At 64.0% G+C, this 205,078-nt stretch carries 198 protein-coding genes, 6 tRNA genes, 1 other RNA gene, 1 pseudogene and 4 riboswitches; of the genes and pseudogenes, 145 read left to right on the top strand and 61 right to left on the bottom strand.

What is annotated here, in order from left to right; translation table 11 throughout:
* Window positions 1-174 precede the first annotated feature (174 nt).
* The 50 genes and pseudogenes from birA to OEJ36_RS11235 all read left to right on the top strand — a co-directional run bounded on the left by birA (window position 175) and on the right by OEJ36_RS11235 (window position 36,366).
* On the top strand, window positions 175-1,131 hold the full coding sequence (gene birA, locus OEJ36_RS11475) for a bifunctional biotin--[acetyl-CoA-carboxylase] ligase/biotin operon repressor BirA (protein WP_263401600.1): 957 nt from the start codon (window positions 175-177) through the stop codon (window positions 1,129-1,131).
* A complete protein-coding gene (locus OEJ36_RS11470; protein WP_263401599.1) occupies window positions 1,121-1,870 on the top strand; it encodes a pantothenate kinase in 750 nt (249 codons plus the stop codon). Before birA ends, OEJ36_RS11470 begins: the two co-directional genes overlap by 11 nt.
* A gap of 8 nt (window positions 1,871-1,878) precedes the next feature.
* Window positions 1,879-2,286: pseudogene (locus OEJ36_RS30625) on the top strand (SPOR domain-containing protein); the annotation flags it as partial.
* Between the two features lie 97 nt (window positions 2,287-2,383).
* Window positions 2,384-2,530, top strand: coding sequence for an MJ0042-type zinc finger domain-containing protein (locus tag OEJ36_RS30620; RefSeq protein ID WP_411860995.1), 147 nt, complete (start codon window positions 2,384-2,386; stop codon window positions 2,528-2,530).
* A gap of 175 nt (window positions 2,531-2,705) precedes the next feature.
* Window positions 2,706-2,790, top strand: a tRNA-Tyr gene (locus OEJ36_RS11460).
* A gap of 25 nt (window positions 2,791-2,815) precedes the next feature.
* Window positions 2,816-2,889: transfer RNA gene (locus tag OEJ36_RS11455), tRNA-Gly, on the top strand.
* A gap of 26 nt (window positions 2,890-2,915) precedes the next feature.
* Window positions 2,916-2,991: transfer RNA gene (locus OEJ36_RS11450), tRNA-Thr, on the top strand.
* Window positions 2,992-3,076: 85 nt separating this feature from the next.
* Window positions 3,077-4,270: an elongation factor Tu gene (gene tuf / locus OEJ36_RS11445; protein ID WP_184492125.1), complete on the top strand. Its 1,194-nt coding sequence runs from the start codon at window positions 3,077-3,079 to the stop codon at window positions 4,268-4,270.
* Window positions 4,271-4,323: 53 nt separating this feature from the next.
* Window positions 4,324-4,399: transfer RNA gene (locus tag OEJ36_RS11440), tRNA-Trp, on the top strand.
* A 46-nt stretch (window positions 4,400-4,445) separates the two neighbouring features.
* Window positions 4,446-4,814: a preprotein translocase subunit SecE gene (gene secE / locus OEJ36_RS11435; RefSeq protein WP_263152438.1), complete on the top strand. Its 369-nt coding sequence runs from the start codon at window positions 4,446-4,448 to the stop codon at window positions 4,812-4,814.
* A 9-nt stretch (window positions 4,815-4,823) separates the two neighbouring features.
* Window positions 4,824-5,357 (top strand): transcription termination/antitermination protein NusG, encoded by a 534-nt coding sequence (nusG, locus tag OEJ36_RS11430; protein ID WP_031286913.1) that lies wholly within the window; start codon window positions 4,824-4,826, stop codon window positions 5,355-5,357.
* 117 nt (window positions 5,358-5,474) lie between these two features.
* Entirely contained in the window at window positions 5,475-5,906 is a 432-nt protein-coding gene (gene rplK, locus OEJ36_RS11425; RefSeq protein WP_021217008.1) for a 50S ribosomal protein L11, read from the top strand.
* A complete protein-coding gene (gene rplA, locus OEJ36_RS11420) occupies window positions 5,907-6,602 on the top strand; it encodes a 50S ribosomal protein L1 (protein WP_021217009.1) in 696 nt (231 codons plus the stop codon). It begins immediately after the preceding gene.
* 210 nt (window positions 6,603-6,812) lie between these two features.
* Window positions 6,813-7,313 (top strand): 50S ribosomal protein L10, encoded by a 501-nt coding sequence (gene rplJ, locus OEJ36_RS11415; protein ID WP_021217010.1) that lies wholly within the window; start codon window positions 6,813-6,815, stop codon window positions 7,311-7,313.
* 82 nt (window positions 7,314-7,395) lie between these two features.
* Window positions 7,396-7,764, top strand: coding sequence for a 50S ribosomal protein L7/L12 (gene rplL / locus OEJ36_RS11410; RefSeq protein ID WP_263401597.1), 369 nt, complete (start codon window positions 7,396-7,398; stop codon window positions 7,762-7,764).
* Between the two features lie 217 nt (window positions 7,765-7,981).
* Window positions 7,982-12,055 carry a DNA-directed RNA polymerase subunit beta gene (rpoB, locus tag OEJ36_RS11405; protein WP_263401596.1) on the top strand — a complete coding sequence of 1,358 codons (4,074 nt, stop codon included), beginning with the start codon at window positions 7,982-7,984 and terminating at the stop codon, window positions 12,053-12,055.
* Between the two features lie 66 nt (window positions 12,056-12,121).
* Window positions 12,122-16,321 carry a DNA-directed RNA polymerase subunit beta' gene (gene rpoC, locus OEJ36_RS11400; protein ID WP_021217013.1) on the top strand — a complete coding sequence of 1,400 codons (4,200 nt, stop codon included), beginning with the start codon at window positions 12,122-12,124 and terminating at the stop codon, window positions 16,319-16,321.
* 155 nt (window positions 16,322-16,476) lie between these two features.
* Entirely contained in the window at window positions 16,477-16,848 is a 372-nt protein-coding gene (gene rpsL, locus OEJ36_RS11395) for a 30S ribosomal protein S12 (RefSeq protein WP_021217014.1), read from the top strand.
* A gap of 110 nt (window positions 16,849-16,958) precedes the next feature.
* A complete protein-coding gene (gene rpsG / locus OEJ36_RS11390) occupies window positions 16,959-17,429 on the top strand; it encodes a 30S ribosomal protein S7 (protein ID WP_021217015.1) in 471 nt (156 codons plus the stop codon).
* Window positions 17,430-17,459: 30 nt separating this feature from the next.
* On the top strand, window positions 17,460-19,607 hold the full coding sequence (gene fusA / locus OEJ36_RS11385) for an elongation factor G (protein WP_263401595.1): 2,148 nt from the start codon (window positions 17,460-17,462) through the stop codon (window positions 19,605-19,607).
* A gap of 30 nt (window positions 19,608-19,637) precedes the next feature.
* A complete protein-coding gene (gene tuf / locus OEJ36_RS11380) occupies window positions 19,638-20,831 on the top strand; it encodes an elongation factor Tu (RefSeq protein WP_184492125.1) in 1,194 nt (397 codons plus the stop codon).
* 154 nt (window positions 20,832-20,985) lie between these two features.
* Window positions 20,986-21,297 carry a 30S ribosomal protein S10 gene (gene rpsJ / locus OEJ36_RS11375; RefSeq protein ID WP_003243886.1) on the top strand — a complete coding sequence of 104 codons (312 nt, stop codon included), beginning with the start codon at window positions 20,986-20,988 and terminating at the stop codon, window positions 21,295-21,297.
* Between the two features lie 85 nt (window positions 21,298-21,382).
* A complete protein-coding gene (gene rplC, locus OEJ36_RS11370) occupies window positions 21,383-22,018 on the top strand; it encodes a 50S ribosomal protein L3 (RefSeq protein ID WP_021219591.1) in 636 nt (211 codons plus the stop codon).
* A 14-nt stretch (window positions 22,019-22,032) separates the two neighbouring features.
* Window positions 22,033-22,635 (top strand): 50S ribosomal protein L4, encoded by a 603-nt coding sequence (gene rplD / locus OEJ36_RS11365; RefSeq protein WP_021219592.1) that lies wholly within the window; start codon window positions 22,033-22,035, stop codon window positions 22,633-22,635.
* Window positions 22,632-22,931: a 50S ribosomal protein L23 gene (gene rplW / locus OEJ36_RS11360; protein WP_021219593.1), complete on the top strand. Its 300-nt coding sequence runs from the start codon at window positions 22,632-22,634 to the stop codon at window positions 22,929-22,931. Before rplD ends, rplW begins: the two co-directional genes overlap by 4 nt.
* Before the next feature lie 11 nt (window positions 22,932-22,942).
* A complete protein-coding gene (gene rplB / locus OEJ36_RS11355) occupies window positions 22,943-23,764 on the top strand; it encodes a 50S ribosomal protein L2 (protein WP_263401594.1) in 822 nt (273 codons plus the stop codon).
* A gap of 14 nt (window positions 23,765-23,778) precedes the next feature.
* Window positions 23,779-24,054: a 30S ribosomal protein S19 gene (rpsS, locus tag OEJ36_RS11350; RefSeq protein WP_016490535.1), complete on the top strand. Its 276-nt coding sequence runs from the start codon at window positions 23,779-23,781 to the stop codon at window positions 24,052-24,054.
* Between the two features lie 13 nt (window positions 24,055-24,067).
* On the top strand, window positions 24,068-24,400 hold the full coding sequence (gene rplV, locus OEJ36_RS11345) for a 50S ribosomal protein L22 (protein WP_007161246.1): 333 nt from the start codon (window positions 24,068-24,070) through the stop codon (window positions 24,398-24,400).
* A gap of 13 nt (window positions 24,401-24,413) precedes the next feature.
* Complete coding sequence (rpsC, locus tag OEJ36_RS11340) at window positions 24,414-25,100, top strand: 30S ribosomal protein S3 (protein WP_016490536.1); 687 nt, start codon at window positions 24,414-24,416, stop codon at window positions 25,098-25,100.
* A 12-nt stretch (window positions 25,101-25,112) separates the two neighbouring features.
* Window positions 25,113-25,526 (top strand): 50S ribosomal protein L16, encoded by a 414-nt coding sequence (gene rplP / locus OEJ36_RS11335; protein WP_021219596.1) that lies wholly within the window; start codon window positions 25,113-25,115, stop codon window positions 25,524-25,526.
* Entirely contained in the window at window positions 25,526-25,717 is a 192-nt protein-coding gene (gene rpmC, locus OEJ36_RS11330; RefSeq protein ID WP_016490538.1) for a 50S ribosomal protein L29, read from the top strand. The genes rplP and rpmC overlap by 1 nt, the downstream gene beginning before the upstream one ends.
* Before the next feature lie 2 nt (window positions 25,718-25,719).
* On the top strand, window positions 25,720-25,986 hold the full coding sequence (rpsQ, locus tag OEJ36_RS11325; protein WP_021219597.1) for a 30S ribosomal protein S17: 267 nt from the start codon (window positions 25,720-25,722) through the stop codon (window positions 25,984-25,986).
* Window positions 25,987-26,008: 22 nt separating this feature from the next.
* Window positions 26,009-26,377 (top strand): 50S ribosomal protein L14, encoded by a 369-nt coding sequence (rplN, locus tag OEJ36_RS11320; RefSeq protein WP_003448734.1) that lies wholly within the window; start codon window positions 26,009-26,011, stop codon window positions 26,375-26,377.
* Window positions 26,378-26,389: 12 nt separating this feature from the next.
* Window positions 26,390-26,704, top strand: coding sequence for a 50S ribosomal protein L24 (gene rplX / locus OEJ36_RS11315; RefSeq protein ID WP_021219598.1), 315 nt, complete (start codon window positions 26,390-26,392; stop codon window positions 26,702-26,704).
* 20 nt (window positions 26,705-26,724) lie between these two features.
* Window positions 26,725-27,264 carry a 50S ribosomal protein L5 gene (gene rplE / locus OEJ36_RS11310; RefSeq protein WP_021219599.1) on the top strand — a complete coding sequence of 180 codons (540 nt, stop codon included), beginning with the start codon at window positions 26,725-26,727 and terminating at the stop codon, window positions 27,262-27,264.
* Window positions 27,265-27,277: 13 nt separating this feature from the next.
* A complete protein-coding gene (gene rpsN / locus OEJ36_RS11305; RefSeq protein ID WP_021219600.1) occupies window positions 27,278-27,583 on the top strand; it encodes a 30S ribosomal protein S14 in 306 nt (101 codons plus the stop codon).
* Between the two features lie 192 nt (window positions 27,584-27,775).
* Complete coding sequence (gene rpsH / locus OEJ36_RS11300; RefSeq protein ID WP_021219601.1) at window positions 27,776-28,168, top strand: 30S ribosomal protein S8; 393 nt, start codon at window positions 27,776-27,778, stop codon at window positions 28,166-28,168.
* Window positions 28,169-28,180: 12 nt separating this feature from the next.
* Window positions 28,181-28,714 (top strand): 50S ribosomal protein L6, encoded by a 534-nt coding sequence (rplF, locus tag OEJ36_RS11295; protein ID WP_021219602.1) that lies wholly within the window; start codon window positions 28,181-28,183, stop codon window positions 28,712-28,714.
* Window positions 28,715-28,724: 10 nt separating this feature from the next.
* Entirely contained in the window at window positions 28,725-29,075 is a 351-nt protein-coding gene (gene rplR / locus OEJ36_RS11290; protein ID WP_021219603.1) for a 50S ribosomal protein L18, read from the top strand.
* Window positions 29,076-29,078: 3 nt separating this feature from the next.
* Window positions 29,079-29,579, top strand: a complete 501-nt coding sequence (gene rpsE / locus OEJ36_RS11285) for a 30S ribosomal protein S5 (RefSeq protein WP_021219604.1) — start codon at window positions 29,079-29,081, stop codon at window positions 29,577-29,579.
* 2 nt (window positions 29,580-29,581) lie between these two features.
* Window positions 29,582-29,758, top strand: coding sequence for a 50S ribosomal protein L30 (gene rpmD / locus OEJ36_RS11280; RefSeq protein ID WP_021219605.1), 177 nt, complete (start codon window positions 29,582-29,584; stop codon window positions 29,756-29,758).
* A 3-nt stretch (window positions 29,759-29,761) separates the two neighbouring features.
* Window positions 29,762-30,196, top strand: coding sequence for a 50S ribosomal protein L15 (rplO, locus tag OEJ36_RS11275; RefSeq protein ID WP_021219606.1), 435 nt, complete (start codon window positions 29,762-29,764; stop codon window positions 30,194-30,196).
* Complete coding sequence (secY, locus tag OEJ36_RS11270; protein ID WP_263401593.1) at window positions 30,197-31,525, top strand: preprotein translocase subunit SecY; 1,329 nt, start codon at window positions 30,197-30,199, stop codon at window positions 31,523-31,525.
* 30 nt (window positions 31,526-31,555) lie between these two features.
* Window positions 31,556-31,672, top strand: a complete 117-nt coding sequence (rpmJ, locus tag OEJ36_RS11265) for a 50S ribosomal protein L36 (protein ID WP_014854209.1) — start codon at window positions 31,556-31,558, stop codon at window positions 31,670-31,672.
* A gap of 133 nt (window positions 31,673-31,805) precedes the next feature.
* Complete coding sequence (rpsM, locus tag OEJ36_RS11260; protein WP_021219608.1) at window positions 31,806-32,162, top strand: 30S ribosomal protein S13; 357 nt, start codon at window positions 31,806-31,808, stop codon at window positions 32,160-32,162.
* Between the two features lie 30 nt (window positions 32,163-32,192).
* Window positions 32,193-32,582: a 30S ribosomal protein S11 gene (gene rpsK / locus OEJ36_RS11255; protein WP_003093689.1), complete on the top strand. Its 390-nt coding sequence runs from the start codon at window positions 32,193-32,195 to the stop codon at window positions 32,580-32,582.
* Window positions 32,583-32,598: 16 nt separating this feature from the next.
* Window positions 32,599-33,219: a 30S ribosomal protein S4 gene (rpsD, locus tag OEJ36_RS11250; protein ID WP_184492124.1), complete on the top strand. Its 621-nt coding sequence runs from the start codon at window positions 32,599-32,601 to the stop codon at window positions 33,217-33,219.
* Window positions 33,220-33,241: 22 nt separating this feature from the next.
* On the top strand, window positions 33,242-34,243 hold the full coding sequence (locus tag OEJ36_RS11245; RefSeq protein ID WP_021219610.1) for a DNA-directed RNA polymerase subunit alpha: 1,002 nt from the start codon (window positions 33,242-33,244) through the stop codon (window positions 34,241-34,243).
* A 42-nt stretch (window positions 34,244-34,285) separates the two neighbouring features.
* Window positions 34,286-34,675, top strand: coding sequence for a 50S ribosomal protein L17 (rplQ, locus tag OEJ36_RS11240; RefSeq protein WP_021219611.1), 390 nt, complete (start codon window positions 34,286-34,288; stop codon window positions 34,673-34,675).
* A gap of 242 nt (window positions 34,676-34,917) precedes the next feature.
* Window positions 34,918-36,366, top strand: a complete 1,449-nt coding sequence (locus OEJ36_RS11235; protein WP_263401592.1) for a catalase — start codon at window positions 34,918-34,920, stop codon at window positions 36,364-36,366.
* A 67-nt stretch (window positions 36,367-36,433) separates the two neighbouring features.
* Here the strand turns inward: OEJ36_RS11235 and uvrA are convergent, their stop codons facing one another.
* Window positions 36,434-39,268, bottom strand: a complete 2,835-nt coding sequence (gene uvrA / locus OEJ36_RS11230) for an excinuclease ABC subunit UvrA (protein WP_263401591.1) — start codon at window positions 39,266-39,268, stop codon at window positions 36,434-36,436.
* Between the two features lie 210 nt (window positions 39,269-39,478).
* Here uvrA and OEJ36_RS11225 point away from each other — a divergent pair, with 210 nt between their 5' ends.
* Both OEJ36_RS11225 and OEJ36_RS11220 read left to right on the top strand, forming a co-directional pair.
* On the top strand, window positions 39,479-40,873 hold the full coding sequence (locus OEJ36_RS11225) for an MFS transporter (RefSeq protein WP_021219614.1): 1,395 nt from the start codon (window positions 39,479-39,481) through the stop codon (window positions 40,871-40,873).
* 9 nt (window positions 40,874-40,882) lie between these two features.
* Complete coding sequence (locus OEJ36_RS11220; protein ID WP_263401590.1) at window positions 40,883-41,380, top strand: single-stranded DNA-binding protein; 498 nt, start codon at window positions 40,883-40,885, stop codon at window positions 41,378-41,380.
* A gap of 170 nt (window positions 41,381-41,550) precedes the next feature.
* Here OEJ36_RS11220 and OEJ36_RS11215 read toward each other — a convergent pair whose 3' ends face one another.
* The 8 genes from OEJ36_RS11215 to cobG all read right to left on the bottom strand — a co-directional run bounded on the left by OEJ36_RS11215 (window position 41,551) and on the right by cobG (window position 51,306).
* Window positions 41,551-42,726 carry a PepSY-associated TM helix domain-containing protein gene (locus tag OEJ36_RS11215; protein WP_263401589.1) on the bottom strand — a complete coding sequence of 392 codons (1,176 nt, stop codon included), beginning with the start codon at window positions 42,724-42,726 and terminating at the stop codon, window positions 41,551-41,553.
* Window positions 42,727-42,806: 80 nt separating this feature from the next.
* Window positions 42,807-45,215 (bottom strand): TonB-dependent siderophore receptor, encoded by a 2,409-nt coding sequence (locus tag OEJ36_RS11210; RefSeq protein ID WP_263401588.1) that lies wholly within the window; start codon window positions 45,213-45,215, stop codon window positions 42,807-42,809.
* A gap of 80 nt (window positions 45,216-45,295) precedes the next feature.
* The gene (locus OEJ36_RS11205; RefSeq protein WP_263401587.1) at window positions 45,296-46,279 is read right to left on the bottom strand and encodes a FecR domain-containing protein; all 984 of its coding nucleotides are present in this window, start codon (window positions 46,277-46,279) and stop codon (window positions 45,296-45,298) included.
* Window positions 46,276-46,776: a sigma-70 family RNA polymerase sigma factor gene (locus OEJ36_RS11200; RefSeq protein ID WP_263401586.1), complete on the bottom strand. Its 501-nt coding sequence runs from the start codon at window positions 46,774-46,776 to the stop codon at window positions 46,276-46,278. Before OEJ36_RS11200 ends, OEJ36_RS11205 begins: the two co-directional genes overlap by 4 nt.
* 150 nt (window positions 46,777-46,926) lie before the next feature.
* A complete protein-coding gene (gene cobJ, locus OEJ36_RS11195; RefSeq protein ID WP_263401585.1) occupies window positions 46,927-48,582 on the bottom strand; it encodes a precorrin-3B C(17)-methyltransferase in 1,656 nt (551 codons plus the stop codon).
* Window positions 48,582-49,343 carry a precorrin-2 C(20)-methyltransferase gene (locus OEJ36_RS11190; protein ID WP_021219621.1) on the bottom strand — a complete coding sequence of 254 codons (762 nt, stop codon included), beginning with the start codon at window positions 49,341-49,343 and terminating at the stop codon, window positions 48,582-48,584. Before OEJ36_RS11190 ends, cobJ begins: the two co-directional genes overlap by 1 nt.
* The gene (locus OEJ36_RS11185) at window positions 49,343-49,969 is read right to left on the bottom strand and encodes a precorrin-8X methylmutase (RefSeq protein WP_263401584.1); all 627 of its coding nucleotides are present in this window, start codon (window positions 49,967-49,969) and stop codon (window positions 49,343-49,345) included. Before OEJ36_RS11185 ends, OEJ36_RS11190 begins: the two co-directional genes overlap by 1 nt.
* Window positions 49,966-51,306, bottom strand: a complete 1,341-nt coding sequence (gene cobG, locus OEJ36_RS11180) for a precorrin-3B synthase (protein WP_411860994.1) — start codon at window positions 51,304-51,306, stop codon at window positions 49,966-49,968. The genes OEJ36_RS11185 and cobG overlap by 4 nt, the downstream gene beginning before the upstream one ends.
* 84 nt (window positions 51,307-51,390) lie before the next feature.
* Window positions 51,391-51,581: riboswitch (cobalamin riboswitch) on the bottom strand.
* Window positions 51,582-51,662: 81 nt separating this feature from the next.
* Between cobG and cbiE the strand changes: the two genes are divergently transcribed.
* Genes cbiE through OEJ36_RS11160 form a run of 4 tightly spaced genes read left to right on the top strand, consistent with a single transcriptional unit; the run spans window position 51,663 to window position 55,448 of the window.
* Entirely contained in the window at window positions 51,663-52,868 is a 1,206-nt protein-coding gene (gene cbiE, locus OEJ36_RS11175) for a precorrin-6y C5,15-methyltransferase (decarboxylating) subunit CbiE (protein ID WP_263401582.1), read from the top strand.
* 44 nt (window positions 52,869-52,912) lie between these two features.
* Window positions 52,913-54,010, top strand: coding sequence for a cobalt-precorrin-5B (C(1))-methyltransferase (locus tag OEJ36_RS11170; protein ID WP_263401581.1), 1,098 nt, complete (start codon window positions 52,913-52,915; stop codon window positions 54,008-54,010).
* On the top strand, window positions 54,007-54,738 hold the full coding sequence (locus OEJ36_RS11165) for a cobalt-precorrin-6A reductase (protein ID WP_263401580.1): 732 nt from the start codon (window positions 54,007-54,009) through the stop codon (window positions 54,736-54,738). The genes OEJ36_RS11170 and OEJ36_RS11165 overlap by 4 nt, the downstream gene beginning before the upstream one ends.
* On the top strand, window positions 54,735-55,448 hold the full coding sequence (locus OEJ36_RS11160) for a (2Fe-2S) ferredoxin domain-containing protein (RefSeq protein ID WP_263401579.1): 714 nt from the start codon (window positions 54,735-54,737) through the stop codon (window positions 55,446-55,448). The genes OEJ36_RS11165 and OEJ36_RS11160 overlap by 4 nt, the downstream gene beginning before the upstream one ends.
* A 24-nt stretch (window positions 55,449-55,472) precedes the next feature.
* On the opposite strand, the gene OEJ36_RS11155 is transcribed toward OEJ36_RS11160, so the two are convergent.
* The 3 genes from OEJ36_RS11155 to OEJ36_RS11145 all read right to left on the bottom strand — a co-directional run bounded on the left by OEJ36_RS11155 (window position 55,473) and on the right by OEJ36_RS11145 (window position 58,619).
* A complete protein-coding gene (locus tag OEJ36_RS11155; RefSeq protein ID WP_263401578.1) occupies window positions 55,473-56,615 on the bottom strand; it encodes an MFS transporter in 1,143 nt (380 codons plus the stop codon).
* Between the two features lie 346 nt (window positions 56,616-56,961).
* Complete coding sequence (locus OEJ36_RS11150; protein ID WP_263401577.1) at window positions 56,962-57,594, bottom strand: vWA domain-containing protein; 633 nt, start codon at window positions 57,592-57,594, stop codon at window positions 56,962-56,964.
* 20 nt (window positions 57,595-57,614) lie between these two features.
* The gene (locus OEJ36_RS11145; protein WP_263401576.1) at window positions 57,615-58,619 is read right to left on the bottom strand and encodes an ATP-binding protein; all 1,005 of its coding nucleotides are present in this window, start codon (window positions 58,617-58,619) and stop codon (window positions 57,615-57,617) included.
* Between the two features lie 522 nt (window positions 58,620-59,141).
* Here OEJ36_RS11145 and OEJ36_RS11140 point away from each other — a divergent pair.
* Window positions 59,142-60,230: a 3-deoxy-7-phosphoheptulonate synthase gene (locus tag OEJ36_RS11140; protein ID WP_263401575.1), complete on the top strand. Its 1,089-nt coding sequence runs from the start codon at window positions 59,142-59,144 to the stop codon at window positions 60,228-60,230.
* A 158-nt stretch (window positions 60,231-60,388) separates the two neighbouring features.
* Here OEJ36_RS11140 and cobN read toward each other — a convergent pair whose 3' ends face one another.
* Both cobN and cobW read right to left on the bottom strand, forming a co-directional pair.
* Window positions 60,389-64,123, bottom strand: a complete 3,735-nt coding sequence (gene cobN / locus OEJ36_RS11135; protein ID WP_263401574.1) for a cobaltochelatase subunit CobN — start codon at window positions 64,121-64,123, stop codon at window positions 60,389-60,391.
* Window positions 64,124-64,183: 60 nt separating this feature from the next.
* Window positions 64,184-65,236: a cobalamin biosynthesis protein CobW gene (gene cobW, locus OEJ36_RS11130; RefSeq protein WP_317891576.1), complete on the bottom strand. Its 1,053-nt coding sequence runs from the start codon at window positions 65,234-65,236 to the stop codon at window positions 64,184-64,186.
* Between the two features lie 95 nt (window positions 65,237-65,331).
* Window positions 65,332-65,526: riboswitch (cobalamin riboswitch) on the bottom strand.
* 58 nt (window positions 65,527-65,584) lie between these two features.
* Window positions 65,585-65,797, top strand: a riboswitch (cobalamin riboswitch).
* A gap of 101 nt (window positions 65,798-65,898) precedes the next feature.
* Here cobW and OEJ36_RS11125 point away from each other — a divergent pair.
* The 6 genes from OEJ36_RS11125 (at window position 65,899) to OEJ36_RS11100 (ending at window position 70,048) form a co-directional block, all read left to right on the top strand.
* Window positions 65,899-66,081, top strand: a complete 183-nt coding sequence (locus OEJ36_RS11125; protein ID WP_021219636.1) for a CbtB domain-containing protein — start codon at window positions 65,899-65,901, stop codon at window positions 66,079-66,081.
* A gap of 10 nt (window positions 66,082-66,091) precedes the next feature.
* The gene (locus OEJ36_RS11120; protein ID WP_263401573.1) at window positions 66,092-66,799 is read left to right on the top strand and encodes a CbtA family protein; all 708 of its coding nucleotides are present in this window, start codon (window positions 66,092-66,094) and stop codon (window positions 66,797-66,799) included.
* A gap of 73 nt (window positions 66,800-66,872) precedes the next feature.
* Entirely contained in the window at window positions 66,873-67,283 is a 411-nt protein-coding gene (locus tag OEJ36_RS11115; protein WP_263401572.1) for a cobalamin biosynthesis protein, read from the top strand.
* Window positions 67,280-68,044, top strand: a complete 765-nt coding sequence (cobM, locus tag OEJ36_RS11110; RefSeq protein ID WP_263401571.1) for a precorrin-4 C(11)-methyltransferase — start codon at window positions 67,280-67,282, stop codon at window positions 68,042-68,044. Before OEJ36_RS11115 ends, cobM begins: the two co-directional genes overlap by 4 nt.
* Window positions 68,045-68,241: 197 nt before the next feature.
* A complete protein-coding gene (locus OEJ36_RS11105) occupies window positions 68,242-69,126 on the top strand; it encodes a sugar nucleotide-binding protein (protein WP_021219640.1) in 885 nt (294 codons plus the stop codon).
* Window positions 69,119-70,048, top strand: coding sequence for an NAD-dependent epimerase/dehydratase family protein (locus OEJ36_RS11100; protein ID WP_263401570.1), 930 nt, complete (start codon window positions 69,119-69,121; stop codon window positions 70,046-70,048). The genes OEJ36_RS11105 and OEJ36_RS11100 overlap by 8 nt, the downstream gene beginning before the upstream one ends.
* Window positions 70,049-70,156: 108 nt before the next feature.
* On the opposite strand, the gene OEJ36_RS11095 is transcribed toward OEJ36_RS11100, so the two are convergent.
* From OEJ36_RS11095 to OEJ36_RS11075, 5 genes are all read right to left on the bottom strand, one after another.
* Window positions 70,157-70,849 (bottom strand): OmpW/AlkL family protein, encoded by a 693-nt coding sequence (locus OEJ36_RS11095; RefSeq protein ID WP_263401569.1) that lies wholly within the window; start codon window positions 70,847-70,849, stop codon window positions 70,157-70,159.
* A gap of 114 nt (window positions 70,850-70,963) precedes the next feature.
* Window positions 70,964-71,491 (bottom strand): DUF3299 domain-containing protein, encoded by a 528-nt coding sequence (locus OEJ36_RS11090; RefSeq protein ID WP_263401568.1) that lies wholly within the window; start codon window positions 71,489-71,491, stop codon window positions 70,964-70,966.
* A 7-nt stretch (window positions 71,492-71,498) separates the two neighbouring features.
* On the bottom strand, window positions 71,499-72,761 hold the full coding sequence (locus tag OEJ36_RS11085; protein ID WP_263401567.1) for an ABC transporter permease: 1,263 nt from the start codon (window positions 72,759-72,761) through the stop codon (window positions 71,499-71,501).
* 1 nt (window position 72,762) lies between these two features.
* Window positions 72,763-73,470 carry an ABC transporter ATP-binding protein gene (locus OEJ36_RS11080; protein WP_263401566.1) on the bottom strand — a complete coding sequence of 236 codons (708 nt, stop codon included), beginning with the start codon at window positions 73,468-73,470 and terminating at the stop codon, window positions 72,763-72,765.
* 38 nt (window positions 73,471-73,508) lie between these two features.
* A complete protein-coding gene (locus OEJ36_RS11075) occupies window positions 73,509-74,102 on the bottom strand; it encodes a DUF2796 domain-containing protein (protein WP_263401565.1) in 594 nt (197 codons plus the stop codon).
* Between the two features lie 130 nt (window positions 74,103-74,232).
* On the opposite strand from OEJ36_RS11075, the gene OEJ36_RS11070 reads away from it, so the two are divergent.
* Window positions 74,233-74,586, top strand: coding sequence for a hypothetical protein (locus OEJ36_RS11070; protein ID WP_263401564.1), 354 nt, complete (start codon window positions 74,233-74,235; stop codon window positions 74,584-74,586).
* 102 nt (window positions 74,587-74,688) lie between these two features.
* Here OEJ36_RS11070 and trxA read toward each other — a convergent pair whose 3' ends face one another.
* The 3 genes from trxA to OEJ36_RS11055 all read right to left on the bottom strand — a co-directional run bounded on the left by trxA (window position 74,689) and on the right by OEJ36_RS11055 (window position 76,719).
* On the bottom strand, window positions 74,689-75,558 hold the full coding sequence (gene trxA, locus OEJ36_RS11065; RefSeq protein WP_263401563.1) for a thioredoxin: 870 nt from the start codon (window positions 75,556-75,558) through the stop codon (window positions 74,689-74,691).
* Between the two features lie 73 nt (window positions 75,559-75,631).
* Window positions 75,632-76,285 carry a class I SAM-dependent methyltransferase gene (locus tag OEJ36_RS11060; RefSeq protein WP_263401562.1) on the bottom strand — a complete coding sequence of 218 codons (654 nt, stop codon included), beginning with the start codon at window positions 76,283-76,285 and terminating at the stop codon, window positions 75,632-75,634.
* The gene (locus OEJ36_RS11055) at window positions 76,282-76,719 is read right to left on the bottom strand and encodes a YbaY family lipoprotein (protein ID WP_263401561.1); all 438 of its coding nucleotides are present in this window, start codon (window positions 76,717-76,719) and stop codon (window positions 76,282-76,284) included. The genes OEJ36_RS11060 and OEJ36_RS11055 overlap by 4 nt, the downstream gene beginning before the upstream one ends.
* A 122-nt stretch (window positions 76,720-76,841) precedes the next feature.
* Here OEJ36_RS11055 and nrdR point away from each other — a divergent pair, with 122 nt between their 5' ends.
* From nrdR to OEJ36_RS10990, 13 genes are all read left to right on the top strand, one after another.
* Window positions 76,842-77,306 (top strand): transcriptional regulator NrdR, encoded by a 465-nt coding sequence (nrdR, locus tag OEJ36_RS11050; protein WP_031287756.1) that lies wholly within the window; start codon window positions 76,842-76,844, stop codon window positions 77,304-77,306.
* A 3-nt stretch (window positions 77,307-77,309) separates the two neighbouring features.
* The gene (ribD, locus tag OEJ36_RS11045; RefSeq protein ID WP_263401560.1) at window positions 77,310-78,419 is read left to right on the top strand and encodes a bifunctional diaminohydroxyphosphoribosylaminopyrimidine deaminase/5-amino-6-(5-phosphoribosylamino)uracil reductase RibD; all 1,110 of its coding nucleotides are present in this window, start codon (window positions 77,310-77,312) and stop codon (window positions 78,417-78,419) included.
* Window positions 78,420-78,600: 181 nt separating this feature from the next.
* Window positions 78,601-78,746: riboswitch (FMN riboswitch) on the top strand.
* A 210-nt stretch (window positions 78,747-78,956) separates the two neighbouring features.
* The gene (locus OEJ36_RS11040; protein ID WP_021219653.1) at window positions 78,957-79,619 is read left to right on the top strand and encodes a riboflavin synthase; all 663 of its coding nucleotides are present in this window, start codon (window positions 78,957-78,959) and stop codon (window positions 79,617-79,619) included.
* A 17-nt stretch (window positions 79,620-79,636) separates the two neighbouring features.
* A complete protein-coding gene (ribBA, locus tag OEJ36_RS11035; RefSeq protein ID WP_021219654.1) occupies window positions 79,637-80,731 on the top strand; it encodes a bifunctional 3,4-dihydroxy-2-butanone-4-phosphate synthase/GTP cyclohydrolase II in 1,095 nt (364 codons plus the stop codon).
* A 61-nt stretch (window positions 80,732-80,792) separates the two neighbouring features.
* Complete coding sequence (ribE, locus tag OEJ36_RS11030; protein WP_111260678.1) at window positions 80,793-81,269, top strand: 6,7-dimethyl-8-ribityllumazine synthase; 477 nt, start codon at window positions 80,793-80,795, stop codon at window positions 81,267-81,269.
* The gene (gene nusB, locus OEJ36_RS11025; protein WP_411860993.1) at window positions 81,266-81,757 is read left to right on the top strand and encodes a transcription antitermination factor NusB; all 492 of its coding nucleotides are present in this window, start codon (window positions 81,266-81,268) and stop codon (window positions 81,755-81,757) included. Before ribE ends, nusB begins: the two co-directional genes overlap by 4 nt.
* 7 nt (window positions 81,758-81,764) lie before the next feature.
* Complete coding sequence (gene thiL, locus OEJ36_RS11020) at window positions 81,765-82,733, top strand: thiamine-phosphate kinase (protein ID WP_263401559.1); 969 nt, start codon at window positions 81,765-81,767, stop codon at window positions 82,731-82,733.
* Window positions 82,726-83,229 (top strand): phosphatidylglycerophosphatase A, encoded by a 504-nt coding sequence (locus tag OEJ36_RS11015; RefSeq protein ID WP_031287757.1) that lies wholly within the window; start codon window positions 82,726-82,728, stop codon window positions 83,227-83,229. Before thiL ends, OEJ36_RS11015 begins: the two co-directional genes overlap by 8 nt.
* 43 nt (window positions 83,230-83,272) lie before the next feature.
* Entirely contained in the window at window positions 83,273-84,049 is a 777-nt protein-coding gene (locus tag OEJ36_RS11010; protein WP_317891575.1) for a transporter substrate-binding domain-containing protein, read from the top strand.
* The gene (locus tag OEJ36_RS11005) at window positions 84,036-84,686 is read left to right on the top strand and encodes a TIGR02281 family clan AA aspartic protease (RefSeq protein ID WP_263401557.1); all 651 of its coding nucleotides are present in this window, start codon (window positions 84,036-84,038) and stop codon (window positions 84,684-84,686) included. The genes OEJ36_RS11010 and OEJ36_RS11005 overlap by 14 nt, the downstream gene beginning before the upstream one ends.
* Before the next feature lie 108 nt (window positions 84,687-84,794).
* Window positions 84,795-85,409 carry a GTP cyclohydrolase II gene (ribA, locus tag OEJ36_RS11000; RefSeq protein ID WP_021219661.1) on the top strand — a complete coding sequence of 205 codons (615 nt, stop codon included), beginning with the start codon at window positions 84,795-84,797 and terminating at the stop codon, window positions 85,407-85,409.
* Window positions 85,406-85,825, top strand: coding sequence for an MFS transporter (locus OEJ36_RS10995; protein ID WP_263401556.1), 420 nt, complete (start codon window positions 85,406-85,408; stop codon window positions 85,823-85,825). Before ribA ends, OEJ36_RS10995 begins: the two co-directional genes overlap by 4 nt.
* Window positions 85,825-86,622 carry a helical backbone metal receptor gene (locus OEJ36_RS10990; protein WP_411860992.1) on the top strand — a complete coding sequence of 266 codons (798 nt, stop codon included), beginning with the start codon at window positions 85,825-85,827 and terminating at the stop codon, window positions 86,620-86,622. The genes OEJ36_RS10995 and OEJ36_RS10990 overlap by 1 nt, the downstream gene beginning before the upstream one ends.
* 47 nt (window positions 86,623-86,669) lie before the next feature.
* Here OEJ36_RS10990 and OEJ36_RS10985 read toward each other — a convergent pair whose 3' ends face one another.
* The 3 genes from OEJ36_RS10985 to OEJ36_RS10975 form a co-directional block, all read right to left on the bottom strand.
* On the bottom strand, window positions 86,670-88,637 hold the full coding sequence (locus tag OEJ36_RS10985; protein WP_263401555.1) for a TonB-dependent receptor plug domain-containing protein: 1,968 nt from the start codon (window positions 88,635-88,637) through the stop codon (window positions 86,670-86,672).
* A 328-nt stretch (window positions 88,638-88,965) separates the two neighbouring features.
* A complete protein-coding gene (gene dxs, locus OEJ36_RS10980; protein ID WP_263401554.1) occupies window positions 88,966-90,870 on the bottom strand; it encodes a 1-deoxy-D-xylulose-5-phosphate synthase in 1,905 nt (634 codons plus the stop codon).
* A gap of 37 nt (window positions 90,871-90,907) precedes the next feature.
* A complete protein-coding gene (locus OEJ36_RS10975; protein WP_263401553.1) occupies window positions 90,908-92,125 on the bottom strand; it encodes an MFS transporter in 1,218 nt (405 codons plus the stop codon).
* Window positions 92,126-92,221: 96 nt separating this feature from the next.
* On the opposite strand from OEJ36_RS10975, the gene OEJ36_RS10970 reads away from it, so the two are divergent.
* Complete coding sequence (locus OEJ36_RS10970) at window positions 92,222-92,671, top strand: winged helix-turn-helix transcriptional regulator (protein WP_263401552.1); 450 nt, start codon at window positions 92,222-92,224, stop codon at window positions 92,669-92,671.
* A gap of 78 nt (window positions 92,672-92,749) precedes the next feature.
* Here the strand turns inward: OEJ36_RS10970 and OEJ36_RS10965 are convergent, their stop codons facing one another.
* Window positions 92,750-93,199, bottom strand: a complete 450-nt coding sequence (locus tag OEJ36_RS10965) for a Bro-N domain-containing protein (RefSeq protein WP_263401551.1) — start codon at window positions 93,197-93,199, stop codon at window positions 92,750-92,752.
* A 443-nt stretch (window positions 93,200-93,642) separates the two neighbouring features.
* Between OEJ36_RS10965 and OEJ36_RS10960 the strand changes: the two genes are divergently transcribed.
* Entirely contained in the window at window positions 93,643-93,825 is a 183-nt protein-coding gene (locus OEJ36_RS10960; RefSeq protein ID WP_263401550.1) for a type II toxin-antitoxin system HicA family toxin, read from the top strand.
* 32 nt (window positions 93,826-93,857) lie between these two features.
* Window positions 93,858-94,265 carry a type II toxin-antitoxin system HicB family antitoxin gene (locus OEJ36_RS10955; RefSeq protein WP_263401549.1) on the top strand — a complete coding sequence of 136 codons (408 nt, stop codon included), beginning with the start codon at window positions 93,858-93,860 and terminating at the stop codon, window positions 94,263-94,265.
* Here the strand turns inward: OEJ36_RS10955 and OEJ36_RS30450 are convergent.
* The 3 genes from OEJ36_RS30450 to OEJ36_RS10940 form a co-directional block, all read right to left on the bottom strand.
* Complete coding sequence (locus OEJ36_RS30450) at window positions 94,196-94,630, bottom strand: hypothetical protein (RefSeq protein WP_317891574.1); 435 nt, start codon at window positions 94,628-94,630, stop codon at window positions 94,196-94,198. The two genes, OEJ36_RS10955 and OEJ36_RS30450, sit on opposite strands and share 70 nt — an antisense overlap.
* A gap of 15 nt (window positions 94,631-94,645) precedes the next feature.
* A complete protein-coding gene (locus OEJ36_RS10945) occupies window positions 94,646-95,101 on the bottom strand; it encodes an RDD family protein (protein ID WP_263401548.1) in 456 nt (151 codons plus the stop codon).
* A 221-nt stretch (window positions 95,102-95,322) separates the two neighbouring features.
* Window positions 95,323-96,105 (bottom strand): hypothetical protein, encoded by a 783-nt coding sequence (locus OEJ36_RS10940; RefSeq protein ID WP_263401547.1) that lies wholly within the window; start codon window positions 96,103-96,105, stop codon window positions 95,323-95,325.
* 202 nt (window positions 96,106-96,307) lie between these two features.
* On the opposite strand from OEJ36_RS10940, the gene OEJ36_RS10935 reads away from it, so the two are divergent.
* Window positions 96,308-97,039: a helix-turn-helix transcriptional regulator gene (locus OEJ36_RS10935; protein ID WP_263401546.1), complete on the top strand. Its 732-nt coding sequence runs from the start codon at window positions 96,308-96,310 to the stop codon at window positions 97,037-97,039.
* Between the two features lie 34 nt (window positions 97,040-97,073).
* The gene (locus tag OEJ36_RS10930; RefSeq protein WP_263401545.1) at window positions 97,074-97,376 is read left to right on the top strand and encodes an antibiotic biosynthesis monooxygenase family protein; all 303 of its coding nucleotides are present in this window, start codon (window positions 97,074-97,076) and stop codon (window positions 97,374-97,376) included.
* 77 nt (window positions 97,377-97,453) lie between these two features.
* Here OEJ36_RS10930 and OEJ36_RS10925 read toward each other — a convergent pair whose 3' ends face one another.
* Window positions 97,454-97,795 carry a zinc ribbon domain-containing protein YjdM gene (locus tag OEJ36_RS10925; protein ID WP_263401544.1) on the bottom strand — a complete coding sequence of 114 codons (342 nt, stop codon included), beginning with the start codon at window positions 97,793-97,795 and terminating at the stop codon, window positions 97,454-97,456.
* Between the two features lie 231 nt (window positions 97,796-98,026).
* Here OEJ36_RS10925 and OEJ36_RS10920 point away from each other — a divergent pair, with 231 nt between their 5' ends.
* Together OEJ36_RS10920 and cysC are read left to right on the top strand one after the other, a co-directional pair.
* The gene (locus OEJ36_RS10920) at window positions 98,027-98,731 is read left to right on the top strand and encodes a sulfotransferase family protein (RefSeq protein WP_263401543.1); all 705 of its coding nucleotides are present in this window, start codon (window positions 98,027-98,029) and stop codon (window positions 98,729-98,731) included.
* Complete coding sequence (cysC, locus tag OEJ36_RS10915; RefSeq protein WP_263401542.1) at window positions 98,724-99,332, top strand: adenylyl-sulfate kinase; 609 nt, start codon at window positions 98,724-98,726, stop codon at window positions 99,330-99,332. The genes OEJ36_RS10920 and cysC overlap by 8 nt, the downstream gene beginning before the upstream one ends.
* Window positions 99,333-99,694: 362 nt before the next feature.
* Here cysC and OEJ36_RS10910 read toward each other — a convergent pair whose 3' ends face one another.
* Complete coding sequence (locus tag OEJ36_RS10910; protein ID WP_263401541.1) at window positions 99,695-100,189, bottom strand: LEA type 2 family protein; 495 nt, start codon at window positions 100,187-100,189, stop codon at window positions 99,695-99,697.
* Window positions 100,190-100,459: 270 nt separating this feature from the next.
* On the opposite strand from OEJ36_RS10910, the gene OEJ36_RS10905 reads away from it, so the two are divergent.
* The gene (locus OEJ36_RS10905) at window positions 100,460-101,362 is read left to right on the top strand and encodes a YihY/virulence factor BrkB family protein (protein ID WP_263401540.1); all 903 of its coding nucleotides are present in this window, start codon (window positions 100,460-100,462) and stop codon (window positions 101,360-101,362) included.
* 10 nt (window positions 101,363-101,372) lie between these two features.
* Here the strand turns inward: OEJ36_RS10905 and OEJ36_RS10900 are convergent, their stop codons facing one another.
* Complete coding sequence (locus tag OEJ36_RS10900; RefSeq protein WP_263401539.1) at window positions 101,373-102,209, bottom strand: arylamine N-acetyltransferase family protein; 837 nt, start codon at window positions 102,207-102,209, stop codon at window positions 101,373-101,375.
* A gap of 399 nt (window positions 102,210-102,608) precedes the next feature.
* Between OEJ36_RS10900 and OEJ36_RS10895 the strand changes: the two genes are divergently transcribed.
* Both OEJ36_RS10895 and OEJ36_RS10890 read left to right on the top strand, forming a co-directional pair.
* On the top strand, window positions 102,609-104,060 hold the full coding sequence (locus OEJ36_RS10895) for a sodium:solute symporter family protein (protein ID WP_043245962.1): 1,452 nt from the start codon (window positions 102,609-102,611) through the stop codon (window positions 104,058-104,060).
* 572 nt (window positions 104,061-104,632) lie between these two features.
* Window positions 104,633-105,370 (top strand): DNA/RNA non-specific endonuclease, encoded by a 738-nt coding sequence (locus OEJ36_RS10890; RefSeq protein WP_263401538.1) that lies wholly within the window; start codon window positions 104,633-104,635, stop codon window positions 105,368-105,370.
* Between the two features lie 614 nt (window positions 105,371-105,984).
* Here OEJ36_RS10890 and OEJ36_RS10885 read toward each other — a convergent pair.
* From OEJ36_RS10885 to OEJ36_RS10865, 5 genes are all read right to left on the bottom strand, one after another.
* Complete coding sequence (locus OEJ36_RS10885; protein ID WP_043247406.1) at window positions 105,985-106,608, bottom strand: TetR/AcrR family transcriptional regulator; 624 nt, start codon at window positions 106,606-106,608, stop codon at window positions 105,985-105,987.
* Between the two features lie 116 nt (window positions 106,609-106,724).
* Complete coding sequence (locus tag OEJ36_RS10880) at window positions 106,725-107,540, bottom strand: outer membrane protein OmpK (RefSeq protein ID WP_263401537.1); 816 nt, start codon at window positions 107,538-107,540, stop codon at window positions 106,725-106,727.
* Window positions 107,541-107,897: 357 nt separating this feature from the next.
* The gene (locus tag OEJ36_RS10875) at window positions 107,898-109,355 is read right to left on the bottom strand and encodes an AdeC/AdeK/OprM family multidrug efflux complex outer membrane factor (protein WP_263401536.1); all 1,458 of its coding nucleotides are present in this window, start codon (window positions 109,353-109,355) and stop codon (window positions 107,898-107,900) included.
* Complete coding sequence (locus OEJ36_RS10870; protein WP_263401535.1) at window positions 109,352-112,489, bottom strand: efflux RND transporter permease subunit; 3,138 nt, start codon at window positions 112,487-112,489, stop codon at window positions 109,352-109,354. Before OEJ36_RS10870 ends, OEJ36_RS10875 begins: the two co-directional genes overlap by 4 nt.
* 12 nt (window positions 112,490-112,501) lie before the next feature.
* Window positions 112,502-113,644 carry an efflux RND transporter periplasmic adaptor subunit gene (locus OEJ36_RS10865; protein WP_263401534.1) on the bottom strand — a complete coding sequence of 381 codons (1,143 nt, stop codon included), beginning with the start codon at window positions 113,642-113,644 and terminating at the stop codon, window positions 112,502-112,504.
* 196 nt (window positions 113,645-113,840) lie between these two features.
* Between OEJ36_RS10865 and OEJ36_RS10860 the strand changes: the two genes are divergently transcribed.
* Window positions 113,841-114,473, top strand: coding sequence for a TetR family transcriptional regulator (locus tag OEJ36_RS10860; protein WP_263401533.1), 633 nt, complete (start codon window positions 113,841-113,843; stop codon window positions 114,471-114,473).
* 73 nt (window positions 114,474-114,546) lie between these two features.
* Here the strand turns inward: OEJ36_RS10860 and OEJ36_RS10855 are convergent, their stop codons facing one another.
* Window positions 114,547-115,443 (bottom strand): LysR family transcriptional regulator, encoded by an 897-nt coding sequence (locus OEJ36_RS10855; protein ID WP_263401532.1) that lies wholly within the window; start codon window positions 115,441-115,443, stop codon window positions 114,547-114,549.
* Between the two features lie 175 nt (window positions 115,444-115,618).
* Here OEJ36_RS10855 and OEJ36_RS10850 point away from each other — a divergent pair, with 175 nt between their 5' ends.
* Both OEJ36_RS10850 and ycaC read left to right on the top strand, forming a co-directional pair.
* On the top strand, window positions 115,619-116,578 hold the full coding sequence (locus tag OEJ36_RS10850; protein ID WP_263401531.1) for a zinc-binding alcohol dehydrogenase family protein: 960 nt from the start codon (window positions 115,619-115,621) through the stop codon (window positions 116,576-116,578).
* Between the two features lie 223 nt (window positions 116,579-116,801).
* On the top strand, window positions 116,802-117,431 hold the full coding sequence (gene ycaC / locus OEJ36_RS10845; RefSeq protein WP_263401530.1) for an isochorismate family cysteine hydrolase YcaC: 630 nt from the start codon (window positions 116,802-116,804) through the stop codon (window positions 117,429-117,431).
* Window positions 117,432-117,499: 68 nt separating this feature from the next.
* Here the strand turns inward: ycaC and OEJ36_RS10840 are convergent, their stop codons facing one another.
* Entirely contained in the window at window positions 117,500-117,772 is a 273-nt protein-coding gene (locus OEJ36_RS10840; protein WP_263401529.1) for a helix-turn-helix domain-containing protein, read from the bottom strand.
* Between the two features lie 121 nt (window positions 117,773-117,893).
* Between OEJ36_RS10840 and OEJ36_RS10835 the strand changes: the two genes are divergently transcribed.
* From OEJ36_RS10835 to OEJ36_RS10820, 4 genes are all read left to right on the top strand, one after another.
* A complete protein-coding gene (locus tag OEJ36_RS10835; protein WP_263401528.1) occupies window positions 117,894-118,157 on the top strand; it encodes a hypothetical protein in 264 nt (87 codons plus the stop codon).
* A gap of 301 nt (window positions 118,158-118,458) precedes the next feature.
* Entirely contained in the window at window positions 118,459-118,665 is a 207-nt protein-coding gene (locus OEJ36_RS10830; RefSeq protein WP_263401527.1) for a carbon storage regulator, read from the top strand.
* A gap of 309 nt (window positions 118,666-118,974) precedes the next feature.
* Entirely contained in the window at window positions 118,975-120,300 is a 1,326-nt protein-coding gene (locus OEJ36_RS10825; RefSeq protein WP_263401526.1) for a type II toxin-antitoxin system HipA family toxin, read from the top strand.
* Window positions 120,300-120,596 carry a helix-turn-helix domain-containing protein gene (locus tag OEJ36_RS10820; protein ID WP_263401525.1) on the top strand — a complete coding sequence of 99 codons (297 nt, stop codon included), beginning with the start codon at window positions 120,300-120,302 and terminating at the stop codon, window positions 120,594-120,596. The genes OEJ36_RS10825 and OEJ36_RS10820 overlap by 1 nt, the downstream gene beginning before the upstream one ends.
* Window positions 120,597-120,818: 222 nt before the next feature.
* Here OEJ36_RS10820 and OEJ36_RS10815 read toward each other — a convergent pair whose 3' ends face one another.
* Window positions 120,819-122,519 carry a DNA cytosine methyltransferase gene (locus OEJ36_RS10815; protein ID WP_263401524.1) on the bottom strand — a complete coding sequence of 567 codons (1,701 nt, stop codon included), beginning with the start codon at window positions 122,517-122,519 and terminating at the stop codon, window positions 120,819-120,821.
* Between OEJ36_RS10815 and OEJ36_RS10810 the strand changes: the two genes are divergently transcribed.
* The 5 genes from OEJ36_RS10810 to OEJ36_RS10790 all read left to right on the top strand — a co-directional run bounded on the left by OEJ36_RS10810 (window position 122,518) and on the right by OEJ36_RS10790 (window position 126,992).
* Entirely contained in the window at window positions 122,518-123,003 is a 486-nt protein-coding gene (locus OEJ36_RS10810) for a very short patch repair endonuclease (RefSeq protein WP_263401523.1), read from the top strand. The two genes, OEJ36_RS10815 and OEJ36_RS10810, sit on opposite strands and share 2 nt — an antisense overlap.
* A gap of 268 nt (window positions 123,004-123,271) precedes the next feature.
* The gene (locus OEJ36_RS10805; protein ID WP_263401522.1) at window positions 123,272-123,493 is read left to right on the top strand and encodes a glycoside hydrolase family 70 protein; all 222 of its coding nucleotides are present in this window, start codon (window positions 123,272-123,274) and stop codon (window positions 123,491-123,493) included.
* Window positions 123,494-123,584: 91 nt separating this feature from the next.
* The gene (locus OEJ36_RS10800) at window positions 123,585-125,495 is read left to right on the top strand and encodes a hypothetical protein (RefSeq protein WP_263401521.1); all 1,911 of its coding nucleotides are present in this window, start codon (window positions 123,585-123,587) and stop codon (window positions 125,493-125,495) included.
* A complete protein-coding gene (locus OEJ36_RS10795) occupies window positions 125,492-126,262 on the top strand; it encodes a hypothetical protein (RefSeq protein WP_263401520.1) in 771 nt (256 codons plus the stop codon). Before OEJ36_RS10800 ends, OEJ36_RS10795 begins: the two co-directional genes overlap by 4 nt.
* A gap of 1 nt (window position 126,263) precedes the next feature.
* Window positions 126,264-126,992, top strand: coding sequence for a hypothetical protein (locus tag OEJ36_RS10790; RefSeq protein ID WP_263401519.1), 729 nt, complete (start codon window positions 126,264-126,266; stop codon window positions 126,990-126,992).
* A 199-nt stretch (window positions 126,993-127,191) separates the two neighbouring features.
* Here OEJ36_RS10790 and OEJ36_RS10785 read toward each other — a convergent pair whose 3' ends face one another.
* Window positions 127,192-127,401, bottom strand: a complete 210-nt coding sequence (locus tag OEJ36_RS10785; RefSeq protein WP_263401518.1) for a hypothetical protein — start codon at window positions 127,399-127,401, stop codon at window positions 127,192-127,194.
* Window positions 127,402-127,411: 10 nt separating this feature from the next.
* The gene (locus tag OEJ36_RS10780; protein WP_263401517.1) at window positions 127,412-128,353 is read right to left on the bottom strand and encodes a GAF domain-containing protein; all 942 of its coding nucleotides are present in this window, start codon (window positions 128,351-128,353) and stop codon (window positions 127,412-127,414) included.
* 462 nt (window positions 128,354-128,815) lie between these two features.
* On the opposite strand from OEJ36_RS10780, the gene OEJ36_RS10775 reads away from it, so the two are divergent.
* Complete coding sequence (locus OEJ36_RS10775; RefSeq protein WP_263401516.1) at window positions 128,816-129,022, top strand: carbon storage regulator; 207 nt, start codon at window positions 128,816-128,818, stop codon at window positions 129,020-129,022.
* A 75-nt stretch (window positions 129,023-129,097) separates the two neighbouring features.
* Here the strand turns inward: OEJ36_RS10775 and OEJ36_RS10770 are convergent, their stop codons facing one another.
* A complete protein-coding gene (locus tag OEJ36_RS10770; RefSeq protein WP_263401515.1) occupies window positions 129,098-129,364 on the bottom strand; it encodes a helix-turn-helix domain-containing protein in 267 nt (88 codons plus the stop codon).
* 141 nt (window positions 129,365-129,505) lie between these two features.
* Between OEJ36_RS10770 and OEJ36_RS10765 the strand changes: the two genes are divergently transcribed.
* The 15 genes from OEJ36_RS10765 (at window position 129,506) to OEJ36_RS10695 (ending at window position 138,535) form a co-directional block, all read left to right on the top strand.
* Window positions 129,506-129,811: a hypothetical protein gene (locus tag OEJ36_RS10765; RefSeq protein ID WP_263401514.1), complete on the top strand. Its 306-nt coding sequence runs from the start codon at window positions 129,506-129,508 to the stop codon at window positions 129,809-129,811.
* 3 nt (window positions 129,812-129,814) lie between these two features.
* Complete coding sequence (locus OEJ36_RS10760) at window positions 129,815-130,018, top strand: DNA-binding protein (RefSeq protein WP_236206615.1); 204 nt, start codon at window positions 129,815-129,817, stop codon at window positions 130,016-130,018.
* Between the two features lie 288 nt (window positions 130,019-130,306).
* Entirely contained in the window at window positions 130,307-130,594 is a 288-nt protein-coding gene (gene pflM / locus OEJ36_RS10755) for a DUF5447 family protein (RefSeq protein WP_263401513.1), read from the top strand.
* 3 nt (window positions 130,595-130,597) lie between these two features.
* Window positions 130,598-131,236 carry a DNA cytosine methyltransferase gene (locus OEJ36_RS10750; RefSeq protein ID WP_263401512.1) on the top strand — a complete coding sequence of 213 codons (639 nt, stop codon included), beginning with the start codon at window positions 130,598-130,600 and terminating at the stop codon, window positions 131,234-131,236.
* A 12-nt stretch (window positions 131,237-131,248) separates the two neighbouring features.
* A complete protein-coding gene (locus tag OEJ36_RS10745; protein WP_263401511.1) occupies window positions 131,249-131,452 on the top strand; it encodes a hypothetical protein in 204 nt (67 codons plus the stop codon).
* A gap of 246 nt (window positions 131,453-131,698) precedes the next feature.
* Window positions 131,699-132,064: a hypothetical protein gene (locus tag OEJ36_RS10740; protein ID WP_263401510.1), complete on the top strand. Its 366-nt coding sequence runs from the start codon at window positions 131,699-131,701 to the stop codon at window positions 132,062-132,064.
* Window positions 132,065-132,087: 23 nt separating this feature from the next.
* Window positions 132,088-132,213 (top strand): hypothetical protein, encoded by a 126-nt coding sequence (locus OEJ36_RS10735; RefSeq protein WP_263401509.1) that lies wholly within the window; start codon window positions 132,088-132,090, stop codon window positions 132,211-132,213.
* A 10-nt stretch (window positions 132,214-132,223) separates the two neighbouring features.
* Window positions 132,224-132,469, top strand: a complete 246-nt coding sequence (locus tag OEJ36_RS10730; RefSeq protein WP_263401508.1) for a hypothetical protein — start codon at window positions 132,224-132,226, stop codon at window positions 132,467-132,469.
* Between the two features lie 8 nt (window positions 132,470-132,477).
* Window positions 132,478-132,693: an FAM162A family protein gene (locus OEJ36_RS10725; protein ID WP_236206620.1), complete on the top strand. Its 216-nt coding sequence runs from the start codon at window positions 132,478-132,480 to the stop codon at window positions 132,691-132,693.
* Window positions 132,694-132,838: 145 nt separating this feature from the next.
* Window positions 132,839-134,092 (top strand): attachment protein, encoded by a 1,254-nt coding sequence (locus OEJ36_RS10720; protein WP_263401507.1) that lies wholly within the window; start codon window positions 132,839-132,841, stop codon window positions 134,090-134,092.
* Window positions 134,093-134,094: 2 nt separating this feature from the next.
* Complete coding sequence (locus OEJ36_RS10715; protein ID WP_263401506.1) at window positions 134,095-134,451, top strand: DUF2523 family protein; 357 nt, start codon at window positions 134,095-134,097, stop codon at window positions 134,449-134,451.
* A gap of 2 nt (window positions 134,452-134,453) precedes the next feature.
* Window positions 134,454-135,737 (top strand): zonular occludens toxin domain-containing protein, encoded by a 1,284-nt coding sequence (locus OEJ36_RS10710; protein ID WP_263401505.1) that lies wholly within the window; start codon window positions 134,454-134,456, stop codon window positions 135,735-135,737.
* Window positions 135,738-135,896: 159 nt separating this feature from the next.
* Complete coding sequence (locus OEJ36_RS10705) at window positions 135,897-137,174, top strand: hypothetical protein (RefSeq protein ID WP_263401504.1); 1,278 nt, start codon at window positions 135,897-135,899, stop codon at window positions 137,172-137,174.
* Entirely contained in the window at window positions 137,174-138,154 is a 981-nt protein-coding gene (locus tag OEJ36_RS10700) for a tyrosine-type recombinase/integrase (RefSeq protein ID WP_263401503.1), read from the top strand. The genes OEJ36_RS10705 and OEJ36_RS10700 overlap by 1 nt, the downstream gene beginning before the upstream one ends.
* Window positions 138,155-138,262: 108 nt before the next feature.
* A complete protein-coding gene (locus tag OEJ36_RS10695; RefSeq protein ID WP_263401502.1) occupies window positions 138,263-138,535 on the top strand; it encodes a helix-turn-helix domain-containing protein in 273 nt (90 codons plus the stop codon).
* A 77-nt stretch (window positions 138,536-138,612) separates the two neighbouring features.
* Here OEJ36_RS10695 and ssrA read toward each other — a convergent pair.
* Window positions 138,613-138,987, bottom strand: a transfer-messenger RNA (tmRNA) gene (gene ssrA, locus OEJ36_RS10690).
* A 144-nt stretch (window positions 138,988-139,131) separates the two neighbouring features.
* On the opposite strand from ssrA, the gene OEJ36_RS10685 reads away from it, so the two are divergent.
* Window positions 139,132-142,050, top strand: a complete 2,919-nt coding sequence (locus OEJ36_RS10685; protein WP_263401501.1) for an ATP-binding protein — start codon at window positions 139,132-139,134, stop codon at window positions 142,048-142,050.
* A gap of 90 nt (window positions 142,051-142,140) precedes the next feature.
* Here OEJ36_RS10685 and OEJ36_RS10680 read toward each other — a convergent pair whose 3' ends face one another.
* The 7 genes from OEJ36_RS10680 to OEJ36_RS10650 all read right to left on the bottom strand — a co-directional run bounded on the left by OEJ36_RS10680 (window position 142,141) and on the right by OEJ36_RS10650 (window position 165,126).
* Window positions 142,141-142,386 carry a hypothetical protein gene (locus tag OEJ36_RS10680; protein WP_263401500.1) on the bottom strand — a complete coding sequence of 82 codons (246 nt, stop codon included), beginning with the start codon at window positions 142,384-142,386 and terminating at the stop codon, window positions 142,141-142,143.
* A 103-nt stretch (window positions 142,387-142,489) separates the two neighbouring features.
* Window positions 142,490-142,768: a hypothetical protein gene (locus tag OEJ36_RS10675; RefSeq protein ID WP_021222344.1), complete on the bottom strand. Its 279-nt coding sequence runs from the start codon at window positions 142,766-142,768 to the stop codon at window positions 142,490-142,492.
* Between the two features lie 307 nt (window positions 142,769-143,075).
* Window positions 143,076-144,746, bottom strand: coding sequence for a ShlB/FhaC/HecB family hemolysin secretion/activation protein (locus OEJ36_RS10670; protein WP_263401499.1), 1,671 nt, complete (start codon window positions 144,744-144,746; stop codon window positions 143,076-143,078).
* On the bottom strand, window positions 144,733-158,817 hold the full coding sequence (locus OEJ36_RS10665) for a leukotoxin LktA family filamentous adhesin (protein ID WP_263401498.1): 14,085 nt from the start codon (window positions 158,815-158,817) through the stop codon (window positions 144,733-144,735). Before OEJ36_RS10665 ends, OEJ36_RS10670 begins: the two co-directional genes overlap by 14 nt.
* 419 nt (window positions 158,818-159,236) lie before the next feature.
* On the bottom strand, window positions 159,237-162,047 hold the full coding sequence (locus OEJ36_RS10660) for an FAD-binding and (Fe-S)-binding domain-containing protein (RefSeq protein ID WP_263401497.1): 2,811 nt from the start codon (window positions 162,045-162,047) through the stop codon (window positions 159,237-159,239).
* Between the two features lie 74 nt (window positions 162,048-162,121).
* On the bottom strand, window positions 162,122-163,267 hold the full coding sequence (gene lldD / locus OEJ36_RS10655; protein WP_263401496.1) for an FMN-dependent L-lactate dehydrogenase LldD: 1,146 nt from the start codon (window positions 163,265-163,267) through the stop codon (window positions 162,122-162,124).
* 173 nt (window positions 163,268-163,440) lie between these two features.
* Window positions 163,441-165,126, bottom strand: coding sequence for a lactate permease LctP family transporter (locus tag OEJ36_RS10650; protein WP_263401495.1), 1,686 nt, complete (start codon window positions 165,124-165,126; stop codon window positions 163,441-163,443).
* 316 nt (window positions 165,127-165,442) lie between these two features.
* Between OEJ36_RS10650 and OEJ36_RS10645 the strand changes: the two genes are divergently transcribed.
* Complete coding sequence (locus tag OEJ36_RS10645) at window positions 165,443-166,210, top strand: FCD domain-containing protein (RefSeq protein WP_263401494.1); 768 nt, start codon at window positions 165,443-165,445, stop codon at window positions 166,208-166,210.
* Window positions 166,211-166,255: 45 nt separating this feature from the next.
* Here the strand turns inward: OEJ36_RS10645 and smpB are convergent, their stop codons facing one another.
* Window positions 166,256-166,738, bottom strand: coding sequence for an SsrA-binding protein SmpB (gene smpB, locus OEJ36_RS10640; protein WP_021222337.1), 483 nt, complete (start codon window positions 166,736-166,738; stop codon window positions 166,256-166,258).
* Window positions 166,739-166,889: 151 nt separating this feature from the next.
* Between smpB and OEJ36_RS10635 the strand changes: the two genes are divergently transcribed.
* Both OEJ36_RS10635 and OEJ36_RS10630 read left to right on the top strand, forming a co-directional pair.
* On the top strand, window positions 166,890-167,324 hold the full coding sequence (locus tag OEJ36_RS10635) for a type II toxin-antitoxin system RatA family toxin (protein WP_263401493.1): 435 nt from the start codon (window positions 166,890-166,892) through the stop codon (window positions 167,322-167,324).
* Window positions 167,317-167,628 (top strand): RnfH family protein, encoded by a 312-nt coding sequence (locus OEJ36_RS10630; protein ID WP_263401492.1) that lies wholly within the window; start codon window positions 167,317-167,319, stop codon window positions 167,626-167,628. Before OEJ36_RS10635 ends, OEJ36_RS10630 begins: the two co-directional genes overlap by 8 nt.
* Window positions 167,629-167,694: 66 nt before the next feature.
* On the opposite strand, the gene OEJ36_RS10625 is transcribed toward OEJ36_RS10630, so the two are convergent.
* Entirely contained in the window at window positions 167,695-168,216 is a 522-nt protein-coding gene (locus OEJ36_RS10625; protein ID WP_263401491.1) for an outer membrane protein assembly factor BamE, read from the bottom strand.
* 96 nt (window positions 168,217-168,312) lie between these two features.
* Between OEJ36_RS10625 and fur the strand changes: the two genes are divergently transcribed.
* A complete protein-coding gene (gene fur / locus OEJ36_RS10620; RefSeq protein ID WP_021222333.1) occupies window positions 168,313-168,717 on the top strand; it encodes a ferric iron uptake transcriptional regulator in 405 nt (134 codons plus the stop codon).
* A 69-nt stretch (window positions 168,718-168,786) separates the two neighbouring features.
* Here the strand turns inward: fur and recN are convergent, their stop codons facing one another.
* On the bottom strand, window positions 168,787-170,460 hold the full coding sequence (recN, locus tag OEJ36_RS10615; protein ID WP_263401490.1) for a DNA repair protein RecN: 1,674 nt from the start codon (window positions 170,458-170,460) through the stop codon (window positions 168,787-168,789).
* 152 nt (window positions 170,461-170,612) lie between these two features.
* Between recN and grpE the strand changes: the two genes are divergently transcribed.
* From grpE to OEJ36_RS10575, 8 genes are all read left to right on the top strand, one after another.
* Window positions 170,613-171,182, top strand: coding sequence for a nucleotide exchange factor GrpE (grpE, locus tag OEJ36_RS10610; protein ID WP_021222331.1), 570 nt, complete (start codon window positions 170,613-170,615; stop codon window positions 171,180-171,182).
* A gap of 100 nt (window positions 171,183-171,282) precedes the next feature.
* A complete protein-coding gene (gene dnaK, locus OEJ36_RS10605) occupies window positions 171,283-173,193 on the top strand; it encodes a molecular chaperone DnaK (protein ID WP_021222330.1) in 1,911 nt (636 codons plus the stop codon).
* A gap of 122 nt (window positions 173,194-173,315) precedes the next feature.
* Window positions 173,316-174,443 carry a molecular chaperone DnaJ gene (gene dnaJ, locus OEJ36_RS10600; RefSeq protein WP_263401489.1) on the top strand — a complete coding sequence of 376 codons (1,128 nt, stop codon included), beginning with the start codon at window positions 173,316-173,318 and terminating at the stop codon, window positions 174,441-174,443.
* 84 nt (window positions 174,444-174,527) lie between these two features.
* Window positions 174,528-175,334, top strand: coding sequence for a 4-hydroxy-tetrahydrodipicolinate reductase (gene dapB, locus OEJ36_RS10595; protein WP_263401488.1), 807 nt, complete (start codon window positions 174,528-174,530; stop codon window positions 175,332-175,334).
* Window positions 175,335-175,518: 184 nt separating this feature from the next.
* A complete protein-coding gene (gene carA, locus OEJ36_RS10590) occupies window positions 175,519-176,655 on the top strand; it encodes a glutamine-hydrolyzing carbamoyl-phosphate synthase small subunit (protein WP_021222327.1) in 1,137 nt (378 codons plus the stop codon).
* A 36-nt stretch (window positions 176,656-176,691) separates the two neighbouring features.
* Entirely contained in the window at window positions 176,692-179,913 is a 3,222-nt protein-coding gene (gene carB / locus OEJ36_RS10585; protein ID WP_043245229.1) for a carbamoyl-phosphate synthase large subunit, read from the top strand.
* Window positions 179,910-180,386, top strand: a complete 477-nt coding sequence (gene greA, locus OEJ36_RS10580; protein ID WP_031288836.1) for a transcription elongation factor GreA — start codon at window positions 179,910-179,912, stop codon at window positions 180,384-180,386. Before carB ends, greA begins: the two co-directional genes overlap by 4 nt.
* Entirely contained in the window at window positions 180,379-180,804 is a 426-nt protein-coding gene (locus OEJ36_RS10575) for a hypothetical protein (RefSeq protein ID WP_043245232.1), read from the top strand. The genes greA and OEJ36_RS10575 overlap by 8 nt, the downstream gene beginning before the upstream one ends.
* A gap of 27 nt (window positions 180,805-180,831) precedes the next feature.
* On the opposite strand, the gene OEJ36_RS10570 is transcribed toward OEJ36_RS10575, so the two are convergent.
* Entirely contained in the window at window positions 180,832-181,146 is a 315-nt protein-coding gene (locus OEJ36_RS10570) for a YhbY family RNA-binding protein (RefSeq protein ID WP_263401487.1), read from the bottom strand.
* A 579-nt stretch (window positions 181,147-181,725) separates the two neighbouring features.
* Between OEJ36_RS10570 and ftsH the strand changes: the two genes are divergently transcribed.
* From ftsH to OEJ36_RS10485, 17 genes are all read left to right on the top strand, one after another.
* Complete coding sequence (ftsH, locus tag OEJ36_RS10565) at window positions 181,726-183,642, top strand: ATP-dependent zinc metalloprotease FtsH (RefSeq protein WP_021222234.1); 1,917 nt, start codon at window positions 181,726-181,728, stop codon at window positions 183,640-183,642.
* A gap of 9 nt (window positions 183,643-183,651) precedes the next feature.
* Window positions 183,652-184,503 (top strand): dihydropteroate synthase, encoded by an 852-nt coding sequence (gene folP / locus OEJ36_RS10560; RefSeq protein WP_263401486.1) that lies wholly within the window; start codon window positions 183,652-183,654, stop codon window positions 184,501-184,503.
* 16 nt (window positions 184,504-184,519) lie between these two features.
* Entirely contained in the window at window positions 184,520-185,863 is a 1,344-nt protein-coding gene (glmM, locus tag OEJ36_RS10555; RefSeq protein WP_263401485.1) for a phosphoglucosamine mutase, read from the top strand.
* Between the two features lie 65 nt (window positions 185,864-185,928).
* Window positions 185,929-186,684 (top strand): triose-phosphate isomerase, encoded by a 756-nt coding sequence (tpiA, locus tag OEJ36_RS10550; RefSeq protein WP_263401484.1) that lies wholly within the window; start codon window positions 185,929-185,931, stop codon window positions 186,682-186,684.
* A 4-nt stretch (window positions 186,685-186,688) separates the two neighbouring features.
* Window positions 186,689-187,072, top strand: a complete 384-nt coding sequence (secG, locus tag OEJ36_RS10545; protein ID WP_021222238.1) for a preprotein translocase subunit SecG — start codon at window positions 186,689-186,691, stop codon at window positions 187,070-187,072.
* Window positions 187,073-187,085: 13 nt separating this feature from the next.
* Window positions 187,086-187,171: transfer RNA gene (locus tag OEJ36_RS10540), tRNA-Leu, on the top strand.
* 100 nt (window positions 187,172-187,271) lie between these two features.
* Window positions 187,272-187,348 (top strand) — tRNA-Met (locus OEJ36_RS10535).
* A 129-nt stretch (window positions 187,349-187,477) separates the two neighbouring features.
* The gene (rimP, locus tag OEJ36_RS10530; RefSeq protein ID WP_021217901.1) at window positions 187,478-187,936 is read left to right on the top strand and encodes a ribosome maturation factor RimP; all 459 of its coding nucleotides are present in this window, start codon (window positions 187,478-187,480) and stop codon (window positions 187,934-187,936) included.
* Between the two features lie 47 nt (window positions 187,937-187,983).
* Window positions 187,984-189,465 carry a transcription termination factor NusA gene (gene nusA / locus OEJ36_RS10525; protein ID WP_021217900.1) on the top strand — a complete coding sequence of 494 codons (1,482 nt, stop codon included), beginning with the start codon at window positions 187,984-187,986 and terminating at the stop codon, window positions 189,463-189,465.
* 27 nt (window positions 189,466-189,492) lie between these two features.
* Window positions 189,493-192,018: a translation initiation factor IF-2 gene (gene infB, locus OEJ36_RS10520; RefSeq protein ID WP_263401483.1), complete on the top strand. Its 2,526-nt coding sequence runs from the start codon at window positions 189,493-189,495 to the stop codon at window positions 192,016-192,018.
* 108 nt (window positions 192,019-192,126) lie between these two features.
* Window positions 192,127-192,516 carry a 30S ribosome-binding factor RbfA gene (gene rbfA, locus OEJ36_RS10515; RefSeq protein ID WP_263401482.1) on the top strand — a complete coding sequence of 130 codons (390 nt, stop codon included), beginning with the start codon at window positions 192,127-192,129 and terminating at the stop codon, window positions 192,514-192,516.
* A 2-nt stretch (window positions 192,517-192,518) separates the two neighbouring features.
* Window positions 192,519-193,436, top strand: a complete 918-nt coding sequence (gene truB / locus OEJ36_RS10510) for a tRNA pseudouridine(55) synthase TruB (protein ID WP_263401481.1) — start codon at window positions 192,519-192,521, stop codon at window positions 193,434-193,436.
* Between the two features lie 92 nt (window positions 193,437-193,528).
* Window positions 193,529-193,798 carry a 30S ribosomal protein S15 gene (gene rpsO / locus OEJ36_RS10505; RefSeq protein WP_021217896.1) on the top strand — a complete coding sequence of 90 codons (270 nt, stop codon included), beginning with the start codon at window positions 193,529-193,531 and terminating at the stop codon, window positions 193,796-193,798.
* A 163-nt stretch (window positions 193,799-193,961) separates the two neighbouring features.
* The gene (pnp, locus tag OEJ36_RS10500) at window positions 193,962-196,070 is read left to right on the top strand and encodes a polyribonucleotide nucleotidyltransferase (protein ID WP_021217895.1); all 2,109 of its coding nucleotides are present in this window, start codon (window positions 193,962-193,964) and stop codon (window positions 196,068-196,070) included.
* A gap of 97 nt (window positions 196,071-196,167) precedes the next feature.
* A complete protein-coding gene (locus OEJ36_RS10495) occupies window positions 196,168-197,580 on the top strand; it encodes a hypothetical protein (RefSeq protein WP_263401480.1) in 1,413 nt (470 codons plus the stop codon).
* A gap of 201 nt (window positions 197,581-197,781) precedes the next feature.
* Window positions 197,782-198,135, top strand: coding sequence for a BON domain-containing protein (locus tag OEJ36_RS10490; RefSeq protein WP_263401479.1), 354 nt, complete (start codon window positions 197,782-197,784; stop codon window positions 198,133-198,135).
* 58 nt (window positions 198,136-198,193) lie between these two features.
* Window positions 198,194-198,391: a CsbD family protein gene (locus tag OEJ36_RS10485; protein WP_021217892.1), complete on the top strand. Its 198-nt coding sequence runs from the start codon at window positions 198,194-198,196 to the stop codon at window positions 198,389-198,391.
* Window positions 198,392-198,496: 105 nt separating this feature from the next.
* Here OEJ36_RS10485 and OEJ36_RS10480 read toward each other — a convergent pair whose 3' ends face one another.
* From OEJ36_RS10480 to OEJ36_RS10455, 6 genes are all read right to left on the bottom strand, one after another.
* Window positions 198,497-199,951 (bottom strand): rhomboid family intramembrane serine protease, encoded by a 1,455-nt coding sequence (locus tag OEJ36_RS10480; RefSeq protein ID WP_263401478.1) that lies wholly within the window; start codon window positions 199,949-199,951, stop codon window positions 198,497-198,499.
* Between the two features lie 37 nt (window positions 199,952-199,988).
* A complete protein-coding gene (locus OEJ36_RS10475; protein ID WP_263401477.1) occupies window positions 199,989-200,285 on the bottom strand; it encodes a DUF2845 domain-containing protein in 297 nt (98 codons plus the stop codon).
* Window positions 200,286-200,346: 61 nt separating this feature from the next.
* Window positions 200,347-200,655, bottom strand: coding sequence for a DUF2845 domain-containing protein (locus tag OEJ36_RS10470; protein WP_411860991.1), 309 nt, complete (start codon window positions 200,653-200,655; stop codon window positions 200,347-200,349).
* 141 nt (window positions 200,656-200,796) lie between these two features.
* Complete coding sequence (locus OEJ36_RS10465) at window positions 200,797-203,748, bottom strand: DUF748 domain-containing protein (RefSeq protein WP_263401476.1); 2,952 nt, start codon at window positions 203,746-203,748, stop codon at window positions 200,797-200,799.
* A gap of 100 nt (window positions 203,749-203,848) precedes the next feature.
* Entirely contained in the window at window positions 203,849-204,868 is a 1,020-nt protein-coding gene (locus tag OEJ36_RS10460) for a class I SAM-dependent rRNA methyltransferase (RefSeq protein WP_263401475.1), read from the bottom strand.
* A 115-nt stretch (window positions 204,869-204,983) separates the two neighbouring features.
* A partial coding sequence (locus OEJ36_RS10455; protein ID WP_263401601.1) for a hypothetical protein occupies window positions 204,984-205,078 on the bottom strand: 95 nt, incomplete at its 5' end.

Here is a 205,078-nt window from a genome sequence, read left to right as displayed (position 1 = left end):
CCCCGATCTTCGTAAGAAGGTCGGGGGTTTGACTTTGTGCTGTGGAAAAGTTGGCTTCTACCGTCTCTCGTATATGGCCTCAGGGCTATATCGCTTCATCTCGATCTGCGCATTTTCTATGCAATCCCTACCTGCATGGCTATGATGCCTGCCTCATTCTGAGGCGGTGCGCGCATGCTTACCTTGTTGAAACTTCTACAGGATGGCCAGTTCCATTCCGGTGAGGCCTTGGGGCGTGTGCTCGGCATAAGTCGCAGTGCTATCTGGAAACAGCTGCAGCAACTCGAACTCGATTACGACCTGCCAATTCATAAGCTCCGTGGCAAAGGGTATCGCCTGGCATCACCGCTCAGCCTTCTTGATCCTCTCAAGCTGAACGATGCTGTCCCTGGTTGGACTAAAACCGTTGTGGAAACCATCGATTCCACGAATGCAGAAGTCATGCGACGGATTGCCGCTGGAGAAGAACCTCCCTTTGCTGTTCTGGCGGAGCATCAGAGTGGCGGTCGCGGTAGGAGAGGGCGGCAGTGGGTCAGTCCTTATGGCCAAAACCTTTACTGCAGTGTCGGGTTGCGGATCGAGGGTGGGGCGCGTCAGTTGGAGGGGCTCAGCCTTGTTGTGGGGCTTGCCGTCCTTCGAGCGCTACGTGCGAAAGGGCTTTCAGGGGTTGGGCTTAAATGGCCTAACGATATTCTGGTCGGTAATCGCAAGATCGCGGGAATACTCCTTGAGCTCATAGGCGATCCTGCGGATATCTGCAGCGTCATCATCGGCATTGGCATTAACGTCAACATGCGCAGTCCTGATGTGCAGATAGATCAGCCCTGGACCTCAATGCTCCTTGAGGGAGGAGAGCTGGTCGATCGGAACGAGCTAGCTGTGGGTGTCCTGGAGCAATTGGACCTTTGCCTAGCGCAGAGTGCCTATGGCGGATTCAAGACGCTGCGCGCTGAGTGGGAGGCTGATCATCTTTGGCAAGGGCGCAGCGCCTCTCTGGTAGCGGGACAGCGTCGTATCGATGGCGTGGTGTTAGGTGTAGACGATAGCGGCGCCCTACGTATGGATGTAGACGGTGTTGAAAATGTCTTTAGTGGTGGAGAGCTCAGTTTGAGGCTGCGTGATGATTCTTGAGCTTGATTGCGGTAACAGCTTCATCAAATGGCGCGTGATATCTAATCCCGAGGCGCGCGTTGTGGTGGGAGGCGTAGTCGGCTCTGATGAAGAGTTGCTGCAGGTGCTGTCTTCATCTCCAGGGGTGGAGCTAAGTCGTTGCCGTCTTGTAAGTGTCCGTAGTGATGAAGAGACTCAGCAATTGACGGGCAAGCTTCAGCGGGCGTTCTCCATAGACTCGGTTTGTGCGGAGTCGGCGCAGGAGATGGCGGGGGTCCGTAATGGCTATGACGAATTCCAGCGTCTCGGCCTCGATCGCTGGCTTGCCGTGCTAGGCGCCTATCACTTGTCGGGGCGTGCCTGTTTGGTGCTGGATCTCGGCACTGCGGTAACTTCTGACTTCGTTACTGCAGAAGGCAGTCATCTAGGCGGCTTCATCTGTCCTGGTATGCCGCTCATGCGCAATCAGTTGCGCACACACACTCGCCGCATCCGGTATGGCGATGATGCTGCTGAACGGGCTTTGCAGAAGATGGTGCCTGGACGCTCCACGGTTGAGGCCGTTGAGCGGGGCTGCCTGCTGATGCTGCAGGGGTTCGTGCAGACGCAGGTCGAGCAGGCCGAGGAGTGGTTGGGTGGGGCTTACGAGCTGTATCTAACAGGTGGAGACGCATTTATGGTCAGGGACGCGTTTCCCCAGGCAAAAGTTCTTCCGGATTTGGTGTTTGTTGGTTTGGCGATTGCCTGCCCGCTCTCTTGAGGTTAGTCATGCGCTGGATGTTTCTACTGCTCCTGGTTCTTAACCTTTTCTACTATGTCTGGCATCAGCAGCAGGCCCCTCTTCGCGCAAAGGAGGTGGAGACACTCTCCCTCTATAAGGGCGGGCAGCAAGACATTCGCTTGTTGAGTGAGTCGAAGGATGCAAAGCCTCGGCGCGAAGAGCTTCCTGGTTCTCCTGCTTCCGCTCCGGAGACCGCATGCCTCTTCTTGGGAAGTTTCGAGCAAGAAGCTCAGGCCAAGGAGGTTGAGCAGCGGCTCATTGCGCTGGATATTCAGAGCCAGGTGCAAGAGGTCGACGCCGCTGCGGGTGTCGATTATTGGGTTTACCTTGCTCCTCTTGCGTCGCGGCAGGCTTCGTTGCGCCAGCTGAAGGAGCTCCAGGCTCGGAAAATTGATAGCTATATAATCAGCCAGGGTGACCTGCAGAATGGGATTTCGCTCGGGATTTTCCCGCGAATGGATTCCGCCGAGAGCGTAATGGCTCGTTTGAGGGATGCAGGGTACGAGCCTGCAATGCGCGAATTGTCGCGCTCGCATCGAGATTTCTGGGTCAAAATTGCCCCGGAAAGCAGGCGCCTTGCGGATGACGCGTTGCTCGGTGAGCTGGCTCGGGACTTCGGTGGATTGCAGCATAAAATAATGCCGTGCGAAAACGTTGCATCCTCTAGATAGTTTGAATAGAATGGCGCCCGCTTCGCAGGCAGGCTGAAAAAGTGGGACTGCGAAGCTGCTGTCAGAATTAGCTAACCTCAAGATTTAAATGAGAAAAAGCTTGACAGCAGGGTGGCAGAAGTTGAAAATGCCGCCTCCCAAATGGAGGGATTCCCGAGCGGCCAAAGGGATCAGACTGTAAATCTGACGTCATAGACTTCGAAGGTTCGAATCCTTCTCCCTCCACCAGATTCAAGCGTGAGCGACAGGCTCCGCGGGTATAGTTCAGTGGTAGAACCTCAGCCTTCCAAGCTGATGATGCGGGTTCGATTCCCGCTACCCGCTCCAAGTTTGGCGTTTGTGCAATGTGTTTGGCTCATGTAGCTCAGCTGGTAGAGCACACCCTTGGTAAGGGTGAGGTCAGCGGTTCGATTCCGCTCATGAGCTCCATCTCAACAAAGGCAGATATGTGAATATCTGCCTTTGTTTTAATGGTGGCGTGACTCGCTCAATTCTTTGATGGGAGACGTTCTCGATGGCTAAAGAAAAATTCGAACGTAACAAACCGCACGTCAACGTTGGTACCATTGGTCACGTTGACCATGGCAAAACCACTCTGACCGCTGCTCTGACCAAAGTCTGCTCCGAGACCTGGGGTGGTTCTGCTCGTGCGTTCGACCAGATCGACAACGCGCCGGAAGAGAAAGCTCGCGGTATCACCATCAACACCTCCCACGTTGAGTACGACTCGGCGATCCGTCACTACGCTCACGTTGACTGCCCCGGTCACGCTGACTATGTGAAGAACATGATCACCGGTGCTGCTCAGATGGACGGCGCGATCCTGGTTTGCTCCGCTGCTGACGGCCCCATGCCGCAGACCCGCGAGCACATCCTGCTGTCCCGTCAGGTAGGCGTTCCTTACATCGTCGTGTTCCTGAACAAGGCCGACATGGTTGACGACGCCGAGCTGCTGGAACTGGTCGAAATGGAAGTTCGCGATCTGCTGAACACCTACGACTTCCCGGGCGACGACACTCCGATCGTTATCGGTTCCGCGCTGATGGCGCTGGAAGGCAAAGACGACAACGAAATCGGCGTTTCCGCTGTTCGTAAGCTGGTAGAGACTCTGGATACCTACATTCCGGAGCCGGTTCGTGCCATCGACCAGCCGTTCCTGATGCCGATCGAAGACGTGTTCTCCATCTCCGGCCGCGGTACCGTGGTTACCGGTCGTGTTGAGCGCGGCATCGTCAAGGTCCAGGAAGAAGTGGAAATTGTTGGTATCCGTGATACCTCCAAGACCATCTGCACCGGCGTTGAAATGTTCCGCAAGCTGCTCGACGAAGGTCGTGCTGGTGAGAACGTTGGTATCCTGCTGCGCGGCACCAAGCGTGACGACGTAGAGCGTGGTCAGGTTCTGGCCAAGCCGGGCACCATCAAGCCGCACACCAAGTTCGAGTGCGAAGTGTACGTACTGTCCAAAGAAGAAGGTGGTCGTCACACCCCGTTCTTCAAAGGCTACCGTCCGCAGTTCTACTTCCGCACCACCGACGTTACCGGTAACTGCGAGCTGCCGGAAGGCGTGGAAATGGTAATGCCGGGCGACAACATCAAGATGGTTGTCACCCTGATCGCTCCGATCGCCATGGAAGACGGCCTGCGTTTCGCGATTCGCGAAGGCGGCCGTACCGTTGGCGCCGGCGTGGTTGCCAAGATCTTCGAGTAATCGATTGATCTAACTCCGTCAGGCCGGCATAATGGTCGGCCTGACTTCGTTACAGGCCAGTAGCTCAATTGGCAGAGCGGCGGTCTCCAAAACCGCAGGTTGGGGGTTCGATTCCCTCCTGGCCTGCCAAATTTCCAGAAAGGAAGTTTGGCAAATATTCACAAGGTCCTAGCTGATGAATGCCAAGGCTGAAGCCAAAGAAACACGCTTCGACGTTCTGAAGTGGATCGTTGTGGCTGCAATTGTCGCGGTGGGTGTGGTTGGTAATCAGTATTTCTCTGCTGAGCCGATCATTTATCGCGTTCTCGTTTTGCTGGTTCTTGGTGTGGGTGCTGCATTTGTAGCGCTGCAGACCGCCAAGGGGCAAGCATTCTTTGTTTTGGCTAAAGAGGCCCGTGCGGAGATTCGCAAGGTCGTCTGGCCGACTCGTCAGGAAACCACGCAGACCACGTTGATTGTCGTGGCTGTTGTTCTGGTAATGGCGCTGCTGCTGTGGGGTCTTGATTCCCTGCTCGGTTGGCTCGTTTCGATGATTGTAGGTTAAGGGTGCGCCGTGGCTAAGCGTTGGTACGTTGTGCATGCCTACTCCGGTTATGAAAAGCACGTAATGCGGTCGCTGGTCGAGCGCGTGAAGCTTGCCGGCATGGAAGATGGTTTTGGTGAGATTCTCGTCCCCACTGAAGAGGTGGTTGAGATGCGGAACGGCCAGAAGCGCAAGAGTGAGCGCAAATTCTTCCCTGGTTATGTGCTGGTTCAGATGGAAATGAATGAGGGTACTTGGCACTTGGTCAAGGATACTCCTCGCGTCATGGGCTTCATTGGTGGTACTGCCGACAAGCCTGCTCCGATTACTGATAAAGAGGCCGAGGCTATCCTGCGTCGCGTTGCGGACAGCGGTGACAAGCCCAAGCCCAAGACGTTGTTCGAGCCGGGCGAAACGGTTCGTGTCATTGACGGTCCGTTTGCGGACTTCAATGGTGTCGTTGAAGAAGTTAACTACGAGAAGAGCCGGATTCATGTTGCCGTGCTCATCTTCGGCCGCTCCACGCCGGTGGAGCTGGAGTTCAGTCAGGTCGAAAAGGCATAGCTGAAATAGGCATCCCATACCCCGCAGCCATCGGTTGCGGGGTTTTGTCGTCACTGGGATAAACGCGAAAGCAAACGGGGAGCCTCAAGGCGTTTGAACCCGATATTGGAGTTATAGATGGCTAAGAAGATTCAGGCTTATATCAAGCTGCAAGTGAAGGCTGCTCAAGCCAACCCGTCCCCGCCCGTCGGCCCGGCTCTGGGTCAGCACGGCGTGAACATCATGGAATTCTGCAAGGCGTTCAACGCCAAGACCCAGGGTATGGAGCCCGGTCTGCCGACTCCCGTGATCATCACTGTGTACAGCGACCGCAGCTTCACTTTTGAAACCAAAAGCACCCCGGCTTCCGTGCTGCTGAAGAAAGCGGCTGGCATCACCAGCGGCTCGCCTCGCCCGAACAGCCAGAAGGTCGGCACTGTTACCCGTGCCCAGCTGGAAGATATCGCCAAGGCTAAACAGGCTGATCTGACTGCAGCTGACCTGGATGCGGCCGTGCGTACCATCGCCGGCTCCGCTCGTAGCATGGGCCTGAACGTGGAGGGTGTGTAAATGGCTAAGCTGACCAAGCGCCAGAAGGCTATCGCTGAGAAAATCGAAGCCGGCAAACAATACGGTTTCGAAGACGCGGCCAAACTGCTGGCTGAGCTGTCGACCATCAAGTTCAAAGAGTCCGTTGATATCTCTATCAACCTGGGCGTTGATCCGCGTAAATCCGACCAGGTTGTTCGTGGCGCCACCGTGCTGCCGAACGGCACCGGCAAAAGCGTTCGCGTTGCCGTGTTCACCCAGGGTCCGGGCGCTGAAGCCGCTCTGGCTGCCGGCGCTGATCGCGTTGGCATGGACGAACTGGCTGCCGAGATGAAGGGCGGCGACCTGAGCTACGACGTTGTTATCGCCTCCCCGGATGCGATGCGTGTCGTCGGTCAGCTGGGCCAGATCCTCGGTCCGCGCGGTCTGATGCCGAACCCGAAGGTCGGTACCGTGACCCCGGACGTGGCCACTGCCGTCAAGAATGCCAAGGCTGGTCAAGTGCGCTTCCGTACTGACAAGAACGGCATCATCCACGCTTCTGTTGGCAAGATCGATTTCGAACCGGTCAAGCTGAAGCAGAACGTCGAAGCCCTGCTGGTCGACCTGAAGCGTCTGAAGCCGTCCACCTCCAAGGGTGTTTACGTTCAGCGCGTGACCCTGAGCACCACCATGGGCCCGGGTCTGCAGATCGATCAGGCTTCCCTGGAAGCCTAAAGAATGAAGTCGCAGCGGGCTTGCCCGCTGCGCAGGTATTGGGGTCCCTGCCTGGCGGGGGCTATCCAAGACCGTAGGCGGTGAAAGCCTCAAACCGGGAAGCGATTCCCGAGCCTACGCAGATGGTGCTCCCGATTCGTTTACCGAATCAGACACCAAAACGCCGTCCGGCCTCGGCTGGACGAACCGGTAACATCCAGGAGTGAACCCGTGGCAATTAAACTCGAAGACAAGAAGGCCATCGTCGCTGAAGTCAACGAGGCTGCCAAAGCTGCCCTCTCCGCTGTCGTGGCTGATGCCCGTGGCGTGACTGTGGGAGCCATGACCGGACTCCGTAAAGAGGCCCGCGAGGCCGGTGTGTACGTGAAAGTCGTGCGTAACACCCTGGCTCGTCGCGCCGTTGAAGGTACTTCTTTCGAAGTCCTCGGCGACGTGTTCAAAGGCCCGACCCTGATCGCGTTTTCCAATGAACATCCGGGCGCTGCCGCTCGTATCTTCAAGGAATTCTCGAAGGGTCAGGACAAGTTCGAGATCAAGGCTGCCGCGTTCGAAGGCAAGCTGATTGCAGCTAACCAGATCGACGTACTGGCAACCCTGCCGACCTACGACGAGGCCGTATCGCAGCTGATGAGCGTGATTCAAGGCGCTACCAGCAAGCTGGCTCGTACTCTGGCGGCAATTCGCGACCAGAAGGAAAGCGCTGCTGCCTGATCCAGGCGCACTGCTCCTTCTACGTAAACTCGTTTAATTCGATGGCCACCAAAGGCCGTCCATCAATACAGGAATTAGAGTCATGGCTCTGACCAACGAAGACATCATCAACGCCGTATCCGAAATGTCCGTGATGCAAGTTGTTGAACTGATCAAGGCGATGGAAGAGAAGTTCGGTGTAAGCGCTGCTGCCGCTGTTGCTGCTGGCCCGGCTGTTGCTGCTGCTGCTGCTGAAGAGCAAACCGAGTTCAACATCGTTCTGACCGAAGCCGGCGAGAAGAAAGTGAACGTCATCAAAGTCGTTCGCGAACTGACCGGTCTGGGTCTGAAAGAAGCCAAAGCAGTTGTTGACGGTGCCCCGGGCGTAGTCAAAGAAGGCGCTTCGAAAGAAGAAGCCGAAGCTGCCAAAAAGGCTCTGGAAGAAGCTGGCGCCAAAGTCGAGCTCAAGTAAGCGACGACTTTGCGTCTACAGCCCGAGCGACTCGCGCGAGGCTGATGGCTGGTGGCTTATGCCACCGGCCTTTTTCCGTTCTAGATGGTTGGCGCATGCCCCGTCCAGGACGTGAAAAACCACCCGAGAGGTGGCGCAAACCAAGGGGTTTGCACGATTTTCTGGCTACTCCCGTCGGGGGAGCCAAACAAGCAGGTGACCAAGCTGGGGAACGCTGATGGCTTACTCATACACTGAGAAAAAACGTATCCGCAAAGACTTTAGCAAGTTGCCGGACGTCATGGATGTACCCTACCTCCTGGCCATCCAGCTGGATTCGTACCGCGAATTCCTGCAGGCAGGCGCGAGCAAGGACCAGTTTCGTGATATCGGCCTGCACGCGGCCTTCAAGTCTGTATTCCCGATTATCAGCTATTCCGGTAACGCCGCTCTGGAATACGTCGGCTATCGCCTGGGCGAGCCGGCTTTCGATGTCAAGGAATGCGTGCTGCGCGGCGTAACTTTCGCCGTGCCGCTGCGAGTGAAAGTCCGTCTGATCATCTTCGACAAAGAGTCGTCGAACAAAGCGATCAAGGACATCAAGGAGCAGGAAGTCTACATGGGGGAAATCCCCCTGATGACCGAGAACGGTACCTTCATCATCAACGGTACCGAGCGCGTCATCGTCTCCCAGCTGCACCGTTCGCCGGGCGTGTTCTTCGATCACGACCGCGGCAAGACTCACAGCTCGGGCAAGCTGCTGTACTCCGCTCGTATCATCCCTTACCGCGGCTCCTGGCTGGACTTCGAGTTCGACCCGAAGGACTGCGTATTCGTGCGTATCGACCGTCGCCGCAAGCTGCCGGCCTCGGTACTGCTGCGCGCGCTCGGCTACAGCACCGAAGAAGTGCTCGACGCCTTCTATGCGACCAACGTCTTCCACGTCAGAGGTGAGAACCTGAGCCTGGAGCTCGTTCCCCAGCGTCTGCGTGGCGAGATCGCCGTGTTCGACATCAAGGACGAGAGCGGCAAGGTCATCGTCGAGCAGGGCCGCCGTATCACTGCGCGCCACATCAATCAGCTGGAAAAGGCCAGTATCAAGGAGCTGGAAGTCCCCCTGGACTACCTCCTGGGCCGCACTACCGCCAAGGTGATCGTGCATCCGGCTACCGGCGAAATCATCGCCGAGTGCAACACCGAGCTGACCACCGACATCCTGGCGAAAGTCGCCAAGGCTCAGGTCGTCCGCATCGAGACCCTGTACACCAACGACATCGACTGCGGTCCGTTCATCTCCGATACGCTGAAGATCGACTCCACCGGCAACCAACTGGAAGCCCTGGTAGAAATCTATCGCATGATGCGTCCCGGTGAGCCGCCGACCAAGGAAGCTGCCGAGACCCTGTTCAACAACCTGTTCTTCAGCGCCGAGCGTTACGACCTGTCCGCTGTTGGCCGCATGAAGTTCAACCGTCGTATCGGTCGCACCGAGATCGAAGGTTCGGGCGTGTTGAGCAAGGAAGATATCGTCGAAGTCCTCAAGACTCTGGTCGATATCCGTAACGGCAAAGGCATCGTCGACGACATCGACCACCTGGGTAACCGTCGTGTGCGTTGCGTTGGCGAAATGGCCGAAAACCAGTTCCGCGTTGGCCTGGTGCGCGTAGAGCGTGCGGTCAAAGAGCGTCTGTCGATGGCCGAAAGCGAAGGCCTGATGCCGCAGGACCTGATCAACGCCAAGCCAGTGGCTGCCGCGATCAAGGAGTTCTTCGGTTCCAGCCAGCTTTCCCAGTTCATGGACCAGAACAACCCGCTCTCCGAGATCACCCACAAGCGCCGCGTCTCTGCACTCGGCCCAGGTGGTCTGACCCGTGAGCGCGCCGGCTTCGAAGTCCGCGACGTACACCCGACTCACTACGGTCGCGTGTGCCCGATCGAGACCCCTGAAGGTCCGAACATCGGTCTGATCAACTCCCTGGCAACCTATGCCCGCACCAACCAGTACGGCTTCCTGGAAAGCCCGTACCGTGTGGTCAATGGCACTCAGGTGACCGACGAGATCGTCTTCCTCTCCGCTATCGAAGAGGCCGACCACGTCATCGCCCAGGCATCGGCAACGATGAACGAGAAGGGTCAGCTGGTCGACGAGCTGGTTGCCGTACGTCACCTGAACGAATTCACCGTCAAGGCGCCGGAAGACGTCACCCTGATGGACGTATCGCCGAAGCAGGTCGTATCCGTCGCTGCCTCGCTGATTCCGTTCCTCGAGCACGACGACGCCAACCGTGCACTCATGGGGTCGAACATGCAGCGTCAGGCCGTGCCGACCCTGCGTGCCGACAAGCCCCTGGTCGGTACCGGCATGGAGCGCAACGTCGCCCGTGACTCCGGTGTCTGCGTCGTGGCGCGTCGCGGTGGCGTGATCGACTCCGTCGATGCCAGCCGTATCGTTGTTCGCGTCAATGATGACGAAGTCGAAACCGGTGAAGCCGGCGTCGACATCTACAACCTGACCAAATACACCCGTTCCAACCAGAACACCTGCATCAACCAGCGTCCGCTGGTGCAGAAGGGTGATCAGGTTTCGCGCAGCGACATCCTCGCCGACGGCCCGTCCACCGACATGGGTGAGTTGGCTCTCGGTCAGAACATGCGCGTCGCGTTCATGCCCTGGAACGGTTTCAACTTCGAAGACTCCATCTGCCTCTCCGAGCGTGTGGTCCAGGAAGATCGCTTCACCACCATCCACATCCAGGAACTGACCTGTGTGGCGCGTGACACGAAGCTCGGCCCAGAAGAAATCACTGCCGACATCCCGAACGTAGGTGAAGCGGCACTGAACAAGCTGGACGAAGCGGGCATCGTGTACGTAGGCGCCGAAGTTGGCGCTGGCGACATTCTGGTTGGCAAGGTAACTCCGAAAGGCGAGACCCAGCTGACTCCGGAAGAGAAGCTGCTGCGTGCGATCTTCGGTGAGAAGGCATCCGACGTTAAGGACACCTCCCTGCGTGTGCCGACTGGCACCAAGGGCACTGTCATCGACGTTCAGGTCTTCACCCGTGACGGTGTTGAGCGTGACAGCCGCGCACTGGCCATCGAGAAGATGCAGCTCGACGAGATCCGCAAGGACCTCAACGAAGAGTTCCGTATCGTCGAAGGTGCAACCTTCGAGCGCCTGCGTTCCGCCCTGGTTGGTGCCAAGGCAGAAGGTGGTGCTGGCTTGAAGAAAGGCGCCGAGATCGATCACGGCTTCCTCGACGGCCTCGAGCATGGTCAGTGGTTCAAGCTGCGCATGTCCGACGACGCGCTGAACGAGCAGCTGGAGAAGGCTCAGGCCTACCTCTCCGACCGCCGTCAGCTGCTCGACGACAAGTTCGAAGACAAGAAGCGCAAGCTGCAGCAGGGCGATGACCTGGCTCCGGGCGTACTGAAGATCGTCAAGGTCTACCTGGCCATCAAGCGTCGCATCCAGCCGGGCGACAAGATGGCGGGCCGCCACGGTAACAAGGGTGTGGTCTCCGTGATCATGCCGGTCGAAGACATGCCGCACGATGCCAATGGCACTCCGGTGGACATCGTCCTCAACCCGCTGGGCGTACCGTCGCGTATGAACGTGGGCCAGATCCTCGAAACCCACCTCGGCCTCGCGGCCAAGGGCCTGGGCGAGAAGATCAACCGCATGCTCGAAGAGCAGCGCAAGGTCGCTGAACTGCGCAAGTTCCTCCACGAGATCTACAACGAGATCGGTGGCCGTCAGGAAAATCTGGACGAACTGGGCGACCAGGAAATCCTCGACCTGGCGAAGAACCTGCGTGCCGGCGTGCCCATGGCGACCCCGGTGTTCGACGGTGCCAAGGAACGCGAGATCAAGGCCATGCTGAAGCTGGCCGATCTGCCGGAAAGCGGCCAGATGCGCCTGTTCGACGGTCGTACCGGTAACATGTTCGAGCGCCCGACCACCGTCGGCTACATGTACATGCTCAAACTGAACCACCTGGTCGACGACAAGATGCACGCACGTTCCACCGGCTCCTACAGCCTGGTTACCCAGCAGCCGCTGGGTGGTAAGGCGCAGTTCGGTGGCCAGCGTTTCGGGGAGATGGAGGTCTGGGCGCTGGAAGCCTATGGCGCCGCCTACACCCTGCAGGAAATGCTGACCGTGAAGTCGGACGACGTGAACGGCCGTACCAAGATGTACAAAAACATCGTGGACGGGGATCACCGCATGGAGGCCGGCATGCCCGAGTCCTTCAACGTGTTGATCAAAGAGATCCGCTCGCTCGGCATCGACATCGAACTGGAAACCGAATAACACGAGACGCCCACACGCTGCGGCTGGTCAAGGCCCGTCGCAGCGGGTCCGTGAGGAGGAAAGGCCTTGAAAGACTTGCTGAATCTGTTGAAAAACCAGGGTCAAATCGAAGAGTTCGATGCCATCCGTATTGGCCTGGCCTCGCCCGAGATGATCCGTTCCTGGTCCTTCGGTGAAGTGAAGAAGCCGGAGACCATCAACTACCGTACCTTCAAGCCGGAGCGCGATGGCCTGTTCTGCGCCAAGATTTTCGGCCCGGTGAAGGACTACGAGTGCCTGTGCGGTAAGTACAAGCGCCTGAAGCACCGCGGTGTGATCTGCGAGAAATGCGGCGTCGAAGTCGCCCTGGCCAAGGTGCGCCGCGAGCGCATGGGCCACATCGAGCTGGCTTCGCCGGTCGCCCACATCTGGTTCCTGAAGTCCCTGCCGTCCCGTATCGGCCTGCTGCTGGACATGACCCTGCGTGACATCGAGCGCGTGCTCTATTTCGAGAGCTACGTGGTGATCGATCCGGGCATGACCACCCTCGAGAAGGGCCAACTGCTGAACGACGAGCAGTACTTCGAATCCCTCGAAGAGTTCGGTGACGACTTCGACGCCCGCATGGGTGCCGAGGCTGTTCGCGAGCTGCTGAACGCCATCGACCTTGAGCACGAGATCGGTCGCCTGCGCGAAGAGATTCCGCAGACCAACTCGGAAACCAAGATCAAGAAGCTGTCCAAGCGCCTGAAGCTGATGGAAGCCTTCCAGGGCTCTGGCAACCATCCCGAGTGGATGGTGCTGACCGTCCTGCCGGTGCTGCCGCCGGACCTGCGTCCGCTGGTTCCGCTGGATGGCGGCCGTTTCGCGACTTCGGACCTGAACGATCTGTACCGTCGCGTCATCAACCGTAACAACCGTCTGAAGCGCCTGCTCGACCTGGCTGCTCCGGACATCATCGTGCGCAACGAAAAGCGCATGCTGCAGGAAGCTGTCGACGCCCTGCTGGACAACGGCCGTCGTGGCCGTGCCATCACCGGCTCGAACAAGCGCCCGCTGAAATCCCTGGCCGACATGATCAAGGGTAAGCAAGGTCGCTTCCGTCAGAACCTGCTCGGTAAGCGCGTGGACTACTCCGGTCGTTCCGTGATCACCGTGGGCCCGACCCTGCGCCTGCACCAGTGCGGCCTGCCGAAGAAGATGGCTCTCGAGCTGTTCAAGCCGTTCATTTTCGGCAAGCTCGAAGCCCGTGGCATGGCCACCACCATCAAGGCGGCCAAGAAGATGGTCGAGCGCGAACTGCCCGAGGTCTGGGACGTTCTCGCCGAAGTCATCCGCGAACACCCCGTGCTGCTCAACCGCGCACCGACCCTCCACCGTCTGGGTATCCAGGCGTTCGAGCCGGTGCTCATCGAAGGCAAGGCGATCCAGCTGCACCCGCTGGTCTGCGCGGCGTACAACGCCGACTTCGACGGTGACCAGATGGCCGTTCACGTCCCGCTGACCCTCGAGGCCCAGCTGGAAGCGCGCGCGCTGATGATGTCCACCAACAACATCCTGTCCCCCGCCAACGGCGAGCCGATCATCGTGCCGTCGCAGGACGTGGTACTGGGTCTGTACTACATGACCCGTGAAGCGGTGAACGCCAAGGGTGAAGGTCGCGTATTCGCTGACCTGCAGGAAGTCGACCGCGTATTCCGCGCTGGCGAAGCGTCCCTGCACGCTCGCGTGAAGGTCCGTATCAACGAGACCGTGAACGACCGCGACGGCTCCGTCACCAAGAACACCCGCATCGTCGACACCACTGTCGGCCGCGCGCTGCTGTTCCAGGTGGTTCCGGCCGGCCTGTCGTTCGACGTGGTCAACCAGCCGATGAAGAAGAAGGCAATCTCCAAGCTGATCAACCAGTGCTATCGCGTGGTTGGCCTGAAGGACACCGTCATCTTCGCCGACCAACTGATGTACACCGGCTTTGCCTACTCCACCATTTCCGGCGTCTCGATCGGTGTGAACGACTTCGTCATCCCGGATGAGAAGGCTCGCATCATCGACGCGGCCACCGAGGAAGTGAAAGAGATCGAATCCCAGTACGCCTCCGGCCTGGTTACTCAGGGCGAGAAGTACAACAAGGTGATCGACCTCTGGTCCAAGGCGAACGACGAAGTGTCCAAGGCGATGATGGCCAACCTCTCGAAAGAGAAGGTGGTCGATCGCGAGGGCAAGGAAGTCGATCAGGAGTCCTTCAACTCCATGTACATGATGGCTGACTCCGGTGCGCGGGGTTCCGCGGCCCAGATCCGTCAGCTTGCCGGTATGCGCGGCCTGATGGCCAAGCCGGACGGCTCCATCATCGAAACCCCCATCACCGCGAACTTCCGTGAAGGCCTGAACGTACTCCAGTACTTCATCTCCACTCACGGTGCTCGTAAAGGTCTGGCGGATACCGCACTGAAGACCGCGAACTCCGGTTACCTGACCCGTCGTCTCGTCGACGTGGCCCAGGACCTGGTAGTGACCGAGATCGACTGCGGCACCGAACAGGGCCTGCTGATGACTCCGCACATCGAAGGCGGCGACGTGGTCGAGCCTCTGGGCGAGCGCGTACTGGGTCGAGTGATCGCCCGTGACGTGTTCAAGCCGGGTTCGGACGAAGTCATCGTCCCGGCCGGTACCCTGGTCGACGAACAGTGGGTCGAGTTCATCGAGCGTGCCAGCATCGACGAAGTGATCGTGCGTTCGCCGATCAGCTGCGAAACCCGCTACGGCATCTGCGCCAAGTGCTACGGTCGCGACCTGGCTCGTGGTCACCAGGTGAACATCGGTGAAGCGGTCGGCGTAATTGCCGCCCAGTCCATCGGTGAGCCGGGTACCCAGCTGACCATGCGTACCTTCCACATCGGTGGTGCGGCCAGCCGTACTTCCGCAGCCGACAACGTCCAGGTCAAGAACGGCGGTACCATCCGCCTGCACAACCTGAAGCACGTCGAGAACCTCAACGGTCACCTGGTTGCCGTTTCCCGTTCCGGCGAGCTGGCCATTGCCGATGATTTCGGTCGTGAGCGTGAGCGCTACAAGCTGCCCTATGGTGCTGTCATCAGCGTCAAGGAAGGTGACAAGGTCGATCCGGGCGCCATCGTCGCCAAGTGGGACCCGCACACCCACCCCATCGTGACCGAAATGAAGGGTACCGTTACCTTCGTCGGCATGGAGGAGGGTATCACCATCAAGCGTCAGACCGACGAACTGACCGGTCTGACCAACATCGAAGTCCTGGATCCGAAAGATCGTCCGGCGGCTGGTAAGGACATCCGTCCGGCCGTGAAGCTGGTCGACGCCAATGGCAAGGAGCTGCTGCTGCCGGGTACCGACGTACCTGCCCAGTACTTCCTGCCGGCGAACGCCCTGGTAGGCGTTGCTGACGGTGCTCAAGTGGGCGTGGGTGACGTTATCGCCCGTATCCCGCAAGAGACTTCGAAGACCCGCGACATCACCGGTGGTCTGCCGCGTGTTGCCGACCTGTTCGAAGCGCGTCGTCCGAAAGAGCCGTCGATCCTGGCGGAAATCAGCGGCACGATCTCCTTCGGTAAAGAGACCAAGGGCAAGCGTCGCCTGGTCATCACTCCGACCGACGGTTCCGATCCGTACGAAGAGCTGATTCCGAAGTGGCGCCACCTGAACGTGTTCGAAGGCGAACAGGTAAACCGCGGCGAAGTAATCTCGGACGGCCCGAGCAACCCGCACGACATCCTGCGTCTGCTGGGTGTCAGCGCTCTGGCCAAGTACATCGTCAACGAGATCCAGGACGTGTATCGCCTGCAGGGCGTGAAGATCAACGACAAGCACATCGAGACCATCCTGCGTCAGATGCTGCGTAAGGTCGAGATCGCCGAGTCGGGTGACTCCAGCTTCATCAAGGGCGACCAGATGGAACTGACCCAGGTACTGGAAGAGAACGAACGTCTGGCGACCGAAGATCGCTTCATCGCCAAGTTCGAGCGCGTCCTGCTGGGTATCACCAAGGCATCGCTGTCGACCGAGTCGTTCATCTCCGCAGCGTCCTTCCAGGAAACCACTCGCGTCCTCACCGAGGCGGCGGTTACTGGCAAGCGCGACTACCTGCGTGGCCTGAAGGAGAACGTCGTAGTGGGTCGCTTGATCCCGGCCGGTACCGGCCTGGCCTACCACAGCGAGCGCAAGCGTCAACGCGAAGCCGGCAAGCCGGTCCGCGTGAGCGCGAGCGAAGTGGAAGCGGCGCTGACCGAAGCGCTGAACTCCAGCGGCAATTGAGTACAAAGCCCCGGGCGACCTGTGTCGCCCGGGGCTTTGTCTTGACTGGGGGGATTAGTCTCTTTAGACTCATGCACCCCTAAATTTGGCAGGGCAAGCGCCCTGCCATTTTGCTTTAGGGCAATAGCGTCGAAAGACAACAGTGGAGCTTATAGATGGCAACTATCAACCAGCTGGTACGTCAGCCGCGCAAGCGTATCGTCGAAAAATCCGACGTTCCTGCGCTGCAGAACTGCCCGCAACGTCGTGGCGTGTGCACCCGCGTGTACACCACTACGCCGAAAAAACCGAACTCCGCACTCCGTAAGGTTTGCCGTGTTCGTCTGACCAACGGTTTTGAAGTCACCTCCTACATCGGTGGTGAAGGTCACAACCTGCAAGAGCACAGCGTAGTGCTGATCCGTGGCGGTCGTGTAAAAGACCTTCCGGGTGTTCGCTACCACACCGTTCGCGGCTCTCTGGACACCACCGGTGTCAAAGACCGTAAGCAGGGCCGTTCGAAGTACGGTACCAAGCGTCCGAAGTAATTCGGTTCGCTCACTGATTTTCAATTTTATTGAGTCGATAAGAGTAAGGTCGGGCGTAACCGAATGGTTATGGTTCCGGGCTAACCTGAAGACCGTTTGAGGGCTTATCAATGCCAAGACGTCGTGTAGCAGCCAAGCGTGAGATCCTGGACGATCCGAAATACGGAAGCCAGATCCTCGCCAAGTTCATGAACCACGTGATGGAAAGCGGCAAGAAGGCCGTAGCCGAGCGCATCGTTTACGGTGCTCTGGATACCGTCAAAACCCGCAAGAACACCGATCCCCTGGAGATCTTCGAGAAAGCTCTCGACGCCATCGCTCCGCTGGTCGAAGTCAAGTCCCGCCGTGTAGGCGGTGCTACCTACCAGGTTCCGGTCGAAGTTCGTCCGTCCCGTCGCAATGCACTGGCCATGCGCTGGCTCGTTGACTCCGCCCGCAAGCGTGGCGAGAAGTCCATGGCCCTGCGTCTCGCTGGCGAGCTGCTGGATGCCTTTGAAGGCAAAGGCGCTGCTGTCAAGAAGCGTGAAGACGTACACCGTATGGCCGAGGCCAACAAGGCGTTCTCGCACTACCGCTTCTAATAACGGCATCCATTCTTCTGCGAGGGCTTTATGGCTCGTAATACAGCAATCAACCGCTACCGGAACATTGGTATCTGTGCCCACGTTGACGCGGGCAAGACCACCACGACCGAGCGGATCCTGTTCTACACCGGTCTCAGCCACAAGATGGGTGAAGTACACGACGGCGCTGCTACCACCGACTGGATGGTGCAGGAGCAGGAGCGTGGTATCACCATCACTTCTGCTGCGATCACTACCTTCTGGGAAGGTTCGCGCGGTCAGTACGACAAGTACCGCGTAAACGTCATCGACACCCCTGGCCACGTAGACTTCACCATTGAGGTTGAACGCTCCCTGCGCGTACTGGACGGTGCTGTCGTGGTGTTCTGCGGCACTTCCGGTGTTGAGCCTCAGTCCGAAACCGTATGGCGTCAGGCCAACAAGTACGGTGTTCCGCGTATCGTCTACGTGAACAAGATGGACCGCGCCGGCGCCAACTTCCTGCGCGTTGTCGGTCAGATCAAGAACCGTCTGGGTCACACCCCGGTTCCGGTTCAGCTGGCCATCGGTGCAGAAGATGACTTCCAAGGGCAGGTCGACCTGCTGAAGATGAAGGCCATCTACTGGAACGAAGACGACAAGGGCACCTCCTACCGCGAGGAAGAGATTCCTGCGGATCTGGTTGGGCTGGCCAACGAATGGCGCAACAACATGGTCGAGGCTGCTGCCGAGGCCAACGAAGAGCTGATGAACAAGTACCTGGAAGAGGGTGAGCTGTCGATCGAAGAGATCAAGGCCGGCCTGCGTCAGCGTACTATCGCCTGCGAAATCGTTCCTGCTGTCTGCGGCTCCTCCTTCAAGAACAAGGGCGTGCCTCTGGTTCTCGATGCCGTCATCGACTTCCTGCCTGCTCCGACCGAGATTCCGGCGATCAAGGGTATCCATCCTGATCTGGCCGACACTCCGAAGGAAGATGTCACCGCAGAGCAGTACGACGAGCGTCATGCTGATGACGCTGCTCCGTTCTCGGCGCTGGCGTTCAAGATCGCTACCGACCCGTTCGTTGGTACCCTGACCTTCGTTCGCGTTTATTCGGGCGTTCTGGAGTCCGGTCAGTCGGTCGTCAACTCCGTGAAAGGCAAGAAAGAGCGCGTTGGTCGTATGGTGCAGATGCACGCCAACCAGCGTGACGAGATCAAAGAAGTGCGCGCTGGCGACATCGCCGCTCTGATCGGCATGAAGGACGTCACCACCGGTGACACCCTGTGCGACATCGAGAAGCCGATCATCCTCGAACGTATGGACTTCCCGGAGCCTGTTATTTCGGTGGCTGTTGAGCCGAAGACCAAGGCTGACCAGGAGAAGATGGGTATCGCCCTCGGCAAGCTGGCCCAGGAAGACCCGTCGTTCCGCGTCAAGACCGACGAAGAAACCGGCCAGACCATCATCTCCGGTATGGGTGAGCTGCACCTGGACATCCTCGTCGATCGCATGAAGCGCGAGTTCGGCGTCGAGGCCAACATCGGCAAGCCGCAGGTTTCCTATCGTGAAACCATCACCAAGGACAACGTCGAGATCGAAGGCAAGTTCGTTCGTCAGTCCGGTGGTCGCGGTCAGTTCGGTCATTGCTGGATCCGTTTCTCGGCTGCCGATGTGGACGAGAAAGGCAACATCACCGAAGGTCTGGTGTTCACCAACGAAGTCGTTGGCGGTGTGGTTCCGAAGGAATACATCCCGGCGATCCAGAAGGGCATCGAAGAGCAGATGAAGAACGGCGTCGTTGCCGGCTATCCGCTCATCGGCCTGAAGGCTTCCGTGTTCGATGGTTCGTACCACGACGTCGACTCCAACGAGATGGCGTTCAAGATCGCTGCCTCCATGGCGACCAAGCAGCTGGCCCAGAAGGGCGGCGGTAAAGTGCTTGAGCCGATCATGCGGGTAGAGGTGGTAACTCCTGAAGACTACATGGGTGACGTGATGGGTGACCTGAACCGTCGTCGTGGTCTGATTCAGGGGATGGAAGACAGCGTTTCCGGTAAGGTAATTCGTGCCGAGGTTCCGCTGGGCGAGATGTTCGGTTATGCGACCGACGTACGTTCCATGTCCCAGGGTCGCGCGAGCTACTCCATGGAATTCTCCAAATACGCCGAAGCTCCGTCGAATGTCGTCGAAGCCCTGGTTAAAAAACAAGGTTGATTCAGCCCTTTAAGTAAGAGGTTTACTGTCGTGGCTAAAGAAAAATTTGAACGTAACAAACCGCACGTCAACGTTGGCACCATTGGTCACGTTGACCATGGCAAAACCACTCTGACCGCTGCTCTGACCAAAGTCTGCTCCGAGACCTGGGGTGGTTCTGCTCGTGCGTTCGACCAGATCGACAACGCGCCGGAAGAGAAAGCTCGCGGTATCACCATCAACACCTCCCACGTTGAGTACGACTCGGCGATCCGTCACTACGCTCACGTTGACTGCCCCGGTCACGCTGACTATGTGAAGAACATGATCACCGGTGCTGCTCAGATGGACGGCGCGATCCTGGTTTGCTCCGCTGCTGACGGCCCCATGCCGCAGACCCGCGAGCACATCCTGCTGTCCCGTCAGGTAGGCGTTCCTTACATCGTCGTGTTCCTGAACAAGGCCGACATGGTTGACGACGCCGAGCTGCTGGAACTGGTCGAAATGGAAGTTCGCGATCTGCTGAACACCTACGACTTCCCGGGCGACGACACTCCGATCGTTATCGGTTCCGCGCTGATGGCGCTGGAAGGCAAAGACGACAACGAAATCGGCGTTTCCGCTGTTCGTAAGCTGGTAGAGACTCTGGATACCTACATTCCGGAGCCGGTTCGTGCCATCGACCAGCCGTTCCTGATGCCGATCGAAGACGTGTTCTCCATCTCCGGCCGCGGTACCGTGGTTACCGGTCGTGTTGAGCGCGGCATCGTCAAGGTCCAGGAAGAAGTGGAAATTGTTGGTATCCGTGATACCTCCAAGACCATCTGCACCGGCGTTGAAATGTTCCGCAAGCTGCTCGACGAAGGTCGTGCTGGTGAGAACGTTGGTATCCTGCTGCGCGGCACCAAGCGTGACGACGTAGAGCGTGGTCAGGTTCTGGCCAAGCCGGGCACCATCAAGCCGCACACCAAGTTCGAGTGCGAAGTGTACGTACTGTCCAAAGAAGAAGGTGGTCGTCACACCCCGTTCTTCAAAGGCTACCGTCCGCAGTTCTACTTCCGCACCACCGACGTTACCGGTAACTGCGAGCTGCCGGAAGGCGTGGAAATGGTAATGCCGGGCGACAACATCAAGATGGTTGTCACCCTGATCGCTCCGATCGCCATGGAAGACGGCCTGCGTTTCGCGATTCGCGAAGGCGGCCGTACCGTTGGCGCCGGCGTGGTTGCCAAGATCTTCGAGTAATCGAAGATCCTGTTGAGGAAAGGGGCCCTTCGGGGCCCCTTTTCTTTTGGTTGGTCAAAAGTTGACACCTTTCCGGAGCATCCGTACAATCACGCCTCCTTTTAACGGGCGTAGTCCGTCCGTTGGGGAAGCAGAGATAGAGTCTGAGGTCAAAATGCAAAACCAACAAATCCGTATTCGGTTGAAGGCTTTTGACCATCGCCTGATCGATCAATCCACCCAGGAAATCGTGGAAACCGCGAAACGTACTGGTGCTCAGGTGCGTGGTCCGATTCCTCTGCCTACTCGCAAAGAGCGGTACACCGTTCTGATTTCTCCGCACGTCAACAAAGACGCGCGCGATCAGTACGAAATTCGTACCCACAAGCGTGTTCTGGACATCGTCCAGCCGACGGATAAAACCGTCGATGCGCTGATGAAGCTCGACCTTGCGGCAGGCGTGGAAGTGCAGATCAGCCTCGGCTAATAACCTTCGGGTTCTTAGTCGTGTAACGCTCTGAAATGGGCGGCCATAGCGGGTGAAAGCCCCGTACACTCATGAGGTTTACAACATGACTATTGGTGTAGTCGGTCGTAAGTGCGGCATGACCCGCATTTTCACCGAAGAAGGTGTCTCCATTCCGGTTACGGTCATTGAGATCGAGCCGAATCGTGTCACCCAGTTCAAAACTGAAGAAAGCGATGGCTATCGTGCAGTGCAAGTCACTGTCGGTGAGCGTCGTGCTTCGCGCGTGACCGCCGCTCAGGCTGGTCATTTCGCCAAGGCAAACGTTGCCGCTGGCCGCAGTGTCTGGGAATTCCGTCTCGAAGACGGCGAATACCAGGCTGGCGATCAGATCACTGCCGAAGTTTTCCAGGCTGGTCAGCTGGTCGACGTTACCGGTCAGTCGAAAGGTAAAGGCTACGCCGGTACCATCAAGCGCTGGAATTTCCGTGGTCAAGACAATACCCACGGTAACTCCGTTTCCCACCGCGCCCCGGGCTCCATTGGCCAGTGCCAGACTCCTGGTCGTGTCTTCAAGGGCAAGAAAATGTCCGGTCATCTGGGCGCTGAGCGCGTGACCGTGCAGTCCCTGGAAGTTGTGCGTGTCGATGCAGAACGTAATCTGCTGCTGGTTAAAGGTGCCGTTCCCGGCGCTACCGGCGGTGATGTCGTTGTGCGTCCGGCTGCCAAGGCTCGCGGTTAAGAGGGGAAGCTGAGATGCAATTGAATGTAAATGGCGCTCAAGCTATCGAAGTTGATGAGCGCACTTTTGGCGGCGAGTTCAACGAGACCCTGGTTCACCAGGCTGTCGTCGCCTACATGGCTGGTGGTCGTCAGGGCACTCGTGCTCAGAAGACCCGTTCCGAAGTGTCCGGTGGCGGCAAGAAGCCCTGGCGTCAGAAGGGCACCGGTCGTGCTCGTGCTGGCACCATCCGTAGCCCCATCTGGCGTTCCGGTGGTACCACTTTTGCTGCCAAGCCGCAGGATCACTCCCAGAAGCTCAACAAGAAGATGTATCGCGCAGCTCTGCGCTCCATCCTCTCCGAGCTGGTTCGTCAGGACCGTCTGATCGTGGTTGCCGACTTCGCAGTTGAGGCGCCGAAAACCAAGGATCTGCTGGGCAAGCTGAATGGCCTGGGTCTGACTGACGTCCTCATCGTTTCCGATGATGTCGATCAGAACCTGTACCTGGCTGCTCGCAACCTGCCGCATGTTGATGTTCGTGACGTGCAAGGTTCCGACCCGGTGAGCCTGATCGCCTACGACAAGGTGTTGATCACCGTGTCCGCCGTGAAGAAATTCGAGGAGCTGCTGGGATGAACCAGGAACGCGTATTCAAAGTGCTGGTTGGTCCGCACATCTCCGAGAAGGCTACCGTCCTGGCGGATGGCAAGAGCCAATTCGTTTTCAAGGTTGCCACTGATGCAACCAAGCTGGAAATCAAGAAGGCCGTAGAAAGCCTGTTCAGCGTGAAGGTAGAAGCTGTCCGCACTGTCAACGTACAGGGCAAGACCAAGCGTACCGCTCGCGGCCTGGGCAAGCGCAACGACTGGAAAAAGGCGTACATCGCCCTCCAGCCGGGCCAAGATCTCGATTTCGCCAGCAGCGCTGAGTAAAGGGGTGCATCATGGCAATCGTTAAATGCAAACCGACTTCCGCAGGCCGCCGTTTCGTGGTCAAGGTTGTCAACCAAGAGCTGCACAAGGGCGCCCCCTACGCACCGCTGGTTGAGAAAAAGTCGAAGTCCGGTGGTCGTAACAACAACGGCCGCATCACCACTCGCCACATCGGCGGTGGTCACAAGCAGCACTATCGTCTGGTCGACTTCCGTCGCAACAAGGATGGCATTCCTGCCACCGTTGAGCGCATCGAATACGATCCGAACCGTACTGCTCACATCGCTCTGCTGAAGTATGCCGACGGCGAACGTCGCTACATCATCGCGCCGAAAGGCGTGAACGCTGGCGACCAGCTGATCTCTGGTGCTCACGCGCCGATCAAGCCGGGCAACAGCCTGCAGCTGCGTAACATCCCGGTTGGTAGCACCGTTCACGGTGTTGAGCTGAAGCCGGGTAAAGGTGCTCAGATCGCTCGTTCCGCTGGTGCTTCGGCTCAGCTGGTCGCTCGTGAAGGTGCCTATGTAACCCTGCGTCTTCGCTCCGGCGAAATGCGCAAAGTACTGGCTGAGTGCCGTGCGACCCTGGGCGAAGTCTCGAACTCCGAGCACAGCCTGCGTTCGCTGGGTAAAGCTGGTGCCAAGCGCTGGCGTGGCGTTCGCCCGACCGTTCGTGGTGTTGCCATGAACCCGGTCGACCACCCGCATGGTGGTGGTGAAGGTCGTACCTCTGGTGGTCGTCATCCGGTGTCTCCGTGGGGCTTCCCGACCAAGGGCGCGAAGACCCGTGCGAACAAACGCACCGACAATATGATTGTCCGTCGCCGTAAATAATCGAGGATACGACAGTGCCGCGTTCTCTGAAAAAAGGTCCTTTTATCGATCTTCACCTACTGAAGAAGATCGAAGTAGCGGTAGAAAAGAACGATCGCAAGCCGGTGAAAACCTGGTCGCGCCGTTCCATCGTTCTGCCGCAGATGGTTGGTCTGACCATCGCTGTACACAATGGCCGTCAACATGTACCCGTTCTCGTGAACGAAGACATGGTCGGTCACAAACTGGGCGAGTTCGCCGCTACCCGCACCTATCGCGGGCATGCAGCTGACAAGAAAGCCAAGCGTTAAGGGGTAAGGAACGATGGAAGTAGCCGCTAAGCTGTCGGGCGCTCGAATCTCCGCCCAGAAAGCCCGCTTGGTCGCCGACCAGATCCGCGGGAAGAAGGTGGGCGAAGCGCTCAACCTGTTGACCTTCAGCAGCAAAAAAGCCGCTGAGATCATGAAGAAAGTGCTCGAATCGGCCGTGGCCAACGCCGAGCACAACGAAGGCGCAGACGTGGACGATCTCAAAGTCTCCACCGTTTTCGTCAACGAAGGGCGTTCGCTGAAGCGCATCATGCCGCGTGCCAAAGGCCGCGCTGATCGCATCGTCAAGCGGTCTTGCCATATCACTGTCAAGGTTGCGGACAAGTAACGGAGTCGATCAGATGGGTCAGAAAGTACATCCCACTGGCATTCGCCTGGGAATCGTCAAGGAGCACACCTCCGTTTGGTACGCAGATAAGCGCACTTATGCCGACTATCTGTTTGCCGACCTGAAGGTTCGTGAGTACCTCCAAGACAAACTAAAAAGCGCGTCCGTAAGCCGTATCGATATTCATCGCCCGGCTCAAACCGCACGCATCACCATCCACACCGCTCGTCCCGGCATCGTGATCGGCAAGAAAGGTGAAGATGTTGAGAAGCTGCGTCAGGACCTGACCAAGCAAATGGGTGTGCCCGTGCACATCAACATCGAAGAGATCCGCAAGCCGGAGCTCGACGGTATGCTGGTTGCGCAGAGCGTAGCTCAGCAGCTGGAGCGTCGCGTTATGTTCCGTCGCGCCATGAAGCGCGCTGTACAGAACGCCATGCGCATTGGTGCCAAGGGCATCAAGATCCAGGTAAGCGGTCGTCTTGGCGGTGCTGAAATCGCTCGTACCGAATGGTACCGCGAAGGTCGTGTGCCCCTGCACACCCTGCGTGCCGACATCGACTATGCAACCTACGAAGCGCACACCACCTACGGTGTGATCGGTGTGAAGGTTTGGATCTTCAAAGGCGAGGTCATTGGTGGCCGCCAGGAAGAGCTCAAGCCCCAAGCGCCCGCTCCTCGTAAAAAAGCTGCTAAGTAAGGAGTACGCAAAATGCTGCAACCTAAGCGTACAAAATTCCGCAAGCAGATGACTGGTCACAACCGTGGCCTGGCTCAGCGCGGTAGCAAGGTCAGCTTCGGCGAATTCGCCCTGAAAGCTGTCGCTCGTGGTCGTCTCACTGCTCGTCAGATCGAGTCCGCACGTCGTGCGCTCACCCGTCACGTTAAACGTGGCGGCAAGATCTGGATCCGTGTGTTCCCCGACAAGCCCATCTCCAAGAAACCTCTCGAGGTTCGTATGGGTAAAGGGAAGGGCGCCGTCGAGTACTGGGTAGCCCAGATTCAACCGGGCAAAGTCCTGTACGAGATCGAGGGTGTTTCCGAAGAGCTGGCGCGTGAGGCATTCGCCCTGGCTGCTGCAAAGCTGCCGCTCGCCACCTCCTTTGTTAAGCGGACGGTGATGTGATGAAAGCGAATGAACTTCGTGAAAAATCCGTACAGCAGCTGAACGAGCAACTGCTCGGCCTGCTGCGCGACCAGTTCAACCTGCGTATGCAGAAAGCAACTGGCCAGTTGGGGCAGTCTCACCTGCTCTCGCAAGTGAAGCGCGACATCGCTCGCGTCAAGACTGTGCTGAACCAGCAGGCAGGTAAGTAATCATGGCTGAAGCTCAGAAAACTGTCCGTACGCTGACCGGTCGTGTCGTCAGCGACAAGATGGACAAAACCATCACCGTCCTGATCGAGCGCCGCGTAAAGCACCCGATCTACGGTAAATACGTGAAGCGCTCGACCAAGCTGCATGCTCACGACGAAACCAACCAGTGCCGTATCGGCGACAAGGTCACCATCCGCGAGACCCGTCCGCTGGCCAAGACCAAGTCCTGGGCACTGGTGGAAGTCGTAGAACGTGCCGTGGAAGTCTAAGGACTAAGGGTCGGAGAAAGATATGATTCAGACTCAATCCATGCTCGACGTCGCTGACAACAGCGGTGCTCGTCGCGTTATGTGCATCAAGGTCCTGGGTGGTTCGCACCGTCGTTATGCCGGTATCGGCGACATCATCAAGGTCACCGTCAAGGAAGCGATTCCGCGCGGCAAAGTGAAGAAAGGCCAGGTAATGACCGCTGTTGTGGTCCGTACCAAGCACGGCGTACGCCGTCCTGACGGCTCGATCATTCGCTTCGATGGCAACGCTGCTGTTCTGCTGAACAACAAGCAAGAGCCCATCGGTACCCGTATCTTCGGGCCCGTGACCCGTGAACTTCGTTCCGAGAAGTTCATGAAGATCGTCTCGCTCGCCCCCGAAGTGCTGTAAGGAGAAGCCGTCATGCAAAAGATTCGTCGTGACGACGAGATCATCGTCATCGCCGGCAAAGACAAGGGCAAGCGTGGCAAGGTGCTCAAGGTTCTCACTGACGACCGTCTGGTCGTTGGTGGGATCAACCTGGTGAAGCGCCACACCAAGCCGAACCCCATGTCCGGTGTACAGGGCGGTATCGTCGAGAAGGAGGCGCCTCTGCACGTCTCCAACGTCGCCATCTTCAATGCTGAAACCAACAAGGCTGATCGCGTTGGTTTCAAAGTAGAAGACGGTAAGAAAATTCGTGTCTTCAAGTCGACCCAAAAAGCGGTTGATGCTTGAGCACTGCTAGGTAGAAGACCATGGCACGACTAAAAGAGATTTATCGGAAAGAAATCGCGCCCAAGCTGAAAGAAGAGCTTCAGCTTTCCAACGTGATGGAAGTTCCGCGCATTACCAAGATCACCCTGAACATGGGTCTGGGCGAAGCGATCGGCGACAAGAAAGTCATCGAACACGCTGTAGCTGATCTTGAGAAGATCACCGGTCAGAAGGTCGTTGTGACCTACGCCAAGAAATCCGTTGCGGGCTTCAAGGTCCGTGAAGGTTGGCCGATCGGTGTCAAGGTAACCCTGCGCCGCGATCGTATGTACGAGTTCCTGGATCGTCTGCTGGCCATCTCCCTGCCGCGCGTGCGTGACTTCCGCGGCCTGAATGCCAAGTCCTTCGACGGTCGTGGCAACTACAGCATGGGCGTGAAAGAGCAGATCATCTTCCCGGAAATCGATTACGACAAAATCGATGCACTGCGCGGTCTGGACATTACCCTGACCACCACTGCCCGTAACGATGATGAAGGTCGTGCCCTGCTGCGCGCCTTCAACTTCCCGTTCCGCAACTGATTGGAGTAGGAACATGGCCAAACAGAGCATGAAGAACCGTGAGCTGAAGCGTCAGCAAACGGTTGCGAAGTTCGCTAAGAAGCGCGCTGAGCTGAAAGCTACCATTGCCAACCCGAACTCCACTCCGGAAGCTCGTTGGGAAGCCCAGGTAGCTCTGCAGAAGCAGCCCCGTGATGCAAGCGCCTCGCGCCTGCGTAACCGCTGCCGCATCACCGGTCGTCCGCACGGCGTTTACCGCAAGTTCGGCCTCGGCCGTAACAAGCTGCGTGAAGCCGCCATGCGTGGTGACGTTCCCGGCCTGGTCAAAGCCAGCTGGTAATGTTGCTCTGGATGTCGGGATGCAAGTCCCGGCCTCCGCCGAGTGGTATCAATCAAGCCCCTTTTGGGGCTTGATTCGTTTTTGATCAATCTCTAGAATATTCGGCTCGCCGGAGTCAGGCCTTGTTTGCCTGCGCTTTGTCGCGATTCTAGTCGCAAGGCTATTTCTTTTGTATTTAGGAGCAACTAGCCCATGAGTATGCAGGACCCGTTAGCGGACATGCTAACTCGTATCCGTAATGCCCAGATGGCTGAAAAGTCTGTCGTAAGCATGCCGTCCTCCAAACTGAAGGTGGCGGTGGCCAGCGTTCTCAAGAACGAAGGCTACATCACGGGATACCAGATCAGCAGCGACATCAAGCCTCTGCTGTCTATCGAGCTGAAGTACTTCGAAGGCCGTCCGGTCATCGAGGAACTCAAGCGCGTAAGTCGTCCTGGCCTGCGCCAGTACAAATCCGTCGATCAGCTGCCGAAAGTTCGTGGCGGCCTGGGCGTATCGATCGTTTCCACCAACAAAGGTGTGATGACTGATCGTGCTGCTCGCGCTGCTGGCGTTGGTGGCGAAGTGCTTTGCACTGTGTTCTAAGGGGGGATAAGCATGTCTCGCGTTGCTAAGAACCCCGTCAAGCTGCCCGCTGGCGTCGAAATCAAGATCGCCGGTCAGCAGCTTTCGGTGAAGGGTGCCAAGGGCGCTCTCGAACTGAACGTGCATCCGTCCGTGGAAGTTCTGCAGGAAGCTGGTGAGCTGCGTTTCGCTGCTCGCAACGGCGACCAACAGAACAGGGCCATGGCCGGTACCACCCGTGCGCTGGTCAACAACATGGTAGTCGGCGTCAGCCAAGGCTTCGAGCGCAAGCTCCAGCTGGTGGGCGTTGGTTACAAGGCGCAAGCCAAAGGTCAAGTGCTGTCCCTGGCTTTAGGCTTCTCGCACCCGGTGGATTACGAACTGCCGCAAGGCGTTACCGCCGAAACCCCCAGCCAGACCGATATCCTGATCAAAGGTATCGACAAGCAGCTGGTTGGTCAGGTGGCGGCCGAGATTCGCGACTTCCGTCCGCCGGAGCCTTACAAAGGCAAAGGTGTGCGTTACGCCGACGAAGTCGTCCGTCGTAAAGAAGCTAAGAAGAAGTAGGGCATAGCAAATGAGCGTAAAGAAAGAAACTCGTCTGCGTCGCGCTCGCAAGGCACGCCTGAAAATGCGCGAGCTGGAAACCGTACGCCTCTGCGTGTATCGCTCTTCCCAGCACATCTACGCCCAGGTCATTTCGGCCGACGGCGCCAAGGTTCTGGCCACCGCCTCGACCCTGGACAAAGAACTGCGTGACGGCGCCACCGGCAACGTCGACGCGGCCAAGAAGGTTGGTCAGCTGGTTGCCGAGCGTGCGAAAGCAGCTGGTGTCACTCAGGTGGCGTTCGATCGTTCTGGCTTCAAGTACCACGGCCGCGTCAAGGCGCTGGCTGATGCTGCTCGTGAAGGCGGGCTGGAGTTCTAAGTTATGGCAAATAACGAGCAAAAGCGCGACGAAGGCTACATCGAGAAGCTGGTTCAGGTTAATCGCGTTGCCAAGACCGTTAAAGGCGGCCGTATCTTCACCTTCACCGCGCTGACCGTGGTAGGTGATGGTAAAGGTCGTGTTGGCTTCGGTCGCGGTAAATCCCGCGAAGTGCCGGCCGCTATCCAGAAAGCGATGGAAGCAGCTCGCCGCAACATGATCCAGGTAGACCTGAACGGCACCACCCTGCAGTACCCCGTCAAGTCCGCTCATGGCGCCTCCAAGGTGTACATGCAGCCGGCTTCCGAAGGTACCGGTATCATCGCCGGCGGCGCCATGCGCGCTGTCCTGGAAGTGGCTGGTGTGCAGAACGTTCTGGCCAAATGCTACGGCTCGACCAATCCGGTGAACGTGGTTTACGCCACCTTCAAGGGTCTGAAGAACATGCAGTCCCCGGAGTCCGTTGCAGCCAAGCGTGGTAAGAGCGTCGAGGAGATTCTCTAATCATGGCAACTGTCAAAGTAACGCTGATCAAGAGCGTTAGCGGCCGTCTGGCTAACCACAAAGCTTGCGTCAAGGGCCTCGGCCTGCGTCGCATTGGTCACACCGTTGAAGTTCAGGACACCCCTGAAAATCGCGGCATGATCAACAAGGCTTACTACCTTCTGCGCGTCGAGGGTTAATCCATGAAACTGAACGATCTGCGTTCCGCGCCGGGTGCCCGTCGCGAGAAGCACCGTCCGGGCCGTGGTATCGGCAGCGGTTTGGGCAAGACTGGTGGCCGTGGTCACAAAGGTCAGACCTCCCGCTCCGGTGGCACCATCGCTCCGGGCTTCGAAGGCGGTCAACAGCCGCTGCACCGCCGTCTGCCGAAGTTCGGCTTCGTTTCCCTGAAAGCCATGGATCGCGCAGAAGTGCGCACTTCCGAACTGGCCAAGGTTGAAGGCGATGTCGTATCCCTGCAGTCGCTGAAGGATGCCAACGTGATTAACCAGAACGTACAGCGTGTGAAAATCATGCTGTCGGGCGACGTTACTCGCGCGGTCACCCTGAAAGGTATCGCCGCCACCAAAGGTGCGCGCGCGGCTATCGAAGCAGCTGGCGGTAAGTTCGAGGACTAAATGGCTAAGCAAGGTGCTCTCTCCGCGCTCAGCAATGGCGGGTTATCCGAGCTCTGGGCTCGACTGCGTTTCCTGTTCCTGGCGATCATCGTCTATCGGATTGGCGCGCACATTCCAGTGCCCGGGATAAACCCTGACCGGCTGGCCGAGCTGTTCCGGCAGAACGAGGGGACCATTCTTAGCCTGTTCAACATGTTTTCCGGCGGCGCGCTGGAGCGCATGAGCATTTTTGCACTGGGGATCATGCCGTACATCTCGGCGTCGATCATCATGCAGCTCATGACCGCGATCAGCCCGCAGCTGGAGCAGTTGAAGAAGGAAGGTGAAGCTGGCCGTCGCAAGATCAGCCAGTACACCCGCTACGGCACTGTAGTCCTGGCACTGGTGCAGGCAGTCGGCATGTCCGTCGGTCTCGCCAGTCAGGGCGTCGCTTTCTCGACTGATTTCGGCTTCTACTTCGTGGCTGTCACCACCTTCGTGGCTGGTGCGATGTTCATGATGTGGCTTGGCGAGCAGATCACCGAGCGCGGTGTCGGCAACGGTATCTCGATGCTGATTTTTGCAGGCATCGTGGCCGGTCTTCCGAGAGCGATAGGGCAGTCCTTCGAGTCTGCACGTCAGGGCGATATCAATATCTTCGCCCTCGTCGCCATCGGTTTGCTGGCGGTAGCGATCATTGGTTTCGTGGTGTTCATTGAGCGTGGCCAGCGTCGTATCGCGGTGCACTACGCCAAGCGTCAGCAGGGCCGCAAGGTCTTCGCTGCGCAGAACAGCCACCTGCCGCTGAAGGTGAACATGGCGGGCGTAATCCCGGCCATTTTCGCCAGCAGCATCCTGCTGTTCCCGGCTTCGCTGGGAGCCTGGTTCGGTCAGTCCGAAAAAATGGGCTGGCTCCAGGACCTGTCGCAGGCGATCGCCCCCGGTCAGCCGTTGAACATTCTGCTGTTTAGTGCAGGGATCGTTTTCTTCTGCTTCTTCTACACAGCGCTGATGTTCAACCCGAAAGACGTGGCGGAGAACCTGAAGAAGTCCGGTGCCTTTATTCCGGGTATCCGTCCGGGTGAGCAGTCTGCACGCTATATCGATGGCGTACTGACCCGCTTGACCATGTTCGGTGCTCTGTACATGACGGCTGTTTGCCTGCTTCCCCAGTTCCTTGTGGTTGCAGCCAACGTTCCGTTCTACCTTGGCGGGACCTCGTTGCTGATCGTTGTCGTGGTTGTTATGGACTTTATGGCCCAAGTACAATCCCACCTCGTTTCGCACCAGTACGAATCCCTGATGAAGAAAGCCAACCTGAAGGGCTACGGCGGCGGAATGCTCCGCTGACCCGGTTCCGTAAGGTTCTAGGAGTTACTGATGAAAGTTCGTGCATCGGTGAAAAAGCTGTGCCGTAACTGCAAGATCGTTCGCCGCGAAGGTGTTGTTCGCGTGATCTGCAGCGCGGAACCGCGTCACAAACAGCGCCAAGGCTGAGTGTGATTCACGCGTTATGAGCCCGGCAGCTAGTGCGCTGCCGGGTTGATTATTCGTTTCTACAGCGTTAATATCGCGCGCCCTATTTCTTGGCTTCCGGGGCGTAGGTAGCTGTCAACTGGAGTTTCACTGAATGGCCCGTATTGCAGGCGTCAACATTCCAGATAACAAGCACACTGTTATCTCGCTGACCTACATCTACGGTGTTGGTCGCACCACTGCACAGAGCATCTGTGCAACCACCGGCGTAAATCCGGCGGTAAAGATCAAGGATCTCTCCGACGAGCAGATCGAACAGCTGCGTGGCGAAGTCGCGAAGCTCACCACTGAAGGTGACCTGCGTCGCGAAATCAACATGAACATCAAGCGTCTGATGGACCTGGGTTGCTACCGCGGCCTGCGTCACCGTCGTGGCCTGCCTGTTCATGGCCAACGTACCAAGACCAACGCGCGTACCCGTAAGGGCCCGCGTAAGCCGATCCGCAAGTAATTGCGCCCGCGAATCGACAGGAACTAAGTCATGGCTAAGCCTGCTGCTCGTCCCCGTAAGAAAGTCAAAAAGACAGTGGTTGATGGGATCGCCCACATCCACGCGTCTTTCAACAACACCATCGTGACCATCACTGACCGTCAAGGTAATGCCCTGTCCTGGGCCACCTCCGGTGGTTCTGGTTTCCGCGGCTCCCGTAAAAGCACTCCGTTCGCTGCCCAGGTAGCTGCTGAGCGTGCTGGTCAAGCTGCCCTCGAATACGGCCTCAAGAACCTCGACGTCAACGTCAAGGGTCCGGGTCCGGGTCGCGAATCCGCCGTGCGTGCTCTGAACGCCTGCGGCTACAAGATTGCCAGCATCACCGACGTGACGCCGATCCCGCATAACGGGTGCCGTCCGCCGAAGAAGCGTCGCGTGTAATAGGAGACAGTGAGAAATGGCTCGTTACATTGGTCCCAAATGCAAACTGTCCCGTCGTGAAGGTACTGACCTCTTCCTGAAGAGTGGTGCCCGCGCGCTCGAATCCAAGTGCAACATCGAATCGGCTCCTGGCCAGCACGGCGCTCGCCGTGGTCGCCTGTCCGACTACGGTACTCAGCTGCGCGAGAAGCAGAAAGTACGTCGTATCTACGGTGTTCTGGAGCGTCAGTTCAGCGGTTACTACAAGGAAGCTGCCAGCCGTAAGGGCGCTACCGGTGAGAACCTGCTGCAACTTCTCGAGTGCCGCCTGGACAACGTCGTATACCGCATGGGCTTTGGTGCTACCCGCTCCGAATCCCGTCAGCTGGTATCGCACAAAGCCATCAGCGTGAATGGTCAGACCGTCAACGTACCGTCTTTCCAAGTCAAAGCCGGTGACGTGGTAGCAATTCGCGAGAAGTCGAAGAATCAGCTGCGTATCGTTCAAGCCCTTGAACTGTGCGCCCAACGCGGTCGCGTTGAGTGGGTTGAAGTCGACAGCGAGAAGAAGTCCGGCGTGTTCAAAAGCGTTCCGGCACGTGCTGATCTGTCCGCCGACATCAACGAAAACCTGATTGTCGAGCTCTACTCCAAGTAAGGGCTAGAAAATAGGTGCATCCATGCAGAGTTCGGTAAATGAGTTCCTGACCCCCCGCCACATTGATGTGCAGGTGGTCAGTCCGACCCGCGCCAAGATCACGCTCGAGCCTCTCGAGCGCGGTTTCGGCCATACCCTGGGCAACGCGCTGCGTCGCATCCTGTTGTCCTCCATGCCTGGCTGTGCAGTAGTCGAGGCCGAAATCGACGGCGTACTCCATGAGTACAGTGCCATCGAAGGTGTTCAGGAAGATGTCATCGAAATCCTGCTCAACCTGAAAGGTCTGGCTGTCAAGCTGCACGGTCGTGACGAAGTAACGCTGAACCTGGTCAAGAAGGGTTCGGGCGTGGTCACTGCTGCCGATATTCAGCTGGATCATGATGTCGAGATCGTCAATGGCGACCACGTGATCGCTAACCTGGCGGAAAACGGCGCACTGAACATGAAGCTCAAAGTGGCTCGTGGTCGCGGCTATGAGCCGGCTGACGCGCGTCAGAGCGATGAAGACGAGAGCCGCAGCATTGGTCGCTTGCAGCTCGACTCTTCGTTCAGCCCGGTCCGTCGTGTTGCTTACGTGGTGGAAAACGCCCGTGTCGAGCAGCGTACCAACCTGGACAAGCTGGTCATTGATCTGGAAACCAACGGTACCCTGGATCCTGAAGAGGCCATTCGTCGTGCCGCTACCATCCTGCAACAGCAGCTGGCAGCGTTCGTCGACCTCAAAGGTGATAGCGAGCCCGTAGTAGTCGAGCAGGAAGACGAGATCGATCCGATCCTGCTGCGCCCGGTTGATGATCTTGAGCTGACCGTACGTTCGGCCAACTGCCTCAAGGCGGAGAACATTTACTACATCGGTGATCTGATTCAGCGCACCGAAGTGGAACTGTTGAAGACTCCGAACCTGGGCAAGAAGTCCCTGACCGAGATCAAGGACGTCCTGGCCTCCCGTGGTCTGTCCCTCGGTATGCGCCTCGACAACTGGCCGCCGGCAAGTCTTAAGAAGGACGACAAGGCGACTGCCTGATCGTCGTAATCACCGAACGTGAGTTTGGTAAGGAATTGAACCATGCGTCATCGTAAAAGTGGCCGTCACCTCAGCCGCACCAGCGCACACCGCAAGGCCATGTTCCAGAACATGGCGGTTTCGCTGTTCGAGCACGAACTGATCAAAACCACCCTGCCGAAAGCCAAGGAACTGCGTCGCGTTGCCGAGCCGCTGATCACCCTGGCCAAGGAAGACAGCGTTGCCAACCGTCGTCTGGCCTTCGACCGTACTCGTTCGAAAGCCATCGTTGGCAAACTGTTCAACGATCTGGGCAAGCGCTACGCCAACCGTCAGGGCGGCTACCTCCGCATCCTGAAGTGCGGCTTCCGCGCTGGCGACAACGCTCCGATGGCCTACGTTGAGCTGATCGACCGTCCGGTCGGCGGCGCAGCAGTAGAAGCTGCCGAGTAAGTCGTACGCTACAAGAGAAAACCGGGCCTAGTGCCCGGTTTTTTCGTTTCAGTCCTATGGTTTCCTTCTGTCCGTATCCTGCCTGGAAGGGCTCCGGAGCCTCGGTGGAAATAATCGATTCGGGCCTACAAATCGAAAGATAATATCTATCGATCGCTTTCTCGTAATGCATTGGCTCTGCATCGCCGGCTGCTTCATCCTGTTCCTCGTTGGCTAGTAACTATCCGTGAGGAAGCAAGATGATGGACAAGAAGACCTACCTGACCACCGCCTCTGGCGCCCCTGTCGCCGACAACCAGAATTCTCGTTCTGCCGGCCCGCGCGGCCCGCTGCTGCTCGACGATTTCCACCTGATCGAGAAGCTTGCGCACTTCAACCGCGAGAACATCCCCGAGCGTCGCGTTCACGCCAAGGGATCGGGTGCCTACGGCACCTTCACCGTCACTCGCGACATCACCCGCTACACCAGCGCCAAGCTGTTCGACGCCGTCGGCAAACAGACGCCCACTTTCCTGCGTTTCTCCACCGTAGGTGGTGAGCGCGGCTCGGCTGACACCGAGCGCGACCCGCGCGGCTTTGCCCTGAAGTTCTATACCGAAGAGGGCAACTGGGACATCGTCGGCAACAACACCCCGGTGTTCTTCATCCGCGATCCGCTGAAATTCCCCGACTTCATCCATACCCAGAAGCGCCTGCCGCAAAGCAACCTGAAGAGCGCGCAGATGATATGGGACTTCTGGTCGCACTCGCCCGAGGCGCTGCACCAGATCACCATCCTGTTCTCCGACCGCGGCATCCCGGATGGCTACCGTCACATGCACGGCTTCGGCAGCCACACCTACAGCCTGGTCAACGCCCAGGGTGAGCGTCATTGGGTCAAATGGCACTACAAGACCAAGCAGGGCATCAAGAACTTGGCGCCGGCCGAAGCGGCCCGCCTGGCCGGTACCGACCCGGATTACGCCCAACGCGACCTGTTCAACGCCATCGAGCGCGGTGAGTTTCCCAAGTGGAGCGTGTGCATCCAGATCATGAGCGAGGCCCAGGCCGAAGCGCACCACGAGAGCCCCTTCGACGTGACCAAAACCTGGTCGCAGAAGGAGTTCCCGCTGATCGAAGTGGGCGAGCTCGAGCTCAACCGCAACCCGTTGAACTACTTCGCCGAGGTCGAGCAGGCCACCTTCGGGCCGAGCAACATGATTCCGGGCGTCGGCCTGTCGCCGGACCGCATGCTGCAAGGGCGCGTATTCGCCTATGCCGATGCGCACCGCTACCGCGTGGGCACCAACCACCAGCAACTGCCGGTGAACGCACCGCGCTCGCCGGTGAACAGCTACCAGCGCGATGGCTCCATGGCGTTCGGCAGCAACGGTGGTGCCGCGCCCAACTACGAGCCCAACAGCTACGCGAATGCCCCCAAGCAGGCACCGCAGTACGCCGAGCCGCCGCTGCCGCTGAATGGCGCCGCCGCCCGTCACGATCATCGTGAGGACAGCGACTACTACAGCCACGCCGGTGCGCTGTTCCGCCTGATGAGCGCCGAGCAGAAGGCGTTGCTCATCAGCAACATCGCTGGCGCCATGGCCGGTGTCACCGAGGATGTGGTGCAGCGCCAGCTGCAGTACTTCTTCAAGGCCGACCCGGCCTACGGCGAAGGCATCGCCAAGGCGCTGGGCGTCCAGCTCGGCTGACCCTTCACCGGGCATGAAAAGCCCCTGTCACCTCACGGTGGCAGGGGCTTTTCATTGTGGCCAGGACTCAGGCGCGATCACGTTCCAGCAGCGGCTTGAGGAAGTGCCCCGTGTGGGACTGCTTCATCTTCGCCACGTCTTCCGGCGTGCCGGTGGCGATGATCTGGCCACCTTTGGAACCGCCCTCGGGACCCAGGTCAACCAGCCAGTCGGCGGTCTTGATCACATCCAGGTTGTGCTCGATGACCACCACGGTGTTGCCGTGGTCGCGCAGGCGGTGCAGCACATCGAGCAACTGCTGGATATCCGCAAAGTGCAGGCCCGTGGTCGGCTCGTCGAGGATGTACAGCGTCTTGCCGGTGTCGCGCTTGGACAGCTCGCGGGACAGCTTCACTCGCTGCGCCTCACCACCGGACAGCGTGGTCGCCGACTGCCCCAGGCGGATGTAGGACAGGCCCACGTCCATCAGCGTCTGCAGCTTGCGCGCGATGGCCGGCACGGCATCGAAGAACTCCCGCGCTTCTTCGATGGTCATGTCCAGCACCTCGGTGATGCTCTTGCCCTTGTAGCGTACCTCCAGGGTCTCGCGGTTGTAGCGCTTGCCCTTGCACACGTCGCAGGGCACGTAGATGTCCGGCAGGAAGTGCATCTCCACCTTGATCACGCCATCGCCCTGGCAGGCCTCGCAGCGGCCGCCCTTCACGTTGAAGGAGAAGCGCCCCGGCCCGTAGCCACGGGAGCGCGACTCCGCGACGCCGGAGAACAGCTCGCGGATCGGCGTGAACAGCCCGGTGTAGGTCGCCGGGTTGGAGCGCGGGGTGCGGCCGATGGGGCTCTGGTCGATGTCCACCACCTTGTCCAGGTGCTGCAGCCCATCGAAGCTGTCGTGGGGTGCCGCCTCCAGCGTGGTTGCGCCATTCAGTGCGGTGGCGGTGATGGGGAACAGGGTGTTGTTGATCAGCGTCGACTTGCCCGAGCCCGATACGCCGGTGATGCAGGTCAGCAGCCCGACCGGTATCTCCAGGTTGACGTTCTGCAGGTTGTTGCCGCGCGCGCCCTTGAGCAGCAGCGACTTCTTCTTGTCGCGCGGGGTGCGCTTGGCCGGCACTGCGATCTTCACCCGGCCGGAGAGGTACTTGCCGGTCAGCGAGTCGGGGTGCGACATCACTTCATCGGGAGTGCCCTCGGCGACCACGCGGCCACCGTGCACGCCTGCGCCCGGGCCGATGTCCACCACGTAGTCGGCGAGGCGGATGGCGTCCTCGTCGTGCTCTACCACGATCACCGTGTTGCCGATGTTGCGCAGGTGGGTGAGGGTGGCCAGCAGGCGCTCGTTGTCCCGCTGATGCAGGCCGATGGAGGGCTCGTCGAGGATGTACATCACGCCCACCAGGCCCGCGCCGATCTGGCTGGCCAGGCGGATACGCTGCGCCTCGCCACCGGAGAGCGTATCGGCGCTGCGGTCCAGGGTCAGGTAGTCGAGGCCGACGTTGACCAGGAACTGCAAGCGCTCGCGGATCTCCTTGAGGATCTTATCGGCGATCTCGCCCTTGCGGCCGGGCAGGCTCAGCTCGCCGAAGTAGTCGGCGGCATCGCCCACCGGCAAGCCGGTCACCGCCGGCAGGGTCTTCTCGCCCACCCACACATGGCGCGCTTCGCGGCGCAGGCGGGTGCCGCGGCAGTCCGGGCAGGGCTGGGTGCTGAGGAACTTGGCCAGCTCCTCGCGCACGGTGTTCGATTCGGTCTCGCGGTAGCGACGCTCCAGGTTGGGGATGATCCCCTCGAACGGGTGCGAGCGCTTGACGATATCGCCACGGTCATTGAGGTAGCGGAAGTCCACGTCCTCGCGGCCGCTGCCGAAGAGGATCGCCTTCTGGTCCTCGGCCGGCAGCTCGTCGAAGGGCTTCTCCAGGCTGAAGCCGTAGTGCGCGGCCAGGGAGCCGAGCATCTGGAAGTAATAGACGTTGCGCCGGTCCCAGCCGCGGATCGCGCCTTCGGCCAGGGTCAGCTCGCCGTTGACCAGGCGCTTGGCGTCGAAGAACTGCTTCACCCCCAGGCCGTCGCAGGTGGGGCAGGCGCCGGCGGGGTTGTTGAAGGAGAACAGCTTGGGTTCCAGCTCGCTGATGGAGTGGCCGCAATGGGGGCAGGCGAAGCGCGCGGAGAAGATGATCTCGTCGCCCGGCTCGTCGTCCATCGGCGCCACCAGGGCGATGCCGTCGGCAAGGTTGATCGCCGTCTCGAAGGATTCCGCCAGGCGCTGCTGCAGGTCGGCACGGACCTTGAAGCGGTCCACCACCACATCGATGGAGTGCTTCTTCTGCTTGTCCAGCTTGGGCAGCTCGTCCATCTCGTAGATGCGGCCGTTGACCCGGGCCCGCACGAAGCCCTGGGCGCGCAGTTCGTCGAACACCGCCAGGTGCTCGCCCTTGCGCTCGCGGATCACCGGCGCCAGCAGCATAAGCTTGCGGCCCTCGGGCATCGCCAGCACCTGGTCGACCATCTGGCTCACGGTCTGCGCTTCCAGCGGCACGTCATGGTCCGGGCAGCGCGGAGTCCCTGCACGGGCGTAAAGCAGGCGCAGGTAGTCGTAGATCTCGGTGATGGTGCCCACGGTGGAGCGCGGGTTGTGCGACGTGGACTTCTGCTCGATGGAGATGGCCGGCGACAGCCCTTCGATGGTGTCGACATCCGGCTTTTCCATCATCGACAGGAACTGCCGGGCATAGGCCGACAGCGACTCCACGTAGCGGCGCTGGCCCTCGGCGTAGAGGGTGTCGAAGGCCAGGGAGGATTTGCCGGAACCGGACAGGCCGGTGATCACGATCAGCTTGTCGCGCGGCAGGGTGAGATCGACGTTCTTCAGGTTATGGGTACGGGCCCCACGGATCAGGATCTTGTCCACTGCTGCCTCGTTTGGCGTGCGGGAAACCCGCGATTATACGGGGCGTGCCTACCCTGCGGCAAAGGCGCGCGGCTGTGCTGTAGACCATTGGGGCTGTTAGAATGCGCGACATTTTTTGGCGCCGGCCCAGGCCGGGCACCCAGGGTCGGGTGCATGCGCCACCGAGGGGCCACGACGCACTTCCCCCTATCCGTTTCCCATGAGGAATCTATGCACGACTCCCATTCTGAGCGCATGAGCGGTCGCGAGACCCGAGCGGCCAGCGGCCTCGCCCTGGTGTTCGCCTTCCGCATGCTCGGCATGTTCATGGTGCTGCCGGTCCTGGCCACCTACGGGCAGGACCTGGCCGGCGCGACCCCCGCGCTGATCGGCCTGGCCATCGGCGCCTATGGCCTCACCCAGGCCGTGCTGCAGATCCCCTTCGGCATCGTCTCCGATCGCATTGGCCGCCTGCCCGTCATCTATATCGGCCTGCTGATCTTCGCCGCCGGCGCGGTGCTCGCCGCCAACGCCGATTCCATCTGGGGCGTCATCGCCGGCCGTGTGCTGCAGGGCGCCGGGGCGATCTCCGCCGCGGTGATGGCGCTGCTCTCCGACCTCACTCGCGAGCAACACCGCACCAAGGCCATGGCCATGATCGGCATGAGCATCGGCGTCTCCTTCGCCGTCGCCATGGTGGTCGGCCCGCTGGTCACCCGTGCCTTCGGCCTGTCCGGGCTGTTCTGGGTGACGGCCGTGATGGCCCTAGTGGGCATCGCCATCATCGCCCTGGTGGTGCCCCGTGCCGACCACCCGCTGCAGCACCGCGAATCCGGCGTCGCCCGCCAGGCGCTGCTGCCCACGCTCAAGCACCCGGACCTGCTGCGCCTGGACTTCGGCATCCTCGCCCTGCACGCCGTGCTCATGGCCAGCTTCGTCGCCCTGCCGCTGGCGCTGGTGGAGAAGGCCGGCCTGCCCAAGGAGCAGCACTGGTGGGTCTACCTCACCGCGCTGCTGGTGGGCTTCTTCGGCATGGTGCCCTTCATCATCTACGCCGAGAAAAAGCGCCGCATGAAGCGTGTGCTGCTCGGCGCCGTCAGCGTGCTGCTGGCCTGCGAGCTGTACTTCTGGGCCTTCGGCGACACCCTGCAGGCCTTGGTCATCGGCACCATCGTCTTCTTCACCGCCTTCAACCTGCTGGAAGCCTCGCTGCCGTCGCTGATCAGCAAGGTCGCCCCGGCCGGCGGCAAGGGCACCGCGATGGGTGTCTACTCCACCAGCCAGTTCCTCGGCGCCGCCCTCGGCGGCATCCTGGGGGGCTGGTTGTTCCAGCACGGCGGGCTGTCGGTGGTATTCATCGGCTGCGCCGTTGTCTGTGCGATTTGGCTCGCCATTGCTGTTACTATGCGCGAGCCTCCGTATGTCACCAGCCTGCGCCTGCCCTTGTCGGCAGCGGCCCTCGGCGATGCCGGGCTGGTGGCGCGATTGCTGGCATTGCCCGGAGTGGCGGATGCTGTGGTGGTCGCCGAAGAAGGCGCCATCTACATCAAGTTGGATACCGAACAATTGGACCGCACGTCCCTGGAGCGCCTGATCAACGCGGCGCCCGAACGTGCTGAAGCCTAGGAGAACGTTATGGCCCGTGGGGTTAACAAAGTCATTCTGGTTGGCAACGTCGGTGGTGATCCCGAAGTTCGCTACATGCCCAACGGCAATGCCGTGACCAACGTCACCCTGGCCACCAGCGAAAGCTGGAAGGACAAGCAGACCGGCCAGCAGCAGGACCGCACCGAATGGCACCGCGTGGTGTTCTTCGGCCGTCTCGCCGAAATCGCCGGCGAGTACCTGCGCAAGGGCTCGCAGGTCTACGTCGAAGGCACCCTGCGCACCCGCGAGTGGGAAAAAGACGGCGTGAAACGCTACACCACCGAGATCGTGGTCGACATCAACGGCCAGATGCAGCTGCTCGGCGGCCGTCCCGGCAACGATGGCGATTCCGCTCCGCGTGCCCCGCGCCCGCAGCGCGAGCCGCAACAGTCCGCCCCGCGTGAGCAACAACAGCGCCCGGCTCCGCAGCCCGCCGCCCAACCGGCGCCGGACTACGACAGCTTCGACGACGACATCCCGTTCTGATCGGATCGTCCTGAAGCACCAGAACCCCTGCCATCGCGCAGGGGTTTTTCATTTCCGGGTTCGGAGTCCTGGCCCCGGGCTGAAGCCCGGGCTACGCGCTCCGTAGGATGGGTAGAGCTCCGCGAAACCCATCAAGCAGACAGGCAGCGCGCCGCCCCAGCCGATGACGATCACGCCACCCCGCGCGCGAACCTCCGTGCCTTGCGCTTGCGCCACCAGATGTACACGCCGGTGAGCGACAGCCCGGCGATGGCCAGCCCCAGCAATGCAATGGCGATGCGCCCGGGCAGGCCGGCGATGCGCCCGCCATGGATGGGTGCCTGCAGGCGGTAGAAGCGCTCCCCCGGCGTGCCGCGCCCGGCGATCTCCTCGCCTATCAACCTGCCGTCGGTGCCGTGGAAGAACAGCCAGGACTTGTCCATCGGGTTGGCCTCGTGGCCACCGAAACCGGCGCCGAAGAAGTTGTACTCGAAGCTGTAGTACAGCTCGCCGATTTCGCCCGTGATACCCAGCCGCTCACCTTCCGCCTGCGCCAGCCGGTAGATGCGCTGGTAATCCATCTGTGTCTCGCCCAGCTGTTCGCGGGGCATCTGGCTGCGCTGCTGGTAGGTGCTCGGCGGCGCCTCGGAGAACAGTGACACCACCGGCTTGAACACCTGCTCCGGCAGGTTCATCGCCACGCTGCTCACCGCCACCGGCAGGAGCAGCAGCCACAACCAGAGCCCACCGGCCCGGTGCAGGTCGAGGTTGCGCCGGTAGCGGCCGGCACCGCGCTTGAGCGTCCAGGCCGTCCACCATTTCTTCAGGAAGGGGTGGCCGCGGGGCAGCGTCAGCCAGGCGCCAGCGAAGCAGTCGATCACCCAGAGGATCGCCACCAACCCCATCAGGATCAGCCCCCAGTTGCCCGGCAGCGCCAGGTTGTAGTGGAACTCCAGCATGAAGGGGATGAAGTTCTGCGCCTGCAGGCAGCAGGCACCCCACTGGCGCATGCCCAGCTCGGCGCCGCTCACCGGGTCCAGGTAGATCACCCGGTGATGCAGGTCGTAGGGCGCGCCGGTGGCCGGGTCGGTACGCGGCACCGCGGCCATCAGCGCCGCATGGCCGGCCTCGTCCGGGTACTCCATGTACCAGACCTGCAGGCGCGGCTCGGCGCCCTCGATACGCTGCACCAGTTCGCCGGGGGACAGCAGCGGCCCCTGTGCAGGCGCGTGGTAGAAGGCCGGGTTCAGCCATTCGTCGATCTCGTGCTGGAAGGCCAGCAGGCTGCCGGTGAGCCCGGCGAGGGCGAGGAACAGCGCGGTGGCCAGGCCGAGGTAGCGGTGCAGCAGGACGAGAAGAGGGCGCATGGATGCTCTCCTGTGGATAAGTCGATCACGCAAACGCACGAGCCCGCCCCGGTGCCGGGGCGGGCTCGTTCAGGCACCGGTCAGAACTGGTAGCTGAGGGTGGCGGTGACGTTGCGCTGCTCGCCGAAGTAGCAGAAGTCCAGGCTGTAGCAGGAGGCGATGTAATCCTCGTCCAGCAGGTTGTTGGCGTTCAGGCTGAGGTCCATGCCCTTGAGCCCCACCTTGCCCAGGTCATAGCCCACCAGCGCATCGATCAGGGTGTAGGAGGGCACGTGCAGGGTGTTGGCCTTGTCCGCCCAGCTCTGGCCGACGTAGCGCGCGCCGAGGCCGGTGCGCAGGCCGTCCAGGGCGCCGGCGTCGAAGCTGTACTCACCCCAGATGGAGGCCATGTGGCGCGGCGCCTGGTTCGGCGTATTGCCCTGGGTGCCGTCCAGCGACTTGGAGTAGGTGATGTCGGTGAAGGTGTAGCTGGCCAGCACCTTCAGGTTTTTGGTCACCTGGGTGTTGGCTTCCAGTTCCAGGCCCTGGGAGCGCACTTCGCCCACCGGGGTGTACCAGTCCTGCTGCGGCAGCTTGGAGGCGACGTTCTGCTGGACGATGTGGAACAGCGAGGCGGTGTACAGGCTGTCGCTGCCCACCGGCTGGAACTTCACCCCGGCCTCCCACTGCGTGCCCTCGGTGGGCTCCAGCGGCTTGCCGGCCTGGTCCGAATAGGCGTTGGGGTTGAAGGATTCGGAATAGCTGATGTACGGCGCCACGCCGTTGTCGAACAGGTACAGCGCGCCGAGACGGCCGGTGAACTTGCTGCGGCGCTCGTCCGACTTGCTGCCGGCGGTCACGTTCTTGTCCGAGACCTCCACCCAGTCCTCGCGCAGGCCGATGGAGAAGCGCCACTGGTTCAGGTCGATCAGGTCCTGCAGGTAGAGGCCGGTCTGCTCCAGGCGGCGGTCGTGCTCCACCTGGCCGTAGCCCACCAGCGCATCGTTGCCGTACACCGGGTTGAAGGCGTCGATCGGGGCGAGGGCGGCGGAGCCCCATTCCACGTTGGTCTTGCGGTTCTGGTAATCCAGGCCCATCAGCAGGGTGTGACGCAGGGCGCCGGTGTCGAATTCGGCCTGGACCATGTTGTCGACGATGTAGGCCTTCAGGTCCTCGGTGGCATCGGTGTAGTAGCGGTTCAGCTCGGTGGGGGAGGCCCAGCCGTAGGCGTACGCCTGCTGCATGCTCACGTCGGAGCTGAGGTAGCGGAAGCTCTGGCGCGCGGTCCACACGTCATCGAAGCGGTGCTCCAGCTGGTAGCCGAACATGCGCTGGGTGCGGTCGAAGGCTTCCAGGCTCGGCTCGCCGTCGAAGAAGTCACGACCGATGCGCTGGCCGCTGCGCTGGTACAGGGTGCCCTCGGCCGGTACGCCGCCGTGGTAGCCGCCGTTCGGGTCGTGCTGCAGGTAGCTCTGCAGGGTCAGGCTGGTGTCTTCGCTGAAGTCGATGGAGAGGGTCGGCGCGATGGCGTAGCGCTCTTCCTTGATGTGGTCGAACTGGGTGTCCGAACCCTCGCCCAGGCCCACCACGCGATAGGCGATGCGCTTGTCCTCGTCCAGCGGGCCGCTGAAGTCGAAGCCCGCGCCCTTCTGGCCCATGTTGCCCACGGTGGCCTGCACCTGGTGGTAGTCCTCGTAGAGCGGCTTCTTGCTGGTCAGCGCCACCAGGCCGCCCGGCAGGCTGCGGCCATAGAGCACCGAGGAGGGGCCCTTGAGCACGTCGATGCGCTCGAGGAAGTACGGGTCCACCTGCAGCGAGCTGTAGGTGCCGCTGTCGCCCATGGTCTTCAGGCCGTCGAGGTAGACGTTGTCCACGCTGTTGTCGGCGAAGCCGCGCATGACGATGTAGTCGTAGCGGTTCGAGGCGCCCACCTGGCCGGTGAAGATGCCAGGGGTGTAGCGGATCGCCTGCTGCACGGTCTTCGAGCCCTGGTCCTCGATCTGCTTGTGAGTCACCACCGAGACGGTCTGCGAGGTTTCCAGCAGCGCCTTGCTGGTCTTGGTGGCGATCTGGCTGTGGGTGGCCAGGTAGCCCTCTTCGCTGCCCAGCGCGTTGCCCAGGGCGAACACCTGGGTGGAGGGCACCTCCAGCGCGCCCTGGGTCTTCACCTCGCGCAGCACGTAGCTGCCATCGCCCAGGCTCTCGGCCTGCAGCGGCGTGTCCCCCAGCAGCTGGCCCAGCGCGCCTTCCACCGACCAGGTGCCGCTCAGGCCTGGGGACTGCAGGCCACGGGTCTGCTCCGGGGTGGCGGAGAGGCTGATCCCGGCCTCACGGGCGAAGCGGTTGAGCACCTCGCCAAGCGGCCCGGCGGGGATGGCGTAGCTGCGGCTGGCGCTGGCCGCGGCTTCCTCGGCGAAGGCCGGTGTGCCCAGCAGCGGGGCGGCCAGTGCGGCGGAAAGCAGGGCGCCGCGTACGGCAAGGGCGAGGCGGGAGTCGCGAGGTGCGGTCATGAAGGCTTCCGTGAAAGGCAAAGGTTAATGGGATTCATTCCCTTTGCCGGACGTTGCGGAAAAACCCGCCAAAAAAGATTTCAGGCCCTGGCCTGTACCGTCACCCACCAGCGGGTGCGGTAGTGCACCTCCACCGGCAGCGTGCGGCTCAGCAGCTCCAGCAGCTTGTCGGTGTCGTCCAGGCGGTACACGCCAGAGAGGCGCAGGTCGGCGATGGCCTCGCTGCAGGCCAGGCGGCCGTTGCGGTAGCGCGAGACTTCGGCGAGGAAGTCGGCCAGGCGCATGCCACGGGTGACGATCAGCCCATCGGCCCAGGCGGCTGCGTCCATGTCTGCGGCCTCCAGCGGGCGCGCGGCGTACTCGTTGATATCGAAGCGTTGCCCGGCGCGAGCGACCAGGGCGCCGGTGCCGGCCAATGGGGCGATGCTCACGGCCCCTTCGGCGACGCTCAGGCGGGTGGCGGCCTGCTCCTGGCGCACCACGAAGCGGCCACCCAGGCTCTCCAGCAGGCCGTGGCGGGTGCGCACGCGCAGGGGGCGGGGGATGCCCGTCGTGGCGTCAGGGCCGCTGTCGACGAGGATCTCGCCACGGTCCAGCAGCAGCAGGCGCTGGTGCTCGTCGAAACGCACATCCACTGCGCTGTCGGTGTTCAGGTGCAGTTGCGTGCCATCGGCCAGCGCAACGTGGCGGCGTTCACCAACGGCGGTGCCGTAATCGGCGGTCAGGCGCGGCCAGGGCGTCAGGTCGCGGGCCAGCCACAGCGCGGAACCGCTGACCATGGCCGCCGACAGCAGCTTCAGGGCCTGGCGGCGACGCAGGCGCTGGGCCGAGGTTTCCAGGGTCTCCATCACCGCGCCGGCGCCGGGCACGGCTTTCAGCGCGCTGGACAGTTCGTCGTCCAGCATCTGCACGCGCTGCCAGGCCTGTTCGTGGTTCTGGTGGGCGGCGCGCCAGTGTTCGCAGGCGCGCTGCAACTCGGCATCACCGCTGGCGGAGCGCAGGCGCACCAGCCAGTGGATGGCCTGGCGCACCACCTGCGCATCGGTCTGGGGCGAGGCGCTCATTCGGCGAAGCGCAGCTGGTAGCAATGGAACAGGGCGTCGGCGACATGGCGCTCCACCGAACGCAGGGAGATGCCCATGCGCTCGGCCACCTGCACATGGGGCAGCCCCTCGCACTGGGCCAGCAGGAAGGCGGTGCGCACCTTTGGCTTCAGGCCATCGAGCATGCGCGCGATGCGCTCCAGCAACTCGAGGATCTGCTCGCGCTCCTCCAGGCTCGGCGTCTGCGCCTCCGGCAGGTGGGCGAGGGATTCCAGGTAGGCCCGCTCCAGTTCCTCGCGGCGCCAGTGGTCGATCACCAGCCCCCGCGCGACGGTGCGCAGGAAGGCGCGCGGCGTGGCGATCTCCAGCTGCTCACGGCGGGCGAGCAGGCGCAGGAAGGTGTCCTGGGCCAGGTCGGCGGCATCGGCGGCGTTGCCGAGGCGGCCGCGCAGCCAGTTCTTCAGCCAGCCGTGATGGTCGCTGTAGAGGCGTTGCACACTGAGATGGGGAGACGACATGGGGTCACCGAAGAATCGGTAGCAAATGAAAATTAATCGCATTTTCTTGATGCGCGAAGGGATTTGCAACGTTGGCGTGCAGGAAAAGGGCGGCCGGTCATGTCGAACCGTCCGCCCTTGCTTCGCGTCCTGCCAGGTGCGGGTGCCGCCTCAGCGATACCAGCGCGGGGTGTACACCCAGTCCTGGCCGTCGGGGCGGGGAATGCGCCGGGTCAGTGACGAACCGATGATCACCAGGGTGCGCATGTCCACCTGTTCCGGGCGCAGCTCGCCGAGGCTGGTAAGCGTCAGCGCCTCGGCCGGGCGGCCGATGTCGCGGCCCAGAACGACCACGGTTTCCGGGCGGCGGTGGCGGGCGACGATTTCCAGCGCGCGGGCCAGCTGCCAGGGGCGGGCCTTGGAAATGGGGTTGTAGAAGGCCATGGCCAGGTCGGCGGCGCCGGCGTGGTCGAGGCGTTGCTCGATCACTTCCCAGGGCTTGAGGTTGTCCGAGAGCGAGATCAGGCAGAAGTCGTGGCCCAGGGGCGCACCAGCCTTGGCGGCAGTGGCCAGGGCGGCGGAGACGCCGGGGAACACCTGCAGCTCAACCCGTTGCCAGTGCGGGTCGCGGTTGTCGTCCAGGGCTTCGAGCACGGCGGCGGCCATGGCGAACACGCCCGGATCACCCGAGGACACCACCACCACCCGGCGCCCGCTGGCGGCCAGCTCGAAGGCGTGGCGGGCGCGTTGCAGCTCCTCGCGGTTGTCGGTGCAGTGCAGCACCTGCTCGGGACGGAAGGGCCCGGCCATGCGGATGTAGGTCTCGTAGCCCAGCAGGTCCTCGGCCTCGTCCAGGGCGCGGCGCGTGGCCGGGACCATGAACTCGGCGGCGCCCGGGCCCAGGCCTACCACCGTCAGGCGGCCACGGCGCTGGCCGATGCGCTCCACATCCAGCGGCCGCTCCGCGCGGTACAGGCGGATGCCGGAAAGGTGCGGGTGCAGGGGCGGCAGCGCCTGTTCGCTCACCACGAAGCGCAATGGCACGCCGAGTTCGTCGGCGCAGGCGGCCAGCGTGGCGTCGGTCATGCGCTCGGGGTCGGCCAGCAGGCAGGCGAGGGCGCCCCTGGCCAGCCCGGCGGTTGCCAGGGCCTGGCGCACGGCGCCGGCGTCCGCTGCCTCGTCGAGGCGCGCCGCCACCACGCGGGGGTGAATCAGCAGCTCGTCACCGGCATCGGGACGTTGCTCGGCGGTGATGTGGATAACCCGCTGCGCCTGCTCCGCCAGGGGCAGGTTGGCGCTCTCCAGCCAGGGCGCCTCGCCCTCGACGCGGACGGATTCGCCACCCAGCAGGTCGGAGACGAAGCGCTTGCCCTGCTCGATATCGGCCAGGGCATAGCCCGGCGGCGGCTCCAGCAGGCAGGTGCCGAAACGCAGTTCGCCGCTGGTGGTGATGGCCGGGGCCACCTCCAGTTGCGCGGCGATCTCGCGGGCCATGCGGTTGACCCCGCCGAGCCCGCCCAGCAGCGGCACCACGGCGCTGCCGTCTTCGGCCACGGCCAGCACTGGTGGCTCGGCACCCTTGCTGCCCAGTTGCGAGGCGAGGCTGCGGATAAGGATGCCGGCGGCGCACAGGGCGATGATCGGCCTGTCGTCGCGATAGAGCCCGCGCAGGGTTTCGCCGAACTCGGCGTAGGTTTCGTCGGCGTCTTCCACGCGCCCGGCCAGGCCGAGCACGCGCGCCTGTGGATAAAGCGCCTGGATGCGCCGGGCGACGGGCAGGCCGCCCTGGCCGAGCAGCAGGATGGCCGGGGCCTTGCGCGCGTCCATCACCCTCTCCACTTCTGGCCGGGGACCAGGATCATGGAGAAGTAGGGCGAAGCCATCGGGTCCACCTCGTGCAGCGGCAGGATGCGCTGGTTGCCCATGGTGGCGCGCTCCACGTAATGGGCACGGCCGTCCAGGCCCAGCTCGCCGAGCACCCGGCGCACCTTGTCGAAATTGCGCCCGAGCTTCATCACCACCGCCGCCTCGGCATCCGCCAGGCGCGCCTTCAGCTCTGCCTCCGGCAGCACGCCGGAGAGCACCGAAAGGCTCTGGTTGCGGTACACCAGCGGCACGCCGAGCACCGCGGCGCTGCCCAGCATGGAGCACACGCCCGGCACCACTTCGGCCTCGTAGCGCTCGGCCAGGCGGTCGTGCAGGTACATGTAGGAGCCGTAGAAGAACGGGTCGCCCTCGCAGATCACCGCCACGTCGCGGCCGGCGTCCAGGTGCTGGGCCACCTGCTGGGCGGCGGTGTCGTAGAAGTCGCTGATCACATCCTCGTAGGAGAGCGGTGGCTCCAGCTTCTCGGTGGTCACCGGGTAGACCAGGGGCATGCGCAGCTGCGACTCCACCAGGTGCTGCTCGATGATGCCGAAGGCATTGCCGCCCTGGCCCAGGTTGGCCTTCGCCTTGGCCACGAAGTAGCCGACTACTGGGGCCGACTGCAGCAGGCGCAGGGCCTTGAGGGTGATGAGTTCCGGGTCGCCGGGGCCAACGCCCAGGCCGATCAGCCGGCCCTTGCCGGAATGTTCCTGCGCACCCATCACTCCACCTCCGTGGCCAGGGCGTTGATCGCCGCCGCGGCCATGGCGCTGCCGCCACGGCGCCCACGCACGATCACGTAGGGCACGCCACGGCTGTCGGCGGCGAGCATGTCCTTGGATTCCGCCGCACCGACGAAGCCCACCGGGAAGCCGAGGATCAGCGCCGGCTTCGGTGCGCCGGCATCGAGCATCTCCAGCAGGTAGAAGAGCGCGGTGGGTGCGTTGCCGATCACCACCACGCTGCCTTCCAGGTGCTCGCGCCAGTGCTCCAGGGCCACCGCCGAACGGGTATTGCCCAGCTCGCGGGCCAACTCTGGCACGCCGGCGTCATTGAGAGTGCAGATGACCTTGTTGTCCGCCGGCAGGCGCGCGCGGGTCACGCCCTCGGCCACCATGCGCGCATCGCAGAGAATCGGCGCGCCAGCGGCGATGGCGGCACGGCCGGCAGCACCGGCACCGGGGGAGAAGCGCAGGTCCTGCACCACGTCGACCATGCCGCAGGCGTGGATCACACGCACGGCGAGCTTCTCCAGGTCCGGCGGGATGGCGGTGAGGTCCGCCTCGGCGCGGATGATGGAGAAGGAGTGGCGATAGATCTCCTGACCATCGCGGATGTAATCGATCATTCGGTGGAGCTCCAGCTGTCAGGCATGGCGGCCAGCCAGGCGGCCGCCGCGTGTATGTCCAGGTCGCGCGCCAGCGGGCGGCCGAAGCCACCGGCGCCGTCGTCGCGTCGATAGAGGTCGTAGTGGCCGTCGCCCGTGGCCAGCAGGGTCAGCGGCGCCACGTTGGCGGCGGCGCAGGAGCGCGGGCAGCCGCACAGGTGCACCTGGGCACCGTCGGGCAGCACGGCGGCTAGGGTCAGGGCGTCGGCCTTGGTGTCGGCCAGGCCCTTGGCGCAACCGGCGGAACCGGTGCAGGCCTGGATGCGCGCCAGGGGCGCGTCGATATCGGTGCACAGGCCCAGGGCCGCGAGCTCGGCCAGCAGCGGGGCGGTTTCCTGCCCCGGCACGTTGGGCAGCAGCACGGATTGCCAGGGGGTCATGTGCAGGCTGCCGTCGCCGTGGCGCTGGGCCAATTCGGCGAGGGTCAGCAACTGGCTGGCCTGCAGGCGCCCCAGGGGCGGGATGGCGCCCACCAGGTACAGGCCGGCTTGCAGTTGCGGCAGTACGCCGACGGGGCGCAGGTCGCTGGCAGCGCGGCGCCAGTTGCCCGCGTCGTGCAGCGGGAAGGGCAGGCGCTGGCGCAGTTCGGCCAGCAAACGCTCGGTGCCGAGGCTGCCGAGCAGGTCGCGCATGCGGGCCTGCTGCGGCGTGGCCAGTTCGAGGAACAGGTCCAGCAGCGCCTCCACCAGGGCCGGCACCCGGGCGCCGGGTACTGCCGCGAGGGCGGGGGCGTCGTCGGTTTCGCGGGGCGGGCAGCCGGCCAGGCCGAAGGCGAACAGGCCGTCCTTTCCGGGCTCCATGGCGGCCAGCCAGATGTCGTTGGGGTGGTCGAGCATCGCCAGGGCTTCGCCGCCGTCCAGCAGCAGGGCGAATTTGGGCGAAAGCACGTGGAAGCGCGGGTTGTCTTCCAGCAGGGCCAGCAGGCGCGTGGCCAGGGGGCGGATGTCCTGCAGCGCCTGCGGGTCGAGCCCGGCGGCGGGGCTGACCATCAGGTTGCGTACATCGTCCGCGCCCGGCGTGGCGGCGCCCAGGCCGATGGCCAGCAGCTCGGCGATCAGCGCCTGTTCGTTGCCCGGGGTCACGCCACGGATCTGCAGGTTGGCGCGGTTGGTGGCTTCCAGCACGCCGCCGGAATGGCCATGGGCGGCGATCGACAGGGCCTCGGCCGTGCCGGCCTGCAGGCGACCGCAGGGCAGCTTGATGCGGCAGATGCCGCCATCCTTCGCCGGGACGATGCGCAGCAACCCCGGGCAGGCCGAGGGGCGGACGGATGGAGCGCTGGAGGGAGCCTGTTTCACCGTGGTCACCGGGTCAGTTGCCGCGGCGACCGTGTCCCCCGCAAGGGGAACCCTGGCACCGAGACACCCCGCTCGATGCGTGCACACGCGACTGGTGTCACCGGCAGGTCTCCTGGCTGGCAGGTCGGTGTCCGTCGCGGCCTTCCCGGTTTCCCAGTGGCACGGATCGCGAGAACTCGCTGCATACAGTTGCGGGGGCAGCCACGGCTTGGACCGTGTTCCCTCTTAGGCCGGGCGCAGTGGGCGCTCCGGCAACCGGTGAAGGGCGCTATTATGCCCGCTTTGCACGGCCGTGGGATGCGGCTGGTTGTCGGATGCCCAACGGATGCGGCACGGTCGGATACGAGGAAAAACGCATGCAGCCCTGGCTGACGCTGGTGGGGATAGGCGAGGACGGCTACGCCGGCCTGGGCAAGGCCGCGCGCCACGCGCTGCTGGCCGCCGAGGAGGTGGTGGGCGCCCCGCGCCAGCTGGAACTGCTGCCCCATTGCATCCGCGCCCGGCGCAGTGCCTGGCCCAGCCCCTTCTCCCTGGAGCCGCTGCTGCAACGCCGTGGCGCGCCGGTCTGCGTGCTGGCCAGCGGTGACCCGATGCTGTTCGGCGTCGGCGCCAGCTTGGCGCGGCAGCTGCCCGCCGACGAACTGCGTGTGCTACCCGCGCCGTCGTCCACCTCCCTGGCTGCCGCGCGCCTGGGCTGGCCGTTGCAGGACACCACCCTGGTCTCCCTGGTGGCGCGGCCCCTCGCTGCACTCAACCTGCACCTGCATGACGGTGCCCGCCTGCTGGTGCTGAGCACCGACGGTGCAAGCCCCGCTGCCATCGCTGGCCTGCTGAACGAACGCGGCTTCGGCCCCAGCGCCATGACCGTGCTGGAGCACCTGGGCGGCCCGGCCGAGCGGCGCATCGACGGCATTGCCAGCGAGTGGCCGGCCATGGAGGTCGCCGCCCTCAACCTGGTGGCCATCGACTGCCGCGCCGGCGAACAGGCCCAGCGCCTGCCGCTCACCTGCGGCCTGCCCGACGACGCCTATCGCCACGACGGCCAACTGACCAAGCGCGACGTTCGCGCCATCACCCTCGCGCGCCTGGCGCCGCAACCCGGGCAACTGCTCTGGGACGTGGGTGCCGGCAGCGGCTCCATCGGCATCGAATGGATGCGCGCCCATCCCACCTGCCGCGTCCTCGCCGTCGAAGCCGACGAGGGCCGCCAGGCACACATCCGCCACAACCGCGACGCCCTCGGCGTGCCCGGCCTGCAACTGGTGGCCGGCCAGGCCCCCACCGCGCTGGACGGCCTGCCCGTGCCCGATGCCGTATTCATCGGTGGCGGCGTCACCGAACCCGGCGTGCTGGAGCGGTGCTGGAGCCAGCTCAAGCCCGGCGGCCGTCTGGTGGCCAATGCCGTGACCCTGCAGAGCGAGGCGGTGCTGGTGGCCTTCCGCGAAGCCCATGGCGGCGAGCTGACCCGCATCGCCATTGCCCAGGCCCAGCCCCTGGGCGGCTTCGACACCTGGCGCTCGGCACTGCCCATCACCCTGCTCGAGGTGCTCAAGGATGCCTAGGTTGGCGCCGAGCGCCGCCGAGTCCTGCCCTGCACGACCCCGCCATGCGTGATGAAACCCCCGAACAGCCGGCTCCCCTGCGCAGCGGCTACACCACCGGCAGTTGTGCCACCGCCACCAGCCTGGCGGCGGCGCGCCTGTTGCTGGGCGGTGCGTCGAGCGACGCGGTGGAGATCGTCCTGCCCAAGGGCCAGCAGGTGCTCATGCGCCTGGAGTTCTGCCGCCTGATCGAGGGCGGCGCCGAGGCGGGCACCCTGAAGGATGCCGGCGACGATCCGGACGTGACCCACGGCGCGCTGATCTATGCCCAAGTGCGCCTGGCCGCCGAACCGGGGGTGCGCTTCCACGCCGGGCCCGGCGTCGGCACCGTCACCAAGCCGGGCCTGACCCAGGCGGTGGGTGAGCCGGCGATCAACCCGGTGCCACGGCGGATGATGACCGAGCACCTCACGCGCCTGGCCCAGGAGCGCGGTCACGCCGGCGGCTTCGAGGTCACCGTCTGCGTGCAGGGCGGCGCCGAGCTGGCGCTGAAAACCATGAACCCGCGCCTGGGCATCCTCGGTGGCCTATCGATCCTCGGCACCACCGGCATCGTCCGGCCCTTCTCCTGCTCGGCCTACATCGCCTCCATCCACCAGGGCATCGACGTCGCCCGCGCCAACGGCTTCACCCACCTGGCCGCCTGCACCGGCAACGCCAGCGAGGACGCCATGCGTCACCGCTATGGTTTCGACGATACCGCGCTGATCGAGATGGGCGACTTCGCCGGCGCCGTGCTCAAGCACCTGCGCAAGGCACCGGTGGAAAAGCTCAGCCTGTGCGGTGGCTTCGGCAAGATCAGCAAGCTCGCCGCCGGCCACATGGACCTGCACAGCCGCCACTCCAGCATCGACCTGCCGCTGCTCGCCGAATGGGCCGCCGGCCTGGGCGCCGATGCCGAGCTGCAGGACGCCATGCGCGGGGCCAACACCAGCCAGCAGGCGCTGGCGCTGGCCCACGCCGCCGGGGTGCCCCTGGGCGATGCGGTCTGCGCCCACGCCCTGGCCTTTGCCCGCCGCACCGTACCGGCCGGCGTCAGCCTGGAAGTCTTCGCCATCGACCGCCAGGGCAACCTGGTGGGCCAGGCCCTGGAGCATCCATGAAACGCATCCTGCTGCTGGGTGGCGTCACCGAGGCCCTGGCCCTGGCCCGGCGCCTCGGCCCTGAACACACCTACAGCCTCGCCGGCCTTGGCAAGGTGCCGGCCGACCTGAGCTGCCAGGTGCGCGTCGGCGGCTACGGCGGTGCCGAAGGGCTGGCGCGCTACATCGAGGACAATGGCATCGGCCTGCTGCTCGACGCCACCCACCCTTATGCCGCACAGATCAGCCACAACGCCGCCCGCGCTGCCGAGCTTGCTGGCGTGCCCTGCTGGGCATTGCGTCGCCCCGGCTGGCGCGCCGGCGAGGGTGACGATTGGCGCGAGGTTGTCGATTGGGCCGAGTTGATCGACGCCCTGGCCACCTTCCAGCGTCCCTTCTTCACCCTTGGCCGCGAGCCCCTGGAGCACCTGGGGGAAATCCCCGTCCACCAGCACTGGACGGTGCGCTGCCTGCAAAGCCAGGCGCCCGGTGAACGCTTCGAGGTGATAGGCGCCCGTGGCCCGTTCGTTCTGGACGAGGAGCGAGCGTTGTTCGAGCGGCTGCGCAGCGACGTGCTGGTCAGCAAGAACAGCGGCAGCCAGTCCACCGAACCCAAGCTGCAGGTGGCCCGCGAGCGTGGCCTGCCGGTGCTGATCCTCAAGCGCCCCGAGCTGCCTCCCGTCACCCGTGAATTCGACTCGCTCGACGGCCTCTGGCAGGCCCTCGTCCCCTACCTGGAAACACCATGACCGCCACTCCCTACGCCCGCGTGCTGTTCGCCGGGCCCGACCTCGACACCGGCTCCTTCGCCGAGCTGTTCCGCCGCCAACTGAGCACCCTGCGCGGTGAGGCGGCACTCGCCGACATCGTCGACACCGGCGCCGGCCTCGATGCACTGCTGCATGCCGTGCAGGCCAGCCCGCGCCCGCTGCTGGTAATCGACCTCGACCCGCAGTCCAGCGCCCAGCACCTCGACTGGTTGCGCAGCGAGCTGGGTCGCCTCGACGCCCCCGAGCAACTCTTCGTCGCCAGCCTGCTGGGCCAGTACGACAGCGACCCGGCCGGCGCCGCCGTTGCCCTGGTCGAACGCCACGAGCTGCACCTGGCCTGCGTTGGCGTGCCGGAGCTTCCAAGCAGCCACGCCTGGTCCTGCATCCCGCCCCACGCTCGCCGACTGCTGCTGTGCAACGGCCCGCGCTGCACCCGCCGTGGTGCGCTGCCGCTGTGGAAGAAACTGCGGGAAACCCTCAAGGCCGCCGGCAAGCTGGAATGCGAAGGCGGCGTGCACATCACCCGCACCCAATGCCAGTTCCCCTGCGACCTCGGCCCCACCGCCAGCCTCTACCCGGAAGGCGAGTGGTACCGCATCCGCGATGAGGCGGAGGTGCTGCGCTGGGTGCAGGAACGAATAGTCGAAGAACGGGCGGTGCCGGAGATGCTGACCCACGCGGGCGGTTGATCTGGTTTCAGTTTTTCTGGCTTTTCACCGCGCGAAGCGCCCCGCCGTCAGCGGTGCCGAGAGCATCAGCGCGCCGAGGATCATGAAGGCCGTGACCAGGCCCAGGCCCTGGGCGACGAAGCCCACCAGCGCAGGCCCGGCGAGTACGCCGGCGTAGCCGACGGTGGTCACCGCGGCCACCGCGAGGTTGGGCGGCATGGCGCTCTGGCGGCCGGCAGCGGTGAACAGCACCGGCACGATATTGGCCGCGCCCAGCCCGACCAGCAGGAAGCCCGCCAGCGCCAGAGCGGTGTGCGGGGCCAGCAGCATCAGCGCGAAGCCGGCCGTGGCCAGCAGGCCGCCGCCCACCAGCACGCGGAGCTCCCCCAGGCGGGCGATCACCCGGTCGCCCGTCAGCCGGCCGCTGAGCATCGCCAGGGAGAACAGCGCATAGCCGACCCCGGCCTTGGCCGGGTCGAACTGGCGGGTTTCCACCAGCAGGATGGCGCCCCAATCCAGCAGCGCGCCCTCGGCCAGGAACATGGCGAAGGTCAGCGCTCCCAGCAGCAGAACGATCCCGCGCGGCAGCACGAACAGCGGCCCTTCGCTGCCCGAGCGGGTGCGCAACAGGCGCGGTGCCGCGAGGGCGAGCCCGAGGATGACCACCAGCAGGGCGACGAGAATCGCCGGCAGCGGTGCCAGCCCGGCGGCCAGCAGCCCGGTCATGCCGAGGGAACCGACGAAACCGCCGAGGCTGAACATGCCGTGGAAGCCCGACATCAAGGGAACCGGTGCGTCGTTCGCCACCTCCACGGCGTGGATGTTCATCGCCACGTCCATGGCCCCCAGGGAGGCGCCGAACAAGGCCAGGGCCAGGGCCAGCACCAGGCTGGAGTCGGCACCGGCCAGCAGCGGCATGGCGCAGCACAGGCCCACCCCGCCCACCAGGATCACCGGGCGGGCACCGATCCGTCCTGCCAGCACGCCGGCCACCGGCATGGACAGCATCGAGCCGGCCCCCAGGCACAGCAGCAACAGCCCCAGCACCGCCTCCTCGATACCCAGGCGCGCCTTGGCGTAAGGCACCAGCGGCGCCCAGCAGGCCATGCCGAAGCCGGAGACGAAGAACGCCAGGCGCGTGGCGAGGCGGGTGGCTGAGCTGTCGGCGCAGGGCACGGCTTGGTTCATCGGACATTCCGCAAAGAAAAGGGGCGGACCTTAACACGTGCCCGGGGCGGGCGACGTTCGACCATCTGGTTGATGGACGATCCAGGGCGCGGGTGGTTCAGCTCCGACGCAGGCGTAGGTTGGCGCCGAGCGCAGCGAGGCCCAACGTTGCGAGGTCGGCATGTGCAACTTCGTTCACCAGGCATCCGCGAGGGCGGCTCGCATTTGGGTACACCTTCAGCTCCGCCCGGTGGACCGGTGAAGCGTGGTCCACCCGCGGCGGGAAACCCGCGAGTGGCACGCACCTCGTAGGGTGGACATCGCTCTTTATGTCCACCAAGCGGGGCCGATTCCGAACGCGCCCGGCTCAGTCCGACAGCGCCCGGTAGTCCGCACCCAGTTCCTCTGCCAATTGGCGGGCGCGGCCGAGGCGGATGGGGCCGCCCTCGATGTCCACCAGCAGCGTGTCGCAGCCCAGCGGCTCCAGGGCGGACCAGTCCTTGAGGCGGCCATCGGTGAGGATGAGCACGCGCTGGTGCTCCGCGGGCTTTTGTCGTTGGCGGCGCTGCAACCAGTCACGGGCCAGGTGCAGGGCCTCGATCAGCGGGGTGCCGCCGCCGGCGCCGAGGCCGTCGAGCCACTGGTGCAGGGAAGTCGAAGCCTTGCTGCCCTGCCACAGCCAGCGCGGTTCGCGGCCGGTGGCGTGGAGCACGGCGAGGCGGGCGCGCTGGCGGTAGGCGGATTCGAACAGCCCGGCCAGCAGGCCTTTGGCGCGGGACAGGGCGCCGTGGCGGCGGGTGGAGGCGGAGGCGTCCACCAGCACCAGCCAGAGCGCATCGGGGCGTTGGCCCCGGGGGTGGCGGACCAGGTCGTCGGCCTTGCGCGGGCGGCCGCGCAGCAGGGTCGGCAGCCATTGGATGGCACCGTCGCGCCCGCCACGGGCCGGGCCGCTGCGGCCGTTGGCGAGTGTCCCGGGGCCTGGTCTGGCATCCGCGCCCATGACCCGGCGCGGGCGGATGCTCAGGGCTTTTTTGGCCAGCCCGGCAGCTCGCGTCGGGTGTCGGTGGGCACGGGTTGCGCGGGCAGCTCGCCCCACTGGCCTTCGGCGTCGGCGGTATCGCTTGGCGCCGGCGCGGAGGCGGGCGGCTGTGCCGGCGGGGCCGAGGGCGGCGCTGCATGGCGGCGGCGATGGGCCAGGGCGAAGTGCTCGACGGCGTCGATATCCACCGCCTCGATGCGTGGGGCGCTACGCCAGGCGGCATGGGCACGGGCGGCGCGCAGCCACACCAGGTCGGCGCGCAGGCCGTCGACGCCAGCGGCGAAGCAGCGCTGGGCGATCCGGTCCAGGGCGCTGTCATCCAGGGGGATGGCGGCGAGGCGTTCGCGGGCGTCCTGGCAACGGCGCGCGAGCGCCTGCTGCGGGGCGTCCCACTGGGCGATGAAACCCTGCGGGTCGGCGTCGAAGGCCAGGCGGCGGCGCACGATCTCGGCGCGCTCGGCCGGTTGCGGCTGGCCATCGAGGGTGACCTTGAGGCCGAAGCGGTCCAGCAGTTGCGGGCGCAGCTCGCCTTCCTCGGGGTTCATGGTGCCGATCAGCACGAAGCGCGCGGCGTGGCGGTGGGACAGGCCGTCGCGCTCCACCAGGTTGACCCCGCTGGCGGCGACGTCCAGCAGCAGGTCCACCAGATGGTCGGGCAGCAGGTTCACCTCGTCGACATAGAGCACGCCACCGTGGGCCTTGGCCAGCACGCCGGGGGAGAACTGCGCACGGCCTTCGCCCAGGGCCGCGTCGAGGTCAAGGGTGCCGACGATGCGTTCCTCGCTGGCGCCCAGGGGCAGGGTGACGAAGATGCCTTGTGGCAGCAGGTCGGCGATGCCCCGGGCCAGGGTGGACTTGGCCATGCCGCGCGGGCCTTCGATCAGCACACCGCCGATGGCCGGGTCGATGGCCGCCAGGTACAGCGCGAGCTTCAGCTCGTCGGCGGCGACCACGGCGCTCAAGGGGAAGTGGGGGAGCTCGGACATGACGGGTTCCTGAAAACGCATCGCGGCATGGTAGCGAAAGGCCGAACGCGCTGATAGAAATCAGTGATTGAACGGCGGCCGGCGATGCAGTAATTTGGCCAGCATTCGCTTTGGAGATCGTCATGCCGCACCTCGCTTCCACTCCGCTCACCGCTTGCCAGGCCCAACGCCCGGCATGTGCGCGCGTGGCTGCTGCGGCCAGCTATTTCTATGGGTATTGGTTTAGCCACGGGCTGGCCTGATACCTGATCAGGCGGCCCACTCCAGCAGGGTCGCCAACCAAAGCTCCACAAAACCCCCGGTCGGCAACCCGCCCGGGGGTTTTTGTTTTTCCAGGGCCCACAAGGCCAAACGCACGTAATCCGAGGATCGCACCATGATCAGCTACCGCACCTACGCCACCTATTACCGCAACTCCGACTGGCGATTTAGCCGCTTCGCCGCCGCACTCACACCCCTGAATCGAACACCCAGTTAGAGCGCCGCGCGCGGACCGAACCGCGCCGGCCGAGGATGCCCGTCATGAATTCCGTTTCCGTATCGCCCATCGCCGCCCAGCCCCTCCACGCCCTGCCGCTGGAAAGCCTGGCTTCCCCCTCGCGCAGCACCCAACCGCTGCCCACCCCCGCCGAATTGCGCCAGCGCCTGCCGCTGCACGATGCCCTGGCCCGCCAGGTCCGTGCCCAGCGCGATGCCGTGCGCGCGGTGCTGGATGGCGACGACCCGCGCCTGCTGGTGGTGGTCGGCCCCTGTTCCATCCACGATCCCGAATCCGCCCTCGACTACGCCCGCCGCCTTGCCGCGCTGGCGCCGGAGGTGAGCGACCAGTTGCTGCTGGTGATGCGCGCCTACGTCGAGAAGCCGCGCACCACGGTGGGCTGGAAGGGGCTGGTGTACGACCCGCACCTGGATGGCAGTGGCGATATGGCGGCCGGCCTGGCCCTCAGCCGCCGGCTGATGCTGCAGATGATCGAACTGGGGCTGCCGGTGGCCACGGAATTGCTGCAACCCCTGGCCGCGGGCTACTTCGATGACCTGCTGGGCTGGGCCGCCATCGGTGCGCGCACCAGCGAATCCCAGGTGCATCGCGAGATGGTCAGTGGCCTCGACCTGCCGGTGGGCTTCAAGAACGGTACCGACGGCAGCCTCGGCATCGCCACCGACGCCATGCGCTCGGCGGCCCATGCACACCAGCACTTCGGCATCGACGACCAGGGCCACCCGGCGCTGGTGCAGACCGCCGGCAACGCCGATACGCACCTGGTGCTGCGCGGCGGCCACCAGGGCCCGAACCATGACGCAGCCAGCGTCGCGGCAGCACGGGCGGGGCTGGAGAAGCTCGGCATCGCGCCGCGCATCATGGTCGACTGCAGCCATGCCAACAGCGGCAAGGACCCGCTGCGTCAGCCGGCGGTGCTGGCGGACGTGATCGACCAGCGCCTGGCCGGCCAGGACGCCCTGCGCGGGGTGATGATCGAGAGCCACCTGTTCGACGGCGCGCAGTCGCTGTCCTGCGGCCTGCGCTACGGCGTGTCCATCACCGATGGCTGCCTGGGCTGGGACGGCACCGAGCGCATCCTGCGGGAGGCGGCGGCGCGGTTGCGCGGGTGATCATCGGTGGGCGGGGCGTTGCCCCGCCGGTTCGAGCGTAGGGCGGGTGAAACCCGCGTGTGCCGATGGGGCTTCGTGCCGGGGGTGTTCGCGAGCAGAGCTCGCTCCTACAAGGGCGCCGGATTTATCCGCGAAGGCGGTGCGGCGGAACGTCGAAGCTACTGCTCCTCGATATCCAGCAGCAGGTTCTCGATGGCCTCGCGGTAGTCGCCGGGGTGTTCCCAGAGGCCGCGTTGCTGGGCTTCCACCAGGCGCTCGGCGATATCGCGCAGGGCGTCGGGGTTGTGCTGCTGGATGAAGTCGCGGGTGTCGGCGTCCAGCAGGTAGGCGTCGGCCAGCAGCTGGTACTGGTGGTCGTCGATCAGTTCGCTGGTGGCGTCGAAGGCGAACAGGTAGTCCACGGTCGCGGCCAGTTCGAAGGCGCCCTTGTAGCCGTGGCGCTTCATGCCGGCGATCCACTTGGGGTTGGCGGCGCGCGAGCGCACCACGCGGCCGAGTTCTTCCTTCAGCGAGCGGATGCGTGGCAGGTCCGGCTGGCTGTGGTCACCGTGGTAGCTGGCCACTTTCTCGCCGCGCAGGGTCTCGGCGGCGGCGAGCATGCCGCCCTGGAACTGGTAGTAGTCGTTGGAGTCGAGGATGTCGTGCTCGCGGTTGTCCTGGTTCTGCAGCACTGCCTGCAGCCGCTCCAGGCGTTGGGCGAAGCGCGCCCGCGCGGGCGTGCCGGCATCCTGGGCGCCGTAGGCGTAGCCGCCCCAGTTCAAATACACCTCGGCCAGTTCGGCTCGGTCCTGCCATTGGCGCTCCTCGATGGCGCCCTGCACGCCGGCGCCATAGGCCCCGGGCTGGGCGCCGAAGATGCGCCAGCCGGCCTGCAACCGCGCATCGTCCACGGCCAGCCCCTCGGCGGCGAGGCGGGCGCTTTCCAGTTTCACCCGCGCGGCCAGGGGGTTCATGTCCTCGGGTTCGTCCAGTTCGGCGACGGCCTGTACGGCGGCGTCGAACAGGCGGATGAGGTTGGCGAAGGCATCGCGGAAGAAGCCCGACACCCGCAGCGTCACATCCACCCGGGGGCGATCGAGCAGTGACAGCGGCAGAATCTCGAAGTCTTCCACGCGCTGGCTGCCGGCCTGCCACACCGGGCGCACGCCCATCAGCGCCAGGGCCTGGGCGATGTCGTCGCCGCCGGTGCGCATGGTGGCGGTGCCCCACACGGAAAGGCCGAGCTGGCGCAGGTGGTCGCCCTCGTCCTGCAGGTGGCGTTCCAGCAGCAGGCTGGCGGACTGGAAGCCCAGGCGCCAGGCGGTGGGCGTGGGCAGGTTGCGCACGTCCAGGGTGAAGAAGTTGCGCCCGGTGGGCAGGGTATCGAGGCGCCCGCGGCTGGGGGCGCCGCTGGGGCCGGGCAGCACGAAGCGGCCTTCCAGGGCGGCCAGCACGCCGCCGATCTCGGCGGGGCCGCAGGCGTCCAGGGTCGGGGCGACGACCTGGCGCAGGCTGTGGATAACCAGGTCGCTGGCGGGGCCCACGGACGGATGATCAGTCGCCCGGATCATCTCCAGGGCCAGCAGCTCCAGGCGCTCGCGGGTGTCGCCGTTGCTGCGCCAGGGTTCGACGCTGACCTGCTCCAGCAGCGCCGGGCGCGGGCCTTCCCAGGCTTCGGCCCAGTTGCAGTCCAGTGGGTCGCGGCCCAGTTGCAGGTCGGTGGCGAGCGCACGCAGCAGGCTGGCGTTGGCGCCCTTGCCGTCGCCCCGGGGGATGCGCACCAGGGACAGCAGGGTGTCGTCGCGCAGGCCGCCGACGGGGGATTCGCCGAACACATGGAGGCCGTCGCGGATCTGCGACTCCTTGAGGTCGCAGAGGTAGGCATCCAGCTGCGGCAGCCAGCTTTCCGGGTCGTCGCTGATGCTCAGCTCCAGCTCGCGGTCCAGCGCGGTGGCCTTCACCAGTTCGAGGATCTCGCCGCGCAGTTGCACGGCGCGGCGCGGGTCCAGCAGCGAGGCGTCGTAGTACTCGTCGGCCAGGCGTTCGAGGTCGCGCAGCGGGCCGTAGTTCTCGGCGCGGGTCAGCGGCGGCATCAGGTGGTCGATGATCACCGCCTGGGCGCGGCGCTTGGCCTGGGCGCCTTCGCCGGGGTCGTTGACGATGAAGGGGTAGATGTTCGGCAGCGGGCCCATCACCGCGTCCGGCCAGCACTCGGCGGAGAGGCCGACGCCCTTGCCCGGCAGCCATTCCAGGTTGCCGTGCTTGCCGACGTGGACCAGCGCGTCGGCGCCGAACACCTCGCGCAGCCAGAAGTAGAAGGCCAGGTAGCCGTGGGGCGGCACCAGCGCGGCATCGTGGTAGATGGCCGCCGGGTCCAGCTGGTAGCCGCGCGCCGGCTGGATGCCGACGAAGGCCAGGCCGAAGCGCAGGCCGGCGACCATCATGCGCCCGGCGCGGAACATCGGGTCCTGCTGCGGTTCGCCCCAGCGCTCCGTCACCGCCCGCTGGTTGGCCTCGGGCAGGCGGGCGAAGCAGGCGAGGTAGGCGTCCAGCGCCAGGCTCTGGGCGCAGGGGCGTGCGTCGAGGCTTTCGAGGTCGTTGCTGACGCCGCCCAGCAGGCTGTGGATAAGTGCCGTGCCGTTCTCCGGCAGGCCGGCCAGGGGGTAACCCTCGGCCTCCAGGGCGCGGAGGATGTTCAGCGCGGCGGCCGGGGTGTCCAGGCCCACGCCGTTGCCGATGCGGCCGTCGCGGGTGGGGTAGTTGGCGAGGATCAGTGCTACGCGCTTGTCGGCGTTGGCCTTGCGCCCCAGTAGCAGCCAGTGGCGCGCCAGTTCGGCGACGAAATCCATGCGTTCGAGGTGGGGCAGGTAGCACACCACGTCGCTCTGGCTGCGCTCGCTGCGCCAGGCCAGTCCCTTGAAGCTGATGGGGCGGGTGATGATGCGCCCGTCCAGCTCCGGCAGGGCGATGTGCATGGCCAGGTCGCGCGGGCCGAGGCCTTGCGGGTTCTCTTCCCAGAGCGGCTGGTTGTCCAGCGAGCAGATGGCCTGCAGCACCGGCACGTCGCGGCGGAACGGGCGTTGGCCGGGTGAGTCGGGGTTGGATTGGGCGAAGCCGGTGGTGTTGATGATCAGCTCGGCGTCGGCGGCGTCCAGCCAGTCCTCGACCACGGCCAGGCACTCGGCCTCCTTGAGGCTGGCGACGGCGATGGGCAGCGGGTTGATGCCGACGGCGGCGAGGCGCTCGCAGAAGGCGTCGATGAAGGCGGTGTTCGCCGCCTGCAGGTGGGTGCGATAGAACAGCAGGGCCGCCACCGGCTGGCCCTCCCGCCAGTCGGCGCGCCAGTGGTCGAGATGAGCGGGGCGCTGGTGCGGGTGATGCACGGCGACGCGGGGCAGGGCGCTGGGCGCCTGCCAGGGGTAGTCGCGGCCCAGGCAGCGGGTAGCGAGGCTGGCGAACAGCTGGCGGGCGTTGTCCAGGCCGCCCTGGCGCAGGTACTGCCAGCAGCGCTCGGCGTCTTCTTCCGGGACGCTGCACAGGCGGGCCAGCTCCGGGTCGGGGCGGTCGTCGCCGGGCACCAGGATCAGCTGCGTGCCGCGCTCGGCCAGGGCCACCAGTTGCTCGATGCCGTAGCGCCAGTAGCCGACGCCGCCATGCACGGAGATAAGGATGACCTTGGCGTGCTGCAGCACCTCGTCGACGTAAAGGTCCACCGAGGCGTGGTTCTGCAGCTGCATGGGGTTGGCCAGGCGCAGGCTGGGGTAGTCCGCCGGCAGCTCGCGGGCGGCCTCGGCCAGCAGCGCCAGGTGCGAATCACCGCTGCAGAGGATCACCAGCTCGGCGGGCGTCTGGGCCAGGTGGGCGATGCCGTCGTCGGGGACGAAGCCGCCAGGTTGGGTGCGCAGCAGGTGCATGGCTCGGGCCTTGGCTCGGTGGAGCGGCCCTCTCCCGGGGGAGAGGAACCGGTTCGGCGGTTACGCCAGGGCGGTGCGCAGTTCGTTGGCGATGGTGGCCTGCTCCAGCTCCTGGCCGATCACCACCAGGCGGGTGGCGCGGGTTTCGTCGGCCAGCCACTTGCGGTCGAAGTGCTTGTCGAAGCGCTTGCCGACGCCCTGTACCAGCAGGCGCATGGGCTTGCCGGGGATGGCGGCGAAGCCCTTGATGCGCAGCACGTCGTGGCGCTCCACCAGTTGGCCGAGGGCGGCCAGCAGGGCGGCTTCCTCCACTTCCGGCAGGTCGACGTGGAAGGAGTCGAACTCGTCGTGGTCGTGGTCCTCGTGCCCTTCATGGTCGTGGTGGGTGGCGCGGCTGTCGATGTGCGCCTCGGCCTCGGCGTTCAGGCCCAGCAGCACGGAGAGCGGCACCTTGCCGGCGCTGGCTTCGACGATCTTCACCGCCGGCGGCAGCTCCTTGGCCACCTCGGCGCGCACGGCGGCCAGGGCATCGGCGTCGAGCAGGTCGGCCTTGTTGAGGATCACCAGGTCGGCGCTGGCCAACTGGTCTTCGAAGAGTTCGTGCAGGGGCGACTCGTGGTCGAGGTTCGGGTCCTGCTTGCGTTGTTCGTCCACCTGCTCGGGATGGGCAGCGAAGGTGCCGGCGGCGACGGCGGGGCTGTCGACCACGGTGATCACCGCGTCCACGGTGCAGGCGCTGCGGATCTCCGGCCACTGGAAGGCCTGCACCAGGGGCTTGGGCAGGGCCAGGCCGCTGGTTTCGATAAGGATCTGGTCGAGGTCGCCACGGCGCGCCACCAGCTCGCGCATCACCGGGAAGAACTCCTCCTGCACGGTGCAGCACAGGCAGCCGTTGGCCAGCTCGAAGACGCGGCCCACGGCTTCTTCCTCGGTGCAGCCGATGGAGCATTGCTTGAGGATTTCACCATCGATGCCCAGCTCGCCGAACTCGTTGACGATCACCGCGATGCGGCGGCCCTCGGCGTTGTCCAGCATGTGGCGGAGCAGGGTGGTCTTACCGGCACCGAGGAAGCCGGTGACGATGGTGACGGGGAGTTTGGCCAGGGTTTTCATGCGCGGCAGCCCTTCGCTGGGAGTCGATCGGATCGGCGGGCGCGCGGGACGAGGGCAATCGGGGCCCGATTCGCCACCGGATCACCCCGCCCGGTTGTATGGAAATTCGCCGAGGCAGGTCTCCTGGCTCACAGCCTGGCGAGATGCGCCGCCCCTCCGCCTTCCCGCCCGGTGGGCAGTGGCTGTGGATAGGACCTCAGCTGTTCACAGTTGCGGGGGCAGCCACGGCTTGGCCGTGTTCCCTCTTAGCCGCGGCGCACGGCCGCAGAACCTCGAAGGGCCGAAGGCTACGCAGGGCGGGGGCGGCGGTCAATCGCGGCGGTTGACGGCCGGTCGGACTCGTGATGTTCTTGTGCGGTTTTTCCAGGTGTCTCGCGCCGTCGCGCGCGAGGTGAAACGGGAAGTCGGTGTGCCCCAGGGCGAGTCCGACGCTGCCCCCGCAACGGTAAGCGCACGTAGGGATCTGTAGGCCACTGTGTCCAGCGGACATGGGAAGGCAAACCCGACCAGCCATGGCTGGCGTCGCAAGCCCGGAGACCGGCCTGATCACTTTTTTGGCAACCCGCGGTGGGCGGGCGCACGCCGGAAATGCGGTCCCCGCGCGGCCGCTTTCTTCGCACGCGTTCCTCTTGCCGACTCACCCGCATCGCAGAGGAAGCACCATGTCCAGCAGCACACTGAGCCATTCGGCCGCCGCCGTCCCCCTGTCCAAACGCCTGGCCATCGCCATCGGTGCCAGCCTCCTGGGCCTGTCGCTGGTGTACTTCGCCGGCTTCTCGCACATCGAGGCGGTGCACAACGCTGCCCACGATACCCGTCACAGCTCCGCCTTCCCCTGCCACTGAGGGCGCAATCGTGATCAAGCGCATCGCCCAGACCGCCGGGTTCGCCGGCCTCTTCGCCGCCATCGTGCTGACCCTGCTGCAAAGCTTCTGGGTCACCCCGCTGATTCTCCATGCGGAAACCTTCGAGAACTCGGCACCGGCCGAGCAGACCGAGCACGCCCACGAGCACGCCGCCGGCGCGCCCGCCCATGAACACGATGCCGAGGCCTGGGCGCCGGAAGACGGCTGGCAGCGCACCCTGTCCACCGGTGGCGCCAACCTGGTAGTGGCGGTCGGCTTCGCCCTGCTGCTGGCCGCGCTGTTCAGCCTGCGTGGCCCGACCCGCGCCTGGCAGGGCCTGCTCTGGGGCCTGGCCGGTTTCGCCACCTTCGCCCTGGCACCGTCCCTCGGCCTGCCGCCGGAGCTGCCGGGTACCGCAGCCGCTGATCTGGCCCAGCGCCAGGTCTGGTGGATCGGCACCGCCGCCTCCACCGCCGCTGGCCTGGCGCTGATCGCCTTCGGCCGCAACTGGGTCCTGCGCATCGTCGGCCTGGCGCTGCTGGTGATCCCCCATGTGGTCGGCGCACCGCAGCCTGAAGTGCATGCGAGCCTGGCGCCGGAAGCGCTGGAGCACGAGTTCATCGCCGCCTCGCTGGTGACCAACGCGCTGTTCTGGGGCGCCCTGGGTTGGGCCGCTGCCTGGCTGTACCAACGCTCCGCGAGCCAAGACCTGGCGTGAGCCGGGCTTCAGCGCTGATCGACCCCGCGCAGGGCCCAGCCCTTCGCGGGGTTTTGTTTTGTGAGCCCGGGCGATGACCCTGGTGGCTGGCCTCGGTTGCCGGCGCGGCTGCTCGGAGCAGGAGTTGCGCGCGCTGCTCGACGCAGCCCTGGCCGAGCAGGGACTTGCACTAGGCGATCTCAGTGCCCTGGCCAGTGTCGACAGCAAGGCCGATGAGCCGGGGTTGCAGGCGCTGGCGCTGACCCTTCGCTTGCCCCTGGCGCTGTTGCCGGCGGCGCAGCTGGCGGCTTGCGAGGGGTGCTTGTCCGGCCTGTCGGCCATCGCCCTGCGGGAAACCGGCAGCCCCGGCATCGCCGAAGCCGCCGCGCTGGTACAGGCCGAGGCCCTGGCCGGCCGCCCGGCGCGGTTGCTGGTGGAGAAACGCCGCAGTGCCAACGCCACCTGCGCGCTGGCCTGCACCCTTGAGGATGTGGATAACCCATGACGATCTATTTCATCGGCGCCGGTCCCGGCGATCCGGAGCTCATCACGGTCAAGGGCCAGCGGTTGATCCGCAGTTGCCCGGTGATCCTCTACGCCGGTTCCCTGGTGCCGGAAGCGGTGCTGGACGGGCATAGCGCCGAGCGGGTGGTGAACACCGCCGAGCTGCACCTGGAGGCGATAGTCGCCCTGCTGGCCGAGGCCCACGGGCGTGGCCAGGACGTGGCCCGGGTGCATTCCGGCGACCCGTCGCTGTATGGCGCCATCGGCGAGCAGATCCGCCACCTGCGCGCGCTGGGCATTCCCTATGAGGTGGTGCCCGGCGTCACCGCCACCGCCGCCTGCGCCGCGTTGCTCGGCACCGAGCTGACCCTGCCGGATATTTCCCAGACGCTGATCCTCACCCGCTTCGCCACCCGCACGCGTATGCCCGAGGGCGAATCCCTGGCGGAGCTGGCGCAGCACCGCGCGACCCTGGCCATCCACCTGGGCGTCAGCCACCTGCCGCGCATCGTCGAAGAACTGCTGCCGCACTACGGCGCCGATTGCCCCGTGGCCGTGGTACACCGCGCCAGCTGGCCCGACCAGGACTGGGTGACCGGCACCCTGGCAGACATCGAGGCACGGGTGGCGCAGAAGGATTTCCGCCGCACCGCGCTGATCCTCGTGGGCCGGGTGCTGGCTGCCGAAGGTTTCACCGATTCCTCGCTCTACCACCCCGATCACGCCCACCTCTACCGCCCGACGGAGCCACCGCAGGGCTGAAGTGGCGTGCCGCATGGCGCGCCACTAGTGACGCAGCGCCGGGAAATAAGCAGAATGCGTCTTTCCCGGTCGGAAACGGCCGCTGGCTTGCGTGCCCGATGTCCCCGTCACGGCGATCCTCCTGGTCACAGGGAGGGCGCTATCGCGGGACGACGGCTGATCGTTAACACCCACTGGCTTTAAGCGACCTTCTGTCTATGCGTATGCGCTTGATGCTCCTGGGCGGTGGCAATGCCCTTGGCCAGGCGCTTATCCGCCTGGGGGCCGAGGATGATGTAGGGTTCCTCGCCCCGCGCCCGCCCGAACAGGGCTGGGATGCCGCCAGCCTGACCCAGCTGCTCGACGACACCCGCCCCGATGCGGTGATCAACCTCGCCTACTACTTCGACTGGTTCCAGGCCGAAGAGGCCAGCGCGGGCCGCTTCGCCGCGCAGGAACGCGCGGTGGAACGCCTGGCCGAGCTCTGCCAGCACCACGGCATCGTCCTGCTGCAGCCTTCCAGCTACCGCGTCTTCGACGGCGCCCGGGCCACCGCCTACAACGAGAAGGACGAGACCATCCCCCTCAGCCTGCGCGGGCAGTCCCTGTGGCGCATCGAGCAGAGCGTGCGCGCGGTGTGCCCCAAGCACGTGCTGCTGCGTTTCGGCTGGCTGCTGGATGACAGCAACGAAGGCATCCTCGGGCGCTTCCTCGCCCGTGCCGAGCGGGACGACGAGCTGATGCTGGCCGACGACCGCCGTGGCAACCCCACGCCGGTGGACGATGCCGCGCGAGTGATGCTCGCGGTGCTCAAGCAGCTGGACTGCGCGGCGCCGCTCTGGGGCACCTACCACTATGGTGGCCACGAGGCGACCACCACCCTGGCGCTTGGCCAGGCGGTGCTGGCCGAAGCCCGCAACCTGCACACGCTGAAGGTGCAGGAAATCACCCCCCAGGCCCACGCCGCCCGTCCCGATGCGGCGGACGAACCGCAGCATGCGGTGCTGGCCTGCAAGAAAATCCTCCATACATTCGGCATCAAGCCCCGCGCCTGGCGCGCGGCGTTGCCCGCTCTCCTGGATCGTTACTACCGCCATGGCTGATTCCCCCATCCTCGTTACCGGCGGCGCCGGCTTCATCGGCTCCAACCTGGTGGACGCGCTGCTGGCGCGCGGGCATTCCGTGCGCATCCTCGACGACCTGTCCACCGGCAAGCGCGACAACCTGCCGTTGCACGATTCCCGCGTCGAACTCATCGAAGGCAACGTCGCCGACGCTGCGCTGGTAAGCCGTGCCATGGCCGGCTGCAAGGCGGTGGCGCACCTGGCCGCGGTGGCATCGGTGCCGGCTTCGGTGGACGACCCGGTGGCCACCCACCAGGCCAACTTCATCGGCACCCTCAACGTGTGCGAAGCCATGCGCGAGCACGGCGTGAAGCGCGTGGTGTTCGCCTCCAGCGCCTCGGTCTACGGCCAGAACGGCGAAGGCCAGGCCATCGACGAAAACACCCCCACCGCGCCGCTGACCCCCTACGCGGTGGACAAGCTGGCCAGCGAGCAATACCTGGATTTCTACCGTCGCCAGCACGGCCTGGAGCCGGCGGTGTTCCGCTTCTTCAACATCTTCGGCCCGCGCCAGGACCCGTCCTCACCCTATTCCGGGGTGATCAGCATCTTCACCGAGCGCGCCCTGGCCGGCACGCCGATCACCCTCTTCGGTGACGGCGAGCAGACCCGTGACTTCGTCTATGTCGGCGACCTGGTGCAGGTGCTGGTGCAGGCCCTGGAAAACCCCAGCGTCGAAGCCGGCCCGGTGAACGTCGGCCTGCAGCGCTCCACCAGCCTCAAGGACCTGCTCGCCGCCATCGGCAGTGTGGTGGGCGAACTGCCGGCCATCAGCTACGCCGAAGCGCGCTCCGGCGATATCCGCCATTCCCTGGCGAACAACGGCCGCCTGCTGGAGCGCTTCGCCTTCCCCGAGCCAACGCCCCTGGCGGTCGGCCTGGCCCACTTGCTGGGCCGCTGAGCCGAATGGAAAAGGCGCCCGCGAGGCGCCTTTTTTCATTCCGCTTCAGCGAGCTGCGACACCAACGAAAAAGGCGCCCGAAGGCGCCTTTGTTCATTGCGGTCGGGCTTAGAACTTGTAGCCCAGGCCGACCATGTAGACCCACGGGTCGACATCCACGTCCACCTTGGCGCGTACGCCCAGGGCGGTGTTGTCGACGTAGGCGCGGGTGTCGATGTCGATGTAGCGCACCTGGGCGTTGACCATGATGCTGTCGGTCAGCATGTAGTCGGCGCCGACCTGCCAGGCCAGGCCCCAGGAGTTCTTCACGCGGAAGTTGTCGAAGCCGGCTGCGGTTGCGCCGCTGCCCACGTGCTCGTCATAGATCCAGGTGTAGTTGATGCCGGCGCCCACGTAGGGCTGGAAGGCCGACTGGGATTCCAGCGGGTAGTACACGACGCTCAGGGTCGGCGGCAGGTGCTTCAGCGAACCCAGGCTGCCGTTGGCGGCGTCGAGGGCGGTGCCCTTGAGCTTCACTTCGTGCTCGAAGGGGGTGGCAGCCAGCAGTTCCAGACCGAAGTGGTCGGTCAGCATGTAGGCGAAGTTCAGGCCCAGCTGGGTGTCGCTGTCCATGGTCGCCTTGCCGCCCAGGTCGGCGCCGGCCAGGGGGCCGCGGTCTACCTTGACGCTGGAGCTGTCGGCTTTCGGGTTGACGGTGATGGCACCGGCACGAACGAGGATGTCACCCGCCTGGTGAGCCTGGGCCAGAGGGGCGGCCACAGCGAGGGCGAGAAGGGAGGCGGCTAGGAACGGCGTTTTCATTTATTGGCTCCGAGGTCATGAGCTTGTGTTGGCTGGGCTCAGTTTCGGGGAGCACGAACCACGGCACCTTGATCTAGCTCAATGCCGTGGTGAGTTCGTTAGCAGGCTTGCTTATCAGCTCTCGGGGATCTCGTACGGGTAGATCTTGCTGGCTTCCATCTGGTAGCCGGCCTCGGCCAGTTCGCTGGTGCTGGACTTCACCTGCAACGGCCCTTCGATCCAGAACGGCTGGTAGAGCGCGTCCATCAGCACGCCGAGCTCGCTGGTGACGTGGACGATCTGGTTCGACGGCGGTGGCGGCACATGGATGCAGGCACCGAAGTAGGGGACCAGCAGGAAGTCGGTCACGCGGCCTTCTTCGGTCACGTCCAGCGGCACGATATAGCCCGGCAGCTTCACTTCCACGCCATCCAGCGTCGGCACCACCGGAGCGGCCGGCGACTGCTGCATGGCGGCCGGGCCCGCCTCGGCGGCCAGGGAATCGGCCAGTTGCGAGAGGTCGTGGATGGGCGCGGGGGGCGGTGGCGGCGGAGCGTCGGCGGGGATCAGCTCGGACCAGGTCAGTTCGCGGACCTCACCGGCCCAGAGGCCGGTGGCGGTCAGCAGGATCAGGGCCGGAAGGGCCAGCAGGGCGCGTTTCATCATGGGCTCACAGGCGAATGGACAGGCCGTCGGCCAGGGATTGCCGATAGGCGCGCCAAGCCGGCACGGCGCCCATCAGCAGGGCGGCGGCCAGGATACCGCCCAGCAGCGTCCACTCATAGCGGCTCGGCAATGCCAGCGGCAGGTAGAGGCCGTAGTTGGCCTGCACGTAGCCCTGGGCGAGGGCGATGCCGAGGTACAGCAGCACCAGGCCGAGCACCGCACCGGCCAGGGCCAGGGCGAAGGCTTCCAGCACCAGCAGGCTGGCGATATGCCAGGGCCGCGCGCCCACCGAACGCAGGATGGCCATCTCGCGGCGGCGCTCGTTGAGGCTGGTGAGGATGGCGGTGAGCATGCCGATCAGCCCGGTGAGCACCACGAACAGCGAGACCACGAAGAGTGCCTTCTCGGCCGTGCCCATCAGGCTCCAGAGTTCCTGCAGGGCGACGCCGGGGAGGATCGCCAGCAGCGGCTCGCCACGGAATTCGTTGATCTCCCGTTGCACGGCGAAGGTGGCGATCTTGCTGTTGAGGCCGAGCAGGAAGGCGGTGATGGCCTTGGGTTGCAGGTCCAGGGCGCGGGCCTGCTCGGCGCTGACCTTGCCGGCACCGCGCGCGGGCACGCCGTTCTGCCAGTCGACGTGGAGCGCCTCCATTCCCGCCAGGGAGATGTGCAGGGTGCGGTCCACCGGCGTGCCGGTGCGCTCGAGGACGCCGACCACGGTAAAGGGCTTGTCGTCGTGTTGCACCAGGCTGACGGTGGCGACGCCGTGGGACAGCACCACCTTGTCGCCCAGCTTGTATTTCAGTGCCTCGGCCACTTCTGCGCCGAGCACCACGTCGAACATGTCGGCGAAGGGTTTGCCTTCGGCCAGCTTCAGCGGCTGGGCGCGGCCGTAGCGGTAGTGCTCGAAATAGGCCTCGCTGGTGCCCATCACTCGGTAGCCCTTGTGGGAGTCACCCAGGGAGATGGGGATGGCCCATTTCACCTTGGGGTTGTTGGCGAGGGTTTCGAAGCTGTCCCAGCGGATGTTGTTGGTGGCGTTGCCGATGCGGAACACCGAATACAGCAGCAGGTTCACCGAACCGGAGCGGGCGCCGACGATCAGGTCGGTGCCGCTGATGGTGCTGGCGAAGCTGGCGCGGGCTTCGGTGCGCACCCGCTCGACCGCCAGCAGCAGGCAGACGGAAAGGGCGATGGCGAAGACCGTGAGCAGGGCGGTGAAGCGGCGGTTGGCGAGGCTCGCCAGGGCCAGGCGGAACAGATACATCTCAGGCCTCCTGCGGGCGCGCGGCGCGGTTCAGTTCCAGCAGCGACAGGCTGCGATCGAAGAGCGGTGCCAGGCTCTGGTCGTGGCTGACGAACAGCAGGCTGGCCCCGGCCTCGCGGCATTCGCCGAAGAGCAGCTGGAGGAAGCTTTCCCGGGCGTCGGCATCCAGGGCCGAGGTGGGTTCGTCGGCGATCACCAGTTCCGGCTGGCCGATCAATGCGCGGGCGGCGGCGACGCGCTGCTGCTGGCCGATGGACAGGGCATCGGCGCGGCGTTCCAGCAGGCTGGCGGCCAGGCCCAGGTGGCCGAGCAGGGTGGCGGCGGCCTGGGCCACGCTGCCGTGGCGCTGCTGGGCGCGCTGGGCCCGCAGGCGCGAGAAGTGGCAGGGCAGCTCGACGTTCTCGCGCACGGACAGGAAGGGCAGCAGGTTGAACTGCTGGAAGATGTAGCCGGTGTGGTCGACGCGGAAGCGGTCGCGGGCGCCGGAGGCCATCTTGCCCAGGTCGCGGCCCAGCAGGTTGACGCTGCCACGGCCGGGCGTCTGCACGCCGCCGAGCAGGCCCAGCAGGGTGGTCTTGCCGCTGCCGCTGGGGCCTTTGAGGAAGAGGGTCTCCCCGCTTTGCAGGGCGAAGGCGGGGATGTCGAGCAATTCGGCGTGGCCCGGCCAGGCGAAGCCCAGGTCGGTGATTTCGATCAGTGTCTGGCTCATGGGGTGCCGACCGGGTTGCCCCGGCCGGTTCATCGGGTTCAGAAGCTCAGGGAAGGGTTGGCAGGGGTCAGCTCGGCGCCTTGCTGGCCCTGCGGGCCGATCAGTTGTACCTGAATTTTCTGGGTGGCAGGGAAGCGCTCGAACAGCTCCTTGAGGTCCAGGGTCTTGAGATTCTCGGGCTTGGCGCATTCCAGCTGGTAGTGGGCGTGGATCTCGCTGTGCTCGTGGTGGTGCTCGTGGCCTTCCGCTTCATCATGGTCGGCGTCTTCGTGTTCATGCTCGTGTTCCGGCGCGTTGCCGAACAGCGGGCTTTCCAGCTCCTGGCCAGCGACCTTGCAGGTGGCGACCAGGGGGATGGCGAACAGGTCCAGGGGCTTTTCCAGCTGGGCGCGGGCGGCGGCGACCTTGGCCTTGTCGGCGTCGCTGTTGGCGGCGTGTTCGAAGCCCACCAGGTTCATGGCAGGGCTTTCCAGCTCCAGCTCCAGGCTGTTGCCGTCCAAGGCGACGTTCATCCGCGCCACGCCGTGTTCGTGGGCGCCGAGGCTGCCGTGTTCCTCGTGTTCGTGGTCATGGGCCTGGGCGGCGGCCAGGGGCAGCAGGGCGAAGGGCAGGGCGAGCAGCAGGCGGCGCATGGGGCACTCCGGGGTGGGGCTGAAATGAGGTGTTACGTTATAACAACTTTGCGTTGGCCATGCCAGTGCTGCTTGGCGCCTCGTGGAGGGGCGTGGGAGCATTGCCCGATTCAAACCCGGGGAACTGGACATGCTGCGAATTCGTGGACGGATCGGCGATTGGCCGGTCGACCTGACTGTGGAGATGGACGAGGAGGACTGGCAGCGCCTGGGCGGGCAATTGCAGGTCAGCGTCGAGGCGCCGTCGGCTCCTGCCCCTGTGGCCACGCCTGCCGCGCCGAAGCGCAACGATGCCCTGTGGGATGCTGCGCTGGGCCTGTTGCAGGGCGCCGGGCGCATCGAGGGGCCGCGCCTGCTGGTGGAGCTGGAAGCCCTGGCCGGTGGCGCCGCTGCCGGCAAGCGCCTGCTGGTGCGGCTGCGCCACAGCGAGCAGGTGCAGCTGGAGATGGGCGGCGACGCGCCCATCTATATCTGGAAGGGGTAAGCGCCGTAGGTTGGCGCCGAGCGCAGCGAGGCCCAACGTGATGGATGTGGGCTCCGCTGCGTTGGGCTTCGTACCTCAGCCCAACCTACGTCGGTCGAACGATCAGTAGATCGCCTGGTACAGCTTGCGGCGGTAGGTGGTGACCAGCGGGTGGTCGTTGCCCAGCAGGTCGAACACCTGCAGCAGGGTCTTGTGGGCGATGCCTTCGGCGTAGCTGCGGTTGCGCACGAACAGCTTGAGCAGGCCGTCCAGTGCCGGCTCGTACTGCTGGCGGGCCAGTTGCTGGATGCTCAGCTGGTAGCTGGCCTCGTCGTCCTCGGCGTTCTGTGCCAGGCGCGATTTTAGGTCGGCGGCTTCCGGCAGGTCGGCGGCCTGGCGCAGGAAGGTCAGCTGCGCGCGGGCACCGGCCAGGGCCTGCTTGTGCTCGTCGCTCTTCACCGCATCCAGTACCGCCTGGGCTTCGCCCAGCTCACCGCGCTCGGCCAGGCAGCGCGCATAGAGGATCAGCGCGGCGGCGTTGCTGTTGTCTTCGGTCAGCACCTGCTTGAGCAGGGCCTCGGCGTCGCCGATACGGCCTTCGGTGAACAGCGCCTGGGCGGTTTCCAGCGGGTCGGCAGCGGCCGGTGCGGGTTGCTGCACATGGGGTTCGAGCATGGCGCGGATCTGCGATTCCGGCTGCGCGCCAGCGAAACCGTCCACCGGCTGGCCGTCCTTGAACAGCACCACCGTGGGCAGGCTGCGGATGCCGAAGCGCATGACGATGTCCTGCTCGATGTCGCAGTTGACCTTGGCCAGCAGCAGCTCGCCCCGGTACGACTCGGCGATCTGCGCCAGCAGCGGCATCAGCGCCTTGCACGGCGCGCACCACTCGGCCCAGAAGTCCACCAGGACCGGCTTGTGGAAGGAGTTCTGGATCACCGCCTGGTCGAAGTCGGCGGCGGTGGTATCGAAGATATAGGGCGTGTCGCTCATCGGGGTTCTCGAGTGCGCAAGGGATGGGCGAATGATACGGCTGCCGCCTGCAGCCGCCTACCGGGGCTCGTCGTTATCTCACTGCGTGATACAGGCTCACGTGGCGGAATTCCTCGGGCTCGGCCAGGTCCGGCCAGGTGCAGGCTTCGAGCATGGCCAGGCGGTTGTAGTGCGGGTGGGCGAAGTCGCGGACGCGGGAGTCGGCCACCAGGGCTTCGCGGCCACGGCTTAGGAAATGGTCGAGCAGGGGCAGGTTGGCGCGGTCGTAGAGCACGTCGGCGACCACGATCAGGTCGAAGCGGTCCTCTTCGGCGAAGAAGTTTTCGGAGTAGCCCAGCTCCACGCCATTGAGTGCGGCGTTGGCGCGGCAGGATTCCAGTGCCAGTGGGTCGAGGTCGCAGGCCACCACTTCCGCCGCACCGGCCTTGGCCGCGGCGATGGCGGCGACGCCGGAGCCCGCGCCGAAGTCCAGCACGCGCTTGCCGGCCACCCAGTCGGGGCGCTCGGCGAACCAGCGCGCCAGGGCCAGGCCGCTGGCCCAGCAGAAGCACCAGTAGGGCGGCTCTTCGAGGATGCGCCGGGTTTCCTCGGGGTTGAAGGCACGGTCCATGTTGGTGCCGTCGATCAGCCACAGGCGCAGGTCGGTGCCCGGCAGCGTCTCGGCGCTGAGGCGGGCGTCGCCGAGCAGGTCGCCGAGGGCGCGCTGCAGGCCTTCGGGGGGCGTCATGGTGCGCGTTCCAGCTGCAGCTGGCCGAGGGCCTGGCTCTCGGCCTGGAGGATGCGCCGCGGTGCCAGGCGCTGCACCAGCTGGCCGGACTGGCTGACCCGGGCGCGCAGCTCGACGCGCCGGCCCTGGGGGAACACCTCGGGGTTGAAGGTCAGCTTGAAGGGCAGGGCCTGGCCGGTGCCCGAGAGGCGCAGGCTGGCCAGCAGCTGTTGCGGGCGGTCACGGTCGTCGATCACCAGCAGGGCCATTTCCACTTCGCTGCCGGCCGGGGCGCCGAGCAATTGGCCCCTGAGCTCGCGCAGGTGGGCAGGCGTGGGTTCTTCGGCCTGCACGCGGGGCGCGGCCGGCTTGGGGGCAGGCGTGGGCGCGACGGGCGGCTCGCTGGAGCAGGCGGCCAGCAGGGCGGCGAGGGAAAGAACGGAAAGGGCACGCATCGATGACTCCTGGCCTTTGTTGCGGAGGGCTCTGGGCGGCCTTATAACGCAAAGCCCGCGGCTTGTCTTGCGGGGGAGATGCGCTACCATGTGGCCTTCTTTTTCCGCAGTTGTCGCCCACCATGCACTGTCCCTTCTGTGGCGCCCATGACACCAAGGTGATCGATTCGCGACTGGTCGCCGAAGGCGATCAGGTCCGCCGTCGCCGCGAATGCCTGGCGTGCGAGGAACGCTTCACCACCTTCGAGACCGCCGAACTGGTCATGCCCCGGCTGATCAAGCAGGACGGCAGCCGCCAGCCCTTCGACGAGGAAAAGCTCCGCGCCGGCATGCAGCGCGCGCTGGAGAAGCGCCCGGTGAGCATCGAGCGCCTCGAAGAGGCCATCGCCCATATCAAGCACAAGCTGCGCGCCACCGGCGAGCGCGAGGTGAAGTCCCGCGTACTCGGCGAACTGGTGATGCTGGAGCTGCAGAAGCTCGACGAAGTCGCCTATATCCGTTTCGCTTCGGTCTACCGCCGATTCCAGGACCTCAACGAGTTCCGCGAGGAAATCGAGCGCCTGGCCCGTGAGCCCTCGAAAGACTAAGGCATGACCCAGAACGATCAGGCCTTCATGGCCCGCGCACTCGAGCTGGCCCGCAAGGGCCTGTATTCCACCCATCCGAACCCCCGCGTCGGCTGTGTGATCGTCCAGGACGGGCGCATCGTCGGCGAAGGCTGGCATGCCCGTGCCGGCGAGCCCCATGCCGAGGTCCACGCCCTGCGCCAGGCCGGCGACAAGGCCCGTGGCGCCACCGCCTACGTCACCCTCGAACCCTGCAGCCACCATGGCCGCACGCCGCCCTGCGCCGATGCCCTGGTCAATGCCGGCGTGGCGCGTGTGGTGGCGGCGATGCAGGACCCCAACCCCGAAGTTTCCGGCCGTGGCCTGCTGCGCCTGATGCAGGCCGGCATTGCCGTGCAGAGCGGTGTGCTGGAAGCCGAGGCGCGTGCGCTGAATGCCGGCTTCATCAAGCGCATGGAGCAGGGCCTGCCTTTCGTTCGCGTCAAGCTGGCGATGAGCCTGGACGGCCGCACCGCCATGGCCAGTGGCGAAAGCCAGTGGATCACCGGGCCCGATGCCCGCGCCGCCGTGCAGCGCCTGCGTGCCCGCGCCAGCGTGGTACTGACCGGGGCCGACACCGTGCTCGCCGATGACGCGCGCCTCACCGTGCGCCCGGACGAACTGGGCCTGAATGCCGAGCTCACCGCCCTGGCGCTGGATCGCCCGCCGGTGCGCGTGCTGGTGGATGGCCGCCTGCGCGTGCCGCTGTCCGCCCCCTTCTTCCAGGCCGGGCCGGCGCTGGTGGCCACCTGCGCCGCCGCTGCCGCGCGCGACCGCTTCCAGGACGATGGCCACGAGCTGCTGGCGGTGCCGGGCAGCAACGGCCACGTCGACCTCAAGCGCCTGCTGGCCGAGCTGGCCTCGCGCGGCGCCAATGAAGTGCTGGTGGAAGCCGGCCCCCGCCTGGCCGGCGCCTTCGCCCGCGCCGGGCTGGTGGACGAGTACCAGATCTTCATGGCCGGGCGCATCCTCGGCTCCAGCGCCCGCCCGCTGCTGGACTGGCCCCTGGCACGGATGGCCGAGGCGCCGCAGCTGAAGATCGTCGAGATGCGTTCGGTCGGTGATGACTGGCGGATTATTGCGGTGCCTTTGTGAAGGCAGCGGCAAGCCTCAAGCTTCAAGCTTCAAGCTTCAAGCTTCAAGCCTCAAGCTAGAAGCTAGAAGCTAGAAGCTAGAAGCTAGAAGCCGGCACACTTGCAGCTTGCAGCTTGCAGCTTGCAGCTTTCCCCTTTCCCCTCCTTGTGTTAAAAAACCGCCTCGGCTACGCAAGTAGCCGAATCGTTCTCAGGGCGGGGTGAAAGTCCCCACCGGCGGTAATTGCGCATTGCGCATAGCCCGCGAGCGCTTGCTTAGTCGCAAGGTCAGCAGACCCGGTGTGATTCCGGGGCCGACGGTCATAGTCCGGATGAAGAGAGAACGGGATTGCCTGCCTGGGCGTGTTTCTGCGCGCCTGCGAAGTCCCTTTCGATCCAACGTGCCCTGTTTTTTCATAAACAGGAGTTCAACGATGTCCCATACCTTTCTCCCGGCTCTCGCAGCATCGTCTGCGTGGATGACCGCGAGCGCATCCCGGGTGCCTATAATGCGCTCCCGGGCCTTGCGCCCCGGCCATCCTGTTGCAGTGGAGGTTCCATGTTCACCGGCATAATCGAAGCGATCGGCAGCATCCGTGCGATCACCCCCAAGGGCGGTGACGTGCGCGTCTACGTGGCCACCGGCAAGCTCGACCTGGGCGACGTGAAGCTCGGCGACAGCATCGCCGTCAATGGCGTCTGCCTCACCGCGGTGGAACTGCCCGGCGACGGCTTCTGGGCCGACGTCAGCCGCGAAACCCTGGCCCGTACCGCCTTCATCGACCTGAAGACCGGCAGCAAGGTCAACCTGGAAAAGGCCCTGACCCCCACCAGCCGCCTCGGCGGGCACCTGGTCAGCGGTCATGTCGATGGCGTGGGCGAGATAGTGGCGCGGGAAGACAATGCCCGTGCCGTGCAATTCAGGATCCGCGCACCGCGTGAACTGGCGAAGTACATAGCCCTGAAGGGGTCGATCACCGTCGACGGCACGAGCCTGACGGTGAACGCGGTCAATGGCGCCGAATTCGAGCTGACCATCGTCCCGCACACCCTGGATGAAACCATCATGGCCGACTACCGGCCGGGCAGGCAGGTCAACCTCGAGGTCGACCTGCTGGCGCGTTACCTGGAGCGCCTGCTGCTGGGCGACAAGGCCGCCGAGCCCGCTGCCTCCGGCCTGACCGAAAGCTTCCTCGCCGAACACGGCTACCTCAAACACTGAATTCAAAAGGAGGGCCCATGGCTCTCAATAGCGTTGACGAACTGATCGAAGACATCCGCCAGGGCAAGATGGTCATCCTCATGGATGACGAAGACCGCGAGAACGAAGGCGACCTGATCATGGCCTCCGAGTGCGTGCAGGCCGAGCACATCAACTTCATGGCGCGCTTCGCCCGTGGCCTGATCTGCATGCCCATGACCCGCGAGCGCTGCGAGACCCTCAAGCTGCCGCTGATGGCCCCGCGCAACGGCTCCGGTTTCGGCACCAAGTTCACCGTTTCCATCGAGGCCGCCGAAGGCGTCACCACCGGCATCTCCGCCGCCGACCGTGCGCGCACCGTGCAGGCTGCAGCCGCCAAGGGCGCCAAGGCCGACGACATCGTCAGCCCCGGCCACATCTTCCCGCTGATGGCCCAGCCCGGCGGCGTGCTGGCCCGCGCTGGCCACACCGAAGCGGCCTGCGACCTGGCGCGCATGGCCGGCTTCGAGCCGTCCGGGGTGATCTGCGAAGTGATGAACGACGACGGCACCATGTCCCGTCGCCCCGAGCTGGAGGCCTTCGCCGCCGAGCACGGGATCAAGATCGGCACCATTGCCGACCTCATCCACTACCGCCTGATCCACGAGCGTACCGTCGAGCGCATCGCCGAACAGCCGCTGGACAGCGAGCTGGGCCAGTTCAACCTGGTCACCTACCGCGACGCCGTCGAGGGCGACGTGCACATGGCGCTGACCCTGGGCACCATCAGCCCGGAAGAGGCGACCCTGGTGCGCGTGCACAACATGGACCCCCTGCGCGACCTGTTCATGGTCAACCAGGAAGGTCGCTGGAGCCTGCGCGCGGCGATGAAGGAAGTGGCCAAGGCCGGCAGCGGCGTCGTGCTGCTGCTGGGCAACCCGCTGACCGGCCCGCAACTGCTGGCGCACCTGGAGCGCCAGCTGGGCAGCGATGCCAAGGTCACCAACCCCGCCACCTACAGCACCGTCGGGGCCGGCTCGCAGATTCTTCGCGATCTCGGTGTGCGCAAGATGCGCCTCATGAGTTCGCCGATGAAGTTCAATGCGATATCCGGTTTCGACCTGGAAGTTGTAGAATACCTGCCCGCTGAATGACCCGTAGGGCGCGCCACATGCCGTGAACGCGCCCTCGCTCTTTAATGAACGAGAACCCGCCATGACCCTGAAGACCATCGAAGGTACCTTCATCGCCCCCAAAGGCCGCTTCGCCCTGGTGGTCGGCCGCTTCAACAGCTTCGTCGTAGAAAGCCTGGTGAGCGGCGCCGTAGACGCCCTGGTACGCCACGGCGTGAATGAAAGCGACATCACCATCATCCGTGCCCCGGGTGCTTTCGAAATCCCGCTGGTGGCGCAGAAAGTCGCCCAGCGCGGCGAGTACGCAGCGATCATCGCCCTCGGCGCCGTGATCCGTGGCGGCACCCCGCACTTCGAATACGTCGCCGGTGAGTGCACCAAGGGCCTGGCCCAGGTGTCCATGGAGTTCGGCGTACCGGTTGCCTTCGGCGTGCTGACGGTCGACTCCATCGAGCAGGCCATCGAACGCTCCGGCACCAAGGCCGGCAACAAGGGCGCCGAAGCTGCCCTGTCCGCCCTCGAAATGGTCAGCCTGCTGGCGGCCTTGGAGGCCAAGTGAGTTTCAACAGCGACATCGACAACCCGGACGAAGCCAACAAGCCCGTAGCCAAGGGCAAGACCGCTGCGCGCCGCCAGGCTCGCAGCCTGGCCGTCCAGGCCCTGTACCAGTGGCATATCGCCCGCCAGACGCTCAATGAAATCGAGGCGCAGTTCCGCGTCGACAACGATTTCTCGGCGGTCGACGGTGCCTACTTCCACGAGATCCTCCACGGCGTACCGCGCCAGGTGACCGAGATCGACGAGGCCTTCACGCCTTGCCTGGATCGGCCCCTGGCGGAAGTCGACCCGGTCGAGCTCGCGGTGCTGCGTCTCTCCACCTACGAGCTGCGCAACCGCGTTGATGTGCCCTACCGTGTGGTGATCAACGAAGGCATCGAGCTGGCCAAGGTCTTCGGCGCTACCGACGGGCACAAGTTCGTCAACGGCGTGCTGGACAAGCTGGCACCGCTGCTGCGTGCCGCCGAGGTCCGTGGCGCCAAGCGCTGACCGAGGAATGGGTGAGTTCGAGCTGATCCGCCGTTACTTCGTCGCCGCTGCCTGTGCAGCGGCTGGCGAGGGCATCGCGCTGGGTATCGGCGACGACTGCGCCCTGCTGCAACTCCCCGCCGGTGAACAGCTGGCGGTCTCCACCGATACCCTGGTCGCCGGGGTGCATTTCCCCCTGGACTGCGACCCCTTCCTGCTCGGCCAGCGTGCCCTGGCGGTTTCCGTCAGCGACCTGGCCGCCATGGGCGCCACGCCCGTCGGCTTCACCCTCGCCCTGACCCTGCCGGCCGCCGATGCGGATTGGCTGCAGGGGCTCGCCCGTGGCCTCGACGCCATGGCCCGCGACTGCGCCATCGCCCTGATCGGCGGCGACACCACCCGTGGCCCGCTGAGCATGACCGTCACCGTGTTCGGCCGCGTGCCTGCCGGCCAGGCCCTGACCCGCGCCGGTGCCCGCCCGGGCGACCTGCTCTGCGTCGGCGGCAGCCTGGGTGACGGTGCCGGCGCCTTGCCCTTGGTGCTCGGCGAGCGGGATGACGACAGCCATGAAGCCCGCGCGCTGCTCGCCCACTACTGGTCGCCGCCGCCCCAGCTCGGCCTCGGCATCGCCCTGCGCGGCAAGGCCAGCGCGGCGCTGGATATTTCCGATGGCCTGCTCGCCGATTGCGGGCACATCGCCGCCGCCTCCGCTGTCGCACTGATGGTGGAGCGCGAGCGCCTGCCGCTGTCTGCCGGCCTGCGCGCGCTCTACCCGCGCGAGCCGGCCCTGAACCATGCACTGGCCGGCGGCGACGACTACCGCCTGGCCTTCACCCTGCCGCCGCAGCACCTGGCCGCCCTGCAGGCCGCCTGGCCCGAGGTGGCCGTGATCGGCCGCGTCGAGGCGGGCCAGGGCGTGCACCTGCTCGACGCCGATGGCGGAGATATCCAGCCGCCGGCACGGGGCTTTCAACATTTCGGGAGTCAAGGTGACTGATCATCCGCAGCAAGAGCCGGTGCCACCGGCCCCGCCCTCGGTCTGGCGCAACCCCTGGCATTTCCTCGCCTTCGGCTTCGGCTCCGGGACCCTGCCCAAGGCCCCCGGCACCTGGGGTTCGCTGGTGGCGCTGCCGTTCATCCCGCTCTGGCAGATGCTGCCCGACTGGGGCTACTGGCTGATGCTCGGGCTGACCATGCTGTTCGGCTTCTGGCTGTGCGGCAAGGTCGCCGACGACCTGCGCGTGCATGACCACGAAGGCATCGTCTGGGACGAAATGGTCGGCATGTGGATCACCCTCTGGCTGGTGCCCGAAGGTTGGCAGTGGCTGCTGCTAGGCTTCCTGGTATTCCGGTTCATGGACATCCTCAAGCCCTGGCCGATCCGCTGGATCGACCGGCACGTCCACGGCGGCGTCGGCATCATGCTCGACGATGTGTTAGCCGGCGTCTTCGCCTGGCTGGCGATGCAACTGATCGTCTGGGGCGTGGGCTAGCCCGCCAGACCTGGACTCGGCAGGGAGCGGAAGGGGAGTGATGATGCGCGGCTGGTTGGTCGGACTACTGGCAACGGTGCTGGCGCCCTGGGCGCTGGCAACGGACGCCTCCCCGGGCGACACGCCCGGCGCGAGCGCGACGGAAGTCGTGATCGCCGCCGAAACCTGGGCCGAGCACACCGCCGCCGACGGCAGCGGCCTCGGCTGGGACATCCTGCGCAAGGTCTTCGAACCGGTCGGCGTGCACCTGCGCACGCGCTCGGTGCCCTACACCCGCTCCATCGGCCTGGTGAAGCGCGGCGAGGCCGACGCCTGGGTCGGTTCCTACCGTGACGAAGTGCCCTGGGCCATCTACCCCCACTGGAACTACGACGCCGACCGCATCAGCGCCCTGGCCCTGACGGGTGCACCGGTGCCGACCCTGGCCAATGTCGGTGAATACCGCCTGGTGTGGATGCGCGGCTATGGCTACGAGCGCTACCTGCCGAACCTGGCGCATTTCCAGGAGATCGAGCGGCGCGGCGGCATCCTCTCGATGCTCGACCTCGACCATGCCGACTACTACATCGACGCCCGCACCGAGGTCGACGACGTCCTGCGGCAGAGCCCCAGCCCGGAAAAATACCGCATCACCTACCTGACCCAGCTCAAGCTCTATGTCGCCTTCGGTGACACGGCACGCGGACGCGAATTCGCGGAGCTGTTCGACGAACGCATGGCGCGCCTGGTGGAAAATGGCGAGCTGCGCCCGGTCTTCGCCCACTGGAAGCAGCCCTATCCCTTCGACCCGGAACCGGAGAGCCACCATGCGTCGCCTTGAACTGTTCTGCGCCAGCCTGCTGCTGGCCTGCTGTGGTGCCCTCCATGCCGAACCCCAGGTGCAGGTGGTCGGCCTGTTCCCCAATGCCGCGGTGCTCAGCGTCGACGGCCAGCGCAAGCTGGTGAAGGTCGGCCAGACCGGCCCCGGCGGCGTCGAGGTGGTCAGTGCCAGCAGCCGTGGCGCGGTGCTGCGCATAGGCGGTATCGAGCGCACCTACGAACTCTCCCGCGAATACAACCAGGCCGGCGCCAGCGCCCCGCAGAAGACCCAGATGAGCATCGCCCGTGGCAACAACGGCCACTTCATGGTGGCCGGCGCTATCGAGGGCCACCCGGTGCAGTTCATGGTCGACACCGGTGCCTCCACCGTCGCCATGAGCGAGAACCAGGCGCGCATCCTCGGCATCGACTACCGGGTGACCGGCAAGCCGATGACCGCCAGCACCGCCTCCGGCACCGTGCGTGCCTGGCGGGTGGTCTTCGATCGGGTCAAGGTCGGCCCGCTGGAAGTGCTCGGCGTCGAAGGCGCGGTGGTCGAGGGCGATGCCCCGGTCGACGTGCTGCTGGGCATGAGCTTCCTCAACCGCGTGCGCTGGCGCGAGGACCAGGGCGTGTTGCTGCTGGAGTCGAAAATCTGAGGCTCGATCGTCCAAGCGTTTCGATCCTTATCCCCAACTATTCAGTCTGACCGGCCGGTTAATGCTGCTGATACAATGCCGGCCTTTCGAAATCCCAGGAGATCCGTGGTGTCCGTCGTCTTCGTCGCCGCCTCCCAACTGCCCACGCCCTTCGGCCTCTTCACCATGCATGGCTTCCTCGACCAGGCCAGCGGCAAGGAGCACGTCGCCCTGACCATGGGCGAATTCGCCGATGGTGCCCCGGTGCTCGGCCGCCTGCATTCCGAATGCCTGACCGGCGACGCCCTGTTCAGCCTGCGCTGCGACTGTGGCTTCCAGCTCGAGGCCGCCCTGCGCGCCATCGCCGAGGAAGGCCGTGGCGTGCTGCTGTACCTGCGCCAGGAAGGCCGTGGCATCGGCCTGCTGAACAAGATCCGCGCCTATGAGCTGCAGGACGGCGGTGCCGACACGGTCGAGGCCAACGAGCGCCTGGGCTTCGGCGCCGATCAGCGCGACTACGCCATCTGCCTGCCGATGCTCGATCACCTGGGCATCTCCGGCATCAAGCTGATGACCAACAACCCGCGCAAGGTGAAGGCCCTCGAAGGCTTCGGCATCCGCGTCGCCGAACGCGTACCGCTACAGACCGGCCTCAACCCGCACAACAAGAAGTACCTGGCGACCAAGGCTGGCAAGCTCGGCCACATGCTCGGCAGCCTGCACCAGGGTGAAGTCGAGCTATGACCCGCAACCAGGTGCGCCGCAAGCTGGGCCTTGAATGGTGGGCCTACCTCGCCATCGCCCTGGCCCCGCTGTTCGTGCTCAACCTGCTGTTCGGCTCCGGCGAACCGGTGTTCGCCGCCCTGGAGATGCCGCTGTTCCTGGCGGCGCTGATCTCCATGTTCATCAGCCTGCCGCTGTTCCGTGGCTACAAGCGCGCCCTGATCGCCACCGAGGAAGCCCTCGACAGCGAAGAGGAACCCGCCGCCTGGATCGCCCTGGCCCGCGCCCGCCGCGTGGCCTTCCTCGGTGCCGGCCTGCCGGCCTGGATCGGCGCCGTGGCGGTGTTCTCCGGCCTCAACGCCGTGGCCCTGGTGCTGCTGGCCCTGGGCAGCGTGGTGATCTTCAGCCTCTACCGCATCCCGCGCCAACTGGGCTGATGCGCAGCCTGCTGGGCGCATTGCTGCTGTGCCTGGCGCTGCCCGTCATGGCGCAGCTGCGCGTGGTCAGCCTCGCCCCTTCCCTTACCGAACTCATGCTCGATCTCGATGCCGCCGACCTGCTGGTGGGCGTGCTCGACGGCGGCGAGCGCCCGGCCGCTCTGTCGGCACTGCCCAGTGTCGGCCGCTACGGCCAGCTGGAAATAGAGAGCCTGCTGGCGCTGAAACCCGACCTGGTGCTGCTGTGGCCCGACAGCGTGGGCGCTGCCGGGCGTGAACAGCTCAGGCGCACCCCCATCGAGCAGTTGCTGGTGGAGCCCCGGCAACTGGATGACCTGGCCGGGGTATTCGCCGAAGTGGGCCAGCGCGTGGGGCGCGCCGAACAGGGCCGTGCCCTGAGCCAGCGCTTCGCTGCGGGGCTCGCCGAGCTGCGTGGGAAATACCACCGCGAGGTGCCGCTGGCGGTGTTCTACCAGGTGTGGGACAAGCCGCTCTACACCCTGGGCGGGCAGCAGATCGTCAGCGACGCCCTGCGCGTGTGCGGGGCCGAGAACGTCTTCGCCGACCAGCGCCTGCCGGCGCCCCAGGTCAGTATCGAATCGATCCTGCAGCGCCAGCCCCGGGTCATCCTCGTCAGCGAACCCGCCCAGGCCGCCGCCTGGCAGGCCTGGCCGCAGCTCCCTGCGGTCGCTGCCAAGCAGGTATGGCCGGTGCCCGACCGTGGCCTCGAGCGCCCCAGCTTCCAGATGCTCGACGCCACCCGCAAACTCTGCGAACGCCTCGCCGCCGCCCATTGAGCCGCCCCAAGATCGGGGCGGATGCATGGGTCACGGCTCCGCTGTAGCTAGAACTGCGGCGACCACTTGAGGGTCATCACCACCTTGCGGCCCTCTTCCTGGAAGCCGGTGTCTTCCTCGATGGTCGGGTCAGGGATGTTCACGTCGTTGTCCTTGTAAGGAACGCCGTCACCGAAGGGTGATGAGGAGAAGCTGGAACTGGTGCCGTAGTACTTCTGCGAGTACTGCTTGTTGGCGATGTTCTCCACCCGCGTTTCCACCTTCAGGCCCTTGAGGAAGCCCCAGCCGGCGCGGATGTCGATGCGCCCGTAGCCGGGCGTCTTCGCGGTGTTCTCGGCGTCCACGTAGCGGCTGGAGACCCCCAGCCAGCTGAAGCCGAAGCTGTAGTCGCCGAACTGCTTGTCCACGTCCAGGGCCAGGTTGCGCCGCGAGCGGCCGGGCAGGGTGTGGCCGGTGTCGCGGTCACGCGGGTCCACCAGGCCGAGGTTGAGGCGGGTGGTCCAGCCCATGAAGTCCCGCGAGGCGCTGAGGTCCAGGCCATTGATGCGGGCCTTGTCGACATTGCGCCAGGTCTGGACGTAGAAGGGGTCGAACTCGATCACTTCGGCAATCAGGTCCTTGGCGTCGGTGCGGTAGACGCCGAAGTTCCAGTCGGTGTCGTAGTGCGAGCCACGCAGCTGGGCTTCCCAGGTCTTCGAGTGCTCGGGTTCGAGTTTGGGGTTGCCGCTGGGGAAGAACATGTCCGGCACATAGAGCTCGGTGAAGGTGGGCACGCGGAAGCCTTCGGCGTAGCTCAGCACCAGCTGGGTGTTCAGCGGCAGGTCGAAGTCCAGGGCGGCGTTGAGGCTGTCCTCACTGCCGTACTGCTCGTTCTTGTCGTGGCGCCAGCCCAGCTCGGTGCCGAAGGGGGCGGCGCGGAAGCGGTGCTGGGCGAACCAGGCCTGGTTGCGCCGCTCGGTTTCCTCGAAGGGCACATTGGCGCGCAGGCGTTCCTCGTACCACTCGGCGCCCAGCAGCACTTGCTGGTGCTCGTCCAGGCGGAAGGTGTTCTGCCACTCCAGGGAATCGCGGTAGGTGGCGTATTCCTCCATGAAGGTGAGGCTGTTCATGACGGTATCGAGGTGGCTCTTTTCCTCGGCGTGGCCGGCTTGCAGGCGGCTGGTCCAGCGCGGGTCGAGTTCCGCCTCGAGGAAGGCCGAGGTGCTGCTCAGGGTGAACTCGTCGGTGGGCTGGCTGGGGAAGAACACCGAGTCGCCGTCCTGGTCGCTCTTGCCGCGCTGGTCGAGCACGTTGAGGCCGGTGCGCCACTGCTCGGTGATGCGGTGCTCCAGGCTCATGCTCAGGCCGCGGTTGCGGTAGACGTCGTCGTCGGTGTTGGCGCCGTCGATGTCGTCGGTGCGGTCCATGCGCAGCTCTTCGAGGCTGGCATTGAGGTCGAAGCGGGTGCTTTCGTTGCCGCCCGACAACCCCACGCTGTTCTCGTTGGTGTCGCTGTCGCCGAGGCTGAAGTCGAAGCGCGGCTCCAGGCCGGCGCCCTCGCCACGGCGAGTGAATATCTGGATGACGCCGCCCATGGCGCCCGAGCCGTACAGGCTGGAGCGCCCACCCCGGGTAACCTCGACTCGCTCGATCTGCTCCATGCCCAGGTACTGCAGGCGCGGCAAGCCGTCCACCAGCGTACCGATGCGCATGCCGTCGATCAGCACCAGGGTCTGGGTGGCGCTGGCGCCGCGCAGGTAGAGGTTGGACGAGCTGCCGCGCCCGCCGCTCTGCTCGACCGACATCCCCGGCACCCGGGCCAGCAGGTCCGGCACGCTCTTGGCCTTGAGCCGGGAGATGTCCTTGCGGGTAAAGATGGTGGTGGCCGCTGTGGCCTGGGAACGGGGCTCCAGCGCGTTGCCCGAAGTGGCCACCACATAGGGGCTCTTCAGCGCGTCGAGGCTGTTCAGGGGGACTTCTTCGGCTGCCGCGAGGCAGGGGGCCATGGCAATGGCCAGGGCCAGACGGGAACGCATAATCGATGACTCCTCAAAAGATCCATGACTTTCGAGAAGGGCGGGACAAGAACGACTGCGCGATCCGGTGATCGCCTGTGCTTGACGGTGCAGCCCCTCCGCAACACACGTCGTACGACGAGAACCGTTTCCACGTGCCGCCCCGCACCGCGCCGACGACTCTCTGGTCGTTCGGCGACATCCTGCACGTGAGGCCGGGAGCCGGAACCGCCTGTCGCGGGCTCCCCGTGGTGGGCTGGGCTGGTCGCTCTGTGGCGCCTGGCCCCTGGCCCTGGTATCTCGGGCAAACAAACGCCGCGCCCTGGGGCGCGGCTACAGTTCCGGCAGTCTAGCTGGCGGAACGATCCAGCAAGGCCAGGCGTTCACGGATCGAGGTTTCGATACCGCTGGCGTCCAGGCCGCACTCGGCGAGCATCTGTGCCGGTTTGGCGTGCTCGACGTAGTAGTCCGGCAGCCCCAGGTGCAGCACGGGCAGCAAGATGTTTTCACGGGCGAGGAACTCGCTGACGGCGGCGCCGGCGCCCCCCATGATGCTGTTTTCCTCGACCGTCACCAGCAGTTGGTGGCTGCGGGCCAGTTCGCGCACCAGGGCTTCGTCCAGCGGCTTGACGAAGCGCATGTCGACCACGGTGGCGTCCAGTGCTTCACCCACCTGCAGGGCCTCGGCCAGTTGCACGCCGAAGGCGAGGATGGCCACGCGGGTGCCTTGGCGGCGAACCACGGCCTTGCCGATCTCCACCGGCACCAGCTCCTTGTCGATGCTGGCGTTGGGGCCGCTGCCGCGCGGGTAGCGCACCGCCGCCGGGCCGGGGAACAGGTGGCCGGTGGTCAGCAGCAGGCGCAGTTCGTTTTCGTCGCTCGGGGTCATCACCAGCATGCCGGGGATGCAGCGCAGGTAGGAGAGGTCGAAGCTGCCCGCATGGGTGGGGCCGTCTTCGCCCACCAGGCCGGCGCGGTCGATGGCGAACAGCACGTCGAGATTCTGCACCGCGACGTCGTGGATCAACTGGTCATAGCCGCGCTGGAGGAAGGTGGAGTAGATCGCCACCACCGGCTTGGCGCCGTCGCAGGCCATGCCGGCCGCCAGGGTCACGGCGTGCTGTTCGGCGATGGCGACATCGAAGTAGCGATCGGGGAAGCGCTCGCTGAAGGCCACCAGGTCCGAGCCTTCCTTCATCGCCGGGGTGATGCCCACCAGGCGCGGGTCCTGCGACGCCATGTCGCACAGCCACTGGCCGAAGACGCTGGAGTACTTGGGCCCGGACGCCTTCTTCGGCGCTGCCGGGGCGTTGATCGGCTCCAGCTTGGTGATGGCGTGGTAGCCGATGGGGTCGACTTCCGCCGGGGCGAAACCCTTGCCCTTCTTGGTCACCACGTGGAGGAACTGCGGGCCCTTGAGGTCACGCATGTTGCGCAGGGTGGCGACCATGGTCGGCAGGTCGTGGCCGTCGATGGGGCCGATGTAGTTCCAGCCCAGCTCCTCGAACAGGGTGCCGGGAACCAGCATGCCCTTGGCGTATTCCTCGGTGCGACGGGCGATTTCCCAGGCGCCGGGCAGGCGCGAGAGCACCTTCTTGCTGCCTTCGCGCATGCTCGCGTAGGTGCGGCTGGAGAGGATCTTGGCCAGGTAGTTGGACAGGCCACCGACGTTGCGCGAGATCGACATGTCGTTGTCGTTGAGGATCACCAGCATGTCGGCCTGCACGTCCGAGGCATGGTTCAGCGCCTCGAAGGCCATGCCGGCGGTGAGCGCGCCGTCGCCGATCACGGCGATGGACTTGCGCTCCGAGCCCTGCATGCGGGCGGCGATGGCCATGCCCAGTGCAGCGCTGATGGAGGTGCTGGAGTGGCCGACGCCGAAGGTGTCGTACTCGCTCTCGGCGCGGCGGGGGAAGGCGGCGACGCCGTCCTTCTGGCGCAGGCTGCCCATCTGCTCGCGGCGCCCGGTGAGGATCTTGTGCGGGTAGGCCTGGTGGCCCACGTCCCACACCAGTCGGTCGTCGGGCGTATCGAAGACGTAGTGCAGGGCGATGGTCAGCTCGACCACACCCAGCCCGGCGCCGAAGTGCCCGCCGGTCTGGCCAACGGTATAGAGCAGGTACTGGCGCAGTTCGTCGGCCAGGGTTTCCAGCTCCGCTTCACCCAGCCGGCGCAGCTCGTCCGGCGTCGCCGCGCGGTCGAGCAGGGGCGTGAGCGGGCGCTCGCGGGGGATCTCATGGAACGTCGTGGGCATCAGGCTAATCGTTATGGGTTTTAAAAGATGCGGCAGTTTACCTGATGCCGCTTTGCCTGCCCAAGCCATGGTGTCGGATGCCTTCGCGGCCCGGCAGGGTCACCCACCAGAAGGCCAGCGCCAGCAGGCTGAGGGCCGCGCCGAGCAGGCACACGGCGGCCCAGCCGGTCCAGGCATAGAGCTGGGTGGCGGCGAAGGCGCCCAGGGCGCTGCCGGCGGCGTAGAACAGCATGTAGAGGCTGATCAACCGGCTGTGGGCGGGGTTGCCGCTGCTCAGCACCAGGCTCTGGTTGAGCACGTGCAGGGCCTGGCCGGCGGCGTCCAGCAGGAGGATGCCCAGCAGCAGCGCCCACAGCGATTGCCCGGTGAAGGCCAGCGGCAACCAGGCCAGGGCCATCACCAGCAACGCCAGGCCACTGGCCTTCTGCGCCTGGCCCCGGTCGGCCCAGGTGCCGGCCCGTGTCGCCGCCAAGGCTCCGGCCGCACCGACCAGGCCGAAGGCACCGATGGCGCTGTGGCTCAGCGCCAGGGGCGGTTCGCTGAGGGGCATCACCAGTGCCGCCCAGAACAGGTTGAACACGCAGAACAGCAGCAGCGCGAGCACACCGCGCACCTGCAGCACGCGGTCCTCGCGCAGCAGGGCGAACATCGAGCCGAGCAACGCCGGGTAGCGCATCCGCGAGTGGGCCCGGGCCTCCGGCAGGCGACACCAGAGCAGGGGCAGCAGCGCCGTCATCAACCCGGCCGAGAGCAGGTAGACCGCGCGCCAACCGCCCAGGTCGGCCATCAGCCCCGCCAGGCTGCGGGCCAGCAACAGGCCCACCACCACGCCGCCCTGGGCGGCACCTACCACCCGGCCGCGCTCCCCGTCACTGGCCAAGCTGGCGGCGAAGGCCAGCAGGCCCTGGGTCATCGCGGTGCCCAGCAGGCCCAGACCGAGCATGCCCAGCAGCACCAGGGCCGGCTGGTGGGCGAAGGCGATCAGCAGCAACGAGCCCACCAGCAGGAGTAGTTGCCCCGCCATCAATCGGCGCCGCTCCAGCAGGTCCCCCAGGGGCACCAGCAACAGCAGGGCCAGGGCGCTGCCCACCTGGGTGAGGGTGATCACCCCACCGACAGCTGCACGCCCGATGCCCAGGTCAGCGGCGATCGCATCCAGCAGCGGGTGGGCGTAATAGACGTTGGCGACGCTCAGGCCGCAGGCCACGGCCAGCAGCCAGACCAGTGCCGGCGGCATCGGGGAAAGAGTGGGCATGCCGAAAGTCCTCATTGTGGTTTCAAAATGAAACCATTTGAAGGCTATCGAGGCAGGTTTTAAACTGCAACCACTTTCGCGAAATGGAGGTGGTGCATGAAAGACCCGCAAGCCGAGGAGCACTGCCCGGTGGCCCGGGCGCTGGACGTGATCGGGGACCGCTGGTCACTGATGATCGTGCGCGACCTGTTCGACGGCCTGCAGCGTTTCGGCGAACTGCAGAAAAGCCTCGGCGTGGCCAAGAACATCCTCAGCGACCGCCTGCGCAAGCTGGTGGCCGAGGGTGTCCTTCACGTTGAGCCCGCTGCCGACGGCAGTGCCTACCAGGCCTATGCGCTCACGCCCCGGGGCCATGACCTGTTCACCCTGGTCGTCAGCCTGCGCCAGTGGGGCGAGGCGCACTGCTTCGCCCCCGACGAAGTGCATTCCGAACTGCTCGACACCGCCGACCAGCCCCTGGCGCGGCTGCAGGTGTGCGACGCCGCCGGCAACCCCGTCAGCCCCGCCGATACCCGCGTGCGCAAGGTGATCGCCGCGGCGGATTGAGGCTTCGCCCATCGGTCACCGGCACCGTGCCCGGGGTTGATGGGTTTCGCTGCGCTCTACGCCATCCTACGGGGGCCCTCAGAGGCCTCGGTAACGCGGCACCTTGTCCCACTGCATCCACAGCTCACCTTGCCAATCCAGCAGCACCAGCCGGCGGGATTGCCAGTCCAGCATCACGCGCCGCGGCTTGTGGCGGCAGCCTGTGTACTGGTCGCGCAGGGTGGGGACCACGTCGCGGGCGAGCCACTCTTCCAGGTGCTGCAACTCGGGGTGGCCGAAGCGGATCATGGCCTGGTAAAGGCCGCCTTCACTGACGAGATGGACCTCTTCCTCGCTGCCGGTGGCATAGGCGAAACGGGCGCTTCGGATCTGGTAGGGGCGCAGGCGCCGGTGCAGCGCCTGGGGGTGGTGCAGTCCCAGCAGGCGGGCGAAATCGTAGGCGCAGAACCAGGGCTGGTCGTCGATCATCACGCCGCGCAACGGGCGGTTGTGGCGGTAGAAAAAGATGGGGGTGTATGCGTCGTGCATGGCGTTACTCCGTTTGCTGGTAGGTCCGCCACCCCTCGTCGCTAAACAAAGGGTGGCGGATCGCGCGGGGTTAGCGAACCGGGCAAACGGAGCCGGCAGACCACGAAGGTCTCCCCACGCGATCCGCCATTAGATGATGCAGTCTTGAAAACTGCATGCGAGCCGGTTCCCGCTGGAAACGTACGCCGTTTCCCGCAAGCCCCGTAGGCGGCATCGCGCCGTTTGCTTCAGGTCGCTAAACCTGGTCGCGGATTGACTGCGACCGGGCGAACTTAGGGAGTGGGCTGGAGGCGGACAAGGGGTTGCAGCGGGTTTGGGAAATTTCCTCGGCAAGTTTGCTCGTGACGCTGAGACGGCTGACTCGCTCGGCAGTGCCCAATAGCAGAGAATTGTGTTTCTTTATTTGGTGGTTACTATAACCACCAGCCTGCCAAGGACTGGATGTGAACAGCCGACAACTCATTGAGCTGATCGAGGCCGATGGTTGGTTTCTGGTAAGGACCAGAGGTAGCCATCACCACTTCAAACACCCGAGCAAGCCAGGACTCGTGACCATCCCCCATCCGAAGAAGGACCTGCTTGCTGCCACGGCGGCAAGCATCCTCAAGCAGGCGGGGCTCAAGTGAACTCGCCTACTCCCTGTCGAAGAGGCCAAACGATGCTTTACCCGATTGCAATTCTGCCCGGCGATGACGCGCACGCCTGGGGTGTCGAAGTACCGGACTTGCCCGGCTGCTTCTCGGCAGGTGACGACCTGGACGAGGCGATGGCCATGGCACGAGAGGCTATCGAGGGGCATCTGGAGCTACTGGCGGAGGATGGCGCGCCAATTCCTGTGGCGCGCAAGTTGACCTTCCATGCAGAAGACCCTCGCTACGCCGGGTGCACGTGGGCGTTGGTGGATATCGATGTGGCCCGCTACATGGGCAAGGCCGAGAAACTCAACATTACGCTGCCCGGTTACCTGCTCAATCGCATCGACGAATACGTGCGCACTCACCCGGAACAGAAAAGCCGCTCGGGCTTCCTCGCCGCCGCAGCGATGCGAGTGTTGCAGGAGGGCTGAGGAACCTGCCACTGCCCACAGTTTCTGTGGAACAGCCTGTGGATATCTTCTGGGTGGATCGCTGCGAAGCAGGCGGGGCGGTGGTTTTGCGTGGTCGCTCGAATTTTCGTCAGGTCTGGGCGGGGCTGCCGGGCGAAGTCGATGATGGCCTGGATGGCTGCCCGCGCCTGGGGGCTGTTGTGCCAGCAGGTGGAGCTCATCATCCGGGAAATCTGCAGGGTGAGGTCGGAGGCTTCGCAGAGGGCCAGTTGCTCCAGGGTGTGGAAGCCGATCTGTTCCAGGCGGCCGACCACGGTCGGGCCCACGCCTTTGAGCGCGACCAGTTGGGCGCGGGTTTCCGGAGTGAAGCCCTGTAGTGAGGTCATGACACTTCCTTCACGTCATTCCGTCGCAGTCGTTGCGGCGGGGGCTTCCATCTCGGCCATGCGCTGGCGCAGCGCGGCCAGGTCGCGGGTGGGGATGACGAAGGTGTAGGCCCAGATATCGCCCAGGCGCTGGGCATTGCTGGACCAGATGACGGCGATGGCGGCGGGCAGCGAGCCGAGGATGAAGGGGTTGGTTTCCACCAGGCGGAAGGCGCTGCGGACCAGCACCTGCATTAGTTGCGGCGGCTCGCCGTTGGGCGCGATGACCCTGATCCGGCAGATCCATTTTCCCGGGGTGAAGCCACGCAGCAGCCACTCGCACAGCGGGAAGTACAGGAGCACCGGCAGCACGATCGCCAGTACGTGGCGCGTCTGTTCGTAGAGAAGGGCGACCAGGCTGATGATCAGTGCCTTGTCGATGATGAAGGCGAGGCTGCGCAGGGCGAGCATGCGCGTGCGGGAAACGTCCATGTCGGTTGGAACCGGTGGTGAAAAGGGGCGGGCAGGATAAACCAATCCCGCTGGGACGGTGGGCCGTGTGTCACGAGGGTGGCCTGGATTTCCTGGGCTGAAGCCCGGGCTACCAAAACACTGCCCACAATTTCTGTGGGGCAAGCTGTGGATAAGTTTTGGATGGATGGCTGTGGAGCCTGCCGCCTGGGAGGTTCAGGCGGCTGGTGGTTTTTCCGCCACTACTGGTATTCGCGGCACCAGGTTTCGCCGTATTCGGCCAGCATGGCCTGTTCCAGCACCTTGGCGTCGGCGGCTTCGGCGAAGCGGAACAGCACCCAGGCAAGGCTGCGCACGAGCTGGTCGCGGGTCTTGTAGTTGGGGATGTCGTGCATGGCGTCGGTGGCGTGCTTGAGCCAGGCGAACAGCTCGTGCTGGTCGGTTTCGTCGGCGCCGAGCAGGTAGATGAAGAGCATGCCGACCAGGGGCAGGCTGAGGTCGAAGTTGGTGCGGTTGAAGGTCAGGCGGGCGAAGGGAACCGTGCGCAGCACGCGGGCGATCTCGCCGTGCAGCCAGGCGTCGCCACCGAACTCGGCCTTGAGCTTCTGCTTCTTCGCCAACATGCCGGGCTGGTGGGCGAAGCGACCGACCTGGGCCAGTAGCGCGAGGCGGCGGGCATGGGCGTCGAGGGTCATCTCGCCGTCGAACAGCAGGACCATTTCCCAGCGGTTGAGGCGGCAGCGCGGGTAACCGTGTTCGGCCAGCACCTTGGCGGCATCCTCTGCGGCACGGGCGAGCAGGCCGAGCTGGAGTTCGCTGGTGGTCGGTGGTGTGCCGCCATTGAGCAGCAGGTAGTAATAGAAGGCCTGCAGGGTGGCGTCATCGAGCTCCTTCGGCGGCTTCTTCACCAGCGGGGTGATGCTGGGGTGGTGGCTGCAGTAGTAGCTGTTGGAGCTGTTGGCGTCGGCGAAGTCGGCTGCGCCGGAGGCGATGAACTGCTGGATGATTTCCGTCTTGCTGGACATGGTTCGTTACCTGATGGGCGGCGCCACCGAGCATAGAAGGCCGGGCGGGATTTTTCTGTGCAGCGGGTGGCTTTCCTGAGGCGGTTTACCGGGTTGCGATGGTGTTCGCCAGGTATCACCGGAACGGCTCGGTGGCGCTGGTTTTTACCGTTGGGCTGTGCCCAAATGCCTGCCGGTATTCCCCTCAATACGGCTCCCTTCCATGCGCAAGGCCGATCGCCTGTTCCAGGTCGTCAACCTGATCCGTACCCACCAGCCCATCACCGCCCAGCGCCTGGCGGAACGGCTGGGGGTTTCCACGCGCACCATCTATCGCTATGTCGATGACCTGTCCCTGAGCGGCATCCCGATCTACGGCGAGGCCGGCGTGGGCTATGCGCTGGACGAGCATTTCGAGCTGCCGCCCCTGGCACTCAACCGCGACGAGCTGGATGCCCTGTTGCTGGGTGTGGAGTTGCTGTCGCGCACCGTGGGCGACGAGATGGCCGATGCCGCGCGCTCGTTGCTGAGCAAGATCCAGGCAGTGGTGCCCGAGCATGCCCTCGACCCGCAAAGCGCACCGGTGCGGGCCTTCGTCAGCCCCTTCACCCCGGAGCAGTTGCGCCACTGGGACAGCCTGCGTCGCGCCATCGGCGAGCAGGCGGCGGTGCGCATCGACTACCTGAGCCTGGACGAACGCGCCTCGCAGCGGGTGATCTTCCCCCTCGGGCTGTTCTATTGGGTGGGCAAGTGGACGGTGGGCGCCTGGTGCGTGCTGCGCGGCGAGTACCGTGACTTCCGTGTCGACCGCATCCGCAACCTGGCGCGCCTGGCCGATGCACCGCCGCTACCGCCGGGCCTCGGCCTCGACAGCTACATGCACCACCGCAGTTGCGAGATGCAGAAGCAGGAGGCGCAGGCCACTGACAGAACGCTGTCAGCAGAGGGCGCATAGGCTGCTCCTCTCAACCAGCGGAGGGGCGATCACCATGCAAGATTCAACGGTACTGGAACTGGTGCTGTTCAAGACGAAACCCGGTCGCGAGGAGCGTATCGCCGAGATTCGCGCCGGTGTGCGCGAGGCGCTGAAGACCTGCGACGGCTTCATCGGCTTCCGCAGCTTCATCTCGGTGGAAGGCAGCCATGTGTTCGCCGACCTCGCCGAGTGGTCCTCCCATGAAAACGCCCTCAGCGCGGCCCGTGCCTTCAACGGCGCCGACCCGCGCTTCCAGCCCTACATGCGGGAGATCAAGGAGGTGATCTTCATGGGGCATTTCAGCCCGGGCGAGTGACCTGGTGTTAAGACGGTGGTTACCGCAGGCATGAAAAAGCCCGGCATATGCCGGGCTTTTTGCTGCCTGAGAAGGGCTCAGACCTTGCGCACGAATTCCGACTTCAGCTTCATCGCGCCGATGCCGTCGATCTTGCAGTCGATGTCGTGGTCGCCATCCACCAGGCGGATGCCCTTGACCTTGGTGCCGACCTTCACCACCAGGGACGAGCCTTTGACCTTGAGGTCCTTGATCACGGTGATGGTGTCGCCGTCTTGCAGGACATTGCCGACGGAATCCTTGATCACCTTGCCTTCATCTACCGGCGCGTCGGCGGCGTTGGCGGACCATTCGTGGGCGCACTCCGGGCAGACCAGGTTCTGGCCGTCTTCATAGGTGTATTCGGAGTTGCATTGGGGGCAGGGGGGCAGGGTGCTCACGGCGTATCTCGCAATCGGGTGAAAAAAAGACCGCAGATTATATAAGGTTTTAACGGTCGCTGTCGGGAGTGGCGCAATGATGGCGTTTGTATCCGCTTGCTTACTGGCTTGACCAAGGCTAAATATTTTCAAGTGATCGTCTTGCTAGCCTGCCGCAGGTAAACCACGCCCGTAACCTAGGAGGGCTGTGGGGATCAGCCATATGTTTGCTGTTCTTGCAAGGGGAAGCCGATGTTTCAACGGATTCTATGGAAGCTTATGCCGAAGTCGCAGCGGGCATTTCTTCTTGAGCGGATATCGGTGGTCGACCGTTCCGCTGTCAACCGTGCCATGTCCGGGAACCTGCGCTACCCGGAGGCGTTCCGACGCCAGGGTTGCTTGTTCATCCACGTACCCAAGTGTGCTGGCTCCAGTGTAGGGGATGCGCTGTTTGGCGGCTGGCGCGCCGGGCATTTGCCACTGTACTGGTACGAGAAGCAGTTTCCCGCTGAGTACGCCACCGCTTTCAAGTTCAGCTTCGTGCGCGACCCACTGGAGCGCGCCTTCTCGGCTTATACCTATCTCCGTGGCAACGAGTTGCGCCCACGGCATCGTGCGGCCAAGCAGTTGGTTGGTAACTACCGTGACTTTGATGATTTCGTTGCACGGTGGGTACACCCGGAAAATGTGCGAAGACAGATTCATTTCGCCCCGCAGACTGATTTCCTGATGGACTCCCTCGGCCATCTGGCGCTGGACTTCATCGGTTACCAGGAGCATCTCGGACGAGATTTCACCTTACTTTGCGAACGATTGGGCTGCGAGCGGACGCTGCCTCACTCCAATGCCTCTCTGCGGCGCGAGGCGCTGCCGATAAAGGACATCTGCACGGCACGCACGCGGCAGATCGTGCGCCAGGTCTATCAACGTGACTACGAGTTGCTCGGCTATGCATAAGCACGCCCCTTCAGCCCTGTTGCCCTGGATCCGCCCCTACAACCTGGTGCTTCCACGCGCGGCACGGGCGGCGATCAAGCACCAGCGGCCCTGCTGCATCTGGCTGACGGGGCTTTCCGGTTCCGGCAAATCCACCCTGGCCAACGCCCTGGAAGTGGAACTCAACGCGCGCAACCTGCACACCTTCGTGCTCGATGGCGACAACCTGCGCAACGGCCTGTGCCGCGACCTGGGCATGGACGATGCAGCGCGCCACGAGAACGTGCGGCGCATCGCCGAGGTGGCGCGGCTGATGGTGGATGCGGGGCTGGTGGTGATAGTCGCCGCCATCTCGCCGTTCCACGCTGACCGCGAGGCGGCACGGGCGCTGTTCAGCGTCGATGAGTTCCATTGCGTCTACGTCAGTACGAGCTTCGAGACCTGCGCTCGCCGTGACCCCAAGGGCCTCTACCACGCAGCGATGCAGGGCCGCATCGGCAACTTCACCGGCCTCGACAGCCCCTACGAAGCCCCCATCGATGCCGACTGCGAGATCGACACCGACGAGGTGGACATGATCGAGGCGACCTCCTGGCTGATGGCGCTGGTAATGGGTGAATAGCTCTCGCAGACGGCGTTCTTCGATGCGCGGTTCTCGCGGGTTTCACCCGCCCTACGGGGCATCGCCCGTGGCAGCGAATTCATTTGAGCTTGGGAAACCACGTTTTTAGGGCGTGGTCATGAGTCATCGGCTCTGCCTGTGACGATTTGAGTTGAGAGCCCAGCAGGATGAGCGCGTGTCGTAGGGTGTGCCGTGCGCACCTCCGCGCGGTGCTTCCGGCGAGTCCGAGGTGCGCGCAGCACACCCTACGTCCGAAGTGAGCGGCGGCTGCATGCTCCGAGGTCTGATTGCGCCCCCTTCCAGGGGGCCAAAAGCAAAGCCACGTTCTAAGAACGTGGATTTTTACTCGCGATCGGCGCTGATCAATACACCGTCGCGGGTTCCGGCAGGCTGAGCAGGCCGGCTTCGTTGAAGCGCACGGTGTTCCAGAAGCCGCCGCCGAGCTTGCCGCGCACGGTGTAGGGCACGCCGGGCTGGCGACCGGTGTCGTGGCTGTTGGCCAGGCCCCAGGCCTGGCGCATGGCGGAGAAGGCGGAGATCGTTACGGGGACGCTGACCAGGGCTTCGCTGAAGCGCGGGATTTCGCCGGCCTGGTCGCTGACGCCGCTGGCCAGGGGCTGGTTGTTGATGTCGAGATCGAGGGCGATGCCGTTGTAGTGGATGGCGGTGTCGTTGGGGTTCTGCACACGCAGCTTGACCATGAAGCGCATTTCCAGGCCCTGCCCGGGCACCGGCTCCATGCCCACCAGGTCGATCCGCACCGGGTCGCGCGGGGCCAGGGTGCTGCAGGCGGAGAGGCCCAGCATCAGCAGCAGGCAACTGGCGAGGCGCAAGGTGGAGCGGATGATTGGGGTCATGGCGTACGTCCGATTTGTGCAGGTGGTGCACCGCTAGAGACCGGCGAAGACGCCGTTCATTCCGCGTTCTCCGACGAAAGTAGCCCACGGGACGGCGTCGCGAAGGGGCGTTCCGCCAGGGATTTCCGGCTGCCAAGCGGAGCGGCGGCGTCTATCCCAGGGGCTATTGCCGTCCGTCGGAAGGCGCGCGCCAGGCGCGTTGCCTGAACTCAATGGCCGCTCTGGCCGTCCATTGCCCTTGTATGGGGATGAAAACAAGCGAGCAGGCAGATGATCCGTTCTCTGGGGCTGAAGAATGTCGGGTGGCGCACCATCGTGGTCCGCACCGTGACCGAGTTCATCGATGACGAACTGCCGACCTACGCTTCGGCACTGGCCTTCCAGATGTTCTTCTCGCTGTTCCCTTTCCTGTTGCTGCTGATCGCGGTGATCGGCTTCCTCGAGTTGCCCGAGTTCTTCGACTGGCTGCAGGCCCAGGCGACGCTGGTGCTGCCGGGCGCGGCGATGGACCTGGTGCTGCCCGCCATCGAGCAGCTGCAGACGCAGAAGCCTGGGCTGTTCTCCATCGGTGCGGTGGTGGCGCTGTGGTCGTCGTCATCGGCCATCCGCTCGAGCATGGATGCGATGAACCGCGCCTATGACGTGGAGGAGGGGCGCCCGACCTGGAAGCGCATCCCGCTGTCGGTGCTCTATACCGTGGGCGTGGCGGCCTTCCTGCTGGCGGCGGCGGGGCTGATGGTCACCGGGCCGCAGGTGATGAACTGGCTGGCCGGGCAACTCGGCATCGAGGATGTGGTGGTGCTGCTGTGGAACTGGCTGCGCATCCCGGTGGCGGTGCTGCTGCTGATGATGGTGGTGGCGTCGGTCTACTACCTGCTGCCGGATGTGAAGCAGGAGTTCCGCTTCATCACGCCCGGCTCGGTGCTGGCGGTGCTGGTGTGGCTGGTGGCATCCATGGGCTTCAGCTACTACGCGAAGAACTTCGCCACCTACAACGCCATGTACGGCAGCATCGGCGCGATCATCATCCTGCTGCTCTACCTGTACATCTCGGCGGCGGTGCTGCTGTTCGGCGCCGAACTCAACGCTGTGATCGAGCACCACTCGCGCGAGGGCAAGAAGCCCGGCGAGAAGAAGGCCGACGAGGGCGCCAGCGTACAGCCCGCCGAGTAGCCACGGGCCGTCAGCCGCGCAGCAGGCCGTCCAGGCGTTCGCGCAGCCGGGGCTCTTCCTCTTCGCTGATGCCCAGCAGGAAGTGCTCGCGCAGCACGGCGATGGCTTCGTCGGCGCTTTGCAGCAGGCGCTGGGTCACCTGGCCGTCGGCGGCGCGGCGGTTGAAGGTGCCGTTGCGCAGGGTCAGGCGCTCCGTGCCCTGGGTGCGGGCGGCCACCAGCATCTGGCGGAAGATGCTGTCCGGGTGGGTCGAGGTGTACCAGTTGCGTGGCACGTAATCGACCCAGTGCTGGGGCTGCAGGTCGAAGCGATAAACCGGCACCCAGGCATCGCCCAGGAAGGTTTCCAGTTGATGATCATCGTGCCCGGCGTCCGGCGGGAGCAGGCGGAAGGGCAGCTCGCCGAGGTCCTCGTGGCCCTGCAGGGACAGCGAGCGGGTGGGGTTGGCGGAGCCGAAGCCGACATCGGCGATGACCGGGCCGTCGTCCAGGTCCACCCGCAGCAGCAGGTGCGAGGTGATGGTCAGCGGCGCATCGTCCGGCAAGCCCCAGCGCACCCGCGCCGCCAGCGGGGTGACGCGAAAGCCCAGGGCCAGCAACAGGCGCCCGAACAGGCCGTTGATCTCGAAGCAGTAACCGCCACGGCTGCGCTCCACCACCTTGGCGAACACCGCCTCGGCGTCGATGGAGATGGGGCGGTCGAGCAGGACGTCGACGTTCTCGAAAGCGACCCGGTCCAAGTGGGCCTTGATCAGGCGGTCGAGGGTGGCGCGGTCGGTGAGGGTGGGGGCCGGCTGGTCGATGTGGGCCAGGTAGGCGCGGGTCTGTTCAGGGCTCAGGGCGTGCATGAAGCGGCTCCATGGATGACTGGAGGAGGCTAGCAGAGCTTTGGCGGGCTGGCTGCTGTTCTGCTTTTGCAACGCCTCCTGTAAAAAATAAGGAACTGATGAGGCGGCGCTGGCGAAGAAATGATCGGTGCATCAATGGTTTGTCCGACAATCCGAAGGTGCGTCTGTCGTTTTTTGTAATCAGTTGGCTTGTAACTGTTTGACATATTTGACGGCTTTGGCAGACTGCTCGCCCGTTGCGGCAGGTAGTCGCGGTTGCCGTACAGGGCCCTTGAAGCCATGACGGTTGTCCCCGCCCGGTTGTGACGCGCCTAAAACAAAAATTCTGTCAGTCGCGGCGACCCTGGGTGGACACAGGTCCGGCAGGCCAGACGACGGGCGAGCCACTGGAACTAACAAATGCTGATCTGGTTTGTTGCGGTCTACCTGCTGATCACCGTCGGTGTCGGCTTCTACGCTTCCACTCGCGTCAAGAACTCCAAGGATTTCGCGGCAGGCGGCCGCAGCATGTCTTTCCCGCTGGTGGCGGCCATGGTGTTCGCCACCTGGTTCGGCTCCGAAGCAGTGCTGGGCATCCCCGCCACCTTCATCGAGGAAGGCTTCGCCGGGATCATCGAGGACCCGTTCGGCTCCTTCGGCTGCCTGATGCTGGTGGGCCTGGTGTTCGCCCGCCCGCTGTACCGCATGAACCTGCTGACCATCGGCGACTTCTTCAAGAAGCGCTTCGGGCCCAATGTCGAGCTGATCACCAGCCTGGTGATCATCGGTTCCTACCTGGGCTGGGTGGCGGCGCAACTCACCGCGCTGGGCGTGGTGTTCAACGTGCTGTCCGACGGCTCCATCACCACCACCCAGGGCATGCTCATCGGCACCGGCATCGTGCTGCTGTACACCCTGTTCGGTGGCATGTGGTCGGTAGCGCTGACCGACTTCATGCAGATGATCATCATCGTCGCCGGCCTGCTGTACCTGACCTGGCTGATCGGCGACATGGCCGGTGGCGCCGAGGTGGTGATCAGCCACGCCGCCAGCGAGGGCAAGTTCGCCTTCATGCACGGCTTCGAACCCCGTGACATCGTCGCCTTCCTCGGCGCGGCGGTGACCATGATGTTCGGCTCCATCCCGCAGCAGGACGTGTACGCCCGGGTGATGTCGGCCAAGACCGAGAACATCGCCGCGCGTGCCTCCATGGCCGGCGCCTGCTTCTACCTGGGCTTCTGCATGCTGCCGATCTTCCTCACCTATGCGGCCTCGATGATCGACCCGGCGATGGTGCAGAAGTGGCTGGCGGAAGATGCGCAGATGATCCTCCCGCACCTGATCATGGAACGCACCCCGTTGTTCGCCCAGGTGATGTTCTTCGGCGCGTTGCTCTCGGCCATCATGTCCACCGCTTCGGGCACCCTGCTGGCGCCTTCGGTGACCTTCACCGAGAACGTGCTCAAGCGCTTCCTGCCGGATATGGACGACCGCCAGTTCCTGCTCGCCATGCGCCTGAGCGTGCTGGGCATGACGGTGGCCACTTCGCTGTTCGCCCTGTATTCGGACGCGAGCATCTACGAGATGGTTGGCAACGCCTACAAGGTGACCCTGGTCGCAGCCGTGGTGCCGCTGTTCGCCGGGCTGTTCTGGAAGCGCGCCACCACCCAGGGCGCGCTGACCGCCATCGGCTTCGGCCTGGCCTCCTGGGTGTTCCTGGAGATGAATTACCAGGAAACCGACTTCTGGCCGCCGCAACTGGCGGGCCTGTTGTTCAGCGTGCTGGGCATGCTGCTGGGCTCCCTGCTGCCGCAGCTGAGCCGCCCACGCGGTGAAAGCGTCGACGCCATGATGGCGCCCGCCGGCAACTGATCCATCCCGGGCCCTCCTGTTCTGGAGGGCTCGCCCTTCTTCCCCTTGCCGATCCCGGCGCACCCCCTACGCAGCTGTGATGCAGTCGTGGTTTCTGACTGCTCGAACAGGTTCCGAACTGGTGCATCCCTTCCTGCCTGACTTCCGGCAAACCCGCTTCGGGCGCTGGCAACTGCCTGACGGGCAAGGGCTCTCGGCAGTTTTTCCTGTTAATTGACCTGTGCGTCAATTTGGAATCGTGCTCACCATATTGGTGATAAAAATATTATTTCAATAAAAATCAGATACTTGATCGAGATATTGGCGCGCTTGCCAGTGCCGTATTCCTTGCTCTAGGTTTCATGAACCTGTCACTAGAGACAGGTTATCGTCTCCCCCCGGTGACTGACCGGCCCGGTAGTGCTCCCCTGTGCTGCCGGGCCGCCAGTACACCGCCGTGCAGCCCACCGCACGGTGCGCCCGCCCTGGGCGCCCAGCCGTAGATCAATCGCAACAGACATCGCCTGGTTTCATTTTTTCCACCCGAGCGCTTCCCGCCGTGGGAGGCCCGCACCTGCAAGGAAGAAAAAGCAATGAAACGTATCGCCCTCCTGCTGTCGCTTTTCTGCGTCCCTTTCACCTCGGCCTTTGCCGCCACCGTCACCCTGAGCAAGGGCGGCTACAACCTCACCTACGATTGCGACAACCATACCGCCCTGCGTTACGAGTACGTGCTGACCACCGACACCGGTTCGGCGGCGCGGCCTTCGTCCTTCTACCTTGACCCGGACCTGCCTAGCGGTTGCGCCGGCCAGACCAGCACCTCGTCCTACGCCAGTGTGGTATCGGGCTGGGACCGTGGCCACCTGGTGACCTCCAATCACATGGACTACAACGCCACCTACATCAAGCGCGCCAACTACATGAGCAACATCGTGCCGCAGGTGGCCAGCTTCAATCAGGGCATCTGGGTGGCCGCCGAGAACGTCGCCGAGTGCTACCGCGACCTGGCCACCGTGTATGTGTATGGCGGGGTGGTCTACAACGACACCTCCAACGACTACTTCCTGTCGTCCCACGGCATCCGCACGCCGGACTACTTCTGGAAGACCATCGTCACCACCGATACCGCCACCGGGCAGACCAAGGCCATCAGTTGGTACATCCCCAACCAGGCTGGCCTGGGCAGCCTGAACAGCTACATCAAGAGCATCTCCGAGCTGGAAAGCCTGATCGGCACCAGCGCCGTGGGCATCAGCGTGCCGGCCAGCGTCAAGGCGCAGAAACCCACCAGCACCTGGGCGACGCCGAGTGGCTGTGATTTGAGCTGATTATCGATTGGGTGGGGGCAGGGGGCTGGGCTTTAGCCCATCGGTAACATCGTTGGTGGGCTAAAGCGGAGCGCCGCCCGGCCCACCCTACGGGTGCCACCTACTCCCAGCCACTCAGAGCTCTTTCTTGCCGCTTGCAACGTGAAGCTTGCCACTGCTTCTAAGCGTCGGTGACCTGAGGATTCGTAATTCGTAGGGTGGGCTTCAGCCCACCGCTCTTCGCTGCGCAGCCCTTGGTGGCTCACTGTGGACTCTGGGGGCGCGGGGCGTTCTCGGTGCGCGCGGCACACCCTACGCGGGGTTGTGGCTGCTGCGGCATCCTGAGGGGAGCGAAACCTATCGATGCGGCGCTTGGGCGCTACGACGTGACCATCCTGGCTCTTGCCCGACTCCGCCTTCAACCCACCGGTAACGTCGCTGGTGGGCTGAAGCGGAGCGCCGCCCGGCCCACCCTACGGGGGTCACCCACTCCCAGCCACGCTTGGGCTCTTCTTCCAGCTTCACGCTTCCGGCTTCCGGCTTCCAGCTATCCAAGCCCCTCACATGCATAGGCTGGGCACCCACTCCCAGCCACTCAGAGCCCTTTCTTGCCGCTTGCAGCTTGCAGCTTGCTTCTAAGTCGCCAGACCGATGCCGCGGAGGATGACGGCGGTGACGGTCTGCACGGCGCGTTCGAACTGCTGGTCGTTCAGCGGCTGGTGGTTGTTGAGCACCATCACCTGGTGGTCGAAGTCGGCGTAGTGCTGGGTCGAGGCCCAGATCATGTACAGCAGGCTGGAGGGTTCGACCGGGAGGATGCGCTTGCTCTCGACCCACTGGCGGATCTTTTCTTCCTTGAGCTTGGCCCAGTCGTAGAGGGGGCCGTCGAGGGCTTCCTTGAGCTGCGGGGCGCCGTGGATGACTTCGGCGGCCCAGACCTTGGAGCCGTGGGGGCGGGTGCGCGAGCGGTTCATCTTGGCGCGGATGTAGCTGGTCAGTGCGACGCTGGGGTCGTCGAACATCTCGAAGCAGGTGCCGTCCTGCTCCCACTCTTCCAGCAGGCTTTGCAGCACGGCGCGGTAGAGGTCTTCCTTGGTCGCGAAGTAGTAGTGCAGGTTGGACTTGGGCAGGCCGACTTCCTGGGCGATGTCTTGCATGGAGGTGGCGGCGAAGCCTCGCTCGGCGAAGACCTTTTCGGCGGCCAGGAGGATCTTCTCGGTGTTCTTGATGCGGATGCCGATCTTGCGGTTACTGCTCATCGATCCCTCGGGCTGCACGGACTGAAGCCGGGCAAACATATCACCGAACCCGGCGCGGGCACGAGCCCGACGCGCGAGGTGCCCCGTCGCCGTGGAGGCGACGGGGAGGGGCTGGATCAGAAGTGCACTTTGACCAGCAGGCTGGCGGTGTTCTGGTCGGTGCCGCCGAGGATGTCGTCGCCGAGGAAGCTGTCGTCGTCGATGCCGTACTTGTTGCTCCAGTAGTCGTACTCGACGCCCACGTAGAGCTGCTTGGCGCCCAGGTTCATGGCCTTGCCCAGGTCGTACTTGATCTGCGGGTTGAAGTGCAGGTTGGCGTGCAGGTCGTTCGGGCGGCTGCTGGTGGCGTCCTTGTTGTTCCAGACCCAGTCCATAAAGCCGTCGATGAGGATGTCGGAGTTGCCCACCGGCAGGGTGTACGACCACACCGGGGTGACCTGCCACTGGCCGGACGGGTTGTTGGTGATGCCGTCGGGCTTGCGATAGTAGAAGTTCAGCTGGAAGTAGTCGAAGCCGGGGATGGCCAGGTCGAAGCCCGGGCCGACCAGGTAGTTCTGGTTGCGGTTCTCGCCGCGCTCGTAGGTGGCGGCCAGCAGCACGTCTGTCACCGGGCCGAAGGCGATCTTCTGGTCGAACAGCTTGCCGAAGGACAGGCGCGGCTGGATTTCACCGTAGTAGGTGTTGTTGCCCGCGTTGGCGTCGGCCTTGCCGTTGTAGTTGATCTGGTCGGCGAAGATGAACAGGTCGCCCCAGGTCCAGCCACTGGCGTGCTCGAAGGTGAAGGTCTGCTGGATTTCCGGGTTGACCTTGAAATCCTTGCCGTAGAGGTAGGTGACGCTGTTGTTCTGCCACAGCAGGGGGCCGTCGGCCAGGGCTTGGCCGCAGGCCAGCAGGCCACCGGCGAGCGCGAGAGCGGAGAGGGTACGGTTCATTCGGGTTGGGCTCCTGGTGCTTAGTTATCTTTCTATCTATGTAGAAGTTGTCTGACTGGTCAGGCTTGGCTGCCAGAGCAAGAAAGGAGCCAGTTTTCTCCGACACCTTCCCCGGGCGCCGGATTATCGGGATAAACCCCGATGTTTCAAGTGGTTGTTATGTGACCCGTTGGTTTTTCCGACTTGTGGGGAACTTGACGGTGCACGGATTTGGGTGCGCGTACCTGACCGATCGAACAGTCCTGCATCAAGTTGGGGCGGGCCGTGTTTCCCGCCGCCAATAAAAAAGCCCCCATCAAGCTTGATGGGGGCCTCGCGCAGCAAGGGTGGCCCAATCCATGGGCCTGGACACGCGAATCAGGTTTGCGGGTTGGCCGGCGCCGCCTGGGCACTGCCGGTGCTCTCGTTCCAACCACCGCCGAGGGCCTTGTACAGGTTGACCTCGCTGGTGAGCTGGTTGAGGCGGTCGCTGATCAGTTGCTGGCGCGCGCTGAACAGCTGGCGCTGGGCGTCGAGCAGGGTCAGGTAGCTGTCCACGCCGGTGCGGTAGCGCCGCTCGGCCAGGCGGTAGTAGTCCTCGGAGGTGCGCACCAGGTTGCGCTGGGCGGTGAGCTGCTCCTCGAAGGTGGTGCGGGCGGCGAGGCCGTCGGCGACTTCCTGGAAGGCGGTCTGGATGGCTTTCTCGTACTGCGCCACCTGGATGTCCTTCTGCACCTCGGCGTAGTCGAGGTTCGCCTTGAGGCGGCCGGCGGTGAAGATCGGCAGGTTGATCTGCGGTTGGAACAGCCAGCTGCCGGAGCCACCGTCGAACAGGCCGGAGAGCTCGGCGCTCTTGGTCCCGGCATTGGCGGTGAGGCTGATGCTGGGGAAGAACGCAGCGCGCGCGGCACCGATGCTGGCGTTGGCGGCCTTGAGCTGGTGCTCGGCCTGGAGCACGTCCGGGCGGCGTTGCAGCAGCTCGGAGGGCAGGCCCGCGGGCACTTCGGCCAGCTGGTCGTCGCCCAGCACCTCGCCTTGCGGCAGGTCGCCGGGTACGCCCTTGCCCAGCAGCAGGGCCAGGGCGTTGCGGTCCTGGGCCACCAGGCGGCTGTACTGCGCCAGGGTGACCTGGGCGCTTTCCACGGCGGTGCGCGCTTGGCTCAGGGCCAGGGCATCGGCGACGCCGACGTCGAAGCTGCGCTGGGTGAGGGCGAAGCTTTCCTGGTAGGTCTTGAGCGTGTCGCGGGTCAGGGTGAGCAGCGACTGGTCGGCCTGCAGGGTCAGGTAGGCGTTGGCGACGCTGGCCACCAGGCTGATCTGCGTGCTGCGACGGGCTTCCTCGCTGGCGAAGTACTGCTCCAGGGTCTGCTCGTTGAGGCTGCGCAGGCGGCCGAAGAAGTCGATCTCCCAGGCGCTGACGCCCACCGTGGCCGAGTACTGGCCGCTGGTGGTGGCGCGGCCGCTGCTGGACAGGTCCGCCGGCAGGCGCTGGCGGGTGCCGCTGCCATCGGCCGAGATGCTGGGGAACAGCTCGGAACGCTGGATGCGGTACTGCGCGCGGTAGGCGTCGATGTTCAACGCGGCGACGCGCAGGTCGCGGTTGTTGGCCAGGGCGGTTTCCACCAGGCGTTGCAGCGCCGGGTCCTTGAAGAACTCGCGCCAGCCCAGGTCCACCGCGGCGGTGGTGGTCTGCGCGCCGCTGGCATTGGCGGTATAGGCCTCGCCCAGGGGCCAGGCGCCGTCCACCGGCGCCTCGGGGCGCTGGTAGTCGGGGATCAGCGAGCAGCCGCCGAGCAGGACGCTGGCGACCGCGAGGGACAGCAGGGACTGCCTCATTCGGCGGCCTCCTTGGTCAGTTCGTCTTTGCTGCGCTTGTCCTTGAACAGCGAGCAGACCAGTACGTAGAACAGCGGGACCCAGAAGATCGCCAGCACCGTCGCTGTGAGCATGCCGCCGATCACGCCGGTACCGATGGCGTGCTGGCTGCCCGAACCGGCGCCGCTGGAGATGGCCATGGGCACCACGCCGAGGATGAACGCCAGCGAGGTCATGATGATCGGGCGCAGGCGCATGCGGCACGCCTCGATGGCCGCGTCGAACAGGCTCATGCCCTGCTCGTGCAGCTCCTTGGCGAACTCGACGATGAGGATCGCGTTCTTCGCCGAGAGGCCGATGGTCGTGAGCAGGCCCACCTGGAAGAACACGTCGTTGGAGAGCCCGCGCATGCTGGTGAACAGCAGCGCGCCGAGGATACCCAGGGGCACCACCAGCATCACCGAGAAGGGGATCGACCAGCTCTCGTACAGCGCCGCCAGGCAGAGGAACACCACCAGCAGCGACAGCGCGTAGAGCGCGGGCGCCTGGGCACCGGAGAGGCGCTCCTCGTAGGACAGCCCGGTCCAGGAGTAACCGACGCCGGCCGGCAGTTGCTTGATGATCTCCTCGACTGCCGCCATGGCTTCGCCCGAGCTGTGGCCGGGCGCCGCTTCACCGAGGATCTCGATGGCCGGCACGCCGTTGTAGCGGGCCAGTTTCGGCGCGCCGTAGACCCACTCGCCGGAGGCGAAGGCGCTGAACGGCACCATCTCGTTCTGGTCGTTGCGCACGTACCACTTGCCGAGGTCGTCGGGGTTCATCCGCGCCTCCGGTACGCCTTGCAGGTAGACCTTCTTCACCCGGCCACGGTCGATGAAGTCGTTGACGTAGCTGGCACCCCAGGCGATGGACACGGTGTTGTTGATGTCCGCCAGGGAGACGCCATGGGCACGGGCCTTCTCGTCGTCGATCTGGAGTTGGTACTGCGGCTCGTCGTACAGGCCGTTGGCGCGCACGCGGGTCAGCACCGGGTTCTTGCCAGCCAGTTCGAGGAATTTGTCCCGGGCGGCGTTGAGCTGCTCGTGGCCGACGCCGGCGCGGTCCTGGAGGAAGAAGTTGAAGCCGGTGGCGTTACCCAGCTCCAGCACTGCCGGCGGGGCGAAGGCGAAGACCATCGCGTCGCGGAAGCTGAAGAAGTGCTGCTGGGCGCGCTGGGCCAGGGAGAACACGCTGTGCTCGGCGCCGGGGCGCTCTTCCCAGGGCTTGAGCATGATGAAGGCCATGCCTGAGCTCTGGCCGCGACCGGCGAAGTTGAAGCCGGTGACGGTGAACACGGATTTGACGGTGTCCTTCTCCTTGTCCAGCAGGTACTCGCGCATCTGGTCGACCACCACCTGGGTGCGCTCGGCGCTGGCGCCGGCCGGGGTCTGCACCTGGGCGAAGAGCACGCCCTGGTCTTCCTCGGGGAGGAAGGCGGTGGGGATGCGGGTGAACAGCCAGGCCATGATCGCGACGATCACCAGGTACATCAGGATGTACGGCGTCTTGCGCTTGAGGATGGCGCGCACGCCACGCTCATAACCGTTCACGCTGCGGTCGAAGGTGCGGTTGAACCAGCCGAAGAAGCCGCGCTTGGGCGCATGGTGGCCCTTGGCGATGGGCTTGAGCATGGTGGCGCAGAGGGCCGGGGTGAAGACCAAGGCCACCAGCACCGACAGCGCCATGGCGGAGACGATGGTGATGGAGAACTGGCGGTAGATCACGCCCGTGGAGCCGCCGAAGAAGGCCATCGGCAGGAACACCGCCGAGAGCACCAGGGCGATGCCCACCAGTGCGCCCTGGATCTGCCCCATGGACTTGCGCGTGGCTTCCAGCGGCGACAGGCCTTCCTCGGCCATCACCCGTTCGACGTTCTCCACTACGACGATGGCGTCGTCCACCAGCAAGCCGATGGCCAGCACCATGGCGAACATGGTCAGGGTGTTGATGGTGAAGCCGAACATCGCCAGCACCCCGAAGGTGCCGAGCAGCACCACCGGCACCGCGAGGGTGGGGATGATGGTGGCGCGGAAGTTCTGCAGGAACAGGAACATCACCAGGAACACCAGCACGATGGCTTCGCCCAGGGTGTGCACCACGCCTTCGATGGAGGCCGAGACCACCGGGGTGGTGTCGTAGGGGAACACCACTTCCATGCCGGCGGGGAAGAAGGGCTTCAACTGGTCGATGGTGGCGCGGATCGCCTTGGCGGTATCCAGCGCGTTGGCACCGGTGGCCAGCTTGATCGCCATGCCCGAGGCGGCCTTGCCGTTGAACTGCGCGCTGATGGCGTAGTTCTCGCCGCCCAGCTCGATGCGGGCGACGTCGCGCAGGCGCACCTGGGAGCCGTCACGGTTGACCTTGAGCAGGATGGCGCCGAACTGTTCGGGCGTCTGCAGGCGGGTCTTGCCGATGATGGTGGCGTTGAGCTGGGTGCCGGGGGAGGCGGGCAGGCCGCCGAGCTGGCCGGAGGACACCTGCACGTTCTGCGCCTGGATGGCGCTCTTCACGTCCACCGGGGTCAGCTGGTAGTTGTTCAGGCGCGAGGGGTCGAGCCAGATGCGCATGGCGTACTGCGAGCCGAACACCTGGAAGTCGCCCACACCTTTGGTGCGCGAGATCGGGTCCTGCATGTTGGAGACGATGTAGTTGGACAGGTCGTTCTTGTCCATGGAGCCGTCCACAGACACCACGCCGATCACCAGCAGGAAGTTCTTCACTGCCTTGGTCACGCGGATGCCTTGCTGCTGCACTTCCTGCGGCAGCAGCGGGGTCGCCAGCTGCAGCTTGTTCTGCACCTGCACCTGGGCGATGTCAGGGTTGGTGCCCTGCTCGAAGGTGGCGGTGATGGTCATGCTGCCGTCGGAGTTGCTCTCCGAGGAGATGTAGCGCAGGCCGTCGATGCCGTTGAGCTGCTGCTCGATCACCTGTACCACGGTGTCCTGCACCGTCTGCGCCGAGGCGCCGGGGTAGGACACCTGGATACCGACGGCGGGCGCGGCGATGCTCGGGTACTGGTTGATCGGGAGCTTGAGGATGGCCAGGCCGCCCGCGAGCATGATCACCAGCGCGATCACCCAGGCGAAGATCGGCCGGTCGATGAAGAACTTCGACATGGAAGACGCTCCTTATTGGCTTTTCGCCAGGTCGGGATCCACCGACTTCGATTCGGCGACGTTGGTCGCGGGGGCGGTCTTCACTTCGGCGCCGGGGCGGACGAACTGCAGGCCTTCGGTGATCAGCTTGTCACCCGGGTTGAGGCCCTTGGTCACCAGCCAGCGATCGCCGACGGTACGGTCCGCTTCCAGCTGGCGCAGCTCCACCTTGTTCTCGGCATTGACCACCAGCGCGGTGGCCTGGCCCTTGAGATCACGGGTCACGCCTTGTTGCGGCGCGAGGATGGCCTGCTGGTTCACGCCCGAGCTCAGCTGCGCGTGCACGAACATGCCGGGCAGCAGGTCGTGGTCGGGGTTGGGGAACACGGCGCGCAGGGTCACCGAGCCGGTGCCCTCGTCCACCGACACCTCGGAGAACTCCAGGGTGCCTTCGTGGCTGTATTCGCTACCGTCTTCCAGCATCAGCTTGACCTTGGCGGCGTTGTCGCCGGCCTTCTGCAGCTGGCCGCTCTCCAGGTCGCGGCGCAGGCGCAGCAGGTCCTTGGTCGGCTGGGTGACGTCGACGTAGATCGGGTCCAGCTGCTGGATGGTCGCCATGGCGGTGGCCTGGCCGTTGTTCACCAGGGCGCCCTCGGTGACGCTGGAGCGGCCGACGCGGCCGGAGATCGGCGCCAGCACCTTGGTGTAGCGCAGGTCGATGCGGGCTTTCTCCAGGGCGGCCTCGGCCTGCAGGCGCGCGGCCTGGGCTTCGTCGTAGGCCTGGCGGCTGACGGCCTGGTCGGTCACCAGGTCCTTGTAGCGGTCGGCCAGGGAGCGGCTGGAGGCTAGGGTCGCCTCGGCGCTCTTGAAGGTCGCCTGGTACACGGATTGGTCGATCTGGTAGAGCTGCTGGCCGGCCTTCACTTCCGAGCCTTCCTTGAACAGGCGCTTCTGGATGATGCCGTCCACTTGCGGGCGTACTTCGGCGATGCGGAACGCGGTGGTGCGGCCCGGCAGCTCGGCGGTGAGCGTGAAGGGCTCGGATTTCAGGGTGACGATGCCCACTTGAGGTGTCTGCGCGGGCGGCGGCGCGGAGGCCTCCTTGCAGCCGGCGAGTGTGAGCGTAGCCAGAGCGACGGCGGAAACCATAGCTGCGAAGGCTGGCTTCTTCTGCATCTGAAAAGACCTCGTTCGATACGTTTGCCCGGGCGGGCGGTACCCATGCAGGGAGCGTGGGTGGATTGTTTAGTCAGCTAACGAATATACTTACGTACGTGAACGTTTGTAAACGAATCTTCTCATCTCTCTGTCAGATAATGTGTCGAGGGTGAGGCTTTCTTTCGCTGCTGTCCCCACCCTCAGAGTCACCTGCATGGCTAGACGAACCAAAGAAGAAGCCGAAGCGACCCGTGTCCAGATCCTGGATGCCGCCGAACAGGTGTTCTACGACAAGGGCGTCTCACGTACCTCCCTGGCGGATATCGCCGCCCGGGCGGGCGTCTCCCGTGGGGCCATCTACTGGCACTTCCAGAACAAGGTCGACGTCTTCCAGGCCATGCACGAGCGCCTGCGCACCCCGCTGGAGGAGCTGGCCCGCGCCAGCGAGAGCGAGGACGAGCCCGACCCCCTCGGTCGCATGCGCCAACTGCTGGTGCGGCTGCTCAAGCGGGTGGAGCTGGACCCGCGTAGTCGGCGCATCAGCGAGATACTCCAGCACAAATGCGAGTTCACCGACGAGCTGGGCGACCTGCGGCAGAAGATGCAGAGTTTCAGCCTGGAATGTGACCAACGCATTGCCCGCGCCCTCGCCAACGCGGTGGCCAGGGGGCAGCTCCCCGAGGGGCTGGACTGCACCCGCGCCGCAGTAACGCTGCACGCGTATATCGACGGCCTCCAGGCCCACTGGCTGTTGGCGCCCGGGCGCTTCCCCCTGGCCGAACAGGCCGAGCAACTGGTGGATGCATTGCTGGACATGCTGCGCGGCAGCATCGCGCTGCGCGGCTGAGAATGGTCTGACAGACCCGGGGTTCACGGCTTTCGCGCCCGGGAGCCGCGTCCCAAAGGCGGGTTGATCTGTGCTAGGCCCGGGCGCCAGTCAGGCGCGCCTGGATGAAATCGAGAAAACACTGGATGCGCAGGGCCAGCTGCGAGTTGCGGTAGTACACCGCATGGATCGGCTGACGGTAGTCGCTCATGTGCTCGGCCAGCACCGCCACCAGGCGGCCCTCGGCCAGGTCCTGATCGGTCATGAAGCTCGCCAGGCAGGTGATGCCCTGGCCGGCCAGAGCCAGCTGGCGCAGGGTTTCGCCGCTGGAGGCACGCAGGTTCGGCTGCACCGACAGCTGGTTGCCGCAGATATGGCGCACCGGCCACTGGTTGAGGCTTTCCGGTTGGGTGAAGCCCAGCAGGCGATGGGCCTTGAGGGCCTCCACGCTGTCGGGCATGCCGTGGCGCGCCAGGTAATCCGGGCTCGCCACCAGGTGCAGGCGGCTGGCGCCCAGGGGCCGAGCGTGCAGTGTGGAGTCGCTCAGCGGGCCGATGCGGATGGCCAGGTCGGTGCGGTGCTCCAGCAGGTCGATGATCTGGTCGTTGGTGTTCAGCTCCAGCTGGATGTCCGGGTACAGCTCGCGGAAGCCGCCGATATGCGGCACCACCGCATGCAGCATGAACGGTGACGCAGCGTTGATGCGCAGGCGCCCGGCGGGCTTCTGCTGGCGCAGGGCCAGGCGCTCTTCCAGGGCTTCCATCTGCTGGAGGATCTCTTTGGCGCTGTCGAAAAAGAAGCGCCCTTCCTCGGTCAGTTCCATGCGCCGCGTGGTGCGGTTCAGCAGGGTGGTGGCCAGCTTATCTTCCAGGCGCGACAGGGTGCGGCTCACCGCCGAAGGCGTCAGGCCCAGGTGCTCGGCGGCGGCGCTGATGGAGCCGCACTCGACGACGCTGACGAAATGCTGGAGCTCATCGGAGGTGGCTTTCATGGCGGGCTCATTCGTGATCGGCAGGCAAGCCTGGGTGGCGGATAGCACTGCTTGGTGCAGGAATTGTATGCCGATAGTCGCCGTTCACCCACTCACAGGCGCGATCCGTGATCTTCCGGCGGAGGAGGGGCGGGATTAGCATGCCCCTCTTCCCCGCCTAGCTCCGGAGCCCGCCATGAAAGCTGCCGTCGTCCATGACTTCAACCAAGCACCGCGCTACGCCGATTTCGCCACCCCCGAGGCGGGCGAGGGGGAAGTGCGGGTGCGTGTCCGCGCGGCGGCGTTGAGCCAGCTGGTGAAGGCGCAGGCCTCTGGCCGGCACTACAGCAGCGGCAAGGTGCTGCCGCTGGTGCCGGGTGTGGACGGGGTCGGAGAGCTGGAGGATGGGCGGCGGGTGTACTTCGCCTTCCCGCGCCCGCTTTACGGCGCCATGGGTGAGTACAGCGTGGTGCCCGCGGCGAACCTGGTTGAGGTGCCCGATGGGGTGGATGACGTCACCGCAGCGGCCATCGCCAACCCCGGCATGTCGTCCTGGGCGGCGCTGATCGACCGGGCGCGTTTCCAGCCCGGTGAGAGCGTGCTGATCAACGGCGCCACCGGTGCGTCCGGGCGCCTGGCGATCCAGGTGGCCCGTTACCTCGGCGCTGGTCGCATCACCGTCACCGGGCGCAACGCCGACAGCCTGCGCACCCTGGACGGCCTCGGTGCCGATGCGGCCATCCCGCTGGACCTGCCGGCGGACGAGCTGAAGGCGCGCTTCCGCGAGGTCATTCAGGGCGACGGCGCCAACGTGGTGCTCGACTACCTCTGGGGCGCCTCGGCCGCCACCTTCCTCGCCGCTGCATCCGGCCACGGCAGCCGCGAGGCCGAGCCGCGCGTGCGCTTCGTGCAGATCGGCTCGATCTCCGGCAACAGCATCGACTTCCCCGGCGCCGTGCTGCGCAGCTCGGGCCTGGAGCTGATGGGCAGCGGCCTGGGCAGCCTCTCCAACGCCGGGTTGGTGCGGGTGGTCGGCCAATTGCTCGCTGCCGTGCCCGCTGCGGGCCTCGCCATAGATGCCGAGGCTGTGCCGCTGGCCGAGGTGGAATCCGCCTGGAACCGGGCCACGGCGTCGCGGCTGGTGTTCACCCTCTGATGCGGGCGTAGAGCCCTTCCGGGCCAGCAGCCACTGCTGGTCCGTTTTCCTTCATGCCTGTGTCGTTGTCGTTCCTTAAATAGAACGCTAGAGCTGATTTTTGCAGTCTGGCGGCGAAAGGGTGCCGAATTTAATCTTTCCCACATGCAGTCAGCCACTGCAACGAAGCGAAAGAAGCCAACGCCGAACCGGCACCCAAACATCGAAAAGCGAGGAACGCACCATGACCAACTTCACTTACAACCGTCTCGACAAAGACAACGCCGCCGTCCTGCTGGTGGACCACCAGGCTGGCCTGCTCTCCCTGGTTCGCGACATCGAGCCGGACAAGTTCAAGAACAACGTCCTGGCCCTGGCTGACCTCGCCAAGTTCTTCAAGCTGCCGACCATCCTCACCACCAGCTTCGAAACCGGCCCCAACGGCCCGCTGGTCCCTGAGCTGAAAGAGCTGTTCCCGGACGCGCCCTACATCGCCCGCCCCGGCCAGATCAACGCCTGGGACAACGAAGACTTCGTCAAGGCGATCAAAACCACCGGCAAGAAGCAGCTGATCATCGCCGGCGTGGTAACCGAGGTCTGCGTGGCCTTCCCGGCCCTCTCCGCCCTGGAGGAAGGCTTCGAGGTGTTCGTGGTGACCGACGCCTCCGGCACCTTCAACGAGATGACCCGCAACGCGGCGTGGAACCGCATGAGCCAGGCCGGTGCGCAGCTGATGAACTGGTTCGGCGTGGCCTGCGAACTGCACCGCGACTGGCGCAACGACGTGGAAGGCCTGGCCGCCCTGTGCTCCAACCACATCCCGGACTATCGCAACCTGATGACCAGCTATGCGGCGTTGACTGGCAATAAGTGATGGGGTGAAAGAGGGACTGAAATGAAGAGCGGGAGCCTTTTGGGGCTCCCGCTTTTTTGCTTTTCGGGTCAGTCGATTTCGTTTTCCTGACGCCTGTCGAATTGATCGAGCAGCGGTTGAATCTCTCGCAAAAGCGCAAAGGGCTCCGCACCGAGGCTCTGCACGACCAGCAGAAACTCGACCACATCGAGCCGCCTTTCACCGCGCTCGTATTTGGATACGTAGGACTGAGGACGCAGCAGCTTCTCTGACAGTTGCTGCTGGGTCATACCCGACTTGTTGCGCGCTGCTATGAGCAACTCGAGCAGACGTTGGTAGGGCGGGGAGTTGATGGTTTTCATGGGGTCACCGGAGCGAGGGCCGGTGGTTTGAATAAACCTATTTCAGGTTTATCCCAAAATGGGTTATTTCTGTGCCGGAGGAGGTGCTGCAGAGATATGGCCAAACCAAGGAGGTTTCGCAGTGAATGACCCCGATCCGCTTTCACTGACCCATCAACAACGTCGCCTTCGCGAACTGCGCGAGCGATTGGAGTCGCGGTTGCACACGGTTCAGGTGATCGCCGAGATCACTCTGGATAACGCTGCGTTTCGGGAAGGCTTCCCCGGGCCCTGGTTCGGCGAGTACCGGGAAGGGGCATTGATGGATGCGGTGGTGCAGCTGTCGCGTAGCAATCTCGAAGATTTTTCGCGGTTGCTGGAGATGCAGAGGGAGCAGGAGGAATGACGGGCGGTCGGGGTCGATGGACTACCCCCTTCGCTGATCGCCCATACGGAGGAGGGCTGATCGATGGCAAGAAAATTCCAAGCGTTACGCTCGAAGCTGGGTCCCGAGGCCAATGAGCGTATTGAACTCAGGGCCCGGGAAATGCTCGCTGAAATGCCATTGCACGAGCTTGCGCCTATGCACCCGGGCATAGCTTTGCCTTCCTTGGTTACAGGGAATTCTCCGAAGCCATCCACTTGCTCTCGCCCTGGTCCTTTCCCTGTGCTGTCCTCTGCCCCAGGAGAAATCGGAGGTGCATCACGTGCAATTACATGAAGGCGTCTGCCGGCCGGGCGATGTGGTGTCGATCAACCTCCTCGATGGGAAGCTGGGTACGCAAGTGATGCGGCTGTTGCTGACCCAGGGGATCGAGGTCGAGGTGCTGGAGGTGCGGGACGATTCGGTGAAGCTGGCGGTGAGAGCGCCAAGCGGGATGCTGATTGTGGAGGAGCTGGGTTTTTCCCCGTAGTCGCGACTTCTTGCTGTCGCGATAGGTGGGCTTGTCGACTCCCAAAGAAAAGCCCCTGGAGATCTCGCGATCTTCAGGGGCTTTTCTTTGGTGGGTCGAGGTCGTTTGAGGCCGACCAATAACCAGTTGATATCTAGGGATTATTCATTGCAGTTTCGCGGGGTAAGGGGGGGTACAACGCGCGCTACGTTTTCATGGTTTGGGTATTTTAATGCCGATTTATGGCTTTGAAGATTATTTTTAGGCATTAAATTGCCTTTTATTGGCACAACACCTAAAGTTTTCGGCATCAAAATGCCGGTGATGGATATGCACAACCTCACACTCCAGATTCATACAGACGGCCAATGGCGTGATGCCATGGAGCTCTGCTTCGAGCAACCGGACGAGGGGCTGGAGGGCAGTTGTGCCTACGGATATCGGCAGGATTATCTGGTCGACTCGCTAGAGGCCGTCGGCAGCCGACTGAACACATCCGTCAGCGCGACGTGCCCCGTTGGTTGGGACTCTTGGAGAGGCCGGAAGGCCCCTGCTTTTCTCTTCGACATCCTGCCATCCGGTGCTGCGAGACGCTTTCTGCTCAAGCGTTTGGGAAATAAGCGGCCAGAAGGCTTGAGCCTGGACCTGTATCTATTGGGGCGCTGTGTGCCCGCACCTATTGGCAACCTGCGTATCAAGGAGTCTGTCGAGGCTATCGCCGGCAGCCCGGTTTTGGGCTTTGCGCGAGACGAGGTCGTCACTCGGGATGCGAAATTCCTTGAATACGCATACGAGCAAGGCGCTGCCATTGGTGGTGCGACGGGGGCGGGTGGTGAAGCCCCCAAGCTGCTGCTGACGGAGGATAGGCATGGCGCCTTGCACCCGGATGCGGTGTTGCCGGATGCAGATGCTATCCAGCACTGGTTTGTAAAGTTCGCACGTAACAACGCCGGCCAGACCGATCAGGACATCCTGCGTAGCGAATACTGCTTCTATCGAGCTATCCAGCAACTGGGTATGAATACGATTGCTGTGGAGGGGCTGGCGTTGGAAGAGGGTGAAAAGCCCAGCCTCTGGATGCATCGCTTCGACCGGGAGGTCAATGCTGAGGGTGTTGGCCGAACTGCGGTGGAGTCGATGTATTCGTTATCCGGAGTGACCGAGGCGGGGAGCTACATGCAGCACTCCGAGGTACTGCGGAATCTGGTTGAGCTATGGCGGGGCGTGGGTCAGGAGCAGCAGGTTGGAGAATTGGTATTTGAATACCTTCGACGTGACCTGTTGAACCAGATTCTGGGCAATTCGGACAACCATGGGCGCAACACTTCCATTCTCAGAACCGCTCAGGGCATCCAATTGGCCCCGATCTATGATCTGGCGCCCATGGTCATGGATGAAGAAGGCATAACCCGTACGACGAAATGGCCGAAAAGCGTCGAGCTGGCTGGGGAGGTCGACTGGAGAGCGGCTTGTGCCGAGGCGTCGGAGTGGCTTGATCCGGATGAGCTGTTCCAGAGGCTGAGAGTTGCGGCGCAGGAGTTTCTGGCGCTGCCTGATCTGCTGAATGCTGAAGGGCTTCCTGCGAAGACCATGAATCACCCTCGGATAGCGCTGAAGAACCTCCAGCAGCGGCTGGCTAAATGGGGGCTTGTCTAATGGATATCCTCGAACGCAATCGCATCCTGAATGAGCTGCAGCAGCAACTGGCTTCTGGTGAGATCACCATTGGGAAAGCTGTCCGGCGCCTGCGAAAGGAGGTGACCGGGTTGCAGCAGGCTAGATTTGCGCAGATGTGCAAGTTGTCGTTGCGAGCCCTGCGGCAGTTGGAGCACGACGAAAGTAATCCCACGTTGCAGACGCTCAACAGTGTGTTCAATCCATTCGGCATGCAGGTCGGAATAGTGCCGAAGGCTTCCCGGATCGGCGTCCGGGCTACGGAGGAGTTGGGTTGATCCGCGCCCAAAGAAAAAAGCCCCTGAAGATCTCGCGATCTTCAGGGGCTTTGCGTTTGGTGGAGCCGGGGGGATTTGAACCCGTTTCAGTCGATGCCCATTGCTGGGCTTCACCTGCCAATGCCAGTCAATCCGGGCCTTGCAGGGGAAGCGATCTGGCTTGTGCTGGGCATTGTCGGTCTGTGACGTCGACACTTTTTCGACAGCAGCCCGGCTCCGATATCAGACGCAGACCTCCTCGCATTTCCTGTCTTCGGTATCCGTAGACTGCTTGTCGAAAGCCTCGACCTTATCGAACAGGATGCGGAATACCACCTGCGCGATCTTCGAAGCCAGCAGAGGGGGAACCGCGTTGCCTACCTGGTGGAACTGCTCCGTTCGGTTGCCCTGGAAGAAGTAGTTGTCCGGGAAGGTCTGTATCCGGGCTGCTTCACGTACAGAGAGGCTGCGACACTGTGTGGGGTCGTAGTGAATGAAGTAGTGGCCATCCTTCGAAATGTGGCTGGTGATGGTCGTTGCTGGAGAGTCTTCCATCTGGACCCTGAAGCGGTCACTGAACTTGCCGGTTTTCCAGTTCTTGTGATCTGGCGCCAGGCCGTCCAGATGGAAATCCTTGTGTCCCTTCGGAGAGAACCCATGGCACTTGGCGTAAAGGGCTGCGTACAGATAGCGACGCAGATCAGACTCCATGTGCCCACGCACCTCGTGGTTGAGCCAGTAGTCCAGTTGCTCGTCCAGATACCAGGCGTCCAGCTGCTTGTCGCCAGTGGATCCATCACTCTTTTCTGTCTCTCTTCTTACTCGCCGACCTCCCGCGCTTTCGGGCGGAGAGTTGAATTCTCCCCAGAAACTGGTGAAGGCACTCCACATGTCTGTATTAATTGGATCAATCTGCTGTTGAAGGTACTCAGACTGTTCCATGACAGTCGTGGCCCAGTTCTCTGCGGTGTCTGTTGTCTTGCTCAGGCCGCTTCGAAGTCTGGGGAGGTTTTTCAGAATCTGGCCGACAGTGACTTTGCTGCCAGCCGGTTGCAGCTTCACATCCTCGATTGAGGGGGGAACGCTGTCCGTGGCAATTCCCAACAGGATCACACGGTGTCTTGCCTGGGGGATCCCATATTTTTCTGCCTGGATGATGAAGTCTCGAGGGTCGATATCTCGAGCGTTCTTGCCCAGAGCAAAATGATCACCGGTAACCAGCGAGAAGATACGGTAGGTTCTTCCCGTTCCACCCTCATGAAGTGCTTCTCGTGGGTCTGCGAGGTCTTTGAGGATGCTGTGGAAGATTCGCTCGTTGTTGATCTTTGAAGAGAGAATTCCCTTCACGTTCTCCATCACGAAAACCGTTGGCTGGCGTTCGCGGATGATCCGAAGGTATTCCTTGTAGAGGAAATGACGGTGATCATCCTCCGCCTTGTAATCAGCCTTCGCCTGGTTTCGTGCTCGGCCAACTATCGAATAAGCCTGGCATGGCGGGCCACCTATGAGTACCCACGGCCTTTTGGTATTCAGCCTCTTGTTGAGGGCTTCATCCAGCGTCCTGTTGCCTTCCTCGCTTCCAAGGGTGATGCACTGTGCTTCCTCGGCCGCCTTTTCCCAGAGCTCTTCTGTAGCCGGAGAAGGAGAGAACTCGCCGTCCTTCTGAGGATCATTACAGTAGGCGTAGTACTCACGCAGAAGCTCAGGGTCCTTTCTTTTCTTGAGCAACCGGTAGAACGCCCTCAACCTGAGAGTTCGCCAGGCCTTCAGGTCTTTCTCTGCTGAAATGACGATTTCAAAGCGGTCGCCACTGCCTGATGAGGTAAAGCCTTCGCCAAGGCCGCCTGGGCCTGCAAAGAGGTCAACTACCTGGATCGGCCCGGCAAGCTCACCATCAGGATCCTTGGGAGTGTTCTCGGCAAAGGGCAACGGGTCTTGATTCATGGACATAGTCAGTAAGGAAGTCAGGTCTCGCATGATGGCGGGCATTCGGGGCAGCAACACGTCACCGGAAATGAAGGTTCGGCGCCTGTTGCATCGGCATGGCTTCAGGTATCGCCTGCACCAGAAGAACCTTCCCGGAAGGCCTGATCTGGTGCTTCCCCGTTACCGGGTTTGCATCTTTGTACATGGTTGCTTCTGGCACAGACATCCAGGGTGCCGCTACGCCACTACCCCGAGCACCCGACCGGACTTCTGGCAGAACAAATTTGACCAGAACGTTGCTCGAGATACCAGGAACAAGGCTGCGTTACTGGCCTCGGGATGGAGGGTGATTGAGCTTTGGGAATGTGGAATACGTGGGCCTGAGGCCGAGATGATCTGGGTCCTGGATGCGATTCGGGATTCTAATCAAAAAACGGTCTCTTGGCCTGAACTCTCGGAGGAAGCCGTTCCAAAAAATGGCAGACCAGCCCACAAGACCTGAGTGGGTGCAGTGGTCCGTTTGCTTCTCGCCGCTCAGAACAACCCTCTTTCCGCTTCGTGGCTGCTTGTCGCTGCCATTCCTGAAGCTCCGGCTAGACCCCGCCATGAGCTGATCACGAACCGCGTTTCATCCCCCTTTCATGCCTTGCCATGTAGGGATGATGGCGACGGGCCTGCAAAAAACTCTTGACTAAAATCCAACATTTTCTAAATATTCTGAAAATGTTGGCGAAACATAGTGGGTCGCCTTTGGAAATGCTGAGGAATGTATGTCGGAGAAGCGAGAAAAATTCGTCAGATTGGCCGAGCAGCGCGTCAACAGAGCGATCAAGGACATCAGTCTGATCGGAAACCTTTCCAACCGTAGCGCCTACAGCTTCACCGACGATGACGTGAAGAAGATCTTCAAGGCGCTTCAGAAAGAGCTGGAGCAGGCAAAGGCACGCTTCACCGATGCAGAAAACGCGTCGGGTGGCGACTTCAAGCTTTAAAACCCTACTTGAATCTGAGAGGTACAGGATGACCGGACAGCCGCAATGGAGCTTTATGCCGCTACCCTTGGGGGCCAAGGCGCGAGATCCGATGCAGGACGAGTTTTTTCAGGATCAATCTATTGAAGGGATTGACCATGCTCTGATTCGAGAAACGATTCAGAACTCTCTGGATGCAAAGCTCGACGATGGTCCAGTCAAGGTGATTCTCTCCCTTGGCAAGCTTCCTGCGGGTGGTGCTCGCTTCTGGTTTCCTGCCGAGTCTCAGGCTCACTTTTCGGCGCCCGAAATTCGGCTTGGCAGCCTGCCTGACTGGGAGAACGACGACTGCGACTTTCTGACCATCGAAGATTTCGGGACCGGAGGCCTCGAGGGAAAAATAGACTCGGCTGACCCTAAAATTGGAGGAAACTTCTATCACTTCTTTAGGGCGGAAGGGGTATCCAACAAACAGGACGGTGACCGTGGTAGCTGGGGCGTAGGTAAGATTGTGATCCCCCGCTCGAGTCGTATTCGTTCCTTTTTTGCGGTTACTCGCCGAGCCTCCGAGCCTGGGATACACCTCGTGGGTCAGGCCATCCTGAAGCACCATACACTGGGGGACAAGCGATACACACCGGACGGCTGGTTCAGCCAGTTTCTGGGTGGGCTGCAGATTCCCTATTCAAGCGATGAAGTCACCAAACGGCTGAAATACGATTTCAAGCTGAGCCGCGATGATGAGCCTGGCCTAGGTGTTGTTATTCCATGGGTGTACACGGAGCAGCTGAGTTTGAAGCGATTGGCTGCTGTCATTGCAAGGGAGTACTTCATTCCGATTCTTGCTGGCGACTTGATCGTTGAGCTGAGAGACCATCAGACAGGAGCACACCAGCGATTTGATGTGAGCAGCTTCGGTGCTTTAAAGGAGGCTGCCCCAACGGATGAGCGATTCCAGGATGCGATTCAGCTGGCAGGGAGCCTGCTTGAGCTGGAAAAGCCTGATTCCTTGGAGGTAGCGGTTTTGCACGAGTCGGGCGCACAAACGTTGGATTACGACTGGGGTCATTACCAGCTTTCTGTTCCCTCTCAAGAAATAGACAGCGCCTTGGATCATGGTCGGATAGTCCATTTCAAGGTTCCCATGACTATTAAGGCTACGAATGAGGCAGAAGTCCCAGGGTGTTTTGACGTATTGGTAAAGCGGAAAAACGGACGGCATTTACCCATTTACGTTCGTGATGAGCTACTTATCCCCAATCAGACGGCCGCTAAGGCGAAGGTTCCTGATTGCATTGCTCTCGTGCATGCCTCAGGGAGCGCAATTGCTGAAGCGTTGAGGCGAGCCGAGTGCCCTGCTCACACCGACTGGAAAGCGAGTCGCGATAAGTTCAAGGAGCGGCGCTACGCTGAGGGGAACCGGTTAATTCCGTTTGTTCGGGAAAGTGCGAGCAAGATCTTGGAAAAGCTGATAAGCGAAGAAGGAAAACCTGATCACAATCTGCTCGCCGATCTGCTTCCGCTTCCGTCGGATGACTCGCCTCCGCAACCGAAGCAAGGTAAAGAGATGGGTGATCGAGAAAAAAATAAGAAGCAGAACCCTGATCCTAAAGTTCCGGATATTCCACCGGCCATCTCTCGCTGCTGGAAGCTGAGACAGTCGCTGGGGGAAATACATTTGGAGGGGGTCCCGAGCGGCTTCGTGAGCACCGAAGGATATCAGCTAACCCTATGGGCTGCTTATGATCTGCATGGTCGAAATCCCTTCAAGGCTCATTCGAAGTTCGACTTTGATTTGCTTAGTGCGGCGCAGAATGGCGTAGACGTGAAAAGCGATTTCCGTGTTGTCGCGAGTGAAGGTGTCCGTATCGTAGGTGGGGACCACGGGTGTTTAGTAGTACATGTAACAAACCCCTCCTTCGAAATGGTTTTCCAGCCGGTAGATCTGAATCGTGACTTGATCATGAAGGTCAGCTCAAAGCCAATTGGCGATTCCTCTGATGATGAGGAGGCAGAAGAATGAGTCGTCGATTCAATTTTACCGGTCGCGCGAAGATCCTTAAGGAAGACATCAAGGTCACCATAGAGGCGCGAGGGAATACAACTATCTGCAATGTCCATCTTCGGCTGGGCGCTTATCAGCTCAAGCCGGATGCAACGGTAATAGTTGAGGCTGAACGCGGACGAGTATTGCGTCATCGATACAAGTGGGGCTTGGCAGGCCAAGCATTTCTGCCGGAAGGGCTGGGGTCAGAGTTTGATATCTCTGCGATGGGCGACCTAGAAGATGTGCGCTTTCGTGTGCTTGTGGTTGAACCAGAATCCTGCAAGCTTTTGGCGGCAGCTGAGGGTGTAGAAGCTTACAACAAGGATGATACCCAAGAGCCCCAGCGCTCTTTGCTGCCCATAGTGATGCGCGATCTACATGGAGGCATCTGGGAGCTGGAGGATATGGATGGTACCCCTACGCTCGTTCTGGACAACAAGTTGGGAACCAAACATGAGCTGAAGTCCAGTCCTGTGCTTTCAGCAATTTTACCTGGTGTGGTCAGAGCGATTCTTGTTTACCAAGCACTGGAGCGGCAAGAAGAAGACGCTGACGAGGATACTGGCGAATGTGCAAGTTCCACTCTCTGGCTGCAAATGGGCGGCAATTGGGCCGGCTGCCCATGCCCGGCCACTACCGATTACCGGGACGTCGATGAATGGGCTCAGAAGGCTGTTACCGGCTTCTGCGTAGAGAAGAAACTGCGTAACCGTTTGTCCAATTTCATGAGTCAGGAGGATTGATATGGAAACCTTGCAAATGCGGGCTCTCAATCCAGAGGGTATTGAGCAGATGCGAGTCTGGTTGGCGCAGGCTCGAAACAATCCATCTACGCCTGTGCCTCCTGAGCTGCTAGAGAGCGCGACTTTCACAGAGCTTAGAGGCAGACCTGTAGAGGCGGATATTTTTGACTCTGCGGCCTTTGAAACGAAACTGGATCTAGCCATAGCCATTGATCGTGCGGTTCGGGCAGCTGAACTGAACGAAGAGTCTCTTGAAGATGATCGAGGTTTTTGGAGTTGGCTGACACTCCGATTCGCTCGGAAGTTCATCGGAAGTAAAGGACAAATTGGTGAGCATGCCCTCTGGATCTATGAACCTGGGAATTGGCGCAAGGTTTATCGGCAGAAGATGGCGCCGCTATGGCTGGCTTATCGGGCCCACCGCGACAATCCTGGACGCCTCAAGGCAGTGCTTGGCATCCCGGTCAACAAGACTGGTGAAGTCTTCGAACAAATGATGGCGAGGAAATGGATTGCACTCAGCCCTGGGATTATGTCGCTGGTTACCAATCTCTATTTCGATGAGGCGCAGGGAAGACTCAAGAGGGGTAGTGGTGGAAAAGATGGTGGGGCACCTAGGAGGCTGTCGACCGTCTTGGACCAACTAGGTTTGACTTATGACATCGAAGAGCTGAGCTGGGAAGTGCTTGCACAAATGCTGCCGAATGACTTCAGGAAATTTATCCTGTAGGCCTGCGCCACTGGGGAGGGCGCCAATGTCAGCGGAGCAGAGAATTGAATAACGCAGATCAGTGGGTTTTTGGATTTATAGGTTGCGACCGGCGCACGTGATTTTGCTTATGCTAATGCGGTTATTGGATTCTGATTTTTCTATAAAAGCCTCTACACATTTCTGTTTAGAGGCTTTCTAAATATATTTGCACGTTTGGTTAGGCTTTTTTTATGGTCTCATAAAAATATAGCTTGCTTCGCTCAATTTCTTCGCTTACCCAGTCATCAGAGAATGAGCTCATTTCTCTTGAGCTTTCGAGTAAGTTGTCTTCGAAGTCCATGCGAATAGAATACGCGTTGTTGTTTTTGGTGCGTAGTTCTTGATTTGCTCTGGAGTCGTCAAATATATGCTTGAGTAAATCTTTCATTCTCGCCTCCTTAATGCATGGACTTGAAACATTTCTCTATATAAATTGATAAGATTTTTGCAACGGTAAGTGCAAATATTTTATCTCGCTCCAATGAGAATTGCTCACAAGCATTGCTTGTGAATACTAGCACGCCTAGAGGTTTTCCGCCACTAATGATTTTTGCGGAATCTTTTATTGGAACTGATAAGAAGGATCGATATTTTGCTTTGTCTTCTTTGGTGGATGCGCTGCTTGAAAGTTCGGTGCTTGCACAGATGTCATGGCATATTTTTATTTCATTGAGTATAAAAGTTAAGCCGACATGTCCGAGGCCAGGCTTCCAGCTGCGATTGGAAGTTTTAAGTCGATTGTCATGATTTCTCCATTCTATAATTAAGTTATCGCTGGGCTGGTTATATAAATATAGGCATATGTTGTGTAGTTGGTTTCCTTTGTACGAGAAAAGTTCGTGTCTATATTTAACTAGTGGGTCTAGTATTCTGTTTAAGCCTTCTTCCCAATGCCTAAGTTTCTCAGCTTGTGTGCATGATTCAGGTCGATTGTTTATTTCGTCGATGATATTCTCAAGATCTAGCGTCATGAGATAGATAACTGTTTGTTGTATTTTTCCTGTTTCGAATACTTCAACGGCTTTCGGGATTACGCTTTTCTTGTAGTGTTCGTTTTCTGCAAATACTCTGTCTACTTCTAAGGATAGGGAGCGTCTAGTCGAGGTTCTGTATATTACGTAGGTGAACAATACGTGCAGTATGGAGCTTATTGTGGCAATGATCTTTTCGCTTTCGCTGAAGTCTGCGTTGGTAAATAGTTTTGTGATGAAGAATCCAATTAATATTGGTGCAAAGAGTGTTGTCCAAGTGTTTGCAAAAATCACCACGGCATGGATTGTGTTGGTTTCAATTTCTTTATTTCTTTCGTTTTCTGATTTTAATGCTTCAAAATTTCTCATTGCTAACTTGACTCCATGTCTGGTCATACCAACGCATGTCGGGAATTAATCGCTAATTTCTATCTCATTGGATTAATGTAGGCTTTCTATAAAAAGGTTAAGTTAGTAAGGGTCCCTTCGCGATGGCTAGCTATTCTCTTTTAATCTTTTGGGCATGATCGATTTCCGGATGTAGAGACCGATACTTATTAATTCTGAGGTTGCTTCAACGCTTGCCAAGACGAGGTGGCAATGTCATTTCTCAGCCACGTTGATGTCAATATGCTTGCATCATGATTAGGTTGGCGTTGCGCCGCTATTTAGTCAAACTGGCTTGGTGTGATAGCTGTGCGTTGCGCATGGTTCTCGTCATTGCTAGTCACCGAGTTTCTGCTAGGAAACATCTGAAGCTGCTCAACCCCCTCGCTCCTAGCTGGTCCACTGTGTTGTCCTCACCCTCACCAGAAACGTGAGGTGCGCAACATGCAATCCCATGAAGGCGTCTGCCGCCTAGGCGACGTAGTGTCGATCAACATTCTCGATGGGGAGCCGGATGAGCGTTTGATGCGGCTGCTCCTGACCCAGGGGATCGAGGTCGAGGTGCTGGAGGTTCGGGAAGGGGCTGTGAAGCTTGCGGTGAGGGCGCCAGGAGGGATGCTCATCGTGGAGGAGCTGGCGTTTCCTCCGTAGTCACTTCTTCTTCAGGCTGTTGCAGCGGGCGGGCTCGCCGGGAGAACCAGCGAGCCGCTGCTTTGGCCGTGACATCTATACCGCGTCTGGTTTGGCCAAGTTGGAATGCGCTTCGTCGTATTCGGGGCTTGTCTGGCCGCTCTCGGGTGCGATTTTCCCGCTCACTAGCCAGAGGGCATACTCAGGTGCCAGTTCGACGATGACCTTGATGTCATCCTCGTTGACCCTTCTTCCTCCCTTTCTAAGCGCATACCACTTCTCGCGGTCGATACCGCTTAGCTCCTCCAGCTTCTTGGCTGTGAGCTTCTTATGCTCAAGTATCGCGACAATGCGCTCTCTCATATGCCCAATTCGTCTAAGTGCCGGCAATTATTGCTAGCTAATAGTCGCCGTCTCGCTATAATCGGCATAAATAAACCGGTAAATATTGCCGGTGACATGTTGCTTGATAACCGCCAACATAGTGCAACAAAGGCCAGGGAGATGGAAGAAAACAACCTCACTCTCGTTGCAAACCACCGGGGTCCAACCACAGCACTCGCCGCACTTCTGTGCCGCCTGCTCAAGGTCATCCGCTACGCCTCGCCCCGCGATGCCCTTTCCGCCGTGGTGAGGTTCCGCCAACTGCTGTTGCTGTTCCGCGTCGCCGGCCGCCTCGATGCCGCGCAAGCCTCCCGCCTCACCGCGCTTGTGGATAACGCCCTGTACCTGGGCACCCGCGAAGCGCTCCACCGGGCCCGGGCCAAGGTTCTGGCCCGTCACCAATCACCCTCTGTGAAGGATCGCTAGGTCATGGATCGTGAATTCTTTCTGACCCCTCCGCCCCTGATGCCGTGGCGCCAGTTCGCCAACTGGATACGCATGGGCGACGAACACGACGTGGTGTGGGGCTGGATTCGCAACGGCTATGTGCCGTCCCACAAGGTCGGCAAGTACGTGATGGTCAACGTCGCGCTGCTGACTCAGCAGATGCTGGAAAAGGAGGGTGACCTGTGAATTTCTCCAAGGCTGTGCGGCACCTGTTCGTCCGCCTCTCTTGGCTGCGTACCTGGGAATCGCGCTATCAATCGCAGGGTTCCGCATCCATTGAGGGCTTCATTACGGCGCTGTTCTTCGCTGACGTAATTACCCAAGAGCAGTACGCGGCGCTCGGTGATCTGGCCAACTCGGCCTTCATCCACTCCGGCCAGCCCTATCCGTCGGCCTCCAACGCCGGCCCTGTCATGACGCCTGGGGTCGCCTATGAGCGCTCCCGGGCAACGCCTCCGGCACAGGTGAAAGCCCATGAACAGCCCCAGTCACTACCTGCGCCTTCCCCATCCCCCGGACTGCGCCTGCTCTGTCTGCTGGTCCCGTCGCGCACCGGCCGCCGTCGCAGCCTCCCGGTCCACGTCCTGCGACCAATGCCGCCCCGCGCAGATATCCAGGGTCGCTGGGCGATGGGTCTGCCGGCCGGCCTCGTTCTGCGAGAAACACAGGCCCGCCCGCCACGCCCCGAAGTATTGGAACGTTGTTTACGACAGCGGGCCGCCCACGCCTTTTGTGCCAGTACACGAGCCGTTCGAGGACTGAGCCATGCGTAGCCATCAACCGACTGCCCTGGTGGCGTGCGAGTTTTCGGGCCGCGTCCGAGACGCCCTGACCCGAGCCGGTTTCTATGCCGTGAGCTGTGATCTGCTCCCATCGGAAATCGAGGGCGAGCACATCCGGGGCGACGTCCTGGACGTACTCGACTGGGGCTGGGATCTGCTGATTGCTCATCCCCCGTGCACCGACCTGGCTGTCTCTGGCGCCCGTCACTTCGCCGCAAAGATCGCCGATGGCAGACAGGGCAGGGCGCTCGATTTCGTCCGCGCCCTGATGGCCGCCCCGATTCGCTTCAAGGCCCTGGAGAACCCCAAGTCGGTGATCTCCACGAAGATCCGCAAGCCGGACCAGATCGTCCAGCCCTGGATGTTCGGCCACGGTGAGCGCAAGGAAACACACTTCTGGCTGGAGAACCTGCCGAAGCTGGTTCCCACCAACGTCGTCGAAGGGCGAGCCCCGGTTGTGCACTACATGGGCCCGGGCCCCGAGCGCTGGAAGAACCGCAGCCGCACCTATCAGGGTATTGCCGAGGCAATGGCCGCGCAGTGGGGCAGCCATGTGCGAGAACAGCTGGAAGCTGCGTCTTGCTCCACCAATCTTCCGGTTGAACAGCTGTTTCTGATCTAGGAGGCCTGAGCCATGACTACTCACATCCTCATCTTCCTCGCCCTCTGGCTGATGTTCATCGTGCCCTGCCTGTTCGGCATCTACGTCATGGCCCCCGCCGCCCGCGCATGGCTCCACCCGGTCCAGGGCCGCCGCACCGGCTTGTCCGAACACGCTTCATCGTTCGGCCAAACGGAGCGCCGGGCGCAGCGCACCCTTGACCGAGCGCCCCCCTGAAACAGCCTCAGCCGGAGAGCAGGGAGACGCTTCACCCTCCCTGCTCCCGAGCCCTCGGCGGCAAGAGCGGGATGACAAGGGCCGCGCCCTTGGTGTCGACCAACCAACCGGCCACGCATAGGCCGCAATTCACGCCCCGGTAGACCGACAACGCACACGAGCGAAACGAAAGTTCGCCCGTGTGGGATCGCTCGGCCTGCTGAAAGGCAAACCGCGCATACAGCGCACTCAAGAGAGGTAATTCAAATGGCACGTTCAACCATGGAAGTCACGTTCCTGGGCACTCAGAAAACCGAGATGGAGGGGGCCAAGTACGTGAAGGTCTTCTACGGCGATGAGCCGGATGGCAAGACCGAGCATGGGCTTTCCATCATCGGCATGGCAGCAGCTGACGACTACGCCGACGAGGTGTTTGCAGCCGGCGCTCACTTCCAGCCGATGGAGATGGTCCGCATCACCTTCGACGTGGATCGCGGCGGCCAGAACAAGGGCAAGAACCTCGCCCTGCACATCGAGTCCGCGAAGCCTCGCCAGGCGCCGTCTTCGGGCGGCAACCGCACTCAGCCCCAGGCCCAGCCGACCACCCCGGCCGCCGAGCCGGCCAAGTCCTGACCGGGTAGGGGAGGGGATAGCCAATGCTCCGCTACCTGCTGATCGCCGCCCTCGCCGGAGCTGGCGGCTACGCCTGGGGCCTGGCCGACGGCCTCGCCACGATCGAGCAACTGGCCCCGATGGTCCTGGGCCACATGCACCCCTACTGAGGACACACACATGTCTGTCGTCGCCGTGCAGGTCTGCACCAAGTGGCACAACGGACTGCTGGGCACGTACTGCATCCAGCAGGAGTGGCGACAGGCGTACCTGATTCCCCCGGAGGCTGCCGGCTATGTCGACATCCTCGTGTCGGGGGGATTTTCCCCGGAAGCGTTTGGCGTCGGTTTCGCCGGCACGCTCGGGGTATTCCTGACCGGTCTAGCCGTTGGCTGGATCGCGTCGATCCTTCGAAGAGCTAAGTGAGGCATCACATGAAAAACCTGTACCGCAACACCTGCATCGCCCTGTCCGTTTCCGCTTTCGCCGCCATGCCGGCCTTCGCGGACTCGATCATCGACACCGCCGCCATCAAGGCATCCATGGATGCGGCCAAGTCCGATGCAGGCACCGTCGCCAGCTACGTCGCCATCGCGCTGTCCGTCCTGGCTTGCGCAGGTGTCGTCTTCGGCATGCTCCGCAAGGCCTAAGCCGGTGATCTGGTCCCTCTTCCTCGGAACCCTCGTCGCGGGCGCCTTCATCACCGGCTACCGCACTGGCGAGTTTTTCTAGGCCACTGAGAACCGCCCGGCTGCTGGGAAAGGGTCGGGCTTTTTGTTGCGTGGAGACGTGGCAATGCCCCCCAACTTCGCCCGCCTCAAAGCCTTCATGCTGGCTGTGTTGTCTGTGCTGTGCCTGACATTCGGCTCAACCACCCGTGCGGACTATCAATGGTTCATCAGCGAAAGCCCGAAGTTCTCAGGCAGCTCTCCTGCTGCTGCCTGTGCAGCAATCGCGCCTCACGTTACCCATTGGCCAACCTCCGAATACCGCTATGACTCGCATTACATCACTCGCATCATCGAAACCCAGTTCGACTGCTATGTGAGATTCCGCTCTATATACAATGGTGAACAGGTGGGCACTCGACCTCATCCTATCCACGTGATTCGTGGAGAGGGTTCTTGCGATCTGCCCAAGGTCTATGACGACCAGACCGGTGAATGCAACGACCCGCCCAAAGACTGCAAGACCGAAACCAGCGACATTCTTACCCGAGGCAGCATTGCCGGCATTGTCGTCTCTAACGGGCGCACCTACTCCCTCTCCCAATCCCCCGCCAGCTCCTGCGTCGACAGTTGCACCTACGCCCCCAAGGACAGCGGCCGACAGCGCTACACCAGCTGCTATTTCGTCGCAGGCTCCCAGGTCGACAGCTTCTGCAACTACATCCTCACCGGCACCGGCGAATCCTGCTCCGGCTGGAACTGGGATCAGCCAGAAACCGGCGACCCGCTGAACCCCGCCGACACTCCTGACGCCCCTCCATCCGACCCCAACGATCCTGGCTGCCCCAAAGGCTGGTCCTGGTCCGGCACCACCTGCGTCAAGACACCCACTGACGGCGAAGGGGGTGGTGACAAGGAGGGCGGAAAAGACGACACACAACCTGGCGGCGGCAGTGGGGGCGGGGGTGGCGACAAGGACCCGGGCGGCGACAACCAGGACGGCGGCACCGATGGTGACAAGGACAAGGACAAAGACCCCGGCAGCGGAACTGGCGGCGGCAAAGACCCGAACAAGGGCAGCAGCCTCAAGCCGCCCAAGGCCGGCAACTTCGACGCTGCGAACAAAGAGTGGGACGCCAAAGTCGAGCAGGCCCGCAAGGTGTTCAACGACAAGCTCAAGCAACAGATAAACAGCTTCAAGGGCGTCTTCGACGTCAACCTCGGCCAGGGCGCCGGCTCGCTCCCCTGCGACCGCTTCACCGTCCTGGGCCAGACCCTAAGCCTCTGCCTCACCGACTACGCCACCGAACTGGCTTACCTGCGCCAGATCCTCCTGCTCTTGGCCAGCGTCATCGCCGCCACCATTGTCCTGAGGGATTGACCATGGAAACCATCATCGGCTTCTTCGACCAGATCCTCGGCTTCCTCCAGGCCGCCTGGGACTTCCTCGCCCAAGGGGTCTACGACTACTTCAAGGACGCCCTGTTGGTCGCCACCAAGGCCGCCATCTACAGCTACTTCTCTGCGCTCACCCTGTGCATGGAAATCGCCTTCGTCGCCGCCCGGGAAATCATCCAGAGCCTGGGCCTGTCCTCTGCCGTCCGCTCCGCATTCTCAGCACTGCCCCCGCAGGTCAGCAGCGCCCTCGCGTTCTTCGGCATTCCCCAGGCCATCAACATCCTCTTCTCCGCCCTCAGCACCCGCTTCGTCATGCGGTTCGTGCCCTTCATTGGACGCTGACCATGTCGATCAAGATCCACCACGGCCCCAATGGCTCCTACAAGACTTCAGGCGCCCTCCAGGATGACGCCATCCCAGCCCTCAAAGAGGGACGCGTCATCATCACCAACGTCCGCGGCTTCACCCTGGAGCGCGCCTATACCGTCTTCCCCGAACTGCCAGACACCAGCGAAATCATCAACCTCTCGCTCGAGTCACTCCCCGATCTCGAGCGCATGCGCACCTGGTTCCAATGGGCTCCTCGGGGCGCCTTCATCATCTTTGACGAAACCCAGCTGGTGTTCCCCAAGTCCTGGCGCGACAGCGACCTCAAACGCTTCGACTTCCCCGGTGGCCCCGAAGCTGCTGCCGAAGCCGACCGCCCCATGGGCTGGCTCGACGCCTGGACCCGACACCGCCACTTCAACTGGGACATCGTCCTCACCACCCCCAACATCGCCTACATCCGCGACGACATCCGCATGACCTGCGAGATGGCCTACCGGCATTCCAACCTCGCCGTCATCGGCATCCCCGGCCGCTACAAAGAGGCCCAGCACGACGCCCAGATCAACCGCCCGCCCATGGACGGCACCGTCATCGAATACAAGCGGATCAGGAAGCAGACCTTCACCCTCTACGACTCCACAGCCACAGGAACGCACCATGACACCAAAGCCGGCAAGAGCCTCCTCCGGTCGCCTAAGCTACTGGTACTACTGGCATTTATTGCCGCTTGCCTTAGCTTTTCGGCATGGATGGGCCCTGTCACGTTCGGCGTTGCTTCGCCTGATGAAACAGCCGCTGAACCTGCTCAGACGGGGGGGCCGCATTACCCTCAAGACACTGGGCCGCCTGGCGCTTTGGCTGCTGCGCCGAGTGATCCTGCGAATAGCATCCTTCCTGGTCTGCCTGTGGGCCTTCAGCCAGATGGCCCGCCTGCTCAGCTAGCGCATCCATTCGGTGATCGCACTATCTCGATCATCGGCACGCTGCACATGCCCACCAAGGGCGTCATCTACCTCTTCCAGATGACTGACTCCGATGGGCGCGTCATGGAGCTCAATTCCTGGCAGCTCATAGCCAGCGGATACCGTTTCAAGCCCCAGGGGGAATGCGTAGTACGGGTCACCTATGAGGACTGGGACTCCCGCTTTACCTGCCTGGGCCAGCCCCGCAACAACGCCCCCACGGTCCCCGCGCTTGCCACGCCACCATCGCCCCCAACCAACCCCTACGCAGCCCCAGGCACCGTGCGGGTCACGGTAGTCAACGACTCGAGTCGCTCCCCGAGGACGCTGCAATGACCGCTTACGGTCCCGCTTCTCCACGCTGCGCGTGCGGCCTGGAGGAAGCGCAAGGCACGAGCGGACGACAGGCCGCACGCGCGGCGCTGACGTCCCTGTAACACGTCAGATAAACCCATTTTGAAACGGCCAATGTTGGCCAATGCTGGAGATTCGAACATGGCAGCCAAAGACCTTTTGCGAGTCGACGCCCTTTGCAACGAAGACCCGAAGGGCCGGATGTTCATTGACCCACACACCCTGAAAATGACCGACCTGGGTCGCGTCACGCTTCTTCGGTGTGGAGTGGATACGGTGCGTCAGCTTTACCGGGGCCTGATACGACCGGGTGTCATCGAGCTCTTCGACAACCCGGGGACCATCGTTGAATTCGCTGGGGAGCGCTGGCATGCCGGACGTGTCGGCAAGGACTCCGGCTACCAGTACAAGCTGCAAAACGCTGACCTGGGCTTCGTCCTGCTGGTGAAGAACTTCAACGCCAAGGTCGACAGCATCGGCCCCCACGTCAAAATCGAAGTCTCCCCCCACGCCATCGACGCTCTAAGTCCTCACCGGCTACAGGCCCGCATGGATCGTTACGCCGAACACCTGCTGACCCATGTCGAAGTGAACCAGTGTGCCGTTCACCTTGCCCTGGATCTTCAGAACTGGACTCCGCCTGCCGATCTGGTCGCCCGTATGCACTGCCGTGCCCGAACACACCGCGACATCTCGGGCATCAACGAAATCCAGTGGGACACGAAGTCCAGCGTCTACGGGCGTGGCGAAACCTTCATGTTCGGCTCGGCCAGCGGCATTCAGCTCTGCCTGTACAACAAGACCGAGCAGGCCCGCGTCACCGACAAGCTCGACTACTGGGAAAGCGTCTGGAAGCGACGAGACTCCTTCTGCGACGACGATCCGTACAACTACAACCCCGAGGCTGACGTCTGGCGTATCGAGCTACGTTACCACCACTCCATCGTCCAGCAATTCGCTTCCGGTTCCATTGACGCAAGGACCGGCCTGGCTATCGACACCAAGACCTACGAAGCCTTCACCCGTCACCTCGACGGCCTGTGGCGCTATGGCCTGGGCCAGTTCCGCCTGCTCACCCGCCCTGGATACTTCGAGCCCATCTGGACGCTCATCCGCAACGACGTGAAGGTCGACGTGCCTGTCGATTCGCTCATCGATGAGACCGAGTACAAGCGTTATCACAAGACTTCACGGGGTTTCTCGGGCAAGAACGTCGAACTGTTCCTGGGAAACTTCGTCAGCCTGCTTGCACGGGAGCGAGTGGGCGCAAAGACCGCTTTTGAACGGTTGCAGACCTGGGAATGCTGGCCTGTGATCCGCGACCACTACGCCACTAAGGAAATGACCGAGCACGACATCTACAAGCACATCAAGCAGCTGCTCGAGGAACGGCATGTCAGATGGGGGAGGGCGGTCTAATGGCGATCAATCAACTGCCTGACGGACGTTGGCGAGTCGACACTGAACCCATCAAGGGCCGGCGATTCCGCAAGACCTTCAAGACCAAGGGAGAGGCCCAGCGCTTCGAAGCGACCTGCCGCGCCAGGGTGATCGAGGCCCCATCATGGACGCCCAGGCCGAAGGATCGTCGGCGGCTTTCCGAGTTGATCCGCCTGTGGTTCAACCTGCACGGCCACTCACTCCGGGATGGAAAGCGTCGCCTCTCCAAGCTGGAGCAAATGGCGGTCCGTCTGCGTGATCCGGTGGCAAGGCTTCTCGACGCCTCGGCCTATTCGACCATGCGGCGAAATCGCCTCGATGCCGGTGTTTCACCGAAGACGATGAACAACGAACTCGGCTACATCCGGGCAGTGTTCAACGAGCTGCGTGGCCTCGGCCAGATCGACTTCGACAACCCTCTTGCTGGAGTGAAGCCGCTCAAGCTGCAGGAGCGTGAACTGTCCTGGCTCACCACGGACCAGATAGGCGAACTGCTCGACTCGATCAGTACCGGCTGCGAGAACCCGCACACCGAACTGGTGACACTGCTTTGCCTCGCCACGGGTGCCAGGTGGTCGGAGGCCGAGAAGCTCCCCCCAAACCGCCTGAAGGGGAATGTCGTCACCTATGCCGGCACCAAGTCAGGGAAGGTCCGTTCTGTTCCGATATCCAGAGAACTGGCGGATCGGCTACGGGAGCATTGGCGAACGCATGGCCAGTTCACGTCATGCATCACATCCTTCCGACGTGCCCTGGAGCGAACCACCATCAAGCTCCCGAAAGGGCAGGCCGCCCACGCCCTGCGCCACACCTTCGCAAGCCACTTCATCCAGAACGGCGGCAACATCCTCACCCTTCAGAAAATCCTTGGGCACTCCACCGTTGCGATGACCATGAGGTATGCGCACCTAGCGCCAGATCATTTGCAGGACGCACTGAGATTTGGCCCTCTTCTTTAGCAGTACAAACAGAAACTTGACACCGGGCTCGATTTCTCTATATTCATGCATACGCGATTTATCTAATATTATCTAATAAGTCGCTTGGCCAAACTGAAGGAGATACTCATGCCAAAATATAGAAACGCAGGTGGTCAGCCTAGAGACAAGTGTATGGTCGCTGCCTGGGCTCTTGTAGAGCACTACGGGGCATCACAGGCTGACGTGGCAAAAGTCATGGGCTGCTCTCAGCCTACGATTGCTAACTGGGTCAAGGACGTCCGCTATCGGAAAGAGATATCTGGCCTCCAAAATCAGCTAGCGGAAGCTAACGATTTGATTGAGTCAATGGCCGATGAGCTTCGCCTAGTTGAATACAACCCTGATGAGAATGACGATTGATCCTGTCGATCATTCGACACCTTTTCGACACCCAAAGAAAAACCCCTGACTTTCGCTAGGAAAATCAGGGGTTTATTTGGTGGAGCCGGGGGGATTTGAACCCCCGTCCGCCAGTGCGCCGCTTTCGGGACTACATGCTTAGCCAAGTCTACTGAGTTAGCTCTTTGCGGCCCGACTGGCAGGGTGCTCAGAGCGAGCTGTATAAGTTTTAGCCGTTACGTCTACAGCGAACTTGGCGGCGATCCTGTTCTATCTGACAGTCATTTCGGGTTTACAGGCATCCCCTTATGACTGCTGGCGGCCGAAGCCACCAGAAGGGTTAGGCCGCGAGGGCCGCCCCGTAGTTGTCGTCGTTGGCAACTATAAGTTTGCAGCAGCTGATTTACGAGGTCTGCTACCAGCTCGGCATGCCCCTAGAGTTTTGTTACCGGCGTCGAATCCTAATCGGCCCCAAAAGCTTCTAGTGGTAAAGCTAGACGGGCGATGGTACGCCAAAGGCGCTGCCGAGTCGACCTTCAGTGCACAATTGGGCTGTCCGCCGGCTTCGCTTATGATTGCCAGCTATTGTCAGGATGTCCCTCAAACGAGTCCTCCGAATGCCGCGCTCCCCCCGTTATCCGTTGCGCCAGTGGATTTGGCGTGCGTTCGTGCAAAGCGCGCTGATCCCACTGATTCTGGTGGAGTCGGTGCTGATCGCCGTCTATCTGCTGACCAACAGTGCGATCCGTGATGCGCAGGTCGACTACCTGCAGCAGAGCGCGCTGGAGGACCTGGGCAGCGCCGTGCGCCGCGAGGGCAAGATCATCGATGGGCGGCTACAGAGCATCGAGGTGCTGGTGCGGTTGTTCCGTGACAGCGCCAGCCGCGCGCTGCTCGATCGCAGCTACCAGCCGGATGCCCTGGAGCATTCGCGCCATCGCCTGAGCGAGGACGGGGTGTTCTACACCCAGAGCGACGATGGGCGCTCGGCGTCCTTCTATGCCAACAGCACGCCGGTGGAACGCCAGGACCACGAGAAGGCCTTGCGCCTGTCGCAGCTGGACCCCCTGATGCGTTCGATCCGCGAGAGCGACCCGTTGATGGCGGCGGTGTATTTCAACAGCTGGGACAGCTACAACCGCATCTACCCCTTCTTCATGACGCCCGAGCAGTATCCCCATGACATGGTGATACCCGATTACAACTTCTATTACCTCGCCGACGCCGGGCACAACCCGGGGCGCAAGGTGGTCTGGACCGACGTTTACCTCGACCCGGCCGGGCAGGGCTGGATGATGTCGGCGATCTCGCCGGTGTACCGCGATGACTTCCTCGAAGGCGTGGTCGGCCTGGATATCACCGTGGGGCAGATGCTCGGCGCCATCAGCAACCTCAAGGTGCCGTGGCAGGGCTACGCGATGCTGGTGAGCCGCGACAACAGCATCATGGCGCTGCCGGCGGCGGGGGAGCGTGATTTCGGCCTGCGCGAGCTGACGCGTTACTCCTATGAAGAGGCGGTGCGCCGCGAGGTGCTCAAGCCCGAAGACTTCAACCTGGCCAAGCACGCCGAGATGCAGCCCATCCTGCAGGCGATGAAGTCCGGCGAGGGCAACATGAAGGAAGTGTTGCTGGGCGGGCGCAAGCAACTGGTGGCCTGGACCGAGATCCCGCAGACCGGCTGGCGCCTGATGATGGTGGTGGACGAGGCCAACATCTTCCGCGAGACCAACCGCCTCGCCGAGCGCTACCTGCAGATCGGCTACCTGCTGATCGCCGGGCTGGCCTTCTTCTATGCGCTGTTCTTCGCCTGGATGTGGGCCCGTTCGCGGCGCCTGAGCGATGAACTCTCGGTGCCGCTGGCCGGCATCTCCGGGATGATGCAGCGCATCGGCCAGGGCGACTTCAGCCCCGATGCGCCGAGCAGCCGGATCATGGAACTGGAGTCCATGGCCCTGGCGGTGCAGCAGACCGGCGACCAGTTGCGCGCCAGCGAGGAAGAGCGCGTCGAGGCCCAGCGCAACCTGGAGCTGGTGCTGGAGAGCACCACCGAAAGCCTCTGGGAAGTAGACGCACGCACGCTGTCGATCAAGATGAGCGGGCGCTTCGTGAAACGCTTCGGCCTGCCTTCCGACGAGCTCAGCTTCAACGACTTCAACGACCGCGTGCACCCCGACGACGTGGAGCGCGTGCGCCGGCTGCGGCTGTTCTTCGCCGACAGCGACCAGGACAACTTCGATGCCGAATACCGCTTCGCCGATGCCGATGGCCAGTACGCCTGGCTGCTGAGCCGCGGCAAGGTGCTGGAGCGTGACAGCGAAGGCCGCGCCCAGTTGGTGGCGGGTACCCATGTGGACATCACCCGCCTCAAGCAGGTGGAGGACGAACTGCGCCGTGCCAGCCGCGAGGCCATGGCGGCGAGCCAGGCGAAGAGCCGTTTCCTCTCCAGCATGAGCCACGAGCTGCGCACGCCGCTCAACGCCATCCACGGGTTCGCCCAGCTTATCGGGTTGGAGACCGAGGGCAAGGACGAGCGCCGCGAAGAGGCCGAGTACGCCCAGGAGATCGTCAACGCCAGCCGCCACCTGACCTCCCTGGTGGACGACATCCTCGACCTGTCGAGCATCGAGAACCGCCGCCAGCAGCTGCAACTCAAGCCGGTGGAGATCGGCCCCTTGCTGGCCGGCTGCGCCGAGCTGATCCAGCCCGAGCTGCAGACCCGCCAGCTGCACCTGCAGATGATGACGCCGCCCGAGCCCGCGCTCTTCGTGCTGGCCGATGCCCGGCGCCTGCGCCAGGTGCTGCTCAACCTGCTGTCCAACGCGGTGAAGTACAACAACCCGCAAGGCATGGTCAGCCTCGGTTACGAGCTGCGTTCGGCCGGCGTGCGCCTGTGGGTGGCGGACAGCGGATCGGGGCTCAGCGAGGAGCAGCAGGCCATGCTGTTCCAGCCCTTCCAGCGCCTGGGCCGGGAGAACTCCACCATCCCCGGTACCGGCATCGGTCTGGTGCTGTGCCGCGAGCTGGCGGAGCTGATGGGCGGGGAGATCGGCTTCAGCAGCACCCGCGACATCGGCAGCCGCTTCTGGATCGACCTGCCCAGCGCTGCGCCGCCGAACCAGGCGGACGCCGGCATCCAGGAAAGCCCGCCGGCGCCGGTGCTGGCCCAGGTGCTCTGCGTCGAGGACCACCCGGCCTGCCTCAAGGTGCTCAAGGAGGGCCTGCGCGACATGGCCGAGGTGCGCGGAGCGGGGTCGGTCGGCCGTGCCTTGTCGACCCTGGAGGCACAGACGCCGGCGCTCCTGCTGCTGGACCTGGACCTGCCGGATGGCGATGGCCTGGAAGTGCTCGATTACGTGCGACGCACGCCGCGCCTGCGCAGCATGCCGGTGATGGTGGTGAGCGCCGCGGTGGATGAGGCGAGCCTTTCGGAAGCGCGCCGTCGCGGTGCCGATGCCTGCCTGACCAAGCCCGTGGACCTGCAGCAGGTGCGCCGCCTGGCGCTGTCGCTGCTGGAGCGGGAGCCGCCGGCCTTCTGAGGCGGGTGAGCTGTTCCCGGGCTGAAGCCCGGGCTACCAGGGCTGCGCAGGCCATGCGCAGCCCTTTTTCCTTCTAATGCCGGGCCAGGCTCATTCGCTGGCTTGCAGCATGTCGATGGCTTCCTTGAGCACCTTGGCCGATTCCTCGTGGTTGCCGGCCTTGTGCAGCTCTTCGCCTTCCGCGCGCAGGCGCTGGACTTCCTCCAGCAGGGCGGCATCGGAGGGCGGGTCGGTCTTGAGCATTTCGTCGATCCTGGCCATGTCCTGGGGGCAGTGCATGGCCCAGAGCGGGGTGCTGATCAGGGCGGCGGCGATAAAGGCGGCGAGGCGGCGCATGGCGAGGCTCCTGGCGGGGGTGTCCAGGAGTATAGGCAGGGGCTGGGCGTTACGCGGGGCATGAAAAAGCCAGCGCGAGGCTGGCCTTTTCAGCGGGGTCGGGTCACTGGCTGGCGCCGTCGCTACCGCCTTCCTTGTTCGGCCCTTGCAGGCGCTGCAGCGCCATGTTGGACGAGTTGATGCAGGCTTCGGTATCACCGGCGGTCTTGGCCTGTTCGGCCTTCATGCGCAGGTCTTCGACGTCTTTCTTCAGCGGGTCGCCCAGGGTGGTGTTGGTGGCCATGGCGTCGCTGATCTTCTGCAGGTTGATGGTGCAGAGGTCATCGGCGAATACCGGGGAGGCCATCAGGGCGGCTGTAATCAACAGGGCAGTACGTTTCATGAGGGGTTCTCCTCTCTCGTGCTTTGGCACTCGGATAGGCCCTTTGTGGAGGCCGAGTGGAACAATGACGTCCGAGACGGATAAGCCCGGGCTTGCCGACGGGCTTGTAAGGATGGACTGCCCGGTGAAACGCGCGGTTCAGTGTTTTTCTGGCGTCGCCAGGAGTGAGGCCGACGCAGGCCCCGGGCTGAAGCCCGGGCTACGGCAGAGAGGGCCGAAAGGGGCCGCCCCGGCGCCGAAGCCCTGCCCACGAGATGGGGTCACATGGGCCGGGCTTCAGCACGGGAGCGGATTCGGGGCGTGGCGCTTAGAGGACCTTGAACACCACTTGCAGGTTGACGTAGGCGTTGTCCTGGTCGGAGCGCACTTTGGTCAGGGGCACGCCAAGGGTCACTTCGCCGCTGAGGCGCGAGGTGGCCTGCCAGTTGAAGCCACCGCCCACGCTGTCCAGTTTCTCCGGCTGGCGGAACGAGGAGTCGATGCGGCCGTAATCGTAGAAGCCGAAGCCGGTGAGGGCCTGGGTGACGCGGTAGTTGGCCTGCAGGTTGGAGTACATGCCGCCGTCGCCGGCCAGCTCGCCCTGGCGGTAGCCGCGCACGGTGGAGGCGCCGCCGATCTGGAACAGCTGGCTGGAGGGCACGCCCTCACGGTTGGCGTACTGCCAGGCGCCGCTGGCGTTGAGGTACCAGTCCGCGCTGAGGGCCTGGTAGAACTGCCAGTAGCCGACCCAGAGGCCGTAGTTCTCGCGGATGGCGGTGCCTTCCAGCTCGCTGCGGGCATCCTGGTAACCCAGGCCCACGCGCAGGGAGCGGCCCGGCGCCAGGTACAGCGCGGTGAGGTCGGCCTGGGTGGTGCGCACGCGGTTCTCGTTGAGGAAGACGTCGGCGATGTAGTTCTTGGTGCGCTGCTCGCCATAGGTCAGCTGGCCGGTGAACAGCCAGTCCTGGTTGCTCCACAGCGGGTGGCTGATGAACAGCGAGCCGTTCTTCGAGTCGCTCTCCGAATCCAGGCTGCGGAAGGGCCCGTAGATGACCTTCGCCTTGCTCTTGCCGAGACGCCCGCCGATGCGCCCGCCCAGGGTGTTGAAGGGCGCGTCGTAGGAGAGCATGCCCACGCCCGAACCCCGGGAGCCGGAGAGGAAGGCGGAGAACACGTCGTCACGGCCGAGGGCGCCGTAGTGGCGGTACATCATGCCGCCGGTTTCTTCACCGGTGGATTCATAGCCGTGGTTGTTGGCGAACAGGTCGAGGCTGTTCTGCGGCGGCTCGTTGACGTTCACGTAGACGTCGGTGAGGCCGTAGCCCTTGCCCGGTTGCAGCGAGGCGGAAAGGGTGCCGTTGCTCACGCGGTTGAAGCGCGACAGCTCGGCCTCCAGGCGCTTGGGGTCCACCAGCTCGCCGTTGCCGATGTCCAGGCGCTCGCGGATGAAGTCCTCGTTCATGTAGCTGTTGCCTTCCAGCACCAGCTCGCCGACGCGGCCTTCCACCAGCTGGATGCGCACGCGGCCCTGCTCGATGCGCTGCGGCGGCAGGATGGCGCGTGCGGTGACGTAGCCCTTCTCGTCGTACAGGCGGTTCACCGCCGAGATCAGCTGCTGCAGGTCGGCGAAGCCCACCTTGCGGCCGAGGTAGGGCTTGGCCATCGCCTCCAGTTGCTGGGCGTCGAGGATGGCGGTTTCGCTGAACACCACGGCGTCCAGCTGGAAGGCGACGTTGGGGTTGTCGGGCAGCTTCTGGTCGCCCACCACCGGCACGTCCAGCGCCGGGGTGTCGTCCTGCGGGCGGGCTTCCGGGCGCTCCTGGGCGCGCTGGGGCTGGCGCAGCAGCTCCGAGCTGATGGCGCCGGGCAGCGCGCCGGAGGGCAGGGCCTCGGCGCTGGCGACGGCGGCGAACAGCAGCCCGGCCGCACCGAGCAGGAAGGGCGCGCGGCTGGCGACGGCCCGCAGGCCGCCGTTGGTGAGGGTCTTAGATGGAGTCATCGTCACTGCTCTGGGTACCGAGGTTGACCGCCAGCGGGGCGGCGGAGATTGCATGGGCACGTTGCAGCGCCGGGCGCACGGGGTAGGCCGCGGAGTAGGCGGGCATCGCCTCCCCGCCGGTCTGGCGCAGGTCGGTGCTGAACTGCGGGCGGGCCAGGTCGAAGGTGGCGTGGCCGCTGGTGACCATGTTGCGGGTGAACACACCACGGGCCGAGTTGAACCACATGGGCGCGCGGGAGCCGGTGGCGCCGCGGGTCTCCAGGTCCAGCGAGAAGCCTTTCCAGGGGATGTAGTACTGGAAGTCGCTGGCGTAGCGCAGCGCCGGAGTGGTGTTATCCATCAGCGCGCTGACGTAGCCGGTGGTCAGCTTCATCTCTTCGCCGATGTGGCCGTTGACGATGTTGAAGCGCACGGCGTTGGAGCGGATGTCGGCGACGCGGGCGGCCAACTGCTCGTTGAGCACGTAGGGCGCACCGGTGATGCCCAGGTCGATGCGGTCGGCCACGCCGCCCTGCAGGTTGGTGGCCCACAGGCGCAGCGGGGTGGCTTGCACGGTCTGGGTGACCTGGCCACGGATGCTTTCGGCGCGCAGTTCCAGGTCACGGGCGACGCGCACGTCGGCCAGGTCCAGGTCGGTGGTGCCGAGCACGCCGTCGCCATCGCCCACCAGGTGGGCGGAGCCGGTGAGGGCGTGCACGCGCTCGGCACGGGCCTCGCGGTGCAGGTGCAGGTTGACGTCGCCCACCGGGGTCTCGGCGTTGAAGTGGCCGGTGTGCAGGCGGATGGCGGCGCCGTTCTCGCCGATGCCGGTGGCGGCCACCAGGTCGACCTGGCCGGTGCCTTCGTCGGTGGTGCGGATCACCGAATCCTCGTCGTCCATCAGGATGGAACCGAGGCTGGAGGTGAGGGACACCAGGCCGTCCAGCACGCTGTTGGACATCACCAGGTCGTTCTGCGTGGCCACCACATTGGCACCGAGGCCGAACAGGCCCAGGGCGCCCTGCTTCTGCACGACGTTGAACGGGTTCAGCGCGGTGCCGATGTAGCCGGAGGTGAGGCCGTTGCCGTCCACGGCGCGCAGGTTGACCAGGCCGCCGTCGAAGGTGGCGTGGTCGCCCAGGGAGTAGAAGTTGCCGTTGTTGGCCACCAGGTTGGTTTCGCCCTTCACGTCGATCTTGCCGACCACCACGTTGCCGTTGAGCACCACCACGTTGGCGGTGCCCGGCGCCACCAGGCGGTACACGGTGACCGGGTCGTTGCCGTTGTTGGTGACCTGGATGGGGTTGTCCGGCGAGCCGATGTTGCGCCCGGCGTCGATGTACAGGCCGCCGGTGACGGCGCCGGCGACGCCGGTGGCGGTCTGGTTGATCACGTCACGGCCGGCGTAGACGTAGAGGGTGCCGCCCACGGTGATGTCCTTGAGGATCACGTCCTGGGAGGTGCCCACGTGGTAGTCGCCCTTGGCGTCGATCACCACCGGGTCCTTGGCTTCGACCGCCAGGTCGTAGCGCGGGCGCAGGGTGATGCGCACGGTGTCGCCGTCCACCTGCTCGGATTGCAGCGTGCCCGGCTTGGCCTCGGCGAGGAAGGCCATCAGTTGGCTGGAGCTGTAGCTGTTGCCTTCCGAGGAGGAGAGCTGGGTGACGATGGGCAGGTAGCCGTCGGTGCGCTTGAGGGTGAAGACCAGGGTCTCCGACTCGGGCAGGGCCTGGGTCGGGTCGTTGTTCAGGCGGATCGAACCCTGGGTGGCGGAGACGTTGGGCAGCGCGCCGGTGGAGGGGCGATCGCCCGCCACGGCGCCGGCGTTGATCACCGTGCCCAGCATGCTCTTGTCCCAGACCGCACCGTGGGTCATTTGCGCGTACAGCTCGGAGCTGGTGTCCAGGCTGTACTGGAAGTTGGCCGAACGGGTCTGCAGCAGGCCCTGGTCGACGCCCGGCGCGCCGGCCAGGAAGCTCTTCGCCTCCAGGTAGCGGGCCTTCATGGCGGTGTTGATCTCGGCGTCGCTGGCGCTGTGGCCGAGGTTGGCGCTGACCTGCTCGCGGTACAGGTTGAGGCCCGCGCTGGTCAGGCTGAAGCTGCCGTCCGGGTTGCTGGCGCGCTCGCGGATGGTCCAGTAGTCGCTGTAGTAGCGCTCCACCAGGTTCTCGTAGCCGTTGATGGTGCTCTGCGCGTGGTTGGCGTCGGTGAGGCCCATGGCCTCCCACTCGGCGATCTTCTCCTGCAGCTTGGCGTCCTGGTCCTCGCCCTTGGGCGCGGCACCGAGGATCTGGCCGCTCGGGGTGTTGAGCTCGACGTTGCCGAACAGCGACTCGATGTAGCCGACGTTCATGTTGCCGCTGCCCTGGGTGAGGGTGACGCTGCCCGGGGCGGAGGCGTTGATCTCGTTGCTCTGGGTGACCAGCGGGCTGTTGACCCCGCCGATGGAGCTGCCCGAGCCCGAGTGCAGGTTGAGCACGTCGCCACCGATGGACACGCCCACGGCGTCGGCGTGCTGGTAGATGCCGCCGACGGCGTTGACGGTGACGTCGCCCGTGGTCTGGATCGACTTGGCGTAGAAGTCGCCGCTGCTGGCCAGGAAGATGTCGCCCTGGCTGCTGGCGCTCACCGAGGCGCCGGCGACGCGGGAGTCGATCAGCTTCAGCGCGTCGCTGGCGCTGCCGATGCCGGCGCTGGCGTTGAGCACCAGGTCCTTGCCTTGCAGCGAGCCGCCGGCCTGCAGCAGCGAGCCGGTGACGTCGAAGGTGCTGGTACCGACGTCGTTGCGGATGGTGCCGCCGATCAGCACGTTGGAGCCGGAATCCACCTGCAGGCGCGACTCGCTGTTGCCGACGAAGCGGATCGGGATGGCGTGGTCGGCCTTCACGCTGTTGGTGACGGTCATCTGGATGTCGGTGGCCAGGTCGAAGGTGGCACCGGCGTGGTAGCCGCCCCATTCGTCGCCGCCGGAGGTGGTACGCACGGTGGTGTAGCCGATGTTGGCGTCGGCCCACTGCATGAAGGCCTTGTCGTCACCGGTGACGGCACGGACCACTACGTCGCCGGCGCTGGTCAGGTAGGCCTTGCCGTCGGCGGTGGCGATCTCGCTCACCCAGCGGCCCAGGTTGCCGGGGATCTCGTCGCTCTTGCCCGAGATGCCGGTGGGGCCGGTGTAGGTGCGGGTGATGTGGTAGTCCTGGGTCCACTCGTAGCGGGCGCCGGCCTGCGGGTTGTAGGTGAAGTCGCGGCCGATCACGCTCGCCAGGCTGGCGCCGGTGAGGGCGGTGGCGCCGTTGGCGTTGTTGTAGACCGAGACGCTGTCCTGGCCGGCCTGGTTGACGTACCACCAGGTCTGCGCGCGGCCGTCACCCCAGTGCTTGAGGGTGTCGGTGATGCGCACCACGCTCTGGCCACCGTTGCCCAGGTCGATGTCGGTGAGCATCAGGTCGCGGCCGGTGGTGTTGTTGATCTCGACATCGCCGTAGCCGGAGTTGACGACGATGTTGCCCACCGTGTTGGTGTTGATGATGTTGCCGGTCAGCGACACCGAGCCGCCGCCGGCGGCGTTGATGCGCTGCACCTGGATGCGCTGCTTGTCCGAATCCCAGTACACCACCGGCACCTCGTCGGCACCGTTGCCGTCGGCGATGCCGCTGACGTTGTTCAGGCGCACCAGGCCGTTGCCGTTGGCGATGCTGGCGATCTCGGCGGCCGCGGCGGCGCCCAGGTTCAGCGACCAGTCGGTGCGCGCGCCTACTTCGATGCCGGCGTTGATGTTGATGTTCTTGGCATTGATCGCCAGGGCGCCGCCCACGCGCAGGGCGCTGGCGGTGGAGCCGCTGGTGTCGGACTGGCCCAGGGCCGCGCTGTTCTGCGTCTTGTAGGCCTTGATCATGGTGTAGCGCCAATCCCACACACCGGTGTTGCCGGTCCAGAAGTCGTGGTCGCTGGCCGACATGTTGCCGCTGTATTCGTAGGTGGTGTCCTTGAACCAGACGCGGTTGGCGGTGTTGTCGTCGTCGGTCTCCCAGTAACCGCGGATCATGCCGTCGAGGATGATCTGCTGGTCGGTGCCGTTGCCGCTGCCGTAGTTGCGGATCAGGTAGTCGGTGAAGGCTTCCTTGCTGGTGAAGGCGTAGGAGCCGTTGTAGACCACGTTGGCGGCGAACTCGGCGATGGAGTCGGGCACGTTGCGGCCGCTGAGGCTGCTCGGGTTCAGGCCGTTGATGACGTTGGCCCACTCCGACTGCACCGAGGCCAGGTTCCAGCTGCGGCCCGGCAGGCTGACGAACAGGTCGCCGTTGGGCACGTTCATGCTCAGCTGGTAGCTCTCGATGGTGGCGAACTGCGAGACGTTGCCCGAGGTGTTGCTCAGCGAGGTGTTGCCCTTGAGGTTCTCGATGTCGCCGAGCACCAGGATGCCCGGGGCCGGGCTGGTGTTGCCCGCCAGGTTGGTGTCGTAGGTGTTCTCGATGACGATCGAAGGCACGCTCGGGCGCTGGGTGGCGTCGTAGTAGTCGGACTGCGAGCGCTTCACCTCGGTCAGGGTGGCGCCGCTGTTGGCCAGCTTGGCCGCGCCGGTGGAGGTGATGCTGCCGGTGCCCGCGGCGGAGACCAGAATGCCGTTGGTCACCAGGTAGTCGTCGGAGCTGTTGTGGATGATCACCGTCGGCGCGCCGTAGGCGGTCAGGTTGGCACCGGACTGCTGGATGCGATCGGCACCGACGCGGATGTCACCGGCGCCGGCGATGATGTCGCCGATCACCAGGGTGTCCACGGTGGTGTTGCCATTGGCGCCGGCCCCCAGGGACTGCGCGGTGCTGGCGCGCATCTGGGTGTAGAGGGCGATCTGGTCGCTCAGGCTGGTGTACGCGGCCGAGCCCGGGGTGAGGCCGGCGAGCTGCTGGTTGAGGCTGGCCAGGGTGGCGTCGATCTCGGCCAGCGGGCGGAACGCGTTGGCGCTGCCGGCGGCCTTGTATTGCACGGTCAGGTCGTTGAGCGACGACACGGTGCGCAGCTGGTTGCCGTCCCAGTAAACCTCCTGGCGGTTGCCCGCGCCCGCCACCACACGGCTGTTGGCGAGGTTCAGGCTGGCCAGCTGGTTGACCCGGTCGGAGCGGGTGGTCTGCTCGCTGGAGAACAGTGCCAGGTAGGGGTTCTTGCCCACGCCGCCGCCGCTGGCGCTGACCGCGCCGTTGGTGGCGATCAGGTCGACGTTGCGTACCGAGCGCACCAGGGCACCGGTGCCGAACACCAGGTCGTTGGTGGTGGTGGCGGTGGCATCGGCGCCGAGGGCGGCGGTGACCGGGATCAGGGTGTTGTTGACCACCACCGTGCTGGCGCTGGCGCGGATGTCGTTGGCCAGGTTGCCGTCGGCGCTCTGGCCGGCACGCAGGCCGAGGTTGCCGTAGCCGAGCAGGTCGGCGTTGGCGCCGAAGCGGATCAGCTGGGCGGCAGTCAGGTCGATCTTGGTATCGCCGCCGCCGGCGCCCACCAGGCCGTAGACGTCCACGCGGGCATTGGTGCTGGCGCGGGTGTCGCTGTACGCGCCGACCTGCAGCAGGCCGCTGCTCTTCATGCTCAGGTTGTCGCCGAAGGTCACCTGGTTGGAGACGTCCACGTCCATCTCGGTACCGGCGTAGGGCGCGGCGATGGCGCCACCGGCGGAGAGCTTGCCGGTGTCGGCGGCGCGCATGGTGTTGTGGGCGGTCAGGCGCAGGTGGCCCTTGTCGATGTCCAGCGGGCTGCCCACGGTGGCCAGGCCGACGTTGTTGCCGACCTGGATGCGGGTGGTGTCGCGGATGCTGTTGTCGATCAGCACGGCGCTGCCGCTGATCACGCCGCCCGAGCCGGAGAAGGCCTCGGCGCCGCCCTGGGTGATGGTGTGGGCTTCGATGTCGAGGCCGTCGAGCGCGGCCACGCGGGCGCCGTCGCGCACCAGCACCTGGGTGGTGGCACCCAGGTCGAGGTCGATGAAGGTGCCCGAGGCACCGACCATGGCAGCCTGGATCGAGTCGCTGTCGGCGGCGTAGTCGAGGCGGTGCTCGGCCAGCACGTCGGTGCGGCCGGTGAGGATGTTGGTGTTGCCCAGCACGTCCACGGTGGTGGCGCTGGTGGCGTCGAGGTTGAGGGTGGAGGCGCTGCCGGCCACCACGCCGCCGCTGCCGGCCACCGCATCACCGCTGATGCCGTTGCTGCCGGTGGCGGAGAGGGCCAGGGTACCGCCCACCAGGCCGGTGGCGCCGAAGCGCACGCGCTGGGTGGCGTCGATGTCGGCCAGGCCGACGTTGGCGCCGATGGCCAGCAGGCCGCCGACGGCGATGCCGGTGGCGTCGGTCTTGACCCGGGTGGCGTCGCTGGCCTTCACCGCAGCATTGCCGGTGATGGCGAGCTGGGTGCCCTGGCCGATATCGGCGAGCACGTTGGTGTCCAGGTTGGCGCTGGCGACGGTGGCGTTGAGGCCCATCAGGGCACCCCCGCTGGCGCCCACGGCCTGGGCTTCGGCGCTCTGGCTGCGGGTGCGCTGGGCGGCGGCGTCCACGTCCAGCGAGCCGCCGGTGAGGTTCACCGCGCCGGTGCCGGCCTGCACGCTGTTGTCCACCGAGGCGGTGGCGACGCTGGCACCGATGGCGCCGGCGCCCACGGAGGCGCCGATGGCGAAGGCGCGGGTCATCGGGTCGGTGCTGGCGCGGATGCCGATGGCGCCCTGGGTGGTGACGCGGCTGCCATCGTCGACCCAGGCGCGGGCGCTGGTGCGGTCGCTGGCGGTGGCGACCACCGCGTTGCCGGCGACGATGCCGCCGCTGACGCCGACGGCGTCGACGTTGTTGCTGGAGCGTGCGCTGGCATCGACGGCGAGGCTGCCGGCGTTGACCTGCACGTTCTTGCCCACCAGTGCCTGGGCCTGGCCGGTGCTGCTGGAGGTGGCGATGCTGGCGCCCACGGCCACGCCGCCGGCACTGAGGCCGATGGTCTGCGCCTTGAGCGCGTGGTCGAGGTCGGCGTCGACGCTGAGGGCGCCGCCGGCGGTGATGTTGGCGCCGTCGAGGATGCGCGCGGTGGTCTGGCTGGATTTCTCGCTCACCGCCACGGCGGCGCCGAGGCCCACCAGGCCGCCACCGCCCGCCTGGGCGAGGGCCTGGGTGGTGCCGTCCTGGCCGTCTTCGGCGCTGATGCGCACGTTGCCACCGGCACGCAGGGTACCGCCCAGTTCGGCGAGGCTGCGGTCACCGACGTTGATCACCGAGACGCCGGCACCGGCGCCCACCAGACCGCCAGCCACACCGGCTGCCTCGCTGAGGGCATCGGTGCTGTTGTGGGCGCTGACGGTGACGTTGCGGCCGGCGTCCAGGGTGGCGTTGCCGACCCGCGCAGCGGCGGAGTAGGCGGTGCCGTCCGGGGTGCTGAGGAAGGTGTCGTTGGGGCTGATGGATTGCTGGTTGGCGTTGATGTCGGCCTGCAGTTGGCTGGAGCCGGCGAAGCCGTTGCCCATCTGGCCGTTGAGGCCGGAGTTGCGAGCGACGCCCTGGGCGTTGCGGATGCTGTTGTCGAGGCTGCCGGTGGCCTGGGAGGAGGCGCCGGACGCGACGCTGACCACCGAGACGCCGGCGCCCGCGCCGACGTAGCCACCGCCGGCGGCGGCGATGGAGACGGAGTCGATGTCGCGGCTGTTCTCGGCTTCGACGGTGATGTCGCGGCCGGCCTTGACCGTGGCGCCGTCACCGACGCTGGCGATGGCGCCGCTGCGCACCACCTGCACGTCGGCACCGGCACCGACGCCGGCCACGCCGCCGACACCGGCGGTGCCGAGCACGTCGGTGGTTTCGAGGCTGTCCTGGGCGTGCACGCGCACGTCCTGCTGGGCGCCGCCCAGCTGGGTGTTGATCTGGCTGCCCGCGCCGACACCGGCGAGGGTCTGGCCCTTGGCGACCAGCACGTTGACGGTGCCGGCCACGCCGGCGGTACCGCCACCGGCGCCGGTGAAGCCGACGATGGTCACGTCCTGGGCGGCGCTGGCGTCGATGGCGGTGAGGCCGCTGGCGTCCAGGCGGGTGGCGCCGGAGGTGGAGGCCTCGGTGCGCTGGTTGAGGTCGGTGACGATGATGGTGGCACCGACGCCGGCCACACCGCCGCCTGCTACGCCACCGGCGACGATGTCGAGGTCGTTGTCGGCGTCGGCGGCGATCTCGATGCCACCGGCGTCGCTGCGCAGGTTGGAGCCCTGCACGTTGCTGCGCACGGTGCCGGCCAGGGTGGTGACGGCCACCGAGCCGTTGACCCCGGCGGTACCGCCGATGGCGGCGCCGACGACCACGGCGTTGAGGTCGTGGGTGGCGCGGGCGTTCACGCCAATGCCGGCGTCGCTGCCGAGGGTGGCGTTGGCGACCAGGGCCTGGGTGTCGTGGTCGAGGATGTTGGTGGTGGTGGACACGCCGACCCCGGCGGTGCCACCGCCTGCGCCGGCACCGTTGCCGGTGGTGACGCGGGTGTGGTGGTAGGCGCCGACCTGGGTGGCGGCGTCGCTGTCGAGGGTGGCGCCGCTGACCTGGGCCAGGGTGGAGCCGCCGACCATGTTGACGGTGACCGCGCCGGCCACGCCGACGCTGGAACCGCCGCCGACGCTGACGGAAACGGTGTCGATCTCATCGGTGCTGCTGGCGACGACGCCGATGCCCTTGATGCTGTCCTGCAGGGTGCGATCGCGCAGGTCGCTGCCCATGTTGCCGTTGAGCTGACCGTTGTCGATGGCGCGGGCGGCGCCCTGGCCGTCGGCGCTCAGGTGGGTGGACGCACCGGTGACCCGGGCGGTGGTGGTGCCTTCGAGCTGGTTGACCGCCACCGCGCCGGACAGGCCGACGCCGGACAGGCCCACGCCCAGGGCGCCGGCCACGGTTTCGATGTCGCTGTCGGAACGTGCGGTCAGCAGCAGGCTGCCGTCGCTGTGGGCCTGGGCGCCGTGGCCGATCTCGGCGAGGGTGGAGCCGCCGACCATGTTGACGGCCACCGAGCCGGCGACGCCGACGTTGTTGCCCACCGCGGCGCCGGCGGCCAGGGATTGCAGCTGCTGGTTGCGCAGGGCACTGACGCGCAGCAGGTCGCCGGCCTGGAGGTTGCCGCCGTTGATGCCGGCATAGACCGCGCCGGAGATCTGGTTGTAGGAACCGGCGATGCCGATGCCCGCACCCTGGCCACCGTAGGCCAGGGCACCGGTGAGGCTGCGGATGCGCGAGGCGTCCTGGGCGTTCACCAGCAGCGAGCCGTGGCTGGTCAGGCTGGAGTCATCGGTACGGGCGCTGGTGCGGTTGTCGATGGTGTTGATGGCGATGGAGCCGGCCACGGCGGAGGAGCGTGCGGCCACGGCGCCACCGGCGACCAGGGCGTTGATGTCGCTCTGCTGGTTCGCCTGCACGGCGATGCTGGCGGCTTCGGCGTCGCTGTCGAGGATCTCGGCGCTGACGCGGTCGCTGATGGTGTTGTAGCCGAAGCTGGCACCCATGGCGCCGTCGTTGCCGATGGCGGCCGAACCGGAGGCGGTCCAGATGCTGCTGGTGTTGCCGGCGTTCACCGCCAGGGCGCCACCGAGGTTGAGGTCGTGGCTGCCACGCAGGGCGGCGAGGGTGTCGTGGTCCAGCTGGTTGATGGCCACGGCGCCGTCGAAGGCGTACTTGTTGGAGTAGCCCATGGCAGCGGCCACGGAGACCAGGTCGGCGTCGCTGCTGGCGTTGAGGCTGAGGCCGGCGTTGCTGTCGAGGCGACGCAGGTCGTCGGCCACGGCTTCGGTGGCGCCGTCGATGCTGTTGATCGACAGGCCCGCACCGACGCCGGCCTTGCCGCCGAAGCTGGCGGCGCCGGCCACGGCGTGGATGCTGGAGTCGTCACGGGCGCTGACGGTGACGCCGTCGACGGCATCGATGGCGCCGTCGGCGAGGCGCGCGCGGGTGGTGCTGTCGATCGAGTTGACGCTCACCGAGCCGGCCACCTGGTAGCTGCTGGCCGAGGCGCTGGCGGAGACGCCGGCGGAGATCGACAGGGCGCTGGCTTCGTTGTCGGCGGCGATGTCGAGGCGGCGTGCGGTGACGTCGCCGGTGGCGGCCAGCTCGGCCTCCACCAGGGAGTCCACGGTGTTCTGGGTATAGGCACCGGCCAGGCCGACGCCGTTGCCGGTGTTGCTGGAGACCGCGGCGCCGCCGGCGATGGCGTGCAGCGCGGTGTCGTCGCTGGCCTGCACGTTGACTGCGCCGGCGTCGATGTCGAGGTTGTCGGTGATGCGCGCGCGGACCAGGTTGTCCAGGGTGTTCACCGCCGCCGAGCCGGAGACGTTGATGCCGAAGGAACCGGTGCCCTCGCGGGACTGCGCGGCGGGCTGGGTGCTGGGTGCCGGCGGTGCGGTGAGGGCTACGGACAGGGCGTAGTTGCCGATGCGGCCATCGGCGCTGGCGCCGACCTTGAGGCCACCGGATGCGGCCACGGAGCCGGCGGCGAGCTGGGTGTCGCGGCTGCCCAGCCAGGCTTCGGTGGTGCGGTCGAAGGCGTGCACGCCGACGGCGACGCCGGCGGCCTTGCTGGTGGATTTCACCACGCCGCCGGTGATGGTCAGGCTGTCGGTTTCATCGCGGGCGCCGATGTTGATGTCGCCGCTGCCGCCGTTCTCGTCGGTCACCACCAGGTGGGCGCCGTCGTCGATGCCGGCGCGGGTGACGTTGTCCAGCACGGAGACGGAGACCGAGCCGCTGAGGGCGTTGGTGCCGCCCTTGGAGCCGGCCACCGCGTAGTTGAGGATGTCGACGTCGGTAACGGCGTTGACGTTCAGCTCGCTGGCGTAGAGGTTCACCGCGCCGACGGTGGCCTGGGCGCTGTTGTTGTAGATGCCGGCGATAAGGCCGGCGCCGAAGCCGTTCTTGCCGCCTTCGTTGTTGAACAGGCCCGGGTCGGCCGCGACGTTGACCATCTGCGATTCGGTGCGCGCTTCGATGTCGACGGTCTGCTCCTGGCCACGGTAGGCCAGGTCCTGGTTGATGTTGACGCCGTCGGCGACGTCCACCTTGGCGTTGAGGCCGACGTGATTGATGTCGACCATGCCGCTGAGGGTGGTGCCGCTGTCCTGGGCGCCTTCGCCGGAGACGGCGGTGGCGGCGTTGACCCAGGTGCTGAACATCTGGCCTTCGTTGATGGTTTGCAGGAAGTCGCTGAGGTTGTCGGCGCTGAAGGCCTTGATCAGGTTGGACAGGCGGCTCTGGTCCAGCCACGGCAGGCTGGTCTTGGCGTTGAGGCTGAGGGCCTGCATGGCGTCCAGCTCGGCGCCCGGGCGCACGGTCAGTACCGCGTCGTTGTCCTGGTTGCTGATGAGGATGGCGACGCCCACGCCGTTCTTCTTGCCGGTGCTTTCGGTGCTGAAGTCGAACGGCTTGTCGGCGTTCTTCTTGTCGGAGATCACCGAGGAGACGGTGGAATCCAGCAGGTCGGTGACCTCGGCGTTGAGGCTGGCATCCTGGCCGGCCTTGACCTTGGCCTGGCCGCCCAGGTTCAGCAGCGCCTGGTTGTCGTGGTTGATGTAGGCCAGGGCACCGGCGGCGCCCAGCTCATCGAGGAAGCCCTTGCTCTGCTCGCTGCCGCCTTTCTCGCCTTCTTCTTCCTCACCCTTCTCGACGAGCTTCTTCAGCAGCTCCTTGATGCCGTCCTTGGTCTTGGCCTGGAGCAGCTCCTTGGGGTCTTCGCCGGCTTCGCCGATCTTCTCTTCCAGGGTGGCGACGATCTTGTTCTCGTCGCCGAGCATCACCGAGGCTTCGTGGCTGTTGGACTGGGTGTCCACCTTGGCTTCCAGGGTGGCGTTGCCGCCGGCCTCCAGGGTGCCGTTGAAATCGTTGCGGGCCTGCAGGTCGGAGAGGGCGACCAGCACCGAGACGCCGATGGCGCCCTCGGCGTCGCCGGCCTGGGCGCTGACGTCGAACACCTTGACCTGCTCGGCGCTGACGCTGGCGTCGAAGGCGGCCTTGATCAGGCTGCCGCTGCCGACGGTGGTGGTGGCGCGGCCCTTGGCCGAGGTGACGTTGGCGGTGAGGGTGATCGGCAGGCCTTCGAGGGCGCCGGCTTCCACCGCGGTTTCCACGGTGGTGTCGGACTGGCTCTTGAGGTTGACGTTGCCACCCAGGGATTCGATGCGGACGTTCTGGCCGACGTTGAGCTGGGCGTCGGTGTTGGTCACCGAGACCACGGCGCCCACCGGCAGGTCGGCGACCTCGGCCTGGGCGTTGGTGCTGGCGTGGGACGAGATGTTCACGTCGTTGCTGCCGATGATGCTCACGCCGTTGCCGATGTTGACCTTGGACTGGGCATCGAGCACCTGCACCGAGGCCAGCAGGCCGCTGCTGGCGAGGGTGTCGAGCAGGCCGCCGAAGAAGTCGCTGCCGCCGTCGTCATCGGTCTGCACGCCGGCATCGGCCAGGGCCTGGCGCTGTTCTTCCAGCTCGTCGTCGTCGAGGACCTGGGCGATGGGGTGGCCGTTGGCGTCGACACCGTTGTACAGGCCGTCGCTGGACAGGCTGTCGGTCAGCGCAGTGGAGGACTCGGCGCTGATGGTGACCTGGCCGCCACGGATCTCGGTGCCGGCGCCCAGGGTGATTTCGGTCTTGTTGCTGCCCACGCCGACGAGGATGCCGGGGGTGAGCAGGGCGCCCTCGGCGGCGATGGCCTTGAGGGTGACGTCGCCGGCTTCGAAGGCGGCGTTGTTGGTGTGGGCGTAGAGCTTGGCGTTCTGGCCGAGGACGATGGTCGGCGCTTCCAGGGTGATGTCGCCGGAGTCGCCGACGGAGACCGCGTCGCGGTGCTCCTGCTGGCTGGCGGTCTGGTAGTTGGCGATGTTGCGGGTGGAGATCATCACGCCGTCGGCGACGTTGATCTTCTCCGAGGCCTGCAGGCTGTAGTTCGTGCCGCCCAGGCGCTGGTCCTGGGTGAGATTGATTTCGCGCGGGTCGATCAGCACGTGGCCGACGGCGCCGCCCTGGCCGGCCTTGGCTTCCAGGGTGCCGGCCCAGGTCACGCTTTCGTCGGCGGAGAGCTCGACCTGGCCGCCGTTGCCGCTGGTGCCGGCGTTGGCCGCCACGGTGCCGCCCTTGGCCAGGGTGCTCTGCTGCTTGGCCTTGATCACGACCTTGCCGCCGTCGGAATGGGCGCCCTGGCCCGAGGCGGAGACCTTGCCGCCGTCGGCGATGGTGATGTCGTGGCCGGCGCGGATCTCGATCTCGCCAGCGGCCTTGCCGGCGACACCGTCGGTGTTCACCTGGCCGGCGATCAGCACGTCGTTCTCGGCGATGATGCGGATCTCGCCGTTGACCTCGGTGATGGCGGCGGCGCTGTCGAGGCCGTCGATGTTCACCAGTTGCTCGATGCGCGGCATGGCCTGCTGGCCAGCGGTGACGCGACCGCTGGCGCCGATGCCGACGTCGCGGGCGCTGAGGGTGACGGCGCCCTTGGCGTTGACCTGGCCACGGATGGACACCAGGCCGGATTCGGAGAGCGGCAGGTTGCCGGACTTCAGCTGGGCCACGGCGAGGTCGTCGATCTTGCCGTCGGCGCCGATCAGGCGCTCAAGGGAGGCGCTGTCGGGGGTGGTGACGGTGAGGGAGCCGACGTTGATCACGCCGGACTCGCCCACGACCATGCCGTGGGGGTTGGCGAAATAGATGTCGCCGCCGATCTGGCCGTTCTTGTAGCCGTTGAGGATGCCGTTGATCTCGCTGCGCTGGTCGCGAACGATGTTGATCAGGGCGTTGGCCGAATCCGGTACATAGAGGTTGGCGGTTTCGCCGCTGCCCACGTTGAACTGCGAGAAGGAGTTGAAGCCGTTGCCGTTGCGGATGGTCTCGGTGCGGATGTCGGTGACCGCGCCGTTCTGCACCACGCTGGTGGCCGTGCGCCCGTCCGTGACGATGCCCTGGGCATAGAGGCCGGGGCTCAGCAGGGCACCGATGGCCAGCAGGCCGGCGCCGCTGGCGGCCTTGCTCGATTTGGTCTTGCCCTGCCGCTTGGTGTTCTCCCCAACGACTTGCCAGACACCTTTGGCGTGGTTCCAGATGGTGCGATAGACGTGGTTCATGGCGCGATCCTTGATGAGGGCCACCAGGGCCTGCCCCGTGGTCGTCGGGCAGTGCCTGCGTAGTGCGGGCCAGGGAAAGGGTTTGGGCGCGAGTATATGAGCGGGTCCCTGGGCCGAAACTGAGCAATGCTGACAATTGGCCATCATTTTTCGAAGCCATGATGGCCAGGCTGGAGGCGCCGTGCTAGATGGGCTGCACGGTGTTTTCAGGGGTTCTCGCGTGCCGGGTCTCGCGGGCTCCAGGGCTGACATTTCGTCGGGAAGGGGAGGCGGGATGAAACCGAGTGCGGATTGCGCCCGGGTTGCCGTTTCGCTTGCCGTTTCGCTTGGCCTGGAGGCGGGTGGGGGCGTTTTTGCCGGGCAAAAAAAGCCCCGCACTGGGCGGGGCGCAATCCGTGCGATGCACGGCAGCTTGAGGTTCAGATGGCCCGTGGGCGGGTGACGCGGTCCACCAGGTAGACCAGGCCGTGGTAGTCGATGCCGCCGTGCTGGGTGAGGCCGATTTCGCAGGTGCGGCTGGTGGAGATGCCTTCTTCGCAGACCTGCACGGCGTCCTTCAGGCTGCGCAGCGAGTGGGCGTTGAGCTCCGGGGTGGTGAAGCCCTTGTCGCCGGCGAAGCCGCAGCAGTGGATGCCTTCGGGCACCACCACTTCGCGGGTGCAGCGACGCACCAGGTCGATCAGGCCCTGGGCCTCGCCCAGGTGCTGGGTGCTGCAGGTGACGTGCACGGCGATGGGCTTGTCCTGGGGGGTGAACTCCAGGCGTTCGAGCAGGTGGGTGCGGATGAAGCGCACCGGGTCGAACAGGTCCAGGCGCGAATCGAGGCCGTCCTGCACCAGGCGCAGGGTGCAGGGGCTGGTGTCGCAGTAGATGGGGTCGAGGCCGCCGCGGCTGGCTTCCAGCAGGGCGTCGATCATCTCGCGGCGTTTGCTTTCGGCCTGCTCGGCGTAGCCCTTGGAGGCGAAGGGCTGGCCGCAGCAGAGGCTCTCCAGCTGGCTGGGGAAGACCACCTGGTAGCCGGCCTTTTCCAGCAGCATGCGGGTCTTGTCCACCAGCGGCACCTGTTCGCCATCGCTGGCGGCGGGGCCCATGGCGCGGGACACGCAGGCGGCCAGGTAGACCACGCGGGGGCGGGCGTCGTTGGCCGGCGGGGTGAACTGGATGGGCTTGGCGGCCTGGGGCAGGGCGGGGGTCCATTGCGGCAGGCGCCCGGCGGAGAGACGGCGCAGGGAACCGGAGGTTTTTTCCAGCAATGGCGCGCCGAGCAGGCGACGGGCCCCGTCGGCCAGGCGCAGGGTGAGGCGCGCGCCCTTGAGTGCGGTGGCGAAGTGGTCGGCCAGCCAGTCGGCGCTGCCGGCATGGTGGGCGACGCCGCCGCGCAGCTTGCGCACCAGGTCACCGGTATTGATGCCCACCGGGCAGCGCTGGGCGCAGAGGCCGGTGGCGGCGCAGGTGTCGACGCCCTGGTAGGCGAAGGCTTCCTCCAGCTCGCGGGTGTCGATGCCAGCGCGCTTGCGTGCCTGGATGTCGCGCCAGATGACGATGCGCTGGCGCGGGCTGAGAGTCAGGCCCTTGGAGGGGCAGACCGGCTCGCAGAAGCCGCATTCGATGCACTTGTCGACGATTTCGTCGGCGGCGGGCAGCGGCTTGAGGTTCTTCAGGTGCAGCTCGCGGTCCTCGCTGAGCACCACGTCGGGGTTGAGGATGCCGCGCGGGTCGAGCAGGCGCTTGAGCTGCCACATCAGTTGATAGGCGTCGCTGCCCCATTCCAGTTCGACGAAGGGCGCCATGTTGCGCCCGGTGCCGTGCTCGGCCTTGAGGGCGCCACCGAATTCCACCGCCACCAGCTGGGCGACGTCCTGCATGAAGGCGTCGTAGCGGGCGACCTGTTCGGGGCTGTCGAAGCCTTGGGTGAAGACGAAGTGCAGGTTCCCTTCCAGGGCGTGGCCGAAGAGGATCGCCTCGTCGTAGCGGTGCTTGTCGAACAGCTCGATCAGGCGGTTGACCCCGGCAGCCAGCTGTTCGACGGGGAAGGTGACGTCTTCGATGATCACCGTGGTGCCGGTCTGGCGCACGGCGCCGACGGCGGGGAAGGTGTCCTTGCGGATCTTCCACAGCTGGTTGTAAACGACCGGGTCTTCGCTGAAGTCGACCTTCTGCTCCACCGGGAAGTCGGCGATGGAGGCAGTGATCTGCGCGAGCTGCTCGTGCAGCAGGCTGCCGCTGGCGGCGCGGGATTCGATGAGCAGGGCGCAGGCGTTGGCGGACAGGCCCTTGACCCAGGCGGGCATGCCGGGCTTCTCCTGCACCGAGCGCAGGCTGCGGCGGTCGAGCAGCTCGACGGCGGAGATGGGCTGGGTCTTGAGCACGGGCACGGCGCGGCAGCAGGTTTCGACGTCGGGGAAAACGATGAGCGCCGAGGCCTTGTGCGGGTGCTCGGGCACGGTGTCGTAGGTCACCGCGCTGATAAAGCCGAGGGTGCCTTCGGAGCCCACCAGCAGGTGGGTGAGGATGTCCAGCGGCTGGTCGTAGTCCACCAGGGCATTGAGGGACAGGCCGGTGGTGTTCTTCAGGCGGTACTTGTGGCGGATCTTCGCGGCCAGCTCGGGGTTGTCGCGGGTCTGCCGGCCCAGTTCGCCGAGCTGTTCCAGCAGCGCGCCGTGGGTGGCGTGGAAGGCGGCGACGCTGAGCGGGTCCTCGCTGTCGAGCAGGGTGCCATCGGCCAGCACCAGGCGCAGGCCGGCGAGGGTGTGGTAGCTGTTCTGCGCGGTGCCGCAGCACATGCCGCTGGCGTTGTTGGCGACGATGCCGCCGATCTTGCAGGCGTTGATCGAGGCCGGGTCGGGGCCGATCTTGCGGCCGTAGGGGGCGAGCCAGGCGTTGGCCTGGGCGCCGATGACGCCGGGCTGCAGGCGGATCTGTTCGCCGCCCTTGCGGATGTCGCGGCCGTTCCAGTTGTCGCCGAGGACGATGAGCACCGAGTCGCTGATGGCCTGGCCGGAGAGGCTGGTGCCGGCGGCACGGAAGGTCACGGGCACCTGCTCCGCGTGGGCGGCCTTGAGCAGGGCGATGACCTCGGCTTCGCTCTCGACCCGCACGATCAGCTTGGGGATCAGCCGGTAGAAGCTGGCGTCGGTGCCGAAGGCCAGGGTGGAGAGCGGGTCGTCGAAGCGCCGCTCGCGGGGGATCAGGCGCTCGGCGGTCTGGAGGAAGGCGGCGGGCAGGCTCATCGGTCGGGTCCTGTCATCAACGGTTGGCGCGGGCCGCTCGGGCGGCCTCGTCGGTTCGTTATGGGTGGGGCGGATCAGCGGCCGAGTTCGCGTACCAGCGAGTCGGCGCTGATTTCGCTGATGCTCTTGGCGCCGGTAAGCACCATGGCCACGCGCATTTCCTTGTCGATCAATTCCAGCAGATTGCTCACACCCGCGCCGCCGGCTGCAGCCAGGGCGTAGACGAAGGCTCGGCCGAGCATCACGGTGTCGGCGCCGAGGGCGAGCATGCGCACCACGTCGAGGCCGGTGCGGATGCCGGAGTCGGCGAGGATCTTCAGCTCGCCCTTCACCGCGTCGGCGATGGCCGGCAGGGCGCGGGCGCTGGAGAGCACGCCGTCGAGCTGGCGGCCGCCGTGGTTGGAGACGACGATGCCGTCGGCGCCGAAGGTGACTGCGTCACGGGCGTCCTCGGGGTCGAGGATGCCCTTGATGACCATGGGGCCGTCCCAGAATTCGCGGATCCACTCCAGGTCCTTCCAGGAGATCGACGGGTCGAAGTTGGCGCCGAGCCAGCCGATGTAGTCGGCCAGGCCCGTGGGGTTGCCACGGTAGGTGGAGATGTTGCCGAGGTCGTGGGGCTTGCCCAGCAGGCCGACGTCCCAGGCCCAGGCGGGGTGGGTCATGGCTTGCAGTACGCGGCGCATGGCGGCGTTGGGGCCGCTCATGCCGGAGTGGGCGTCGCGGTAGCGGGCGCCGGGCACGGGCATGTCGACGGTGAACACCAGGGTGGTGACGCCGGCGGCCTTGGCGCGCTCCAGGGCGTTCTTCATGAAGCCGCGGTCCTTCAGCACGTAGAGCTGGAACCACATGGGGCGCTGGATGGCCGGGGCCACTTCCTCGATGGGGCACACCGAGACGGTGGAGAGGGTGAAGGGGATGCCCTTGTCCGCCGCCGCCTTGGCCGCCTGCACTTCGCCGCGACGGGCGTACATGCCGGTGAGGCCCACCGGGGCCAGGGCCACCGGCATGGCGAGGGTCTCGCCGAACAGCTGGGTCTCGAGGCTCAGCTCGGACATGTTCTTCAGCACGCGCTGGCGCAGGGCAATGCCGGAGAGGTCCTCGACGTTACGCTGCATCGTGTATTCGGCGTAGGCGCCGCCATCGATGTAGTGGAACAGGAAGGGCGGCAGCTTGCGCTGGGCGGCGGCGCGGTAGTCGGTGGAGGCGGAGATGATCATGGGGTCCCTACCGTTGAATGAAAGAAGCGTGGCACGTTGCGAGGGTCGAGCGAGCTAGAGCGAGCTAGAGCGAGACAAGGCGGAAATGGCCGAGGGAGCGGCGCCTACGACTGTAGGTGAGCATCTCCGAGGCCATTTCCAACGCCGTATCGCCGACGCGCAGCCGATCCGGCTTAGTGGACCAGCATGCCGGTGAAGACGTAGGCCTGAGCCAGGGTGATCAGGCCGACGAAGGCGGCGAAGATCAGGCTGTGCTTCAGGGTGAAGCGGAACAGGTCCGATTCCTTGCCGACCATCCCGGTAGCAGCGCAGGCCACGGCGATGGACTGCGGCGAGATCATCTTGCCGGTCACGCCGCCGCTGGTGTTGGCGGCCACCAGCAGGGTGTCGTTGACGCCGATCTGGTGCGCGGTGGTGGATTGCAGGGAGCTGAACAGGGCGTTGGACGAGGTGTCCGAGCCGGTCAGGAAGACCCCCAGCCAGCCGAGGAAGGGCGAGAAGAACGGGAAGGCCGCACCGGTGCCGGCCAGGACCAGCGCCAGGGTGGTGGACATGCCCGAGTAGTTGGTGACGAAGGCGAAGGCCAGCACCATGCCGATGGAGAGGATCGGCCACTTCAGCTCGACCAGGGTTTCACCAAAAGTGGTCAGACCATTTTTAACATTGACCTTGAGTACCAGCATCGACAGCAGCGCGGAGAAGAAGATCGCGGTGCCGGTTGCGGAGATCGGGTCCAGCTTGAACACCGCCGGCATGGCCGTGGTGGCGGCAACGATGGGCGCGCCCTTGAGGACCAGCTGGTCCAGGTGCGGGATGGCGAACATGAAGACGAACTGCTCCATGGCGCCGCCCGGGGCGAACATCGCCTTGAAGGGCTTGAGGGTCCAGATGGTCACCAGCACGGTGAGGATCAGGAAGGGCGACCAGGCCTTGAGGATCTCGCCGAAGCTGTAGGGCGAAGGCTCGGTGCTGCGCGGGCCACCGAAGCCGCCGAGAACCGCCGCGCCGCCGGATACGCCGGCCACTTCGGTGCTCTGCGCTCCGGCCGGTTGCCAGACCTTGAGGAACAGGGTCAGGGAAACCAGGCTGACCAGGGCGGAGGTGATGTCTGGCAGTTCCGGGCCGATGAAGTTGGAGGTGAAGTACTGGGTGATGGCGAAGCTGCCGCCGGCCACCAGGGCGGCGGGCCAGGTTTCCTTCACGCCGCGCCAGCCGTCCATCATCGCCACCAGCCAGAAGGGCACGAGGATCGACAGGAAGGGCAGTTGGCGGCCGGTCATGGCGCCGATCTTGAACGCGTCGATGCCGGTGACCTGGCCCGCGACGATGATCGGGATGCCCAGGGCGCCGAAGGCCACCGGTGCGGTGTTGGCGATCAGGCACAGGCCGGCGGCGTAGAGCGGGTTGAAGCCCAGGCCCACCAGCAGCGCGGCGGTGATGGCCACGGGGGCGCCGAAGCCGGCCGCACCTTCGAGGAAGGCGCCGAAGGAGAAGCCGATCAGCAGCACCTGCAGGCGCTGGTCACCGGTGATCGATAGCACCGAGCTGCGGATCACTTCGAACTGGCCGCTCTTGACCGTGAGTTTGTAGAGGAACACCGCCGCGACGATGATCCAGGCAATCGGCCAGAGGCCGTAGGCGAAACCGTAGCCGGCCGCGGCGAAGGCCATGTCGGCGGGCATGTTGAAGGCGAAGATGGCAACGGCGATCGCCAGGGCAAGGGTGATGGTGCCGGCGATATGGCCCTTGAGGCGGAACACCGCGAGGGCGAGGAAGAAGAACACGATCGGGATCACGGCGACGGCAGCGGACAGGCCGAGGCTGCCGAGAGGGGTGTAGATCTGTTGCCATGCTTGCATGGTGGTTGGCTCCGTAATTGTTTTTGGAGTGCCTGTGGGCCGTCCGGGTGGGTGCGATGCTTTTGGCGTCGCAGCAGGCATTGGCCGGATCTGGCGTACTTCGTCGAAATTGGTAATACCAATTTACAAAATCGACGGCTCAGGGTAAAAGTCTTACCGTGCGCGTGTCAATTTCCTGTCCTACAACTTTGGTCGAGAGGGCGGCGGTCGAGCTTTTCTTGTGCGCCGGGCAGGGGCTGGTTAGGCTGCCGCCGGATATGCGCGGGCTACCGCGCCAGACTGCCCGGATGGGCTGTGGAAAAGAGGCGGGAGGGGTATGGGATTTGGTCAGGTGCGTCAGCGCCGTCTGTCGGATGACATCGTCAGTCACCTGGAGTCGATGATCCTCGAAGGCACCCTGAAGGCCGGTGAGCGGCTGCCGGCGGAGCGCCTGCTGGCGGAGCAGTTCGGGGTGTCCCGGCCGTCGCTGCGCGAGGCGATCCAGAAGCTGGTGGCCAAGGGTTTGCTGATCAGCCGCCAGGGCGGGGGCAACTATGTGTCCGCCGAGCTGGGCTCCACCTTCAGCGACCCGTTGCTGTCGCTGCTGGAAGGCAATCCGGATGCCCAGCGCGACCTGCTGGAGTTCCGCCACACGCTGGAGGGTTCATGCGCCTTCTATGCGGCGCAGCGCGCGACCTCGGTCGACCATGAGCGCCTGCGCGAAGCCTTCGAGGCGTTGCAGGCCTGCTACATGCCCGGCAGCAAGGCGACCCGGGAAGAAGAGGGCGCCGCCGATGCGCGCTTCCACCTGGCGATCGCCGAAGCCAGCCATAACGCCGTGCTGCTGCACACCATCCGCGGCTTGTTCGAACTGCTCAAGCACAACGTGGTCACCAATATTGGAGGCATGTACCTGCAGCGCGGCGAGACCCGCGACATGCTGATGAGGCAGCACCGGGCCTTGTTCGAGGCGATCGTCGAGCGACGTGCTGAGGAGGCGCGGGAAATCTCGCACCAGCACATCGATTACGTGCAGGAGGTCTTGGCGGAAGGGCAACTGGAAGCGCTACGGATGGAACGCGCGCAACGCAGGCAGGGAATCTGAAGCATCAGCCTTGCGGCTGGAGCGGCGACCGGTGTGAGTCGGCGCTCAGTCTTCCTTGCCTTTGGTGCGCATGACGCGGGCGATCTCGCGATCGGAGTCGCGTTCCTTCTCGGTGGCGCGCTTGTCGAATTCCTTCTTGCCCTTGACCAGTGCGATCTCGCACTTGACCAGGTGGGCCTTCCAGTAGAGCGACAGTGCCACGCAGGCATAACCCTTCTGCTGGACCGCGCCGATCAGCTTGCTGAGTTCGCGCTTGTGCAGCAGCAGTTTGCGCGTACGGACCGGGTCGGCGATCACGTGGGTGCTGGCGGTTTTCAGGGGCGTGAAGTGGCTGCCGAGCAACCAGGCTTCGCCGTCCTTGAGCAACACGTAGCTGTCCACCAGTTGGGCTTTGCCGGCGCGCAGACTCTTGACCTCCCAGCCTGCGAGAGCCATGCCGGCCTCGAAGCGCTGTTCGACGAAGTAGTCATGCAGAGCCTTCTTGTTCTGCGCGATGGTGCCTTGGGGATGTTTCTTTTGCTTAGCCATAGGCGCGGCATTATAGGGAGTCCCAGGCGAGGCCGCTACGGCGGCGTAGGCTTGAGCGCGAGGGGTGAATCCCTGACAATGCGCGCTCTTTTTTTGACCAGCCGTGTTGCTCGCTCCGGCGCAGCCGACTGACCGACGTTCAGAGGCCCAGATGACCACCCATATCCAGCGCTCCGCTCTGCTGCCGTACCCTGCGCAGGCGCTCTACGATCTGGTCAACGACGTGGCGAGATACCCCGAGTTCCTGCCCTGGTGCTCCTCCAGCGAAGTGCTGGAGGCGAGCGAAACCGAGATGGTCGCCAGCCTCGGCGTGGCCAAGGGCGGGCTCAGTCAGCGCTTCGTCACCCGCAACCGGCTGGTGCCGGGGCAGGTGATCGAAATGAACCTGGAAGAAGGCCCATTCAGCGAGCTGCACGGCGTGTGGAATTTCAAGGCGCTGGGCGAGAAGGCCTGCAAGATCAGCCTGGACCTGTCGTTCGATTACGCGGGGCCCATCGTCAAGGCGACCCTCGGGCCGCTGTTCAATCAGGCCGCGAATACCCTGGTCGACGCCTTCTGTCAGCGAGCCAAGCAGCTTCATGGCTGAGTCGATCGCTATCGAGGTCGTCTGTGCGCTGGCCGATCGTCAGCGCTTGCTGAGCCTGGATGTGGCCGTGGGCGCTACGGCGCGTGCGGCAGTGATGGCGTCAGGGCTGGCGGCGGAGTTTCCCGAGCTGGATCTGGCCACCTGCCCGCTGGGGATCTTTGGCAAGGCTTTGGCCAATCCCGAATCGCGTGTGCTGGAGGAGGGGGATCGCATTGAGATCTACCGCCCGCTGCTCGCCGACCCGAAGGAAGTGCGCAAGCTCCGCGCGGCTCGTGCGGCCCAGGCGCGGGCAGGAGAGGAATAGGCGGCCTGGATAACAGGCGCCCATGAAAAAGCCCGGAACCAGTCCGGGCTTTTTTCTGCGCAGTGATTACTGCGGCGAGGTTTCCAGCGGCTCGGGCGTGGGCACCGGTACGGTTTCCACCTGGTCCACTTCCTTCTGGATCTGCTCGAGCAGCGAGCCGGGCTTCGGCTTCTCTTCCTGCTGTTGCTGGGCAGGCTTCTCGCTCTTCACTTCGGTGCTGCCGTCGCTGCCGAGAATGGCTTCGTCGCGGCTCACGCCGGGCATGAAGTCACCGGCCAGGCCGACCAGTTGGTCGCTGCCGTCGAACACCAGGCTGACGCGCTCCTGCTGGCGATCACCGCCGCCGGGCTGGATGCTGTAGAGGTAATCCCAACGGTTGGCGTGGAAGGTGTCGGTGATCAGTGGGTTGCCCATGATAAACCTCACTTGTCGCCGGGTCATTCCGGGCTTCAACTGGTCTATCATGTCCTGCGTCACGACATTGCCCTGCTGGATGTCGATTTTGTAAACCCCGGGGAATGAACAGCCGGCGAGTGCGACCAGACCTGCGAAGGTGAGGCTGGTCAGCAAGAGCTTGGTGTTTTGCATCGGTGGGTGACTTCCACTATCTTGGCTGGGCAACGAAAATCCGATCATACCCGCATTAAGGGAAGCTGCGAAGCAGCGTCCACGAGAAAGCTGACCATGGTTGAAAATAACGAACTTCGCAAAGCCGGCCTCAAGGTGACCCTGCCTCGAGTCAAGATCCTGCAGATGCTTGACTCCACCGAGCAGCGCCACATGAGTGCCGAAGATGTCTACAAGGCGCTGATGGAGGCGGGTGAGGACGTGGGGTTGGCGACTGTCTACCGCGTGCTGACCCAATTCGAGGCTGCCGGTCTCGTGGTGCGCCACAACTTCGATGGCGGCCATGCCGTCTTCGAGCTGGCCGACGGCGGTCACCACGACCATATGGTCTGCGTCGATAGCGGTGAGGTGATCGAGTTCTTCGATACCGAGATCGAGAAGCGCCAGAAAGAGATCGTCAAGGAGCATGGCTTCGAGCTGGTCGATCACAATCTGGTGCTGTACGTGCGCAAGAAGAAGTAAGCGCACTGCCAGTTGGCAAAAGAAGAAGGCGACCCTGGGGTCGCCTTCTTCGTTTCCGCTTGCCGGAAATCAGCCCTGGGCGCTGGTGACCATCTTCCTGGCGTGGGCGATGGATTCGTCGGTGAGGTCCAATCCACCGAGCATGCGTGCGATTTCCTCGATGCGCGCGGCTTCGGTGAGGTTGGTGACGGCGGTACGTGTTTCCTTGCTGCCTCGTACCTTGTGCACGAATAGATGGTTGTGGCCCTGGGCGGCCACTTGCGGCAGGTGGGTGACGGTGAGCACCTGGCCGCGCTCGCCGAGTCGGCGCAGCAGCTGGCCGACCACTTCGGCGGTGGGGCCGCCGATGCCCACGTCCACTTCGTCGAAGACCAGGGTCGGTACGCGGGAGGTCTGGGCGGTGATCACCTGGATGGCCAGGCTGATACGCGAGAGTTCGCCACCCGAGGCGACCTTCGCCAGTGCCTTGAGGGGCTGGCCGGGGTTGGCGCTGACCAGGAATTCCACCTGCTCCATGCCGTTGGCCTGCGGATCCTGTGCCTGCAGCGGGTGCAGTTCGATGGTGAAGCGCCCGCCGGGCATGCCCAGGCGCTGCATCTCGACTTCCACGGCCTTGGCCAGCTTGCCGGCGGATTTGCCGCGCAGCTTGCTCAGCTCCGCCGCCTTGGTCTGGTAGTGGCGGGTGTAGGACTCGAGTTCTTCGGTCAGGCGCTCGACGGCTTCGTCATCGGCATTCAGTGCTTCGATCTCGTCCAGCAGGGATTGCTGCAGGTTGGCCAGCTCGCTCGGGTGTACGCGGTGCTTGCGCGCCAGGGTGTAGATGCTGTCCAGGCGCTCTTCCAGTTGCTGTTGGCGCTGCGGGTCGGCGTCGAAGTGGTCGATGAAGCGGTTGATCTCGCCAACCGCTTCCTCCACCTGGATCTGGGCGCTGGCCAGCAGGTTGACGGCTTCGGCGATGGCACCCTGCTGGGTGTTGAAAGCGGTCAGGCGGTTGAGGCTGGAGGTGAGAGCACTGAGTACGTTGCCGGCGTCGCTTTCGCTGCACATGTCCAGCACTTGGCGGCAGCCGGCGAGCAGGCTTTCGGCGTTGGAGAGGTTCTTGTGCTCCTGCTCCAGCTGGTCGAGTTCGGACTCGCCGAGGGCGAGATTCTCCAGCTCTTCCAGCTGATAGCTGAGCAACTGGTGGCGGGCGCGCTGTTCTTCGCCGCTGCGGGACAGGCGCTCCAGCTCCTGGCGGGTCTGCTTCCAGCGCTGCGCGGCGAGCTGGACCTGGCGAGCCAGTTCACTGGCGCTGGCGAATTCGTCGAGCAGGCGGCGGTGGGTGTCGAGCTTGAGCAAGGATTGGTGCTCATGCTGGCTGTGGATGTCGATCAGCAGCTCGCCCAGGGTCTTGAGGTCGCCCTGGGGGCAGGGGGTGCCATTTATATAGGCGCGCGAGCGGCCTTCGGCGGTGATGACCCGGCGCAGGATGCAGGGGCCGTCGTTGTCCAGGTCGCGCTCGGCGAGCCAGGTGCGGGCCTCGGGGATGTCGTGGAGGTCGAAGCTGGCGAGGATGTCGGCCTTGTCCGCGCCGGGGCGCACCACGCCGCTGTCGGCGCGGTCGCCCAGGGTCAGGCCCAGTGCGTCGAGCATGATCGACTTGCCTGCACCGGTCTCGCCGGTGATCACCGACATGCCGCCGGCGAGTTCGAGATCGAGGTGTTCGACGATGGCGTAGTTGTGAACGGAAAGGTGGACCAGCATGGCGGCACTCCCAGGGCGATGGCTGGGTATTTATACAGTGTTTGTTTTCCGCCTGACAATCACCCCTCCCCCTTGAACCGACAAATTGCGACCCCATATAGGCGGACAGATCGCCGGGTTATGTCCCGGCCCGTTTTTGAAAGGAGGAACGCATGGCTGACGAACAGACCCTGGATAATCAGAACCCTGAAGCGAACGCTGCTGCCGAAGGCGCTGCTGGCGACGATCTGGCGGTTCGTGTGCAGACGCTGGAAGAGCAACTGGCTGCCGCCCAGGATCAGTCCCTGCGCGTTGCCGCCGAATTGCAGAACATCCGCCGCCGTGCCGAGCAGGATGTGGAAAAGGCGCACAAGTTCGCGCTGGAAAAATTCGCCAATGACCTGCTGCCGGTGGTGGACAGCCTCGAGCGTGGCCTGGAGCTGACCGCAGCCGATGACGAGTCGATCAAGCCGGTGCGCGAGGGCATGGAGCTGACGCTCAAGCTGTTCCACGACACCCTCAAGCGCTACCAGTTGGAGGCAGTCGACCCGCACGGTGCGCCGTTCAACCCGGAGCACCACCAGGCCATGGCAATGCAGGAAAGCACTCACGTGGAGCCCGGCAGCGTGCTGAAGGTGTTCCAGAAGGGCTACCTGCTCAACGGTCGCCTGCTGCGCCCCGCCATGGTGGTGGTCAGCAAGGCACCGAGTGAAGCGCCGCCGTCCATCGACGAGCAGGCTTGAAATCCGGCCTCCGGCCCCCATTTGTTAGTTCAAGCGTTTTTATGCTGCCGCGGCCAGTGAAACGGGGCCTCGGCAAATCCAAAGTTTCGGGAGAGAGAATATGGGCAAAATCATCGGTATCGACCTGGGGACCACCAACTCCTGCGTGGCTATCCTGGAGAACGGTAACGTCAAGGTGATCGAGAACGCCGAAGGCACTCGCACCACTCCGTCGATCATCGCTTACACCAACGATGGCGAGATCCTTGTCGGCCAGTCCGCCAAGCGCCAGGCGGTGACCAACCCGCACAACACCCTGTACGCCGTGAAGCGTCTGATCGGTCGTCGCTTCGAAGAAGACGTCGTGCAGAAAGACATCAAGATGGTTCCCTACAAGATCGCCAAGGCCGACAACGGTGACGCCTGGGTCGAAGTGAAGGGCCAGAAGATGGCGCCGCCGCAGATTTCCGCGGAAGTGCTGAAGAAGATGAAGAAGACCGCCGAAGACTACCTCGGCGAGACCGTAACCGAAGCGGTGATCACCGTTCCGGCCTACTTCAACGACAGCCAGCGCCAGGCTACCAAGGACGCCGGCCGTATCGCCGGTCTGGACGTCAAGCGCATCATCAACGAGCCGACCGCGGCTGCGCTGGCCTACGGCATGGACAAGGCCAAGGGCGACCACACCGTGATCGTCTATGACCTGGGTGGCGGTACCTTCGACGTGTCGGTGATCGAGATCGCCGAAGTCGACGGCGAGCACCAGTTCGAGGTTCTGGCCACCAACGGCGACACCTTCCTGGGTGGCGAGGACTTCGACATCCGCCTGATCGACTACCTCGTCGACGAGTTCAAGAAAGAATCCGGCATGGACCTGAAGGGCGATCCCCTGGCCATGCAGCGCCTGAAAGAGGCTGCCGAGAAGGCCAAGATCGAGCTGTCTTCCAGCCAGCAGACCGACGTCAACCTGCCGTACATCACTGCAGATCAGACCGGTCCGAAGCACCTGAACGTGAAGATTTCCCGCGCCAAGCTGGAAGCCCTGGTCGAAGACCTGGTCGCTCGTACCATCGAGCCGTGCCGTATCGCGCTGAAGGATGCTGGCCTGGATGTGGGTGATATCCACGAAGTGATCCTGGTCGGCGGCCAGACCCGCATGCCGCTGGTGCAGAAGCAGGTTGCCGATTTCTTCGGCAAGGAAGCGCGCAAGGACGTCAACCCGGACGAAGCCGTGGCCATCGGTGCCGCCATCCAGGGCGCCGTACTGTCCGGCGACGTGAAGGACGTGCTGCTGCTCGACGTTTCCCCGCTGACCCTGGGTATCGAAACCCTGGGTGGCGTGATGACCGCGCTGATCGAGAAGAACACCACCATCCCGACCAAGAAGTCGCAGGTGTTCTCGACCGCCGACGACAACCAGTCCGCCGTGACCATTCACGTGCTGCAGGGCGAGCGCAAGCAGGCCGCGCAGAACAAGTCCCTGGGCAAGTTCGACCTGGCCGAGATTCCGCCGGCTCCCCGTGGTGTGCCGCAGGTCGAAGTGACCTTCGACATCGACGCCAACGGCATCCTGCACGTGTCCGCCAAGGACAAGGCCACCGGCAAGCAGCAGTCCATCGTGATCAAGGCCAACTCCGGCCTGTCCGAGGACGAAATCCAGCAGATGGTGCGTGACGCCGAGGCCAATGCCGAGGAGGATCGCAAGTTCGAAGAGCTGGCCGCCGCCCGTAACCAGGGTGATGCGCTGGTCCATGCGACCCGCAAGATGGTCACCGAGGCTGGCGACAAGGCCACTGCCGACGAGAAGGCTGCCATCGAGAAGGCGCTGGGTGAGCTGGAAGTTGCCGTCAAGGGCGACGACAAGGCCGAGATCGAAGCCAAGATGAACGCCCTGTCCCAGGCTTCCACTCCGCTGGCGCAGAAGATGTACGCCGAACAGCCCCAGGCTGGCGAAGGTGCTCCGGCCGGCGACGACAAGGCATCCGATGATGCCGTCGACGCCGAGTTCGAAGAGGTCAAGGACAACAAGTAAGCATCAGGCTTGCTTGCTCTCCTGCCTGCGGGGCCTGGCCCCGCAGGTTGATGCGCCGCGCGGGAGCTTGCTCCCGCGTCGGCGTGTCTGGAGGGCGCAAAATTTGAAGAGTGTGAGAACCAATGGCTAAACGTGACTTTTACGAAATCCTCGGTGTCGAGCGGGGCGCCAGCGAGGCTGAGCTGAAGAAGGCTTATCGTCGTCTGGCCATGAAATACCACCCGGACCGCAATCCGGACGACAAGGCGGCTGAAGAGAAATTCAAGGAGGCCAACGAGGCCTACGAAGTGCTCTCCGACGCCAGCAAGCGTGCCGCGTACGACCAGTACGGCCACGCCGGTGTCGATCCGCAGATGGGTGCAGGTGGTGGTGCAGGCTTCGGCGGCGCCAGCTTCTCCGACATCTTTGGCGACGTGTTCAGCGACTTCTTCGGCGGCCAGCGCGGTGGTCAGCGTGGTGGTGCCCAACGTGGCAGCGACCTGCGTTACACCCTGGAGCTGGACCTGGAAGAAGCGGTTCGCGGCACCACCGTCACCATTCGCGTGCCGACCCTGGTCAACTGCAAAATCTGCGAAGGCTCCGGCGCCAAGAAGGGCACCAGCCCGGTTACCTGTACCACCTGTGGCGGCATCGGCCAGGTGCGGATGCAGCAGGGCTTCTTCTCGGTGCAGCAGACCTGCCCGCGTTGCCATGGCACCGGCAAGATGATTTCCGACCCCTGTGGCGGCTGCCATGGCCAGGGGCGTGTGGAAGAGCACAAGACCCTGTCGGTGAAAGTGCCGGCTGGCGTCGATACCGGTGATCGCATCCGTCTCTCGGGCGAAGGCGAAGCGGGCGCGATGGGCGGCCCGGCTGGTGACCTCTATGTCGTGGTCAATGTGCGCGAGCACCCGATCTTCCAGCGCGACGGCAAGCACCTCTATTGCGAAGTGCCGATCAGCTTCGCCGACGCCGCCCTGGGTGGTGAGCTGGAAGTGCCGACTCTTGATGGTCGTGTGAAGCTGAAGATCCCTGAGGCGACCCAGACTGGCAAACTGTTCCGCCTGCGCGGCAAGGGCGTGGCCCCGGTGCGCGGTGGTGGTGCGGGCGACCTGATGTGCCGCGTAGTGGTCGAAACGCCGGTGAACCTCGATAAGCGCCAGCGCGAGCTCCTCGAAGAGTTCCGCAAGAGCCTGCAGAGCGACGGCTCCCACTCGCCCAAGGCCAGCAGCTGGTTCGAAGGCATGAAGCGCTTCTTCGGCGATCTTTGATATCCCGGCCCCAACTGCAGGCGCAGGCTCCCGGAGCGGCGCCTGCGGCTCGGGGCTTGCAGCTTGGAGCTTGGAGCTTTGGTTATGCGACGTATTGCAGTGATGGGCGCCGCCGGGCGCATGGGCAAGATCCTGATCGAGGCGGTGCAGCAGACCGGCGGTAGCGCTGGCCTGACCGCAGCGATCGATCGCCCGGACAGCACCCTGGTGGGTGCCGATGCCGGCGAGCTGGCCGGCCTGGGCCGTATCGGTGTGCCGCTGTCGGGCGACCTGGCCAAGGTAATCGACGAGTTCGACGTGCTGATCGACTTCACCCACCCGACCGTGACCCTTAAGAACCTGGAAGTCTGCCGCAAGGCCGGCAAGGCCATGGTCATCGGCACCACCGGTTTCAGTGCTCAGGAAAAGGAGCTGCTGGGCGTTGCGGCAAAGGAGATCCCCATCGTCTTTGCCGCCAACTACAGCGTGGGCGTGAACCTCTGCCTGAAGCTGCTCGACACGGCCGCCCGTGTGCTGGGTGACGATGTGGATATCGAGATCATCGAAGCCCACCATCGGCACAAGGTGGATGCGCCGTCCGGCACCGCGCTGCGCATGGGCGAGGTCGTCGCCAGTGCATTGGGTCGTGATCTGGAAAAAGTGGCCGTTTACGGTCGCGAAGGCCAGACCGGCGCCCGCCCGCGCGAAACCATCGGTTTCGCCACCGTGCGCGCCGGCGATGTGGTCGGTGACCACACCGTGCTGTTCGCCGCCGATGGCGAGCGCGTGGAGATCACCCACAAGGCCTCGAGCCGCATGACCTTTGCCCGTGGCGCGGTTCGCGCGGCCGCTTGGCTGGAAGGGCGGGAAGCGGGCCTCTACGATATGCAGGATGTGCTCGGCCTGCGCTGAGACTGCCGAAAGGTCCTACTCCACGGTGGACCGTAAAAGGCCTTTCCTGTAAGCTGCAGCTTTAGTGTGTCCACTAAAAGTTACGCAGAATGGCTCAGATAAAAAAGCGGGGTGACGGTTCAAAACGTCATCCCGCTTTTTTACAACCTGCGTTTGCTTCAGCCTTGATCTACGGGAGGTCTTCTTGACTAAGCCAGCCATACTCGCGCTTGCCGACGGCAGCATTTTCCTCGGTGAATCCATCGGGGCCGACGGCCAGACCATCGGAGAGGTGGTGTTCAACACCGCCATGACCGGCTACCAGGAAATCCTCACCGATCCTTCCTATGCCCAGCAAATCGTTACCCTGACCTATCCCCATATCGGCAACACCGGCACCACGCCGGAAGATGCCGAGTCCGATCGCGTCTGGGCTGCCGGCCTGATCATCCGGGATCTGCCGCTGCTGGCCAGCAACTGGCGTAACAAGCAATCGCTGCCCGACTACCTGGAAGCCAATGGCACCGTCGCCATCGCCGGTATCGACACCCGCCGCCTGACCCGCATCCTGCGCGAGAAAGGCTCGCAGAACGGCTGCATCCTCACCGGTGAAGGCGCCACTGCCGAGAAGGCACTGGAGCTGGCGCGCAGCTTCCCTGGCCTGAAGGGCATGGACCTGGCCAAGGTGGTCAGCTGCACCGAGCGCTATGAGTGGCGCTCCGGCATCTGGGACCTGAAGACCGACAGCCACCCGGAAATCCCTGCCAGCGAACTGCCCTACCACGTGGTGGCGTTCGACTACGGCGTGAAGCTGAACATCCTGCGCATGCTGGTCGACCGTGGCTGCCGCCTGACCGTGGTCCCCGCGCAGACCCCGGCCAGCGAAGTGCTGGCACTGAATCCGGATGGCGTGTTCCTGTCCAACGGCCCTGGCGACCCCGAGCCCTGCGACTACGCCATCGCGGCGATCAAGGAAATCCTCGAGACCGAGATTCCGGTCTTCGGCATCTGCCTCGGCCACCAGCTGCTGGCCCTGGCGTCCGGCGCCAAGACCCTGAAGATGGGTCACGGCCACCATGGTGCCAACCACCCCGTCCAGGACCTGGACAGCGGCGTGGTCATGATCACCAGCCAGAACCACGGTTTCGCCGTGGACGAGACCAGCCTGCCGGCCAATGTACGCCCCATCCACAAGTCGCTGTTCGACGGCACCCTGCAGGGTATCGAGCGTACCGACAAGGAAGCCTTCAGCTTCCAGGGACACCCGGAGGCGAGCCCCGGCCCCCACGATGTGGCCCCGCTGTTCGACCGCTTCATCGAAGCCATGGCCAAGCGCCGCTAAGCCTGCCGACTGACCCAAGGATTCGAGTGAGTAAAAATGCCTAAACGTACAGATATCAAAAGCATCCTGATCCTCGGCGCCGGCCCGATCGTCATCGGCCAGGCCTGCGAGTTCGACTACTCCGGCGCTCAGGCCTGCAAGGCCCTGAAGGAAGAGGGTTACCGCGTCATCCTGGTGAACTCCAACCCGGCCACCATCATGACCGACCCGGCCATGGCCGACGCCACCTACATCGAGCCGATCAAGTGGGCCACCGTGGCCAAGATCATCGAGAAGGAGCGCCCCGACGCACTGCTGCCGACCATGGGTGGCCAGACCGCGCTGAACTGCGCGCTGGACCTGGAAAAGCACGGCGTGCTGGAGAAGTTCGGCGTCGAGATGATCGGTGCCAACGCCGACACCATCGACAAGGCCGAAGACCGCTCGCGCTTCGACAAGGCCATGAAGGACATCGGCCTGGCCTGCCCGGTTTCCGGCATTGCCCACAATATGGAAGAAGCCTACGGCGTGCTGGAGAAGGTTGGCTTCCCCTGCATCATCCGTCCGTCCTTCACCATGGGTGGCACCGGCGGCGGCATCGCCTACAACCGTGAAGAATTCGAGGAAATCTGCGCCCGCGGCCTGGATCTGTCGCCAACCAGCGAACTGCTGATCGACGAATCGCTGATCGGCTGGAAGGAATACGAGATGGAGGTGGTCCGCGACAAGAAGGACAACTGCATCATCGTCTGCTCCATCGAGAACTTCGACCCGATGGGCGTGCACACCGGTGACTCCATCACCGTGGCCCCGGCCCAGACCCTGACCGACAAGGAATACCAGATCCTGCGCAACGCCTCCCTGGCCGTATTGCGCGAGATCGGCGTCGAGACCGGTGGTTCCAACGTCCAGTTCGGCATCTGCCCGAACACCGGCCGCATGGTCGTGATCGAGATGAACCCCCGCGTATCGCGTTCGTCGGCACTGGCCTCCAAGGCCACCGGCTTCCCGATCGCCAAGATCGCCGCCAAGCTGGCCGTCGGCTACACCCTGGACGAGCTGTCCAACGACATCACCGGCGGCCGTACCCCGGCGTCCTTCGAGCCGGCCATCGACTACGTGGTCACCAAGGTGCCGCGCTTCGCCTTCGAGAAATTCCCCAAGGCCGACGCCCGCCTGACCACCCAGATGAAGTCCGTCGGTGAAGTCATGGCCATCGGTCGTACCTTCCAGGAGTCCATGCAGAAAGCCCTGCGCGGCCTGGAAGTCGGCGTTGCCGGTTTCGATCCGAAGCTGGACCTGAACGACCCGGAAGCCGAAAGCACCCTGCGTCGCGAACTGACCGTGCCCAGTGCCGACCGTATCTGGTATGTCGCCGACGCCTTCCGCGCTGGCAAGACCATCGCCGAAGTGTTCGAGCTGACCCGTATCGACGAGTGGTTCCTGGTGCAGATCGAGGACCTGGTCAAGGATGAGGCGACCGTACAGACCCTCGGCCTGTCCGCCATCGATCGCGACCTGATGTTCAAGCTCAAGCGCAAGGGCTTCTCCGATGCGCGCCTGGCCAAGCTGCTCGGCGTTTCCGAGAAGAGCCTGCGTGCCCATCGCCACAAGCTCAAGGTGCTGCCGGTGTACAAGCGCGTGGACACCTGCGCCGCCGAGTTCGCCACCGATACCGCCTACATGTACTCGACCTACGAGGAAGAGTGCGAAGCCAATCCGTCTAGCCGCGAGAAGATCATGATCCTCGGCGGTGGCCCCAACCGTATCGGCCAGGGCATCGAGTTCGACTACTGCTGCGTACACGCGGCACTGGCCATGCGTGAAGACGGTTACGAGACCATCATGGTCAACTGCAACCCGGAAACCGTCTCCACCGACTACGACACTTCCGACCGCCTGTACTTCGAGCCGGTCACCCTGGAAGACGTGCTGGAAATCGTCCGTGTCGAGCAGCCGAAGGGCGTTATCGTCCAGTACGGCGGCCAGACTCCGCTGAAGATCTGCCGCGCCCTGGAAGAGGCCGGCGTGCCGATCATCGGTACCAGCCCCGAGGCCATCGACCGTGCCGAGGACCGCGAGCGCTTCCAGCAGATGGTTCAGCGTCTCGGTCTGCGCCAGCCGGCCAACGCCACTGCCCGCAGTGAAGACGAGGCCCTGGCCCTTTCGAAGAACATTGGTTACCCGATGGTGGTGCGTCCGTCCTACGTTCTGGGCGGCCGGGCGATGGAAATCGTCTACCAGGAAGAAGAGCTCAAGCGCTACATGCGTGAAGCGGTGAAGGTTTCCAACGATAGCCCGGTGCTGCTGGATCGCTTCCTCAACTGCGCCATCGAAGTGGACGTGGATGCGGTGAGCGACGGCGAGAGCGTCGTGATCGGCGCGATCATGCAGCACATCGAACAGGCTGGCGTGCACTCCGGTGACTCCGCCTGCTCGCTGCCGCCGTACTCGCTGCCCAAGCACATCCAGGACGAGATCCGTGACCAGGTCAAGAAAATGGCCTTGGAGCTCGGTGTCGTCGGCCTGATGAACGTGCAGATGGCGGTGCAGGGCGAAGATATCTTCGTGATCGAAGTGAACCCGCGCGCTTCCCGTACCGTGCCGTTCGTCTCCAAGTGCGTGGGCGAGTCCCTGGCCAAGGTGGCGGCACGCGTCATGGCGGGCAAGAGCCTGGCCGAGGCCGGCTACCAGGAAGAAATCATCCCGCCGTTCTTCAGTGTCAAGGAAGCGGTCTTCCCGTTCGCCAAGTTCCCGGGCGTCGACCCGATCCTCGGCCCGGAAATGAAGTCCACCGGTGAAGTGATGGGCGTAGGCGACAGCTTCGGCGAGGCCTTCGCCAAGGCGCAGCTGGGTGCCAGCGAGATTCTGCCGAACTCCGGTTGCGCGTTCATCAGCGTGCGCGAAGACGACAAGCCCGAAGCCGTTCAGGTGGCACGTGACCTGGTCGCGCTGGGCTTCGAAGTGGTCGCTACCGCTGGTACCGCCAAGGTGATCGAGGCTGCCGGCCTGCCGGTGCGCCGCGTCAACAAGGTGACCGAGGGTCGTCCCCATGTCGTTGACATGATCAAGAACGATGAGGTTACCCTGATCATCAATACCACCGAGGGGCGCCAGTCGATTGCTGACTCCTACTCGATTCGTCGTAACGCCCTGCAGCACAAGATCTACTGCACCACCACCATCGCGGCGGGGCAGGCGGTCTGTGAAGCGCTCAAGTTCGGTCCCGAGAAGACCGTTCGCCGGCTGCAGGATCTGCATGCAGGGATCAAGGCATGAACAAGTACCCCATGACTGTCCAGGGCGCTCGCGCCCTGGAAGAGGAGCTGGCGCATCTGACCAAGGTCATGCGCCCGCAACTGAGCCAGGCCATTGGTGAGGCGCGCGAGCTGGGCGACCTCAAGGAAAACGCCGAGTACCACGCCGCGCGCGAGCAGCAAGGCATGGTTGAGGCGCGTATCCGTGACATCGAGGGGCGCCTGCAGAACTCCGTGATCATCGACGTCACCACCATCGCCCACACCGGCAAGGTGATCTTCGGTACCACGGTGGATATCGCCAACGTGGAAACCGACGAGACCGTGACCTACCAGATCGTTGGCGAAGACGAAGCCGACATCAAGCAAGGCAAGCTGTCGGTGGGTTCGCCCATCGCCCGCGCGCTGGTAGGTAAGGAAGAGGGCGACATCGTCGTGGTGAAAACCCCGAGCGGCCTGATCGAGTACGAGATCGTCGAGGTCCGTCATATCTGATCGTCGGCGGTTTCGCGCGGCTTCAGCCAGTTGGCAGCTGGCCCAGACATTCTGGGTCGGTGGCCTCTGGCTTCTGCACTTCGTCGTGATCCCCACCCTGGAGCGCGTTGGCCTTGCGCCACTGCTGGTGGAGGAGGTCTCGCGCAGCCTGACGCCGCTGCTGGTGGCCTTCACCGCTTTCTGCGTGCTGGTTCAGGGTGTGGTTCTGGTCCAGATCGAAGGCGTGCGCAGCCTGCAGCGTGACTCCCGTGGGCAGCTGCTGATAGCCGTTCTGGCGATGTCGGTGGTGTTCATGCTGGTGAACCAGGTGCAGCCAGGCGCCATGCGCTGGTTGGCGTTCAACTACCTGGTGCTGGCATTTTGCGGCGCCTTGCTGGTCATCCAGCCGGTGCCAGGTGATAAAGCTCGGGCGCGCTGAGCGCGCCACGGGCATCGGCCTGGGCTATCAGAGCCCGCTGTAGCGGCTGATATTGGAGAGGTTGCGGTTCGGCTTGGGGTTGCGGCGATAGACCAGCGCCATCTTGCCGATGACCTGGACCAGCTCGCATTTTCCAGTGCTGCAGAGCTCTTCGATCAGCGCGCGGCGATCGTCACGCTCGGTGATGCGGAACTGCACTTTGATCAGCTCGTGATCGTTGAGTGCGCGATCCAGCTCGGCGAGCACGCCTTCGGTCAAACCATTTTCAGCCACGATCAATACCGGTTTCAGGTGGTGGCCGATAGATTTGTATTGCTTCTTGTGCTCCTGAGAGAGCGCCATAATCAGACCCCTGCGAAAAAAGGCTGCCAGTTTACCCGAGTGACTTCGGGGCGCACAGCCGAATGCGAGTCTCCTGTGGCCCGCTCCAAGACTAGTCAGCGTTGGCTGAAAGAGCATTTTGCTGGTTTGGGACGTCTCCACTGAAGGTGTGGCTTTCCCGGGAGCCCCGGGTTGGAGGGAAAGTCTCCGGCGGGCCTTGTGATTTTCGTTATGGCCCCAATATCGGGTGCAGGGTCGTGGCGCTGCGCTTCAAGCGTATCTGTCTCGGCTCCACCTATAGGTGTTGAGGTGTTTGGCGGTGAGTGGGCGCGTAGGCAGCTTTTGCCGCGTCGGCGTCCCAGTGAGCAATAGGTGCTCGCGCGCGGCTTTTGCGGGGAATAGACTGCAACGGTCGGCCTGTTTTTCGGTCTCAATGCACGGGCTCGGGTGTGTGACGAGCGCCATGGCTTCATAAAGGGTTACAGACGGCGCCTGCCAGGGGTGGGGGTTGTATAGTAAGTTAGGCCGGTTGATAACCAGCCGTCATGCGGGGCGCGTCCCAGGACGGGATCTGCTCCAGAGGGTAGCTAATTGAACGATATGGCAAAGAATCTCATCCTGTGGCTGATCATCGCCGCCGTGCTGGTCACGGTGATGAACAACTTCTCCAGCCCGAGCGAACCGCAGACGCTGAACTATTCCGACTTCATCGGTCAGGTGAAGGAAGGCAAGGTCGAGCGTGTGACGGTCGACGGCTTCGTCATTACCGGTAAGCGGAATGACGGCGACTCCTTCAAGACCATTCGTCCGGCTATCCAGGATGGCGGGCTGATCGGCGACCTGATCGACAACAACGTGATCATCGAAGGCAAGCAGCCCGAGCAGCAGAGCATCTGGACCCAGTTGCTCGTTGCCAGCTTCCCGATCCTGGTGATCATCGCGGTATTCATGTTCTTCATGCGGCAGATGCAGGGCGGCTCAGGCGGCCGCGGCGGCCCCATGAGCTTCGGCAAGAGCAAGGCGCGCCTGCTCTCGGAAGACCAGGTGAAAACCACCCTGGCCGACGTCGCGGGCTGCGACGAAGCCAAGGAAGAAGTGGGTGAGCTGGTCGAGTTCCTGCGTGACCCGGGCAAGTTCCAGCGCCTGGGTGGCCGTATCCCCCGCGGCGTGCTGATGGTCGGCCCGCCCGGTACTGGTAAGACCCTGTTGGCCAAGGCCATTGCGGGTGAAGCCAAGGTTCCGTTCTTCACCATCTCCGGTTCCGACTTCGTCGAGATGTTCGTCGGCGTGGGCGCGTCCCGTGTCCGCGACATGTTCGATCAGGCCAAGAAGCATGCTCCCTGCATCATCTTCATCGACGAGATCGACGCAGTCGGTCGTCATCGTGGTGCCGGCCTGGGTGGCGGTCATGACGAGCGCGAGCAGACCCTCAACCAGCTGCTGGTAGAGATGGACGGCTTCGAGATGAACGACGGCATCATCGTGATCGCCGCGACCAACCGCCCGGACGTACTGGACCCGGCACTGCTGCGCCCGGGCCGCTTCGACCGTCAGGTGGTGGTTGGCTTGCCGGACATCCGTGGCCGCGAGCAGATTCTCAAAGTACACATGCGCAAAGTGCCGATGGGCGATGACGTCGATGCTGGTGTAATCGCTCGTGGTACTCCCGGTTTCTCCGGCGCTGACCTGGCCAACCTGGTCAACGAGGCCTCGCTCTTCGCTGCGCGCGTCAACAAGCGCATCGTCGAGATGAAGGAATTCGAGCTGGCCAAGGACAAGATCATGATGGGCGCCGAGCGCAAATCCATGGTCATGTCCGAGAAAGAGAAGCTCAACACTGCTTATCACGAGGCGGGCCACGCCATCGTCGGGCGCGTGGTTCCCGAGCATGACCCGGTCTACAAGGTTTCCATTATCCCGCGCGGCCGCGCCCTGGGTGTGACCATGTTCCTCCCGGAGGAGGATCGCTACAGTCTCTCCAAGCGTGCGCTGATCAGCCAGGTTTGCTCGCTGTTCGGTGGTCGTATCGCCGAGGAGATGACCCTGGGCTTCGATGGTGTGACCACGGGGGCCTCCAACGACATCATGCGCGCCACCCAGATCGCCAAGAACATGGTGACCAAGTGGGGCCTGTCCGAGAAACTCGGCCCGCTGATGTATGCGGAAGAAGAAGGTGAAGTCTTCCTCGGCCGTAGCGCGGGTGGCCAGCACTCCAGTGTGTCGGCGCAGACCGCGCAACTGATCGACCAGGAAGTGCGCAGCATCATCGACCACTGCTACGCCACGGCGAAGCAGATTCTCGTGGAGAACCGCGACAAGCTGGACATGATGGCGGAGGCGTTGATGAAGTTCGAAACCATCGATGCCGAGCAGATCGACGACATCATGGCAGGTCGTCCGGCTCGTGAGCCCAAGGATTGGGAGGGTGGCCCGGGTGCCTCCTCCGGCAAGCCTGCTCCCCGTGAGGAAGCGCCGCGTCCGGAGAACCCGATCGGCGGCCCTGCTGGCGAACACTAAGGTTCCTAGATGAGCTCCACGCAGTACCTGACCCGGTTGCCTTGCGGCAACCGGGTTCTTGATTTGAGCCGCCCGCACGTGATGGGCATCCTCAATGTCACCCCTGACTCCTTCTCCGACGGCGGGCGCTTCAGCCAGCGCGATGCGGCGCTACGCCACGCTGCCGAAATGGTGGCGGCCGGTGCTACGCTCATCGATGTGGGTGGCGAGTCGACTCGGCCGGGCGCACGGGCGGTATCGCCGTCCGAGGAGCTGGAGCGTGTCGCGCCCGTGGTGGAAGCGATTGCTCGCGAGCTGGACGTGGTGGTTTCCCTGGATACCTCCACGCCAGCAGTCATGCGGGAGGGCGCGCGGCTTGGCGCTGGCCTGATCAATGATGTGCGTTCGCTGCAGCGCGACGGAGCGCTGGATGCGGCGGCCGATACCGGCCTGCCGATTTGCCTCATGCACATGTTGGGCGAGCCGGGCACTATGCAGCAGAACCCTCAGTATCGTGACGTGACCGGCGAGGTGGGTGAGTTCCTTGCTGCGCGCGTAGCGGCCTGTGCGGCGGTGGGTATCCCTGCTGAGCGCATCGTGCTGGACCCGGGTTTCGGCTTCGCCAAAACCTTTGAACACAACCTGAGCCTGTTCAGGCACCTCGAAGAGTTGCTGAGGCTCGGGCGCCCCCTGCTCGTCGGCGTTTCGCGCAAGAGCATGGTTGGGCAGGCGCTGGGTCGAGATGTCGACCAGCGGCTTTACGGCAGTCTGGCCTTGGCCGCCCTGGCGGTGACCAAGGGTGCATGCATCCTGCGGGTGCATGATGTGGCCGAGACTGTCGATGTCGTACGTATGATCGCCGCGGTAAATTCGGCGGAATAAGAAACACGGAGCATTCATGAGCAGAAAGTATTTCGGCACCGATGGTATTCGTGGCCATGTTGGTCAGTTCCCCATCACCCCTGATTTCATGCTCAAGCTTGGCTGGGCGGCGGGCATGGCATTCCGCAAGCAAGGCAAGTGCCGCATCCTGGTGGGCAAGGACACCCGTATTTCCGGGTACATGTTCGAATCGGCCCTGGAGGCCGGTCTTTCGGCTGCCGGTGCGGACGTCATGCTGCTGGGGCCGATGCCGACTCCGGCTATCGCCTACCTGACCCGCACCTTCCTGGCTGAGGCGGGGATCGTTATCAGTGCGTCGCACAACCCTCACAACGACAACGGCATCAAGTTCTTCTCCGGGCAGGGTGTGAAGCTCTCTGACGAAGTCGAGCTGATGATCGAAGAGCTGCTCGACCAGCCCATGGTGGTGGTCGAGTCGGCCAATCTCGGCAAGGTTTCGCGCATCAACGATGCTGCCGGCCGCTACATCGAGTTCTGCAAGAGTACGGTGCCCATGAGCACCGACCTGGCCGGCCTCAAGATCGTTGTGGACTGCGCACACGGCGCTACCTACAAGGTCGCCCCCAGCGTCTTCCGCGAGCTCGGCGGCAACGTTTCGGTACTGGCTGCCCAGCCGAACGGCCTGAACATCAATGACAAATGTGGCTCGACGCACATGGAGTCGCTGCAGGCCGAAGTGGTGGCCCAGCATGCCGATATCGGCATTGCCTTCGATGGCGATGGCGACCGCGTGCTGATGGTCGACCATACCGGCGCTGTTGTGGATGGCGACGAACTGCTGTTCATCATCGCTCGTGACCTGCATGAGCGAGGCAAGCTCCAGGGTGGCGGTGTGGTCGGAACCCTGATGAGCAACCTCGGGCTCGAGCTGGCCCTGGGTGAGCTGGGTGTGCCCTTCACGCGGGCCAAGGTCGGCGATCGCTATGTCATCGCGGACATGCAGGAGCGCGGTTGGAGCCTGGGCGGCGAGAATTCGGGGCATATCCTCTGCAGTCATTTCACCACGACAGGGGACGCCCTGATTGCCGCGCTTCAGGTGCTGCTGGCGCTTCAGCGTCGTGGTCAGTCGCTGGCGGAGGCTCGTCAGGGGATGCGCAAATGCCCGCAGGTGCTGCTGAACGTGCGCTTCGCTGGTGGTGATATCGATCCGGTCGAGCACCCGGCGGTGAAGGATGCCTGCGCTCGTGTCACCGAGAAGATGGCGGGGCGTGGGCGGGTGCTGCTGCGCAAGTCTGGTACCGAGCCGCTGGTCCGCGTGATGGTCGAGGGTGATGATGAAAAAGAGGTCCGTGGCTACGCGGAAGAGCTGGTTAAAGTCGTAACCGAGGTATGTGCTTGATTTCTCTTGCTACTTCAAAAAACCTTGGGTAACATCTGCGCCCACTTTGATCGACGAGGTAAAGCATGCGTCGCCCCCTGGTAGCTGGTAACTGGAAAATGCACGGTACCCGCGCCAGCGTCGCAGAGCTGATCAAAGGGCTTCGTCAATTGGCATTGAATGCTGGTGTCGAAGTCGCGGTATTCCCGCCCTGTCTGTACATCAATCAGGTGATGCAAGGCCTGGATGGCAAGTCGATTGCCGTCGGTGCGCAGAATTGTGCAGTCGAACCCGTTCAGGGTGCGCTGACAGGTGAGGTTGCTGCGAGTCAGCTGGCTGATGCTGGTTGCACCCTGGTTCTCGTTGGTCACTCCGAGCGCCGCCTGATTCTTGGTGAGCGTGACGAAGTGGTTAGTCGCAAGTTCGCTGCGGCTCAGTCTTGTGGTCTTGTTCCGGTGCTATGCGTCGGTGAGACCCAAGAGCAGCGTGAAGCGGGCAAGACTCTTGAGGTTGTCGGGCGTCAGCTCGGTAGCGTGATCGAAGAGCTTGGTGTGGGAGCATTCGCGAAAGCGGTGATCGCATACGAGCCGGTCTGGGCTATCGGTACAGGGCTCACGGCAACTCCGCAGCAAGCGCAAGAAGTGCATGCTGCAATACGGGCGCAACTGGCGGCGGAAAATGCCGAGGTGGCGCGCGGTGTAAGGATTCTTTATGGCGGCAGCGTCAAGGCGGCCAGTGCGGCCGAGTTGTTCGGCATGCCGGATATCGACGGGGGGCTTGTTGGTGGCGCCTCCCTGAATGCGGATGAGTTCGGTGCGATCTGTCGCGCCGCAGGAAGCTGACGAGATGCTGGAAACTGTCGTTATCGTGGTTCACCTGCTCGGCGCCCTTGGTGTCGTTGCTCTGGTGCTGCTGCAGCAAGGTAAGGGTGCGGATGCTGGTGCCTCGTTCGGTGCTGGAGCTTCGGGTACCGTTTTCGGTAGTCAAGGTTCTGCTACCTTTCTGAGTCGAGTTACTGGTATACTCGCCGCGGTTTTTTTCATAACCAGCCTGGGCTTAGCATTCTTCGCTAAAGAAAAGGCTGAAGCTCTGAGTCACGTAGGTCTGCCGGATCCGGCCGTTCTCGAGGTTCAGCAGCAAAAGCCGGCAGCTGACGATGTGCCGGTGCTCGAAGAGCAAAAGCCTGCTGAAAGCGCAGGTGATGTACCTCAGGCTCCAGAGCAGAAGTAAAAAGGCAAGTTTTGCCGAGGTGGTGGAATTGGTAGACACGCTACCTTGAGGTGGTAGTGGCCATAGGCTGTAGGGGTTCGAGTCCCCTCCTCGGTACCATACAATGCAAGAAAGCCCGCTGCATGCGGGCTTTTTTGCTGGCGGAGTGTTCGGTTGACCGTTAAGGCGCGTAGGCCGTATACTTCCGCCCCAGCTTTGACGCGGGGTGGAGCAGCTTGGTAGCTCGTCGGGCTCATAACCCGAAGGTCGTTGGTTCAAATCCAACCCCCGCAACCAGTAGTAGCGGAGCCCCTTTTTAGGGGCTTTTTGCTAGCTGGACAGTTAACCAACGGCTTCTGGCCGACTGGTTCGAATGGATGGGCGTTTCGCCCATTTTTTATTTGCACAGCATGCGAGGGCAATCAGGTGTCGAGCAAGCTAGAACAGTTGCAGGCCTTGCTGGCCCCGGTAGTCGAGGCCCTTGGCTATCAATGCTGGGGTGTCGAGTTCCTGTCCCAAGGGCGGCATTCGCTGCTGCGGGTATATATCGATCATGAGAACGGCATCCAGGTCGACGACTGCGAGAAAGTCAGTCGTCAGGTCAGTGGTGTTCTCGACGTGGAAGATCCCATCGCCAGTGAGTACACCCTCGAGGTGTCTTCGCCCGGCATGGATCGACCACTGTTCACTCTTGAGCAGTTCGCGGCGCACGCTGGCGAACTGGTGAAGATCAAGTTGCGCTCTCCCTACGATGGGCGACGCAATTTCCAGGGGCTCCTCCGCGGGGTGGAGGAACAGGATGTGGTGGTTCTTGTTGAGGATCACGAGTACCTGCTGCCGATCGATCTGATCGACAAGGCCAACATCATTCCCCGTTTTGACTGAGACGCGGATCCCGCGGATCCAATGGATTGCGAAAGGCGAGGCGTACGATGAGCAAAGAAGTACTGCTGGTTGTTGAGTCGGTATCCAACGAAAAAGGCGTACCGGCTGGCGTGATCTTCGAGGCACTGGAGCTGGCACTGGCCACTGCTACCAAGAAACGCTTCGAAGAAGAGGTCGAGCTGCGTGTGGAGATCAATCGCCACACCGGTAGCTATGACACCTACCGTCGCTGGGCGGTCGTCGAAGAAGACGATCAGGTAAACCCTGCGGCCGAACTGACCGTCGAAGAAGCCCAGGAAAAACAACCTGGTGCCAAGGTCGGTGATTTCGTCGAAGAAAAGATCGAATCCATCGAGTTCGGCCGTATCGCTGCACAGACCGCCAAGCAGGTGATCGTGCAGAAGGTTCGCGAAGCCGAGCGTGCCCAAGTGGTCGAAGCCTATCGCGAGAAGCTGGGCGACATCATTTCCGGCACCGTGAAGAAGGTCACCCGCGACAACGTGATCGTCGACCTGGGTAACAACGCCGAGGCGTTGCTGGCCCGCGAAGACATCATCTCCCGTGAGACCTTCCGCGTAGGCGCTCGTGTTCGCGCGCTGCTGAAAGAGATCCGCACCGAGAATCGTGGCCCTCAGCTGATCCTGTCGCGCACTGCGCCGCAGATGCTGATCGAGCTGTTCCGCATCGAAGTGCCGGAAATCGCCGAAGAGCTGATCGAAGTGATGGCCGCGTCCCGTGACCCGGGTTCCCGCGCCAAGATCGCCGTTCGCTCCAAGGACAAACGTATCGACCCGCAAGGCGCCTGCATCGGCATGCGCGGTTCGCGCGTCCAGGCCGTCTCCGGCGAACTGGGTGGCGAGCGTGTCGACATCGTCCTGTGGGATGACAACCCCGCTCAGTTCGTGATCAACGCCATGGCTCCGGCCGAAGTGGCCGCGATCATCGTCGACGAAGATGCCCATGCCATGGACATCGCCGTAGGCGAAGACAACCTGGCCCAGGCCATCGGCCGTGGCGGTCAGAACGTGCGCCTGGCGAGCCAGCTGACCGGCTGGACCCTGAACGTGATGACCGAGGCCGACATCCAGGCCAAGCAGCAGGCTGAGACCGGCGACATCATGCAGGCCTTCGTCGACGAGCTGGAAGTCGATGAAGAGCTGGCCCAGGTACTGGTCGAGGAAGGCTTCACCAGCCTCGAAGAGATCGCCTACGTACCGATGGAAGAGATGCTGAGCATCGACGGCTTCGACGAAGACATCGTCAACGAGCTGCGTGCCCGCGCCAAGGATCGCCTGTTGACCAAGGCTATCGCCACTGAAGAAAAACTGGCTGACGCTCAGCCGGCGGACGACCTGCTTGCTCTCGAAGGCATGGACAAAGAGCTGGCTGTTGAGCTGGCAGTACGTGGCGTAGTCAACCGCGAAGACCTGGCCGAGCAGTCTATCGACGACCTGCTCGACATCGACGGCATGGACGAAGAGCGTGCCGGCAAGCTGATCATGGCCGCCCGAGCCCATTGGTTCGAGTAAGCAGTCGCGGCCTGAGGAGAGAAGTGCATGACGCAAGTCACGGTGAAAGAACTGGCCCAAGTGGTCGACACACCGGTGGAACGCCTGCTGTTGCAGATGCGTGAGGCAGGGTTGCCGCACACCAGCGCCGAACAAGTTGTGACTGACAATGAGAAACAAGCGCTGCTGGCGCATCTCAAGGGCAGTCACGGCGAGCGGCTGGAAGAGCCCCGCAAGATCACCTTGCAGCGCAAGACCACCACTACGCTGAGAGTTGCCGGTAGCAAGACCATCAGTGTTGAAGTACGTAAGAAGAAGACTTACGTGAAGCGCAGCCCCGACGAGATCGAGGCCGAGAAGAAGCGCGAGCTCGAAGAGCAGCGCGCTGCCGAAGAAGCTGCACGCCTGAAGACCGAGGAAGAGGCCAAGCGCCGCTCCGAGGAGGAGGCCCGTCGCCAAGCCGATGCCCGTGCTCTCGAAGCCGCTCGTGGTGGCGAAGCTGGCGCGCCTGCTGCCGCTGCTGTCGGCGAAGCTGCCGCACCGGCTGCCACTGCGAACGCCGCCGCCGCTCCTGCTGGCGCCGACGATCGCAAGAAGGAAGAGCCGCGTCGCCCTGAAAAGGCCCGCGACGAAGACGAGCGCCGCGATCGCAAGCACACGCAGCACCGCCCTTCGGTCAAAGAGAAGGAAAAGGTTCCCGCCCCGCGCGTGGCACCTCGCAGCACCGACGAGGAAAGCGATGGCTACCGTCGTGGTGGTCGTGGCAAATCCAAGCTCAAGAAGCGCAACCAGCACGGGTTCCAGAGCCCGACAGGACCGATTGTGCGTGATGTGAATATCGGCGAGACCATCACTGTGGCCGAACTGGCCGCTCAGATGGCCGTCAAGGGCGCAGAGATCGTCAAGTTCATGTTCAAGATGGGCACCCCGGTGACCATCAACCAGGTGCTGGACCAGGAAACTGGCCAGCTGATCGCGGAAGAGTTCGGCCACAAGGTCAAGCTCGTCAGCGAGAACGCGCTGGAAGAACAACTGGCCGAATCCCTGAAGTTCGAAGGTGAGGCCATTCACCGTGCGCCGGTCGTGACCGTAATGGGCCACGTCGACCACGGTAAAACCTCGCTGCTCGACTACATCCGTCGTGCCAAGGTGGCTGCTGGCGAAGCCGGCGGCATCACTCAGCACATCGGCGCCTACCACGTCGAAACCGACCGCGGCATGGTCACCTTCCTCGACACCCCCGGCCACGCTGCGTTCACCGCAATGCGTGCTCGTGGTGCCAAGGCGACCGACATCGTCATCCTCGTGGTGGCAGCGGACGACGGCGTGATGCCGCAGACCGAAGAAGCCGTACAGCACGCGAAAGCGGCTGGCGTGCCGATCGTGGTCGCGGTGAACAAGATCGACAAGCCCGAAGCTGACCTCGACCGCATCAAGAACGACCTCGCCGGTCGCGACGTGATCCCGGAAGAGTGGGGCGGCGACACCCAGTTCGTACCCGTCTCGGCGAAAGTCGGTACCGGTGTAGACGAGCTGCTGGAAGCCGTGCTGCTGCAGGCTGAAGTCCTGGAACTCAAAGCCACTCCGTCGGCCCCTGGCCGTGGTGTCGTGGTCGAGTCCCGCCTGGACAAGGGCCGTGGCCCGGTGGCTACCGTTCTGGTTCAGGACGGTACCCTGCGCCAGGGCGACATGGTTCTCTGCGGCGTCAACTTCGGTCGCGTCCGTGCCATGCTCGACGAGAACGGCAAGCCCATCAAGGAAGCCGGCCCCTCGATCCCGGTCGAGATCCTCGGCCTGGACGGCACCCCGGATGCGGGTGACGAGCTGACCGTGATCGGCGACGAGAAGAAGGCCCGTGAAGTGGCCCTGTTCCGTCAAGGCAAGTTCCGCGAGGTCAAGCTGGCCCGCGCGCATGCCGGCAAGCTGGAAAACATCTTCGAGAACATGGGCCAGGACGAGAAGAAGACGCTCAACATCGTCCTCAAGTCCGACGTTCGTGGTTCGCTGGAGGCCCTGCAGGGCGCGCTGGCGGATCTCGGCAACGACGAAGTCCAGGTGCGTGTGGTCGGTGGCGGCGTCGGTGGTATCACCGAGAGCGACGCCAACCTGGCGCTGGCCTCCAACGCCGTATTGTTCGGCTTCAACGTGCGTGCCGATGCGGGCGCCCGGAAGATCGTCGAGCAGGAAGGTCTGGACCTGCGCTACTACAACATCATCTACGACATCATCGAAGACGTTAAGAAAGCACTGTCCGGCATGCTCGGCAGCGACGTCCGGGAGAACATCCTGGGTATCGCCGAAGTGCGCGACGTGTTCCGCTCGCCGAAGTTCGGCGCGGTCGCAGGCTGCATGGTTACCGAGGGCATGGTCCACCGTAACCGTCCGATCCGCGTACTGCGTGACGACGTGGTGATCTTCGAAGGCGAACTGGAATCCCTGCGCCGCTTCAAGGACGACGTGTCCGAGGTGCGTGCCGGCATGGAGTGCGGTATCGGCGTGAAGAGCTACAACGACGTCAAGGTCGGCGACAAGATCGAAGTGTTCGAGAAGGTCCAAGTGGCTCGCAGCCTCTAAGCGCGAGCTGCAATACGCAACGCCCGGTCCAGCTTCCGCTCGGCCGGGCGTTTGCCGCTTTTGAACCCTGTGGTTTCTGGCCCCGGGGGAGAGTGCAGGTAGCAGGAAATGGCAAAAGAATACAGCCGTACCCAACGTATCGGGGATCAGATGCAGCGTGAGCTGGCCTCGCTGATCCAACGTGAAATCAAAGACCCGCGTCTTGGCCTGGTGACCATCACCGGCTGCGACGTGGCCCGTGACCTGTCCCACGCCAAGGTGTTCATCACCGTGATGGGGCAGGACGACAACCCCGAGGCCATCAAGCAGAACACCGCCATCCTCAACGATGCCGCCGGGTTCCTGCGCATGCAGCTGGGTCGCGCGATGAAGCTGCGTACCGTGCCGCAGTTGCACTTCAACTACGACGCCAGCATCCGTCGTGGTGTCGAGCTGTCGGCGCTGATCGAGCGCGCCGTGGCCGAGGATCGCAAGCACCAGGACGACGGCGAGGAATAACCGTGGCCCAGGTGAAACGCATCCGCCGCAACGTCAGCGGCATTCTGATCCTCGACAAGCCTCGCGGCATGAGCTCCAACCAGGCCCTGCAGAAGGTGCGCTGGCTGCTCAATGCCGAGAAGGCCGGCCATACCGGCAGCCTCGATCCCCTGGCCACCGGCGTGCTGCCGCTGTGCTTCGGCGAGGCGACCAAGTTCTCCCAGTACCTGCTGGATGCCGACAAGGGCTACGAGACCCTGGCGCAGCTGGGCGTCACCACCACCACGGGCGATGCCGAGGGCGAGATTCTCGAGCGCCGTGAGGTGACCGTCGGTCGTGCCGATATCGAAGCGCGTCTCGACGACTTCCGTGGCGAAATCAAGCAGATACCGCCCATGTACTCGGCCCTGAAGAAAGACGGGCAGCCGCTGTACAAGCTGGCGCGTGCGGGCGAGGTAGTGGAGCGCGAAGCGCGTTCTGTTACTATTGCGCGCCTGGAATTGCTGGCCTTCGAGTCCGCCCAGGCGAGGCTCGCCGTGGCCTGCAGCAAAGGCACCTACATTCGCACGCTGGTCGAAGACCTCGGGCAGGTGCTGGGTTGCGGTGGCCATGTGGCGGAACTGCGCCGCACTCAGGCAGGCCCCTTCGTCCTGGCCCAGGCGATCACCCTGGAAGCACTGGAAAAGGCCCATGCCGAAGGTGGCAACGAGGCGCTGGACCAGTTCCTGCTGCCGGAAGACAGCGGCCTGGAACACTGGCCCCTGATCCAGTTGAGCGAACACAGTGCCTATTACTGGTTGCATGGCCAACCGGTAAGGGCTCCCGAAGCGCCGAAGTTCGGCATGCTGCGGGTGCAGGATCACAACGGTCGTTTCATCGGTATCGGTGAAGTGAGCGATGACGGGCGCGTAGCGCCGCGTCGACTGATTCGGTCGGAATGACCGATTCGAGGGTGGCTGTTAATAGGCACGGTCACTCCTCCTTTTAAAACACGGGACAAGTTCCCGGCCTATTACCTCAGAGGAAGCCCATCATGGCACTGAGCGTTACTGAGAAAGCCCAGATCGTTAACGAGTACAAGCAAGCTGAAGGCGACACCGGTTCTCCGGAAGTGCAAGTTGCACTGCTGACCGCCAACATCAACAAGCTGCAGGATCACTTCAAGGCCAACGGCAAAGACCACCACTCCCGTCGTGGTCTGATCCGCATGGTCAACCAGCGCCGCAAGCTGCTGGACTACCTGAAGGGTAAGGACACCACTCGTTACAGCACCCTGATCGGTCGTCTGGGTCTGCGTCGCTAAGACGCACTCAAGCTGGAAGCTGGAAGTCGGGGGTTGGCAGCAAGGCATCGTTCTTGCTCCAGCCTCGGGCTTCCAGCTTCAGGCTTTTTGAGGAAGACGACGGGCCGATTCCCGTGCCTTCCGCAGATTTCCCCCAAAGGCAACTACAGAAGGTAAAGACACCGTGAACCCGGTAATCAAGAAATTCCAGTTCGGTCAGTCGACCGTAACCCTCGAGACTGGCCGTATCGCCCGTCAAGCTTCCGGTGCCGTTCTGGTCACCATGGACCAAGACGTCACCGTACTGGTGACCGTGGTCGGCGCCAAGCAAGCCGACCCGGGCAAGGGCTTCTTCCCGCTGTCCGTCCACTACCAGGAAAAAACCTACGCAGCCGGCCGCATCCCCGGTGGTTTCTTTAAGCGTGAAGGCCGTCCTTCCGAGAAAGAGACCCTGACCTCGCGCCTGATCGACCGTCCGATCCGCCCGCTGTTCCCGGAAGGTTTCCTCAACGAAGTGCAGGTCATCTGCACCGTGGTCTCCACCAACAAGAAGACCGATCCGGACGTCGCCGCGATGATCGGTACTTCCGCTGCCCTGGCCATCTCCGGCATTCCCTTCGCCGGCCCGATCGGCGCTGCTCGCGTGGCCTACCACGAGAGCACCGGCTACCTGCTGAACCCGAACTACGAGCAGCTCAAGGCTTCCAGCCTGGACATGGTCGTTGCCGGTACCCAGGACGCCGTGCTGATGGTTGAATCCGAAGCCCAGGAACTGACCGAAGACCAGATGCTCGGTGGCGTGCTGTTCGCCCACCAGGAATTCCAGGCTGTGATCAACGCCGTCAAGGAATTCGCTGCCGAAGCCGGCAAGCCGACCTGGAACTGGACCGCTCCGGTCGAGAACACCGCTCTGCTCGGCGCCATCAAGGCCGAGTTCGGCGAGGCCATCTCCCAGGCCTACACCATCACCATCAAGCAAGACCGCTACAACCGCCTCGGCGAGCTGCGTGACCAGGTCGTCGCCCGCTTCGCTGGCGAAGAAGCCGGTCAATTCCCGGCCGGTGAAGTCAAGGATGCCTTCGGCCTCCTGGAATACCGCACCGTGCGCGAGAACATCGTCAACGGCAAACCGCGTATCGACGGCCGCGACACCCGCACCGTGCGTCCGCTGAAGATCGAAGTCGGCGTGCTCGACAAGACCCACGGTTCCGCCCTGTTCACCCGTGGCGAAACCCAGGCTCTGGTCGTAGCCACCCTCGGTACCGCCCGTGACGCTCAGCTGCTGGACACCCTGGAAGGCGAGCGCAAAGACGGCTTCATGCTGCACTACAACTTCCCGCCCTTCTCGGTGGGCGAGTGCGGCCGTATGGGCAGCGCCGGCCGTCGCGAGATCGGTCACGGTCGCCTGGCCCGTCGTGGCGTTTCCGCCATGCTGCCGAAGAGCGACGAGTTCCCCTACACCATCCGTGTAGTGTCGGAAATCACCGAATCCAACGGCTCCAGCTCCATGGCTTCCGTCTGCGGCGCCTCCCTGGCTCTGATGGACGCTGGCGTGCCGATGAAGGCACCGGTTGCTGGTATCGCCATGGGCCTGGTCAAGGAAGGTGACAAGTTCGCCGTTCTGACCGACATCCTCGGTGACGAAGACCACCTGGGTGACATGGACTTCAAGGTAGCCGGTACCGCCAAAGGCGTAACCGCGCTGCAGATGGACATCAAGATCAACGGCATCACCGAAGAGATCATGGAGATCGCCCTGGAGCAGGCACTGGAAGCACGCCTGAACATCCTCGGTCAGATGAACCAGATCATCGGTCAGTCCCGTACCGAGCTGTCGGCCAACGCTCCGACCATGATCGCGATGAAGATCGACACCGACAAGATCCGTGACGTCATCGGCAAGGGCGGCGCCACCATCCGCTCTATCTGCGAAGAGACCAAGGCTTCCATCGATATCGAAGACGATGGCAGCGTGAAGATCTTCGGCGAAACCAAGGAAGCTGCCGAAGCTGCGCGTCAGCGCGTATTGGGCATCACCGCGGAAGCCGAGATCGGCAAGGTCTACGTGGGCAAGGTCGAGCGCATCGTCGACTTCGGCGCCTTCGTCAACATCCTCCCGGGCAAAGACGGCCTGGTGCACATCTCGCAAATCAGCGACAAGCGCATCGACAAGGTCACCGACGTCCTGCAGGAAGGCCAGGAAGTGAAGGTACTGGTGCTGGACGTGGACAACCGCGGCCGCATCAAGCTGTCCATGAAAGACGTGGACGCAGCTGAGGCTTCGGGCGTTTGATCCCCGGCTAAGGCAAATGAGAGAGGGCCCCTTGCGGGCCCTCTTTTTTTTCCCGGAAAATGGCGCGCCGCCAGAATCAGCCCAAGGAACCTGGGTCATGGACAAGACCTACTGCAAGTACCACCAGAGCCAACCCGCCACCTGGCATTGCCCGCCCTGCGAGCGCCATTTCGGCGACTGCTGCATTCCGCTCAACGCCGACGAGCCCAACGAATCGCCCACCTGCCCGTTGTGCCGGGCGCCGCTGCATTTCCTCGGCGCGGCCAATACGGCGCAGCCCTTCTGGGAGCGTATCCCCCAGTTCTTCCTCTTTGGCCTGCAGACAGGGCCCCTGACCTTTGCCGGCCTGCTGGCTCTGGCCAGCCTGTTCATGCCGCGCTCGCTGATCCTCTGGATCGTCCTGTTCAGCGTCGCCACCAAGTACTTCCACAGCGTCATCGAGGCCGCCAGCGAAGGCGGGCGCGAGGCCCCAGGGCTGGCCACGGCCTTCGTCGGCGAGGGTTTCTCGCTGTTCATCAAGCAACTGGCGGTGTTCCTCGTCGCCTTCGGCGTGCTCTGGCTCGCCGCCGACTTCCACAGTGAGGCGCTGTTCTGGGTGGTGAACATCGGCCTGTTGCTGCTGATGCCTGCCAGCATCATCCGCCTGGCCCTGAACAAGGAACTGGGGGCGGCGCTGAGCCCTGAGCAGCTGGGCGAGGTGATCAAGGCCATGGGCTGGCGTTACCTCATCCTCTGCATCTTCCTTTTCGCCCTGTGGCAGTCGCCGGACTACGTCACCTACCTGCTCTCCCACGGCCTGCCGCGCGTGGTGCTGTTGCCCATCGCCGCCTTCCTGTTCGGTTATTTCGGCGTGGTGATGTGCGCCATGATGGGCTATGCCGTCTTCCAGTATCAGGGCGCATTGGGCTTTGCCATCGCTGAGGAGGGCGCCCAGGAAGGCCTTCCCGCCGCCGAGTGGCGCCGCCGTCGTGCCCTGGCCGAAGCCGAGGTGCGTATCAAGGAAGGCCAGAGCGGCACGGCCCTGGAAACCCTGACCCAGGCCCTGCAGCGCGACCCTGATGACCTCAAGCTCAATGAGCGTTTCCACCAGTTGCTGTTTGGCCTCAATGAGCGCTCGCGTTGCCTGCGCCATCTCGAGCACTACCTGCCCCTGGCCGCGCGCCTGAATGCTCCGCTGGGGGCCACGGCGCTGCTTAACGCCCGACAATTGCAGGCGGACTACCTGCCGAACGATGCCCAGGTCTGCGAACGCATCGCCGCGGCACTGATCGATCGTCACAAGGTGCGTGAGGGCCTCAGCCTGCTGCGCAACCTGCACCAGCGCTTCCCCGACTATCCCTTCATCCCACGGGCCTACCTGCTGGCCGCGCGCGGCTTCGCCGAGGGCCTGGGGCAGGTCGAACCTGCGCGCAAGTTGCTGGGTTATATCCGCGCGCGTTACCCGGCCTCCCCCCTGCTCGAAGATGTTAGGGCCCTGGAAGCGACCCTCGAACGGCTTGCGACGCCCTGACGGCTTCGATCGTGCAAAGTGCACGTGCCGCTTGGCTGGAAATTGCAATCTGCAAGCAGGCAAGCGGCACGATTTAATTTTAAGTAACTGATTTTATTGAGTTTAATTTTCCTACAAAGCTTGGCACAGGCCTTGCGATATCTACAGTGACTGCAGACAGGACAACGCTGCAGATTATCTGAGAGCACAGGAGAACAACTCATGAAACAGTCTTTCAACAAGTGGACCCTTGCCGCTGTAGCTGCCACCGCTCTGAGCCTGCCCCTGGCCGGCACCGCCTTCGCGGCGCAACCGACCATGCTGGCTGCCAGCGAAACCGTGAACAAGGCTGAAGAGGCCGTTTCCGATACCTGGATCACCAGCAAAGTGAAATCCAGCTTCCTGGCCGACAAGAATCTCAGCGCCCTGGACATCAAGGTCGAAACCAACAAGGGCGTCGTCTCGCTCTCCGGTGTCGTCGCCAGTGATGCCGAGCGTGACCTGGCAGTGACCACCGCCAAGACCATCAAGGGTGTTACCGCGGTATCGGCCGACGGCCTGAAATCCGCCGAGTAACCCTCGCAGCCGGCCGCCCGTGCCTGGGCGGCCCGGCGTGCAACCTAAGGAGAACGCCATGAATTCCGACATCATCAAAGGCAAATGGAAACAGCTCAGCGGCCGACTCAAGGAGCGCTGGGGCAATCTGACCGACGACGATATCGACGTGGCCGAGGGTCACAGCGAATACCTGGTCGGCAAGTTGCAGGAGCGCTATGGCTGGACCAAGGAAAAGGCCCAGGACGAGCTGCGCGATTTCAGCAGCAAGCTCTGATCCACAGGATTCACGAAAAGCCCCGGGCCGCCACCCGGGGCTTTTTGTTGTGGGTGTTCTGCAGGGTGGGTGTCGTGCAGGTTGCCGGGCCGGAGCCCGCGCAGGTCAGCGTGCCAGATGCTGCTGGTACAGCCCCAGTTGGTGGGTCTGTTCGGCGTCGGGAAACGCCTTGCGCAGGTAAGCGCCCAGTTCGGCGACGCCGCGCAGGTCCTGGCGTTGGCCCAGTTGCTTGGCGAGCATCAGGGTCAGGCCGGGCAGCTGTGCCGGCGGCGTGGCCGCACGGCCAAGCACGCGCCATGGCGCCAGCGCCCTCGGCCCTTCGCCGATCTTCAGCAGGCCCTGCAGCAGGTGCAGCTGGATGGCCGGGTGCTGCAGCAGGCGGTACTGCGCATCGCCGGCGTCATCGGCCAGGCGGCACAGCAGGGTGCGGGCGAGCTTTGGGTCGGGCAGGGCGAAGAGCTGCTTGAGCACCGCGCTCATCAGCGGCGCGTCATTGCGCGTCCTGGCAACCGGGTAGAGACGTTCCAGCAGTTCCAGCCGCCCGGGGTAACGGGTGAGCAGGTCCAGCCCACGGGCAGGGACCTGGTCCAGGGCGAAGCGGCCGATGAGCTGGTCCAGTGCCGCCAGTTCGCGTTTGAAAGGCGCGTCCGGGTCTTCCTTGGCCAGGTACTGCTCATCCACCTTCAGCCCGCCCAGGCGACGTGGCAGCCAGGTGCCGATGAAGCCGAAGCCCAGGCCGCCGAGGTGGGCGTAGTAGTTGACGTGGTCGTTGGCCAGAAACAGACCGTAGAGCTCCTTGCCCATCCAGATCGGCAGGATCCACAGCGCCGGCGCCTTGAAGTAGCCGATCATCGGGCCGAGCCAGTAGAAGAAGTTGATCCGCCGCAGCCCGTAGACGCCGATGTACATGCCCATCAGCCCCGCCACTGCGCCCGAGGCGCCGATGCCGGGTACCCAGCCCGGGTCCAGCGCCCACCACAGCAGGTGGGATGCCAAGCCGCTGGCGATGTACAGCGCCAGGTAGGCGCCGCGCCCGAGCGCACGCTCCAGGGCGAAGCCGCAGATGAACAGGAAGATCATGTTGCCCAGCAGGTGATCGAAGCTGCCGTGGAGGAACATCGCCCCGAACAGGCCTTCGACGGTAAAGCGCTTGGGCACGAAGCCGAAGCGGTAGCTGCTGATCTGGTCGCGGGCGGCCTCGGCCGGGGCGCGCGCCTTCTGCCAGGCCGGGTCGGCCTGGTAGGCGGGGGAGCGGTGCAGCTGGTCTTCGAATTCGAGGTCACGCAGCACGTAGCCAGCCAGGTCCTGGCGGCGCGCGGCATCGATGCTACGGCGTTCGTCGGCGTCCAGCTCATGGCGCTGGGCCAGGCTGTCGATGAACAGTGCCCGCTCGCGATTGAGCAGGCCGCCGTCGAGGTAGAGATGCACGGCAGCGTCCGTGCGCGCTTCGTCACCGCCCTGGTAGGCGAGGTAGATCAGCGTGTTGAGGATCACCAGCAACAGGGTGATGACAGGTGGACGTTTCCAATCCAGCGGGTGTTCGGCGGGGAGAATGATCAAGCAGGACGTCCTTGTCGCGGATCGGATTCAGGGTGGGTCAGTTGCGTTTGCTTTCCACCGACGTCAGGCGGCCACCAGTGAAGTCCAGGTAGTAGTACATGCCGTTGACCGGGCCATAGACCCATTCTTCCATCTGCATCTCCTGGCGGCCACTGCGGGTTTCGGAGTAGCCGATGAGGTTGCGGCTGACCGGGTCGCCGCATTTGCGCTGCACCTCGACGGCGCGGTCGCCCTCGCTGACCAGCGCACTGCCACAGCGGAAGGTGGCGGCGGAGGCTTCATGGGCCAGCAGCAGGGTCGGCAGTGCGAGCAGGGAAAGCAGCAGTCTTTTCATGGGTGGGCGCCCTGTCCGGGAAAAATGGGTGGCAGAGCCTAGCACTGCCGGTTCGTGGCTGTCAGTCGCCACGCTTGCTGTCGATCCTGATGAGCTGATTGCCTTCGAAGCGCAGGTACTGGTACATGCCGTTGCGCGGCCCGTAGACCCACTCCTCGACCAATACTTCGCTGGTATAGCCATAGCGGTCGACCTTCTCGCGATAGCCCAGGCTGGCGCGGCTGGCCGGCTCACCACACTTGCGCTGCACCTGCGAGGTGCTATCTCCCTGGCTGATCAGGCCACCCCCTTCGCAACGCAGCGTGGAGGATGCCTGGGCGGCGAAGGCAGCCAGGAGCATAGGCAAGACAAGCAGGGGAACGATCTTCACGAATGCTTCCGTCATTCAGGTTGGGATTTCAGCCTACGCCGCCGAGGCGCGGCTGTCAGCAGGGCCGGGTGCCGCACGAAAACTCGTGCAACACAGCCGCTTGGACAGGTGAAAGAGGGGGAATTCCAGGGGGGCGGGCAGCTATTCGCTGCCCAGTTGCAGGGGCGTGTCGACCTTGCCGTCCGCGTCTGCTTCACCAAGGCTGACATCGAGCATATAGACGCGCTCGTCCTGCAGACCGCCGCGGTCCACCAGGTAATCCTTGATGTTGGCGGCGCGAGCCTGGGCCAGCTGGCGCAACAGCAGCTCGCTCTGCGCCCAGGAGCCGATCACCGCTTCGCGCATCTTCGCCGTGCGTTCCTCGTCGCTGAGGTCCTTCCATTCGGCAGGCGGCTGCTGCTTGAGGCGGGTGCGGTAGATGCCTTCCAGCATTGGCGGCTTCTCGTCTTCCGGCACTTCCAGCTGGGCCGGCTCGGCGGGGACCTTATCGCCGCGGCGCTGGGCGATCTTGTAGTAGGTGCTCTGGTACTCGCGCTCCAGGCGCTGGGCGGCCAGCAGCGGCCCGTCGCTGGACTTGGCGCTCATGCCTTCCACTTCCAGGCGCAGTGCCGGGCGCTCCTTGAGGGCGGCCGAGAGAGTGTCCAGGGTGCGTTGCGCGTCGGCGGACAGCTCGCTGCTGCCGGCGGCGAAGGGCACGTTGCTGAGGTCCTGGTCGCCACCGCCGGAAACCAGCCCGGCGACGAACTTGAAGGGCGCCTGGGCCGCACGCAGCAACAGGTTGCGCAGGGTCTGCCAGACGATGGGGGCGACACTGAACTGCGGGTCCTTGAGGTTGCCGGCCACCGGCAGCTCGATATCGATCTTGCCTTCGGTGTCCTTGAGCAGCGCCACCGCCAGCTTGATGGGCAGGTCCACCGCATCGGGGCTCTCGACCTGCTCACCCAGTTGCAGCTGTTCCAGCACCAGGCGGTTCTGGGCCTTCAGCTGGCCCTTCTCGATCTGGTAGTGCAGGTCGAGGTTGAGGCGACCCTTGCGGATGCGGTAACCGGCGAACTTGCCGGAGTAGGGCGTCAGGGTGGTCAGCTCGACGCGCTTGAAGCTGGTGGCGATGTCCAGGGATTCCAGCGGGTCGAAGGGGGTCAGGCTGCCCTTGATGGTGACCGGCGCATAGCGGTCGACCTTGCCGTTGATGTTGACCGTGGCCGGTGTGCGGGTGCGCGTGTCGAGGGTGCCGATCTCGCCATTGAGCTGCTGGATGGCGGTGGCGAAGTTGGGGGTGAGGCTGAAGTCGGCGAAGTTGGCCGAGCCGTTGCTGATGCTCACTGCGCCGACATGGATATCCAGCGGTTTGCCGGCGGGCTCGGGCTTGGCGTTCGGATCGACGGGCTGCTTGATCACCAGGTCGCTGGCGTTGGTGGTCAGGTCCTCGTTGATGATGAAGCGCGCATAGGGCTGGGTGATGCCGACCTTGTCGATGGAGAGGCTATCGCCGTGGCGATAGGCCAGGCCCTCCACCAGCAACTGCTGCCATTTGACGAAGTCCCGCTCCTTGAGCGTATCCAGGGTGTGCAGCTGGTTGACCAGGGCACGGCCGGTGATGGTCAGGGCCAGCGGTTCGGTGCCGGTGAGGGCGACGTCGAGGTTGCTGTCGAGCATGCCGCTGCGCAGCTCCAGGCGCACGAAGGGCTCCATGTAGGCCTGGGCCACGCGCAGGTCGATATCGCGGGTTTCCACCTGCAGCTTGGCGGTGGTCGGCTTCAGCTGTAGCTGGCCTTCGGCCTTGAGCTTGCCCTGCTTGCCGAGGCCGGTGTCGACGGCGAGCTGGAAGGGCGATTCGCCGAGGCTGTCGAAGTCCTTGAGGTCGAGGTTGAGCGGGCCGACGTCGATCTGCACGGGGCTCTTCGGCACGCGATCGGCCAGGTGCACCTTGTAGCCACGCAGCTGGGTATCGCGCAGCAGCACCTGCCAGGGTTTGCCGGGTTCGTCCTGTTTCGCCTTGGCGTCTGCCTGCTGGGCAGCAGGGGCCTGTTCGGGGGCCTTCTCTTCCTGCTTCGCCGGCTCGGCCTTGGCGTCCTTGGCGGGGGCCTTGGCTTCGCTGGCGAAGAGTTTCTGCCAATCCAGCTGGCCATCGGCTTCGCGGGCGGCCCAGGTTTCCAGGTTCTGGCTGCGGATCTTGCCGACCACCACCTGCTGCTTGGCCAGGTCAAGCGAGCTTTCGCTGACTTCCAGGTTCTCCAGGTTCACCAGCGGGCGCCCGTCCGGGGCCTTGATGGCGAAGGGCGCCACCTTGATCGAGGTCTGTTCCAGTTTCAGTTCGGTGCCCTTGGCCAGGCTCAGGTGGTACTGGGTGGCGAGGCTGATGGTGCCTTTCTCCAATACCAGGGGCACGGCGTCACGCACATAGGGCCAGAAGGCCTTCATATTGCCTTCGGTGACCTTGAGCTCGCCCTTGGAGACGAAGGGCACCAGGCTCAGGCTGCCCTGCCAGTCGATGCGGCCGCCGTGGGGGCCGGTGGCGACCAGCACCATGTCGGTATTGTCGTCGCGAATGGTGCTGAGGTTCTTCAGTTCGAGGTTCAGGGAGTCATAGACGAACTCGATGGCATCGCTCGGACGCAGGTCCTGGAAGTGCAGGCCGCCTTCCACCAGGCGGACGCTGTCGATGCGCACGGGGAAGGGGTCGCTGGCCGGCTCTTCGGCCTTGGGCTCGCTGGGTGGCAGCTGGAACAGCTGGGCCAGGTTGAGCGTGCCGTCCTTGGCGAACAGCACCTCGGTGGTGGATTTCTCCAGCTCCACCTCGGCCAGGTGCAGGGCACCGGTCCACAGGCTGTCCAGCTGCAGGTCGGCGTGCAGGCGCTGGAAGCCGATCTGTTCCTTGTCCGCTTCGCCGATGTGCAGGCCCCAGAGGGTCAGTTCGAGGCTGAAGGGGTTGAGCTGGATGCGTTCGAGCCGGGCGGGGACCTTCGCATACTGGGCCAGTTGCTGGTTGACCACGCGCAGGGCGACCCCGGGGATGATCAGGAAGCCGAGCAGGCTGTACAGAGCGATGACGATCAGCAAGGCGCTGACGGCGCGTTTCAATCCTTTGTGCATGGTGAGGCGTCGACTATCCCGGCGGAGGTGGCTTGGAGTATGGCACGGCCGCAAGGTTCCGACAGACGGTTGCTGATGGTTTCGTAGGGCGGTTCTCGCTTCAGAAATGCAGCGCCAGGGTCTTCAGCGGTGGGCGTCCGTCGAGGGAGGGGAAGTCGCTTGCCGGCAGCAACTGCTCCCATTCCCGCACGGGGCGGCCGAGCTTGCTGGCGCAGCGCAGCACCTGTTCGCGCCAGTCCTCGATATCCACCTTCGCCAGGTTGTTGCAGCAGATCAGCGTGCCGTTCTCGGCGGTGGCCTGGATCGCCGGCTTGAGCAGGCTCTGGTAGTCACGCAACAGGTCCACGGTGCCGAAGGCGCTCTTGGCCCAGGCCGGCGGGTCGAGGAACACCAGGTCGAACTGGCGCTGTTCCAGGCGTGGGTAGCTGGGCAGTTTCTGCCCGTGGCGCCGGGCGATGGTCTGGCCGGCCAGCTGGCGGATGGCGGGGAAATAGTCCGATTGCACGAAACGCATGGGCGCGAATTGCGGGTTGAGCGCGGCATTCTCGCGGCCCACGGCCAGGTTGCCTTCGGCGAAGTCCAGGTTCCACACCTCGCTGGCGCCCCCCGCTGCCGCGGCCAGGCCGACGCCACAGGTGTAGGCGAAGAGGTTGAGCACCGACTTGCCGGCACTGTGGCGCTTGACCCAGCCACGGGCGTTGCGCAGATCGAGGAACAGCAACGGGTCCTGGCCCGGGTGGCGGCCGCGTACGCGGTAGTTCAGGCCCCATTCGTGGCCGACCATGTCGACCAGCGCCTCCGGTTCGGCCTGATACACGGGGTCACGCCGGTCGATGCGCGAGTTGCCCTGGGAGCGGTCGTTGTAGACCAGCAGCAGTGGCTCGCCGAGGCGTTCCTGCACCTGGGTGGTGGCCTGCAGCAGTTCGTCACGCTGCAGCGTCTGGTGGAAGCTCTGCACCAGCAGTTGCGGGCCGTAGCGGTCGATGGTCAGGCCGGAGGCGCCTTCCTGGCTGCCGTGGAACAGGCGGTAGCAGTCGGTGCCTTGCGCATGCAGGTCGGCGAGCAGGGGCTGGCGGGCGTCGAGTGCGGCGCGCAGCGCCAGGGGGAGATCGGAAGGCATGCGCGGCGTCTCGGAGGAAAGGGCGCGCAGTTTAACAAAGCGGGAACGGCTTGGCGCCGAGTGCGGCGAGGCCGGTGTGGGCCTCGCGCAGGGTCTCGATGGCGTCGCGGGTGGCTTAACGCTCGATGGCCAGGGCCACGCCCTGCCCGCCGCCGATGCACAGGGTCGCCAGGCCCTTCTTCGCATCGCGCTTGATCATCTCGTGCAGCA

The sequence above is a fragment of the Pseudomonas sp. PDM13 genome (assembly GCF_025685765.1).
In the GTDB taxonomy this organism is placed as follows: domain Bacteria; phylum Pseudomonadota; class Gammaproteobacteria; order Pseudomonadales; family Pseudomonadaceae; genus Metapseudomonas; species Metapseudomonas solani.
The sequence above is the reverse complement of the archived record's forward strand: the minus strand, read 5'-3'. Positions and strand labels throughout refer to the sequence as shown.

Excerpts from the sequence above, each read along its gene's own strand:
- birA (WP_263401600.1), top strand. The coding sequence starts at position 175 with ATGCTTACCTTGTTGAAACTTCTACAGGATGGCCAGTTCCATTCCGGT.
- OEJ36_RS11470 (WP_263401599.1), top strand. The coding sequence starts at position 1,121 with ATGATTCTTGAGCTTGATTGCGGTAACAGCTTCATCAAATGGCGCGTG.
- OEJ36_RS30620 (WP_411860995.1), top strand. The coding sequence starts at position 2,384 with ATGCAGGGTACGAGCCTGCAATGCGCGAATTGTCGCGCTCGCATCGAG.
- tuf (WP_184492125.1), top strand. The coding sequence starts at position 3,077 with ATGGCTAAAGAAAAATTCGAACGTAACAAACCGCACGTCAACGTTGGT.
- secE (WP_263152438.1), top strand. The coding sequence starts at position 4,446 with ATGAATGCCAAGGCTGAAGCCAAAGAAACACGCTTCGACGTTCTGAAG.
- rplK (WP_021217008.1), top strand. The coding sequence starts at position 5,475 with ATGGCTAAGAAGATTCAGGCTTATATCAAGCTGCAAGTGAAGGCTGCT.
- rplA (WP_021217009.1), top strand. The coding sequence starts at position 5,907 with ATGGCTAAGCTGACCAAGCGCCAGAAGGCTATCGCTGAGAAAATCGAA.
- rplL (WP_263401597.1), top strand. The coding sequence starts at position 7,396 with ATGGCTCTGACCAACGAAGACATCATCAACGCCGTATCCGAAATGTCC.
- rpoB (WP_263401596.1), top strand. The coding sequence starts at position 7,982 with ATGGCTTACTCATACACTGAGAAAAAACGTATCCGCAAAGACTTTAGC.
- rpsL (WP_021217014.1), top strand. The coding sequence starts at position 16,477 with ATGGCAACTATCAACCAGCTGGTACGTCAGCCGCGCAAGCGTATCGTC.
- rpsG (WP_021217015.1), top strand. The coding sequence starts at position 16,959 with ATGCCAAGACGTCGTGTAGCAGCCAAGCGTGAGATCCTGGACGATCCG.
- fusA (WP_263401595.1), top strand. The coding sequence starts at position 17,460 with ATGGCTCGTAATACAGCAATCAACCGCTACCGGAACATTGGTATCTGT.
- rpsJ (WP_003243886.1), top strand. The coding sequence starts at position 20,986 with ATGCAAAACCAACAAATCCGTATTCGGTTGAAGGCTTTTGACCATCGC.
- rplC (WP_021219591.1), top strand. The coding sequence starts at position 21,383 with ATGACTATTGGTGTAGTCGGTCGTAAGTGCGGCATGACCCGCATTTTC.
- rplD (WP_021219592.1), top strand. The coding sequence starts at position 22,033 with ATGCAATTGAATGTAAATGGCGCTCAAGCTATCGAAGTTGATGAGCGC.
- rplW (WP_021219593.1), top strand. The coding sequence starts at position 22,632 with ATGAACCAGGAACGCGTATTCAAAGTGCTGGTTGGTCCGCACATCTCC.
- rplB (WP_263401594.1), top strand. The coding sequence starts at position 22,943 with ATGGCAATCGTTAAATGCAAACCGACTTCCGCAGGCCGCCGTTTCGTG.
- rplV (WP_007161246.1), top strand. The coding sequence starts at position 24,068 with ATGGAAGTAGCCGCTAAGCTGTCGGGCGCTCGAATCTCCGCCCAGAAA.
- rpsC (WP_016490536.1), top strand. The coding sequence starts at position 24,414 with ATGGGTCAGAAAGTACATCCCACTGGCATTCGCCTGGGAATCGTCAAG.
- rplP (WP_021219596.1), top strand. The coding sequence starts at position 25,113 with ATGCTGCAACCTAAGCGTACAAAATTCCGCAAGCAGATGACTGGTCAC.
- rpmC (WP_016490538.1), top strand. The coding sequence starts at position 25,526 with ATGAAAGCGAATGAACTTCGTGAAAAATCCGTACAGCAGCTGAACGAG.
- rpsQ (WP_021219597.1), top strand. The coding sequence starts at position 25,720 with ATGGCTGAAGCTCAGAAAACTGTCCGTACGCTGACCGGTCGTGTCGTC.
- rplN (WP_003448734.1), top strand. The coding sequence starts at position 26,009 with ATGATTCAGACTCAATCCATGCTCGACGTCGCTGACAACAGCGGTGCT.
- rplX (WP_021219598.1), top strand. The coding sequence starts at position 26,390 with ATGCAAAAGATTCGTCGTGACGACGAGATCATCGTCATCGCCGGCAAA.
- rplE (WP_021219599.1), top strand. The coding sequence starts at position 26,725 with ATGGCACGACTAAAAGAGATTTATCGGAAAGAAATCGCGCCCAAGCTG.
- rpsN (WP_021219600.1), top strand. The coding sequence starts at position 27,278 with ATGGCCAAACAGAGCATGAAGAACCGTGAGCTGAAGCGTCAGCAAACG.
- rpsH (WP_021219601.1), top strand. The coding sequence starts at position 27,776 with ATGAGTATGCAGGACCCGTTAGCGGACATGCTAACTCGTATCCGTAAT.
- rplF (WP_021219602.1), top strand. The coding sequence starts at position 28,181 with ATGTCTCGCGTTGCTAAGAACCCCGTCAAGCTGCCCGCTGGCGTCGAA.
- rplR (WP_021219603.1), top strand. The coding sequence starts at position 28,725 with ATGAGCGTAAAGAAAGAAACTCGTCTGCGTCGCGCTCGCAAGGCACGC.
- rpsE (WP_021219604.1), top strand. The coding sequence starts at position 29,079 with ATGGCAAATAACGAGCAAAAGCGCGACGAAGGCTACATCGAGAAGCTG.
- rpmD (WP_021219605.1), top strand. The coding sequence starts at position 29,582 with ATGGCAACTGTCAAAGTAACGCTGATCAAGAGCGTTAGCGGCCGTCTG.
- rplO (WP_021219606.1), top strand. The coding sequence starts at position 29,762 with ATGAAACTGAACGATCTGCGTTCCGCGCCGGGTGCCCGTCGCGAGAAG.
- secY (WP_263401593.1), top strand. The coding sequence starts at position 30,197 with ATGGCTAAGCAAGGTGCTCTCTCCGCGCTCAGCAATGGCGGGTTATCC.
- rpmJ (WP_014854209.1), top strand. The coding sequence starts at position 31,556 with ATGAAAGTTCGTGCATCGGTGAAAAAGCTGTGCCGTAACTGCAAGATC.
- rpsM (WP_021219608.1), top strand. The coding sequence starts at position 31,806 with ATGGCCCGTATTGCAGGCGTCAACATTCCAGATAACAAGCACACTGTT.
- rpsK (WP_003093689.1), top strand. The coding sequence starts at position 32,193 with ATGGCTAAGCCTGCTGCTCGTCCCCGTAAGAAAGTCAAAAAGACAGTG.
- rpsD (WP_184492124.1), top strand. The coding sequence starts at position 32,599 with ATGGCTCGTTACATTGGTCCCAAATGCAAACTGTCCCGTCGTGAAGGT.
- OEJ36_RS11245 (WP_021219610.1), top strand. The coding sequence starts at position 33,242 with ATGCAGAGTTCGGTAAATGAGTTCCTGACCCCCCGCCACATTGATGTG.
- rplQ (WP_021219611.1), top strand. The coding sequence starts at position 34,286 with ATGCGTCATCGTAAAAGTGGCCGTCACCTCAGCCGCACCAGCGCACAC.
- OEJ36_RS11235 (WP_263401592.1), top strand. The coding sequence starts at position 34,918 with ATGGACAAGAAGACCTACCTGACCACCGCCTCTGGCGCCCCTGTCGCC.
- OEJ36_RS11225 (WP_021219614.1), top strand. The coding sequence starts at position 39,479 with ATGCACGACTCCCATTCTGAGCGCATGAGCGGTCGCGAGACCCGAGCG.
- OEJ36_RS11220 (WP_263401590.1), top strand. The coding sequence starts at position 40,883 with ATGGCCCGTGGGGTTAACAAAGTCATTCTGGTTGGCAACGTCGGTGGT.
- OEJ36_RS11215 (WP_263401589.1), bottom strand. The coding sequence starts at position 42,726 with ATGCGCCCTCTTCTCGTCCTGCTGCACCGCTACCTCGGCCTGGCCACC.
- OEJ36_RS11210 (WP_263401588.1), bottom strand. The coding sequence starts at position 45,215 with ATGACCGCACCTCGCGACTCCCGCCTCGCCCTTGCCGTACGCGGCGCC.
- OEJ36_RS11205 (WP_263401587.1), bottom strand. The coding sequence starts at position 46,279 with ATGAGCGCCTCGCCCCAGACCGATGCGCAGGTGGTGCGCCAGGCCATC.
- OEJ36_RS11200 (WP_263401586.1), bottom strand. The coding sequence starts at position 46,776 with ATGTCGTCTCCCCATCTCAGTGTGCAACGCCTCTACAGCGACCATCAC.
- cobJ (WP_263401585.1), bottom strand. The coding sequence starts at position 48,582 with ATGGACGCGCGCAAGGCCCCGGCCATCCTGCTGCTCGGCCAGGGCGGC.
- OEJ36_RS11190 (WP_021219621.1), bottom strand. The coding sequence starts at position 49,343 with ATGGGTGCGCAGGAACATTCCGGCAAGGGCCGGCTGATCGGCCTGGGC.
- OEJ36_RS11185 (WP_263401584.1), bottom strand. The coding sequence starts at position 49,969 with ATGATCGATTACATCCGCGATGGTCAGGAGATCTATCGCCACTCCTTC.
- cbiE (WP_263401582.1), top strand. The coding sequence starts at position 51,663 with ATGCAGCCCTGGCTGACGCTGGTGGGGATAGGCGAGGACGGCTACGCC.
- OEJ36_RS11170 (WP_263401581.1), top strand. The coding sequence starts at position 52,913 with ATGCGTGATGAAACCCCCGAACAGCCGGCTCCCCTGCGCAGCGGCTAC.
- OEJ36_RS11165 (WP_263401580.1), top strand. The coding sequence starts at position 54,007 with ATGAAACGCATCCTGCTGCTGGGTGGCGTCACCGAGGCCCTGGCCCTG.
- OEJ36_RS11160 (WP_263401579.1), top strand. The coding sequence starts at position 54,735 with ATGACCGCCACTCCCTACGCCCGCGTGCTGTTCGCCGGGCCCGACCTC.
- OEJ36_RS11155 (WP_263401578.1), bottom strand. The coding sequence starts at position 56,615 with ATGAACCAAGCCGTGCCCTGCGCCGACAGCTCAGCCACCCGCCTCGCC.
- OEJ36_RS11150 (WP_263401577.1), bottom strand. The coding sequence starts at position 57,594 with ATGGGCGCGGATGCCAGACCAGGCCCCGGGACACTCGCCAACGGCCGC.
- OEJ36_RS11145 (WP_263401576.1), bottom strand. The coding sequence starts at position 58,619 with ATGTCCGAGCTCCCCCACTTCCCCTTGAGCGCCGTGGTCGCCGCCGAC.
- OEJ36_RS11140 (WP_263401575.1), top strand. The coding sequence starts at position 59,142 with ATGAATTCCGTTTCCGTATCGCCCATCGCCGCCCAGCCCCTCCACGCC.
- cobN (WP_263401574.1), bottom strand. The coding sequence starts at position 64,123 with ATGCACCTGCTGCGCACCCAACCTGGCGGCTTCGTCCCCGACGACGGC.
- cobW (WP_317891576.1), bottom strand. The coding sequence starts at position 65,236 with ATGAAAACCCTGGCCAAACTCCCCGTCACCATCGTCACCGGCTTCCTC.
- OEJ36_RS11125 (WP_021219636.1), top strand. The coding sequence starts at position 65,899 with ATGTCCAGCAGCACACTGAGCCATTCGGCCGCCGCCGTCCCCCTGTCC.
- OEJ36_RS11115 (WP_263401572.1), top strand. The coding sequence starts at position 66,873 with ATGACCCTGGTGGCTGGCCTCGGTTGCCGGCGCGGCTGCTCGGAGCAG.
- cobM (WP_263401571.1), top strand. The coding sequence starts at position 67,280 with ATGACGATCTATTTCATCGGCGCCGGTCCCGGCGATCCGGAGCTCATC.
- OEJ36_RS11105 (WP_021219640.1), top strand. The coding sequence starts at position 68,242 with ATGCGTATGCGCTTGATGCTCCTGGGCGGTGGCAATGCCCTTGGCCAG.
- OEJ36_RS11100 (WP_263401570.1), top strand. The coding sequence starts at position 69,119 with ATGGCTGATTCCCCCATCCTCGTTACCGGCGGCGCCGGCTTCATCGGC.
- OEJ36_RS11095 (WP_263401569.1), bottom strand. The coding sequence starts at position 70,849 with ATGAAAACGCCGTTCCTAGCCGCCTCCCTTCTCGCCCTCGCTGTGGCC.
- OEJ36_RS11090 (WP_263401568.1), bottom strand. The coding sequence starts at position 71,491 with ATGAAACGCGCCCTGCTGGCCCTTCCGGCCCTGATCCTGCTGACCGCC.
- OEJ36_RS11085 (WP_263401567.1), bottom strand. The coding sequence starts at position 72,761 with ATGTATCTGTTCCGCCTGGCCCTGGCGAGCCTCGCCAACCGCCGCTTC.
- OEJ36_RS11080 (WP_263401566.1), bottom strand. The coding sequence starts at position 73,470 with ATGAGCCAGACACTGATCGAAATCACCGACCTGGGCTTCGCCTGGCCG.
- OEJ36_RS11075 (WP_263401565.1), bottom strand. The coding sequence starts at position 74,102 with ATGCGCCGCCTGCTGCTCGCCCTGCCCTTCGCCCTGCTGCCCCTGGCC.
- OEJ36_RS11070 (WP_263401564.1), top strand. The coding sequence starts at position 74,233 with ATGCTGCGAATTCGTGGACGGATCGGCGATTGGCCGGTCGACCTGACT.
- trxA (WP_263401563.1), bottom strand. The coding sequence starts at position 75,558 with ATGAGCGACACGCCCTATATCTTCGATACCACCGCCGCCGACTTCGAC.
- OEJ36_RS11060 (WP_263401562.1), bottom strand. The coding sequence starts at position 76,285 with ATGACGCCCCCCGAAGGCCTGCAGCGCGCCCTCGGCGACCTGCTCGGC.
- OEJ36_RS11055 (WP_263401561.1), bottom strand. The coding sequence starts at position 76,719 with ATGCGTGCCCTTTCCGTTCTTTCCCTCGCCGCCCTGCTGGCCGCCTGC.
- nrdR (WP_031287756.1), top strand. The coding sequence starts at position 76,842 with ATGCACTGTCCCTTCTGTGGCGCCCATGACACCAAGGTGATCGATTCG.
- ribD (WP_263401560.1), top strand. The coding sequence starts at position 77,310 with ATGACCCAGAACGATCAGGCCTTCATGGCCCGCGCACTCGAGCTGGCC.
- OEJ36_RS11040 (WP_021219653.1), top strand. The coding sequence starts at position 78,957 with ATGTTCACCGGCATAATCGAAGCGATCGGCAGCATCCGTGCGATCACC.
- ribBA (WP_021219654.1), top strand. The coding sequence starts at position 79,637 with ATGGCTCTCAATAGCGTTGACGAACTGATCGAAGACATCCGCCAGGGC.
- ribE (WP_111260678.1), top strand. The coding sequence starts at position 80,793 with ATGACCCTGAAGACCATCGAAGGTACCTTCATCGCCCCCAAAGGCCGC.
- thiL (WP_263401559.1), top strand. The coding sequence starts at position 81,765 with ATGGGTGAGTTCGAGCTGATCCGCCGTTACTTCGTCGCCGCTGCCTGT.
- OEJ36_RS11010 (WP_317891575.1), top strand. The coding sequence starts at position 83,273 with ATGCGCGGCTGGTTGGTCGGACTACTGGCAACGGTGCTGGCGCCCTGG.
- OEJ36_RS11005 (WP_263401557.1), top strand. The coding sequence starts at position 84,036 with ATGCGTCGCCTTGAACTGTTCTGCGCCAGCCTGCTGCTGGCCTGCTGT.
- OEJ36_RS10995 (WP_263401556.1), top strand. The coding sequence starts at position 85,406 with ATGACCCGCAACCAGGTGCGCCGCAAGCTGGGCCTTGAATGGTGGGCC.
- OEJ36_RS10990 (WP_411860992.1), top strand. The coding sequence starts at position 85,825 with ATGCGCAGCCTGCTGGGCGCATTGCTGCTGTGCCTGGCGCTGCCCGTC.
- OEJ36_RS10985 (WP_263401555.1), bottom strand. The coding sequence starts at position 88,637 with ATGCGTTCCCGTCTGGCCCTGGCCATTGCCATGGCCCCCTGCCTCGCG.
- dxs (WP_263401554.1), bottom strand. The coding sequence starts at position 90,870 with ATGCCCACGACGTTCCATGAGATCCCCCGCGAGCGCCCGCTCACGCCC.
- OEJ36_RS10975 (WP_263401553.1), bottom strand. The coding sequence starts at position 92,125 with ATGCCCACTCTTTCCCCGATGCCGCCGGCACTGGTCTGGCTGCTGGCC.
- OEJ36_RS10970 (WP_263401552.1), top strand. The coding sequence starts at position 92,222 with ATGAAAGACCCGCAAGCCGAGGAGCACTGCCCGGTGGCCCGGGCGCTG.
- OEJ36_RS10965 (WP_263401551.1), bottom strand. The coding sequence starts at position 93,199 with ATGCACGACGCATACACCCCCATCTTTTTCTACCGCCACAACCGCCCG.
- OEJ36_RS10955 (WP_263401549.1), top strand. The coding sequence starts at position 93,858 with ATGCTTTACCCGATTGCAATTCTGCCCGGCGATGACGCGCACGCCTGG.
- OEJ36_RS30450 (WP_317891574.1), bottom strand. The coding sequence starts at position 94,630 with ATGACCTCACTACAGGGCTTCACTCCGGAAACCCGCGCCCAACTGGTC.
- OEJ36_RS10945 (WP_263401548.1), bottom strand. The coding sequence starts at position 95,101 with ATGGACGTTTCCCGCACGCGCATGCTCGCCCTGCGCAGCCTCGCCTTC.
- OEJ36_RS10940 (WP_263401547.1), bottom strand. The coding sequence starts at position 96,105 with ATGTCCAGCAAGACGGAAATCATCCAGCAGTTCATCGCCTCCGGCGCA.
- OEJ36_RS10935 (WP_263401546.1), top strand. The coding sequence starts at position 96,308 with ATGCGCAAGGCCGATCGCCTGTTCCAGGTCGTCAACCTGATCCGTACC.
- OEJ36_RS10930 (WP_263401545.1), top strand. The coding sequence starts at position 97,074 with ATGCAAGATTCAACGGTACTGGAACTGGTGCTGTTCAAGACGAAACCC.
- OEJ36_RS10920 (WP_263401543.1), top strand. The coding sequence starts at position 98,027 with ATGTTTCAACGGATTCTATGGAAGCTTATGCCGAAGTCGCAGCGGGCA.
- cysC (WP_263401542.1), top strand. The coding sequence starts at position 98,724 with ATGCATAAGCACGCCCCTTCAGCCCTGTTGCCCTGGATCCGCCCCTAC.
- OEJ36_RS10910 (WP_263401541.1), bottom strand. The coding sequence starts at position 100,189 with ATGACCCCAATCATCCGCTCCACCTTGCGCCTCGCCAGTTGCCTGCTG.
- OEJ36_RS10905 (WP_263401540.1), top strand. The coding sequence starts at position 100,460 with ATGATCCGTTCTCTGGGGCTGAAGAATGTCGGGTGGCGCACCATCGTG.
- OEJ36_RS10900 (WP_263401539.1), bottom strand. The coding sequence starts at position 102,209 with ATGCACGCCCTGAGCCCTGAACAGACCCGCGCCTACCTGGCCCACATC.
- OEJ36_RS10895 (WP_043245962.1), top strand. The coding sequence starts at position 102,609 with ATGCTGATCTGGTTTGTTGCGGTCTACCTGCTGATCACCGTCGGTGTC.
- OEJ36_RS10890 (WP_263401538.1), top strand. The coding sequence starts at position 104,633 with ATGAAACGTATCGCCCTCCTGCTGTCGCTTTTCTGCGTCCCTTTCACC.
- OEJ36_RS10885 (WP_043247406.1), bottom strand. The coding sequence starts at position 106,608 with ATGAGCAGTAACCGCAAGATCGGCATCCGCATCAAGAACACCGAGAAG.
- OEJ36_RS10880 (WP_263401537.1), bottom strand. The coding sequence starts at position 107,540 with ATGAACCGTACCCTCTCCGCTCTCGCGCTCGCCGGTGGCCTGCTGGCC.
- OEJ36_RS10875 (WP_263401536.1), bottom strand. The coding sequence starts at position 109,355 with ATGAGGCAGTCCCTGCTGTCCCTCGCGGTCGCCAGCGTCCTGCTCGGC.
- OEJ36_RS10870 (WP_263401535.1), bottom strand. The coding sequence starts at position 112,489 with ATGTCGAAGTTCTTCATCGACCGGCCGATCTTCGCCTGGGTGATCGCG.
- OEJ36_RS10865 (WP_263401534.1), bottom strand. The coding sequence starts at position 113,644 with ATGCAGAAGAAGCCAGCCTTCGCAGCTATGGTTTCCGCCGTCGCTCTG.
- OEJ36_RS10860 (WP_263401533.1), top strand. The coding sequence starts at position 113,841 with ATGGCTAGACGAACCAAAGAAGAAGCCGAAGCGACCCGTGTCCAGATC.
- OEJ36_RS10855 (WP_263401532.1), bottom strand. The coding sequence starts at position 115,443 with ATGAAAGCCACCTCCGATGAGCTCCAGCATTTCGTCAGCGTCGTCGAG.
- OEJ36_RS10850 (WP_263401531.1), top strand. The coding sequence starts at position 115,619 with ATGAAAGCTGCCGTCGTCCATGACTTCAACCAAGCACCGCGCTACGCC.
- ycaC (WP_263401530.1), top strand. The coding sequence starts at position 116,802 with ATGACCAACTTCACTTACAACCGTCTCGACAAAGACAACGCCGCCGTC.
- OEJ36_RS10840 (WP_263401529.1), bottom strand. The coding sequence starts at position 117,772 with ATGAAAACCATCAACTCCCCGCCCTACCAACGTCTGCTCGAGTTGCTC.
- OEJ36_RS10825 (WP_263401526.1), top strand. The coding sequence starts at position 118,975 with ATGCACAACCTCACACTCCAGATTCATACAGACGGCCAATGGCGTGAT.
- OEJ36_RS10820 (WP_263401525.1), top strand. The coding sequence starts at position 120,300 with ATGGATATCCTCGAACGCAATCGCATCCTGAATGAGCTGCAGCAGCAA.
- OEJ36_RS10810 (WP_263401523.1), top strand. The coding sequence starts at position 122,518 with ATGGACATAGTCAGTAAGGAAGTCAGGTCTCGCATGATGGCGGGCATT.
- OEJ36_RS10815 (WP_263401524.1), bottom strand. The coding sequence starts at position 122,519 with ATGAATCAAGACCCGTTGCCCTTTGCCGAGAACACTCCCAAGGATCCT.
- OEJ36_RS10805 (WP_263401522.1), top strand. The coding sequence starts at position 123,272 with ATGTCGGAGAAGCGAGAAAAATTCGTCAGATTGGCCGAGCAGCGCGTC.
- OEJ36_RS10800 (WP_263401521.1), top strand. The coding sequence starts at position 123,585 with ATGCAGGACGAGTTTTTTCAGGATCAATCTATTGAAGGGATTGACCAT.
- OEJ36_RS10795 (WP_263401520.1), top strand. The coding sequence starts at position 125,492 with ATGAGTCGTCGATTCAATTTTACCGGTCGCGCGAAGATCCTTAAGGAA.
- OEJ36_RS10790 (WP_263401519.1), top strand. The coding sequence starts at position 126,264 with ATGGAAACCTTGCAAATGCGGGCTCTCAATCCAGAGGGTATTGAGCAG.
- OEJ36_RS10785 (WP_263401518.1), bottom strand. The coding sequence starts at position 127,401 with ATGAAAGATTTACTCAAGCATATATTTGACGACTCCAGAGCAAATCAA.
- OEJ36_RS10780 (WP_263401517.1), bottom strand. The coding sequence starts at position 128,353 with ATGAGAAATTTTGAAGCATTAAAATCAGAAAACGAAAGAAATAAAGAA.
- OEJ36_RS10775 (WP_263401516.1), top strand. The coding sequence starts at position 128,816 with ATGCAATCCCATGAAGGCGTCTGCCGCCTAGGCGACGTAGTGTCGATC.
- OEJ36_RS10770 (WP_263401515.1), bottom strand. The coding sequence starts at position 129,364 with ATGAGAGAGCGCATTGTCGCGATACTTGAGCATAAGAAGCTCACAGCC.
- OEJ36_RS10765 (WP_263401514.1), top strand. The coding sequence starts at position 129,506 with ATGGAAGAAAACAACCTCACTCTCGTTGCAAACCACCGGGGTCCAACC.
- OEJ36_RS10760 (WP_236206615.1), top strand. The coding sequence starts at position 129,815 with ATGGATCGTGAATTCTTTCTGACCCCTCCGCCCCTGATGCCGTGGCGC.
- pflM (WP_263401513.1), top strand. The coding sequence starts at position 130,307 with ATGAACAGCCCCAGTCACTACCTGCGCCTTCCCCATCCCCCGGACTGC.
- OEJ36_RS10750 (WP_263401512.1), top strand. The coding sequence starts at position 130,598 with ATGCGTAGCCATCAACCGACTGCCCTGGTGGCGTGCGAGTTTTCGGGC.
- OEJ36_RS10745 (WP_263401511.1), top strand. The coding sequence starts at position 131,249 with ATGACTACTCACATCCTCATCTTCCTCGCCCTCTGGCTGATGTTCATC.
- OEJ36_RS10740 (WP_263401510.1), top strand. The coding sequence starts at position 131,699 with ATGGCACGTTCAACCATGGAAGTCACGTTCCTGGGCACTCAGAAAACC.
- OEJ36_RS10735 (WP_263401509.1), top strand. The coding sequence starts at position 132,088 with ATGCTCCGCTACCTGCTGATCGCCGCCCTCGCCGGAGCTGGCGGCTAC.
- OEJ36_RS10730 (WP_263401508.1), top strand. The coding sequence starts at position 132,224 with ATGTCTGTCGTCGCCGTGCAGGTCTGCACCAAGTGGCACAACGGACTG.
- OEJ36_RS10725 (WP_236206620.1), top strand. The coding sequence starts at position 132,478 with ATGAAAAACCTGTACCGCAACACCTGCATCGCCCTGTCCGTTTCCGCT.
- OEJ36_RS10720 (WP_263401507.1), top strand. The coding sequence starts at position 132,839 with ATGCCCCCCAACTTCGCCCGCCTCAAAGCCTTCATGCTGGCTGTGTTG.
- OEJ36_RS10715 (WP_263401506.1), top strand. The coding sequence starts at position 134,095 with ATGGAAACCATCATCGGCTTCTTCGACCAGATCCTCGGCTTCCTCCAG.
- OEJ36_RS10710 (WP_263401505.1), top strand. The coding sequence starts at position 134,454 with ATGTCGATCAAGATCCACCACGGCCCCAATGGCTCCTACAAGACTTCA.
- OEJ36_RS10705 (WP_263401504.1), top strand. The coding sequence starts at position 135,897 with ATGGCAGCCAAAGACCTTTTGCGAGTCGACGCCCTTTGCAACGAAGAC.
- OEJ36_RS10700 (WP_263401503.1), top strand. The coding sequence starts at position 137,174 with ATGGCGATCAATCAACTGCCTGACGGACGTTGGCGAGTCGACACTGAA.
- OEJ36_RS10695 (WP_263401502.1), top strand. The coding sequence starts at position 138,263 with ATGCCAAAATATAGAAACGCAGGTGGTCAGCCTAGAGACAAGTGTATG.
- OEJ36_RS10685 (WP_263401501.1), top strand. The coding sequence starts at position 139,132 with ATGCCGCGCTCCCCCCGTTATCCGTTGCGCCAGTGGATTTGGCGTGCG.
- OEJ36_RS10680 (WP_263401500.1), bottom strand. The coding sequence starts at position 142,386 with ATGCGCCGCCTCGCCGCCTTTATCGCCGCCGCCCTGATCAGCACCCCG.
- OEJ36_RS10675 (WP_021222344.1), bottom strand. The coding sequence starts at position 142,768 with ATGAAACGTACTGCCCTGTTGATTACAGCCGCCCTGATGGCCTCCCCG.
- OEJ36_RS10670 (WP_263401499.1), bottom strand. The coding sequence starts at position 144,746 with ATGACTCCATCTAAGACCCTCACCAACGGCGGCCTGCGGGCCGTCGCC.
- OEJ36_RS10665 (WP_263401498.1), bottom strand. The coding sequence starts at position 158,817 with ATGAACCACGTCTATCGCACCATCTGGAACCACGCCAAAGGTGTCTGG.
- OEJ36_RS10660 (WP_263401497.1), bottom strand. The coding sequence starts at position 162,047 with ATGAGCCTGCCCGCCGCCTTCCTCCAGACCGCCGAGCGCCTGATCCCC.
- lldD (WP_263401496.1), bottom strand. The coding sequence starts at position 163,267 with ATGATCATCTCCGCCTCCACCGACTACCGCGCCGCCGCCCAGCGCAAG.
- OEJ36_RS10650 (WP_263401495.1), bottom strand. The coding sequence starts at position 165,126 with ATGCAAGCATGGCAACAGATCTACACCCCTCTCGGCAGCCTCGGCCTG.
- OEJ36_RS10645 (WP_263401494.1), top strand. The coding sequence starts at position 165,443 with ATGGGATTTGGTCAGGTGCGTCAGCGCCGTCTGTCGGATGACATCGTC.
- smpB (WP_021222337.1), bottom strand. The coding sequence starts at position 166,738 with ATGGCTAAGCAAAAGAAACATCCCCAAGGCACCATCGCGCAGAACAAG.
- OEJ36_RS10635 (WP_263401493.1), top strand. The coding sequence starts at position 166,890 with ATGACCACCCATATCCAGCGCTCCGCTCTGCTGCCGTACCCTGCGCAG.
- OEJ36_RS10630 (WP_263401492.1), top strand. The coding sequence starts at position 167,317 with ATGGCTGAGTCGATCGCTATCGAGGTCGTCTGTGCGCTGGCCGATCGT.
- OEJ36_RS10625 (WP_263401491.1), bottom strand. The coding sequence starts at position 168,216 with ATGCAAAACACCAAGCTCTTGCTGACCAGCCTCACCTTCGCAGGTCTG.
- fur (WP_021222333.1), top strand. The coding sequence starts at position 168,313 with ATGGTTGAAAATAACGAACTTCGCAAAGCCGGCCTCAAGGTGACCCTG.
- recN (WP_263401490.1), bottom strand. The coding sequence starts at position 170,460 with ATGCTGGTCCACCTTTCCGTTCACAACTACGCCATCGTCGAACACCTC.
- grpE (WP_021222331.1), top strand. The coding sequence starts at position 170,613 with ATGGCTGACGAACAGACCCTGGATAATCAGAACCCTGAAGCGAACGCT.
- dnaK (WP_021222330.1), top strand. The coding sequence starts at position 171,283 with ATGGGCAAAATCATCGGTATCGACCTGGGGACCACCAACTCCTGCGTG.
- dnaJ (WP_263401489.1), top strand. The coding sequence starts at position 173,316 with ATGGCTAAACGTGACTTTTACGAAATCCTCGGTGTCGAGCGGGGCGCC.
- dapB (WP_263401488.1), top strand. The coding sequence starts at position 174,528 with ATGCGACGTATTGCAGTGATGGGCGCCGCCGGGCGCATGGGCAAGATC.
- carB (WP_043245229.1), top strand. The coding sequence starts at position 176,692 with ATGCCTAAACGTACAGATATCAAAAGCATCCTGATCCTCGGCGCCGGC.
- greA (WP_031288836.1), top strand. The coding sequence starts at position 179,910 with ATGAACAAGTACCCCATGACTGTCCAGGGCGCTCGCGCCCTGGAAGAG.
- OEJ36_RS10570 (WP_263401487.1), bottom strand. The coding sequence starts at position 181,146 with ATGGCGCTCTCTCAGGAGCACAAGAAGCAATACAAATCTATCGGCCAC.
- ftsH (WP_021222234.1), top strand. The coding sequence starts at position 181,726 with ATGGCAAAGAATCTCATCCTGTGGCTGATCATCGCCGCCGTGCTGGTC.
- folP (WP_263401486.1), top strand. The coding sequence starts at position 183,652 with ATGAGCTCCACGCAGTACCTGACCCGGTTGCCTTGCGGCAACCGGGTT.
- glmM (WP_263401485.1), top strand. The coding sequence starts at position 184,520 with ATGAGCAGAAAGTATTTCGGCACCGATGGTATTCGTGGCCATGTTGGT.
- tpiA (WP_263401484.1), top strand. The coding sequence starts at position 185,929 with ATGCGTCGCCCCCTGGTAGCTGGTAACTGGAAAATGCACGGTACCCGC.
- secG (WP_021222238.1), top strand. The coding sequence starts at position 186,689 with ATGCTGGAAACTGTCGTTATCGTGGTTCACCTGCTCGGCGCCCTTGGT.
- nusA (WP_021217900.1), top strand. The coding sequence starts at position 187,984 with ATGAGCAAAGAAGTACTGCTGGTTGTTGAGTCGGTATCCAACGAAAAA.
- infB (WP_263401483.1), top strand. The coding sequence starts at position 189,493 with ATGACGCAAGTCACGGTGAAAGAACTGGCCCAAGTGGTCGACACACCG.
- rbfA (WP_263401482.1), top strand. The coding sequence starts at position 192,127 with ATGGCAAAAGAATACAGCCGTACCCAACGTATCGGGGATCAGATGCAG.
- rpsO (WP_021217896.1), top strand. The coding sequence starts at position 193,529 with ATGGCACTGAGCGTTACTGAGAAAGCCCAGATCGTTAACGAGTACAAG.
- OEJ36_RS10495 (WP_263401480.1), top strand. The coding sequence starts at position 196,168 with ATGGACAAGACCTACTGCAAGTACCACCAGAGCCAACCCGCCACCTGG.
- OEJ36_RS10490 (WP_263401479.1), top strand. The coding sequence starts at position 197,782 with ATGAAACAGTCTTTCAACAAGTGGACCCTTGCCGCTGTAGCTGCCACC.
- OEJ36_RS10485 (WP_021217892.1), top strand. The coding sequence starts at position 198,194 with ATGAATTCCGACATCATCAAAGGCAAATGGAAACAGCTCAGCGGCCGA.
- OEJ36_RS10475 (WP_263401477.1), bottom strand. The coding sequence starts at position 200,285 with ATGAAAAGACTGCTGCTTTCCCTGCTCGCACTGCCGACCCTGCTGCTG.
- OEJ36_RS10465 (WP_263401476.1), bottom strand. The coding sequence starts at position 203,748 with ATGCACAAAGGATTGAAACGCGCCGTCAGCGCCTTGCTGATCGTCATC.
- OEJ36_RS10460 (WP_263401475.1), bottom strand. The coding sequence starts at position 204,868 with ATGCCTTCCGATCTCCCCCTGGCGCTGCGCGCCGCACTCGACGCCCGC.